173 protein-coding genes and 1 tRNA gene are annotated in these 165,031 nt (G+C 70.4%); 116 read left to right on the top strand and 58 right to left on the bottom strand.

The features are described 5' to 3' along the window. The 3 genes from CBF90_RS12945 to CBF90_RS12935 all read left to right on the top strand — a co-directional run bounded on the left by CBF90_RS12945 (position 1) and on the right by CBF90_RS12935 (position 2,451). Complete coding sequence (locus CBF90_RS12945; RefSeq protein WP_088380776.1) at positions 1–765, top strand: phosphotransferase; 765 nt, start codon at positions 1–3, stop codon at positions 763–765. Between the two features lie 200 nt (positions 766–965). Continuing rightward, positions 966–1,958 carry a LacI family DNA-binding transcriptional regulator gene (locus tag CBF90_RS12940; protein WP_023953760.1) on the top strand — a complete coding sequence of 331 codons (993 nt, stop codon included), beginning with the start codon at positions 966–968 and terminating at the stop codon, positions 1,956–1,958. Positions 1,959–2,058: 100 nt separating this feature from the next. Next, complete coding sequence (locus tag CBF90_RS12935; RefSeq protein WP_071918968.1) at positions 2,059–2,451, top strand: VOC family protein; 393 nt, start codon at positions 2,059–2,061, stop codon at positions 2,449–2,451. An 84-nt stretch (positions 2,452–2,535) separates the two neighbouring features. On the opposite strand, the gene CBF90_RS12930 is transcribed toward CBF90_RS12935, so the two are convergent. From CBF90_RS12930 to catA, 5 genes are all read right to left on the bottom strand, one after another. Beyond that, a complete protein-coding gene (locus CBF90_RS12930) occupies positions 2,536–3,180 on the bottom strand; it encodes a TetR/AcrR family transcriptional regulator (RefSeq protein ID WP_023953764.1) in 645 nt (214 codons plus the stop codon). A gap of 100 nt (positions 3,181–3,280) precedes the next feature. Next, a complete protein-coding gene (locus tag CBF90_RS12925) occupies positions 3,281–4,822 on the bottom strand; it encodes a sodium:alanine symporter family protein (protein WP_242435677.1) in 1,542 nt (513 codons plus the stop codon). A 20-nt stretch (positions 4,823–4,842) separates the two neighbouring features. Next, a complete protein-coding gene (locus CBF90_RS12920) occupies positions 4,843–5,250 on the bottom strand; it encodes a GNAT family N-acetyltransferase (protein WP_088380775.1) in 408 nt (135 codons plus the stop codon). Further along, positions 5,247–5,810, bottom strand: coding sequence for a pyridoxamine 5'-phosphate oxidase family protein (locus tag CBF90_RS12915; RefSeq protein ID WP_064955781.1), 564 nt, complete (start codon positions 5,808–5,810; stop codon positions 5,247–5,249). The genes CBF90_RS12920 and CBF90_RS12915 overlap by 4 nt, the downstream gene beginning before the upstream one ends. Next, positions 5,807–6,463: a type A chloramphenicol O-acetyltransferase gene (catA, locus tag CBF90_RS12910; protein ID WP_088380774.1), complete on the bottom strand. Its 657-nt coding sequence runs from the start codon at positions 6,461–6,463 to the stop codon at positions 5,807–5,809. Before catA ends, CBF90_RS12915 begins: the two co-directional genes overlap by 4 nt. A gap of 56 nt (positions 6,464–6,519) precedes the next feature. On the opposite strand from catA, the gene CBF90_RS12905 reads away from it, so the two are divergent. Continuing rightward, positions 6,520–6,921 (top strand): arsenate reductase ArsC, encoded by a 402-nt coding sequence (locus CBF90_RS12905; RefSeq protein WP_064955783.1) that lies wholly within the window; start codon positions 6,520–6,522, stop codon positions 6,919–6,921. Positions 6,922–6,987: 66 nt separating this feature from the next. Here CBF90_RS12905 and CBF90_RS12900 read toward each other — a convergent pair whose 3' ends face one another. Next, positions 6,988–7,503 carry a septum formation family protein gene (locus CBF90_RS12900; RefSeq protein ID WP_023953790.1) on the bottom strand — a complete coding sequence of 172 codons (516 nt, stop codon included), beginning with the start codon at positions 7,501–7,503 and terminating at the stop codon, positions 6,988–6,990. 73 nt (positions 7,504–7,576) lie between these two features. Beyond that, on the bottom strand, positions 7,577–7,948 hold the full coding sequence (locus CBF90_RS12895; RefSeq protein WP_064955784.1) for a hypothetical protein: 372 nt from the start codon (positions 7,946–7,948) through the stop codon (positions 7,577–7,579). Between CBF90_RS12895 and CBF90_RS12890 the strand changes: the two genes are divergently transcribed. Both CBF90_RS12890 and CBF90_RS12885 read left to right on the top strand, forming a co-directional pair. Next, on the top strand, positions 7,947–8,252 hold the full coding sequence (locus tag CBF90_RS12890; protein ID WP_242435676.1) for a hypothetical protein: 306 nt from the start codon (positions 7,947–7,949) through the stop codon (positions 8,250–8,252). The genes CBF90_RS12895 and CBF90_RS12890 overlap by 2 nt on opposite strands. Positions 8,253–8,369: 117 nt before the next feature. Next, entirely contained in the window at positions 8,370–9,257 is an 888-nt protein-coding gene (locus tag CBF90_RS12885) for an SDR family oxidoreductase (RefSeq protein ID WP_088380772.1), read from the top strand. 11 nt (positions 9,258–9,268) lie between these two features. On the opposite strand, the gene CBF90_RS12880 is transcribed toward CBF90_RS12885, so the two are convergent. The 4 genes from CBF90_RS12880 to CBF90_RS12865 form a co-directional block, all read right to left on the bottom strand. After that, entirely contained in the window at positions 9,269–11,890 is a 2,622-nt protein-coding gene (locus tag CBF90_RS12880; protein ID WP_088380771.1) for a helix-turn-helix transcriptional regulator, read from the bottom strand. A gap of 118 nt (positions 11,891–12,008) precedes the next feature. Beyond that, positions 12,009–12,536 (bottom strand): S26 family signal peptidase, encoded by a 528-nt coding sequence (locus tag CBF90_RS12875; protein ID WP_088380770.1) that lies wholly within the window; start codon positions 12,534–12,536, stop codon positions 12,009–12,011. 87 nt (positions 12,537–12,623) lie between these two features. Then, positions 12,624–13,229 (bottom strand): hypothetical protein, encoded by a 606-nt coding sequence (locus CBF90_RS12870; protein ID WP_088380769.1) that lies wholly within the window; start codon positions 13,227–13,229, stop codon positions 12,624–12,626. A gap of 177 nt (positions 13,230–13,406) precedes the next feature. Then, on the bottom strand, positions 13,407–14,141 hold the full coding sequence (locus CBF90_RS12865; protein ID WP_088380768.1) for a hypothetical protein: 735 nt from the start codon (positions 14,139–14,141) through the stop codon (positions 13,407–13,409). A gap of 301 nt (positions 14,142–14,442) precedes the next feature. Here CBF90_RS12865 and CBF90_RS12860 point away from each other — a divergent pair, with 301 nt between their 5' ends. Next, the gene (locus CBF90_RS12860) at positions 14,443–14,937 is read left to right on the top strand and encodes a DUF1269 domain-containing protein (protein ID WP_088380767.1); all 495 of its coding nucleotides are present in this window, start codon (positions 14,443–14,445) and stop codon (positions 14,935–14,937) included. Between the two features lie 52 nt (positions 14,938–14,989). On the opposite strand, the gene CBF90_RS12855 is transcribed toward CBF90_RS12860, so the two are convergent. Genes CBF90_RS12855 through CBF90_RS12845 form a run of 3 tightly spaced genes read right to left on the bottom strand, consistent with a single transcriptional unit; the run spans position 14,990 to position 16,589 of the window. Continuing rightward, positions 14,990–15,220 carry a helix-turn-helix transcriptional regulator gene (locus CBF90_RS12855; protein ID WP_023953812.1) on the bottom strand — a complete coding sequence of 77 codons (231 nt, stop codon included), beginning with the start codon at positions 15,218–15,220 and terminating at the stop codon, positions 14,990–14,992. Continuing rightward, positions 15,217–15,831, bottom strand: coding sequence for a hypothetical protein (locus tag CBF90_RS12850; protein WP_088380766.1), 615 nt, complete (start codon positions 15,829–15,831; stop codon positions 15,217–15,219). Before CBF90_RS12850 ends, CBF90_RS12855 begins: the two co-directional genes overlap by 4 nt. Then, positions 15,831–16,589 carry a hypothetical protein gene (locus tag CBF90_RS12845; protein WP_088380765.1) on the bottom strand — a complete coding sequence of 253 codons (759 nt, stop codon included), beginning with the start codon at positions 16,587–16,589 and terminating at the stop codon, positions 15,831–15,833. Before CBF90_RS12845 ends, CBF90_RS12850 begins: the two co-directional genes overlap by 1 nt. A gap of 175 nt (positions 16,590–16,764) precedes the next feature. Here CBF90_RS12845 and CBF90_RS12840 point away from each other — a divergent pair, with 175 nt between their 5' ends. From CBF90_RS12840 to CBF90_RS12830, 3 genes are all read left to right on the top strand, one after another. Next, positions 16,765–19,290 carry an ATP-dependent Clp protease ATP-binding subunit gene (locus tag CBF90_RS12840; RefSeq protein WP_023953818.1) on the top strand — a complete coding sequence of 842 codons (2,526 nt, stop codon included), beginning with the start codon at positions 16,765–16,767 and terminating at the stop codon, positions 19,288–19,290. Between the two features lie 145 nt (positions 19,291–19,435). After that, positions 19,436–19,942: an N-acetyltransferase gene (locus tag CBF90_RS12835; RefSeq protein ID WP_242435675.1), complete on the top strand. Its 507-nt coding sequence runs from the start codon at positions 19,436–19,438 to the stop codon at positions 19,940–19,942. 231 nt (positions 19,943–20,173) lie between these two features. Beyond that, a complete protein-coding gene (locus tag CBF90_RS12830; RefSeq protein WP_242435674.1) occupies positions 20,174–20,923 on the top strand; it encodes a gamma-glutamyl-gamma-aminobutyrate hydrolase family protein in 750 nt (249 codons plus the stop codon). Between the two features lie 153 nt (positions 20,924–21,076). On the opposite strand, the gene CBF90_RS12825 is transcribed toward CBF90_RS12830, so the two are convergent. After that, positions 21,077–21,961 carry a transglutaminase family protein gene (locus CBF90_RS12825; RefSeq protein WP_023953824.1) on the bottom strand — a complete coding sequence of 295 codons (885 nt, stop codon included), beginning with the start codon at positions 21,959–21,961 and terminating at the stop codon, positions 21,077–21,079. After that, the gene (locus CBF90_RS12820) at positions 21,958–24,477 is read right to left on the bottom strand and encodes a circularly permuted type 2 ATP-grasp protein (protein WP_088380763.1); all 2,520 of its coding nucleotides are present in this window, start codon (positions 24,475–24,477) and stop codon (positions 21,958–21,960) included. The genes CBF90_RS12825 and CBF90_RS12820 overlap by 4 nt, the downstream gene beginning before the upstream one ends. A 68-nt stretch (positions 24,478–24,545) precedes the next feature. Here CBF90_RS12820 and CBF90_RS12815 point away from each other — a divergent pair, with 68 nt between their 5' ends. The 3 genes from CBF90_RS12815 (at position 24,546) to CBF90_RS12805 (ending at position 26,415) form a co-directional block, all read left to right on the top strand. Beyond that, positions 24,546–25,058, top strand: coding sequence for an amino-acid N-acetyltransferase (locus CBF90_RS12815; protein ID WP_023953828.1), 513 nt, complete (start codon positions 24,546–24,548; stop codon positions 25,056–25,058). 45 nt (positions 25,059–25,103) lie between these two features. After that, entirely contained in the window at positions 25,104–25,772 is a 669-nt protein-coding gene (locus CBF90_RS12810) for a hypothetical protein (protein ID WP_172407842.1), read from the top strand. A 235-nt stretch (positions 25,773–26,007) separates the two neighbouring features. Continuing rightward, positions 26,008–26,415, top strand: a complete 408-nt coding sequence (locus CBF90_RS12805; RefSeq protein WP_023953832.1) for a hypothetical protein — start codon at positions 26,008–26,010, stop codon at positions 26,413–26,415. Between the two features lie 317 nt (positions 26,416–26,732). Here the strand turns inward: CBF90_RS12805 and radA are convergent, their stop codons facing one another. The 3 genes from radA to CBF90_RS12790 all read right to left on the bottom strand — a co-directional run bounded on the left by radA (position 26,733) and on the right by CBF90_RS12790 (position 30,053). After that, the gene (gene radA / locus CBF90_RS12800; protein WP_064955528.1) at positions 26,733–28,097 is read right to left on the bottom strand and encodes a DNA repair protein RadA; all 1,365 of its coding nucleotides are present in this window, start codon (positions 28,095–28,097) and stop codon (positions 26,733–26,735) included. A gap of 187 nt (positions 28,098–28,284) precedes the next feature. After that, a complete protein-coding gene (locus tag CBF90_RS12795; protein WP_088380762.1) occupies positions 28,285–29,241 on the bottom strand; it encodes an L-lactate dehydrogenase in 957 nt (318 codons plus the stop codon). A gap of 32 nt (positions 29,242–29,273) precedes the next feature. Next, positions 29,274–30,053, bottom strand: a complete 780-nt coding sequence (locus tag CBF90_RS12790; RefSeq protein ID WP_088380761.1) for an SDR family oxidoreductase — start codon at positions 30,051–30,053, stop codon at positions 29,274–29,276. A 100-nt stretch (positions 30,054–30,153) separates the two neighbouring features. On the opposite strand from CBF90_RS12790, the gene CBF90_RS12785 reads away from it, so the two are divergent. Further along, a complete protein-coding gene (locus CBF90_RS12785; RefSeq protein WP_088380760.1) occupies positions 30,154–31,005 on the top strand; it encodes a helix-turn-helix transcriptional regulator in 852 nt (283 codons plus the stop codon). A 19-nt stretch (positions 31,006–31,024) separates the two neighbouring features. Here CBF90_RS12785 and CBF90_RS12780 read toward each other — a convergent pair whose 3' ends face one another. Then, positions 31,025–32,413, bottom strand: a complete 1,389-nt coding sequence (locus CBF90_RS12780; RefSeq protein ID WP_071918987.1) for an MFS transporter — start codon at positions 32,411–32,413, stop codon at positions 31,025–31,027. 70 nt (positions 32,414–32,483) lie between these two features. Between CBF90_RS12780 and CBF90_RS12775 the strand changes: the two genes are divergently transcribed. The 5 genes from CBF90_RS12775 to CBF90_RS12755 all read left to right on the top strand — a co-directional run bounded on the left by CBF90_RS12775 (position 32,484) and on the right by CBF90_RS12755 (position 36,577). Next, a tRNA-Ser gene (locus tag CBF90_RS12775) sits at positions 32,484–32,574 on the top strand. A gap of 752 nt (positions 32,575–33,326) precedes the next feature. Continuing rightward, positions 33,327–33,854: a hypothetical protein gene (locus tag CBF90_RS12765; RefSeq protein ID WP_141097165.1), complete on the top strand. Its 528-nt coding sequence runs from the start codon at positions 33,327–33,329 to the stop codon at positions 33,852–33,854. A gap of 14 nt (positions 33,855–33,868) precedes the next feature. Next, positions 33,869–34,315 (top strand): hypothetical protein, encoded by a 447-nt coding sequence (locus CBF90_RS12760; RefSeq protein ID WP_141097164.1) that lies wholly within the window; start codon positions 33,869–33,871, stop codon positions 34,313–34,315. Between the two features lie 501 nt (positions 34,316–34,816). Continuing rightward, complete coding sequence (locus CBF90_RS18435; RefSeq protein ID WP_172407841.1) at positions 34,817–34,966, top strand: hypothetical protein; 150 nt, start codon at positions 34,817–34,819, stop codon at positions 34,964–34,966. Positions 34,967–35,161: 195 nt separating this feature from the next. Then, positions 35,162–36,577, top strand: a complete 1,416-nt coding sequence (locus CBF90_RS12755) for an immunoglobulin domain-containing protein (RefSeq protein WP_141097163.1) — start codon at positions 35,162–35,164, stop codon at positions 36,575–36,577. Between the two features lie 28 nt (positions 36,578–36,605). Here CBF90_RS12755 and CBF90_RS12750 read toward each other — a convergent pair whose 3' ends face one another. The 3 genes from CBF90_RS12750 to CBF90_RS12740 all read right to left on the bottom strand — a co-directional run bounded on the left by CBF90_RS12750 (position 36,606) and on the right by CBF90_RS12740 (position 39,026). Beyond that, positions 36,606–36,875, bottom strand: coding sequence for a hypothetical protein (locus tag CBF90_RS12750; protein ID WP_141097162.1), 270 nt, complete (start codon positions 36,873–36,875; stop codon positions 36,606–36,608). Between the two features lie 280 nt (positions 36,876–37,155). After that, positions 37,156–38,082 (bottom strand): SDR family oxidoreductase, encoded by a 927-nt coding sequence (locus tag CBF90_RS12745; RefSeq protein ID WP_088380755.1) that lies wholly within the window; start codon positions 38,080–38,082, stop codon positions 37,156–37,158. Positions 38,083–38,177: 95 nt separating this feature from the next. Then, complete coding sequence (locus CBF90_RS12740) at positions 38,178–39,026, bottom strand: helix-turn-helix transcriptional regulator (RefSeq protein ID WP_088380754.1); 849 nt, start codon at positions 39,024–39,026, stop codon at positions 38,178–38,180. A 210-nt stretch (positions 39,027–39,236) separates the two neighbouring features. Between CBF90_RS12740 and CBF90_RS12735 the strand changes: the two genes are divergently transcribed. The 3 genes from CBF90_RS12735 (at position 39,237) to treS (ending at position 43,169) form a co-directional block, all read left to right on the top strand. Then, positions 39,237–39,419, top strand: a complete 183-nt coding sequence (locus tag CBF90_RS12735; RefSeq protein ID WP_064955517.1) for a hypothetical protein — start codon at positions 39,237–39,239, stop codon at positions 39,417–39,419. A gap of 153 nt (positions 39,420–39,572) precedes the next feature. Beyond that, complete coding sequence (locus CBF90_RS12730; RefSeq protein WP_197690583.1) at positions 39,573–40,553, top strand: S41 family peptidase; 981 nt, start codon at positions 39,573–39,575, stop codon at positions 40,551–40,553. A 318-nt stretch (positions 40,554–40,871) separates the two neighbouring features. Beyond that, on the top strand, positions 40,872–43,169 hold the full coding sequence (gene treS / locus CBF90_RS12725; RefSeq protein WP_023953856.1) for a maltose alpha-D-glucosyltransferase: 2,298 nt from the start codon (positions 40,872–40,874) through the stop codon (positions 43,167–43,169). 154 nt (positions 43,170–43,323) lie between these two features. Here the strand turns inward: treS and CBF90_RS12720 are convergent, their stop codons facing one another. After that, entirely contained in the window at positions 43,324–44,568 is a 1,245-nt protein-coding gene (locus CBF90_RS12720; RefSeq protein ID WP_088380752.1) for a hypothetical protein, read from the bottom strand. A gap of 190 nt (positions 44,569–44,758) precedes the next feature. Next, complete coding sequence (locus tag CBF90_RS12715) at positions 44,759–46,063, bottom strand: MFS transporter (protein WP_242435673.1); 1,305 nt, start codon at positions 46,061–46,063, stop codon at positions 44,759–44,761. Positions 46,064–46,133: 70 nt separating this feature from the next. Here CBF90_RS12715 and CBF90_RS12710 point away from each other — a divergent pair, with 70 nt between their 5' ends. Both CBF90_RS12710 and CBF90_RS12705 read left to right on the top strand, forming a co-directional pair. Beyond that, complete coding sequence (locus CBF90_RS12710; RefSeq protein ID WP_023953863.1) at positions 46,134–46,742, top strand: TetR/AcrR family transcriptional regulator; 609 nt, start codon at positions 46,134–46,136, stop codon at positions 46,740–46,742. Continuing rightward, entirely contained in the window at positions 46,739–47,440 is a 702-nt protein-coding gene (locus CBF90_RS12705) for a FadR/GntR family transcriptional regulator (RefSeq protein WP_023953865.1), read from the top strand. Before CBF90_RS12710 ends, CBF90_RS12705 begins: the two co-directional genes overlap by 4 nt. A 7-nt stretch (positions 47,441–47,447) precedes the next feature. On the opposite strand, the gene CBF90_RS12700 is transcribed toward CBF90_RS12705, so the two are convergent. Then, positions 47,448–47,636 carry a hypothetical protein gene (locus CBF90_RS12700; protein WP_023953867.1) on the bottom strand — a complete coding sequence of 63 codons (189 nt, stop codon included), beginning with the start codon at positions 47,634–47,636 and terminating at the stop codon, positions 47,448–47,450. 176 nt (positions 47,637–47,812) lie between these two features. On the opposite strand from CBF90_RS12700, the gene CBF90_RS12695 reads away from it, so the two are divergent. The 3 genes from CBF90_RS12695 to CBF90_RS18805 all read left to right on the top strand — a co-directional run bounded on the left by CBF90_RS12695 (position 47,813) and on the right by CBF90_RS18805 (position 50,759). Next, positions 47,813–49,267 carry a four-carbon acid sugar kinase family protein gene (locus CBF90_RS12695; RefSeq protein WP_064955511.1) on the top strand — a complete coding sequence of 485 codons (1,455 nt, stop codon included), beginning with the start codon at positions 47,813–47,815 and terminating at the stop codon, positions 49,265–49,267. Then, positions 49,264–50,160 (top strand): NAD(P)-dependent oxidoreductase, encoded by an 897-nt coding sequence (locus tag CBF90_RS12690; RefSeq protein ID WP_023953871.1) that lies wholly within the window; start codon positions 49,264–49,266, stop codon positions 50,158–50,160. Before CBF90_RS12695 ends, CBF90_RS12690 begins: the two co-directional genes overlap by 4 nt. A 389-nt stretch (positions 50,161–50,549) precedes the next feature. Beyond that, complete coding sequence (locus CBF90_RS18805) at positions 50,550–50,759, top strand: DUF3072 domain-containing protein (RefSeq protein ID WP_036305609.1); 210 nt, start codon at positions 50,550–50,552, stop codon at positions 50,757–50,759. Here the strand turns inward: CBF90_RS18805 and CBF90_RS12680 are convergent, their stop codons facing one another. The 4 genes from CBF90_RS12680 to CBF90_RS12665 are packed head-to-tail and all read right to left on the bottom strand — an operon-like array spanning position 50,760 to position 53,111. Beyond that, entirely contained in the window at positions 50,760–51,230 is a 471-nt protein-coding gene (locus CBF90_RS12680) for a BLUF domain-containing protein (protein WP_088380749.1), read from the bottom strand. Continuing rightward, the gene (locus CBF90_RS12675; protein ID WP_088380781.1) at positions 51,227–51,469 is read right to left on the bottom strand and encodes a hypothetical protein; all 243 of its coding nucleotides are present in this window, start codon (positions 51,467–51,469) and stop codon (positions 51,227–51,229) included. Before CBF90_RS12675 ends, CBF90_RS12680 begins: the two co-directional genes overlap by 4 nt. Beyond that, entirely contained in the window at positions 51,466–51,822 is a 357-nt protein-coding gene (locus CBF90_RS12670; protein ID WP_023953879.1) for a DUF6804 family protein, read from the bottom strand. Before CBF90_RS12670 ends, CBF90_RS12675 begins: the two co-directional genes overlap by 4 nt. 59 nt (positions 51,823–51,881) lie before the next feature. Further along, positions 51,882–53,111, bottom strand: coding sequence for an ROK family transcriptional regulator (locus tag CBF90_RS12665; protein WP_064955509.1), 1,230 nt, complete (start codon positions 53,109–53,111; stop codon positions 51,882–51,884). Positions 53,112–53,199: 88 nt separating this feature from the next. On the opposite strand from CBF90_RS12665, the gene xylA reads away from it, so the two are divergent. Both xylA and xylB read left to right on the top strand, forming a co-directional pair. After that, positions 53,200–54,387, top strand: coding sequence for a xylose isomerase (xylA, locus tag CBF90_RS12660; RefSeq protein WP_023953882.1), 1,188 nt, complete (start codon positions 53,200–53,202; stop codon positions 54,385–54,387). A gap of 48 nt (positions 54,388–54,435) precedes the next feature. Then, positions 54,436–55,752: a xylulokinase gene (gene xylB, locus CBF90_RS12655; protein WP_172407840.1), complete on the top strand. Its 1,317-nt coding sequence runs from the start codon at positions 54,436–54,438 to the stop codon at positions 55,750–55,752. A gap of 6 nt (positions 55,753–55,758) precedes the next feature. Here the strand turns inward: xylB and CBF90_RS12650 are convergent, their stop codons facing one another. Beyond that, positions 55,759–56,604: an NAD(P)-dependent oxidoreductase gene (locus CBF90_RS12650; protein ID WP_023953886.1), complete on the bottom strand. Its 846-nt coding sequence runs from the start codon at positions 56,602–56,604 to the stop codon at positions 55,759–55,761. Between the two features lie 53 nt (positions 56,605–56,657). Here CBF90_RS12650 and CBF90_RS12645 point away from each other — a divergent pair, with 53 nt between their 5' ends. Then, a complete protein-coding gene (locus CBF90_RS12645) occupies positions 56,658–57,197 on the top strand; it encodes a YaeQ family protein (protein WP_023953888.1) in 540 nt (179 codons plus the stop codon). Here the strand turns inward: CBF90_RS12645 and CBF90_RS12640 are convergent. After that, entirely contained in the window at positions 57,182–58,021 is an 840-nt protein-coding gene (locus CBF90_RS12640; RefSeq protein ID WP_088380748.1) for a hypothetical protein, read from the bottom strand. The two genes, CBF90_RS12645 and CBF90_RS12640, sit on opposite strands and share 16 nt — an antisense overlap. Before the next feature lie 197 nt (positions 58,022–58,218). Between CBF90_RS12640 and CBF90_RS12635 the strand changes: the two genes are divergently transcribed. The 5 genes from CBF90_RS12635 (at position 58,219) to CBF90_RS12615 (ending at position 62,247) form a co-directional block, all read left to right on the top strand. Beyond that, positions 58,219–59,529 (top strand): hemolysin family protein, encoded by a 1,311-nt coding sequence (locus CBF90_RS12635; RefSeq protein ID WP_172407839.1) that lies wholly within the window; start codon positions 58,219–58,221, stop codon positions 59,527–59,529. 79 nt (positions 59,530–59,608) lie between these two features. Then, complete coding sequence (gene nhaA / locus CBF90_RS12630) at positions 59,609–60,874, top strand: Na+/H+ antiporter NhaA (protein WP_088380746.1); 1,266 nt, start codon at positions 59,609–59,611, stop codon at positions 60,872–60,874. A gap of 113 nt (positions 60,875–60,987) precedes the next feature. Beyond that, a complete protein-coding gene (locus CBF90_RS12625; protein WP_023953896.1) occupies positions 60,988–61,542 on the top strand; it encodes a MarR family winged helix-turn-helix transcriptional regulator in 555 nt (184 codons plus the stop codon). Positions 61,543–61,616: 74 nt separating this feature from the next. After that, positions 61,617–61,868, top strand: coding sequence for a hypothetical protein (locus tag CBF90_RS12620; protein ID WP_023953898.1), 252 nt, complete (start codon positions 61,617–61,619; stop codon positions 61,866–61,868). 61 nt (positions 61,869–61,929) lie between these two features. Then, positions 61,930–62,247 (top strand): hypothetical protein, encoded by a 318-nt coding sequence (locus tag CBF90_RS12615; RefSeq protein WP_023953900.1) that lies wholly within the window; start codon positions 61,930–61,932, stop codon positions 62,245–62,247. A 30-nt stretch (positions 62,248–62,277) separates the two neighbouring features. On the opposite strand, the gene CBF90_RS12610 is transcribed toward CBF90_RS12615, so the two are convergent. Continuing rightward, the gene (locus CBF90_RS12610; protein WP_036305622.1) at positions 62,278–62,622 is read right to left on the bottom strand and encodes a hypothetical protein; all 345 of its coding nucleotides are present in this window, start codon (positions 62,620–62,622) and stop codon (positions 62,278–62,280) included. Positions 62,623–62,714: 92 nt separating this feature from the next. Between CBF90_RS12610 and CBF90_RS18430 the strand changes: the two genes are divergently transcribed. The 3 genes from CBF90_RS18430 to CBF90_RS12600 are packed head-to-tail and all read left to right on the top strand — an operon-like array spanning position 62,715 to position 64,209. Then, positions 62,715–62,852: a hypothetical protein gene (locus CBF90_RS18430; RefSeq protein ID WP_172407838.1), complete on the top strand. Its 138-nt coding sequence runs from the start codon at positions 62,715–62,717 to the stop codon at positions 62,850–62,852. 10 nt (positions 62,853–62,862) lie between these two features. Beyond that, positions 62,863–63,726: a transposase gene (locus CBF90_RS12605; RefSeq protein WP_088380745.1), complete on the top strand. Its 864-nt coding sequence runs from the start codon at positions 62,863–62,865 to the stop codon at positions 63,724–63,726. A 9-nt stretch (positions 63,727–63,735) separates the two neighbouring features. Next, entirely contained in the window at positions 63,736–64,209 is a 474-nt protein-coding gene (locus CBF90_RS12600; protein ID WP_023953908.1) for a hypothetical protein, read from the top strand. A gap of 36 nt (positions 64,210–64,245) precedes the next feature. Here CBF90_RS12600 and CBF90_RS12595 read toward each other — a convergent pair whose 3' ends face one another. The 5 genes from CBF90_RS12595 to CBF90_RS12575 all read right to left on the bottom strand — a co-directional run bounded on the left by CBF90_RS12595 (position 64,246) and on the right by CBF90_RS12575 (position 68,930). Further along, a complete protein-coding gene (locus CBF90_RS12595) occupies positions 64,246–65,289 on the bottom strand; it encodes a YihY/virulence factor BrkB family protein (RefSeq protein WP_023953910.1) in 1,044 nt (347 codons plus the stop codon). A 125-nt stretch (positions 65,290–65,414) separates the two neighbouring features. Then, positions 65,415–65,990: a DUF3618 domain-containing protein gene (locus CBF90_RS12590; RefSeq protein ID WP_064955503.1), complete on the bottom strand. Its 576-nt coding sequence runs from the start codon at positions 65,988–65,990 to the stop codon at positions 65,415–65,417. Then, a complete protein-coding gene (locus CBF90_RS12585; RefSeq protein ID WP_023953914.1) occupies positions 65,987–66,403 on the bottom strand; it encodes a phage holin family protein in 417 nt (138 codons plus the stop codon). The genes CBF90_RS12590 and CBF90_RS12585 overlap by 4 nt, the downstream gene beginning before the upstream one ends. After that, positions 66,393–67,208, bottom strand: a complete 816-nt coding sequence (locus CBF90_RS12580; protein ID WP_088380744.1) for a hypothetical protein — start codon at positions 67,206–67,208, stop codon at positions 66,393–66,395. Before CBF90_RS12580 ends, CBF90_RS12585 begins: the two co-directional genes overlap by 11 nt. A 294-nt stretch (positions 67,209–67,502) precedes the next feature. Then, positions 67,503–68,930, bottom strand: a complete 1,428-nt coding sequence (locus CBF90_RS12575) for an HNH endonuclease signature motif containing protein (RefSeq protein ID WP_242435672.1) — start codon at positions 68,928–68,930, stop codon at positions 67,503–67,505. Between the two features lie 209 nt (positions 68,931–69,139). On the opposite strand from CBF90_RS12575, the gene CBF90_RS12570 reads away from it, so the two are divergent. The 8 genes from CBF90_RS12570 to CBF90_RS12535 all read left to right on the top strand — a co-directional run bounded on the left by CBF90_RS12570 (position 69,140) and on the right by CBF90_RS12535 (position 79,501). After that, positions 69,140–69,427: a WXG100 family type VII secretion target gene (locus tag CBF90_RS12570; RefSeq protein WP_023953920.1), complete on the top strand. Its 288-nt coding sequence runs from the start codon at positions 69,140–69,142 to the stop codon at positions 69,425–69,427. An 84-nt stretch (positions 69,428–69,511) separates the two neighbouring features. Further along, positions 69,512–69,829, top strand: coding sequence for a hypothetical protein (locus tag CBF90_RS12565; RefSeq protein ID WP_064955500.1), 318 nt, complete (start codon positions 69,512–69,514; stop codon positions 69,827–69,829). Further along, positions 69,810–71,486, top strand: coding sequence for an alpha/beta hydrolase (locus tag CBF90_RS12560; RefSeq protein ID WP_088380743.1), 1,677 nt, complete (start codon positions 69,810–69,812; stop codon positions 71,484–71,486). The genes CBF90_RS12565 and CBF90_RS12560 overlap by 20 nt, the downstream gene beginning before the upstream one ends. 29 nt (positions 71,487–71,515) lie before the next feature. Continuing rightward, complete coding sequence (locus CBF90_RS12555; RefSeq protein ID WP_141097160.1) at positions 71,516–72,082, top strand: hypothetical protein; 567 nt, start codon at positions 71,516–71,518, stop codon at positions 72,080–72,082. A 157-nt stretch (positions 72,083–72,239) separates the two neighbouring features. Next, positions 72,240–74,453: a glycogen debranching protein GlgX gene (gene glgX, locus CBF90_RS12550; RefSeq protein WP_088380741.1), complete on the top strand. Its 2,214-nt coding sequence runs from the start codon at positions 72,240–72,242 to the stop codon at positions 74,451–74,453. Beyond that, the gene (gene treY, locus CBF90_RS12545; protein ID WP_088380740.1) at positions 74,450–76,885 is read left to right on the top strand and encodes a malto-oligosyltrehalose synthase; all 2,436 of its coding nucleotides are present in this window, start codon (positions 74,450–74,452) and stop codon (positions 76,883–76,885) included. Before glgX ends, treY begins: the two co-directional genes overlap by 4 nt. Then, complete coding sequence (gene treZ, locus CBF90_RS12540) at positions 76,882–78,618, top strand: malto-oligosyltrehalose trehalohydrolase (RefSeq protein WP_088380739.1); 1,737 nt, start codon at positions 76,882–76,884, stop codon at positions 78,616–78,618. Before treY ends, treZ begins: the two co-directional genes overlap by 4 nt. Positions 78,619–78,649: 31 nt before the next feature. Next, positions 78,650–79,501: a tryptophan-rich sensory protein gene (locus CBF90_RS12535; protein WP_088380738.1), complete on the top strand. Its 852-nt coding sequence runs from the start codon at positions 78,650–78,652 to the stop codon at positions 79,499–79,501. Between the two features lie 127 nt (positions 79,502–79,628). Here the strand turns inward: CBF90_RS12535 and CBF90_RS12530 are convergent, their stop codons facing one another. After that, positions 79,629–80,354 (bottom strand): GMP synthase, encoded by a 726-nt coding sequence (locus CBF90_RS12530; RefSeq protein WP_088380737.1) that lies wholly within the window; start codon positions 80,352–80,354, stop codon positions 79,629–79,631. A 75-nt stretch (positions 80,355–80,429) separates the two neighbouring features. Between CBF90_RS12530 and CBF90_RS12525 the strand changes: the two genes are divergently transcribed. Next, positions 80,430–80,729 (top strand): hypothetical protein, encoded by a 300-nt coding sequence (locus CBF90_RS12525; protein ID WP_071919031.1) that lies wholly within the window; start codon positions 80,430–80,432, stop codon positions 80,727–80,729. 56 nt (positions 80,730–80,785) lie between these two features. Here the strand turns inward: CBF90_RS12525 and CBF90_RS12520 are convergent, their stop codons facing one another. Together CBF90_RS12520 and CBF90_RS12515 are read right to left on the bottom strand one after the other, a co-directional pair. Beyond that, complete coding sequence (locus CBF90_RS12520; protein ID WP_088380736.1) at positions 80,786–81,547, bottom strand: LysR family substrate-binding domain-containing protein; 762 nt, start codon at positions 81,545–81,547, stop codon at positions 80,786–80,788. A gap of 92 nt (positions 81,548–81,639) precedes the next feature. Further along, positions 81,640–82,047, bottom strand: a complete 408-nt coding sequence (locus CBF90_RS12515; RefSeq protein WP_023953942.1) for a UDP-3-O-(3-hydroxymyristoyl)glucosamine N-acyltransferase — start codon at positions 82,045–82,047, stop codon at positions 81,640–81,642. 232 nt (positions 82,048–82,279) lie between these two features. Here CBF90_RS12515 and CBF90_RS12510 point away from each other — a divergent pair, with 232 nt between their 5' ends. Beyond that, positions 82,280–82,927: a YitT family protein gene (locus tag CBF90_RS12510; protein WP_064955494.1), complete on the top strand. Its 648-nt coding sequence runs from the start codon at positions 82,280–82,282 to the stop codon at positions 82,925–82,927. 40 nt (positions 82,928–82,967) lie between these two features. Here CBF90_RS12510 and CBF90_RS12505 read toward each other — a convergent pair whose 3' ends face one another. From CBF90_RS12505 to CBF90_RS12490, 4 genes are all read right to left on the bottom strand, one after another. Beyond that, positions 82,968–83,741, bottom strand: coding sequence for a DNA-formamidopyrimidine glycosylase family protein (locus tag CBF90_RS12505; RefSeq protein WP_088380735.1), 774 nt, complete (start codon positions 83,739–83,741; stop codon positions 82,968–82,970). Then, positions 83,734–88,617 carry a DEAD/DEAH box helicase gene (locus CBF90_RS12500; RefSeq protein ID WP_088380734.1) on the bottom strand — a complete coding sequence of 1,628 codons (4,884 nt, stop codon included), beginning with the start codon at positions 88,615–88,617 and terminating at the stop codon, positions 83,734–83,736. Before CBF90_RS12500 ends, CBF90_RS12505 begins: the two co-directional genes overlap by 8 nt. Before the next feature lie 160 nt (positions 88,618–88,777). Beyond that, positions 88,778–90,448, bottom strand: a complete 1,671-nt coding sequence (locus CBF90_RS12495; protein ID WP_088380733.1) for an ABC-F family ATP-binding cassette domain-containing protein — start codon at positions 90,446–90,448, stop codon at positions 88,778–88,780. A 215-nt stretch (positions 90,449–90,663) separates the two neighbouring features. Beyond that, positions 90,664–91,317 carry an alpha/beta hydrolase gene (locus CBF90_RS12490; RefSeq protein WP_088380732.1) on the bottom strand — a complete coding sequence of 218 codons (654 nt, stop codon included), beginning with the start codon at positions 91,315–91,317 and terminating at the stop codon, positions 90,664–90,666. A gap of 57 nt (positions 91,318–91,374) precedes the next feature. Between CBF90_RS12490 and CBF90_RS12485 the strand changes: the two genes are divergently transcribed. Both CBF90_RS12485 and CBF90_RS12480 read left to right on the top strand, forming a co-directional pair. Then, complete coding sequence (locus CBF90_RS12485; protein WP_023953954.1) at positions 91,375–91,986, top strand: NUDIX hydrolase family protein; 612 nt, start codon at positions 91,375–91,377, stop codon at positions 91,984–91,986. A gap of 25 nt (positions 91,987–92,011) precedes the next feature. Beyond that, positions 92,012–93,931 carry a M3 family metallopeptidase gene (locus CBF90_RS12480; protein ID WP_088380731.1) on the top strand — a complete coding sequence of 640 codons (1,920 nt, stop codon included), beginning with the start codon at positions 92,012–92,014 and terminating at the stop codon, positions 93,929–93,931. Positions 93,932–93,954: 23 nt separating this feature from the next. Here the strand turns inward: CBF90_RS12480 and CBF90_RS12475 are convergent, their stop codons facing one another. Beyond that, positions 93,955–94,929, bottom strand: coding sequence for a YafY family protein (locus CBF90_RS12475; RefSeq protein ID WP_088380730.1), 975 nt, complete (start codon positions 94,927–94,929; stop codon positions 93,955–93,957). Between the two features lie 100 nt (positions 94,930–95,029). On the opposite strand from CBF90_RS12475, the gene CBF90_RS12470 reads away from it, so the two are divergent. Further along, on the top strand, positions 95,030–95,485 hold the full coding sequence (locus CBF90_RS12470; RefSeq protein WP_023953961.1) for a VOC family protein: 456 nt from the start codon (positions 95,030–95,032) through the stop codon (positions 95,483–95,485). An 81-nt stretch (positions 95,486–95,566) separates the two neighbouring features. On the opposite strand, the gene CBF90_RS12465 is transcribed toward CBF90_RS12470, so the two are convergent. Further along, entirely contained in the window at positions 95,567–96,634 is a 1,068-nt protein-coding gene (locus CBF90_RS12465; protein ID WP_088380729.1) for a low specificity L-threonine aldolase, read from the bottom strand. A gap of 46 nt (positions 96,635–96,680) precedes the next feature. After that, a complete protein-coding gene (locus CBF90_RS12460; RefSeq protein ID WP_088380728.1) occupies positions 96,681–98,168 on the bottom strand; it encodes a DUF6421 family protein in 1,488 nt (495 codons plus the stop codon). A 247-nt stretch (positions 98,169–98,415) separates the two neighbouring features. Between CBF90_RS12460 and CBF90_RS12455 the strand changes: the two genes are divergently transcribed. Continuing rightward, positions 98,416–99,099, top strand: coding sequence for a thiamine pyrophosphate-dependent enzyme (locus CBF90_RS12455; RefSeq protein WP_064955487.1), 684 nt, complete (start codon positions 98,416–98,418; stop codon positions 99,097–99,099). Beyond that, positions 99,099–99,971, top strand: a complete 873-nt coding sequence (locus CBF90_RS12450) for a transketolase family protein (protein WP_023953969.1) — start codon at positions 99,099–99,101, stop codon at positions 99,969–99,971. Before CBF90_RS12455 ends, CBF90_RS12450 begins: the two co-directional genes overlap by 1 nt. Here the strand turns inward: CBF90_RS12450 and soxR are convergent. Then, positions 99,966–100,448: a redox-sensitive transcriptional activator SoxR gene (soxR, locus tag CBF90_RS12445; RefSeq protein ID WP_064955485.1), complete on the bottom strand. Its 483-nt coding sequence runs from the start codon at positions 100,446–100,448 to the stop codon at positions 99,966–99,968. The two genes, CBF90_RS12450 and soxR, sit on opposite strands and share 6 nt — an antisense overlap. Positions 100,449–100,644: 196 nt before the next feature. Here soxR and CBF90_RS12440 point away from each other — a divergent pair, with 196 nt between their 5' ends. From CBF90_RS12440 to CBF90_RS12420, 5 genes are all read left to right on the top strand, one after another. Next, a complete protein-coding gene (locus CBF90_RS12440) occupies positions 100,645–101,643 on the top strand; it encodes a diacylglycerol kinase family protein (protein ID WP_088380727.1) in 999 nt (332 codons plus the stop codon). A gap of 65 nt (positions 101,644–101,708) precedes the next feature. Next, entirely contained in the window at positions 101,709–102,905 is a 1,197-nt protein-coding gene (locus CBF90_RS12435) for a sensor histidine kinase (RefSeq protein ID WP_023953975.1), read from the top strand. Then, positions 102,902–103,558, top strand: a complete 657-nt coding sequence (locus tag CBF90_RS12430; protein WP_023953977.1) for a response regulator transcription factor — start codon at positions 102,902–102,904, stop codon at positions 103,556–103,558. Before CBF90_RS12435 ends, CBF90_RS12430 begins: the two co-directional genes overlap by 4 nt. 107 nt (positions 103,559–103,665) lie before the next feature. After that, positions 103,666–104,427, top strand: a complete 762-nt coding sequence (locus CBF90_RS12425) for an ABC transporter ATP-binding protein (protein WP_088380726.1) — start codon at positions 103,666–103,668, stop codon at positions 104,425–104,427. 107 nt (positions 104,428–104,534) lie between these two features. Then, positions 104,535–105,914: an FtsX-like permease family protein gene (locus CBF90_RS12420; protein ID WP_088380779.1), complete on the top strand. Its 1,380-nt coding sequence runs from the start codon at positions 104,535–104,537 to the stop codon at positions 105,912–105,914. Between the two features lie 37 nt (positions 105,915–105,951). On the opposite strand, the gene CBF90_RS12415 is transcribed toward CBF90_RS12420, so the two are convergent. Both CBF90_RS12415 and CBF90_RS12410 read right to left on the bottom strand, forming a co-directional pair. Beyond that, positions 105,952–106,512 carry a GNAT family N-acetyltransferase gene (locus CBF90_RS12415; RefSeq protein WP_242435671.1) on the bottom strand — a complete coding sequence of 187 codons (561 nt, stop codon included), beginning with the start codon at positions 106,510–106,512 and terminating at the stop codon, positions 105,952–105,954. Further along, complete coding sequence (locus tag CBF90_RS12410; protein WP_023953985.1) at positions 106,509–107,039, bottom strand: hypothetical protein; 531 nt, start codon at positions 107,037–107,039, stop codon at positions 106,509–106,511. Before CBF90_RS12410 ends, CBF90_RS12415 begins: the two co-directional genes overlap by 4 nt. Positions 107,040–107,071: 32 nt before the next feature. Between CBF90_RS12410 and CBF90_RS12405 the strand changes: the two genes are divergently transcribed. Next, positions 107,072–107,716, top strand: coding sequence for a 2-phosphosulfolactate phosphatase (locus tag CBF90_RS12405; RefSeq protein WP_064955482.1), 645 nt, complete (start codon positions 107,072–107,074; stop codon positions 107,714–107,716). Between the two features lie 88 nt (positions 107,717–107,804). On the opposite strand, the gene CBF90_RS12400 is transcribed toward CBF90_RS12405, so the two are convergent. The 3 genes from CBF90_RS12400 to CBF90_RS12390 form a co-directional block, all read right to left on the bottom strand. Further along, a complete protein-coding gene (locus CBF90_RS12400) occupies positions 107,805–108,293 on the bottom strand; it encodes a SprT-like domain-containing protein (protein ID WP_064955481.1) in 489 nt (162 codons plus the stop codon). A 43-nt stretch (positions 108,294–108,336) separates the two neighbouring features. After that, positions 108,337–108,861: a hypothetical protein gene (locus CBF90_RS12395; protein WP_036305638.1), complete on the bottom strand. Its 525-nt coding sequence runs from the start codon at positions 108,859–108,861 to the stop codon at positions 108,337–108,339. A gap of 79 nt (positions 108,862–108,940) precedes the next feature. Beyond that, the gene (locus CBF90_RS12390) at positions 108,941–109,804 is read right to left on the bottom strand and encodes a spermidine synthase (protein ID WP_064955480.1); all 864 of its coding nucleotides are present in this window, start codon (positions 109,802–109,804) and stop codon (positions 108,941–108,943) included. 173 nt (positions 109,805–109,977) lie between these two features. Here CBF90_RS12390 and CBF90_RS12385 point away from each other — a divergent pair, with 173 nt between their 5' ends. From CBF90_RS12385 to CBF90_RS12375, 3 genes are all read left to right on the top strand, one after another. Next, complete coding sequence (locus CBF90_RS12385; protein WP_023953995.1) at positions 109,978–111,651, top strand: ABC transporter substrate-binding protein; 1,674 nt, start codon at positions 109,978–109,980, stop codon at positions 111,649–111,651. 82 nt (positions 111,652–111,733) lie between these two features. Beyond that, on the top strand, positions 111,734–112,738 hold the full coding sequence (locus CBF90_RS12380) for an ABC transporter permease (protein WP_064955479.1): 1,005 nt from the start codon (positions 111,734–111,736) through the stop codon (positions 112,736–112,738). Continuing rightward, entirely contained in the window at positions 112,735–113,688 is a 954-nt protein-coding gene (locus CBF90_RS12375; protein ID WP_023953999.1) for an ABC transporter permease, read from the top strand. Before CBF90_RS12380 ends, CBF90_RS12375 begins: the two co-directional genes overlap by 4 nt. Positions 113,689–113,844: 156 nt before the next feature. Here CBF90_RS12375 and CBF90_RS12370 read toward each other — a convergent pair whose 3' ends face one another. Next, positions 113,845–115,542, bottom strand: coding sequence for an ABC transporter ATP-binding protein (locus CBF90_RS12370; RefSeq protein WP_088380725.1), 1,698 nt, complete (start codon positions 115,540–115,542; stop codon positions 113,845–113,847). Between the two features lie 210 nt (positions 115,543–115,752). Here CBF90_RS12370 and pxpA point away from each other — a divergent pair, with 210 nt between their 5' ends. From pxpA to CBF90_RS12335, 7 genes are all read left to right on the top strand, one after another. Next, positions 115,753–116,499 (top strand): 5-oxoprolinase subunit PxpA, encoded by a 747-nt coding sequence (gene pxpA / locus CBF90_RS12365; protein ID WP_088380724.1) that lies wholly within the window; start codon positions 115,753–115,755, stop codon positions 116,497–116,499. A gap of 73 nt (positions 116,500–116,572) precedes the next feature. Next, on the top strand, positions 116,573–118,204 hold the full coding sequence (locus CBF90_RS12360; RefSeq protein ID WP_088380723.1) for a carboxyltransferase domain-containing protein: 1,632 nt from the start codon (positions 116,573–116,575) through the stop codon (positions 118,202–118,204). 70 nt (positions 118,205–118,274) lie between these two features. After that, positions 118,275–118,913, top strand: a complete 639-nt coding sequence (locus CBF90_RS12355; protein WP_023954007.1) for a hypothetical protein — start codon at positions 118,275–118,277, stop codon at positions 118,911–118,913. 98 nt (positions 118,914–119,011) lie between these two features. Further along, a complete protein-coding gene (locus CBF90_RS12350) occupies positions 119,012–119,620 on the top strand; it encodes a hypothetical protein (protein ID WP_023954009.1) in 609 nt (202 codons plus the stop codon). A gap of 249 nt (positions 119,621–119,869) precedes the next feature. Then, complete coding sequence (locus tag CBF90_RS12345) at positions 119,870–123,364, top strand: DNA-directed RNA polymerase subunit beta (RefSeq protein WP_023954011.1); 3,495 nt, start codon at positions 119,870–119,872, stop codon at positions 123,362–123,364. 41 nt (positions 123,365–123,405) lie between these two features. Further along, the gene (rpoC, locus tag CBF90_RS12340) at positions 123,406–127,278 is read left to right on the top strand and encodes a DNA-directed RNA polymerase subunit beta' (protein ID WP_023954013.1); all 3,873 of its coding nucleotides are present in this window, start codon (positions 123,406–123,408) and stop codon (positions 127,276–127,278) included. Positions 127,279–127,373: 95 nt separating this feature from the next. After that, entirely contained in the window at positions 127,374–127,955 is a 582-nt protein-coding gene (locus CBF90_RS12335) for a hypothetical protein (protein ID WP_023954015.1), read from the top strand. Between the two features lie 31 nt (positions 127,956–127,986). Here CBF90_RS12335 and CBF90_RS12330 read toward each other — a convergent pair whose 3' ends face one another. Beyond that, positions 127,987–128,634 carry a hypothetical protein gene (locus CBF90_RS12330; protein ID WP_088380722.1) on the bottom strand — a complete coding sequence of 216 codons (648 nt, stop codon included), beginning with the start codon at positions 128,632–128,634 and terminating at the stop codon, positions 127,987–127,989. 129 nt (positions 128,635–128,763) lie between these two features. Between CBF90_RS12330 and CBF90_RS12325 the strand changes: the two genes are divergently transcribed. The 41 genes from CBF90_RS12325 (at position 128,764) to CBF90_RS12130 (ending at position 156,766) form a co-directional block, all read left to right on the top strand. Beyond that, positions 128,764–129,855 carry an ABC transporter gene (locus tag CBF90_RS12325; protein WP_088380721.1) on the top strand — a complete coding sequence of 364 codons (1,092 nt, stop codon included), beginning with the start codon at positions 128,764–128,766 and terminating at the stop codon, positions 129,853–129,855. Beyond that, on the top strand, positions 129,855–130,328 hold the full coding sequence (locus CBF90_RS12320; RefSeq protein ID WP_023954021.1) for a hypothetical protein: 474 nt from the start codon (positions 129,855–129,857) through the stop codon (positions 130,326–130,328). The genes CBF90_RS12325 and CBF90_RS12320 overlap by 1 nt, the downstream gene beginning before the upstream one ends. Before the next feature lie 45 nt (positions 130,329–130,373). Next, positions 130,374–131,036: a spermidine/putrescine ABC transporter substrate-binding protein gene (locus CBF90_RS12315; protein WP_071919051.1), complete on the top strand. Its 663-nt coding sequence runs from the start codon at positions 130,374–130,376 to the stop codon at positions 131,034–131,036. Between the two features lie 40 nt (positions 131,037–131,076). Next, entirely contained in the window at positions 131,077–132,801 is a 1,725-nt protein-coding gene (locus CBF90_RS12310) for a DUF5684 domain-containing protein (RefSeq protein WP_088380720.1), read from the top strand. 261 nt (positions 132,802–133,062) lie between these two features. Next, positions 133,063–133,431: a 30S ribosomal protein S12 gene (gene rpsL, locus CBF90_RS12305; RefSeq protein ID WP_018187369.1), complete on the top strand. Its 369-nt coding sequence runs from the start codon at positions 133,063–133,065 to the stop codon at positions 133,429–133,431. 5 nt (positions 133,432–133,436) lie between these two features. Beyond that, positions 133,437–133,907 (top strand): 30S ribosomal protein S7, encoded by a 471-nt coding sequence (gene rpsG, locus CBF90_RS12300; RefSeq protein ID WP_023954027.1) that lies wholly within the window; start codon positions 133,437–133,439, stop codon positions 133,905–133,907. A gap of 69 nt (positions 133,908–133,976) precedes the next feature. After that, the gene (gene fusA, locus CBF90_RS12295) at positions 133,977–136,091 is read left to right on the top strand and encodes an elongation factor G (RefSeq protein ID WP_064955471.1); all 2,115 of its coding nucleotides are present in this window, start codon (positions 133,977–133,979) and stop codon (positions 136,089–136,091) included. 144 nt (positions 136,092–136,235) lie between these two features. Next, on the top strand, positions 136,236–137,429 hold the full coding sequence (gene tuf / locus CBF90_RS12290; protein WP_023954029.1) for an elongation factor Tu: 1,194 nt from the start codon (positions 136,236–136,238) through the stop codon (positions 137,427–137,429). Between the two features lie 139 nt (positions 137,430–137,568). After that, positions 137,569–137,784: an Rv0909 family putative TA system antitoxin gene (locus CBF90_RS12285; RefSeq protein ID WP_023954031.1), complete on the top strand. Its 216-nt coding sequence runs from the start codon at positions 137,569–137,571 to the stop codon at positions 137,782–137,784. A gap of 178 nt (positions 137,785–137,962) precedes the next feature. Next, the gene (locus CBF90_RS12280) at positions 137,963–138,919 is read left to right on the top strand and encodes a hypothetical protein (RefSeq protein ID WP_088380719.1); all 957 of its coding nucleotides are present in this window, start codon (positions 137,963–137,965) and stop codon (positions 138,917–138,919) included. Between the two features lie 477 nt (positions 138,920–139,396). Beyond that, positions 139,397–139,705: a 30S ribosomal protein S10 gene (gene rpsJ, locus CBF90_RS12275; RefSeq protein ID WP_017201594.1), complete on the top strand. Its 309-nt coding sequence runs from the start codon at positions 139,397–139,399 to the stop codon at positions 139,703–139,705. Positions 139,706–139,713: 8 nt separating this feature from the next. After that, positions 139,714–140,373 (top strand): 50S ribosomal protein L3, encoded by a 660-nt coding sequence (gene rplC, locus CBF90_RS12270; RefSeq protein WP_023954036.1) that lies wholly within the window; start codon positions 139,714–139,716, stop codon positions 140,371–140,373. Positions 140,374–140,375: 2 nt separating this feature from the next. Further along, a complete protein-coding gene (gene rplD, locus CBF90_RS12265) occupies positions 140,376–141,038 on the top strand; it encodes a 50S ribosomal protein L4 (RefSeq protein ID WP_023954038.1) in 663 nt (220 codons plus the stop codon). Continuing rightward, on the top strand, positions 141,035–141,334 hold the full coding sequence (gene rplW, locus CBF90_RS12260; protein ID WP_023954040.1) for a 50S ribosomal protein L23: 300 nt from the start codon (positions 141,035–141,037) through the stop codon (positions 141,332–141,334). Before rplD ends, rplW begins: the two co-directional genes overlap by 4 nt. A gap of 24 nt (positions 141,335–141,358) precedes the next feature. After that, complete coding sequence (gene rplB, locus CBF90_RS12255; RefSeq protein WP_023954042.1) at positions 141,359–142,198, top strand: 50S ribosomal protein L2; 840 nt, start codon at positions 141,359–141,361, stop codon at positions 142,196–142,198. 12 nt (positions 142,199–142,210) lie between these two features. Beyond that, complete coding sequence (gene rpsS, locus CBF90_RS12250) at positions 142,211–142,492, top strand: 30S ribosomal protein S19 (protein WP_023954043.1); 282 nt, start codon at positions 142,211–142,213, stop codon at positions 142,490–142,492. 38 nt (positions 142,493–142,530) lie between these two features. Then, on the top strand, positions 142,531–142,929 hold the full coding sequence (gene rplV, locus CBF90_RS12245; protein WP_036304774.1) for a 50S ribosomal protein L22: 399 nt from the start codon (positions 142,531–142,533) through the stop codon (positions 142,927–142,929). Further along, complete coding sequence (gene rpsC, locus CBF90_RS12240; RefSeq protein ID WP_023954045.1) at positions 142,929–143,687, top strand: 30S ribosomal protein S3; 759 nt, start codon at positions 142,929–142,931, stop codon at positions 143,685–143,687. Before rplV ends, rpsC begins: the two co-directional genes overlap by 1 nt. Continuing rightward, positions 143,687–144,106 (top strand): 50S ribosomal protein L16, encoded by a 420-nt coding sequence (gene rplP / locus CBF90_RS12235; protein ID WP_023954047.1) that lies wholly within the window; start codon positions 143,687–143,689, stop codon positions 144,104–144,106. The genes rpsC and rplP overlap by 1 nt, the downstream gene beginning before the upstream one ends. Continuing rightward, positions 144,106–144,414 carry a 50S ribosomal protein L29 gene (gene rpmC / locus CBF90_RS12230; protein WP_023954048.1) on the top strand — a complete coding sequence of 103 codons (309 nt, stop codon included), beginning with the start codon at positions 144,106–144,108 and terminating at the stop codon, positions 144,412–144,414. The genes rplP and rpmC overlap by 1 nt, the downstream gene beginning before the upstream one ends. Further along, positions 144,414–144,743: a 30S ribosomal protein S17 gene (rpsQ, locus tag CBF90_RS12225; RefSeq protein ID WP_023954049.1), complete on the top strand. Its 330-nt coding sequence runs from the start codon at positions 144,414–144,416 to the stop codon at positions 144,741–144,743. Before rpmC ends, rpsQ begins: the two co-directional genes overlap by 1 nt. A gap of 4 nt (positions 144,744–144,747) precedes the next feature. Further along, positions 144,748–145,116 carry a 50S ribosomal protein L14 gene (gene rplN, locus CBF90_RS12220; protein ID WP_023954050.1) on the top strand — a complete coding sequence of 123 codons (369 nt, stop codon included), beginning with the start codon at positions 144,748–144,750 and terminating at the stop codon, positions 145,114–145,116. 2 nt (positions 145,117–145,118) lie between these two features. Then, positions 145,119–145,478 (top strand): 50S ribosomal protein L24, encoded by a 360-nt coding sequence (gene rplX / locus CBF90_RS12215; protein WP_023954051.1) that lies wholly within the window; start codon positions 145,119–145,121, stop codon positions 145,476–145,478. A gap of 2 nt (positions 145,479–145,480) precedes the next feature. After that, positions 145,481–146,071, top strand: coding sequence for a 50S ribosomal protein L5 (gene rplE / locus CBF90_RS12210; RefSeq protein WP_023954052.1), 591 nt, complete (start codon positions 145,481–145,483; stop codon positions 146,069–146,071). A 133-nt stretch (positions 146,072–146,204) separates the two neighbouring features. Beyond that, a complete protein-coding gene (gene rpsH, locus CBF90_RS12205; RefSeq protein WP_023954054.1) occupies positions 146,205–146,603 on the top strand; it encodes a 30S ribosomal protein S8 in 399 nt (132 codons plus the stop codon). Between the two features lie 4 nt (positions 146,604–146,607). Beyond that, positions 146,608–147,144, top strand: a complete 537-nt coding sequence (gene rplF / locus CBF90_RS12200) for a 50S ribosomal protein L6 (RefSeq protein ID WP_023954056.1) — start codon at positions 146,608–146,610, stop codon at positions 147,142–147,144. A gap of 2 nt (positions 147,145–147,146) precedes the next feature. Further along, a complete protein-coding gene (rplR, locus tag CBF90_RS12195; RefSeq protein WP_023954058.1) occupies positions 147,147–147,506 on the top strand; it encodes a 50S ribosomal protein L18 in 360 nt (119 codons plus the stop codon). Between the two features lie 35 nt (positions 147,507–147,541). Continuing rightward, entirely contained in the window at positions 147,542–148,201 is a 660-nt protein-coding gene (gene rpsE, locus CBF90_RS12190; protein WP_036305648.1) for a 30S ribosomal protein S5, read from the top strand. Continuing rightward, positions 148,201–148,386 (top strand): 50S ribosomal protein L30, encoded by a 186-nt coding sequence (rpmD, locus tag CBF90_RS18425; protein WP_023954062.1) that lies wholly within the window; start codon positions 148,201–148,203, stop codon positions 148,384–148,386. Before rpsE ends, rpmD begins: the two co-directional genes overlap by 1 nt. Beyond that, positions 148,386–148,877, top strand: coding sequence for a 50S ribosomal protein L15 (rplO, locus tag CBF90_RS12185; RefSeq protein WP_172407837.1), 492 nt, complete (start codon positions 148,386–148,388; stop codon positions 148,875–148,877). The genes rpmD and rplO overlap by 1 nt, the downstream gene beginning before the upstream one ends. 131 nt (positions 148,878–149,008) lie before the next feature. Next, positions 149,009–150,334: a preprotein translocase subunit SecY gene (gene secY, locus CBF90_RS12180; protein ID WP_023954067.1), complete on the top strand. Its 1,326-nt coding sequence runs from the start codon at positions 149,009–149,011 to the stop codon at positions 150,332–150,334. After that, entirely contained in the window at positions 150,331–150,918 is a 588-nt protein-coding gene (locus CBF90_RS12175; protein ID WP_023954070.1) for an adenylate kinase, read from the top strand. Before secY ends, CBF90_RS12175 begins: the two co-directional genes overlap by 4 nt. Next, positions 150,915–151,748, top strand: a complete 834-nt coding sequence (gene map, locus CBF90_RS12170; protein WP_172407836.1) for a type I methionyl aminopeptidase — start codon at positions 150,915–150,917, stop codon at positions 151,746–151,748. Before CBF90_RS12175 ends, map begins: the two co-directional genes overlap by 4 nt. Positions 151,749–151,759: 11 nt before the next feature. Then, a complete protein-coding gene (locus tag CBF90_RS12165; RefSeq protein WP_064955468.1) occupies positions 151,760–152,446 on the top strand; it encodes a thioredoxin domain-containing protein in 687 nt (228 codons plus the stop codon). 156 nt (positions 152,447–152,602) lie between these two features. Next, entirely contained in the window at positions 152,603–152,824 is a 222-nt protein-coding gene (gene infA, locus CBF90_RS12160) for a translation initiation factor IF-1 (RefSeq protein WP_017201569.1), read from the top strand. Positions 152,825–152,900: 76 nt separating this feature from the next. Further along, positions 152,901–153,017, top strand: coding sequence for a 50S ribosomal protein L36 (gene rpmJ, locus CBF90_RS12155; RefSeq protein ID WP_005050492.1), 117 nt, complete (start codon positions 152,901–152,903; stop codon positions 153,015–153,017). A gap of 156 nt (positions 153,018–153,173) precedes the next feature. Beyond that, positions 153,174–153,548, top strand: a complete 375-nt coding sequence (rpsM, locus tag CBF90_RS12150) for a 30S ribosomal protein S13 (protein ID WP_023954076.1) — start codon at positions 153,174–153,176, stop codon at positions 153,546–153,548. Positions 153,549–153,582: 34 nt separating this feature from the next. Beyond that, a complete protein-coding gene (gene rpsK / locus CBF90_RS12145) occupies positions 153,583–153,981 on the top strand; it encodes a 30S ribosomal protein S11 (RefSeq protein ID WP_023954078.1) in 399 nt (132 codons plus the stop codon). A 122-nt stretch (positions 153,982–154,103) separates the two neighbouring features. Continuing rightward, the gene (locus CBF90_RS12140; protein WP_023954080.1) at positions 154,104–155,093 is read left to right on the top strand and encodes a DNA-directed RNA polymerase subunit alpha; all 990 of its coding nucleotides are present in this window, start codon (positions 154,104–154,106) and stop codon (positions 155,091–155,093) included. A gap of 29 nt (positions 155,094–155,122) precedes the next feature. Next, positions 155,123–155,692, top strand: a complete 570-nt coding sequence (rplQ, locus tag CBF90_RS12135) for a 50S ribosomal protein L17 (RefSeq protein WP_023954082.1) — start codon at positions 155,123–155,125, stop codon at positions 155,690–155,692. Positions 155,693–155,764: 72 nt separating this feature from the next. Beyond that, positions 155,765–156,766: a GNAT family N-acetyltransferase gene (locus tag CBF90_RS12130; protein WP_172407835.1), complete on the top strand. Its 1,002-nt coding sequence runs from the start codon at positions 155,765–155,767 to the stop codon at positions 156,764–156,766. Positions 156,767–156,787: 21 nt separating this feature from the next. Here the strand turns inward: CBF90_RS12130 and CBF90_RS12125 are convergent, their stop codons facing one another. Further along, complete coding sequence (locus tag CBF90_RS12125) at positions 156,788–158,662, bottom strand: acyltransferase family protein (protein ID WP_088380717.1); 1,875 nt, start codon at positions 158,660–158,662, stop codon at positions 156,788–156,790. A 133-nt stretch (positions 158,663–158,795) separates the two neighbouring features. Between CBF90_RS12125 and CBF90_RS12120 the strand changes: the two genes are divergently transcribed. The 6 genes from CBF90_RS12120 to CBF90_RS12095 all read left to right on the top strand — a co-directional run bounded on the left by CBF90_RS12120 (position 158,796) and on the right by CBF90_RS12095 (position 164,429). Next, on the top strand, positions 158,796–159,680 hold the full coding sequence (locus CBF90_RS12120) for a PfkB family carbohydrate kinase (protein WP_088380716.1): 885 nt from the start codon (positions 158,796–158,798) through the stop codon (positions 159,678–159,680). Between the two features lie 4 nt (positions 159,681–159,684). After that, positions 159,685–160,518 carry a tRNA pseudouridine(38-40) synthase TruA gene (gene truA / locus CBF90_RS12115; protein ID WP_088380715.1) on the top strand — a complete coding sequence of 278 codons (834 nt, stop codon included), beginning with the start codon at positions 159,685–159,687 and terminating at the stop codon, positions 160,516–160,518. A 32-nt stretch (positions 160,519–160,550) separates the two neighbouring features. Next, positions 160,551–161,219, top strand: coding sequence for an endonuclease/exonuclease/phosphatase family protein (locus CBF90_RS12110; RefSeq protein ID WP_023954087.1), 669 nt, complete (start codon positions 160,551–160,553; stop codon positions 161,217–161,219). A 74-nt stretch (positions 161,220–161,293) separates the two neighbouring features. Beyond that, positions 161,294–161,923, top strand: a complete 630-nt coding sequence (locus CBF90_RS12105) for a hypothetical protein (RefSeq protein ID WP_064955463.1) — start codon at positions 161,294–161,296, stop codon at positions 161,921–161,923. 130 nt (positions 161,924–162,053) lie between these two features. After that, positions 162,054–162,803: a hypothetical protein gene (locus tag CBF90_RS12100; protein WP_023954089.1), complete on the top strand. Its 750-nt coding sequence runs from the start codon at positions 162,054–162,056 to the stop codon at positions 162,801–162,803. A gap of 129 nt (positions 162,804–162,932) precedes the next feature. Next, complete coding sequence (locus CBF90_RS12095) at positions 162,933–164,429, top strand: glycosyltransferase (protein ID WP_088380714.1); 1,497 nt, start codon at positions 162,933–162,935, stop codon at positions 164,427–164,429. A 22-nt stretch (positions 164,430–164,451) separates the two neighbouring features. Here the strand turns inward: CBF90_RS12095 and CBF90_RS12090 are convergent. Next, the coding region (locus tag CBF90_RS12090; RefSeq protein WP_141097159.1) for a winged helix-turn-helix domain-containing protein at positions 164,452–165,031 on the bottom strand (580 nt) is incomplete at its 5' end.

Genomic DNA, 165,031 nt, shown 5'->3' with positions numbered 1-165,031 from the left:
GTGGGGGATGCGGGGGATGCGGGGGAGGAGCGGCTCGACGGCGGCAATGCGAGCGGCAGCGTGGTGCGCATCGGCGACACCGTTCGCAAGGCGTGGACGGCATCGACTCCCAGTGTCATCGCGTTCGTCGAGGCGCTTCGAGCGCGCGGGATCGACGCTCCCGAGCCCCGCGGACGCGACGGCACCGGCAGGCAGGTCACCGAGTTCGTCGAGGGGACGCTCGCGATCGACGCGGGCCTGATGGGCCTCGATCAGATGCGACGCGTCGGAGCCCTCGTCCGCGACATCCATGACGCGTCTGCGGCGTTCGTCGCGCCCGCCGGCGCGATCTGGGAGACGGCGATCGCGGCGCCGGGTGACGAGCTGGTGTGTCACAACGACCTCGCGCCCTGGAACCTGGTCGTGGGGGAGCGCTGGGTCTTCATCGACTGGGACGCCGCGGCCCCGAGCACGCGGCTGTGGGACCTCGCTTACGCCGCGCAGACCTTCGCTCTCGGCGACCCCGCGGAGGAGCCGGAGGTGGCCGCGGGGCGCCTGGGCTCGTTCGTCGACGGCTACGGCGCATCGGCCGCGCTGCGCACCCAGCTGCCGCGCGCGATGAGCGACCGGGTCGATGCGATGTATGCGCTCCTCGAGTCCTCGCACCGGTCTGGCCGTGAGCCGTGGGCGACGATGTTCGTCGAGGGGCACGGCGCCCACTGGGCCGCCGTCCGCGACTACGTCGACCGCCACCGCCCCCTGTGGTCCCGCGCCCTGACCCCCTGACCCCCGGTCCCTCTGTCCCCCGTCGACTCGCCAGGAATGGCGGGTCTGGGGTGCGCCGCATCCGCACATCGTGGCGAGTCGACGGATGCCGCGGAGCCGGGGCAGGGCGATTACTGGTACGTAGCAGTGATACGTAGTATCAATCGCGAGAGGCCGTCGTCGACGAACGTCGGTAGAGTCACATGCCAGGAAAGGCAGTCATGGGGAAACGGCCAACCAGCCGCGACGTCGCAGCGCGTGCCGGCGTGTCGCAATCGACGGTCTCGCAGGTCTTCACCGGGCGCGCCGGCATCTCCGCCGCCACTCGCGAGCGGGTGCTGGAAGCGGCGCGAGAGATCGACTACCGGCCGAACCTCGCCGCCCGCTCGATGCGCACGACGCGAACGGGCCGCCTGGCGGCCGTCCTCCCCATCACCGCGTTCCACTCGGCTCCGCTCATCGCCGGCACGATCGAGCGCGCGCGGGCCGCCGGCTACGACGTCGAAGTGCAGAGCATCCCCAACGCCCCGGACCAGCGTCGTCCGCGACTGCTGGAGATGATCGACTCCCGGCAGTTCGAGGGCATCCTGTGTTACGCGCCCGTGCCGGGCGATGATCTCGTGCACGTCGATCCCAACGTCCCGGTCCTGACGCTCGCCGAGTTCGACGACGACATGCGCGTCTCGGGCGAGATGCTCGACGTGCACCCGCTCGTGAGCATGGTCGAGCGGCTCGCGGAGCTCGGGCACCGCCGGTTCCTGCACATCACGGGAGCGCGGAGCTATCCCTCGGCGGATGCGCGCCGTCGGGCGTACGAGGCGACGGTCGCTCGCCTGGGCGTGCAGTCCGTCGGAGTCGTCGAGGGGGACTGGAGCGCGCAGTCCGGCCTGGACGCGATCCGCTCGCTCGACGAGGGCTCGCTCCCGCTGGCCGTCATCGCCGCCAACGACTTCATCGCGACCGGCGCCATCCGTGGAGCCCTCGAGCGCGGCTGGACCGTGCCGGGGGATGTGAGCGTGACGGGCTGGGACGACTCGCCGACGAGTGCGTTCCAGACGCCCTCCCTCACGAGTGTGTCGATGGACTACGTCGAGCTCGGCCGCCGGACTGCCGACCGGCTCATCGCGCTCATGCGGGGTGACCAGCCGCCGTCCGCCGCCGGTCCCCTCCAGCACGTGGTCTGGCGCGAGTCGACCGCGGCACCGTCCTCCTGACGTCGAGTCGCCAAGTTGTGCGGGTCACGGGGGCCCGGCATCCGCATCTTCTGGCGAGTCGACGGGGGCGCGCGCCGGGGGACGGGCGTAGCGTTCGGGCATGCCCGCGCCGGTTCCCTACCTCCACTTCGCCGGCGACGCCGCCGAAGCTCTCCGCTTCTACAGGTCGGTGTTCGGCGGTGAACTCCAGCTCCACACCTTCGCCGACTTCGGTCGCCGGGACGGACGCGGAGATCTCATCGCGCACGGCGAGCTGCGCGGCCACGTGGATCTGTTCGGAGCCGATGATCCCGGGGATGCCGCACGGCCGTCGATGTCCGGGATGATGTTCGCCCTCCTCGGCGCGGGAGACGAGCAGACGTCACGCCGCTGGTTCGACCTGCTGGCCGACGCGGGCACGATCATCGACCCGCTGCAGCGTCGTGCCTGGGGCGATCACGACGGGCAGGTCACCGACCGCTACGGCCTCACATGGCTGATCGGCTTCTCCTGAGCCCCGCCGCTCGACTCGCCAGGAAATGCCGTTCCGGGCCGTCCCGCATCCGCAGACTCTGGCGAGTCGACGGTTGGTCCCGGGTCAGGGGGTGGCGCGACGGGCGGGGGCGAGGTCCTCGAGAAGGAACTCGTCGAAGCAGGCGCGCAGTTCGTCGGCCATATCGAGTGTCGTCCGATCGAGGAGCCACTGGATCTGCAGGCCGTCCCACACCGCGATCGACCGTGCGGCGGCGCTGGGGATGTCGACGTCCGCCCGCAGGCCGCCCTCCGACCGGATGACGCTGAGCGCGTCGACCACGATCTTCCGGCTGGTCTCGTACCGGTTCCGGAAGAAGTCGTGGGCGGGGTGGTCGGGCGAGGTCGCCTCCGCCGACAGGGTGCAGAACAGCTCGATGACCCCCGGGATCGTCGAGTTGTAGTCGGCGAGGGCGACGAGATCCTCCAGCGCATCGCGACCCGAGTGCTCCTCGAACGAGAACCTGCTGCGCGCGAGGTCGTCACGGTGGTCCAGCACCGCCAGCAGCAGCTCGGCTTTGTTGCGGAAGTGGTGCAGCAGCCCAGCCTCGCTCATGTCGACGCGGTCGGCGATCTCGCGCAGCGAGCCCTTGCGATAGCCCGCGCCCGCGAAGACGGAGAAGGCGGCGTCGAGGATCAGCGTGCGCGTGCGCGCACTCTTGGCGTATGGGCCTCGGATGGCGGTTCGGGGCGTCTGGATCACGCGCGGCATCTCTTCATCCTGGCGGCAACCCCCGCATGGTGCGGAGCGCGCGCGGCAATGCGAAGCGTTTCGGTCGCGATCGGCGGGTCATGAGCCGTCGAGCCGACGGTCATCGGCGGTCGTGCAGGTGGTCGCGGTGCTTGGCGGCCTGGCGTGCGCGCACGGGCAGGTCGATCGGGCCGGTGACGGTGAGCTCGTCCTCCCAGCACTCGATGCCGCGGACACCGGGCAGTCGCTCGCGCGTGAATACGGGGTCGAGCCCGGCGCGCCGCTGCTCGGTGTAGTCCTTGAGAAGCCGGAAAGCGATGCCCGACAGCAGCGCGATCGCGATGAGGTTCGTCAGCGCCATCAGCCCCATCACACCGTCGGCGAAGTTCCACACGAGGTCGGCTCCGACGACCGATCCACCGAGGACGGCGGCGACGACGAGCACGCGGTACCCCGTCAGCACGGTGCGGTTGGTCGAGATGAACTCGATGTTCGATTCGCCGTAGTAATAGTTCCCGAGGATCGACGAGAACGCGAGCATGAAGATGATGATGCTCAGGGCGATGTTCGACCACTCACCGAGGGTGTCGACGAGGGCTCCCTGCGTCAGATCGATGCCGCGTGAGGCCCCGGCGAGGTCGGGGACGGAGACGAGGATGATGAAGGCGGTCACCGAGCACACGAGGAACGTGTCGAAGTAGACGCCGAGGGTCTGCACGAGGCCCTGCTTCACCGGATGGGTCACGGCGGCGCTCGCGCCGGCGTTCGGGGCCGAGCCGAGCCCCGCCTCGTTCGAGAACATGCCGCGCTTGACGCCGGTGAGGACGATATAGCCGAACGCAGCCCCGACGACCTCGTTGAAGCCCCAGGCCGACGTGAAGATCTCGGCGAACACCGGCCCGATCCGGTCGAGGTGCAGCGCGACGACGATCATGCCGAGCACGAGGTAGGCGAGCGCCATGATCGGCACGAGCACTTGCGTCACCGAGGCGATGCGGCGCACCCCGCCGAACACGACGAGCCCGGTGAGGAGCGCGATGCCCGCCCCGATGACCCACGGCAGCCAGGGCAGGTCGCCGCCGACGCTCGAGCTGATGGTCGCCGAGATCGTGTTGGCCTGCAGCGAGCTGAACGCGAAGGGGAAGCAGACGATCAGGATGACGGCGAAGAGGATGCCGAGCCACCGGGCGCCCAGACCGCGCTGCATGTAGTACGCCGGGCCGCCGCTGAAACTGCCGCGGTCGCGCGTCTTGAACAGCTGCGCCAGCGACGATTCGATGAAGCTCGACGCTCCGCCGACGAACGCCATGACCCACATCCAGAACACCGCACCCGGGCCGCCCACCGCGATGGCGGTGCCGACGCCGGCGATGTTCCCGACTCCCACGCGGGAGGCCGCGGAGATCGTGAAGGCCTGGAAGGCGGAGACCGACTGCGGCTTGCCGTCCGCGGTCTGCGGCGTCTTGTCGGTCAGGGTGCGGAACATCTCGGGGATCAGGCGGAACTGCACGACGCCCGATCGGACGGTGAAGTAGAGCCCGAGGACGACGACCACGGGGAGGATGATCCAGGTCCAGAGATGGTCGCCCCACGTGAGCAGCCAGTCGTTCACGGCATCCATGCCCGCCAGTATGGCGACTCCGGATGCCGCGTGCGAGGGCATCTCGTTCAGGGTGTCGCGGGTCAGCGCTCGGCGACGATGTCCATGCCCGGACCCTCGGCGGTGCGGGGAGCGAAGCCGTGGCGCTCGTAGAACGCGGTTCGGCCGCGCGCGGCGAAGAGCTGGATGTCGTTCACGCCGCGCTGACGTGACTCGTCGACCAGCATCCGCAGGATCTCGCTCCCGATGCCGCCGCCACGCGCTGCCGTCGCCACGATCATCTCCGTGACGAATGCGTGCAGGGCGCCGTCGCTGATCAGGCGACCGAGGCCGATCAGGCGACCGTCGTCATCACGCGCCGTGCACACGACCCAGCTGCCGGCGAGCGCGTTTTCGAAGGTCTCGAGCGACCACTCGGCCCAGCCCGTCTCGCCATAGAGCATCGCGAACTCGGCGGCCGTGGGAGGGGCGAAAGAGTAGTGCACCGTCATCCTGCGTCTCCGAGCAGGGCGTGCCGCCAGCCCGCCCCCTCGCGCTCGTAGACGACGCGGGTGTGGCGACGGTCGAGCGATCCCTGCCAGAACTCCACGCGGGTCGCCTCGATGCGCCACAGCGCCCAGTCGCCTTCCGCGACGTCCCGGCGTGCCGCCTCCGACCGTGCCGCGAGGTCGGCTGCGGTGTCGTCCGCGCTCGCCTCACAGACCGGCCCGCGCACGCGCACGGCGCGCATGACCGGCTGCCACCAGAACGCCAGGGCTGCTGCGGGCTGCGCTGCGAGCTGCCCGCCCTTCGCAGAGGAGCGCGTGCTCGCGAACGCCCAGCCGCGGTCGTCGACGTCTTTGACGATCAGTGTGCGGGCATCGGGGATGCCGTCCGCGGCGACCGTCGCGAGGGTCGCGGCGTGGGGCTCGGCGACACCCGCGGCGGCTGCCTGGTGGATCCACTCCTCGAACAGCGTCACCGGCGACGCGGGGAGCCGGTCGGTGTCGAACGCCGGAGGGGTGCCGGTCAGCGAGGCCTGCGAGCGCAGCCACTCGCGCAGCGCGCTCATGCTGCGAGCCAGGCGACGTCGGCGAAGAGCTCGCGCAGGTCGTTGACGAGTCGAGCGGTGTGGAAGCCGTCGGCCGCGGCGTGGTGCACCTGCACGGCCATGGGCAGCAGCATCCGTCCGTCACGCTCGACGTAGCGCCCGAGCGTGAAGATCGGCGCGAGGTGGGCCCCGACGCCCTCGACGTTCAGGTTGAAACCGGAGAAGTCGGTCCACGGCAGGCTCGACACGTCGAAGCTGTTCGGGGGAGGCGGACCCTGCGGGAAGAGCTCGGTGCTGCCGGCATGATCGGCGATCACGCGGGCAGCGGCGTCGTGGAAGGCGGCGAAGTCGCGGTCGAAGGCCACCGAGACGCTCGAGAACGTCTCGGTCTCGGGGTGGAAGACCGTGAACGAGGGATGGACCTCCGGCCAGACCGCGGGCGCGCCGTCGGCGGTGAGCGTCATGCGGAACTCCGGATGGCGGTTGACGATCGACGCGATCGCCCAGATCTGCGCGACGTAGGTGCGGCGCCCGGAGGAGCGCACCGCCGCGACGAAGTCCGTCACGTCGATCTCGACCGTCATCGAGTAGCTGCAGCGAACGGTGCGCAGGTAGTGGTCGAAGTGCCGCCGTCGCGGCCAGGTGTCGAGGTCGATGGGGGCGGCGTCGTGCATGTCCTCATCCTCCCAAAGCAGCCGTCGCGCCGCAGATGCGCGAAAGTAGAGGCACTATGACCGACACCAAGCCCTCCGTTCTCTTCGTCTGCGTGCACAACGCCGGTCGCTCGCAGATGGCCGCGGGGTTCCTCCGCGACATCGCCGGCGACCGCATCGAGGTCCGCTCCGCCGGGTCCATGCCCGCCGATCGGATCAACCCGGTCGCGGTCGAGGCGATGGCCGAGCTCGGCATCGACATCACCGCCGAGCAGCCGAAGGTGCTCACGACCGAGGCCGTGCAGGCATCCGACGTCGTCATCACGATGGGATGCGGTGACGCTTGCCCGTTCTTCCCCGGCAAGCGCTACGAGGACTGGAAGCTCGACGACCCCGCGGGTCAGGGCATCGACTCCGTCCGCCCCATCCGCGACGACATCCGCGAGCGCATCCGTCAGCTGGTCGACGAGCTCATCTGACGGCGCCGCGAAACGACGATCGCCCGCAGCGGACGGGTGTCCGTTGCGGGCGATCGAGAAGAAGCGTCAGCGCGCGGCGCCGGCGAGGGTGCCGGTGACCTGGCCCTGCGGGTCGCCGATGAGGCAGAGGATCTCACGGTCGCCGGCGTCCCAGCTGCCTGCGGTGGGGACGTAGTAGTTGAAGCCGAGCACCGACTCCTCGTACGAGATGCCGACGAAGGGGGCGAACGCGTCGTAGCAGACCTGCTCGGCCTCGGTCTGGGCCGCCTCGACGCCGGGGAACTCGTCGGCGTCGATGTCCTGTGCGTGGTAGGCCTCGAGGTCGTGGGCCTCGCTGCACGGGACGGTGGGAGTCTCGGTGACCTCGGTGTCGGCCGTGCCGGAGTCGAGCATGCAGTCGCCGACGCGGATCGCGAAGACGTCGGTGCTCGCGTTCGACTCGGCGATCGCGCCGGACTCGTCACGGACCGGGGCGGCCGCTCCGCCACCGGTGAAGGCGTTGAGCGTGGAGCAACCGGTCGCGAGCAGGGCGACGGTCAGCGCGGCGGCGGGCAGGGCGAGGAGTCGACGAGCAGTGTTCACGTCCACCGACTCTATCCACTTTCCGCCATTTCTGGGAAATCCTGATGATTTTCCTGAGTGTTCATCCGCCCGTTCAATGAAACGCTTCACGCCACGCCACACCGGGCACGTCGCGAAGGGCCGTGTAGACGGGGATGCCCCGCTCTCGGGCGATCGCGACGTCCTGATCTGCGCCGCGCGACTCGCCGGGCAGGCGGAGGACCGCGTCGCAACGCTGCAGCAGGCGATGGGCGACCGGGTACATCACCTTCTCGGCCAGGGGGTCGGTGGGACCCGAGGCTCCTGCACTGGAGAGCACGGGCAGGGCGACCCACTCGCCGATCATCGGGATGTGCCCGGCCTCGAAGAGCGGCCACGCCGCCTCCTCCAGGCGATCCAGGTTGCGCCGCATCAGGGCGGGGTCGCCGCCGGTGCCCGACGCATAGGGTCCGGCGATGAGGATCATGAGGGAATCGGTCGAGGCCGCCCGGATGGTGCGGGCCGACCGCTTCCTGCTCGGGGTCACCGGCATCCACGCCGACGCGGGCCTGACGACGGGCGATGCCGACGAAGCGGCCATGAAGCGCGTGCTCGCCGAGCGCGCTGCCGAGACCTACGTCCTCGGCAGCGAGGAGAAGATCGGCGCGGTGTCGCCGTTCACGGTGCTGCCGTTCGACGAGGTCACGGGGGTCATCGTCGACCCCGCGGCTCCGGCCACCAGCCTGGCGGCCCTCGACCGCCGCGGCGTTCCTTTGCTCCGCGCCGGGTGACGCGTTCAGGGTGACGCGATCGTCGCAGCTCGCTAGGCTGAGCGCCATGCAATGCCGGTGAACTCGCTTCCGACCCCCATCCGCGCGTCGACGCCGACGTGATCGAAAGGTTCACCCATGCACGCTTCTTCTGCTGCGCCCGCTCTGCCGCTGTCCGGAAAGACTGCCCTGGTCACGGGCGTCTCGCGCCGCCGGGGCATCGGCTTCGCCGTCGCCACCACCCTCGCCGGACTCGGCGCGAACGTCGTCATCCATCACCACCGGCCGCATGACCTCGACCTGCCGTGGGGCGGCGACGATCTCGACGCCGTGCGCGACGGCATCCGTTCTCACCTCGTGGGCGAGGCGAGCTTCGCCGACATCGCCGGCGATCTGAGCGTCGCGACGGCGGCGGCCGACCTGGTCGATGAGGCGGCCGCGGTGACGGGCGCGCTCGACATCCTCGTGTGCAACCACGCCAAGAGCGGCGACGACGGCAGCATCCTCGATATGACGCCCGAGCGTCTCGACGCGTTCTGGGACGTCAACACCCGCGCGACCCTGCTCCTCACCGCGGCGTTCGCCGCCCGCTTCGCCGACGTCCCGTCGGTGCCCCGCCGGCCCGGCGACCGGATCTCGGGGTCGAAACCGTACGACGCACCCCGGGGGCACGTCGTGTGGATGACGTCGGGCCAGATCCACGGCCCGATGGTCGGTGAGGTGGCCTATGCGACCAGCAAAGCCGCCCTCGCAGGCGTCACCGGAACGGTCGCGGCGGAGCTGCTCGAGCTCGGCATCATCCTCAACACCGTGAACCCCGGACCGGTAAACACGGGCTATCTCGACCCCGACACCACCGACCGCTCGCTCGACGACTTCGACGACTGGCTGGCGACGACGGCGTTCGGACGCGTCGGGCGTCCCCAGGACCCCGCCGAGCTGATCGGCTGGCTCTGCAGCCCGGCGGGGTCGTGGCTGGTCGGCCAGGTGCTCACGAGCGACGGCGGCTTCAGCCTGGTCGGCTGAGGGGAGGCGCTTCAGCGCTTGTTCGTCGCGGCGAGGGCGACGATCTCGCCCCGGGTGGACGCTCCCGTCTTCCGGCGGATGTTGCGGATGTGGTTCTCGACCGTGCGCACGCTCAGGACCAGCTTGGCGGCGATGTCGCCGTTGGACATGTCGGCCGCGATGAGCTGGACGATCTCGCGTTCGCGCGGTGTGAGAAGCATCGCCGTGCGGTCGCGCCGCGTCCGTCTGACGTTCGTGTCGGCCAGTTCGCGGGCCGCTTCTCGGCAGGCCGCTGCGCGGTCGTTGTCGCCGTGATCTCGATAGAGGTGCGCGGCGAGGTTGAAGTACTTCAGGGCTTCGGTCGCCATCCCCTCGCCGCGCAGCCCGCGGGCGGCAGCCTCGACTCGGGCCGGGTCCTGCGCGTGGGCGGCGGCGCGGGCCTCGAGGAAGATCGCGTACATCGGCCCGCCCAAGCGCTGCGGTTGGTCGGCGACCTGCGCGGCGAGCTCGGGGTCGTAGTGGATGTAGAGGGAGGCGAGCATTGCCAGGTCCGCCGCGAGGCCGTACCCGCGGCGTCGCGCGTCGCGTGTCACTTCGGCGAAGATCTCGGCCGCGACCTCGGTCGCCCCGCTGACGGCGACCGAGAACGCCTCCGTCCAGCGCAGGTCGCTCAGCACCATGCCGTCCGACGCCCCGGCGATCTGCGCGGCATGCTCGCGATACCCCGACGCCGCGCTCTCGTGTCCGGCGCGTGTGGAGATGACTGCCATGAGGACGAGCACGGCCCGGTCGGGCGAGAAGTAGAGGGTCTTGGCGCTGATCCCGGTCGTCAGGAGGATCGCGAGCGCGTCCTGCGCTTCGTCGAGGTTTCCCAGCGCGAGGTGACCGAGTGTGCCGAGGTAGGAGTGGCACGCGAACCCGATGCGATCCAGCGCGGAGATGGACCGCTGCGCGCCCGCCGCGGCGATGTCGACGAGTTCGGTGACCCGTCCCGTCGTGTAGAGGACGAGCCCGCGCATCAGCACGACTCCGACGCGCAACCATGGCCGGAGCTCGTCGTCGAGGCCGTCGAGCACGGTGATGCAGTCGGCGATCCGTCCGGAGACGAGGCGGCAGGCCGCAAGCAGGACCCCAGCGATGTCGGCGCCGAGCCCGCCCGCGGCGGCCCGCGCGGCGAGCACTCGCTCGTCATCGGGAGTGACTCCCTCGAGCTCCCAGCGGACAGCGCGGGCGAGGGTGTCGAGCGCCTCGGCGTAGGCGAATCCCGTCGGGACCTTCTCCGTGAGAGGGCGCACGACGTCGGACAGATCGGCGCCGCGCGATAGAAGCCAGCGCGAGTGGAAATGGCGCAGTGTCAGTTCCGCTTCATGATCCCGGCTGGTGCCGTAGAACAGTTCGGAGCATCGGCCGATGACGTCCTCGATCTCGCGCGGGTCGCTCGGCCCCGTCATGAGCAGTCCGAGGTAGCGCACGGCAGCGCCGGGGTCGCCCTCCTCCTGCCATCGCGCCCGCGCGACACCGACCTGGACGTCGAAGGCCTCGGTGAACATGCGCGAGACCGCCGGGACGTCCGCCAGCTGCAGCGGAGCCGGTGTCGGTGACGCCGACCGCTGCGGAACACCGGCGGGGCGGAGCCGCTCGAGCAGCAGGGCGCGAGTCTGCGTGTCGAGACGCGAGCTCTCGTGCGCGAGTCTGTCGGTCGCGTGGCTGAGGATGCGCCGGCGCCGAGCCGTCGCGGGCTGATTGCGGAAGTAATCCCCCAGCCCGGGCGGGTGCACAGCGACCATCGCGCGTCGATCGGCACCGACCTCGGTGACGCGCACGAGCTGATTGTCCTCCAGCTCCTCGAGCAGGTCGGCGCCCAGGAGGGCCCACGCCGCGGTCACCTCCACCGTTCCCGTCGTGGCGAGCAGCTCCACGGCATCCCGGATCTCCGGCCGGTAGGAGTAGAGCACCGACTCGTAGGCGCCGCGGGCGTCGTCGGACCAGAGCGCGGGGCCGGAGACCCATTGGTCCCCCGAGCGCCAGATCAGACCGTGAGCGAGCGCCCCGTCGAGCAGTGCGACCGCCAGACCGGGGATTCCCGCCGAATCCATGTGGATGCGCGCCGAGACGCTCGGCGCGAGCGATCCGTCGACCCTCTCGTCCAGGAGCGAATGAAGGACATCGAGCCGCAATCCCTCGAGCGCGATCTGCACGACGGGATGGGCGGCCTTGATCAGCAGGTGCTCGTCCGGGTCGGTCAGCGCGCGGCGGAGAGTCGACGCGACGATCGGGCGTCGCAGCAGCCGGTGCAGCTGGATCAGCGCGGACCACGACGCCGAGTCGAGCAGGTCTGCATCGTCGATCATCACGACGCTGTCGCCGCTGGAGAGGTATCGGGCGAGAGCATCGCTGATCGCGGCGGCCGTTCCGCCCTCCTCTGCGACCGCTCTCCGATACGCGGGCGGGAGGGCCACGCGCAGCGCCTCGAGCGGGGAGTGGGATGCCGTCCCCACCACGTTGAGGATGATGTAGTCGAGATCGGCGAGGGTGCTCCGCACCTGGCTGAGGATCTCGGATCTGCCCGACCAGCGGATCCCGACGAGTTCGACGCTGGTCCCTTGGCGGAGGAGTTCGACGATGCGATGCGTCTCATGGGATCTGACGGACAAGCGCGCTTCCTTTCGGTGCGTGGGCGGTGAGGGCTCTCGATGACCGAGAACCGGGTGCCTCCCACACACAATCTGGCACTGACCGCTGTCAGTTTTCCAGGACCGCCGTGCTCCCGTCTCAGCTGAGCAGCTGCATCTCACGAGGCAACCCCATGTCGACGCGCTCCGCCTCCGGGCGCGGGCGGCGCCGCTGACCCGGGATGATGAAGAGCGTCAGGGCGAGCGCAGACACCGTCAGACGCCCTTCGATGCTCTGCAGGTACGCGAAGGTTCGAGCTGCGATGCCCGAGAGCGCGAAGCGGGGGGTGCCGAGCACCTGCTCCTGCGTGACCGGCTGCGGGTCGCGGCTGCTGTTCGCGTCGCCGCGAAGCCAGGCGCCGTCGTCCGTCAGAGAGTCGACGCGGTGCACGTACTGGCTCTGCCCCGACCCGAGGTCGAGCGAGGCGACGACGACCTCTCCCACTTTCCGGAGCTCGTCTCCGGTCGGGTTCTGTACCGAGAGGACGTCGCCCACCTGGAAAGTCGGCACCATCGAGCCGCTCGAGACCGTCACGAAGCGGTCGCCGCTCACCGTCGTCCATGCGAAGGGGAGCACCAGCAGGACGAGGAGGAGCACCGCGCTGCTGCGGAGGAATGCGCGGATCATGCGCGGTCCTTTCGGTCGGTCACGGGTCAAGGTGCGTTCCGGGAAGGCTCGGGGGCGGCGCGGGGAGGGCGCCGCCCCCGAGGTCGATCACGCCGGGTTCATGTAGCTGACGACGAAGTCGGCCGTCACGCGGTGCTCGTCACCGGCGTCGCCCTCGAGGACCGTCGGGTCCTCGAGCAGGATGCGCACCGGCACCTGGATCGAGGCGTTGCCCTCGATCGCGGAGGCCAGGCCGAGGGCCGTCGTGAACTCGACCGGCTCGGCCAGCGTTCCGGCCGCGACCCAGCTCGTGACCTGACCCGAGGCGTCGGTGACGCCGTAGCGGACCTGCAGGTTCTGCGCGAGGTTCGGCGAGATGTCGCCGCGCGTCTCGAAGCTGGCCGCGTACTGCGCCGCGTCACCGCCCTTGTTGGTGACGGTCCAGGTCGCGTCGACGAACTGGTTGTACTTCGTGGTGTCGAAGACGTGGTCGATCGGGGCGCCGGCGACCGTGAGGAGCGCGCCTCCGACGTCGTCGATGTCGCTTCCGGGAGCCGTCGCCGAGAACCGGTTGTCCACGATGGACGTCACGTGGTCCCAGTTCGCTCCGACGCCGACCATCCCGACACCGAGGGCTCCCGCCGCGATCACGGCCAGCAGCTTCTTCCGGTTCTTGTTCGACTGCGTCTTCTCCATCGTCTTCTCCATCGTCATCTCCACTCGTTTCGTATGGGAAACCGCACCCGACCGGGATGTTCTGCCCGGGTCGCCGTTGCTGCGCGGCTAATCAGAGGTTAGGAATCGCGCGGGATCCCTCAGCCGCGAAGCCGGGTCAGGTGAGTGACGACGAGTGCCCACCTAGGTGCGTGCCCCGGGTGGGCGCACGCACACCTAGGTGCCGGGTGCGTCGTGATGCTGCTCCCGCCGGCGCAGGAGGAGGCCGACGACCATGGCGAGCGCGGCCAGGAGCGAGGGCACCAGCCAGATCGACGACCGGGCGCCCGACGCCGCCAGCCCGTTCCCGTGGCCGGGGGCGTCGCTCGGCGTGCCCGCGATGTACGACAGCTCGAAGTTCGCCGTCACCCTCTGCGTCTGACCCGACGGCAGATCGGAGGCGTCGCCGAGCGTCACTCGGACCGGGATGCTCGTCGAGCCGGGGCCCACCATGGTGGAGGCGCCCGTCACCGTGGAGTAGGGGACGGGATCGGCCAGGGTTCCCGCGGGCAGCCAGCGCGTCGCCGTCCCGTCCTCACCGCCGATGCCGTACTCGATCGCGAGGGCTTCGGCGAGCGGCGCGCTCACGTCGCCCACGGTGACGAAGACGCCCTCGAAGCTGTAGTCCGCCTCCCGGTGCGCGGTCAGCGTCCAGCGAGCCTCCACACTGTCGCCGGGGCGGGCCGTGTCGAAGGAGTGGATCAGCGGCGATCCCTCGAGGACGAGGCCGGGCGGATCGGTACGGCCCTCGTCCTGGGTCGCGCTGGCGGGAGCGCCGGCGGCGAACGTCAGCCCGAGAAGGGCTGCCGTGGCGAAGCCGATCCGGTGGAGGAGCTGCCCGGAGCGTCGCTCCGGAGCCGCGTTCGCCTTCGGCCTCGGGGCTCGTCGCGGACGTCGTTCTCTGTGTGGCACGGTGCGCTCCTCTCCTGTACGAGAGCGCGTCGGTCAGCGTCGTGCAGCACGCCCCCCATGGACGCGCCGGATCCGCTGCGGCGCTCCGGTCAGATGCTCGCAGGCGTCTCTTCCTGGCGGCGGACGCCCGGTTCGGATTGCGTGCTCATCGCGGTGCGGCTGAGTGCCGCTCGTCGCGTTCTGAGTGCGGGCCGGAAGCGGAGGGCGACGCTCCGGGGGCGCCCCCGACCCCCCTTGTTGCTGTTCCGACGCGGAGATACCGTCGCCCCCGAGGGGACGAACCACACGGAATGAGGATTTCATGGCCGATTTGATCGTGATCGCTTTTGACACCGAGGCGGATGCCGAAGCCGCCTACAACGAGATTCAGGTTCTCCAGAACGACCTGGTCGTCGAACTCGCCGGCCTCGCCCTGGTCAAGGTCGACGACGAGGGGAAGACGAAGGTCGAATACCCCGGCGTCGTCGGGAAGGTGGGAGCCGGCGCCGCGGGCGGAGCGCTGTTCGGGGCGCTGATCGGCATCCTGTTCTTCGTGCCCATCGCCGGGCTCGTCTTCGGCGGACTGTTCGGGGCGCTGTTCGCGGGCCTCGACAAGACCAATCTGGATGCCGAGTTCCGCGACCGCGTGAAGTCCGCCGTCTCCGCCGGGAAGTCGGCGGTCGTGCTCTACGCGACGAAGATCACGACGGACAAGTTCGCGTCGGCGCTCGCCGGCTACAACGGCACCGTCGTGCAGACGTCGCTGTCGGAGAAGGACGAGCTAGAGCTCATCCACGACCTCAGCAGCACGCGGTAATCCGGGGTGCGTCCGGGCCGGGGTCTCATTCGCCGCACCCCGGCCCGGTTCGTCAGTCCGCGCGGACCAGCAGGTCGCCGATCTCGCAGTCGAGCGCCCGACAGATCGCGGAGAGCGTCGAATAGCGGATGGCGCGGGCGCGATCGTTCTTCAGAACCGACAGGTTCACCACCGATACGCCGACCATCTCGGACAGGCGCGTGAGGGTCATCCCGCGCTCGGCGAGCAACTCGTCGAGGCGGCAATGGACCCCGCTTGGGCCGTCGTCGTCTGCCGGGCTCACACGAGGCCCTCGGTGTCGCGCTGCAGGCGCACGCCACGTCGGAAGGCGACCGCGATGAGGCCGACGGTCACACCGACCGCCCATACCGGCGCCCATTGCCAGAAGTCGAGGAAGTGCAGCGGCTCGACCTCGCCGACGCCCAGAGCGGTGAGGATGCCGTTACGCCCGATGTTCTCGAGGACGAGCACGACGAATCCTCCTCCGACGAGCGCCCACCCGATGACATCGAAGGCGCGAGCGGTCGCCGGGACGAAGAACCGTCCGCGCAAGAAGCTGCGTGCCACATACATCACGGCGGCGATCACGGCGAGGCAGGTGATCCCCCACGCCACGAACGAGCCGGCCAGCGCGGCGGCGGTGCCGCCGTCGACCTCCGGCGCGATGACGAGGGCGGTCTGCACGATGCCGTCGACGTACCCCGTCCCCGACCCGACGGAGGCGGAGAACGGTTCATCGTCGATGTCGATCCTCCAGGCGACGCCGGCGTCTCGGAAGACGTCGAGAAAGCGCGCGACGACCGTCAGTACGACGGTGACCGCCGCGCCGATGCCGAGGAGGAGGACGGTGATCGCGTCGGCGGCATCCGACCGGGGTCCGCGAGTGAGGGTCATCACACCAGTCCTTCCGTGTCGCGCTGGAGCCGTGAGCCGTACCGGAACACCGCGGCGAGGGCGGCGAGCCCGAGGCCCGCGGCGATCGGCCAGAACGGCAGGGTGATGTTGAGCGTCGCTTCCGGCCACCAGGCGAGCGGGTCGTCGATTCCGGGGATCTCGGTCCACCCCGCGCTGCCGCGCGCGAACAGCTCGTGCGACGCCATGCTGCCGGCGATGTCCGAGAGCACCTGAGCGGCGGTTCCGCCGGCAGCGACGATGACAGCGGTCGCCATCGTCATGCGCACGATGATGCGGGTGAAGGCGCGTCCGGCCAGGAGCTGGAAGCAGGCCACGGCGATGAGTGCTGCGATCGCGGCGGGTATCAGCGACCACAGCGCCTGCCCGGCAGTCCAAAGCCCGCGCGCGAGAGGGCTGATGCCCGCCGCATCCACCTCGGCGACCGTGAAGCCGCCGCCGACGACCTCGGCAGTCGGGCCCGTATCGATCGTGACTCCCGGAAGGAGCTCGGGCCAGAACGTCGCGACCGGAACGCTCATGCGCGGCGCGTCGGCGGAGAGGTTCTGAACCACGGAGATGGCCGCGCCGAGCAGGCCGAAGGCCGCCCACAGCGCGGACAGAGTCAGTGCGACGCTCACGACGGGAGAAGGTTCGCCGCGACGGCGTGCGCGTGCTGCAGCGACACCGAACACGGTGGCCGCGACGACGATCACCACCGCGATCACCAGGATCGGGCCGATGTTCCACAAGACCAGCATTCTCTGGACGCTCCATATCGATAGTCGTTGTTATCGAGAAACGTTATGGCCTGACCCCGCCGAGCGCAACCCCGCGTAACGCTATGCCGACGGCGAACACGGGCATACCCGTATCCGTGCCTGGTTACTCTCTTTCGTAAGCGCCCGGAGTCCCGGCGCTCGAAGGAGGCTGACGATGTTCGAGAGATTCACGGATCGTGCCCGTCGCGTGGTCGTGCTCGCCCAAGAAGAGGCGAAGATGCTCAACCACAACTACATCGGGACCGAGCACATCCTCCTGGGTCTGATCCACGAGGGTGAAGGCGTCGCAGCCAAGGCCCTCGAGAGCCTGGGCATCTCGCTCGACGCCGTGCGCGAGCAGGTACAGGACATCATCGGTCAGGGGCAGCAGCAGCCGACCGGTCACATCCCGTTCACGCCGCGCGCGAAGAAGGTCCTCGAGCTGTCGCTGCGCGAAGCGCTTCAGCTCGGACACAACTACATCGGCACCGAGCACATCCTCCTCGGCCTCATCCGCGAGGGCGAGGGCGTCGCCGCTCAGGTGCTCGTCAAGCTCGGCGCCGACCTGAACAAGGTGCGCCAGCAGGTCATCCAGCTGCTCAGCGGCTACCAGGGCAAGGAGCCCGCCGGCGCGACCGTCGGCGCGGGCGAGCAGACCCAGGCGCCGCAGGGCGGCTCGGCCGTGCTCGACCAGTTCGGGCGCAACCTCACGCAGGCCGCGCGCGACAACAAGCTCGACCCGGTGATCGGCCGCGAGAAGGAGATCGAGCGGGTCATGCAGATCCTCTCGCGTCGCTCCAAGAACAACCCCGTCCTGATCGGCGAGCCCGGCGTCGGCAAGACCGCCGTCGTCGAGGGCCTCGCCCAGGCGATCGTCAAGGGCGATGTGCCCGAGACGCTCAAGGACAAGCAGGTCTACTCGCTCGACCTCGGCTCGCTCATCGCCGGTTCCCGCTACCGCGGTGACTTCGAGGAGCGCCTGAAGAAGGTCACGAAGGAGATCCGCACCCGCGGCGACATCATCGTCTTCATCGACGAGATCCACTCGCTCGTCGGTGCCGGTGCGGCCGAAGGCGCGATCGACGCGGCGTCGATCCTCAAGCCGCTGCTCGCCCGCGGCGAGCTCCAGACGATCGGTGCCACGACGCTCGACGAGTACCGCAAGCACTTCGAGAAGGATGCCGCCCTCGAGCGCCGGTTCCAGCCGATCCAGGTCGGCGAGCCCAGCATCCCTCACGCGATCAACATCCTGAAGGGTCTGCGCGACCGCTACGAGGCGCACCACAAGGTGCAGATCACCGACGGTGCACTGGTCGCCGCGGCCAACCTCGCCGACCGGTACGTCAGCGATCGCTTCCTGCCCGACAAGGCCATCGACCTGATCGATGAGGCCGGCGCCCGCCTGCGCCTGTCGATCCTGTCGTCGCCGCCCGAGCTGCGCGAGTTCGACGAGAAGATCGCCAAGGTCCGTGAGGACAAGGAGCGCGCGAGCGAGGAGCAGGACTTCGAGAAGGCCGCGGCGCTCCGCGACGAGGAGAAGTCGCTGCTCGCCGAGCGCCTGCGTCTCGAGAAGCAGTGGCGTTCGGGTGACGTCGCGTCGCACGCGGTGGTCGACGAAGGCCTTATCGCCGAAGTGCTCGCCCAGGCCACCGGCATCCCGGTGTTCAAGCTCACCGAGGAGGAGACCAGCCGTCTCGTCTTCATGGAGAAGGCGCTGCACCAGCGCGTCGTCGGCCAGGAAGAGGCCATCGCGGCGCTCTCGCGCACCATCCGTCGTCAGCGTGCTGGTCTGAAGGACCCCAAGCGTCCCTCGGGCTCGTTCATCTTCGCCGGTCCCACCGGCGTCGGAAAGACCGAGCTGGCCAAGGCGCTCGCCGAGTTCCTGTTCGACGACGAGGGTGCGCTGATCTCCCTCGACATGTCGGAGTTCGGCGAGAAGCACACCGTCTCGCGTCTGTTCGGTGCCCCTCCCGGATTCGTCGGATTCGAAGAGGGCGGCCAGCTCACCGAGAAGGTGCGCCGCAAGCCGTTCTCGGTCGTGCTCTTCGACGAGATCGAGAAGGCCCACCCCGACATCTTCAACTCGCTGCTGCAGATCCTCGAAGAGGGTCGTCTGACCGACGGTCAGGGCCGCATCGTCGACTTCAAGAACACCGTGATCATCATGACGACGAACCTCGGTTCGTCGGCGATCGCCGGTGGTCCGGTCGGCTTCCAGGTCGAGGGCAACGCGCAGACCAGCTACGAGCGGATGAAGGGCAAGGTCGACGAGGAGCTCAAGCGGCACTTCAAGCCCGAGTTCCTCAACCGCGTCGACGACGTCATCGTCTTCCCGCAGCTGAACAAGGCCGAGCTCCGTCAGATCGTCGACCTGTTCACGAAGCGACTGAGCGACCGTCTGCTCGACCGCGACATGACGGTGGAGCTGTCGGATGCCGCGAAGGACCGCCTCATCGAGATCGGCTTCGACCCGGCGCTCGGTGCCCGGCCGCTGCGTCGTGCGATGCAGCGCGAGGTCGAGGACCAGCTCAGCGAGAAGATCCTGCACGGTGAGCTCAACGCGGGCGACCACGTCAAGGTCGACACCGAGGGCGGAAAGTTCGTCTTCGAGACGGCTCCGCGCGAGGGCAAGGTCGCGGTCGGCGTCGGCGCGGCCGGCGAGATCGCCGCGACCCCCGACATCGCTGCGAGCGGCGACTGACCGGGTTCGCGAGAGCGACCAGCTGCACGGAGGGGCGGATGCTGCGGCATCCGCCCCTCCGGCGTTTCCGGCGCGGGTGGGTCGTGCGCTGGCTCGGAGGGCGAGGGCATGGCTCGGACGGCCGCCGGTGCCCGAGAATGGCGGGATGCAGTCGAACACCGTCGTCGTTCGTGCCGTCGACAGGATGGATGCGGACTGGATCGCCCTCTCGGGCCTCCTTCGCGATTACCACCTGCAGACCGAACACGAGAAGGCCCAGCACGGGGCGGTGGACCGGCTCGCCGGTGCTGAGCTCCCGGCGCGATACCAGGCCGAGATCGACGACCCGGCGTCGGCGTTCGCGGGAGCGGTGGTCGTCGTCGCCGAGGGGCACGACGGGGTCGTCGGCATGGTGGCGTTGCAGCGCTCCGGACGCGACGTCGAGGTGAAGCGGCTGTGGGTCGCGCCGGCCGGACGCCGGCGCGGGGTAGCGGCGGCTCTCATGGCATACGCGCGCGAGCACGCCGAGCGAGCGGATGCGGAGGGGCTGCGGCTGTCCGTCTGGGACTGGCGCGCCGACGCGCTCGCCCTCTATCGGTCTCAGAGTTTCACCATCGAGCCGTCGTGGGAATCGCGCGCGCGACTGATCTGCCTGCGCCGAGCGCTGCGCTGACCTCAAGCTCGTCGCCCTCCGCTCATCTCCGCGCTCCATTTCGCTTCCCGGTGTCGCCAACAGGCTGAGCGCGGTGGCGTGCGGTGTCTCGGTCGCCTTGTGCGCCCGGAGCCGGTCGACGGGACGCGTCGCATGGACCTCGGCGCGTTGCCCGCGGTCGGCCGCCCGCATCCCGGAGGGCGGTGTGCCGCGTGTGATCGGCGCGAAACACAGCGGCTCTACGATCGGCGCGTGAGCAGCGACGACGCCACGACGGCGCCCCGACCCGTCATCGGCCTGACGACCTACCTCGAGCGTGCGCAACAGGGGGTGTGGGACGTGCGGGCGAGCTTCCTGCCGCAGCAGTACTTCGGCGGGGTGACGTCATCGGGCGGTGCCGCGCTGCTGCTGCCGCCGCAGCCGTCGCCCCGGGCCGCCGCGGATGTCGTGCTCGACCGGATCGACGGTCTCGTCCTCACGGGCGGCCTCGACGTGCAGCCCGAGCTGTACGGCGCCGAGCGGCACCCCCTCACGGATCCGGCTCGGCCCGACCGCGACGACTGGGAGCTGGCGCTGCTGCGAGGCGCCCGCGAGCGCGGCATCCCGGTTCTCGGCATCTGCCGCGGATTGCAGCTCATCAACGTCGCCGCGGGCGGCACGCTCCATCAGCATCTCCCGGACGTGCTGGGCACCGATCGCTACCAGCTCGGCGACGGTGTCTTCGCGCGGAACGAGGTCGCGGTGTCGGCCGGGACGATGCTGTCCGAGCTCGTCGGAACGGGCGCCCTCACCGTGAGCAGCTATCACCACCAGGGCATCGACCGCCTCGGCGACGATCTCGTGGTCTCGGCGCGCAGCGGCGAGGGCCTGCCGCAGGCGATCGAGTCTCCCGGGTCGGATTTCCTCGTGGCGGTGCAGTGGCATCCCGAGGAGGATGCCGCCGACCGCCGGCTCTTCCTCGGCCTCGTCGCCGCAGCGACGGAGTACGCAGCGGGCCGCTGAGCCCGCCGGCATCCGTGGCCGGTCGGCACGCGCTTACGTGCCGCGATGCAAGCATTCGTTCCCGACACCCCGGAGTTGGATGCCCCGCCCCGGGGTGTCGGCGCGGATCCCTTGCATCCGCGCACGGCGGAACGCGCACGGCACCTCGGCGCGTCAGGGCTCGAGCGGGGCGACGTCGACCGAGACGCGCAGAGTCGAGGTCTTCGCCTCGGTGAAGATGATGCCCTTGACGGGCGAGACGTCGCCGTAGTCCCGGCCCCACGCGACCGTGACGTAGCGGTCGTTGGCCCACTGGTCGTTCGTCGGGTCGATCGCGAGCCACTGATCGGTGCCGGGCAGCCAGACCGCGAGCCACGCGTGCGAGGCATCGGCGCCGAAGACCCGCTCCTTGCCGGGCGGTGGCTGGGTCGCGAGGTAGCCCGAGACGTAGCGTGCCGCGACGCCGTGCGAGCGCAGGCACGCGAGGGCGACGTGAGCGAAGTCCTGGCAGACGCCGGCGCGCTTCTCCAGCGCATCGGCGACGGTGCTCGTGACGGTCGTCGCGGTGCTGTCGTAGTCGAAGTCGGTGTAGATGCGGTGCATCAGGTCGGTCGCCGCTTCGCCGATCGGGCGCCCCGGGGTGAGCGAGACCGCGCCGTAGGCGGCGGTGGCGTCCGACTGCGCGACGCGGGGAGACGGCATCGCGAACTCCGCGGCGCGCCACGCCCCCTCCTGGTCGGGATGCCGCAGCGGTCGCGCCGACTCCCAGGGCAGGTCGAGTGCTGCCGGGTCGTACTCCGGCGCGGAGACCACGACCTCGCTCGACGCCTCGATCGACAGCGCCTCATGCGCGTCGGTGACGTGGAAGTAGGTCGACCAGTTGCCGAAGTAGTCGGATTCGCGACGCATGTCGCCCGGGGCGGGGGAGACGACGACATCCGCCTCGCGCACCCGTTGCCCGGGCAGCTCGCGCGGGATCAGGTGGAACTGCCCGACGCTGTCCTCGACGGGGGCGCTGTAGGTGTAGGCGGTGCGATGCCAGACGCGGTACTGCTTCACGCGCGAGCCTCCATCAGTTCCTCGATGAGGGCGAGCGACGACAGGGCGACCGGGGGCGGGCCGCTCTCGAAGTGCAGCTCGTCGATCGCGTCGCCGAGCTGTTCGAGGTGCGCCATGAGGTCGTCGAGCAGCGCGGAGAGCGGCGATCGGATGCCGTCGACGGCATCCCCCAGCGCATCCGTGTCGATCGCGTCGACGAGGTTCTCGAGGTCGTCGACCAGGCGCTCCGGACGGGTCGACCCCGTCGATGCGGGAGCCGCGGCGAGATGCGTCCGCAGTTCGGCGAGGCAGAAGGCGAGCGAGCGGGGGTTGTCGGGGTCGCGCAGCAGCAGGTCGAGCACGTCGCCGAGGCGCACCGACCCGCGGAACCGGCGCCGGTGGGTGACGATGCTCTCCGACGCGGTGAGCAGCGCCTCGAGCACGGCCCGCTCAGTGCGTGCGTCGCGGCGGTCGACGACGACCCGCAACACGTGGCACACCTGCAGTGCGCGCTCGAGGAAGCGTCCCGCCTCGATGAAGTGCCATCCGGTGTCGCGCATCATGTTGGCCGTCACGCCCTGCAACGACAGCACGACGGTGAGCATGCGTCCCGCCGACTCGGCCGTACGGTGCGCGTGCGATGAGGCCCGGAGCGCACGAGAGGCGCGTTCGATGCCCGCGAAGACGCGCCAGGTGTCGCCCGACAGCTGGTCGCGGACTCCGTCGAGCGCCTCGCGCAGTCGGCTGAGCGCATGGGCGGCCGAGCCCACCCGCGCGGGGTCGAGCAGGAGCGACCGGAAATCGGCGTCGGCGGCATCCGGTCCCGGCCCGGCGAGCCGGTGGACGGCGTCGCGCAGCACGCGGGCGCTCGTGTGGCTGGCGCGGCCGGCTCCGGCGAGGTCGAGCTGCTGCTGCGCCGTGAGCACGAGCCGCAGCAGGTCTTCGGCGCGCTCGGCGTAGCGACCCGACCAGAACATGTCGTCCAGGGCGCGCGGCGCGATGCTCGGAGCGCTCCGGCCGCCCGGGAGCGGACCGATCTCGACGAGGCCCTGGTCCGCGTCGCCCTCGGCGGCCTTCAGCACCCAGACGTCCTTCGTCGTCGGGGCTGCGTCGGGGCTCTCGCGCACCGTGGCGAGCCCGCCGAGGAGCGGGCGGTAGGCCGAGCCGTGGCGCAGAGTGAATGCGCGGAAGATCAGGGCCCGGGCACGCGCGCCCTCGCCGGTCCAGACGGGGGCCTGCGAGAGGGGCAGCAGCTCCTGGCCGACGTAACGGTGCGGAGCCGCCTCGATGCGAGCGGCGACGGCCGAGGCATCCCGTCCGGCGAGATCGCGGCGCGACCCGTCGATCGTCCGGACGAGCAACGTCGGGTCCTGCGCGTGCACGCGCTCGATGACGGTGGCGCGCGCTTCGTCGTCACCGCACCACCACGTCGGGACGGCGGGCAGGCGCAGCTGTTCGCCGAGCAGCGCCTCGCACGCGGCGGGCAGGTAGGGCAGGAGCGCCGGGTTCTCGAGGACGCCCGCTCCGAGTCCGTTGACCAGGCGCACGGTTCCGCGCCGCACCGCCTCGGTGAGGCCGGCCACACCCAGGCGCGAGTCGGAGCGCAGCTCGAGCGGGTCGCACCATTCCGCGTCGACGCGGCGCAGGATGACGTCGACCTGCTCGGTCGGTTCCCGGCGGGGCCAGCCGGTGGGCTTCATCCACACCCGCCCGCCGCGCACGACGAGGTCGCTGCCCTGCACGAGCGACAGGCCCAGGCCCCGCGCGAGGAGGGCCTGGTCGAACGCGGTCTCGGAGTGCGGCCCTGGCGTCAGGACGACGACGCGGGGCTCGGTGACGCCCTCGGGCGCGGATGCGGCGAGAGTCGCGTGCAGCGCCGAGAAGTAGGGCTCCATGCGGTGCGGGTCGCTCTGCTGGTACAGATCGGGGAGCACCTGCGAGATGACGCGGCGGTTCTCCATCGCGAACCCGAGGCCGGACGGGGCCTGCACGCGGTCGGCGAGCACGCGCCATTCGCCGTCGGCGTCACGACCAAGGTCGGTGCCCGACAGCAGCAGCGGATGCCGGTCTGCCGCGGTCGCCCGCGCGAGGGGGCGGAGGAATCCCGAGTGGCCGAGCACCGCGGCGGCGGGGACGACCCCCGACGACAGCAGGGTCTGCGGTCCGTACAGGTCGGCGAGGACGGCGTTCAGCAGCTCGGCGCGCTGTGCGAGGCCCGTCTCGAGCGGGGCCCAGCTGGCGGCGTCGACGACGAGCGGCACGGGGTCGAGCTGCCAGGGCTGGGCGCCGCTGTCGGGCCGGACGTAGGTCACGCCGTCATCGGCGAGAAAACGGGTGATCTCGCCTTCGACGCGGCCGAGCTCGGACGGCGTCAGGGCCAGCGCGAGGCCCGCGAGAGACTGCCAGGCCGGGCGGAGGCCGCCGTCGGCGTCGACCACCTCGTCGTAGCGTGACAGGTCTGCAGGTCCGTGGGGAAGCGACGACAGCGGCAGTGTCGGCTGGGACACTGCGGCTGCGTAGTCACGGAGCACGCTCACGTCGGTACTCCAAAGCGGGAGGGATCTCGGGCTGAGGCAACCTTACCGGCGCGGACTATCGTTGAGGTGTGAGCTCCGACGACCCGGCCTTCGTCGTCCGCCCCGCACGGGCGAGCGACGTCCGCGGCATCCGCGAGATGCTCGAGCCCTGGGTGCAGCGACGAATTCTGCTCGGCAAGGACCTCGTGGTGCTCTACGAGTCGGTGCAGGAGTTCGTCGTCGCCGAGGCCGACGGGCAGCTGATCGGATGCGGCGCCCTCCATGTCATGTGGGAAGACCTCGGCGAGGTGCGCACCCTCATCGTCGTCGACGAGTGGCTGCACCGTGGAGTGGGCGGCGCGATCGTCGACCGGCTCGAACAGGGCGCTCGGGAGCTCGGCCTGTCGCGCCTGTTCTGCCTCACGTTCGAGGTCGACTTCTTCGCGCGTCGCGGCTTCGAGGCGATCGGCGAGCAGATCGTCGATGCCGACGTGTACTCCCAGCTGCTGCGGAGCCCCGACGAGGGCATCGCGGAGTTCCTCGACCTCGCGCACGTCAAGCCGAACACCCTGGGCAACACCCGGATGCTCAAGCACCTCTAGGCGTGCCGCCTCGGCGGCATCCGGCCCGCGTCCTACCCTGGCTTCATGACCGACACGCCGCCTCGCCGCCGTCATTCGCCCGCGGTCTACCGTCGGCGACGTCTCGTGCTGCTCCTCGTCGTGCTCCTCGTCATCGCGGCCGTGGTGCTCGCGTTCTGGCGCCCGTGGGAGGGCTCGACCGCGGGCAGCGCGCCCGCTCCGACCGTGTCGTCGGATGCCGGCGAGGCGTCGGCGTCTCCTCCGGCCGACCAGCCCGCGCCCGCGGCATCCCCGAGCGCGCCTCAGCCGTCTTCGGACGCCACGCCGGCCGACGTCGAGGCATGCTCTGCTCGATCGGTCCAGGTCTCCGCGGTCACCGATAAGGACGCCTACGGCGCCGGCGACCTGCCGCAGCTGTCGATCTCGCTGACGAACTCGGGCGCGGAGCCGTGCCTGCTCAACGTCGGCACGGCGACGCAGAAGCTGACGGTTTCGAGCGGCCCCGACGTCTGGTGGCGCTCGACCGACTGTCAGAGCGAGTCGAGCGACCAGGTCGTGCAGATCGATCCCGGACAGACGGTCTCGAGCGTGACGCCGATCACCTGGGATCGCACGCGGTCGTCGGTGGACAGCTGCGACGGGGAGCGGCCGGCAGCGCCCGCGGGCTACTTCAATCTGGCGGTCGAGATCGGCGGGCTGGCGGGTCAGCAGGAACGTCAGTTCGTCCTGCGCTGAAGCCGTCGCGTGGGTGAGACTTTTCTCACCGGCTAGAGGCAGACAGGGGTCGGGACCGGTCGTAACCTGGATGCAGTTCCCCGAGGAACCCCGCTGTCCCCAGCAGCGAGTAGTCGCGTAACCCCCCAGAATCGCGACGACGGATCCCCACCTCGGGTGAGCGATGGGCCCTCTCGATTTCCTCAGTCCCCAATGAAGAGTTCGAGAGGGCCCCTTCTCTCTCTAGGCTGAGGTGATGGCTGGAAAGAAGCGGGGCGCGAAGAAGCCGCTGCCCGAGTTCCGCAACCCGCAGCTCGCCGACGCTCTGCAGACGCAGGACATGGCGGCCCTCGCGTTCGCCCTGCGGCACGGCCCGACCGTCGTGCCGCTCATGCGGCCGGGGAACCGGGATGATCCGCGCGACGTCGGGGAGATCTGGACCTATCGGGATCCGAACACGGGGGATGTCGCGCTGCTCCTGTTCAGCGATGCGGCCCACAAGCCCGAGGCGCTCCCGGCCCATGTCGCGCTGCAGTCGCCCGGCGGTCTGCGCGCGTTCCTCGGGGTTCACGAGTCGGAGATCACCACGGTGTTCTTCGACATCGCGGGCCCGCACCCGATGCAGGCCGCCCCGCAGGACGTGATCGCCGCCCTCGACGCGTGATCGTGCGGTCTCGGGTTCGGGTTTGGGCTCGGGGTTTGGGGTTTGGGGCTCGGGCGGGGGCTCGTGGTTTGGGTTGGCGCTTCGCGCCCCCTCGAGCGCTGAGTGCGGGCGTGAGCTGCCAGGTGGGCCGGGGTGGGTTGGGGCTCGTGGTTTGGGCTGGCACTTGGTGCCCCTTCACTCCTGGGGTAGGGGCGTGAGCTGCCAGGTGAGTCGGGGTGGGTTGGGGTGCTGGTCGCTGGGTTGGCAGTTGGTGCCCCGTCATCCCTCGGGTGGGGGCGTGAGCTGCCAGGTGAGGCGGGGCGAAGGGCGTGAGCGGGTCAGAAGCCGGTGTCGGTGGCGGATGCCGCGGGCTGGCGCACCTGCAGGTCGCGCATCGCTCCCCCGATGGTCCGGGATGAGGCATCCACCACCGCGGTATAGCCCATGCGCTTCGCTTCGGACTGCCGCTGGTTCGACTGGGTGACCGGGCGGATCTCGCCCGCGAGGCTGAGCTCACCGAAGGCCGCCACCTGTCGCGACACGGCCTTACCGCCGACGGCGCCGGCGATGGCGATGGCGATGGCGAGGTCGGCGGCGGGCTCGACGAGGCGCACGCCGCCCACGGTCGAGACGTAGACATCCTGGTCACTCGTGACTGCGACTCCCCGCTTCTCGAGCACGGCGAGGATCATCGCGACGCGAGCGCTGTCGACGCCGCTGACGACACGGCGGGGGTTCGGCGCCCCGGTCTTGAGCGTCAGTGCCTGGACTTCGACGGGCAGCGCGCGTCGACCCTCGAGCGCGATCGTCACGCAGGTTCCGGGGACGGGGTCGCCGTGGCCCAGGAACAGCGCGCTCGGATCGGGCACCTCTGCGATGCCGTCGCCGGTCATGTCGAAGCATCCGACCTCATCCGTCGGCCCGAAACGGTTCTTCAGTGCTCGGACGAACCGGAGCGAGGTCTGCCGGTCTCCCTCGAACTGGCAGACGACGTCGACGAGGTGCTCCAGGACGCGGGGGCCGGCGATCGACCCGTCTTTCGTGACGTGTCCGACGATGAGGACGGGGAGGTCGCGCTCTTTCGCGACACGGATCAGCGTCGACGCCACTTCGCGCACCTGGCTCGGCTGGCCGGCCACTCCGTCGGAGAGCGATGACGACACCGTCTGCACCGAGTCGACGATGAGCAGATCGGGACGCACCTCGTCGACGTGGCCGAGCACCGTGGCGAGGTCGGTCTCGCTTGCGAGGTAGAGCGCGTCGTGCAGCGCGCCGGTCCGCTCGGCCCGGAGCCGGACCTGACCGAGCGACTCCTCGGCACTCACGTAGAGCACGCGACGCCCCGAGCGAGCCGACTGGGCGGCCACCTCGAGCAGCAGAGTCGACTTGCCGACGCCGGGCTCACCCGACAGCAGGATCGCCGCGCCGGGGACGACGCCGCCGCCGAGCACGCGGTCGAACTCGCCGACACCGCTCGACCGCCGTGGTGCCTCGGTCGTGTCGATCTCGGTGATCGGACGAGCGGCGCGCGCAGCGCCGGGACTCACCGCCGTCACGGTCGACGTGATGCCGGTCTGCGTCGCCGCCTCGACGACGGTGCCCCACTGCTGGCACTCCCCGCAGCGGCCGACCCACTTCGCCGTCGTCCACCCGCATTCCGTGCACTTGAAGGCCGTGGTGGGGGCGGGACGTCGAGAGGCCATGCGTCCAGGGTAGGCGCGACCCCCGACATCCCCTCGTCTGTCAGCGCCGGCGCCGGTTCGGGCGATACATACGTCGGACCGGTGGTGCGGATGTCGTCTTCCCGCGGCTCCGGGACGACACCAGCACCGCCGGTCCGACGGATGTATCAGCACCCCGCGCGACACCGCGCGCCGGGCGCGCGCGAGGTCAGCCGCGCAGGGAGGTGGCGACGTCGCTGAGGGCCGCCGCCGAGTGCTGGAACAGCTCGAGCTCGCGCTTGGAGAACTCGATCTCGCGCACAGGGAACGCGCCCCGGCGGTTGACGACCGACGGCACGGACAACGCCATGCCGTCGACACCGTGGAAGTCGCGCAGCACCGTGGAGACGGGCAGTACGGCATCCTCGTCGCGCAGGATCGCCTCGACGATGCGCGCGCTCGAGAGGCCGATGGCGTAGTTCGTCGCACCCTTGCCCTGGATCACCTTGTATGCGGCGTCGCGGACGTCGACGGCGATCTGGTCCAGCTCCTCCGCGGTGAACTTGGGCTGACCGTCGAGGGGCACCCAGTCGAGGATGGGCACCGTGCCGATGGTGGCATGCGACCACAGCGGGAACTCGGTGTCACCGTGCTCGCCGACGATGTAGGCGTGCACGCTCGAGATCGAGACACCGGCGCGACGGGCGATCTTCCAGCGCAGACGCGAGGTGTCGAGAACGGTGCCGGAGGCGAAGATGCGCTCGGGCGGCAGGTCGGTGGCCTCCTGCGCGAGAACGGTGAGCACGTCGCAGGGGTTGGTGACGATGACGAAGGTCGCGTTGGGGGCGACATCGAGCAGCTGCGGCATCATCGATGCGATGATGCCCGCGTTCACGCCCGCGAGCTCCGTGCGCGTCTGTCCGGGCTTCTGCTTGGCGCCGGCGGTGATGACCACGACGTGCGAGCCCTCTGCGACAGAGATGTCGGACCCGCCGATGATGTCGCTCGAGCCGGTGAACTGAGCGCCGTGTGCGAGGTCGAGCACCTCGGCCTCGGTCTTCTCGGTGGCGATGTCGTAGAGGGCCACGTGACGGGCCGAGCCGCGGATGAGGGCCGCGTAGGCGACGCTGGATCCGACGGCGCCCGCGCCGACGACGGTGAGTTTGGAGTTCTCGATCGCGCTCATGATCTCAGTCTGGCAGGGGCGCATGAGAGTCGCTACCGGGCCCCTCTCCGACCTGCGTGGGGGTCGGAGGAGTTGAGTGTCCGCACGACATCTGCGTAGTCGCCGCGCGCTTCACCATGGCGCAGGAACTTCACGCGCTCGACGAGCACTTCACGCACATCGGCATCCCGCTCGAGGATCGCCATCACCTCGTCGACGAACTCGTCGAGCGGCTGCGCTTGCGGGTTGTCGGCGTGACCGGGCATGAGGTCGGTCTGCACAGCCGGCGGCACGAGCTCCACGATCTCGACGGGGGAGCCGGCGTACTGCAGACGCAGCGATTCGCTCAGCATGTGGATCGCCGCCTTCGTGGCGTTGTAGCTGGGCGTCGCAGCGAGCGGGGCGAAGGCCAGCCCCGACGAGACCGTCATGATCGTCGCGGCGGGGCGGGTCAGCAGGTGCTCGATGAACGCGCCGATCAGCCGGATGGGCCCCAGCAGGTTCGTCGTGACGGTGCGTTCCGCGCTGTCGACGAATCCCACGGGAGAGGTCCAGTCCTCCGCGTTCATGATGCCCGCCATCGTGACGAGCACATCGAGACCGGGATGCCGCTCCAGAACCTCGGCGGCGGCACGGTCGATGGATGCGGCATCCGACGTGTCGATCTCGACGCCGTCGATGGCCGGGTGCGACGAGCGGAGGTCGTCGATGAGTTCGCGCCGGCGGCCACCGACGATGACCGTGTTGCCGCGCTCGGCGAGGGCGATGGCGAGAGCGCGGCCGATGCCGCTCGTCGCGCCGGGGATGAAGATGGTGCGTCCGGTAATGTCCATGCGACGACTCTCGTCGCGGCATCCCCCTGCATCCAGGCACACGTGAACGGGGGAGCGGCGGTCCCTGGCTCGAGCGGGTCGCCGCGGTCACAATGGATGCGTGGACCGCGCCGCACTCGCCCGATTCCTCCGCGCACGTCGCGAGCGGCTGCGTCCGGAAGACGTCGGACTGCCGTCGGGGGAGCGCCGCCGGGTGCCGGGACTCCGGCGCGAAGAGGTCGCGCAACTCGCTCTCATGAGCGCCGACTACTACACGCGTCTCGAGCAGGAGCGCGGGCCGCAGCCGAGCCTGCAGATGCTCGCGTCGCTCACGCGGGCCCTGCGCCTCTCGCGCTCGGAGCGCGACCACCTGCATCGCCTCGCGGGGCATACGCCGCCCGAGCGCTCCGGCGCCGCCGACCACGTCGCTCCGGCGCTTCAGCGGGTGCTCGATCGGCTCGACGACATCCCGGCGCTCGTGATCACCGAGCTCGACGAGACTCTCGCCCAGAACGACCTCGCGCGGGCTCTCTTCGGCGCGCGGGAACGACGCACCGGGCCCGAACGCAGCGGCGCCTGGTGCTGGTTCGTGCATCCTGTCAGCGAGCGGGCGGTGTATCCGGCATCCGATCACGACCGGCAGAGCCGGGCCATCGTGGCGAATCTCCGCGCCGTCGCGGGCCGGGGTGGCGCAGGGTCGCGGGCCGCGCGTCTCGTCGACGACCTGCGCGAGCGGAGCGCCGAGTTCGCGCGGCTCTGGGATCTCGAGGAGGTCGCCGAGCGGTTCGCGGATCACAAGGTGGTCGTGCATCCCGCCGTCGGCGAGATCGAGGTCGACTGCCAGGTGCTCTTCACGGAGGACCGTTCGCAGGCGCTCCTCACCCTCACGCCCGAGCCCGGGTCGGAGGCGGCGGAGAAGCTGCGGATGCTGTCTGTGCTCGGCCCGCTCGCGTCGGAGCGCTCGCCGGCCTGAGCGTTCGCCGGCCTGAGCGTCAGTCAGCCGCCGTCGGGGCTCCTTCAGCTGAGGGTGCGCTGTTCCGGATGCCGGCGAAGGCGATGAGCCCGCCTGCGGCCATGAGTGCGGCAGTGACGATCGCCGCCCGGTGGAAGCCGGCGAGGTCGAGCGTGCCGCCCACGATGGGCGCCAAGAAGGCGATGACCACGAGGCCGGCGACCCGCGCGACGGCGTTGTTCACGGCTGACGCGATGCCCGAACGTTCCGGGTCGACGGCGCCGAGGATCGTCGCGGTGAGGGGCGAGACCGTCGCGCCGAGTCCGAGCCCGAACACGACGAGGCCGGGGAGCACCTGCCACCAGTAGTCGAACTCCTCGTCGACCAGCAGCAGCATCAGTGCGCCGCCGGCCATGACGAGGGGGCCGACGGTCATGAACAGGCGCCCGCCGAGGCGTTCCGCGAGCGAGCCGGCCCACGGGCTCAGCGCGATCAGCAGCACCGTGGTCGGCAGGCTCGCCAGGCCCGCCAGCGTCGCGCTGAGGCCGGCGCCCTCTTGCAGGTAGACGCCGACGACGAAGCCGTTCAGCGAGAGGGCCGCGTAGACGAACAGGGTCGCGAGGTTGCCGGTCCAGTAGTTGCGCGCGCGGAACAGTCCGAGGGGCAGGATCGGATGCCGCGACGTTCGCTGCCGCAGCAGGAAGGCCGCGAACATCACGGCGCCGCCGGCCAGCGGCATCCAGATCGCGGGGGAGGTCCACCCGAGGTTCGGCTGCTCGATCAGCGCGAAGACCATGCCGCCGAGGCCCGCCGTGCACAGGGCGGCGCCGAACCAGTCGATCCCGGCGTCGGCCCGGCGCTCGTCGTGGACGGGGAGCCGCGCGACGAGCCACAGCGTGACGGCCACCGGCAGCACGTTGATGAGGAATGCGTAGCGCCAGGAGAGCAGGTCGACGAAGAGGCCGCCGAGCAGCGGCCCGACGAGCGAGGCGCCCGTCGTGAAGGCCGTCCACAGGCCGATGGCGCGCGAGCGCTCGTGGCCCTGGAGGAGCGAGGTGATGAGGGCGAGCGAGCTCGGCACGAGGAAGGCGCCAGCCGCACCTTGGACGGCGCGCGCGGCGATGAGGAAGACCGGGTCTTGCGCGAGACCTACCGCCACCGAGGCGACACCGAAGCCGATCAGTCCGATGCGGAGCACGAGGAGGCGCCCGTAGGCGTCGCTCACCGAGCCCGCGAGCAGGATGAGGGACGACAGCGTCAGCAGATACGCGTCGACCGCCCATTGCTGCGTCGCGAGTCCGCCGCCGAGCTCGCGCTCGATCGCCGGGAGTGCGACGTTCACGATCGTGCTGTCGAGGAAAGCCACGGATGACGCGAGCGACGCGATCGCGACGATGAGAGCCGTCTGCGGGGTCGATGATCGCGTCACAGACACACGCTACGCCTGGCCGGGGACACGTGGTTCGCAGCATCGCCTCGGATGTCGTAAGCTGGTCGGCGGTGACGTGTCCGAGCGGCCGAAGGTGCAACTCTCGAAAAGTTGTGTAGGGTAACCCCCTACCGTGGGTTCAAATCCCACCGTCACCGCCAATGAAAACCCCCGGTTATCCGGGGGTTTTCTGCATATATGGTGCGTTCCTGGTGCGGATCTGGGTCGTGCTGTCAACCGCGGTTCTGTGGCCGATGAGGGATGGCGCGATCTGGCGCAGAAGGTGGGACGCTGTGCCCGGTAGCGTCCGGCCGTCTCTGCGGCGAGCCCGGCCATGGCTGCGGCGGGTATCGCTTGTAGTAACGCTTCCAGGCGAACACGTTCGCAGCGCCTGCGAGAGCTACCCACAGTCCCAGGAGTACCCAGCGCAACGGGGCGCCGGGCTCGTCCAGCGCATGCAGCAGCAGCAGTCCCGCCACGGGGTAGCAGAGAACGCCCGCGACCATGAGCTGGTGGTTTCGCCGACGAGCCGCAGGATCCGTCGGCGGCTGAGGTGTTTCCATAGTGCGATGCGCCTCCGAACCCATCATCGGGGTAGGGCCGCAACCGTGGGAATAGGCTTGGCGGCCGGCGCGGCGCTGACCGTCGGAATGCTCGTCTAGGGGGCGTTTGCTGCCTTCGGGTCGCTGACGTCCCGGAGTAGTGCTTCTAGGATGGCGACGTGACGACCCCCGAGGGTGGCGCAGCCGCAGCAGATCATCGAGATGTTCGGTGACGTCTCGAAGGCGGATGTCATCATGAGTTTCATGCCCGGCACCAACACGACGATGGAGAGCTTCTACTCCTCCACCGCCGACGAGGGGCTGACATCCCTGACGCGGCGGATGGTCGAGTATCCCCCGATGATGTGGAGGTGGCGGGCTTCGTGCTCAAGCAGGGGTTCTTCCCGAACCTCGCTCCGCCGGAAGTGGCGGTGTTCGGGCCGCAGGTGAATCTGTGGGCTCTGCCGCTCGGCAGCCGTTACGCGGCGTTCGAGGAGGAACTGGATGTCATCACCGACTCGACACCTCTCCTTTCCGTCGAGCACTCATTCGGGTCGAGCCCCGGCGGTCAAGCTGAACGGCTGGGTGCTGACTTCCAGGCACGCGTGGTCCTGGCAGGCATCGGGATGCTGGACGGGTGGGAACCGCAAGACGGCACCGCTTACTACGCCATCCAAGGCCCCACCGACATCAACCGGGCGCTCGACGGGATGCAGGTCGACCCGTTCGGATACGCCGTGACCGCCAGCGAAGAGAACGGCTTCACCGAGCTCGACTCCGGATTCACAGGCTTCCGCCCTTTCGGGCAACACGGGGACGTGATCTCAGCGGATCCGTCCATGAACCTCCAGACGCATCTCCACCTGGAGCGCATCTTTATGGAACTGGCGAATCGATGAAGCGGACCCGTGCAGTGTCGGTCACTGCAGTTCTGACGCTGGCAGGCATGACGATGGTGGGGTGTGCGATGGCAGGAAGGTCGACGCTCGAACAGGCGCGGGCGGATACTGAGGCAGCGATGCAACGAATCGCGGACGAGATCGCCGGGGGTGTCGTCGAGGTGCGAACTCCCGACTCGGCTTACCTGGCTTGCGACGGCGGCGGGTACTACTCCATCAACCGTTGGGCAGTCACGCCACAGCCGGGTTTCGACGGCGAAGCATTCGTCGAGGCGCTCCCCGGCCGCCTTGGTTCTGATTACGTGATCGCCGAGACGGTGGACATCAAGTCCCCAGCCGTGGCCTTCAATCACGCCAGCGGGGCTGTCCTCGACGTCAAGGTACTCGGGACCGAAGGGGACATCGTCGTGGACCTTCTCGGTCTCGCTCCATGCGGCGATGGCGAGCCACCGAACGAGTGAAGCGCCGTCACTGCTTCATTGCGCCATGACAGGCGAGCGCGTCGGATGACGCTGCTTCTGTCCCCGGGCTAGTTTCGGCTGTGACCCTCGGTTGCGCCAGCCGTGTCCGCCGCGGGGCCAGCGACCGGCCCACCCGCGTCCCGCAGTCGTGACACGAGGCTATGGTGGCCGCCAGGTGGGCGTGTCTGGTCCCGCCTTCGGCCCCGCGGCGGCCACTGCCTCGATTCTCTCTCTCTCTCTCTGGAGCGATGACTACCGTGCGCTGGGGCTGGTCGTCGGTCCTTCGGTGCCCGTAATCCGGTCACGCCGCGGACATAGCTGGGCGTCGCGTGGGCGGCGCATGACCGGCAACTGGTCACGGTTTCGGGGCACGGAAGCTGGTTCTCGAGCAGCGGTGAGGGGCTGAAGTGTCGGGGGCGTGAAGCGATGGGGGCGACCTACGAGGCCCCTAGCGACTGGAGCTGAGTCGCCGCACCCGCTTCCACCCTCCGGCTTCGTTCGATGCAGTTCGAGGTATCAGTGCCCGCCATCGCATTCCGGCACTCCAGCGGCATTCTTTTCGACGTTCAGGTGATCGATCTGGACCGCCGCACGGTCGTCTCCCTGCCGGGCATCTCTGCCTGCGGTGAAGGGGAGCCGCCGGCGGAGTAGTCGGGATCGGCTGATCGCTCGCCACGCGATCTCGCCTCCAGCGGCCCTCGATCGGCGATCCGCTCGAGCCCGACTGCCGCCTCGCGACCCGGCACTCACTCTCGGCGGTCGCGCACTCAGATCCCCACGGTGAGCCTCTAGGTGCCGTGGGCCACTCCTAATCTCGTGCGTGGACGAGAACGAAGGGGAAGCACCGTGAGATGGCTCAGGGCTCGGTACCTGACGGCGGTGGCCGCGGTGTCCATGGTCGCGCTGATCGGCGTCACCGTGCCCGCGCACGCTGCGTCGACCGCCGCGGAATCGGTGCAGTCTGAGGCTGCGAGTCCGCGGGCTCTCGAGGAGATCATCGCCTCCGGCGACGACTCCGTCAGGGCGCCGGGAGAAGCATTCCATGTTCTCGCCTATCGTGTGGCCCTGCCCGCCATCACCGGAAGATTCGAGTTCACCGTCCCCGCCCACGTTGAGATCGTGGCCATGCAACACCAGTCGCAGGGGCAGCTCGCCTTCACTCTTCACGATGACGGCCGCACGGCGCGGTCCGTCTCCGCGAGCGTCCCGATGCCCACCGGCATCTTCATGCAGATGCGCTTGTCCGAGGACGCGCCCCGTGGAGCGGTTCTGGAAGGCGGCGCGATGCGGTTGCTGGCGCCGAACGGCGAACCGCTCGCCGCCGGCACCTTTACGGTGACCGTGCTCGATCTGCCGCTCGTGGAGCAGCACCCCGTCGACGTCATCGTCGACGTCGGGAGCGGCGCCGAGTTCACGACATCCGCCTCCGGTGACGGCGTCCGCACCCAGTGGCAGGTGTCGGCCGACGGCGGTGCGACCTGGTCCGACATCGTCGGGGCGACCGCCGCCACGCTCCGCCTGGAGGCCACGACGGCCGAGATGAACGGATGGCGATACCGCGCGGTACACACCAACGCCGCGGGGTCTGTCCACACGAATGGCGCCGTCCTCACCGTTCGCGGTGCACCGTATTTCATCACGCACCCGTCGGATGTCGTCGCTTCGCTCGGAGGGTTCGCCAGCTTCTACGTCTGGGTGGTGGACAATGCGACCCCAAGCACGCTCCCTGTCACCTGGGAGGTCTCGCGGGATGGTGTGGTCTGGGAGGCGTACGAGTCCGGAACGTTCGAAGAGTGGGTTCAATCTCCCAACAGCCTCTTCTTCTCAAACGTCACCGCGGAGATGGACGGTCTCCGGTTCCGGGCCGTGGCCGAGAACCATCTGGGCCGCACTGTCAGCGACCCGGCGCTGCTCACCGTTCTCGCCGCGCCGGTCATCGATTCCCATCCCGCCGACGTGCGGACGCTCGTCGGCCACGACGCGGTGTTCCGGGCGAGCACCCCCGCGGTCTCACCGGACCGCACGCAGCAGTGGCAGCAGCGAATCGCGGGCGGCGAATGGGTCGACATCCCGGGTGCGACGCAGCCCGAATACTCGACCGGGCCGACCACGCTCGCCATGGACCAGACCGAGTACCGGATCGTGTTCACGAACGGCCACGGCTCGACCGCATCCGAGCCTGCGACCCTGACGGTGCGACCCTCTCTGCCGGCATCGGTCAGCGTCGCGCCGATCGTCCGGCTCGTCGATCGGCTGCCCTGACTCCGCCCGCGGGCGGCCCGGCCCGGGGTCAGCCGTCGCGGGCTCGGTCGCGAGCGCGTTCACGCTGCCGGAAGATCAATCCGACGATGATCACGACGGCCGAGAGCAGTGAGGGAGCGACCCAGAACGATGAGGGCGCGCTTGGCGCGGTCAGATCCGACACAGCGTCATCGACGGTCGTGGACGCGAGATGGGAGAGGGCCGAGCCCGGAGGAGCTGCGGCATCGTCGGCCGCCTGCGCCGGTGTGGCGAGCCCGACCCCGAGGGCGCCGATCGCGACGATGGCGACCCGTGTCACAGCGAAAGACCACCGGCGGCGCGCCACGTCATGCCACCGCCGTGGCGCGGTTCTCGGCATCCGTCCCACTCGGAGAGCGGGGGTCAGCTGCCGGATGTTCCTCCTACGCATCGCGTCGCTCGCCCTCTCCTCGCACGGCGTCTCTACAGGTGCCGGGCAGCACCCGGAGACATGATCGCCAGGGCTCTCCTCGCTCATCCGGCGCCGGCACACGATCTGCGCGTCGAGCGAGGCGCATTGCGTGGTGCGCCGGGTCCGCGTGCGTGCTGTGCCCGTCCGCTCAGGCCGTGAAGCGGTCGCCGATCATCTCGAGGGAGGCGTCCCAGAGGCGCGGTCCGTCCGTGAGGTCGCGGAACGGCGCCCAGAACTCCTGGCGACGCGGGGCACCCGCGATGACGCGACGCGGGCCGTAGAACTCGTCGCCGCGGGAGTCGGGGCCGGCGGCCGCGAGCAGGGCGGGCTCGGCGGCGCTCGGCACGGTTCCGGCGAGCCCGACGCGCGAGAGCGCGACGATCAGCGCCCGGCCCGGAGACGCCTTCGCCCGGCCCATTCCGGGCTGCGCCGCGAGCAGGTTCGTCGGGCTGACGCCGGGGTGGGCGATGTTGCTCGACACGCCCCATCCGGCGGCGCGACTGCGCGCGTCGAGCTCGCGGGCGAAGAGGGCGACGGCGATCTTCGACTGCCGGTACGCGGCCATGTCGTCGTACCCGTGCCGCCAGTCGAGGTCGTCCCAGTTCAGTCCGCCCGAGCGGGCCGCGACGCTCGTCTGGTGCGTCACGCGTCCTTCGCCGGCGCGCAGCAACGGCAGCAGCCCCAGGGTGAGCGCCATGTGCCCGAGGTGGTTGACGCCCCATTGCAGTTCGAAGCCCTCGGCCGTCGGTTGGCGTGAGCCCGGGTTCATGACGCCGGCGTTGTTGATGAGCAGGTTCACGGGGCGGTCCTCGGCGACGAGGTCCCGGGTGAACGCGGCGACCGAGTCGAGCGAGGCGAGATCGAGCGGCCGCGTCGTGACGTGGGCGCCGGGCACCGCGCGGCGGATGCCGTCGAGGGCGGCCTCGGCTTTCGCGGGCGACCGTGCCGGCAGGACGACCGTCGCCCCCGCGGCCGCCAGTCGCGTCGCGATCACCCGGCCGATGCCGTCGGTCGCGCCGGTGACGACGGCGAGGCGTTCACGCAGGTCGGAGAGGGGAGCGGTGCCGCGGGTCATGGTTCCTCCATCGTTCACGCGAACCAGGGTGGCCCGCTCGTCCCATGCTGATCGCGGTGCCCGGCGGCAGCCAGAGCTGACTCATCCACTGATCGTCAGGTCACCCCTCGGCCGGCTCCGGCGCCGATGACGGACAGCAGTTGAAGCTTGTCGTGGCTTTCGCTCCCCGGCACCGCCGTGTAGACGAGCAGGCGGTGCGACTGGTCGGGGTCGAGGAGGGTCTGGCACTGCAGCTCGAGCGCGCCGACTTCCGGATGGCGGAACCGCTTGACCTCGGGCGGAGCGATACCGACCTGCTGCGCGTCCCACAGAGCGCGGAACTCCGCGCTGCGTTCTCTGAGCGACGCCGCCAGCGCGGCCGCGCGTGACGACGGGCCGCGCAGGGCCACGATCTCGCGAAGACCGCCCGCGTACACCCGAGACAGGACCGCGTGCTCGGCCTCGTCGTACGTCGCGCGTGCGGACGGGTCGGTGAACCAGCGGTAGCCGAGGCTGCGGGCATCTCCGGTGTAGCGGGTCGCGTCACCGACGAGTGCCACGCTCAGCGGCGTCTGCCTCAGGGTCTCGCCGAGTTCCGTGACGATCTCGGCGGGGGTGTCGTGCAACCGGTCGAGGATGCGCAGCAGCCCGGGGCTGACGTGATCGCTGGCGGGACCGCGAGCGGGCGGCGCGTGCCCGGCGAGGCGGAAGAGGTGGTCGCGCTCGCCGAGTGTCAGGTGCAGCCCCTGCGCGATCGCGGCGAGCATCTGTTCCGACGGGCGGGGGCCGGTACCGCGCTCGAGTCGGGCGTAGTAGTCCGTCGACATGTTGCAGAGCGCGGCGACCTCCTCGCGTCGCAGCCCCGGAGTCCGGCGACGCTGGCCGCGCAGCAGTCCGACGTCCGCGGGCTGCAGCGCCTCGCGCCGCATCCTCAGGAACGCGGCGAGTGTGTCTCGATCGATCATGTGGCGTCCGCCTTCCGGGGTCGCAGGGTGCGGCATCCGTTCTACCGGTCGGCGGCGAGCGCAGCCAGGACCTGCCGGTCATCCCTTCGCCTCGGCTGACGGTCGAACCGAGGAGCCGACCTGCCCAATCCGACCGGCGGGATCACGTCATGAAACGCGTGACGCGGCGTCTCGTGGGTGACGATCACTCACCGACGAACAGGCGCACCCATGACGCAGCTCGACTCCTTCTCCCCGCAGCACCCAGCCGACACCCGCGATGAGCATCCCCGAGACGTCGTGGACATCGTGCGTGGGCTGCTGATCGTGAGCGCGCTCGCGCTCGCTGTATGGGTGAGCGCCGTCGGCCTTGCGTATGCCGTCGCCGAGGTGGTGCTGGCCGTCACCGACTGACATGTCCCTCTCGAGGATGACCCTCGCCCGGGCAACTACATCGCCGTAGTGATGTGCGTGCCGGGTGCGCCTCGAGAAGATCGAAGGGTGCCACGATCGCGAACCACGAGAGCAGCAAGCCCCCATGAGAAGACTCGTCGTCGGAGGCGGCGCGTGATCGGGGCGACCGTCGCGGTGGGGGCGATTGCGGCTGTGACAGCCGTCGGTGTCGTCGCGATCGATGTCTACGGCCCCCGATTCGGCGTCTACCTGGTTCCGCCCTCGGTGCAGAAATACGCGGAGATCGCCGTCGAGCGGCTCGATCGCGGTTATCACACCGATAGTGCCGAGTGGCCAGCGGCCCGTGCCGCCCTCCTCGAGGCCGGAGCCCATGCCTCGACCTACGCCGGCCTCTATCCCGCTCTCGGGGAAGCAGTCGCGGTCGCCGGCGGGCCGCACTCGCGCTTCATCCCCCCGGGCGACGCGTCGTCAGCCGACGAGGTCGCGTCCGCACCTGTGCCGACGGTGAGCTCGCAGGGCGGCATCACCACGGTTGTGCTCCCCGAGATGATCTCCCCGGATGCGAGCGACCAGGACGCATACGCGACGACCGTCGCCGACGGGATCGATCATGCGGCAGCGGGCACGTGCGGGTGGATCATCGATCTGCGCGGCAATGTCGGCGGCAACATGTATCCGATGCTCTCGGGGGTGGCCTCCCTGATTCCCGATGGGCCGGCACTGTCGTTCCGCGACCGTCATGGCGGTGACGCCGTCGTCTCGGTGCGACCGAACGGGGCCGCGCTCGGCGAGAGCGTCTTCGTGGACGTCGGCGACCGTGCGAAGCTGACGGGCGCGCCGCTCGCTGTTCTGCAGGACGAAAGAACGGCATCCAGCGGCGAAGCCGTGCTCGCATCGTTCCGCGGGCTCGACGGCGTCCGCACGTTCGGAGTGCCGAGCGCGGGATACAGCTCCGCGAACGTGAGTGCCACGCTCTACGACGGCGCCACGCTCGTGCTCACCGAGAGTGCGTACGTCGACCGGACGGGACGCAACTACGACGAGCAGAGCATCGATCCGGATCAGCCGGTGGCGGCATCCATTGCCCACGATGAAGCGCGCGCTTGGCTTGAGGAGCAGGGATGCGCCGGTTGATCCTCACGCGTCGTGCTCGCGGACGCGGTGTCGTCCCACCCGCGTGAAGCCCCTAAGAGGCGTAAAGGACCCGGTCGAGGGGTTTCCAGCCCGCGATCTCGCGGCGTCCGTGTGAGATGCGCGCCCAGGCGGCGAGGTCGGCGTGCTCGTCGTCATGATCGGGGTCTGCTTCTCGCTTCGGCGCGTTGCCGGCGCACGGATGCCGTCGCGGAGAGAACCTACGACGGTTTACCAGAAAGCTGCACTGTCCCCATAATGGTTCCCCTGCCCGGGCACCAGCCCTTTCCGCCGGATCCGCGCCGCCCCTAGCGTTGAGGCATGGCGCGCGACGACGAACAGCCGGAGGACCTGTACACCGCCCCGATCACCCTTCCGGGGGCGGCGGGCACCGACGGCGACGAGACCGATCTCGAGGTGCCCGAGATCAGTTACGACGAGCAGCGCTACCCGGCCCGCCCGCGGCGGCTGCGTCCGCGCGACCAGTTCCGCGGCGGCAGCGTCCGCCGCAACATGACCGACCCGCGGACGGCGAACGGCAGCAACCCCTCGTACGTCGAGTGGCTCGTGCGGCAGTCGATGCTCAAGGACGCCGACGTGCTCGCGCGCCAGCTGTCGGGACAGCCCGCGATGTGGCGCAATCCGTACGCCCGCCCCGACGCGCGCCGCGCGATCTCGACGACGGACGTCTGGTTCACGGCGTACCCGATCTCGCTCATCACGCGCCCCGGGCAGTCGTTCCTCGCCGCCCTCGGCGACGACGCCCTGTGGTCGGTGTTCGAACGCATCGGCATCACCGCGATCCACACCGGGCCGGTCAAGCGCGCCGGCGGCATCACCGACTGGCGCGAGACGCCCAGCGTCGACGGTCACTTCGACCGCATCAGCACGTCGATCGACCCGGCCTTCGGCACCGAGGAGGAGTTCCGGACGCTGTGCGACGTCGCCGACGCGCACGGCGGCAGCGTGATCGACGACATCGTTCCCGGCCACACGGGCAAGGGGGCGGATTTCCGCCTGGCCGAGATGGGCTTCAAGGACTACCCGGGGATCTACCACATGGTCGAGATCCCGCCGGAGGACTGGCACCTGCTGCCCGATGTCCCCGAGGGATACGACAGCGTCAACCTCGATCCCGCGAACGAGCACGAGCTCGCCGAGCGCGGCTACATCATCGGGGCCATGCAGCGCGTCATCTTCTACACCCCCGGGGTGAAGGAGACGAACTGGAGCGCCACGGCGCCCGTCATCGGTCCCGACGGTGCGACGCGGCGCTGGGTCTACCTGCACTACTTCAAGCAGGGCCAGCCGTCGATCAACTGGCTCGACCCGACGTTCGCGGGGATGCGCCTGGTGATCGGCGACGCGCTGCACTCGCTCGGCGAGCTCGGCACCAGCGCGCTGCGCCTCGACGCCAACGGCTTCCTCGGGGTCGAGAAGAGCGCGGAGGGTCTCCCCGCCTGGTCGGAGGGGCATCCCCTCTCGCACGCCGCGAACCACATCATCGCGGGCATGGTCCGCAAGGTCGGCGGCTTCACCTTCCAGGAGCTGAACCTGACGATCGAGGACATCCGCGACACGGGGGCGGTCGGCGCCGACCTCTCCTACGACTTCATCGGACGCCCGGGCTACCACCACGCCCTGGCGACCGGGCAGACCGAATTCCTCCGTCTCGCGCTGACCTCGTCGCTCGAGCTCGGCGTCGCGCCGGTGCAGCTCGTGCACGGGATGCAGAACCACGACGAGCTCACCTACGAGCTCGTGCACTGGGCGACGCGGCACGGCGACGACGAGTACCGCTTCCGCGGGCGCGACATCACGGGCAGCGAGCTCGCGGAGGAGATCCGAGCCGATCTCACCGAGCACCTCACGGGGACGGCCGACTACAACCGCGTCTTCACGCAGAACGGCATCGCGTGCACGACGACCTCGCTCATCGCGGCATCCCGCGGCATCGCGCGCCTCGACGACATCACCGACGCCGACGTTCCCGGCATCCGTGACGCCCACCTGCTGCTGTGCGCCTACAACGCCTGGCAACCCGGGGTCTTCGCTCTGTCGGGCTGGGATCTCGTCGGCATGCTGACGGTTCCCGCCGACGAGGTCGCCGACCTGCTGGGCGCGGGGGACACCCGCTGGATCGAACGGGGCGCGCACGATCTGCTCGATGCCGACCCCACCGCGACGCGCTCGGCCTCGGGGATGCCGCGTGGCCGGGCTCTGTACGGCGCGCTGCCCGCGCAGCTCGACGACCCGGAGTCGTTCGCCTCGCGGCTGTCGGGCATCCTCGATCTGCGCCGCGAGTACGGCATCGCGACGGCCTCGCAGGTCGACATCCCCGAGGTCGCCCATGCCGGGATGCTCGTGCTCGTGCACCGGCTCGACGAGGGTGACCCCCACGCGGACGCCGCCATGCAGGTGACGGTGCTGAACTTCTCGCCCGAGCCGACGGAGGGCACCGTGCGCTCTGAGCAGCTCGTCCCCCGCAGCGAGGTCTACGACGCCGCGTCGGGGGAGACGATCGGGCGCGTCGACGACCTGCAGAGCTTCAGCGTCTCGCTGCCGGGCTACGGGGCGACGTTCCTGGTGCTGCGCGCGCCCGAGCCTCTCGAGGACTGAGGCCGCGATACATCTGTCGGACCGGCGGTGCTGGTGTCGTCTTGGCGGCGCGTCCGGTGGACACCGGCATCGCCCGTCCGACGAATGTATCGGCAACGAGCACTCGGCGCGGGCACGCGGCTCGGGGCGCCGGGCGCCGGGCCGGAGCCCGGGTTCAGGCCAGGGCGGCGTCGATGCCGGCGAGGGGCACGGGCAGCCAGTCCGGGCGATTGCGTGCTTCGTAGATGGACTCGTACACGGCCTTGTCGAGCACGAGGGCCCGCAGCAGCACCGGGTCGAGATCGATTGCGCCGGGGGCGGCGGCGTACGACTCGACGAAGGCGTCGCGGCAGGCCGACGCCCATCCCATCGGGTCGGGGCCGTCGCCCACCGCGCCGGCGTAGTCGAACGAACGCAGCATCCCGGCGACGTCGCGCGGAGGCAGATCGGGGATGGCGCGCTCGGCCATCGGCCGCAGCGGCTCGCCCTCGAAGTCGACGATGCGCCATCCTCCGGCGGGCACAGCCAGCACCTGACCGAGGTGCAGGTCGCCGTGGATGCGCTGGAGGTGCGGCCATGGGCGCGCGAGCGCCGCGTCGTACAGCGCCCCGATGGCCTCGACGCGGTCGGCGACGGCAGGCACCTCGTTCGCCGCGATCGACAGCCGGCGGCGCCACGCCGCCCCCGTCGCCTCGACCTGCGCGGCCGCTGCCTCCGTCGTGTCGAGGGCGGCGCCGAGCGCACCGTGCACACCGGCGACGGCGATGCCGAGATCACGGGCAGCGTCGGTGAAGTCGCGGTTCTCACGAGCCGCCTCGAGGGCCACGGCCCACCCGTCGCGGACGCCCCGGAGGAACTCCTGGGCGAAGCCGAGGGTGCCGCGGGCCGCCCCCGAGTCGCGTCCGATGTCGGGCCATTCGGCGTCGAGGCTGCCGAGGAACCGCGGGACGAACGGTGAGCCGGCGTCGCTCAGCACGCGCTGCACGGTCACGTCGGGGTTCTCGCCGTGGTGGAGCGTGCGGAAGAGCTTCAGGATGATCGTCGGCTCGCCGTCGACGTCATAGACGATCGAGGTGTTCGACTGCTCGCCGGTGAGCACACGAGATCCGGTGACGCGCGTCACGTCGACGCCCATCTCGGCCAGGGTGCCGACGGTGAACCCGGTGTCCCGCGTCGCGTCGACGAGGTAGTCGTCTCCGTCGCGGGCGACCACGTCGTCGCCGTCGGCCGGCGCCGAGATCCGGGCGAGCGGCACGTTGTAGAGCGTCGGCAGCGCGCCGGCGTCGTCCATCAGGAGGTAGCGCGTCGCCCCGCCGGATGCGGGCTGCGCGTCGAGGATGCGGAATCGCGGTCGGTGGCTCTTGCCGGCATACCACCGCTGTCGCGCCGCCCAGGCGCCGAGCTCGTCTGTCAATCGCACGTTCCCACACTGTCGGTTCCGAATCTCCGAGCAAAGGGGCTGGACGCGCGCGGGGGAGAGGCGTAAGGCTCGGTCCCGACGCGGGCCCGCACAATTGCAGCGACGCGAGCGATATCGGCGTGGTGAATCGCGGCAACAGTGGCGGACGATCGCCGCGTGACAGCGGGCGAGGGCGGCCGCGTCTCGACGCTCAAGCGCGAGGCGCAGACGCGGGCGCGGCTGCGACCCCGACGCCGGCCGGGTCGCCGTCGGGTGAGGCGCGGTGCGCCGCGGCGTCGACGATCCGCGCGCGCCGTACGGTCACCGCGGCGATGACCATGAGCGCGGCGCCGAGAGCGTACGGGGCCGCGTGCGCGACGCCCGCGTAGAGGACGCCCGCGAGGATCGGGGCGATCGTGCCCATCGCCGCGGTGAGCGACTGGGTGACCCCGCCGAGCCAGCCCTGCTCGTCGGCGCCGACCGCGTTGGACATGACGCCGTCGAGAGTCGCCTGCGCCGCACCCTGTCCGGCAGCGAGCGCGAGCGCGCCCAGGACGAACAGCCACGGCTGGGCGACGAGTGCTGCGACGACGGCCAGGGCGATGAGGCCGGCTGTCTGAGCGGCGATGCCGGCCACGATGACGCCGCGTTCACCCATCCGCGGCAGCAGGTAGCCGAGCAGGATGCCCTGGACGAGGATGTCGATCACCCCGACGACGGCGATCAGCAGTCCGATCGCCGTCGGCCCCCAGCCGATGGAGTCGAGCGCGAGAACGCTGAAGTTGTTGACGAAGAAGCCGAACGGCAGGGCGAGGAGCGCGAAGGCGATGAGCAGCGCGCGCAGCTCCGGGCGGACAAAGGCGCGGCGGAACACGGCGAACGGGTTGAGATCCGACACGGCGATCGCGGGGATGCGGTTCTTGCGGTCGAGGCTCTCGGGCAGGAGGAAGACGCTGAGTGTCGCGATGAGGAACGAGATCCCGGCGGTGACGAAGACCGGAAGGGCGAGGTCGATCGCGGCGAGCAGGCCGCCGAGCGCGGGGCCGACCATCGTGCCGATCCCCGATAGCGCGCCGAGCAGCCCGAATCGCTGGGCGCGCTTCTCGGGCGGGGTGATGTCGGCGAGGTAGGCGAACAGTGCGGGAAGGTCGCCGGCCGTGGCGCCCTGGATGACGCGGGCGAGCAGCAGCACCCACAGGGCGCCTCCGACGCCGAACAGGACCATGCTCAGAGCGGCCCCGAACGACGCGACGATGATCACCGGGCGGCGCCCGAATCGATCGGAGAGGCGCCCGAGGAAGGGCGCCGCGATGAAGGCGCACAGCCCGTTGACGGCCTCGAGCGCGCCGACCCACAGCGCGAGCTCGCCCTCGCCCGAGACGTATCGCAGCACCACGAACGGGAGAACGGGCAGGACGACGGTCATGCCTGCCGTCGTGAGAGTAGTGAGCACGATCAGCATCACCCAGCGGCGGTCGGCGCCGGCGAGACGTGAGTGCGAAAAACCTGGAGTCATACCGAAACTGTATCGATACCAGGTTTGGTGTCAATACAGGTTTTGTCGCACGCGCCCTAAGATCGACGTCATGACCGAGACCGCGCCGCTGGGGCGCCGCGAGCGCAAGAAGGCGGCCACGCGCAAACGGATCTCGGATGTCGCGACGGTGATGTTCCTCGAGCGGGGGTTCGACGACGTCAGCATCCGCGAGATCGCCGATGCCGCCGACGTCTCGCCGACGACCGTCTTCGCGCACTTCAGTCAGAAGGAGGCACTGGTCTTCGACGAGGACGACGAGCAGCGCGAGCGTCTCGTCGCGGCGGTGCGTGAGCGTCCCGCCGGGACCTCGATCGCCGGCGCCATCCGCGCCTACTACGAGCGGGAGATCCGCTCGGGCGCCGCCGAGCACGGCGACGACGTGGCCCGCCGTTTCATGGAGTTCCTCAACGCCACGCCCGCGCTGCGGGACTATGCCGCGCGTATGTGGCTGCGGCACGAGGATGCGCTCGCCGAGGCGGTGGCGGCCGAGCTCGGTGAGGAGCGGCCCGACCCCCACGTCCGGGCGTTCGCGAGGTTCGTGCTCCAGATCCAGACGATGGTCAACGAGAGCGACGATCCCGAGGCGACGCTCGACGCCGGGTTCGCCGTGCTCGAGAACGGCTGGGCGGCCGTCGAGCATCGTGGAGCGGGGCGATGAGTCGCCGCAAGTCGCTCGTCAACACCGTGGCCGACGATCTGCTCGACGGCATCATCGCCGGTCGGTTCGAGCCGGGCGGCGCCCTGCCGACCGAGGCCGAGATCGGTGCGGAGTTCGACGTCAGCCGGGTGACGGTGCGCGAGGCGCTGCGCACTCTGTCGGCTCGCGGCATCGTCCGCGTGGTCTCGGGTGTGGGGTCACGGGTCGCGCCGGTCGAGGAGTGGCGGTCCGTTTCCGACGCGCTCCGGTTCCGGGCGGCGCACGGCGACGACACCCTGGTGGCGGAGCAGCTCATCTCGACGCGTCGGGTCATCGAATGCGAGGCGGCGGCCCTGGCCGCGCCCCTCATCGACGACGCCGCCTTGGGGGAGTGCGCGGCGTGCGTCGACGAGATGGTCGCGGCCGCGGCCGCGGGAGACGTCGATCGCTTCGTCGACGCCGACCTGCGCTTCCACGCCGGGATCCTCGGCGCCTCGGGCAACCTGTTCCTCGGCGTTCTCCTCGCACCCCTCACCGAAGTGCTCGCCGAGCGACGGGCGCAGACGTCGCGGGTGCCCGAGATCCAGGAGCACGCGATCGCGGAGCACCGGGGCATCGTCGACGCGTTGCGCACGCGCGATCCGGATGCCGCACGGGCGGCGATGGATCACCACCTGCAGCAGACGCTCGACGATTTCCGCCGCTACGTGGCCGGCTGAGCCGGGCTCACGCCGAATCCGGCTCGTCGTCGTCGAGGGGTACCTCGTGGCTCTGCTCCCAGACGTCGGCCTCGTCGGCCTCGGTCGACGGTGCGGGGATCTCCGGCGCCGCGCCGGCGTCGGTCGTCGGCTGCTTCTGCTCCTCGGCATCCGCTACGGGAACCTCAGGGCCGTGCTCGCGCTCGATCTCAGACATGCCTGTCTCCTCTCGTTCCTGCGGTCGGGCAACCATCTCATGCCAGCGTGCGGTTCCGGCGGGCGCGGATGCAACCCCCGCGACGCGGCGAGTGCCGGTTGACGGCGAGGATGCCGGTGCTGCATGCTGTCATACATCTGACAGCTGCCCGACTCGCTCGACGACGAGGAGATCCCATGGCGCCCACCGCCCCTCTGCCCGACCTGCCGGAGGCGTCACGACCCGACCTGGGCCTCCTCGCGGCCCGAGTGGCCGAGAGCGGGCGCGTCTTCGTCGTCCTCGACGACGACCCGACCGGGACGCAGTCGGTCGCCGATCTGCCCGTCCTCGGGGCGTGGGATGTCGCCGACCTCGCCTGGGCGCTGTCATCGGGGGCACCCGCGGTATACGTGCTGACCAATTCGCGCAGCCTCGCGCCGGCCGACGCCGAGCGCATCAACCGCGAGGTCGTGCGCGCGGCTCTCGCGGCGGCCGAGACCGCCGGCGTCCGCGTCGATTTCGTCAGCCGCAGCGACTCGACGCTCCGCGGGCATTTCCCTCTCGAACCGGACACGATCGCCCACGAGATCGCTCGGTCGGGCTCGCCTGCGCCGACGAACGTCGTCGTGGTGCCCGCCTTCCCGGATGCCGGACGCGTCACGGTGCGCGGTGTGCACGGCATCCTGTCGGACGAGGGCTTCACCCCGATCGGCGAGACGGAGTTCGCCCGTGACTCCACGTTCGGCTTCCGCTCGTCGCGGCTTGCGGACTGGGTGGCGGAGAAGACCGACGGCGCGATCGCCGCCGCCGATGTCGTCGAGGTGACCGTCGACCACCTCCGGGCGGGAGTCGCCGCGGTCGCCGCCGTGCTGCGCGCCGCACCGGCTGGTGCGCCGATCGTCGTCGACGCCGTCGTGGAGGAGGACCTCGTGGAGCTGGCCCTCGGGCTCGAAGCGGTCGAGGCGGAGGGCCGCTCGTTCGTCTACCGGGTGGGGCCGCCGTTCGTACGCGCGCGCATCGGTCAGCGACGGCGGCCGCCCGTCGATGTCGCCGAGCTCGGCGTCGATCGCGCGGCGCGCGGCGGGCTGGTCGTCGTGGGGTCGCACGTCGGCCTGACGAGCCGTCAGCTCGCGGACCTCGTTCGTCACCGGCCCCTCGAAGCCGTCGTCGAGCTCGACGTGCCGCGGCTGCTCGATCCCGCGCAGCGCGCCGCCGAGCTCGATCGAGCCGGGGCGACCATCGCGACGGCTCTGCTGCGCGGCGACGTCGTGCTCCATACGAGCCGGACCCTCGTGCGAACCGACGACCCCGACGAGAGCCTCGACATCTCGCGCCGCGTCTCGGAAGCCGTCGTCGAGGTCGTCCGCGGGGTCGTCGCTGGGGTCACGCCCCGCTTCGTCATCGCGAAGGGCGGCATCACCTCGTCCGACGTGGCCACGCGGGGGCTCGAGATCCGCCGAGCCCGCGTGCGCGGCTCGCTCTTCCCCGGGATCGTGTCGGTCTGGGAGGCCGCCGACGGCCCGGCATCCGGAATCCCCTACATCGTCTTCGCCGGGAACGTCGGCGACGACGGTTCGCTGACCGCCGCGGTCGAACGGCTCTCCCTGACCCCCGCACATCCCGCTCGAGACCGAGGAGAACCGCAGGAATGAACGAGAACCCGAGCGTCGCCGTCCTGGGACTGGGGGCGATGGGCCTGCCGATGGCCGAGCGTCTCGCAGAGACCTTCACCGTCCGCGGCTTCGACATCGCCCCCGCCCGGCTCGGGCTGGCCGCCGAGTCCGGGATCGCCCCTGCTGGTTCCGCAGCCGAGGCCGCCACGGGCGCGCAGGTCGTCCTGGTGGCGGTGCGTGACTCCGCGCAGCTCGCGGATGTCCTGTTCGGGGATGCCGGCATCGCCGACTCTCTCGCGGAGGGGGCGGTCGTCGTCCTCACGAGCACCGTCGGAACCGAGGGCGTCGCGGATGTCGCGGTCTCGCTCGCGCAACGGGGCATCGGTCTCGTCGACGCCCCGCTGAGCGGTGGTCCGGCCCGGGCGAGGGAGGGCGATCTGCTGATCGTCGTCGGGGCGCACCCCGCCGCCCTCGCCGTCGCGAGGCCCGTCCTGGAGGTGCTCGCGTCGACCCTCACGATCGTCGGGGAGCGGGCGGGTGATGGTCAGGCGCTGAAGACCGTCAACCAGCTGCTGTGCGGCGTGCACATCGCGGCCGCCGCCGAAGCGCTCGCGCTCGCCGACCGGCTCGGGCTCGACCTCGACCGGACGCTGGAGGCGCTGCAGGCGGGCGCCGCGGCGTCGTTCATGCTCGGAAACCGCGGCCCGCGCATGCTGCAGGCCTGGGACGACGAGGGCGCCGAGGTGCTCAGCCGCCTCGACATCTTCGTCAAGGACATGGGGATCGTCGGGGCCGCGGCGCGGCGCGCGGGCCTCCCGGCGCCGCTGGCGGCGGCCGCCGAGCAGAGCTACCTGCTCGCGCAGGCCCAGGGCCTGGGTGAGAGCGACGACTCCTCCGTGATCCGCATCTCCGCCCCCGCGCGACGCACCTGAGCTCCGATCTTGCGGATTCCTTGAGGTTGCTCGGTAGGCGCGTTGCGCATTCCTTGCGGTGCGTCGCCGAAGATCGAAGAACACCCGGCCACGGGGACGCTGCCCGAACGGCGTCACCGGGCCGGGTTCTCTCGTTGAGGGCTTTTCGCGGAACGCGCAAGTGCCTCGGCTTCTCGGGACGGTCGGCATAGCGTCGAGGCATGACCGACCAGAGCATCCCCACTCCCGACGAGCCGACTTTCCCGGCGCCCGCCGAACCGACCGTCCCCGTACCCACGGAACCGACCGCGCCGGCGCCCGGTGAGCCGTCTGCCCCGACCCCGCCCGCCTCGGCCGCGTCTGCAGCCGACAACCTCGGCAGCGCCGACACCCCGGACAGCGCCGACACGCTGGGCGGAACCGACGGCGGTGGCCAGGGGTCGCCCGTGAAGGATCCCGAGAACTGGGTCACCGGCGACGAGCCCATGACGGGGCCGCAGCGGAGCTACCTCGACACCCTCGCTCGCGAGGCCGGCGAGGAACTCCCCGGCAACCTCACCAAGGCCGAGGCCTCGGAGCAGATCGACCGTCTGCAGGACGCGACCGGCCGCGGCGAGTGACTACGACCCGGCCGCCGTGTCCCGCGGCGGCCGGGACGATCGCACACGGAACCACAGGCTCAGCTCTCGGGCGGCGCGCAACGTCGCACTCGGGTCGTCCGAGCCCTCGAGGTCGTCGAAGGTGTCGCGGAACCCCGCGGGGGCGTCGCCGGTCGTCTCCGCGATCGGCTGATAGCCCATCGTCCACTCGCGGAACTCGCGCTGCGCGATGGGTTGCTCGATGAGCACCCGCATGTCGAAGTGACGTGGGTCCCGGTCGATCGTGGCGAGGAGCTCGCGCACCGTCCGCTCGGGGCCCTCGAGCACCTGGACGAACCGGCCGCCGCGGTACAGCAGCATCCCGGTCAGGTCTCGCGCCGCGTTCGATGCGCGGCTCTGCGCCAGGAGCTCGGCGAGATCATCGTCGCCGAACGGGGCGCGTGCGTTGCTGGTGTAGAGGACAGACAGCAGGTCGTCGGAGGTCGAGGTCATCGGATCTCCCGGAGTTCGATGGGCGGCGTCTCGTCGGGGGTGTCGGGGGTCACGCGGGCAGCGAGCGCGCGCATGGCCGCGGTCAGCTCGACGAAGGCCCCGGCGCAGGCGGACCGGGAGTCGTAGGCGAGATACCGCCCGTCGGGCTGGCGGTCGATGTAGCCGACGAACTCGCCGGTGCGGCTCCCGACGTGGAAGCCGTCCTCGACGCGGGCCCAGACGATTCCGGTTCCGGTCATCGGGCGGCCTGCGCGCGGGGCACCCACACGAGGGTGCCGGCGGCGATGAACGTCGCTGCGCCGATGACGTGGGCGGCCAGCCAGACCGGCTGGTCGAGCGAGAACGGATACACCGGGTTCCACAGCACCGCGATCGCCGCCATCGGGACGGCCCACCACCACTGTCGCGCCTGGATCGCGAACCACGCGATGATCAAAGCCAGGATCGCCGCGATGAACGAGATCACGATCGCGAACTCCCCGCCGATGAGCGGGATGCCGGCCACGAGGGCGGCGGCCCCCAGGATGCCGGGTGCGAGCGCGTTGCGCTGCCGCTGCGGCGGCTCGACGGGGCGGGAGGATCTGGATGCCATGCGGACGTTTCTCTCGGGACGGATGCCGCGGCGCTGCGCGACCGTTCGATCGTACGAGTTCAGCGTGCGGCGACGGCGGCGCTTGACGCGGCGGTCGAATCGGTCATGGGTGTGCCGGAGCCGGTCATGACCGGGACCGGGTCGGAGAGGAGGGCGGCGAACGCGGTCTCGGCGGCGCCCACGAGGAGCCGGTCGTCGCCCAGCTCCGCCGTGCGCATGAGCGGTGCGTGGCCGGAGATCGTCTGTCGCGCGACCGCCTCGGCGAACGCGTCGACGTCGCTCTCGACGAGCGGGGCGAGGAAGCCGCCGAGCACGACCACGGCCGGATCGAGGACGTTGACCGCGCTCGCGACGGCGGAGGCGAGGATGCGGCGCTGCCGCTGCACCTCGGCTCGGGCGGCGGGGTTCGCGGCGCCGTGGACGGCCGCGCGCAGCTCGGCGCCGTCCGCGCCGGGGAGCCCCAGCGAGGCGATCAGGCGGTGCTGGCTGACCTCGTCCTCGAGTGCGGCGTGCTCGCCGGAGCGGCGGTCGGCAGCGTCCTCGACGATCGCGGGATTGTGTCCGAACTCGCCGGCGAGACCGCGTGCGCCCCCGACCAGGGCGCCTCCGACGACGAGCCCGCCGCCGATGCCGCTCGCGCCGCCGTTGAGATAGATCACGTCCGCGACACCTCGCGCGGCGCCGAAGAGGTACTCGGCGTGCGCGCCGTAGGACGCGTCGTTGCCGACGGTCGTCGGGGTTCCCGTCGCGGCCGACACGAGGTCGGCGAGCGGCGCGTCCGTCCAGCGCAGGTGCGGGGCATGCACGACGAGGCCCGCGGCCGGCTCGACGAGACCGGGGACGGCGACGCCGATCCCGATGACCGTCGTCGTGGCGAGCGGCCCCGAGCGCCATTCCTCGATGGTCTCCGCGACGAGCGAGGCGAGCTCCTGCGGCGTGATGAGGCTGGTCGTGACGGCGCGCCGACGGGCGTGCACGCGGCGGTCGAGTCCGACCGCCGCGAGTGTCACGGCGTCGACCTCGGGGTTCACGGCGACGGCGACGACGTCGGGGCGCGCGGTGATGACGGGGGAGGGGCGGCCGATGCGTCCCTCGGCGGCGCCGGCGGTCTCGGTGACGAGGCCGAGGCGAGCGAGCTCCGCCGTGAGCGCGCCGATGGTCGAGCGGTTGAGTCCCAGCTCGGCGGTGAGGGCGGCGCGCGAGATCGGGCCGTCGCGATGCACGGCGACGAGCATCCGGGCGAGATTCACACGCCGGACGAGTTCGGCGGTTCCCGGCGCGACACTCACGGGATCAGCCTACGAGAACACAGTTTGTTGACGTAATAGACAAACCGACTTACGCTGAGGTCGCAGCAATCGAAGCGAAGGAGCACGCATGCGCACCCCGACCCCGGCCGACAAGTTCACGTTCGGCCTCTGGACCATCGGCTACAACGGCACCGACCCGTTCGGCGGTCCGACCCGGCCGCCCCTCGACGTCGTCCACGCGGTCGAGAAGCTCGCCGAGCTCGGGGCCGCGGGACTGACGTTCCACGACGACGACCTCTTCGCGTTCGGATCGAGCGAGAGCGAGCGCCAGACGCAGATCGACCGCCTCAAGGGCGCGCTCGCCGACACCGGGCTGACCGTGCCGATGGTGACCACCAACCTCTTCAGCGCGCCGGTCTTCAAGGACGGCGGGTTCACCTCGAACGACCGCGCGGTGCGGCGCTTCGCGATCCGCAAGGCGCTGCGTCAGATCGACCTGGGCGCCGAGCTCGGCGCCGAGACCTTCGTCATGTGGGGCGGCCGCGAGGGCGCCGAGTACGACTCCGCGAAGGACGTCCGTCAGGCGCTGGAGCGCTACCGCGAGGCGGTGAACTTCCTCGGCGACTACGTCGTCGAGAAGGGGTACAACCTGCGTTTCGCGATCGAGCCGAAGCCGAACGAGCCGCGCGGCGACATCCTGCTTCCGACCGTCGGTCACGCCCTCGCCTTCATCGAGTCGCTCGAGCGCCCCGAGCTCGTCGGACTGAACCCCGAGGTCGGGCACGAGCAGATGGCGGGCCTGAACTTCGCGGCCGGCATCGCACAGGCCCTGTACCACGGCAAGCTCTTCCACATCGACCTCAACGGCCAGCGCGGCATCAAGTACGACCAGGACCTCGTGTTCGGACACGGCGACCTGCACAACGCCTTCGCGCTCGTCGACCTGCTCGAGAACGGCGGCCCGAACGGCGGACCGGCCTATGACGGCCCCCGCCACTTCGACTACAAGCCGAGCCGCACCGAGGACGAGACCGGCGTCTGGGACTCCGCCGCCGCGAACATGCGCACCTACCTGCTGCTCAAGGAGCGAGCCGCGGCGTTCCGTGCCGACCCCGAGGTGCAGGAGGCGCTCGAGGCGGCCCGCGTTCCCGAGCTCGCCCAGCCGACGTTCGGCGAGGGGGAGAGCTACGACGACTTCGTCGGCGACCGCTCCGCCTACGAGGACTTCGACGCCGACGCGTACCTCGGGGGCAAGGGCTTCGGATTCGTCCGTCTGCAGCAGCTCGCGACCGAGCACCTGCTCGGCGCACGCTGACACCGGCGCCGCGAGAAGCCCCGTAACGCGAGAGAAGAGGATGCCGGCATGGCGCTGGTCATGGGGGTCGACTCGTCGACCCAATCGTGCAAGGTCGTGATCGTCGATGCCGACACCGGTCGGGTCGTCCGGGAGGGGCGCGCGCCCCACCCGGACGGCACGAGCGTCGACCCCGAGTCGTGGTGGACCGCACTGCAGGCGGCGATCGAGTTGGCGGGCGGGATGGCGGACGTCGCGGCCTGGTCCATCGGCGGGCAGCAGCACGGCCTCGTCGCGCTCGACGAGCGGGGCGCCGTCGTGCGCGACGCGCTGCTGTGGAACGACACGAGATCGGCGCAGGCGGCATCCGATCTCGTCGCCGAATACGGCGCCGACCGGCTCGCCGAGCGCACCGGGCTCGTGCCCGTCGCCTCGTTCACCATCAGCAAGCTGCGGTGGCTGCGCGACCACGAGCCGGAGAACGCCGCACGCACGGCGGCCGTGGCTCTGCCGCACGATTGGCTGACCTGGCGCCTGCGCGGCTTCGGCCCGGTCGCCGACCGTGCGGCCGGGGCCGCCGCTCTGGCCGAGCTCGTCACGGATCGCTCCGACGCCTCGGGGACCGGCTACTGGAGCGCTGTCACGGGCGAGTACGACCGCGAGCTGCTCGTGTCCGCTCTCGGGCACGATGCCGTGGTTCCTCGGGTCCTCGCCGCCGACGAGTGGGTGGAGGACCGGGACGGCCGCCGAGTCGCGGCGGGCGCCGGCGACAACGCGGCATCCGCTCTCGGCGTCGGCGCGGGCGTCGGCGACGTCGTCGTCTCGATCGGCACGTCGGGCACGGTCTTCGCCGTGAGCGAGACGCCCGCGGTCGACGCGACCGGGACCGTGGCGGGCTTCGCGTCAGCCGACGGGCATCACCTGCCGCTCGTGTGCACGCTCAATGCCGCACGGGTGCTCGATGTCGTCGCCGCTCTGCTGGGGGTCGACCACGACGGCCTGTCGCGCCTCGCGCTGTCGGCCGAGCCCGGGGCGGGAGGGTTGACGCTCGTGCCGTACTTCGAGGGCGAACGCACGCCCAATCTGCCGGACGCGACGGCCTCGCTGACCGGGATGACGCTCGCCTCGACCACGCGCGAGAACCTCGCCCGTGGCGCGGTCGAGGGTATGCTGGCAGGTCTCGGTGCCGGGCTCGACGCGCTGCGCGACCAGGGCGTGCCGCTGCGGCGCGTGCTGCTGGTCGGCGGGGGAGCGCGATCGGCCGCCGTGCAGCAGATCGCCCCCGCGGTGTTCGGTCTCGACGTCGAGGTGCCCGCGCCGGGCGAGTACGTCGCGCTCGGCGCGGCTGAGCAGGCCCGCCGCGTCGCCGCGGCGGGTGCCCGTTAGATCGCCTCAGACGTGGTCGCGCCAGGAGTGCTTCGGCTCGTAGCCCAGAAGCCTGCGCGCCTTCTCGGTGGAGAAGAGCGACTCGTTCGTTCCGAGGTCGCCGCGGATCTCGACGTCGGGGAACACCTCGGCCACGAGCTCCGCGTTCGGGCGTGACATGACGGTGTCGGCGGCGGCGATGAGGAACCGGTCGAAGCCCGTCGGCGCGTTCTCGAGCGCACGCAGAACCGCTTGGGCACCGTCGCGCGCGTCGATATAGCTCCATACGTTCCACTTGCGGCGCATCGGGTCGGCGTCGAACGAGGGGAACTCGGCGTAGTCCTCGGGCACCATGACGTTCGAGAATCGCAGCGCCGTGATCGACAGTCCGGGGTGCCAGCGTACGAGCTCGATCGCGAGCTGCTCCTCGAGATGCTTCACGAGCGAGTACACCGACTCGGGGCGGGCGGGGTACTCCTCGTCGACGGGGATGTACGGCGGCGGCACATCGAAGGGCAGCCCCTGCACCGTCTCGCTCGAGGCGTAGACGATCCGGTCGATGCCGAGCCGGGTCGCGGCGTGGAAGACGTTGAAGGTCGCGGCCATGTTGTTGTGGAACGTCGCGATGTCGGGCCGGACGCCGGGCGCGGGGACGGCGCCGAGGTGCACGATCGCGTCGACGCCGTCGTGGCGGTCGCCGACCGAGCCGAAAGCGTCGACGACCTGGCCGTAGTCGGTCAGGTCGATCTGCACGAACGCGGGGCCGCGCCTGCCGATCACGTCGAAGCCGATGACCTCGTGGCCTGCCGCCGTGAGTTCACGAGCGACGACCGTGCCGAGTTTTCCCGATGATCCCGTCAGTGCGATCCGCATGAGAACAGCGTCGCACACGGCGGTGCCACCGGGGGCGGCTAGGCTCGTTCCTCATGGCTGCCGGGGCGACGATCCACACGTTCGATGCGACGCTCGCCGACGTCGACCGCGGCGTGTACGAGTCGTTCGCCCTGCGCGTCGCGCGGCATCCCTCCGAGACCGACGCCTTCATGCTGACCCGGTTGCTGGCGTACTGCCTCGAGTACGAGGAGGGCATCGACTTCACCGAGGGCATCGCCGCGAAGGACGAGCCCGCCGTGCTCGTGCGCGACCTGACGGGATCGATCGTCGCCTGGATCGAGGTGGGGGCGCCGGATGCCGCGCGCCTGCACCTCGGCAGCAAGCAGGCCGATCGCGTCGCCGTCTACACGCAGCGCAATCCCGGTCCGATCGTGGCCGCGTGGGCGGGGAAGAAGATCCACCGCGTCTCGGAGATCACCCTCCACAGCTTCGAGCCGGGTTTCATCGACACCCTCGTCTCGGCGCTCGACCGCCGCAACACCGTGACGGTCTCGGTCACCGAGCGCCACCTCTACGTCGAGCTCAACGGCGTCACCGCCGAGTCCGACGTCATCACTCAGCCCGCGGGCTGACTCGCCGCTTCGCCGGGCGCCTCCGGTGCGGCGGAGGACGCCGGCGCCTCCGACACGAAGACGTCGACGCCGGCATCGGTAAGCACGAACTGCAGCCCGGTGCCGAGGGGATATCGCTCGAGGAGCTCGTCGGGCTGATCCTCCCAGACGACGAAAGAGACGGCCGCGGGGAACGCGCCGGCGGAGCAGCCTTGGTAGAACGCCCCGCTGCGCGAGCCGTCACCGGATGTCTCATCGTCGATGCGCGCGACGGAGAGGCAGACGTTGTCGTTTCCCCGCCAGGTGTCGGTGGAGCGGAACACCGACAGGCCGAGGAACTTCTCGAACGACCCCGGCTCGACCCCGCCACTGTACGGCCGCATGAATGCGGGGATCTCCTCGCCCGTGGGCAGCAGCGTGGTGACGTGGGAGATTCTCGCATCCGGCGGCAACGCGGTCGCGGTCGATGCGCTGCGGGCCGTCGCGAACGCGGTGATCCCCACCGAGAGGGCGGCCACCGCGACGAGCGAACCGGCCCACAAGAGGATCGAGCGCAGCGGCCGCGCGCGGCGCGCCGTCGGTTCCGCGACGCCATCCCCCGGCTCGTCATGCCGCGGCTCGTCGGATCGGGCCGTTGGCAGGTCCGTGAGCGTGTCGATCGTCGACGGACGCACGGGCTCCGGATCGGGCTCGCGTGCGTGCGTGCGCGGTATCCGTTCCGCGCGTTCGCGCTGTTCGAGCTCCGTCAGTCGAGCCAGCGCAGCGGGATCGTCGGCGATGTCACCGCCCGGCGCGTAGGCGCGGAGGCGGAGCGCGCGGAGCTCGGCGGCCACACCCTCGTCCATCCCTGCATCGTGGCACATCCCGACATCGGTGGGGGCCTCGGCCGTTGGCCTCGGCCGTTGTCAAGCGTTCAGCGCATCCCGAGCAGATGCCGCTATTTTTGTGCGATGACGCATCGAGCCTCGAAGGCCTCCGACTCCGACAGTCCCGGCGCCCGGGTGACCCCGGGCGCGTCCCGTCTCGCGAGCGAGGTCCGCCGGTGAACGGCGACCTGCTCCTCAACATCGTCCTCGTCGTCGTCTTCGTGCTGATCGGTGGTGTGTTCGCCGCCACCGAGATGGCCCTCGTCACGTTGCGCGAGAGCCAGGTCAACGCGCTCGCCCTCCGCGGCAAACGGGGCGAGAAGGTGGCCGCGCTCGCGCGGAACCCCAACACGTTCCTCTCCGCCGTGCAGATCGGTGTGACGGTCGCGGGCTTCGCCTCGGCGGCGTACGGCGCCTCGTCGATCGCGCCCTCGCTCGCCCCGCTGCTGGTGTCGTGGGGGCTGTCCGATGCCGCCGCGATGACCGTGGCGACGATCGTGCTGACCCTGATCATCGCCTACCTCTCGCTCGTGCTCGGCGAGCTGGTGCCCAAGCGCCTCGCGATCCAGCGCAACGCCGCCTTCGCGTACGGTGTCGCTCCGGTGCTCAACGGCTTCGCGAAGCTCATGCGCCCGGTGATCTGGCTGCTCTCGCTCTCGACCAACCTGCTCGTGCGGCTGCTGGGGGGCGACCCGAACAAGACCGGCGAGGAGCTCAGCGACGAGGAGCTCCGCGACATCGTGTCGAGTCACGAGGGCCTTCCCGAGGACGAACGGCGCATCCTCGACGACGTGCTGTCGCTGCGCGACCGTCAGCTGAGCGAGGTGATGCGTCCGCGACCCGAAGTGGTGTCGCTGCCGGGCGGCGAGACCGTCGGCGCGGCCGCCGCGCTCGTTCGCGATCTGCCGTACTCGCGGTACCCGATCATCGATCAGACCATCGACGATGTGGCCGGATTCGTCCACGTGCGCGACGTCCTGGATGCCGCGGGCACCGACGACACGCAGTCCCTCCAGTCGATCGTGCGACCGATCCGCTACTTTCCCTCGACCGCGCGGCTGCTGCCGACCCTCACGTCGATGCGCGCCGAGGGCAGCCAGATCGCGGTCGTCGTCGACGAGTACGGCGGCACCGACGGCATCGTCACCCTCGAGGACCTCGTCGAGGAGGTCGTCGGCGAGATCGTCGACGAATACGACACCGAGGCGATGCCGCATCCGCTCGCCGGCGACGGCGGACCGGTGGACGGGCGGCTGAACCTGCAGGATTTCGAGGAGGCCACCGGCATCTCGATCCCGCGCGGGACGTCCGACACCGTGGCCGGCTTCGTGATCGAGCAGCTCGGGCGCCTCGCGCGGGTCGGCGATCGCATCGAGGTCGACGGCGCGACGATCGAGGTGACGCGACTGGACCGTCGTCGCATCGCAGAGCTGCATGTGGCGCGGGCGTCGACGGAGGGCACGGCGGCGGTGCCTGCCGACGGGTAGGCTGGGGGCTCGGTGCGTCGGGAAGTCTGGTCGACATGTCCGTCGGCGACTGCCGACGGAGGATCGAGAGGCTCCTCACATGTACGACGCTCTTCCCCGCCGAGCCCGCCTGCGCCGCTGGCTGTCCCGTGAGACGACGGGCGGCGCGCTGCTCCTCGCGGCCGCGGCCCTCGCGCTGATCTGGGCGAACTCGCCCCTCGCCGCCTCCTACACCGCGTTGTCGGAGTTCACGATCGGGCCCGCGGCGCTGCACCTCGACCTCTCGCTGTCGACGTGGGCCGCGGACGGCCTGCTCGCGCTGTTCTTCTTCGTCGTGGGCGTCGAGCTCAAGCACGAGTTCGTCGCGGGCAGTCTCCGCCGCCCGCGCGAGGCGGCGGTGCCGGTGCTGGCGGCGGTGGGCGGGATGCTGCTGCCCGCGATCCTCTTCACCGCCGTGATCCTCGTCACGGGCGACACCGAGGCGCTGCGCGGGTGGGCGATCCCGACCGCGACCGACATCGCGTTCGCACTCGCGGTGCTGGCGATCTTCGGGCGCGGTCTCCCGCCGGGGCTGCGTACGTTCCTGCTGACCCTCGCCGTCGTCGACGATCTGCTCGCGATCCTGATCATCGCGATCTTCTACACCGCGACGATCCACATCGTTGCGCTCGCGGTGGCGCTCGCGACCGCGGCGGTGTTCGCCGTCGTCGTCCGGCAGCGATGGGCCCGGTGGTGGATGCTGCTGCCGCTCGGGCTCGTCGTCTGGGGCTTCCTCCACGCCTCCGGCGTCCATGCCACGATCGCGGGGGTGCTGCTCGGGTTCGCCGTCCCCGCCCGGCCGGTGCACGGCGAGAGCGTGGCGCGCACCGACACGTACGACGACCTCGTGCGTCCCTTCTCCTCGGGTATCGCTCTCCCCGTGTTCGCGTTCTTCGCGGCCGGGGTCAGCGTGGTCGGGACCAGCGATCCGCTCGCGGTCGTCGCGCAGCCCGTCGTGCTCGCGATCATCGTCGGCCTGGTCGTCGGCAAGTCGGCCGGCGTGCTGGGGACCACCGCGCTCGTCACCCGGACGACGCCGCTCCGGCTGCCGGACGGCGTCGGGATGCGCGATCTTCTGCCCATCGGGCTGCTCTGCGGGATCGGGTTCACGGTGTCGCTGCTCATCACGGGGTTGTCCTTCGCCGACGGCGTCCACACCGACGGCGCCCGGCTCGGCGTGCTCCTCGGAACGCTGCTGTCCGCCGCGGGAGCCGCCGTGCTGCTCAGCCGGAGTGCTCGACGCGCACGGGCGGCCGCCGCGGACGCGCCCGCCGCGCACACCATCGATGGCGACGGACCTGCGCTGGGGTACGACCGCGACGAGTGACCGACGGCGCAGACGTTCGTGTTCCGGATCATCCCGTCTCATGGATGGGCGAGCGCGTCAATCCCTCGGCGTGCGACGTGCGCGAGGCCCCGCCCGCGTCTTAGGATGCCGAGGTGCCCGATGTCCCGACGCCCACGCATTACTGGTACCCGTCGGACTCGGACGATCCGGGGACTCCTCGCGAGCGCGGCATCGCCGTGCTCCAGGCGTTCCGGCTCTATCGCGCCGCGGAAGCTGCCATGCGCCGCCGCACGCGGGATTCCATGTCGATGGGCGAGAACGAGCTGCTCGTGCTCCGCTATCTCATCAAGGCGCACGGCGAGGGGCGTCTCGTCGGGCCGACCGAGCTCTCCCGCTACCTCGGCATCTCGACGGCCTCGACGACGGCGCTGATCGACCGGCTGCAGAAGTCCGGCCACGTCACCCGTCAGGCCCACCCCAGCGACCGGCGCAGCGTCCATGTGGTCGCCACGGAGAAGTCGGACGAAGAGGTGCGCGAGACCCTCGGGCGGATGCACGAGCGCATGATCGCCGCCGTCGACGGCATGTCGGCAGAGGAGGCGCGCATCGTCATCGCGTGTCTCGGGCGCCTGCAGCAGGCCGTCGACGAGGTCGACGCCCACGCGCCCGATCCGCGCGCCGTTCAGGCCCGCAGCGACCGCGCCTGACAGGTAGCTAGTCACCGGAGAAAGCCCGCGAATTGACATTCGTCAAGCGGGGAACCGCGTGACACCATGAGAACATGTGTTCCCTTCCGGTGACCCCGACCGAGGAGCGCTTCACCATCGAGGGCCAGGTGGTGACGTCGTTCTCGGGCGTGGTCTCGCGCCTGGCCGCCGCGCATCCGTCCCTCGCCGTCGTCGACATCGAGCGGGTCGTGCTGCGCGAGTGGGAGGCGTTCAGCGCCAGCCGTCCGGTGGTGGTTCCGATCGGCGTCGAAGAGGGTGCCGCCGAGATGCTTGCAGTCGAGACCTCGGCTCAGATCGACGGCTGACGGCCCCCGCGCCCACGGTCCGTCGTTTATCGGACCGTCTGTTGCGCGTTAGGCTCACTGCGTGGGCCGATTCATCTACGACACGCTGGGGAACTCCGTCGAGATCGACGACCGGACTCTGGCGCACCTGCGCATCGTCATCATGAACAAGCTGCGCCGTTCCGAGCCGTTTATGTTCGACATCGATCTGCCTCGCGGGGGTGAGCGTCGCAGCTACTGGATCCACCCGTCCGTGCCGCTGCAGTTCCACTTCTCGGGCAGCAGGCAGCCGCGCATCAACCGCCACTGGGTCGAAGAGCTCATGCAGGTCGCCAGCGGGCCGGCAGGCCTGACGATCGTCCCCGAGCCGGCCGAGGACGGCGCGCCCGAAGTCGGCTGAGCGGCGTTGCCCGCTCTGCGCTGCGGCCGGTCAGGATGCGGCGTCGTTGCCCGTCGGGGCGACCGTGTCGGGGTCGTCGACGTGCTCGGTGACCACCATGATGCCGCCGGACGAGTTCGCGGAGTTCGCCATCTCCTCGACCCACTCGCGGCTGAGCGTCGTCGGCTCGGGGTCGTCGAAGGCGAACCGGAGCGGGATCGAGGGGTGCAGCCAGATCGTGCTGCGTCCCGTGGGCTCGCCGTCGGGGTGTCGCCATGAGAGCGTGAAGCTCTCGCCGCGACGCAGCTTGGTGGCGATGACCACCTTGAGGTGCGCCAGCGTGCGGTCTTCGATGTGGATCGGCGATGCGCCGTCTCCGTAATAGATGGTGCCCACGAGCACCACATTAAACGTCCGCGGGACGAAGCCCAATCTCATTGTCAAGGGCTCGACGCTCCGTGGATCGCGGATGAAAGTGGGAGCCGATGATGATCGATCCGCGCCCCGATGACGAGCTCGAGCCCAAGCCCACCGGCTCGCTCGACGAGGACGTGTTCGCGGATCTGCCGGCTTTCGATGTCGTCGATGGTGAACTGATGCCGCGCGCTCCGAAGCGCGGTCGGTAACAATGGCGGGATGACGGCGAACGGGGCGCATACCGACGGCGGTGCGGGCGACGAGTTCGACGCGGCGGCCGCTGAACTGCTGGTCGTGGCGCCCGCCGACTTCGTCGCCGCCCGCAACGCTCGCGCGACGGAGGCGCCCGGGCCGCTCGGCACGCGCATCCGCGGGTTGCGCAAGCCGACGGTGGCGGCGTGGGCGGTCAACCTGCTGAGCCGCGACCCGTCCTTCCGCGAGGCGCTCGAACTCTCCGGGGCGCTGCGTGAGGCGCAAGACGACCTCGACGCGGCTGAGCTCGCCCGACTCGGCAAGCAGCGGCGCGCCCTGGTCGCGGCGCTCGCGCGCCGCTCCGCCGACCTGGCTGACGAGGCCGGTGTCGCGCTGTCGGCGGCGGCGCGCGACGAGGTGGAGCGCACCGTCAATGCGGCCATCGTCGATGCCGTCGCGGGCGCGGTGGTGGGAGCGGGCCGGCTCGTGCGCACCCTCGAGCCGGGGTCGCTCGACTCCGAGACGCTGGCTGACCGCGTCGCGGGTTCGATTCCCGGTGTTGCCGAGGCGCCCGCGAGGCCGCGAGACGATCTCGCCGAACGGCGCGCGCGACGTGAGGCGGAGAAGCGCCGGCGCGAGGCGCAGCGCGAGGCGAGCGAAGCAGGCCGGGCGCTGGCCCGCGCGGAGGAACGCCGGTCGAGCGCGCGGGAACGGGCCGACCGGCTGCACGAGCGGGCCGAAGAGCTTCGGCGGGACCTCGCACGGGTGTCCGAGGACGCCGAGCGGGCCGATGCCGCGGTCGACGACCTCGACGACGCCGTCGCGTCGGCGCGCGAGTCACTGGCGGCGGCGGAGCGCAAGGTGCGCGCCGCTGACGGCGATGGTCAATAGCATCGAGGGGTGCCGGAAGCTGCGACCGAACTCATCGCCGACGCGCGTCGTCGGCTGATCGGTGTTCCCCGGGAACGACTCGGGGTCCGCAGCGAGGGGCGGCGTCTGCTCGGCTTCGGCCGCGCCGCCCGCATCCTGCCGGTCGGGGATGCGTGGCATCTCGGGGTCCTGCTCATCGCCGACGATGAGGTGTTCGCGACAGGGGAGCTGCTGCGAGCCCGAGCCGAGGCGATCCGCGGCTACACCGCCGAAGCGCAGCGGGCTCGGTCCGAGCGTGCGGCAGCGGCGTTCCGCGGTGGTTTCGCCGAAGGCGAGCCGGTGCACCTGGACTGGTCCCCGATCGATCTCGACGTCGTCGATGCCGGCGGGGCTTCGGGGCCGCTCGCGCGCAGCCACGACGGGGTCGTCACCGTTGCGTTCGCGGCGGGAGCCCGCATGCCGCTGGCCTCGTACCTCGACGACCGGATCGCACTGCTGCCCTGACGCGGTCGCGGCCGGGCAGCAGCGCGGTGACGGGCCTCAGTCGTCCGACGCGCCTCCCGTCGCGCGCAGGCGCTGCGCTTCGGCGCGCTCCTCGGACTCCTGCTTCCGAGTCTTCTCGATGCGGGTGGTGTCGCGAGGCGGCAGCTGGATGGTCTCCTCGGCGGGCATCCCCGCCTGCAGCTCGCGTCCGCGCTCGAGCTCGGCGTCGAACTCCGCGCCGAACAGGAGGGCGAGGTTCGTGATCCACAGCCACAGCAGGAACACGATCACGCCGGCGAACGACCCGTAGGTGCGCTCGTAGTTCGAGAAGTTCGCGACGTAGATGCCGAAGCCCGCGGTCGCGATGGCGAGCACGACGATCGCGATGACGGCGCCCGCACTGATCCAGCGGAACTTCGGCTGCTTCGCGTTGGGGCCGAAGTAGTAGAGCACGGCGACGAGCAGTACGACGATGAACGCGAGCACGGGCCACTTGGCGATCTGCCAGACGAGCACGGCGGTGCTGCCGAGTCCGATCGCGTCGCCGATCGCTTCGGCCACTGGCCCGGAGACGACGAGGAGGACGAGCGCGACGACGACGAGCGCGACCGCCAGAAGAGTGACGCCGAGCTGTTGCGGCTTCAGCTTGATGAAGGGGCGTCCCTCGTCGATCTCCCAGATCCGGTTCATAGCGCGACTGAATGCGCCGACGTAACCGGATGCCGACCAGAGCGCCAGGACGATACCGGAGATGAGGGCGAAGCCCGCCGCGGGAGAGGTGGCCATCTCTTCGATCGGGCCGCGCAGGGTGTCGGCGGCACCGCCGGGAGCGACCTGGCCGACGATGTCGAGCACGGCGTCGGCGGCCTGCTGCCCCTGCCCGATGACGCCGAGGAGCGAGAACACCGCGAGAAGACCCGGGAACGCCGACAGCACGGCGTAGTAGGTGAGCCCGGCGGCGAGGTCGGGGCACTGATCGCGGCTGAACTCGCGGACCGTTCGCTTCAGCACGTGCTTCCACGAAGGCTTCTCGACGTCGGTGATGGAATCGGGCTTCGCGGGGTGCTCGGGGTCGAGTCCGGCGGTTCTCTGGTTGCTCATGTCTCCTCCTGGGGTCGTGCGCGCTGCGGGATGGTCAGCGGTGCGGGAAACGCGACCGTGCACCGGGTCGGCGGCGGATGCCGTCCCGGTGCACGGTTCGTGCAGCGCTCGCGCCGCGGTGGGTGTCAGCTGCCGCTGACGTTGTCGCGAGCCTCCTGGGCGCGACCGGTGACGTTGTCGACCCCGTCCTGAGCGTCGCTCTTGACGTGGGAGACCGCCTCGGTCGCGGTGTCCTTGACGGCTGCGGCGGCATCCTGCACCGGCTCCTTCAGGTCGGAGCCGACCTGCTGGGCGACGCTCTTGGCTTCTTCGACCAGGGGCTGGGCCTGCTCCTTGACGTCGGCTGCGATGCCCTTCTCCTTCGTGGATGCCGGGATGAGCGAGGCAACGAGCAGGCCGCCGGCGAACGCCATCAGGCCGACGGCGAGGGGGTTGCCCTCGGCCTTGGCACCCACCTTGTGCGCGGCGTCCGACACGCCTCCGGCGACCGAGGAACCCGCGTCGTGAAGCGACGAGCCGGCGTCGTCGGCCGCACCCATCACGCGGTCGCGCACGGACCCGAGGGCGCCCTTGATCTTGTCGGTCTGGCGGTGGGCGATCTTCGAGGGCGTCACCTTGTCGACGAGAGCGTCGGTGTCTTGGCTCAGCTCGCGACGCTTGCGCTCGATGTCAGCGCGGATCGCTTCCGGTGAATCGGTCATCGGTTCTCCTCATTTCTCTTCAATGCGTCGGGGATCTTGCCCAGGGTTTCGGCCGTCTGCGGGGCGCCCTGGACCCTCTCGAGCTGCTTGCGCCCGAGGGCGTACAGGACAGCCGCGATGATGCCCCAGATGACGGCGACGATCACGGCCGACCAGCCGAGGCCGACGAGGTGGCCGAGGGCCCACCAGAGCGCGATCGAGAGGAAGAAGATCGCCATGAGCGCCGCGTATCCCGCGCCGCCAAGCATCCCGGCTCCCTTGCCCGCTCGTGTTCCCGACTCCTTCAGCTCGGCCTTGGCCAGGTTGATCTCCTGGCGCATCAGCTCCGACAGGTCGCGCGTCACCTCGCCCAGCAGATCGCCGAGCGACGTGGTGGCCGCCTGCTGCTCGGAGGGCGTGGGGTTATCGGTCATCTCGGGTCTCCCCGATGCCCTCGGTGTACGGCTCGTCGGCCGTGCGGCCGACGGAGCTGTCGTACAGCGGCGTGGGCTCTGCGGCATCCGGTGCGGAGCCGATCGGGTCGTCGAGCGGAGCCCCGACCGGGGCGTGCGACGGTGCCGACGGTGCGGCCGGGATGCCGGTGGCGGCGGCGCCCGGCGTGCCGATCGGCGCGTCGAGCGGCGCGTTCACCGGTGCGGGCGACGGCGCCGAGGGCGCGGCGGGCACGCCGCCGGACGTCGTGCCGGTGCCGGAGTCGTGCTCTTCCTTCGCGCCCTCGGCGAGAGCGCGAGTGAGGCGGCCGGCGACGACGCCTGCGATCAACGCGCCCGCGATGAAGACGCCCGGCTTGCGGCGCGCGAAGCTCTTCACCTCGCTGACCAGCGACCCCGGGTCGCGCTGCGCGAGCCAGTCGGATGCGCCGCTCACGCGGCTCGACACCTGACGCACGAGGTCGGTGGCGATGCCGGGCTTCTCGGAGTTCTGGGCCAGCGAGTCCAGCTCATCTCCGATCGAGCGCAGCCCGTCGGCGACGCGCTGCTGCTGCGACGCGGCCTGTTCGGTGAGCTGCTGTTTCGTCTGCGTGTACACCTGCTTCGCCTGAGACTTCGCCTCTGACGCGACGCCCGCCGCTTCCTGTTTGGCCGTCTCGACGACGTGACCGGCCTCGGCCTTCGCGGTGCCCGCGACCTCTCCGGCTTCGTGCTTCGCCGTCTCCGCCGTGCCCGACCCTGATCCTGCCTGCGAGCCGGACGTCGGCTCACCATAGTTCTGCGACATCGGTTCTCCTCTCGGTACCGCTTGCGTTCGTGGGGTGCCGATGTAACGCCTCACCCCCGCGTCTTGCCCCGGGGCTTGACGACGGCGAAGCGCTGTGGGATGGTCGCGCCTTCTGTACCGACGCTGCGCGAGACGGATCCGAATCCGGGGCCCCCGGGGTGGGTTCGGGCCCCGGGGCGGGTTCGGGCGCACCTTCCGGCTGCGCGGGCGCGTTTCGGCACGCGCGCCCGCGCAGCCGGGAGGAGCGCCGCACGCCGTCGTCGCTCTCCGCTCACCCTGGCCCGCCACCGTGGATCAGAACGGTGGGCGCTCCGGGGCGGGTGGGTCTGTGGTCGTGAAGGCGACGAGGGGTGGTGGTGCGTCGTCGCGGTAGACCCGTCCGGTCGGTGAGGTCCAGACGAGCCGACCACCCGGAAGCTGTTGGACTCGCCAGCGGGTGTGGTGTTTGACGTCGTGGTGTCGTTTGCAGAGGTTCGCGAGGTTGCACACGTGCGTCGCACCGCCGTCAGAGGCGGCGACGGTGTGGTCGAGCTCGCAGCGGATGGCGGGTTGCCGGCATCCGGGGAACCGGCAGTGCCGGTCGCGGGCCCGCAGCAGTCGCACCATGGCGGCGGTGGGTCGGTAGGTGTCGCACTCCAGCACGGTCCCGGTGACGGGGTGGGTGAGCAACCGGTCCCACGAGGTGGCGTTGCCCGCCAGCTCCCCTGCGGTTGCGGCATCGACGGGGGAGCGGCCAGCGAGATCCGCGGGCCCGTCGTCTTGCCCCATGAGGGTGAGCGCGGAGACCGCGACCTGCACGTGTGCCCGGATGGCTCCGAGGGTTCCGTTGCCGTCTCCCGTGCCGGTGGGGTCGAGGGCGGGTGTGCCGGCGAGGAGGAGGTCACTGAGCATGTCGGCGCGGACCTGGTCGATCGTGCGGGCATCGTCGACGAACGACGACCCGTCGCAAATCGTCGCATCGGCATCGCGACCGCCACCGTTGGCGTCGGCTCGAGCGTCAAGCGCGTCGGCTCGAGCGCCAGCGCCACCGGACGCCGCGTCGGCCTGCTGCCGCACGTTGATGATCTCCCGGGCCTGACGGGTCAGCCGATCCATGATCCCGTCGGCGATGACGGTCGGCAGGGTCGCGATGAGATCCGACATCCCATCCGCGCCGGTCTGCACCCGTACGCACCGCCCCGCCGCGGCCTCTTCATGCCGCTCCGTGAAACTCCGCGGGTGCATCCGCTCCGCGATCACCCGCAGTGCGTCGCGCACCCGGTTCGGGGTCTCGCCCTCGCACCGCTCGACCGCAAGCCGTTCGAACTCTGCCCGCTCCTCCGCAGGCACCAGGCATCCCGTCTCCTGGATGACCCGCACATGCCCGCGGACGATCCGCCCCGCCTCCCACGCCGCCATCGTCACCGGATAGTTCTCCACCAGGTCTCGCGCCTCATCGATGCGGCGCTGCACGGTCCGGTCGGTCGCCACGAACACCCCAGCCAGCTCGGCGGCGATTCCGCGCAGCGCCATCTCCCGCGCCTTGACCTTCTCCGACGCCCCAGCGGCTTGCTTCTCCGCGAGAACCCCAGCGGCCGCGAGCACCCGAATTTCACGAACCTGCACCGCCCGCGCAGCATCCGAGACGCCCTCGGCATCCGCGACCAGCTGAGCGAGCGTATCGACGTCAGCGTCGCTGCTCATTCCGCTGCCGAGGCCGCCGAGTCCGTCATTCGAATACATGTTCGAATACTGTCACGAACGTCAGACATTGCCGCACGACATTCCACAGGTGCCGCAGCCCCTCCATCGACGCCTCCCGAGCACGGCACCGACGTCCGAGCGCAGCAGGGTGGGGAGTTCTCCCCATCGACCTGGCGTGATCGGTGCCGATAGGTTTTGGGTGTCGGCTCCGGAGGGGGGTCGGGACATCTACTTTCAGGAGGGCCGTCATGGCTGATTTCGGTGCATCTTATGGCGAGATGGAGCAGGTTGCGAGCTCGCTGTCGCAGGCTCGTGATGACATTCAGGGTCAGCTGGACACCCTGAAGTCGCAGGTCGACACGCTTCTGGGCGATGACTTCAAGACGCAGCACGCGTCGGGCAAGTTCGGTGAGGGCTACTCCGAGCTCACCACGGGTCTGAAGAACGCGGTCGATGGCATCAACGACATGTCCGAGTCGCTGCTGGGCATGATGCGCGCGATCCAGGACCTCGACCAGCAGCTCGCCGGCAGCTGACCCCGGTTCGACCTTCAGCGGTGCGGGTGCGGATGTGCCCGGATCCGCACCGCGGAGTGATCGGCGCTAGGGGAGGATCCGAGCATGGCCGACAACGTCGAGATCGATCGAGCTGCGCTCGAGCAGGCGAAGATGCTCCTCGACGGATCGATGGGCTCGTATCGCGCCTACGCAGAAGACACCTGGCGGCGAGACACCGGGGTCGAGAACCCATGTGGACGCACGCATCTGCGGGTCGCGCTCGAGAACGCGCTCGGCGCGGCGCTCATGAGGACGCGGGCCGAGACCGACGCGGGGCTTGACCTCAGTTCCCAGGTGCAATCGATCATCGATTCCTTCGAGGCGCTGGACGTCTCGCTCGGCAGCGGATGGGACGGTGACTATGTCGCTGACCTCTCCTGATCGCGGATGGCTGCTCGAGCACATCGACTACAACTCTGGCGCGCTCGAAGGTCTTCACCGAGCCTTGATCAGCACCGTGGACCACGCTGGGGACGCTCGCGTTGTGCTCCGCAACATCGACGGCGGTCTCGAAGGCCGCGGCGCCGCGATCGCGGACGTGCAGACTGACGCGGGGGACATCGCGGGTGACGTGGGACGCACAGTCGCCACTCTCGGCCGGATCGCGGAGGTGGTGCGCGGGTACGGTGAAGCAGTCAGCGCGCACGCTCGCGCCGCGAATGACCTCGTCGACGACATCGAGCGAGCACACCGAGCCGTTGCCGACGCCGAGGGGACGGCCGCGGAGGCCGCGAGCCGACAGACTGGACTCGCTGATGATGCGACCCCCGCGGAGGTCTCGCGGGCGGATGGGGCAGTCGAATCGGCCGCGGAGGATCTCGCTGCGCGCCGCCGCGAGCTCGCCGACCTGTGGGCGCAGTGGGAGGCGTCCTACGCCTTATGGGACGATGCCTACGGCTCGGCGCTGGCCGCGCTGGTCGCTGCCGACGTCAGCTCGCTGCCCGCCCATGTGCGATCGGCTATCGAGGCGCTTGCTCACGCCGACAGTCCCGCCGAGGTCGCGGAGATCTGGGCGAGTCTGACCGAGGACCAGCGCACGGACCTCATCGACCGACGCGCGGAGTTCGTCGGCAACCTCGAGGGTGTTCCGTACGCGATCCGCTTCGCGGCGAACCGATCGGCGTTCGAACGAGTGCTCGACGGTGGTCCGTACGGCAAGCCCCTCGATGATCAGCTCGAACAACTCTCTCTCGAGCTTGGTGACGACCTCGGTGGTCAGTTGCTGATGTTCCATCCCTTCGAAGAGCCGCAGGCGACGGCGGCCGTCGTTTACGGCGCTTCGTCCGGCGATGATCCGTTCGCCGGTGTCACGAACGTCAATGCGCTGGTCGGAGGCATGTTCTCGGGCCTCGGAGATCTCGAGGCCTGGGGCCAGAGCGCCCGAGACCTCAATGTGTTCGCCGAGGCGTACGGTGACCCGGGCACGCGCTCGGTGAGCATCGCCTGGTACGGGTACGACTCTCCCAATCTGCTTACCGAACACACGATGGGGAGTGCGACCGAGGGCGCCGCCCGGCTGTCGTCGACCCTGCGCGGGCTCGACAACGAGGTCAGTTCGGCTGTGACGACATCTGTCATCGGCCACTCGTACGGCAGTACGACATCCTTCTTGGCCGTCGGAGGCGCCGGCGACGACCTGGGCGTCGATCGGCTCGTCGCTGTGGGATCGGCCGGTGTCCCCGACGGATACCACGCCAACTGGACCGGCGACGCGCCGATGGACTACTCCGGCACCGAGGTCTTCACGTCGCGCGCGCCCTGGGACTTCGTTGCCCGATACGGCGAGGTCAGCTCGTTCGGTCACGGGATGAATCCCGAGGACATCCCGGGCGCGACGACGTTCGAGAGCAACGGCGGGACCGCGCCGTCGCTGCAGGGCACACCGGAGGCTGTCGCCGGCACGCCGGGCCACGCCGCGCACGACGGAGGCAACTCGATCATCGGGTGGTGGGAGAAAGGCAACGGCTACCTCTCTCGCGATTCCGAGTCATTCCGTAACATTGCGAACATCGTGGCCAATGGTGAGGTGCTGCAGTGAGCTGGCGGAGAAATCTGTTCGGAGTGACGATGACCGCCATGGCGGCCATCGTCCTGACGGGATGTGGAGCGACGGTGGCGCAACCGACGGGCGACGAGCTGTACCAGGAGGCGGAGAGCCTCTACTTCGATTTCCGCGAGACGACCAACGGCGTGCTGGCCGTCATCGATGACGGCCCGTGGGAGGTGCGGACGTACGGGATGACGCCATCCGGTGTCGGGTGCGGCGACGGCTGGAAGTTCGACCTGACGCGCACGACCACGATCGACCCGGCAGGGGTTGCCGGCAAGCGCGAGGCCGTCGCACAGCACCTGGTGTCCGAAGGCTTCGAGGTCGACGGCATGGATCTCGATTCGGGCGAGGTCGCGTCTACGGACGTGATCGTCCGCGAGCAGGGCGTCTACTCCCTGCTGACGGTGACGCTGGTCGACAACGGGAATGTCGTCGTCACCGCCACTTCGCCGTGCAAGCCCGGCGACAAGTTCGAGCTCAGCCGGATGCTGTTCGGCAAGGGCCCCCTGCCTGAGGGGTATCTCCCCGACCGGGAATCTCCCTCCGACCCCCTGTTCTTCGGCACCGACCGCGGCGAGCGCTGACTCCCACCGGGACGTTCCACTCGCCAGAATCTGCGGGTCCGAAGCCCCGTGCATCCGCATCTTGTGGCGAGTCGACCCGATGGCGGGGGCTTGTCAAGGGCACCGGGTCGTGTGATTGCGCCTGAGTAGTGTGAGCCACACGAACAGGGGAGATCACATGCAGGCATGGCCGGGTTCCGCGTATCCGCTCGGAGCGACCTACGACGGGAACGGGACGAACTTCGCTCTCTTCAGCGAAGGCGCCGAGAAAGTGGAGCTGTGCCTCTTCGACGAGGACGGCACCGAGACATGCGTCCAGCTGCGCGATGTCGACGCCTTCGTGTGGCACGCCTATCTGCCGAACGTGCAGCCGGGCCAGCGCTACGGATACCGCGTGCACGGACCGAACGATCCGGCCGACGGCAAGCGGTTCAACCCGAGCAAGCTGCTGCTCGACCCGTACGCCAAGGCCGTCGAGGGTCAGATCGACTGGGGACAGCCGGTGTTCGGCTACAACTTCGGCGAGCCGGACTCGTTCAACGACGAGGATTCGGCCGCCCACATGATGAAGGGCGTCGTCGTCAACCCGTTCTTCGACTGGGCGGGCGACCGTCAGCCGAAGATCCCGTACGCCGAGAGCGTCATCTACGAGGCTCACGTCAAGGGCCTGACGCAGCTGCACCCCGACATCCCCGAAGACATCCGCGGGACCTACGCCGGCCTCGCACACCCCGCCGTCATCGACCACCTCAAGAAGATCGGCATCACGGCGATCGAGCTGATGCCGGTGCACCAGTTCGTCAACGACTCCACGCTGCAGGAGAAGGGGCTGTCGAACTACTGGGGCTACAACACGATCGCGTTCTTCGCGCCCCAGAACACTTACTCGGCCACGGGCGACCACGGCCAGCAGGTGCAGGAGTTCAAGGCGATGGTCAAGGCGCTGCACGCCGCCGGCATCGAGGTCATCCTCGACGTCGTCTACAACCACACCGCCGAGGGCAACCACATGGGCCCGACCCTCTCGATGCGCGGCATCGACAACGAGGCCTACTACCGCCTCGAGGACGACGACAAGCGCTACTACACCGACTACACCGGCACCGGGAACAGCCTCAACGTCGGCAACCCGCACGCGCTGCAGCTGATCATGGACTCGCTGCGCTACTGGGTGACCGAGATGCACGTCGACGGCTTCCGCTTCGACCTCGCCGCGACCCTCGCGCGCGAGTTCTACGACGTCGACCGGCTGTCGGCCTTCTTCGAGCTCGTGCAGCAGGACCCGATCGTCTCGCAGGTCAAGCTCATCGCCGAGCCGTGGGACATCGGCCCCGGCGGCTACCAGGTCGGCAACTTCCCGCCGCAGTGGACGGAGTGGAACGGCAAGTACCGCGACACCGTCCGCGACTTCTGGCGCGGCGAGGCATCGACCCTCGGCGAGTTCGCGTCGCGCCTGACCGGTTCGGCCGACCTCTACGAGCACGACGGCCGGTGGCCGGTGGCCTCCATCAACTTCGTCACGGCGCATGACGGGTTCACGCTGCGCGATCTCGTGTCGTACAACGAGAAGCACAACGACGCCAATGGCGAGGACGGCAACGACGGCGAGTCGCACAACCGCTCGTACAACATGGGCGTCGAGGGACCCACCGACGACCCGCACGTGCTGACGATGCGCGCCCGGCAGCAGCGGAACTTCCTCGCGACGCTGCTGCTGAGCCAGGGCGTGCCGATGATCTGCCACGGCGACGAGCTCGGCCGCACCCAGCAGGGCAACAACAACGGTTACGCGCAGGACAACGAGCTGACCTGGATCCACTGGGATCAGGTCGACCAGCCGCTCATCGAGTTCACCGCAGCCCTCGCGCGTCTGCGTCGCCTGCACCCCACGTTCCGGCGCAGCCGCTTCTTCGACGGGCGCCCGGTGCGTCGCGAAGAGGGCGCCCCGGTGCCCGACATCATGTGGCTGCGCCCCGACGGCACGGCGATGCAGCCCGAGGACTGGGACTCCGGTTTCGGGCGCGCAGTCGGCGTCTTCCTCAACGGCGACGGCATCCGCGAGCGCGACCGTCGCGGCGAGGACATCTCCGACGACCACTTCTTCGTGCTGTTCAACGCCGGTGACGACGAGGTGGAGTTCACCGTCCCCTCCGACCAGTACGCCGACCGGTGGGAGGTGCTGATCGACACGAGCGGCGAGCTCGTCGGCACCGAGCCCCTCGAGGGCGGCAACGCGCTGCAGGTCCGGGCCAAGTCGCTCGTCGTCCTGGGCGAGTACACCGAACCCGAGCCCGAGACCGACCACTCGGTCGCGGCATCGCTCGCGGCGTACACGACGCCGATCGACATCATCCCCGCTGAGGCGCCGACCCCGGAGCTGCCCGGCCGATGACCGCTCCGATCTCGACCTACCGGCTGCAGATCCGTCCGGCGTTCGACCTCGCGGCCGCCGCCGAGGTCGCGGACTACCTCCGCGACCTCGGCGTCGACTGGGCCTACCTCTCGCCGCTCCTGGCAGCGGCGGAGGGGTCGGACCACGGCTACGACGTCGTCGACCCGACGATCGTCGACCCCCGCCGCGGCGGCGCTGAGGGGCTCGCGCGCTTCTCGGCCGCCGCCCGGGATGCCGGACTCGGTGTGCTCGTCGACATCGTGCCGAACCACCAGGGCGTCGCCGTCCCCGCTGAGAACCCCTGGTGGTGGGACGTCCTCCGCCACGGCCGCGGGTCGGCCCACGCCGAGGCGTTCGACATCGACTGGGAGCACGGCGGGGGCAAGGTCGGCCTGCCGATCCTCGGCTCCACGCTCCGCGAAGCCGTCGCCGCCGGTGAGATCGAGGTCGCGCCGGTGACGGCCGGCGAGGCGAATGGCGCCGAGGGCGTCGCCCGCTACTACGACCACGTGCTGCCGCTCGCCGACGGGACAGCACCCGCGGCCGCGACGACCGACCCGGCCACCGTGGACGCCGTGCTCGCCGCTCAGCACTGGCGTGCCGCGTTCTGGCGCGACGACGCGACCGAGCTGAACTACCGGCGCTTCTTCGCCGTGAACACGCTGGCCGGAGTGCGCGTCGACGTCCCGGCGGTCTTCGAGGCGAGCCACGTCGAGATCCTCCGCTGGCTGCGCGAGGGCTTGGCCGACGGTCTGCGCATCGACCACCCCGACGGCCTCGCCGACCCCGGCGGGTATCTCGAGCAGCTCGCCGAGGCGACAGGCGGCGCGTACGTCGTGGTCGAGAAGATCCTCGAGCACGCCGCCACCGACCATGCCGAGCAGCTGCCCTCCTGGTGGGCGACCGCGGGCACGACCGGGTACGACGCGATGGCCGAGATCGACCGCGTGCTCATCGACCCGGCGGGTGAGGGCCGGCTCGACGAGCTCGATGCGACACTCCGGTCGGCGGATGCTCCCGCGTCGTATGACGAGATCGTCCGCGAGGCCAAGCGTGCGGTCGCCGACACCCTGCAGGCCGCCGAGGTGGGCCGGCTCGTCCGCTGCCTGCCCGACGACGTGCGCGACGAGCTCGGAGAGGATGTCGCTCGCGACGCGTTCGCCGAGCTCCTGACGAGCTTCTCGGTGTACCGCGTCTACCCGCCGGTCGGAGACGAGCTCGTCGCCGAGGCGGTCGCCGCGGCATCCGCATCCCGTCCCGATCTCGCCGACGCCATCGCGACCCTCGCCCCGCTGGTCACGGCGGGCGACACCGAGCTGAGCCGCCGATTCGGTCAGACGACCGGGCCGGTCATGGCCAAGGGCGTCGAAGACAGCGCGTTCTACCGGTATCCGCGTCTCGGCACGCTCACCGAGGTGGGTGGCGACCCCGGCGTCTTCTCGCTCGACATCGCGGGCTTCCACCGCGCGCAGGCCCACCGCCAGGCGATGTGGCCGCACGCTCTCACGGCGCTGAGCACCCACGACACCAAGCGCAGCGAAGACGTCCGTACCCGGCTGTCGGTCATCGCCGAGATGCCCGAGCGGTGGTCCGACGCTCTCGGACGCCTGCGGACGATCGCCTCGACCGGAGACGGACGCCTCGACGACCTGCTCTGGCAGGCCATCGTCGGAGCGTGGCCCGCGTCGCCCGAGCGGCTGCGCGACTATGCCGAGAAGGCCTCGCGCGAGGGCGGCATCATCACGACCTGGACCGACCCCGATGAGGATGCCGAAGCCCGCATCGCCGCGCTGGTGGATGCCGCCACCTCGGGCGAGGCCCGCGCGACGATCGAGGAGGTCGTCGGCGAGCTGACCGCGCCCGGGCGATCGAACTCCCTCGCCGCCAAGCTGCTGCAGCTGACCGCACCCGGGGTACCCGACGTCTATCAGGGCACCGAGCTGTGGGATCTCTCGCTCGTCGACCCCGACAATCGTCGCGACGTCGACTTCGCCGAGCGCCGCGAGCTGCTCGCGAAGCTCGACGGCGGGTGGCATCCCGAGATCGACGACTCCGGCGCGGCGAAGCTCCTCGTCGTGTCGCGGGCGCTGCGCCTGCGTCGCGATCGCCCCGAGCTGTTCACGCGGTACGCGCCGCTGCCCGTTGTCGGCCCTGCCGCAGAGCACGCCGTGGCCTTCGATCGGGGCGGTGCCGTGACCGTCGCGACGCGCCTGCCCGTCGGACTCGCCGCGCGCGGCGGATGGGGCGACACGGTCGTGATGGTTCCGCCGGGGCGTCACACCGACCAGCTGACCGGCCGCGCCTGGGACGGCGGCGCCGTGCGGCTGGCCGACCTGCTCGACACGTACCCGGTGGCTCTGCTGGCCGCCGAACGTCCGACCGGTGCACGTCCCACCGCCCAACGTCCCACCGCCCCAGAGGAGAACGCATGATCGAGGTATGGGCGCCGCGCCCCGAGCGGGTGCGGCTCCGTCGACCGGATGCCGCCGATGTCGAGCTCTCCCGCTCGGCGGACGACTGGTGGTCGGCCGACGTCGACCTCGCCCCGGGAGACCGCTACGGCTTCGTCCTCGGTGACGGCGACGACGCGCGCCCCGATCCGCGCTCGCGCCGGCAGCCCGACGGCGTGCACGGCCTGTCGGCGGTCGATGACCCGTCGTCGTTCGCGTGGACCGATCAGGCCTGGACGGGGCGGACGCTCGCGGGTGGGATCATCTACGAGCTGCACATCGGCACCTTCACGAGCGCCGGCACGCTCGACGCGGCCATCGCTCGACTCGACCATCTCGTCGAGCTCGGCGTGACCCACATCGAGCTGCTGCCGGTGAACGCGTTCAACGGCACCCACAACTGGGGGTACGACGGGGTGCTCTGGTACGCCGTGCAGGAGAGCTACGGCGGACCGGAGGCCTACCGGCGGTTCGTGGATGCCGCCCACGCGGCCGGTCTCGCCGTCATCCAGGACGTCGTCTACAACCACCTCGGACCATCCGGCAACTATCTGCCCGAGTACGGCCCCTACCTTCGCGACGGCCGCCGCAACACCTGGGGTGACAGCGTCAACCTCGACGAGGACGCGGTGCGCGAGTACATCATCGGCAACGCCGAGATGTGGCTCCGCGACTTCCACGTCGACGGCCTGCGGCTCGACGCCGTGCACGCGCTGCACGACGACGACAGCCCGCTCCACATCCTCGGCGAGATCGCCGACCGGGTCGACGCGCTCAGCACGCACCTCGGGCGCCCGCTCACGCTCATCGCCGAGAGCGACATGAACGATCCCGTCATGATCCTGCCGCGCGAGGCCGGTGGTCATGGGATGACGGCGCAGTGGTCGGACGACTGGCACCATTCCGTGCACGTCGCGCTCACGGGTGAGACGGTGGGGTACTACGCCGACTTCGACGCGCTCGATGCCGTTCCCAAGACCTGGAACGAGGGGTTCTTCCACGACGGCACGTATTCGTCGTTCCGGGGTCGCGAGCACGGGCGGCCGATTCCGCCGGAGTCGCCGTCGTGGCGGCTCGTCACCTTCGCGCAGGATCACGACCAGATCGGCAACCGTGCGGCGGGCGACCGGCTCTCGGCGACGCTCGACGCCGACCGGCTCGCCGTGGCGGCCGTCCTGACGCTGACGGCGCCGGGAACCCCGATGCTGTTCATGGGCGAGGAGTGGGGGGCGTCCACTCCGTGGCAGTTCTTCACCTCGCACCCTGAGCCCGAGCTCGCCGAGGCGACGGCCGCGGGCCGCAAGCAGGAGTTCGCCGAGATGGGGTGGGACGAGGACCTCGTGCCCGACCCCAACGACCCGGCGACGTTCCTGCGGTCGAAGCTCGACTGGACCGAGACCGACGAAGGCGATCATGCCCGCCTGCTGGCGCTGTACCGCGAACTGGGCCGACTGCGCCGCTCGGTGCCCGACCTGACCGACCCCCGGTTCACCGCGCGCGGCGCGGGAGCGACCGAGGGCGAGGGCGGCCGGCTGTACGACCTGCAGCGCGGACGCGCACGCGTGCTAGTCAACCTGTCGACGGAGCCGTGGCGGGTCGAGCTGAGCGGTGACCGCGTCTGGCTCGAGACGCTTCCGAGCCGGACCGCCGACGAGCTGCTCGTCGTCGAGCCGAACTCGGCCGTCATCGTGGGGCCGGATCTGTCAAGCGGATGACCGGGCGCGGCGCCCGATCTACCGTGGGGGAATGAGCACCACAGCGCACCACGCCGCCCGGCCCCCGCGGACGCCGTCCGACCTCGTGCGGCAGATCGCCGTGATCTCGGCCGTCGTCTTCATGATCATCGCCGCGATGGTCGGGACGGGGCTCTTCGGCGGGACGAACGTGCGCGACCTGCAGGGCGGCGCGCTCGACGCCGACTCGACGGTGCTCGCGCCCGGGACGCAGGCGTTCAGCATCTGGTCGGTCATCTACCTGTTCATGGTCGGCTACACGATCTGGCAGGCGCTGCCGTCGCAGCGCTCGCGCGACCGGCAGCGGCTGGTGGGGTGGTGGATCGCGCTGACCGCCGTGCTCAACGGGGGATGGCTGCTCGCGGCGCAGTTCACGACGCTGCCGGTGACGGTCGTCGCGATCGTGGCGCTGCTCGCCGCACTCGGGTGGACGTTCCGTCTTCTCGTGCGCTCGCGGCCGCAGTCGGTCGGCGACCGCCTGCTCATGGATGCCACGGTGGGCCTGCACCTCGGGTGGGTGTCGCTGGCCACGGTCGCGAACGTCACCGCCTGGCTCAGCCGGACCGTGCCCGAGTCGTGGGGCATGCAGGCCGACGCGTGGGGTGTCGCCGTGCTCGTGGTCGTCGCCGCCATCGGCGTCGGCATCGCCGCCTTCTCGCGCGGACGCCCCTCGCCGATCATCGCGCTGTCGTGGGGTCTGGCGTGGATCGCGATCGCCCGCACGACCGATCAGCCCCACTCCGCACCGGTCGCCGTCGCCGCCGTCGCCGTCATCGTGGTGGTGGTGGCCGCCGCGGCGGTCACGGCCTGGCGCGCGAACGGTCGCGAGCACCGCGGCATCCTGCGCCGTCCCCGCACCGCCTGACTGCCGGTCCGCACCGCCCGACCGGCCGCGCCGATACATCCGTCGGACTCGTGGTGCTGGTGTCGCCGCGATCGACGTCGGAGGCGACATCCGCACCGCCGATCCGACGGCTGTATCGCGCTCGGCGTCAGAACGCGGCGGCGAAGGCGGCGAGGAAGCGGCTCGGCTCGGTCACGGGCGCCGCGAGTACTCGGGCCGCGACGCGGTCGTAGTCTGCCGCGTCGAAGTAGCCGTCGTTGCGGTACACCGTCATGCGCTCGGTGAAGTCTCGCGGTGTCGGCTCGGGGTGGAACTGCGTGGCGTACAGGCGGTCACCCACCCGGTAGGCCTGCACCGGGCAGTCGTCGTTCGTGGCGAGCAGGACGGCTCCGGCGGGCAGCGTCTCGGTGCCCTCCTTGTGCGCGGTGAGCGCGGTGAAGGTCGGGCTGAGGGAACCGAGCAGGGGGTCGGCGCGGCCGGCATCCGTCAGGGTCACGTTCGTCGGTCCGGTGTCCTCGGGGTAGTCGCGTGAGATCGTGCCGCCGAGGTGGGTCGTGGCCACGCCGATGCCGAAGCAGGTGAACAGCGCCGCCGTCCGCCCGGATGCCGCTGCCTCGGCGATGCGCGCGAGGTCGGCCTCCAGTCGCAGCTGTCCCTCCGGCTTCGCCGCCGGATCGTCGGTGGCGTTGAACGGACTGCCGCCGACGACGAAACCGCGCCAGCGGTCGAACGCGTCGTCGGGCAGCGGATCGCGCGTCAGGTCGACGCGCTCGAGCCCGGATTCATCGAGGCCCATGGCGGTGCGGAACGACGCGTACTCCGCCTCCGCGGCCTCCTGCTGCGGGCGCACGCAGACGTACACGAGCAGGGCCATGCCGAAAGTCTATGGTCCGCACCGAACCCGGCCGGTGGGGATGACCTTCCGTGACGGGCGGGGGACAATGGCCCGATGACCGTCCGCGTGATCATCACCGACCCCGCCGAGCTCCTCGCGACGCTCGACCGGCTGGACGCCGTCGCCGCACCCCGGGGCTGGCGGGTGCGCCGGCCGGCCGACGCGGCGGGGGTCCAGGCGCGGGCGCGGGACGCTCGCGCGGCCATGCGGCTGCCGGCTCCGGTCGTGGTCGATCTCGAGACGGATCCGGATGCCGCCGCAGCGGACGATCCGATCGACGCGGCCGCCCTGCTGGCGCGCACGCCCGTGCGCGGAGCGATCCCGGACGGAGCGCGGCGGCTGCACGGGGCGTGATCCGCGGCGCTCATGGGGCGCGTGCCGGCGTGTCAGCGCGTGAGCGCCGCAGCGTATCAGCGCGACGAGTTCGCGGTGCGGCCGCGGACGATGCCGATGAACGTCTCCACGAGCGGGGTCGTGGCCTCGGCCCGCCAGGCGAGCGCAACGGTCGAGGTGGGAGCGTCGACCACGGGTCGGTAGGTCGCGTCCTTGCGATGGTGCAGCCGCGCGAGCGACATGGGCACGAGCACGATCCCGACACCTGTCGCCGCCGTCGCGACCGCATCCTCCGTCGTGGCCAGCCGGGCGAAGGCCGGAGCGACGGCGCCGGGCACCTCGAGGTCGAGGGCGTCGTCACCGGGGACCATCACGACCTCTCCCGCGAGATCGGCGAGGGTCAGCTCATCGGCGGCGGTGAGCGCGGAGTCGACGCTGCACACGGCGACGGTGGTCTCGTCGTAGAGCGGGATCACGCTCAGCCCGTCGCGGTCGATCGGCAGCCGCACGAGCGCCGCGTCGACGTCGCCGCCCGCGAGGGCCGCAGCCTGATCGGCGAATCCGACGGTGACGAGGTCGAGCGGGTTGCCCGGCATCCGCTGCTTCCACACGTCGATCCACTTGCCGGGCGTGGCACCGGGGGCGGCGCCGAGGCGAAAGGCGCCGCGCGCGCTGAGGTCCGGCGCAGCGGCATCCGTCTCGCGCCGGCTTCCCGAGGTGCGGTCGGTTCTGCGGGCGGCGGGCCGCTGTCCGGATGCCGCGGCGCCACGGCGCCCGGGGGCACCGCCGCCTCGGCCGCCGCTACGCGCGGGGCGGCCCGAGGAACGTCCGGGTGTCATGCCTGAAGCGTATCCCGGGGCAGACACGATCGGCGGGCCCGCGCGCTGCGGGCCCGCCGATCGTCGACGGTGCGGCGGCTACCGCTGGCGGGTCACGCGGCCAGACGGAGCCCGCGCTGGTCGGTAGCCACGTGCTCGCCGTCGGCGATGTTCTCGTCGTCGCCGATGAGAGAGCCGCCCGCCACGTGCGCGTGCGCGCCGATGAACGCGCGGATGCCGATCTTCGCCCGCGGACCGATGGCGGCGCCGGAGCCGACGTGCGCGTGCGGCGCGATCTCGACGTTCGGGCCGATGACGGCCTCGCGCTCGATCCACACGCCGCGGCCGATGTGAACGCCCGCCGCGACCTGGACTCCGGGTTCGACGTAGGCGCCTGCTTCGACCAGTGCGGTCGGGTGCACCTTGGCCCCGTTCGCGATCAAGCCCCGACCGTTCGCGTGCTTGCGATAACGCAGCGTCTCTCCGCGGTCGTTCTCGATGTCGATGTAGTTCTTGCCCACGATCCCCTCCGACAGTTCCGGGTCCGGTACTGAGTACTGGAAACAACCCCGCGACCCGCGTTTTCATTCCCACGAATCATTCGGAGCGGCAGGTCGACCGGTTTGCTGGAACAAGCGTGCGATGCGCAGCCGCTGAGGTCGAAGGGGTGTGCGAGCTGACCTTCGCGCGATAACATGCCCGGCTCGCGCCGCGGTGACCCCCGCGGGCGCCGCCGTTTGCGAGGATGGGCGGGTGGAGCCTTCTCGTGCACCGTCGACAGGACCGTCGCTCGTCTTCGAGGCCGCGCTGACGCGCCACACCCGCGCGGAGGACCTGCTCGGGATCGTGACCGGCACGTTCGTGGCATCCCTCGGGCTGTACCTCCTGCAGTCGTCCGGCTCGGTCACCGGCGGCACCGCCGGCCTCGCGCTGCTCCTTGGCTACGCGACCGGATGGTCGTTCCCGGTGCTGTTCGCTGTCGTGAACGCGCCGTTCGCGGCGCTGGCCCTGTGGAAGAAGGGTGTGTCGTTCACGATCCGCACTTTCGTCTCGATCGGCCTGGTCTCGGCGTTCACCTTCGTGCACCAGCACCTGCTCGAGTTCGCCAGCATCGAACCGATCTACGGCACGCTCGGCGGCAATCTGCTCGCCGGCGTCGGGCTGCTGATCCTGTTCCGGCACCGTTCGAGCCTCGGCGGAGTGAACATCATCGCCCTCGTGCTGCAGGAGCGAATGGGCTTCAGCGCCGGATGGACCCAGATGATCTTCGACGTCGTGATCATCGCGTCCGCGTTGCTGGTGCTGCCGTGGCCCGCCGTGCTGCTGAGTGCCGCCGGCGCGGTCGTGCTGAGCGTCGTGCTCGTGCTGAACCACCGCCCCGGTCGGTACATCGGCCGCTGAGCGCTCTCTCGCTCGGCGTGCGCTCAGGTCTGGCCGCGCGTCAGGTCTGGCAGCGTGGGCACCAGAAGATGTTGCGCTCGCTCGTGGGCAGCGCTCCGATCTCGCCGGCACGGATCAGCGTCCCGCACCGGCGGCACGGCTTGTTCTCGCGGCCGTAGACCCACATCCGCTGGCCGGGCCGGTCGTTGCCGGTGAAGGTGCGCGCCGCGCGATCGCGATTGGCGTGGATCATCCGGTACCCGGTCTCGAGCACGGCGGTCGCGTCGATCTGGGTGGCAGGGGTTGTGGGCAGGATGCCGCGCACGAAGAGCAGCTCGTTCGCGTAGACGTTTCCGAAGCCGGCGACGTTCCGCTGGTCGAGCAGGGCGACGTGGGCGGCGCGTTCATCCGTGCCCACGCGCCGCGCCGCTTCGGCCAGGTCCCAGTCGGGACCGAGCAGGTCGGGCCCGAGGTGGCCGACGAGTCGGTCCTCCTCGGCGGTCGGGAGGACCTCGACCATCGCGAGCTCGAAGCCGACGGCATCCCGGTCGCGCGTTCCGACGATCGCGCGTGCCTGGAAGGCGGGCGCCCGCCAGCGCTCACCGTGCCGGTAGACGTGCCAGCGGCCCTCCATCTTCAGGTGCGAGTGCAAGCTGAATGCGCCCATGCGCAGCAGCAGGTGCTTGCCGCGGGCGATGGACGACGAGACGGTCTCGCCGCGCAGGTCGGCTGTCGCACTGCCGGGAACACGGACGTCGAAGCGCGTGACCTCCTGACCGACGAGCGCCTCACCCAGCTTCCGCGCCGCCCGGAAGACGGTGTCACCCTCAGGCACGCTCGCCGCTTCCCGACATCGCCGCCCGCGAGCCCGCGGTCAGTCGGCGCAGCGTGAGGCCGCGCGACGACTCGACGAAACCGCCCGCACGCAGCGCCCGCCCGGTCGGGGTGTTGTAGACGAACTCGCCGTTGACCTGCTCGACGGTGAGTGTGTCGAGGCGCCGTGCCTGAGCCGTTCTCACGAGATCGGCTGCGGCCGCGGTCAGCACCTCCTCGTCGTCGGTGAAGGCGAGCGCCGAACGCCCGCCGCGCTCGAGATAGAGCACGAGCGCACCGTCGACGAGCACCACGACGCCGCCGGCCTTCCGGCCCGGTCGATGCGAGACGCCCTCGAGCGCCGGCCAGCCGAGGGCTGCACCGTAGGGATTCGCCGGGTCGGTCGCGGCCAGTGTGACCGCGCGCCGCGGCGGCGGATCGGGGAGCGCTGCGAACTCACGCAGGCGGTCGACGGTGACGGATGCCGCGAACTGCGCGGCGCCGAGGGTCTCGATGACATAGCCGCGGCGGCAGTGGCCCGCCTCTTCGAAGCCCGCGAGAACGCGATAGACCTGCGCGAAACCGCCGGGAACACCCTCGGACTGCACGCTGCCCCGGGTGACGACGCCGTAGCGGTCGAGCAGGAGCCCCGCCGATGCCGTGACGCGGAGCGATGGATCGGGCTCGACGGCGGGCAGGAGCGACCACCGCCCGCCGAGCGTCGACGGGCGCGGCGCCGCCGGCGTCGTGGGGCGCGCCAGAGGTGTGCCGCGGTACAGGCGGGACCGCGGTGTGCGGCGGGCGCTGCGGTGAGCCTGCGATCCGCCCGAGAGGAGGGAGCGCACCGGCGTGAACGTGTCGTTGGTCAGCCGGCCCGCCCACGCGAGACGCCAGAGCGCGTCGAGCACGCTCTGCTCGTTGGGGGCGCCGATCGCGGCGACGAGCTGCCCCGCGAACCAGCCGCCGCCGACGGCGAGAGCCTCGAGGATACGGACGTCGAGATCGCCTGCGGTCGACGACTCGTCGGCCTCGGAGTCGGCGTCGGCCAGCGCGAGCGTGAGGGGAGCCATGTCGGCAGGATGGAGCGCGATCCAGCCGTCGCGCCCGGGCAGAGTGCCGTGCCCGGACCACACGACCTCGCCGGTGGCGGTGAGCTCGTCGAGCATTCCCGGCGCGTAGTCACGCACCCGCGAGGGAAGGATGAGCGACTCCCACGCGCTCGCGGGAATCGGGACACCGGCGAGCTGCTCGATCACGGCGGCGACGCCGTCGACGCCCTCCAGCGGCCGGGTGACGTGCTGCCACACGGGCAGGAACCGCGCGAACGCCGCGGGCGACACCGGCTCGACGCTGCCCCGGATCGCCGCGAGCGACCGCATCCGCAGCCGGCGCAGCACCTCGGAGTCGCACCATTCGAGGTCGTCGGCCTCGCTGCCGGAGGTCTCGGGCAGGAAGTAGCCGCTCGCAATGCGCCCCTGCGACTCGAGCCGCTGCAGCGTCTGACGCGCGACGGCGGTGCCGATGCCGAGCCGCGTCGCGACATCCGCGGTGCGGAACGGCCCATGCGTTCGTGCATGGCGTGCGACGAGATCGGCGAGGGGGTCGACGACCGGCTCGAGGAAGGCGGTGGGGATTCCCACGGGGAGCGCCGCGCCCAGCGCGTCGCGCAGGCGTCCGGCATCCTCGATCGCCGCCGTCCGCTGCACGCCTGCGATCGTGACCGGGATCGCGCGGCGGGCGGTCACGAGCTGTTGCAGCAGGTCGGCGGCCTCGGCGACGCGGTGCGCGGGAGGGGAGCCCCCGTCCGCAGGAGCGGGCGCGGCGTGCGCGTCCTCCGCTGTGCCGGACTCCTCCGCTGTGCCGGTGCCGGCGGACTCTTCGAGGCGTGCTGCGACCTCGTCGGCGGCGAGCGGGCCCAGGATGCGGAGCAGATCGGCGACGCCCTCGACCCCGCGCGCGCGTCTGTCGGGGGCCAGACGCTGCGCCTCGCGCTCGAACTGGGCGATGACCTCGGGGTCGAGCAGCTCGCGCATCTCGACCTTGCCGAGGAGCTCCGAAAGCAGCGCGGGATCGACGGACAGAGCCGCGGCGCGGCGTTCGGCGAGCGGCGAATCGCCCTCGTACATGAACGCGCCGACGTAGCCGAAGAGCAGATCGCGAGCGTACGGCGACGGCTGCGACGTGGTCGTCTCGACGAGACGGATGCGGCGGTCGGCGATGCTGCGCGTGATGCGGAGGAGTGCCGGCAGGTCGTAGACGTCCTGCAGCACTTCGCGGAGCGTCTCGAGGATGATCGGGAACGACGGATGCCGCCGCGCGACCTCGAGCAGCTGCGCCGACCGCTGCCGCTGCTGCCACAGCGGCGCGCGCTTGTTCGGGTTCAGTCTCGGCAGCAGCAGGGCGCGGGCCGCGCACTCCCGGAAGCGCGAGGCGAACAGCGCGGAGCCGCCGACCTCGTCGGTGACGATCTGTTCGAGTTCGTCGGCGTCGAAGACGAAGAGGTCGGCGCCGGGCGGTTCGGCAGCCGCGTCGGGGACGCGCGCGATGATGCCGTCATCGCTCGCGACGGCCGCGCCTTCGACCCCGAGACGCTCGCGGATGCGTGCGTTGACGGCCAGCGCCCACGGAGCGTGTACGTGCATGCCATGCGGGGAATGCAGGATGACGCGCCAGTCGCCGACCTCGTCGCGGGAGCGCTCGACGGTCAGCGTTCGGTCGGTGGGCAGGCTACCGGTGGCCTCGCGCTGCTCGGCGAGGTGAGCCAGCAGGTTCTCGATCGCATAGTCGTCGAGCCCCGATTCGCGCAGCCGCTCGGACGCCTTCTCGGGGCCGGCTGCCGACACCTCGCGGCTGAACTTTCCCAGCGCCTCGCCGAGTTCGGCCGGGCGCCCCAGGCCGTCGCCGTGCCAGAAGGGGAGCTTGCCCGGTTGGCCGAACGCGGGCACGACGTTGACCCGGTCATGAGTGATCTCGACGATGCGCCAGCTGGTCGTACCGAGAGTGAACACGTCGTTGACGCGCGACTCGTAGACCATCTCCTCGTCGAGCTCGCCGACGCGCGCGTTACGGCTTTCGCCGGCGACGAAGACCCCGAACAGCCCGCGATCGGGGATCGTGCCACCGCTCGTGACAGCGATGCGCTGCGCGCCGGGGCGCCCCGTGAGCGTGCCCTGATCGCGGTCCCACACCAGCCGCGGGCGCAGCTCGGCGAACTCGTCGGAGGGGAAGCGGCCCGCGAGCAGATCGAGCGTCGCTTCGTACGCCGAGCGGGGGAGCGTGCGGAAGGGCGCGCTGCGCCGAACCGTCTCGAACCAGGCCTCGACCTCGATCGTGCCGGTCGCGCACGCGGCGATCGTCTGCTGAGCGAGGATGTCGAGGGGGTTCTGCGGAACCGCGATCGCCTCGATCTTGCCCGCCAGCATCCGCTCGGTGACGACGGCGGTATGCAGCACGTCGCCGCGGTGCTTGGGGAACAGCGCCGCGCGGCTGACCTCGCCGACCTGGTGGCCGGCGCGTCCGACGCGCTGGAGTCCGGATGCCGCCGACGGCGGCGCCTCGACCTGGATGACGAGGTCGACCGCGCCCATGTCGATGCCGAGCTCGAGGCTCGAGGTCGCCACGACACAGCGGAGCACGCCCGACTTGAGCTCGTCTTCGACCTGAGCGCGCTGCTCCTTCGACACCGAGCCGTGGTGCGCCTTCGCGAGCACCGGCTCGGCGCCGGCGGAGGCGCCGGCCTGCGCCCCCCCGTTCGCCCCTCCGGACGCCGCTTTCGCGCCGCCCGGAGCCTCCGCTCCGTGGGCCCACATGCCCGCGGGGACGGCGGGCTCGGGAAGGTCGCCCCCGAGACGCTCGGTGTAGATCTCGTTCAGGCGTCCGGTCAGGCGCTCGGCGAGGCGACGCGAGTTCGAGAACACGATCGTCGAGCGGTGCTGCAGGATGCGGTCGACGATCGCCTCCTCGACGTGAGGCCAGACCGACCCGGTGACCTCCGTCGCCTGCGGCGCGCGGTACCAGGCCCCGTCGCCATCGTCGTCTTCGCCGTCGTCGTCCCCGTCGTCGCGGCCGCTCGGAGCGCTGGCGGCACCCGCATCCTCGGCGCCGGGCGGGGCCGGGGGATGCAGCATGTCGGGGATCGGCACGACCACGTTGAGATCGAACGCCTTCGACGCCTTCGGGGCGACGATCTCGACCGGAGCGGAGCCGCCGAGGAAGCGCGCCACCTCGTCGATCGGACGCACGGTGGCCGAGAGGCCGATGCGCTGCGCCGGCTTCTCGAGCAGCGCATCGAGGCGTTCGAGGCTGACGGCAAGGTGCGCACCGCGCTTCGTGGCCGCCACCGCGTGCACCTCGTCGACGATGACGGTGTGGACGCCGCGCAGCGTCTCGGATGCCTGCGACGTGAGCATCAGGTAGAGCGACTCGGGCGTCGTGATGAGGATGTCGGGTGGTCGGGCGACCAGGGCGCGCCGGTCGGCTGAGGAGGTGTCGCCCGATCTCACTCCGACCGTCACGTCGGGGACGGGCTGACCGAGGCGGCGCGCCGACTGTCCGATGCCGACGAGGGGCGACCGCAGGTTGCGCTCGACGTCGACGCCCAGCGCCTTCAGCGGTGAGACGTACAGGACGCGGGTGTCGGCCGGCGCGGCATCCGCCTTTCTGCGCTTCGCCGGTTTGTCATCGACGGGGCCAGCCGCCACCTTGTCGCGGAAGATGCGGTCGATCGCCCACAGGAACGCCGAGAGCGTCTTGCCCGAGCCGGTCGGGGCGACCACGAGGGCGTGCTTGCCGGCGGAGATGGCCTCCCACGCACCGGCCTGCGCCGACGTGGGCTGGGAGAACGCGCCACGGAACCAGTCCGCGGTGGGCGCGGAGAATCGGGCGAGCACATCGGCCATGCCTTCATCTTCGCGCGGACCTCCGACATCGGCGCGGCCTTGCGCCCGCGGCATCCGCCATGCCAGCCCCGCCCGGCCCCGCTACCCCCTGCTGCTGCCCGTGAGGTCCCAGTTGGGCCGAAGATGAGACGGACATTCCCGGCCCAACTGGGACCTCGGTTCACGGGCCAGCCGGCGCGGCCTCGGACAGCAGGCCGTCGCGCAGCTCGAGGGTCAGAGTGGGTGCGAGGCGCGAGAGGAAACCGTCGTCGTGGCTGACCACCAGCACGGCGCCGCGGTAGGCGGCGAGGGCCTCGACGAGCTGGTCGACCGTGTCGAGATCGAGGTTGTTCGTCGGCTCGTCGAGCACCAGCAGCTGCGGCGGGGGATCGGCCAGCAGCTCGCAGGCCAGCGCCAGCCGGAACCGCTCCCCGCCCGACAGCGCCGCGACCGGGCGCAGGACGGTGTCGCCGCGCAGCAGGAACCTCGCGAGTCGGTTCCGCAGCTCGACGTCGGTTGAGCCAGGGGCCGCCTCGCGCACACTGTCGAGCACCGTCGCGTCGTCCCGCAGCCCGTCGACGCGCTGCGACAGGTAGCCGACGCGGTCGGTGTGCGCGACCGCCGTGCCGTGACCCCTCAGATCGGAGGTGTCGGGGCCGGCAGAGCGGCCATCGGATGCCGCAGCGCCGGATTCTGAGGAGTTAGCGCTCGCCGACCGCACCAGCATCTCGAGAAGCGTCGTCTTCCCCGCGCCGTTCGGCCCGATGAGCGCCACCCGCTCGGGCCCCTGAACGACCCACGAGCGCTCGCCGTCGCCGATCGTCGCGAGGCGCCGGCCCGCCGCGACGCCGGGATCCGGCAGGTCGATCCGGACGGTGTCGTCGTCGCGGACCCGCCGCCCCGCCGCATCGAGCGCCGCATGAGCCGCTGCTTCCCGTTCGGACGCCTCGCCGCGCGCGCGACCGGCCGACACCTGTGCGGCCGATGCCCGGTTGCCCGAGATGATCCCGGGCACGCGCTTCTCGCGCTGCGCTTTCGCTCCCATCGCCGACCGCCGCGCGAGCTTCGTCTCGGTCTCGACCCGGTCGCGCCGCTCGCGCCGGAGGGCTGCGGCTGCGGTGGTCTCGGCCTGACGAGCCGCCGCCTGCTCGGCATCCCGCCACGCCCGCCATTCGGAGTACGGCCCGCCGAAGGTATCCAAGGCCCCGCCGTAGAGCTCGGCGGTGTCGTCCATGAGCTCGAGCAGCGTCGTGTCGTGGCTGACGACGATGAGCGCACCCCGCCACCCGCGCACGAGCTCGCCGACGCGGTCGCGGGCGTCGCGGTCGAGGTTGTTCGTGGGTTCGTCGAGCAGCGTGATCTCGGCTCCGCGCAGCCGTACGCCAACGAGCGCGGCGAGCACGGCTTCGCCCCCGGAGAGCTCGCCCACGCGCCTGTCGAGCGCGCCCGCCGGCAGACCGGCCGCCGCCAGCGCGGCCGTGGCTCGAGCCTCGGCATCCCAGTCGTCGCCGATCGTGTCGAAGTGGCGGGGATCGACGTCGCCCGACTCGACGGCGCGCACGGCGTCGACGACGGCGGCCACCCCGAGCACGTCGGCGACCCGCCGGCCGACGTCGAGGGTCAGGCGCTGCGGCAGCAGTTCGACCCGTCCGGACCTGGCGACCGAGCCGGAGGTCGGCGCGAGCTCGCCCGCGATCAGCCGCAGCAGCGTGGTCTTGCCCGAGCCGTTGCGACCGACCAGGCCGGTGCGTCCGGCGCCGAAGGTTCCCGAGACGTCGCGGACGGCGGGGGTGCCGTCGGGATGGATGAGGGTGATGCGGTCGAGGACGACCGCGGGTGCGGAATGGGGCATGACTGCCTCCTCGGATGTCGTCGGGCGCGGGCACGACCGACACCGAATACACCCCGACCGGGGCGGAACGGTCCGGCGGCCAGCGCGGAAATCGAAGAATGCGCTGGCCAGGTCGGACGCCCGAAGGGTCGACGGATCAGCGCGGGATCACAGCGCGGTCGCGTCGAAACCGATCAACGGCCGTTCCTCACACTCGGGACAGGGGCCCGGGCAGTCTACGCCGCGGGGAGCTGTTTGTGCAGGAACGTCGCGATATCTCGCAGCTCTTCCGCCGAGACGGCGTGCCCGAGATCGGGATACACGCGGCCGCTCAGGTCGACCCGGCCGGGCAGCCACTGCGCCGTGTGCGCGATGAGAGCGGGCGGGATGACGTCATCGAGCGCCCCGCGACCCCAGAACACGGGCGGGCGCCGTGCGGCGAGCTCGGCGTCGGTGTCGAGGTCGGTCGGGTTGGCGTAACCCGACAGGATCACCGCGAAAGCGTAGTCGTGCGGGCGCACCCGAAGGGCCTCGATCGCCATGACCCCGCCCTGCGAGAAGCCGAGCAGCCCGACGGATGCCGCGTCGGCGCGCTCCGCGTCGATCCACTCGGTCAGGGCGCGCGCGGCGGCCGTCGTGGCCTGCGGATCACGACCGTTCAGACCCTCGATCGGGTACCACGACCATCCCGGCGTCGGGAAAGGTGGGGCGAGCGGGGCGCGCACCGCCGCCACGACGTATTCGGCGGGCAGGTGCGGGGCGAGGGCGAACAGATCGTTCTCGTCTGAGCCGTAGCCGTGCATCAGGACCAGCAGCGGGCGGCCGGCGCGCTCGGCCGGAGCGGCCGACCAGCGGACGGCGGCGGGATCGAGAGCCGGGACCGACGACATGCGACCATCCTGCCAGCCCCTTCCGACACCGCCGAGGGTCATTGGTATACATGAGGCATGGCCGTGCGCACCCCCGACCCCGATCCCGACGAGCGCGGCGAGTCGTCGCTCCCGGCCGATCCGCTGCGCGGAGCCCCCGGGGGCGGCGCCGCGAACCCGGCGTGGCTCAGCGACGTCGAGCTCACCGAGGCCCGCCGCCGGCTGCCGATGCTCTACGTCGAGGCGGTGCCGGTGCGCACCGACGGGCTCGGGGCCGTCACCCAGGTCGGCATCCTGCTCCGTGCCACGCCGGTCGGGGAGATGACCCGCACGATCGTCTCGGGCCGCGTGCGCTACGGCGAGACGATCCGCGACGCACTGTTCCGGCACGTCGAGAACGACCTCGGGCCCATGGCCTTCCCGCTCCTGCCCGCGTCGCCGACGCCCTTCACGGTCGCCGAGTACTTCCCGATCCCCGGGGTCAGCCCCTTCCACGACGACCGCCAGCACGCCGTGTCGCTCGCCTTCGTCGTGCCGGTCACGGGCACGTGCGAGCCCCGTCAGGATGCTCTCGAGGTCACGTGGCTCGACCCCGCGGAAGCGGCATCCGACGCCCTCGCCGCCGAGATGGAGGGTGGCCGCGGCACGCTCATCCGCCTCGCGCTCGCCTCGGTGGGTGCGCTCCGCTGAGGCGCGTCCTGCGTAGGCTCGGGGCATGACCGATCCGCAGCCCCTCGTCTTCCCCGCCGACCACGCCGGATGGCTCGCGTTCGCCGCCGAGCGCCCGGATGCCCGCATCGCCCGTGTCCGCGAGATCGACGCCCAGCTGATCGCGGGGCGCGACCTGTCGCCGCTGGCGCGCCTGCAGCTGTGGAACGAGGCGTCGATCGCGATCGCCGAGGCCGCCTCCGAGGCATCCCTGCTGAGCGAATCGCATCCCGACGCCGACGTTCGCGACGCAGCCGAGGCCCGCGTGCAGGCGATCGACGCCCTCCTCTCGCAGCGGGCGCTCGACCCCTCGCTCTTCGCCGTCTTCGACGGGCTCGCGACCGACGGGCTGGATGCCGCCGCCCGCCGCCTGCTCGCCCACATCCAGCGCGACTTCCGCCGGGGAGGCGTCGACCGCGACGAGGCGACCCGCGAACGGCTGCGCGCGCTCGCCGAGCGCGACACCGAGCTCTCGCTGCAGTTCTCGCGCAACATCCGCGACGGCCGGCGCGAGCTGAAGCTCCCCGCCGACGCGCTCGAGGGCTTGCCGCAGGACTTCGTCGACGCCCACCCCGCCGACGACGAGGGCCTCATCACCCTCACGACCGAGTACACCGACCTCATGCCGGTCCGCGAGTTCGCGGTGCGCCGGTCGACGCGCACGGCGCTGCTGTCGGTCTACAACGACCTCGCGTGGCCGGACAACGACCCCGTCCTCGCCGAGCTGCTCGCCGTGCGCGCCGAGCGCGCGGAGCTGCTGGGCTACGGCGACTGGGCCGACTACGAGACCGAGACGCGCATGATCGGCTCGAGCGCGGCGATCCGGTCGTTCCTCGACGACATCGACGCGGCGACGCGCGAGGCCGCCGCCGCGGAATACGACCGGCTGCTCGCGCGGCTGCGTGTCGACGAGCCCGACGCCGACGCGGTCACCGCGGCCGACCTCTGGTACCTCCTCAGCGCGCTCAAGCGCGAGGACTACGCCGTCGACGCGCAGGAGGTGCGCGCCTACTTCGCGTTCGACAACGTCCTGGCGGGCGTGCTCGACGTCACGGCGCGGCTGCTCGACGTGTCGTACGTGCCCGTCGAGGCAGGCGCCTGGCACGCGGACGTCCGCAGCTACGACGTCGTCCGCGCTGATCGCCGGCTGGGGCGCATCCACCTCGACCTCCACCCGCGCGAGGGCAAGTACAACCACGCCGCGTGCTTCAACCTCGCGCCCGGCATCGCGGGACGCTCGCTTCCGGAGGGCGTGCTGCTCTGCAACTTCTCGCGCGGACTGCTCGAGCACGACCAGGTCGTGACGTTCTTCCACGAGTTCGGACACCTCGTCCACGGCATCCTCGGCGGCGCCGACGCGGTGTGGGCCGACTTCAGCGGCATCGAGACGGAGTGGGACTTCGTCGAGGCGCCGAGCCAGCTGCTCGAGGAATGGGCCTGGGATGCCGGTGTGCTGGCGACGTTCGCGCGCAACGCCGACGGCGAGCCGATCCCCGCCGACCTGGTCGAGCGGATGCGGGTCGCCGACGCCTTCGGTCGAGCGCTCGAGGTGACCCGCCAGCTCGGGCACGCCAATGTCTCGTACGGTCTGCACGTCGAGCGGCCGAGCGATCTGCAGGCGGCCGTCGAGGGCTGGTACCGCGCCTCGTCGCCGGTGCAACCGCTGCCGAACGGACACACGTATGCCGGCTTCGGGCACCTCACCGGATACGGCGCCTGCTACTACACGTATCAGTGGAGCCTCGTCATCGCCCGCGACCTGCTCTCGGCGTTCGGCGACGACCTCATGGACCCCGCCGTCGCGACCCGCTACCGCCAGCGCATCCTCGAGCCGGGCGGCAGCCGCGACGCGGCCGACCTCGTCGCCGACTTCCTCGGTCGCCCGTACTCGTTCGACGCCTACCGAGCCTGGCTCGCGGGCGCCTGAGCGGCGGCCTCGGCGGCGGTTCGTCAGCCGGTGCCCGCGCGGGCGTAGCGGTCGGCGAGGAGCGCGAACGCATCGGCGAGCTCGGGCGGACCGACGACCTCGAGCTCGGCGTCGAACCGTCCGAACGCCGCCGCGAGCGCGGCCCACGACCATGACCCGGCGTCGAGTCGGCAGCGTCCGTCGTCGAGCGGGGTGACCGTGCCATCGCCCGCGAACGGCGCGACAGCAGACGCCGGCAGGTCGAGCACGACGGACCCGCGACACGGCCACGCTGTCGAATCCGACCCGCGGAAGCGTGCCGACACGAACGCGTCGACGTCGCCGCCGGGCAGCGCGCGCCGCGTGAAGGGGGCGCCGGCCGGGAGCCGCGGACGGACCCGGTCCACCCGGTACAGGCGCCAGTCGTCGCGGTCGAGGTCCCACGCCACGAGGTACCAGCGGCCGTCCGACGCCACGAGATGGTGCGGCTCCGCGCGCCGGGGCGGCGCGGACCCGACGGCATCCGCATCGCGCGCCTCGCCGTAGTCGAACCGCACCGCGACACCGTCGCGGATGGCGTTCGCCAGGGTCGACAGAACCTCGAGCGAGACGTCCGCCGCGACGGCATCCCCCGGACGGCCCACGACGGTCGGGGCCAGCGCGTCGAGCCGATGCCGGAGCCGGGAGGGCATGACCTGCCGGATCGTCGCGAGCGCGCGTGCCGCGGCCTCTCCGATGCCCGCGCCCAGGGCGGGAGCGGTTCGCAGGGCGAGGGCCGCCGCGATGGTCTGATCCTCGTCGAAGAGGAGCGGCGGCAGCTCGCTGCCGGCTTCGAGCCGGTAGCCGCCGTCGAGGCCGGTCGTCGCCCGGATGCGATATCCCATGTCGCGGAGGCGCTCGACGTCCCGCCTCACCGTGCGATCGCTGACACCCAGTCGCGACGCCAGCACTCCGCCCGGCCAGTCGCGGCGCGCCTGTAGGAGCGACAGCAGGGTCAGCAGCCGCGAGGTCGTCGTCATCGCCCCACCGTATCCGCCCTTGCGGACAGAACCTGACCGTAAGGGCTGTCAGGGTGAGGTCGTCGAGCCGATCGGGCCGGCCCTTTCCTCAGGAGCAGCGATGACCATCCAGACCACCCCCCACCTCAACTTCCGCGGCGACGCCCGTCAGGCACTCGAGTTCTACGGCGCCGCCTTCGACGGGCACGTCTCGATCACGACGTACGCCGAGGTCGGCATGCCCGCCGACCTCCCCGGCGCGGATGCCGTCGTCTTCGGACTCGTTGCCGGGAACACCGGCTTCCGCGTGATGGCGTACGACATCCCGGGCAGCGCCGAGGGATCGATCGCCGGCGGCGGTTCGACGCGCCGTCAGGACAACGCCACCATCACCGATCAGGCGTTCTTCGTCTCGGTCGGTTCCGAGAGCCTCGACGAGCTCCGCGGCCCGTGGGACGCGCTCGCCGCGGATGCCGTCATCGTCGAGCCCCTCGCCGCTTCGGCGTGGAGCGCGGGCTTCGGCATGCTCACCGACCGGTTCGGCGTCACGTGGAGCTTCAGCGTCACCCCCGCCTGAGCACCCGAGAGCCGCGGTCGGATCGATTCCGCCGCGGCTCTCGTCGTGCGTCGCGCGGATGCCCGCCGCCGCGGGAGGTCGTCAGTCGGTCGTGAGGCGCGCGAGCTCGGCGACGAACGCGTCGACGTCGGATGCCGACGTGTCGAACGAGCACATCCAGCGCACCTCGCGGCGGGCCTCATCCCAATCGTAGAAACGGAACGACTCGCGCAGCCGATCGGCGACGCCCTCGGGCAGCACGGCGAAGACGCCGTTGGCCTGCGTCGGCTGCGTGAACTCCACGCCCCGCACCGAGCCGTCGGCGATGCCCGCCTCGACCGCCGAGCGCAGGCGCTGCGCCATCCCGTTCGCGCGCTCGGCGTTGCGGCGCCACAGGTCGTTCTCGAGCAGCGCGACGAGCTGGGCCGAGACGAAGCGCATCTTCGACGACAGCTGCATGTTGAGCTTGCGCAGGTAGGTGAGCCCCTCGGATGACGCGGGGTCGAGCACGACGATCGCCTCGCCGAGCATCGCGCCGTTCTTCGTGCCGCCGAAGCTCAGCACGTCGACACCGACATCGCGCGTGATGGCGCGCAGCGGCAGGCCGAGGGCCGCGGCGGCGTTCGCGATGCGCGCGCCGTCCATGTGCAGCCGCATCCCGCGCTCGTGCACGTGGTCGGCGATCGTCCGCAGCTCGTCGGACGTGTAGAGCGTGCCGAGCTCGGTCGACTGGGTGATCGACACGACGAGCGGCTGCGCGCGGTGCTCGTCGCCCCAGCCCCACGCCTCGCGGTCGATGAGCTCGGGGGTGAGCTTGCCGTCGTCGGTGGGGACGTTGAGGATCTTGATCCCGCCGACGCGCTCGGGAGCGCCGCCCTCGTCGACGTTGATGTGCGCGGTCGACGCGGCGATCACCGCGCCCCAGCGCGGAAGCATCGACTGCAGCGCCGTGACGTTGGCGCCCGTGCCGTTGAACACGGGGAAGGCCTCGGCACCCGCGCCGAAGTGCTCGCCGACGAGGTCCTGCAGCCGGGCGGTGTACACGTCCGAGCCGTAGGCGGTCTGGTGGCCGTCGTTGGCGGCGGTGATCGCCGCGAGGACCTCCGGGTGGATGCCGGAGTAGTTGTCGGACGCGAAGCCGCGCACCGAGGTGTCGTGCAGGGAGGTCATGACCTCATCCTTTCAGCCTCGGGCGCGGCCTCGGTCCGGTTCGCGGTCAGCCGCGGATGCCGCGGGTGGAGGCGATCACGTCGCGCATCTTCTTCTCGAGCGCCTCGTAGAACATCGACAGCGGAAACTCGTCGTCCAGCACCGCATCGGTGTAGCCCTTCGGCGCGCCCGCGAGCACCTCGTCTGGGAGGCCTCGCGCCCACACCGACGCCGGGTGCGGTTCGAGCACCGAGCGCACGAGGTCGTACGCCGCGAGCCAGTGCGCGGTCTTCGGGCGGTCGATCGACTCCCAGTACAGGCGGTCGATCGCATCTCCCAGGGCGACCACGGCATCCGGCACCTCCTGCCATTCGAAGGCGAGCGCGGTGTCGGTCCAGTGCAGCACGCCCCGGCGATGCAGCCACGCGAACAGCAGCTGGCCGCCGAGCCCGTCGTAGTTGCGCACGCGCGTGCCGGTGATCGCGAACCGGAAGATCCGGTCGAAGATCACGGCGTACTGCACGAGCCGCGAAAGACGCAGCAGCTCGGCGTCGACCGGGTCGAGATCCGCCTCCGCGCTCAGTTTCCGGTCGAGCGCGACGCACTCGCGGAACGCCGTCAGATCGCACCGCAGCTCTTCGAGGGAGTACAGGAAGAACGGCATCCGCTGCTTGATCATGAACGGATCGAACGGCAGATCCCCGCGCATGTGCGTGCGGTCGTGGATGAGGTCCCACATCACGAACGCCCGCTCGGTGAGTGCCTGGTCGTCGAGCATCTCCGCTGCTTCGGCGGGCAGGTCGAGCTTCGTGATCTCGGAGGCGGCACGCACGACGCGCCGGTAGCGGGCCGCCTCGCGGTCCTGGAAGATCGCGCCCCACGTGAACGGCGGGATCTCGCGCATCGCGACGGTCTCGGGGAACAGCACGGCCGAGTCGGTGTCGTACCCGGACGTGAAGTCGAGCAGCCGCAGCGAGACGAAGAGCCGGTTCGGATACATCGTCTCGAGGCGGCCGATCGCCTCAGGCCAGATCGTCTCGACGAGGAGCGCCTCGACGTGACGGTTGCGCGACCCGTTCTGGGTGTACATCGGGAAGACGACGAGGTGACGGATGCCGTCGACGCGGTGGAGCTGCGGCTGGAACGCGACGAGCGAGTCGAGGAAATCGGGCACGCCGAATGCCCCCTCCGTCGAAGCCGTGCCGTCCGGATGATCCGGCCGCGCCCATCGTTCGAAGTCCCGGATCGCCGCGCCGAGGTAGTCCGCGTCGTGCGGGAAGCGCGGTGCGAGCCGGCCGATCGCGGCGGTGATCGCCGCGACGTGGCGCCGCGCCGTGTCGTGATCCCCGGGATCGGGCACGGATCCGTCGGCGGCCTGCAGCTCCTGCAGCGCCGTCGCGGCGTCGCGCAGTGCGATCCAGGCGGGGTCGTGCTCGACGCCGTCCGCGAGCGCGAGGCTCAGGGCGTCGACCGCGCCGCCGTCCTCGACGACCTCGGGCTCGCCGATGATCGTCTTCGTGGCACCGGGGGTGGGGTGCGTCTGAGCGATGGACATGGGGAACCTCCGATCTACGAGGTACGGCTCCCGCGCGGGAGCGGTGGTCAGGTGGCGTCAGCCTAACCGGCTGCCGGGCTTTCGGCGACGGTGGTGGCGATGCACCGTGCCGATACACCCGTCGGGCGGGCGGGGCTGATGTGGCCTCGGCGGCGCTCTGATGCGACACCAGCCCCGGCGGTCCGACGAATGTATCGACCACCCCGAGCTTGACCTCAACTGAGATTGAGGTTTTACCGTTCGAAACATGACCACGACCGAAACCGACTCCTTCACCGAGCGGCTCCCCGCCGCTCTCCTCGACCGCCTCGCACGCATCACCGGCGACGAGAAGCACAACTCCGCGGCGCACTCGACCCTCGATGCGCTGTGGGTGCTGCACGACCGCGTGCTTCGCGCCGAGGGCGGCGACCGCTTCTTACTGTCGAAGGGGCACGGTCCCGCCTCGTACTACGCCGTCCTGGCCGCCCGCGGCCTGATGCCCGACGCCTGGCTCGACGATCTCGCGGGCGTCGACTCGCCGCTCGGACACCATCCCGACCGTCTGCTCATCCCCGCCGTCGAGATCTCGTCCGGGTCGCTCGGGCATGGACTGCCCATCGCGGTCGGCTTCGCCCGCGGCCTCGACATCGCCGGCGCCGACGGACGTGTGTTCGTGCTGATCGGCGACGCCGAGCTCGACGAGGGCAGCAACCACGAGGCGATCGCCGTCGCCGGGCGCGTCGCCCTCGCCCGGCTGCACGCCATCGTCATCGACAACTCCTCGGCGTCGCTCGGATGGCCCGGCGGGATCGCACGCCGGTTCGCGATGGAGGGATGGGATGCCGCCGAGGCCGACTCGCACGATCACGCTGCGCTCGCCGCGGCATTGGAGGCGAGCGGCACAGCGCCGCGCGTCACTGTCGTCCGTACCGCTGCGAAGGGATCCTGATGCGCGCCCGCTTCTCCACCGTCATGTCCGACCTTTTGGCCACCGACGACCGCGCGACACTCGTGCTCGCCGACATCGGGCCGCTCGATCTCGCCGCCGGAACCCCGGCCGCCGACCGTGTCGTCAACGTCGGTATCCGCGAACAGGCGATGATCGGGGTCGCCGCCGGGCTCTCGCTCGCAGGTCTCCGCCCCTTCGTCCACACTTACGCCCCGTTCCTCGTGGAACGGCCCTTCGAGCAGATCAAGCTGGATCTGTCCCATCAGGATCTCGGGGCGGTGCTCGTGTCGATCGGCGCGAGCTACGACGCGGCCGCCGAGGGGCGAACGCACCAGTGTCCCGGCGACATCGCCCTGCTGAGCACCCTGCCGGGATGGCGGCTGCACACGCCGGGGCATCCCGACGAGGTCGAGACGCTCGTCCGGGCTGCGGCGTCCTCGGACGATCGCCAGTACATCCGGCTCTCGACGCAGAAGAACCTGAGGGCGTTTCCGACGGACGGGCGTGTCCATCTCGTGCACGAGGGAACGGGCACGCTCGTCCTGGCGATCGGTCCGCTTCTCGACGCCGCCCTCGAAGCGGCGGCCGGCGAGGGGTACGCGGTCGCCTACACCGCGACCCCGGTGCCCCTGGACCGCGGCGGCCTGCGAGAGCTGAGCGCCGGGTTCGACCGGGTCGTCGTCGTCGAGCCCTTCCTGGAGGGGACGACCGCCGCCACGGTCGGCGCCGCGCTCCGCGGCAGTGGCGTCCTCATCGAGCACGTCGGTGTCGGGGTGGGAGAACAACGGCGCTACGGCACCCCGGCAGATCACGCCCGCTTGCAGGGCCTCGACGCGCCGGGGATCAGGAGGCGCCTCGACCGGCTCTCATGACGAGGGGGTCTCGTCGTCGTCGAGCACGTGCCGGAGCGCGGGGGCGACGCGACGCGGCCCGCTGCCCTCGGCGCCGAGCGCGTCGCCGGGGTTCAGCAGATCGCACGAGCGCATCGAGAGACAGCCGCAGCCGATGCATCCCACGAGCTCGCGCTCGAGCGACTCGATCGCCGCCCGCCGTTCTTCGAGGCGGATCTTCCACGCCCGCGAGACCCGCTTCCAGTCGTCGCTGCTGGGTTCGGCCTCGGTGGGCAGGGACGCGAAGGCGTCGGCAACCTCGGCGAGCGGGATGCCGAGGCGCTTGGCCACGAGGATGAGCGAGATGCGGCGCAGCATGTGACGGCTGAACCGGCGCTGATTGCCGGCCGAGCGGGTCGAGCTGATCAGCCCGTGACGCTCGTAGAAGTGCAATGCGGACACGGAGACCCCGGTGCGCGCGCTCACCTCGCCGATGGTCAGGAGATCGTTGGACCGCATCACGCCTGCGACTCTACGATGCGCCGATGCGCGACGAAGTGCCGATACATCTGCCGGGCGGGTGGGGCTGCTGTCGCCTCCGCCGTCGCGTACGCCACTCCGGCACCATCGGTCCGACAGATGTATCGCCGTCCGCCTGTCGCGCACCACTGTCAAGGCGTGGCAGGCGCCGCCCGGCCCGCGTTAGCGTCGCAGCATGCCCGCCGACAGCCCCACGTCCGACAGCCCCGCGTCCGACACCCGCTCCGACGGGCCGGGCGCCGACGGGCCGGGCCCCGACGGGCGCGGCGTTCTGCTGATCACGAACTCCCGGGCGGGGGCGTCCGTGGTCCGGCCCGACCCGCTGCCCGAGATCCGGCGGCGGCTGCCCGAGGCGCGGGTCGAGAGCCTGGGCGAATCCTCGATGGACGAGATCGTCTCCGACGCGATGCGCGGCGACGACGCGCCGAGCGCACTCGCCGTCCTCGGCGGCGACGGGTCGGTCTCGCGCGCCGCGCACCTCGCGCGTCGTCACGACCTGCCGCTGCTCGTCCTGCCCGGCGGTACCTTCAACCACTTCGCGCGTGCGGCCAGCCTCGAGACGATCGAGGCCGCCCTCGACGCGTTCGCGGCCGGCGCGGTGCGCAGCGTCGTCGTCGCCGAAGCGGTCGTCGACGACGGCGATCCCGTCACCGTCCTCAACGCGGTGTCGCTCGGCGCCTACCCCGAGATGCTCGCCGAACGGGAGAAGCGCACGAGCCTCGGCAAATGGTGGGGCGGCGCCGTCGCGGCGTGGCGCGAGATGCACGGAGCCCACCGCATCACGATCGTGCGCGACGGGCGCCGCGCGGTCGTCTGGTCGGTCTTCGCCGGCCTCGGGCGCAATGACCCGCGGCGTATCGCGATGATGCGTCGCGCGAGCCTCGACGAGCCCGTGCTCGATGTCCGGCTCCACCACGCCCGGGGCACGCGGCTGCGGGCGGTGACCTCGCTGGCGTTCGGCCGCCGCACCCTCGCCGTCATGCGCGCGCTGCGGCTCATGCCGCCGGCATCCGACCTCGAGCGGGCCGTCGTCTCCGAGCTCGAGCTGACGGTCCGGCCGGGCGGCGCGACACCGGTGCTCGCACACGACGGCGAGCTGACCGAGACACCGACGGGCTCCTACCGGCTCCGGTTGCGAGCGGTCCCCGACGGCCTGCGCGTGTACGCGCGCTGAGAGCGCTCCACCGGATACATCGCCAGAGGGATGCCGCGCCCCCGGGGCTCGCGTACCGTCATAGCGTGTTCCGTCCGCTCCGCCGCTATCAGCTCTCCGTCGACGTCTCGGTGGCGGTCGCATTCGCGGCGCTCATGCTGCTGTTCACCTGGGTGGGCGTCGTGGGCGTCGGCATCCCGAACGATCGCGTGTCCGCATTCGTCGCGATCCTCCTCGTCGTCCCGTTCGGCGCTGCAGTGGCGCTCCGCCGCCTCTCGCCGCCGGTCGCGCTGGCTCTGGCGTGGGTCGGCGCGATTCTGCAGATGCTGGCGCAGCTCCCGCCGCTGCCGGTCGACATCGCGATCTTCGCGGTGCTCTACACATGCGCGGCCTACGGCACGAACCGGGTCTTCTGGCTCGGGTTCGCGTCCTCGATCGCGGGTGCTCTGGCCATCACCGTGTACTTGCTCATTCCGACGGCGGCATACTCGATCACCGCGGGCGGCGACGAGCTCATGTTCTACCTCATCACCGGCTCGATGCTCTTCATCGCGGCGGTCTTCGGTCTGCTCCTGGCGTGGACGGTGGGAGCGCTCGTCCGCGTGGGCCTGCGTGCGCGCGGCAACGCGGAGGCTCAGCGGCAGGCCGAAGAGCGCGCGACGGCGGAGTTCGAGCGCAACCGCATCGCGCGGGATATGCACGACGTCGTCGCCCATTCGCTCGCCGTCGTCATCGCGCAGGCCGACGGCGCGCGCTACGCCGCCGCGGCCGATCCGGATGCCGCTGCCGAGTCGCTCCAGACGATCTCCTCGACCGCCCGCTCCGCCCTCGCCGACGTGCGCATGCTGCTCACGCAGCTGCGCCACAGCGAGGGCGAGGGCCCGCAGCCGACCATCGCGGAGCTCGAGGTCCTGTACGCCCAGGTGCGAGCCGCGGGTCTCGACCTGCGCGTGGACATCGACCCCGCCCCGCCGGGCGAGCCGCCCGCGGCCGTGCAGATCGCGGTGTACCGCATCCTGCAGGAGGCCCTCACGAACGCGATCCGGCACGGCGCGGGAGGTACCGTGGATGTATCCCTGTCCTGGCTGCCCGACCGCGTGGAGGTCCGAGTGAGCAATCCCCTCCCGCCGGCGAGCGAGGCGACCGGCCCGGTGCGTACGGGCGGACACGGTCTCATCGGCATGCGCGAGCGCGCCCAGCTCATCGGCGGCAGCATCGAGGTGGGTCCCCGGGGTGACGCCTTCGTCGTCGCGGCGACGTTGCCCATCGGGGGCGCCGCGTGAGCGTCATCCGGGTCGTCCTCGTCGACGATCAGGCGCTCTTCCGTGCCGGCATCCGCATGGTCGTCGCCTCGCAGCCCGACCTGGAGGTCGTCGGCGAGGCGTCGGACGGCGCGGAGGCGATCGGCGTCGTCCGCGCGACGCGACCCGACGTCGTACTGATGGACATCCGGATGCCGGTCATGGACGGCCTCACCGCGACCGCCCAGCTGCTCGACGACCCGGTCTTCGACGGTGCGCCGCCGCGCATCGTGATGCTGACCACCTTCGACCTCGACGAAGCGGCCGCGCGAGCGATCCGCCAGGGGGCGAGCGGCTTCCTGCTCAAGGACGCCGACCCCGAGTTCCTGCTCGCCGCGATCCGCACGGTGCACTCCGGCTCGTCGGTGATCGCGGCCTCGGCGACGCGCGAGCTCTTCGCGACCTTCTCGGCGCCCGAGCAGAAGCCGGTTCCGGCTGCCTTCGCCGAGCTGACCGACCGTGAGCGCGAGATCTTCGGGCTGGCCGCCCGCGGGCTCTCCAACGCCGAGATCGCGCAGCGGGAGTTCCTCTCCGAGGCGACGGTGAAGACCCACATCAGCCGCATCCTCGCCAAGCTCGCCCTGCGCGATCGCGTGCAGCTCGTCGTCTTCGCCTTCGAGCACGGGCTCGCCTGACCCGCGCGGGCGGATGACGCGGGCGGATGAGGGATCATCCGCGAGATGTACGCACCCGCGACGACGGACCGATGCCGGGGTCCGGCGGGGTTCGTAGCGTCGGAGACATGCAGATCTCGACCACCGACCTCGGCCTCGCCGCCCGGGTCCAGAACCTCTCCAAGACCTACGGCGCCGGCGAATCGGGGGTGCGCGCCCTCGACGGTGTCTCGGTGGGCATCCGTCGTGGCGAGTTCACCGCCATCATGGGCCCCTCGGGCTCGGGCAAATCGACCCTGATGCACATCATGGCCGGACTCGACGCGCCGACGTCGGGCCGCGCGTGGATCGGCGACACCGAGATCTCGGGCCTGTCCGATCTCGATCTCACGATCCTGCGGCGGCGACGCGTCGGCTTCGTGTTCCAGTCGTTCAACCTCGTGCCGACCCTCGACGTCATCGGCAACATCACATTGCCGTTCGAGCTCGACGGGCGCTCGCCCTCGGCGCTCGAGCGCTCGCGCATCGACGGGCTCGTCGACTCCCTCGGGCTCGGGGCCCGCCTCCGGCACCGTCCGCACGAGCTGTCGGGCGGTCAGCAGCAGCGAGTCGCGATCGCCCGAGCGCTCGCGACCGCTCCCGACCTCGTCTTCGCCGACGAGCCGACCGGCAACCTCGACTCCCGCTCGGGTCGAGAGGTGCTCGCCCTCCTCGCCACCGCGAGCCGCGAGCACGGTCAGTCCATCGCGATGGTCACGCACGACCCGGTCGCCGCCTCGCACGCCGGCCGCGTGATCTTCCTCGGCGACGGTCGCATCGTCGCCGACAAGCCCCGGCAGAGCGCCGAGGAGATCTCGGCCCACATGCTCGCCGCCGAGGTGTCGGCATGACCGCGGTGACCGTGCCCGGCACCGCATCCGCATCGGCGTCCGAGCGTCCCGGGCCGCGCCCGTCGGCCAGGACGTCCGGGCGGTGGGCGTGGCTGCGCGAGCGGGGCATGGGGGCCTCGGTGCTCGTCGCCGCGATCTCCGGCGGGTTCGGCGTGCTGCTGGTCGCGGTGACCGGACTCATCGGCGCGTGGCTCATGGCCGATCCGTTCCTCTCCGGCGGCGAGACCATCATCATCGTCGTCGCGATCCTCAGCGTGCTGCTCGTCGCCGTCGCGATGTACGTCGCGGCGATCGTGACGGCCAACACCTTCGCCACGATCGTCGCGGGGCGCACCCGCCAGATCGCACTCATGCGTCTCATCGGGGCGTCGGCCCGCTCGCAGCGCTCCCGTATCGCGCGGCAGGGCCTCATCGTCGGCGCGATCGGAGCCGTGATCGGGCTCGTCGGCGGAACCGCCGCGGCCGCCGGGCTGCAGGAGCTCGCCGCCCGGGCGTGGGGACTGAACGTCGACTACAGCATCGTCCAGCCGGTGCTCCTCGCGCCCGCGCTCGTCGTCGCGCTGACGACCTGGGTCGCCGCGTGGGCCGGCTCGCGCCGCGTGCTCGAGGTCACGCCCCTCGCCGCGCTCGCGGGATCCGCGCCGCGCACGGCGGAAGAGGCCGCCGGCCGCACGCGTCGCCGCGTCACCGCGGTGTCGCTCTTCGCGGTAGGTGCGGTCCTGCTCGCCCTCGGCATCCTCGCCGGCTTCGTCACACCCCTCGGCGTCGTCGTCGCGTTCTTCGGCGGGCTCGCCTCGTTCACCGGGCTGAGCCTGGGCGCCGCCCTCGTCATGCCGCCGCTGCTCCGCCTGACCGGTCGGCTCTTCGGTCGGTCGGCGTCGGCGCGGCTCGCGGCCGAGAACGCGCTGCGCTACCCGGAGCGTTCGAGCCGAATGGCGATCGGCGTGGTGATGGGCGTCACGCTCGTGACGATGTTCGCCGTCGCCTCGGAGTCGGTCAAGGGCGTCATGGCCGCGTCGGGCGGGGGCGAGGTGTCGGGTGAGATGGCTCGCCTGCTCGACACGTTCAGTGCGGTCATGATGGCCCTCGTCGGGGTGTCGGCCGTGATCGCGGCAGTCGGTCTGGTCAACCTCCTCACGATCGGCGTCGTGCAGCGAACCCGAGAGCTCGGGCTGCTGCGCGCCCTGGGGCTCACGGGGCGCCAGATCCGCTCGATGGTGCTGTTCGAGGCGGCGCACATCACGATCACCTCGGTCGTGTTCGGCCTGCTCCTCGGCATCGCCTACGGCTGGGCCGCGGCGCAGTCGCTGCTCGGGTCGGTGCGAGTGCCGCCGCTGTGGCTTGCGCCGAACTTCGTCCTGCCGGGCATCCCGTGGCTCACCGTCGCCGGGATCGTCGTCGCCACCGCCGTGCTCACGCTCGTGGCCGCCGTCGTTCCCACCCGCCTCGCAACCCGGGTCTCGCCGGTGGAGGCGCTCGCCGAGTGACGCGGCTCACCCGTCGCCGGCCGGTCCGGCTCGCCCGTCATCCGCGGACGAGCCGGACCTCGCTGATGCTCTCGCCCCAGCTGGTGTCGTCCTTCGCCGCGCCGTCCGGGCGGAATCCGTTGCGGGCATAGAACGCGTGGGCACGCGGGTTGTCGTCGAGGACCCACAGCGACGCGCGCTCGTCGCCGAGGGCGGCGTCGATCAGGGCCTGTCCCGCACCGGTGCCGTGGTGGGCGGCGAGGACGTAGATCGCGTACAGCTCGACGGGGGCGACGGCAGGGTCGTCGCGGGAGGCGCCGCTGACCGCGAACCCCACGATCGACCCGGCCGTCACGGCGACCCACGTTCGGCCGAGGTCGTGCGTGCGCGCGGCTCCGGGCCGCACCGTCCCGGTCGTCTGCGACGGCAATCGGTCGCTGATCCGTTCCTCATGGCCGAGCAGCTCGCGTCGTACCCGCGTCAGGCGGTCGAGATCGAGCCGATCGAGGATGCTCTGCGGCATCCGCCCCGTGTACGCCTCGTGCCACCCGCGGACGTGCACGCGCGCGATCGCCGCGGCATCGGCGGGCACCGCCCGCCGTGCGGCGACCGCGGTCACGATGCCGGATCGGCGGCAGGCTCGGGGTCGTAGGCCCAGGTCGGCGCGACCTGCCGCAGGCGCGTCGAACGCCACTGCCACGTCGCCCAGAGCATCGGCCACAGCGCCGGCGCGGCGAGGCCTCCGATGACCAGGCGCTCGCGCCACAGCGTCCGGGTCGGGTCGCCGGGAGCGGGCGAGACCGCCATCTGGTGGTCCCATACGTCGAGCACCGAGAGGGGGCCCGTCAGCGGGATGCCGCTGTCGCGCAGGATCCGCACCGTCGATGCCTCCGTCGCGCCGGGGCGGCGTTCCTCGACCGCGCGGTCCGACACGTGGATCAGCTGGCGCCCCACCGGGACCCCGAGAGCCGACAGCTGCACGGGCACGTCGGCGCCGGGCTCGAGCGAGGTCGGCATGCCCTCGGCGGCGAGGGGCTCGAGCCCCATGAGCGGCGCGTACAGCTCGGCGAGGGCGCGCGGCGAGTGGAGGGCGCGCCAGGCGGCGTCGGCGTCGCAGTCGAGCACGAGCTTCTGGAGGATGCGCATGAGCCCAGTCTGCCCCGTCGTAGGCTGATCGGATGCCGTCGCCCGCCGTATCGTCGCCGTTCGACCAGTCGCGCTACCAGGTTCGCCTGGACTGGGGAGTCGCCGGTCTTCGTCGTACGGCACCCGCCGACGTCGTCGTCGTGGTCGACGTGCTGCGGTTCTCGTCGACCGTCTCGGCACGCGTGGCTGCGGGCGAGCACGTCCCGCTCGACGACGCCGCGCGGGCGGTGTCACGCAACGGCGCGGTGATCGCCGCGTCGGCATCCGATTCGGTCGTGCTGCTCGGCTGCCTGCGCAACGCCGAGGCGGTCGCGGCCGCTGCGCTCGCGGAGCAGCAGCGGCGCGGCGCTCGGACGAGCATCGCCGTGATCGCGGCGGGCGAGCTCTCGCCGGACGGGCAGGCCGAGCTGCGGTTCGCGGTCGAAGACCTGCTGGGCGCCGGTGCCGTCGTCGACGCGCTGTCACGGCTCGGCATCGACCACACCTCGCCCGAGGCCGCGGCGGCCTGCGAATCGTTCCGCGGACTCGGCGGCGCGGTGCGCCATCTGCTGACGGCGAGCGGTTCGGGGCAGGAGCTGCTCGACCGCGGGCTTCGCGACGACGCGCTCGCCGCCGCGCAGATCGGGGTCGACCGGGTCGCTCCGATGCTCCGCGACGGCGTCTTCACCGCCGCCTGACGTCGACTCCTCAGAATCCGCGAGATTCGAGCTCGAGGCGCCCGGGGCGGCGGCGGTGCGTCCAGAACTGAGGAGTTCGTGCCATCGGTCAGCGCGGGGTCGCGGCAGCGCGCCGGTCGGCCGAGGAGATCTCGCGGCGCACCCACCGGAAGAGGTAGCGCTCGTCGTACGACGACGCGCACATCCGGCACGACGCCGCGCGCGTGGGACGTCGGTGACGGTAGGCCACATGACCGGCGGGGCAGTGGCCCACCCAGGGGGCCAGCTCGACGGCCGTCTCACCACGATGGGTCGTGCCGCCGACGTACCCGAGCTCACGGGCCGTGCGCAGCCAGTCGCGACCGTGGCCGGCGGCGGGCCCCGCGATCGCGTGCGCGACCTCGTGCAAGAGGGTCTGGTGGTTCTCGTCGTCGTCGAACCGGGCCGCGAGGTAGCGCGAGACGCTGATGCACCGGCGCGTGTAGTCGCACTGGCCCGCGCGGCGCTTGGCGTTATCGAACCGGAACGTCCACGAGTCGTCGAGGTGCGCTGCGATCAGCGCCTCCGCCCAGACCCGGACCCGATCGAGATCACTCATGCGGTCGACGCTACGCGCGGGGTGAGACAGCGGTACGCGGCGCTCAGCTGGCGATGATGGAGCGCGAGCGGCGCTCGGCGGCATCGACGGCGAGCAGGGTGGACTCGAGCTGGTCCTCGGGAGCGCCGCCCTCCTGACGGAGAAACAGTGCACGCTTGAAGTCGGTGCGGGCGTCGGCGTACTCGCGGGCATCGTACGAGACCTTGCCGCGGTGCTGGTACGCGAAGGCCGCCAGCAGCGGCCAGCTCTGACCCTCCGCCTCTTCCGCACACGTCGTCAGCTCCTGGATCGCCGCAGCGAACGCACCGCGGTGCTGCAGGATCGTCGCGTGCAGCACCCGGGCGCGCAGTAGGTCCTTGCGGGTCCCGGCCATGCGGGCCACCCGCACCGCCTGCTCCGCGAGGACGAGTGCCTCGTCGAGCCGGTCGAGCACCTTCAGCAACCAGACGCGCTCGAGAAGCGCGGGCAGGCTGCGCTGCTCGCCGATCTCGGCGAGGCGCTCTGCGCACTGTTCCGGGTCGACGATCTCCCGCAGCGTGTCCGGGTCGTACCCGAGGATGTAGCCCACCGTCATCCACCTCCGCGACTCGAGAACGGTGGATCCCAGTCTCCTCGAAAGCGCCGGATGCAGCCGCCCGCCGCGCCGATCACCGTTCGAACACGGATGCCGACGGCTTCGGCGACGGGGTCGCGTCGGCGTCGGTCGAGACCCGGGCTCCCCGGGCGAACTCGTCGATCTCCGCACCCTGCGCGACCTTCGCGGGGAACGGCCCGGCGGCCATCAGACGCGGGAGCCACTCCGACGGCAGGGGCGAGGCCGACGCGGCGATGACGATGTTGCCGAAGCGCCGGCCCTTCAGCAGCTGCACCTCGGCGAGCAGCAGCACCTCGGGAAGCACCTCGCGGACGGTGGCGACCTGGCGCCGGGCGAAGGCCAGCCCCGCGCCGTCGGCGACGTTGACCAGGAGCACGCCGCTGGGGTCGAGCAGCCGCGCGAGGGAGCGGTAGTACTCCACCGTCGTCAGGTGGGCGGGGGTCTGCGCCCCCGCGAACACGTCGGAGACGACGAGGTCGGCCGCGCCGGTCAGGCCCGCGGGAAGCTTCTCGGCGACGGCGCGGGCATCGCCGATGCGCACGCGCACCTGCGCGCCTCGGGGGAGCGGCAGCGCCTCGCGCACGAGGTCGACGAGGGGCTGCTCGAGCTCGATCACCTGCTGACGTGAACCCGGCCGGGTGTGCGCGATGTAGCGCGGGAGGGTGAGCGCGCCGGCGCCCAGGTGGACCGCGGTGAGCGGCTGTCCCGGCATCCGCAGGCGGTCGATGACGGCTGCCATCCGGGCGATGTACTCGAAGTGCAGGTGCGTCGGATCGTCGAGGTCGACGTGCGACTGGGGCGTGCCGTCGACGTCGAGCTCGAAGCCCGACGTGAACGAGGACGCCAGGATGCGCGCGATCGTGCCATCGGACAGGCGGGTCTGCGGACCGGACTCCTCGACGCGCGCTCGTGCCATCCTTCAACGCTATCGGCCCGTGTCGGCACGTGGGCGAGCCGGTCTGCGCAGTCGAAACACGATCGAGACATCGATGTAATGACTTCGACCCTCCGGCCCGTATAGGTTCGGACCCAATTACCTCGGAGCGCGCCGCGGTGGGCCCGCTCCGGACCTCAGAAAGGGACACCCCCATGCTCTCCACTCCTCGCAAGCGCGCGCTCGCGGGACTGGCGGCGGTCGCCATCGGCGCCCTCGCCCTCTCGGCGTGCACCAGCCAGCGCGGAGGTGGCGGCGAGACGGATGCCGCGACCGACGTCGACGGCACCTTCGTCTTCGCCGCCTCCGCCGACCCGGCCAGCCTCGATCCCGCCTTCGCGCAGGACGGCGAGACCTTCCGCGTCTCCCGCCAGATCTTCGAAGGCCTCGTCGGCACCGAGCCCGGCACGGCCGACCCCGCGCCCCTGCTCGCCGAGAGCTGGGAGTCGTCCGAGGACGGGCTGACCCACACTTTCCAGCTGAAGGAGGGCGTGACCTTCCACGACGGCACCCCGTTCAACGCCGAAGCGGTGTGCGCCAACTTCGACCGCTGGTACAACTGGACCGGCCTGGCGGCCAGCGAAGCCCTGTCGTATTACTACGGCAAGCTCTTCCGCGGCTACGTCGAGACCCCCGACACCGCCGTGTTCGACTCGTGCACCGCCGACGGCGACCTCGAGGCCACGGTGACGCTGAAGCAGCCCTTCGCCGGCTTCATCCCCGCCCTCTCGCTCCCCGCCTTCGCCATGCAGAGCCCGACCGCGCTCGAGGAGTACGGCGCCGACGAGATCGGCGGCACCGAAGAGGCCCCCTCGCTCTCGGAGTACGGCGCCGGGCACCCGACGGGCACCGGCCCGTACAAGTTCGACGAGTGGTCGCCGGGCGAGGAGCTCACGCTCTCGGCCTACGACGACTACTGGGGCGAGTCGGGCCAGGTGAACAAGATCATCTTCCGCGTCATCGACGACCCCACCGCGCGCCGTCAGGCCCTCGAGGCCGGATCGATCGACGGCTACGACCTCGTCGGCCCCGCCGACACCGCCGCCCTCGAAGAGGCCGGTTTCACGATGGTCTCGCGCCCGCCGTTCACGATCCTCTACCTCGCCTTCAACCAGGCGCAGCCCGAGCTGCAGGACGTGCGCGTCCGTGAGGCCCTGTCGCACGCGATCGACAAGGAGGCCCTCATCTCGCAGGTGCTCCCCGAGGGCACCGAGGTCGCGACGCAGTTCATGCCCGACACCGTCAACGGCTACAACCCCGACGTCACCACCTACGACTACGACCCCGAGAAGGCCAAGGCGCTCCTGGCCGAGGCCGGCTACACCGAGGCCAACCCGCTGACGCTGACCTTCAACTACCCGGTCAACGTCTCGCGCCCCTACATGCCCGACCCCGAGCAGATCGCGACGGTCATCTCGACGCAGCTGACCGACGTGGGCGTGCAGCTGACGCCGCAGACGGATGCCTGGAGCCCCGACTACCTCGACAAGATCACGGGCACCGCCGACCACGGCATCCACCTGCTGGGCTGGACGGGCGACTACAACGACACCGACAACTTCGTCGGCGTGTTCTTCGGTGCGCCCTCGGCCGAGTGGGGCTTCGACAACCCCGAGCTGTTCGCGGCGCTCAACTCCGCGCGCGGCGTGCCGAACCTCGAGGAGCAGACCGCGCTCTACGAGCAGATCAACGAGCAGGTCGCCCAGTTCATCCCGGGCGTCCCGCTGGCCCACCCGGCCCCGACGCTCGCGTTCGACCCGCGCGTCGAGAGCTACCCGGCCAGCCCGGTCAACGACGAGGTGTTCACGGACATCGTCCTGACCGAGTGACGACGACCCGCTGATCCCCGCGGGGCGGGCCACCGCCTCGGGCGCGAGCCCGCCCCGCACTCCTCGACCGAAAGATTCCGCGTTGCTGCGAACCATCGGCCAACGGCTGCTTCTGCTGATCCCGACGCTCCTCGGGCTCAGCATCCTCCTCTTCCTCTGGGTCCGCGCCCTGCCCGGCGGTCCCGCCGTCGCCCTCCTCGGCGAGAAGGCGACCCCCGAGGCGATCGCCCGGATCAACGAGCTGTACGGCTTCAACCGGCCGATCCTCGAGCAGTACGCCACCTATATGGGGCGGCTGCTCACCGGCGACTTCGGGTCGTCGATCGAGACCGGTCGCCCCGTCGTCGAGGAGTTCCTCCGGCGCTTCCCGGCGACCGTGGAGCTCTCGATCGCCGCCCTCATCTTCGCCGTCGGCATCGGCATCCCGCTCGGGTACCTCGCCGCGCGTCACCACGGCAAGATCAGCGATCACGTCGCGGTCGTGCTGAGCCTCGTGGGCGTCACGATCCCGGTGTTCTTCCTGGCGTTCATCCTCAAGTACGTCTTCGCCGTCCAGCTCGGCTGGCTGCCCTCCGACGGCCGCCAGGACCCGCGCATCGACGCGACCCACTACACGAACTTCTACGTGCTCGACGGCCTGCTCACGGGGGAGTTCGACGCCGCGTGGGATGCCGCCCTGCACCTCATCCTGCCGGCGCTCGCCCTCGGCACCATTCCGCTCGCGATCATCGTGCGCATCACCCGCGCCTCGGTGCTCGAGGTGCAGAACTCCGACTACGTCCGCACCGGCCGGGCCAAGGGCATCGCCCGGCGGACGCTCCGCGGTCGCTTCATCCTGCGAAACGCCATGCTGCCGGTCGCCACGACCGTCGGCCTCCAGGTCGGGCTGCTGCTGGCGGGGGCGATCCTCACCGAGACCGTGTTCGCGTTCCCCGGGATCGGCTCGTTCCTGGCCCGGGCCATCAGTGCCCGCGACTTCCCGGTGCTGCAGGGGTTCATCCTCTTCATCGCCGTCATCTACGCGCTCATCAACCTCATCGTCGATGTCTCGTACAGCCTGATCGATCCGAGAGTGAGGGTCTCATGAGCACCAATGCGCTCCCGCCCGCCCCCGGCGACGGACCCGCCACCGCCGTCGCCGAGCACGAGGTGCTCGAGGCCCGCACCGGCGGCGGGTTCTGGCACGACGTCTTCGCGCGCCTGCGCCGCAACCCGGTGGCCTGGATCGGCGCCGCCATCGTGCTGGTGTTCCTGCTCGTGGCGATCCTCGCGCCCTGGCTCGCGCCCTACCCCGAGACCGCCCTTCCCGGCGCACGGGAGGTCACCCCGACCCACATCCCCGGTCCCGGCGAGATCGCCGGCTTCCCGCTCGGCCTCGACCGCTTCGGCGGCGACGTGCTGTCGAAGCTCATCTGGGGTGCGCGGGCCTCGCTGCTCATCGGAGTCATCTCGACCGCGTTCGGTCTCGCCGGCGGCATGCTCCTGGGCCTGATCGCCGGCATGTTCGGGGGCTGGGTCGACACGGTCGTCATGCGATTCGTCGACATCCTCCTGTCGGTCCCCAACCTGCTGCTCGCGGTCTCGATCGCGGCGATCCTCGGTCAGTCGCAGCTCGCGATCATGATCGCGATCGGAGCCTCGCAGGTGCCGATCTTCGCGCGCCTCCTGCGGGCGTCGATGCTGCAGCAGCGCAGCGCCGACTACATCCTCTCCGCGCAGACCCTCGGACTCGGCCGCGGCAAGATCACGATGAGCCACGTGCTGCCCAACAGCCTCGGGCCCGTCATCGTCCAGGGGACGCTCACCCTCGCGACCGCCGTCATCGACGCCGCGGCGCTGTCGTTCCTCGGTCTCGGCGGCGGGGGAGCGGCAACCGCCGAGTGGGGCCGCATGCTCACCTACGCGCAGAACGAGCTCGCGATCGCTCCGTGGCTCGCCTTCCTCCCGGGCCTGTGCATCATGATCACCGCCCTCGGCTTCACGCTGCTCGGCGAGTCGCTGCGCGAGGCCATGGACCCCCGCACCCGCGCCCGCTGACCCGGCCCGGGGTCGCCGCTCGGCGATACACCTGCAGGACCGGTGGGGCTGGTGTCGCCGCACCGGTCTTCGCGGGTCGCGCCAGCCACACGGGTCCGACGGCTGTATCGCCGCCGGGCGCGACGGGGAGCCGGCGGCGTGGCAGGAGGCGCCGGCTCAGGAGGCGATGTCGAGCTCGTTGCCCGGGATCGACGACAGCAGTCGCCGCGTGTACGGGTCGCGCGGGTTGGTGAAGATCTCCTCGCTCGACGCCGCCTCGACGAGGGCACCGTCCTTCATGACGCAGACGTAGTCCGAGATGAGGCGCACCACGGCGAGGTCGTGCGAGATGAAGAGGTAGCTCAGCCCGTACTCGCCCTGCAGGTCGCGCAGCAGCGTGAGGATCTGGTCCTGCACGAGCACGTCGAGCGCCGACACCGGCTCGTCGCAGACGATGAGCTCGGGGTTCAGCGCGAGGGCCCGCGCGATCGCGACGCGCTGACGCTGACCGCCCGAGAGCTCGGAGGGGTACCGGCGCAGCATCGTCTGCGGCAGGGCGACGTCGTCGAGCAGCTTCCGGACGCGGACGGCGCGGTCCTTCGCGGTGCCGCGCTTGTAGAACTCCAGCGGCTCGGCGATGATCCGCTCGATCGTGAACATGGGGTTCAGCGACGAGTACGGGTCCTGGAAGATCGGCTGCACTCTCTGCCGGAACTCGCGCAGCTGCGCCCCCTTCAGCCCCGCGACGTCCTGCCCCTCGAACCGGATCGTGCCCGACGTCGGCTCGATCACCTTCAGCAGCATCCGGGCCGTCGTCGTCTTGCCCGACCCGGACTCGCCGACGATCGCGACCGTCTCACCCCGCGGGATGGACAGCGAGACGTCGCTGACGGCGGCGAAGTCGTCCTTGCGCCCGCGGATCTTGTAGAGCTTCGTGAGGTTCTCGATCTCGACGATGTTGTCGCGCCGCGCCGGCTCAGCCGGTGCCTGCGCTGCGGGGGAGACGGATGCCGCGGGGCCGGCGATCGCAACGGGCGGCGGTGTCGCGCGGTAGGCCTCGGGCCGCAGGCGCACCGCCGCGACCGACGGGGCCGCCTTGACGAGAGCCTGCGTGTAGGGCTGCTGCGGATCCTCCAGGATCTGGCGGGCCGGGCCCTGCTCGACGATCCGGCCGCGGTGCATGACGACGACGCGGGCGGCCCGCTCGGCGGCGAGGCCGAGGTCGTGGGTGATCAGCAGCACCGAGGTGCCCAGCTCGCCCGTCATCCGGCCGAGCTGGTCGAGGATCGTCTTCTGCACCGTCACATCGAGCGCGCTCGTCGGCTCGTCGGCGATGAGCAGCCGAGGGTTGCATGCCAGCCCGATCGCGATGAGCGCGCGCTGCCGCATCCCGCCCGAGAACTCGTGGGGGTACTGCTTCGCGCGCTCGGCGGCATCCGGGAGGCCCGCGGCGGCGAGGGTCTCGATGACCTTGGCGTCGACGTCCTTCGAGGTGGCGAGTCCGTGCGCGAGCAGGGTCTCGGCGACCTGCGTGCCGATCTTCGAGACCGGGTTCAGGTTGGACATCGGATCCTGCGGCACGAGTCCGATCGATCCCCCTCGGATGCGGCGCAGCGTGCTCTCGGGCGCGCCGACGAGCTCTTCGCCGTCGAGGCGGATGCTGCCGCGCGCGACGCGTCCGTTGCCGGGGAGCAGTCCGATCACGGCCATCGCCGTCGTCGACTTGCCCGAGCCGGATTCGCCGACGATCGCGACGGTCTCGCCCGCCGAGATCTCGAGGTCGACGCCCTCGACCGCGTGCACCGGGCCTTCGAGCGTGCGGAAGTCGACGGCCATGTCGCTCACCCGCAGCAGGGGAGTGGAGGAGTCTGCCATTGGCCCATCCTGCCCGCCCGCGGCGTCGAGCGCACCGTGTCGGGCCCACCCGTTACATCGACGTAACGCCGGCCCGTCGTGTCGCGGACCGGGCGTGCTCGTGCCGTGGACAGGCTGAGCCGCGCCGGAGTGGCGTTCGCGGGGGCTGGCGGAGCCGTTCAACCTGTCGACGGCACAGCCGGGTACGGCGGCGCGGGCTAGCGTTGGTCCATGGACCTCAACGCAGATCTGGGCGAGACGGTCGGCGGTGTCGCGACGGCGGACGACGCCGCGATGTTCGCCCTCGTGTCGAGCGCGTCGATCGCCTGCGGCGGCCACGCCGGCGACGCGGCGTCGATGCGGGCAGCGGTGGCCGGAGCGGCAGCCGCCCGCGTCGCGGTCGGGGCTCACCCCTCCTATCTCGATCGGGCCGGCTTCGGGCGGGTGCGGGTCGCCGTCGAGCCTGACGTGCTGCGGCCGCAGGTCGTCGCGCAGCTGCGTGCGCTCGTCGCGGCGGGCGGCGACATCCGCTACGTCAAACCGCACGGGGCGCTGTATCACGCCGCGACCGAGGACGCCGCGACTGCGCGAGCCGTCGCCGCCGCGGTCGCGGACCTCTCGGCCGAGCTCGGCCGGGCGGTCCCGGTGCTGGGTCTGGGCGGTGCGATCGCGTCGGCGGCTTCGGACGCCGGCCTGCCGTTCCATCTCGAGGCCTTCCTCGACCGCGGCTATCGTGCCGACGGCTCGCTCGTCCCGCGCGGGGATCCCGGCGCCCTGCTCGACGACCCGAGCCTGGTCGCCGAGCGCGCGCTGCGCCTCGCGTCCGAGGGGGTCGTGGTCGCCGTCTCGGGCGAGACGGTGCACAGCGAGGCGGCGTCGCTCTGCGTGCACGGCGATTCCCCCGGTGCCGTCGCGATGGCTCGCACGGTGCGGTCGGCGCTCGATGCCGCCGGGATCGAGGTGCGCTCGCCGTGGTGACCGTCGGGCCCGCTTCGCCGGCAGGATCGCCGAGACGGGGTCGTTGTCGGCGCGCCGAGCCCGGGACGCCGGCATGAGGATGCTGCCCATCGGACCCGACGCGGTGCTCGTCGAGGTCTCGGACCTGGCGGAGGTGATGGCGCTGCACGCGCGGCTGACCGCCGCGCCGCCGGCGGGCGTCGTCGACGTCGTGCCCGCGGCGGCGACGGTGCTCGTCCGCGTCGATCCCGCCGTGCTGTCCCTCGCCGCGACCCGCACCTGGGTCTCGACCGCTGCGACGTCAGCAGCGCCGCCGGCATCCGCCCCCGCGCCCGTGACGCTGCCGATCCGCTACGACGGCGACGACCTCGACGACCTCGCCGCCGCGCTCGGCTTCAGCCCCGAGGCGCTCGCCGCTCGCCATGTCGCCACGGACTGGACGGTCGCCTTCACGGGCTTCGCCCCCGGGTTCGGTTATCTCGTCGGTGCGGGCTGGGATCTCGACATCCCGCGCCGGCCCTCGCCGCGGACGAGGGTGCCGGCGGGATCGGTCGGTCTGGCCGGGGTCTTCTCGGGCGCGTACCCCCGCGAGACCCCCGGAGGGTGGCAGCTCATCGGCACGACGGACGCGCCGCTGTTCGACCCCGATGCCGCCCAGCCCGCGCTCCTCGTTCCCGGTGGCGCGGTGCGATTCGATGCCGTCCGCGCCCGCGCCCGCGCCCGCGCCCGCGCCCGCGCCATCGGGTCGGATGCCGCCCTGCCCGGTGGCACCGCGTCGCCGACTGCGGGGGAGCCGCGCGCCCGCTCGGAGTCCGCCACCGCTCCCGGCGGCATCCGCGTCATCGCGCCGGGGCCGCAGGCGACGGTTCAGGATGCCGGCCGCTCGGGTCGTGCCGCCGAGGGCGTCGGCGCTGCGGGCGCGGCCGACCCCGCCGCCTGGGCGCTCGCCAACCGTCTCGTCGGCAATCGGGACGGAGCGGCCGCGATCGAGATCGCCGTCGGCGGTTTCCGGGCCGTGGCGGAACGCGATCTGACGGTGGTCGTGACGGGCGCGTGGGCGCCGGTCGCGATCGACGGCCGGACCGGTGACCCGTACGTCGTACATGCGTGGACCGCCGGGACCGAGCTGCGCCTCGACGGATTCCTCGCGGGCACCCGCGCCTACCTCGCGGTGCGCGGCGGCTGGGACATCGCCCCCGTTCTGGGCTCGCGGTCCACCGATACGCTCTCGGGGCTCGGCCCGCCGCCGCTCCGGCGGGGCGACGTCGTCGCCGCCGGATGTGAGACCGCGGGGCCGGTCCCCGCGCTGCCCCTTCATCCGTGGGGTCTGCCGCCGACGGGCACGGATGCCGTTCCCCTCGACATCCCGTTCACGACCGGCCCGCGCGCGGACTGGCTCACCCCTTCGTCCCGTCGCCTGCTCGCCGAGGCAACCTGGATCGTGTCGGCGGCGGCTGACCGGGTCGGCATCCGCCTGGAGGGGCCACGCCTCGAACGCGCGCGCGGCGAGGAGCTGGCGAGCGAGGGGATGGTTCCGGGGGCGATCCAGGTTCCGCCGGCCGGCCACCCCGTCGTGTTCGGAGTCGACGCGCCCGTGACGGGCGGGTACCCCGTCGTGGGTGTCGTGACGTCGACGGGCCGGAACCGGCTCGCGCAGGCCCGGCCCGGCGATCGCGTGCGGTTGCGTCCGACGTTCCGGGGCGCGTCTGACGCTCAGCGAGGCTGATTCGTCAAGGGGGAGAACTCCCCGTGTCAAGACCCCGTGCGGATGCGGCGAGTCCCCTAGCGTCGAAGCCATGACTCGCACCAAGACCACCACGTCCGCCGCGCTGCTCGTCTCCGCGGCTCTTCTCCTCGCCGGATGCGGCGGGCAGTCGGGCGACACGGCGGCGTCGGGGGACGCCGGCGCGTCGTCCGCCCCGTCGTCGTCCGCCTCGTCCGCGCCGGGCGCGAGCGCGCCCGATGTCGCGCCGGCCTCCGGCGAGATGATCACGGGCACCGGCTACAGCTTCTCGGTTCCCGAGGGCTGGGCGATCCCCGAGCAGCAGCTCCCCGGCATGGAGAAGGTCGACGTGTTCGTCGCCGATCTCTCCGACCCCTCGGCGACGTTCGCCGACAACGTCAACGTCGTGCTCTCGCCCGCGCCGCAGGCGATCTCCGCCGACGACGTCGAGAAGTACGGCGTCGAGGAGCTCGAGGGGCAGGCGGGCGCGACCGACGTCACCGTCCAGGAGCGCACCTCGATCGCCGGCGGCGAGTCGGCCCACATCACGGCATCCGTCACGCAGCAGGACGTCACCTACAACGTCGACCAGTTCTACCCGTCGCACGACGACCAGACCTACGTCGTGACCTTCTCGTTCAGCCCCGACGTCTCGGAGGCCGACCGTGCGGCGGTCTACGACGCGGTCCTCGCATCGTGGGCGTGGGCCTGATCCACACGTCCGCAACGCGCCGTCCGCTCTCGCAGCGGGCGGCGCGTTCTCGTGTCAAGGGGAGTTCCGGCGCGGCGGATTCGCCTAGCGTGTGACGCATGACGCGCTCCCGGATCGCTCCGATCGCCGCCGCGCTCATCTCGGCGGCGCTGCTGCTCGCGGCGTGCGACGCGCGGCCGGGCGGGACCGGCGGATCCTCCGAGTCACCCGCACCCGGCTCGGCATCGGGGACTCCGACGCCCACCGCGACCTCGCCGAGCGACGCCGCCCCCGGCGAGACCGTGCGCGGAACCGGATACAGCTTCGCCGTGCCGGCCGGCTGGGCGGTGCCCGCCGAGGACCCGACGGGCGGCCAGGTCGACGTCTTCGTGTCGGAGTCCGCGGATGCGGACAGCCGCTACGTCAGCGTCGTCGTCTCGCCCGGTGTCATCACCGCTGCCGACGTCGAGGCGGACGGGGTGGCGAGCCTCGAAGCGGTCGGGGCCACCGACGTGTCGCTGGAGGATCGTGTCGACATCGCCGGGAGCGAGTCGGCGCACCTCGTGGCATCCCTGGCCCAGGACGGGGTGGAGACGGTGATCGATCAGTACTACGCCACGCGCGACGAGCAGACGTTCGTCATCACCTTCGCTTCGCCGGCCGACACGAGCGACGACGACCGCCGCCGACTCGCCGACACCGTGCTCTCGAGCTGGGCCTGGGAGTGACCGCGATGCCGGGTGGCGCGCATTTATACCGCAGCATCCGGGGGTCGTCAAGGATTGTGCTGGACATGGCGCGTCGCGCCGCCTATAGTTGGTAGTTGCGCTCCCGTCCCCCTTGCCCTCATATGGTGGTCGGCTTGTGCTCTGCGCGATTCCGCCCCGTCCGACGGCGTGAGACGCGCGAGCTCGGACCGGGAGCACTCCACCTGACGACAAGGAACCGGCCCCACCCGGGCCACGGAGGTAATCCCCTTGGCTGCTGCGAGCAACGCATCCACCACCACCCCCAAGAACGGTCGCGGCGCTTCCCGCCTCTCGTTCGCGAAGATCTCCGACAAGCTGACGGTCCCCGACCTGCTGGCGCTGCAGACGGAGTCTTTCGACTGGCTCGTCGGCAACGACGCCTGGAAGGCCCGCCTCGCCGAGGCGCAGGCCGCCGGCCGCACCGACGTCGCCCTCCAGAGCGGCCTCGAGGAGATCTTCGAGGAGATCTCGCCCATCGAGGACCTCGGCGAGACGATGCAGCTGTCGTTCACCAACCCCTACCTCGAGCCCGAGAAGTACTCCATCGAGGAGTGCAAGGAGCGCGGCAAGACCTACGCGGCCCCGCTCTACGTCGAGGCCGAGTTCATGAACCACCTCACCGGTGAGATCAAGACCCAGACGGTCTTCATGGGCGACTTCCCGCTCCAGACCGGCAAGGGCACCTTCATCATCAACGGCACCGAGCGCGTCGTCGTGTCGCAGCTCGTGCGCTCGCCCGGTGTCTACTTCGACAAGACGCCCGACAAGACCTCCGACAAGGACATCGTCTCGGCGCGCGTCATCCCCTCGCGCGGTGCGTGGCTCGAGTTCGAGATCGACAAGCGCGACCAGGTCGGCGTCCGCATCGACCGCAAGCGCAAGCAGTCGGTCACCGTCTTCCTCAAGGCCCTGGGTCTGACCAGCGAAGACATCATGGCCGAGTTCGCCGGGTACGACTCGATCGAGGAGACCCTCGCGAAGGACACGATCCTCACCAAGGAGGACGCGCTCCGCGACATCTACCGCAAGCTCCGTCCGGGCGAGCAGGTCGCCGCCGAGGCAGCCCGCGCGCTCCTCGACAACTTCTACTTCAACGCCAAGCGCTACGACCTCGCCAAGGTCGGCCGCTACAAGATCAACCAGAAGCTGGGTCTCGACACCCCGATCGAGGAGTCGGTGCTCACCGTCGCCGACATCGTCGCGACCATCAAGTACCTGGTTCGCCTGCACCGAGGCGACGCCACCTTCGAGGGCGTCCGCGACGGCAAGCCCGCTGAGATCCGCCTCGACACCGACGACATCGACAACTTCGGCAACCGTCGTATCCGCGCCGTCGGCGAGCTCATCCAGAACCAGGTCCGCACCGGTCTGTCGCGCATGGAGCGCGTCGTCCGCGAGCGCATGACCACGCAGGACATCGAGGCGATCACGCCGCAGACCCTGATCAACGTGCGCCCGGTCGTCGCCGCGATCAAGGAGTTCTTCGGAACCTCGCAGCTGTCGCAGTTCATGGACCAGAACAACCCGCTCGCGGGTCTGACCCACAAGCGCCGCCTGTCGGCGCTCGGCCCCGGCGGTCTGTCGCGTGAGCGCGCCGGCGTCGAGGTCCGCGACGTCCACCCCTCGCACTACGGCCGCATGTGCCCGATCGAGACGCCGGAAGGCCCGAACATCGGTCTGATCGGGTCGCTCGCCTCCTTCGCGCGCATCAACGCGTTCGGCTTCATCGAGACCCCGTACCGTCGTGTCGTCGACGGCAAGGTCACCGACGAGATCGACTACCTCACCGCCAGCGAGGAGAACGACTACGTCGTCGCGCAGGCCGGTGTCGAGCTCAACAAGGACGGCTCGTTCGTGGCCGACCGCGTCCTCGCCCGCCGCGGTAAGGGCGGCGAGGTCGACCTCTTCCCGAACGAGGAGATCGGCTACATGGACGTCTCGCCGCGCCAGATGGTGTCGGTGGCGACCTCGCTCATCCCCTTCCTCGAGCACGACGACGCGAACCGCGCCCTCATGGGTGCGAACATGCAGCGTCAGGCCGTGCCGCTGCTGCGCAGCGACTCGCCCCTGGTCGGAACCGGTATGGAGGGCTACGCTGCGATCGACGCCGGCGACGTCATCACCGCGCAGAAGGCCGGTGTCGTCTCCGAGGTCTCGGCCGACGTCGTCACGGTGCAGCTCGACGAGGGCGGCACGCAGGACTACTTCCTCCGCAAGTTCGACCGTTCGAACCAGGGCACGTCGTACAACCAGCGCGTCGTGGTCTCGGCCGGTGAGCGCGTCGAGGTCGGCGAGGTCATCGCCGACGGTCCCGCCACGGAGAACGGCGAGCTCGCGCTCGGCAAGAACCTCCTCGTCGCATTCATGACGTGGGAGGGTCACAACTTCGAGGACGCGATCATCCTCAGCCAGGAGCTCGTGAAGAACGACACGCTCTCCTCGATCCACATCGAGGAGTACGAGGTCGACGCCCGCGACACCAAGCTCGGCAAGGAGGAGATCACCCGTGACCTCCCCAACGTCGCGCCCGACCTGCTGAAGGACCTCGACGAGCGCGGCATCATCCGCATCGGTGCCGAGGTGCGCCCCGGCGACATCCTCGTCGGCAAGGTCACGCCCAAGGGCGAGACCGAGCTGTCGGCCGAGGAGCGTCTGCTCCGCGCGATCTTCAACGAGAAGAGCCGCGAGGTCCGCGACACGTCGCTGAAGGTGCCTCACGGTGAGCAGGGCACGATCATCGCGGTCAAGGAGTTCAACGCCGAGGACGGCGACGACGAGCTCGGCTCGGGCGTCAACCGCCGCGTCGTGGTCTACATCGCCCAGAAGCGCAAGATCACCGAGGGCGACAAGCTCGCCGGCCGCCACGGCAACAAGGGTGTCATCGCGAAGATCCTCCCCGTCGAGGACATGCCCTTCCTCGCCGACGGCACGCCGGTCGACGTCGTGCTGAACCCGCTCGGCATCCCGGGTCGAATGAACTTCGGCCAGGTCCTCGAGCTGCACCTCGGCTGGATCGCCGCCCAGGGCTGGAAGGTCGAGGGCAACCCCGAGTGGGCCGAGCGCCTGCCCGAGATCGCCCGCGAGGCCGCTCCCGGCACGAAGGTCGCGACGCCCGTGTTCGACGGCGCGTTCGAGTCCGAGATCGCCGGGCTCCTCGACTCGACGAACCTCACCCGCGACGGTGAGCGTCTCATCGACTCCTCGGGCAAGACGAAGCTGTTCGACGGTCGCTCCGGCGAGCCGTTCCCGGCTCCGATCTCGGTCGGCTACATGTACATCCTGAAGCTCCACCACCTCGTCGACGACAAGATCCACGCGCGTTCGACGGGCCCGTACTCGATGATCACCCAGCAGCCGCTCGGTGGTAAGGCGCAGTTCGGTGGCCAGCGCTTCGGTGAGATGGAGGTGTGGGCCCTCGAGGCCTACGGCGCCGCGTACGCCCTCCAGGAGCTCCTGACGATCAAGTCCGACGACATCGTCGGCCGCGTGAAGGTCTACGAGGCCATCGTCAAGGGCGAGAACATCCAGGAGCCCGGCATCCCCGAGTCGTTCAAGGTGCTCATGAAGGAGATGCAGTCGCTCTGCCTGAACGTCGAGGTCCTCTCGGCCGACGGCACCGAGGTCAACCTCCGCGACACCGATGACGAGGCCTTCCGCGCAGCGGAGGAGCTCGGCATCAACATCTCCAGCCGCTTCGAGTCCTCGTCGATCGACGAGATCTGATCCGGCCAGGCAACGAACAGAATTCCGACACAGGAGAATCAGTGCTCGAGTCACACACCTTCGATCAGCTTCGCATCGGCCTGGCCACTGCTGACGACATCCGTCGTTGGTCCTTCGGCGAGGTCAAGAAGCCCGAAACCATCAACTACCGCACGCTCAAGCCCGAGAAGGACGGCCTCTTCGGCGAGCAGATCTTCGGCCCCTCCCGCGACTGGGAGTGCGCCTGCGGAAAGTACAAGCGCGTCCGCTTCAAGGGCATCGTCTGCGAGCGCTGCGGCGTCGAGGTCACCAAGTCCTCGGTCCGTCGTGAGCGCATGGGCCACATCGAGCTCGCCGCTCCCGTGACCCACATCTGGTACTTCAAGGGCGTGCCTTCGCGCCTCGGGTACCTGCTCGACATGGCGCCGAAGGACCTCGAGAAGGTCATCTACTTCGCCGCGTACATGGTCATCTCGGTCGATGAGGATGCGCGTCACCGCGACCTCCCCACCCACGAGAACAACCTCCGCCTCGAGATCAAGAACCTCGGCGACCGCCGTGACGCCCGCGTGGCGTCGCGTCTGGCCAAGCTGGAGGAGGAGCTCGCGACCCTCGAGGCCGACGGCGCCAAGGCCGACCAGAAGAAGAAGGCCAAGGACTCCGCCGAGAAGGACATGGCGACGGTCCGCAAGAACTTCGACGAGCAGATCTCGCGCCTCGAGCGGGTGTGGGAGGAGTTCCGCTCCCTCGAGGTCGGCCAGCTCAAGCAGGAGGACGACGTCTTCCACGAGCTGCAGGACCGCTTCGGTCAGTACTTCGAGGCCTACATGGGCGCCGAGGGCATCCAGCGCCGCCTCGCGTCGTTCGACCTGGCCGCCGAGGCCGACTCGCTGCACCTGCAGATCTCCGAGGGCAAGGGCCAGCGCAAGATCCGTGCGATCAAGCGCCTGAAGGTCGTCAACTCGTTCCTGCAGACCGGCATGTCGCCGGCCTCGATGGTGCTCGACGTCGTCCCGGTGATCCCGCCGGAGCTGCGTCCGATGGTCCAGCTCGACGGTGGCCGCTTCGCGACCTCCGACCTCAACGACCTGTACCGCCGCGTGATCAACCGCAACAACCGTCTGCGTCGTCTGATCGACCTCGGGGCTCCCGAGATCATCGTCAACAACGAGAAGCGGATGCTGCAGGAGGCCGTCGACGCGCTCTTCGACAACGGCCGTCGCGGTCGCCCGGTCACCGGCACCGGCAACCGTGCGCTGAAGTCGCTGTCGGACATGCTCAAGGGAAAGCAGGGACGTTTCCGTCAGAACCTGCTCGGAAAGCGCGTCGACTACTCGGGTCGTTCGGTCATCATCGTCGGACCCCAGCTGAAGCTGCACCAGTGCGGTCTGCCCAAGCAGATGGCTCTCGAGCTCTTCAAGCCGTTCGTCATCAAGCGCCTGATCGACCTCGGTCACTCGCAGAACATCAAGGCGGCCAAGCGGGCCGTCGAGCGCACGCGTCCCGAGGTCTGGGACGTGCTCGAGGAGATCATCCGCGAGCGCCCCGTGCTGCTCAACCGTGCACCCACCCTGCACCGCCTGGGCATCCAGGCCTTCGAGCCCCAGCTCGTCGAGGGCAAGGCGATCCAGCTGCACCCGCTCGTGTGCGCCGCGTTCAACGCGGACTTCGACGGTGACCAGATGGCCGTCCACCTGCCGCTCTCGGTCGAGGCTCAGGCCGAGGCCCGCATCCTGATGCTCGCGTCGAACAACATCCTCAAGCCCTCCGACGGCCGTCCGGTCACCCTGCCCTCGCAGGACATGATCATCGGCCTGCACCACCTGACCACGGTCATCGAGGGTGCCAAGGGCGAGGGTCGCGTGTTCGGCTCCGTCGGCGAGGCGATCCTGGCGAAGGACGAGGGCACCCTCGACCTGCAGGCCAAGGTCCGCATCCGCATCCCCGGTCTCGCGTTCCTCGAGGGCGACGCCCCCGAGGGCTACGAGCGCCACGGTCTGGTCGACGCGTCGCTCGGACAGGCGATCTTCAACGACACCCTGCCCAAGGGCTACCCGTTCGTCCGCGAGCAGGCCGACAAGGGCAAGCTGTCGCAGATCGTCAACAAGCTGGCCGAGGAGTACCCCAAGACCGAGGTCGCGGCATCCCTCGACCGGATCAAGGACGCCGGCTTCCACTGGGCGACCCGTTCGGGCGTCACCGTGGCGCTCAGCGACGTCCTGACGCCGCCGAACAAGGCCGAGATCATCTCGAAGTACGAGAAGCTCGCGTCGAAGGTCCAGGGCCAGTTCGAGAAGGGTCTCGTGACCGACGCCGAGCGTCGCCAGGAGCAGATCAAGATCTGGACCGAGGCGACCGACGAGGTCCAGGCCGCCATGAAGGCGAACTTCCCGGCCGAGAACACCATCAACCGCATGGTCTCGTCGGGCGCCCGTGGTAACTGGCTGCAGATCCGTAACATCGCCGGTATCCGAGGCCTGGTCAACAACACCAAGGGTGAGATCATGCCGCGTCCGATCATCTCCTCGTACCGCGAGGGGCTGTCGGTGGCGGAGTACTTCACCGCGACGCACGGTGCCCGTAAGGGTCTGGCCGACACCGCTCTGCGTACCGCCGACTCGGGTTACCTGACCCGTCGTCTGGTGGACGTCTCGCAGGACGTCATCATCCGCGAGGACGACTGCGGCACCTCGAAGGGCCTCGAGCTCCCGATCGCCGCAGCCGGCGCCGACGGCGCCCTCATCAAGGACGCCAACGTCGAGAACTCGGTGTTCGCCCGTACGCTGGCGGCCGACGCCGTCTCGCCCTCGGGCGAGGTGCTGGCCGCGGCCGGCGACGACGTGGGCGACGTGCTGATCAACAAGCTCGTCGAGGGCGGGGTGACCTCCATCAAGGTCCGCTCGGTCCTGACCTGCGACTCCGCCGTCGGCGTCTGCGCGAAGTGCTACGGCCGTTCGCTGGCCACCGGCAAGATCGTCGACATCGGCGAGGCGGTCGGCATCATCGCCGCCCAGTCGATCGGTGAGCCCGGTACCCAGCTGACGATGCGTACCTTCCACACCGGTGGTTCGGCTTCGGCCGATGACATCACGCAGGGTCTGCCCCGCGTGCAGGAGCTCTTCGAGGCCCGTACCCCCAAGGGTGCGTCCCCGATCTCCGAGGTCACCGGCCGCGTGACGATCGACGAGACCGAGAAGTCGAAGAAGATCATCATCACGCCCGACAACGGCGACGAGCCCGTGGTCTACCCGGTCCTCAAGCGTGCGACCCTCCTCGTCGAGGACGGCCAGCACGTCGAGGTCGGCGACCCGCTTCAGGTCGGCACGCTCGACCCGAAGGACATCATGCGCGTGCAGGGTGCCCGTGAGGTGCAGAAGTACCTCGTCGGCGGCGTGCAGGGCGTGTACCGCTCGCAGGGTGTGCCGATCCACGACAAGCACATCGAGGTCATCGTCCGTCAGATGCTGCGGAAGGTCACCGTGGTCGACCACGGCGACACGACGCTGCTGCCGGGTGAGCTGGTCGACTTCAAGCGCTACCAGCAGATCAACCGCGAGGCGGTCGGCGAGGGCAAGCGTCCCGCGTCGGGTCGTCCCGAGCTGATGGGTATCACCAAGGCGTCGCTCGCGACGGAGTCGTGGCTGTCGGCCGCGTCGTTCCAGGAGACCACCCGCGTCCTCACGCAGGCGGCCATGGAGGGCAAGAGCGACCCGCTCGTCGGCCTCAAGGAGAACGTCATCATCGGAAAGCTCATCCCCGCCGGAACGGGCCTTGCGAAGTACCGCAACGTGGCCGTCGAGGCGACGGAGGAGGCGAAGAGCGAGCGGTACCCCAACCGCATCTTCGCTTCGGACGGCGCGTACAGCGACGCCGACCTGAGCTACGTCGACTTCGACAGCTTCTCCACCGACGGCGACTTCACCAGCTACAACTGATCGATCGCTGATCTCGCGAAGGGCCCCGGGCATGTCCCGGGGCCCTTCGTCGTGTCGGTCGGTCCGAGTCGGCGCCGCCGGATTAGCGTGGAGAGGTGGCACGCATCGGGGGTCGGAACGTCGTCTTCGCCTGGATCGTCGGCGTCATCTGCGCCGGAGTGATCGGCGCGCTCGCGATCTTGACGGTCCCGCTGGTCACGACGGGGATGGGACTCCTCGGTGAGAGCGGCGGTGCCGGAGGTGCTGCCGCGGCCGACGGGCCGCAGGAGTGCCGCGACCTGTACCCCGAGGCGCTGTGGGTGACGTTGCAGTACTCGGCCGGCGCGCAGCTCGAGCAGACCTCGGACGCCCCCGTCTCGACGGCCGTCGCCCTCGTGGAGGCTCTCGCCCCCGAGGTGCGTTTCACGTGCACCTGGACCTCGGATGCCGGCTCGATCTCGACCACCGTCGGGTCGGTGGGAACGGATGCCGGCTCGATCGCGGCATCCGCTCTGCCCGCTCAGGGATTCGCCTGCGACGAACGCGGCGTGCGCACGCTCTGCTCGCGCACCGACGGCGACCTCGTCGAGACGATCGAGGCGGGGGAGGGGCATTGGGTCTCGACGTCGCAGTCCGCCTGGCATCCCGAGCAGTACGCGAGCCGGGTGGGCAACGCGGTCTTCGCCGCGGACGACTGATCCGGCGCGACCACCACGGCCGCGCGAAGCCTCAGGGGGCGGGGGTGGCGGCCCCCGCGGGCCACAGCGACGCGATGATCCCGGAGGTGTAGCCCTCGGGCGCGAGGTGCGAGAACTGCGTGTCGATCAGCACGCCGTCGCGGAAGAACAGCGTCCGCCCGTCGGTGACGGGATAGCGCGCGTTCTGCCAGGTCTTCTCGCAGCGCACGCCGCCGGCCGGCTCGTAGCAGGTGAACCCGATGCCGGTGAGCTCGTTGAAGAAGTCGATCACGGGGTTGCGCTCGGCGTAGGCGATAGTGGTCTCGATCTTCGCGGTGTCGGCGGCGGGGTCGGCCCAGACGCAGCGCAGTGATCCGTCGGGCCGGGTGCCGCTCTCGCCGAAGCCCGGGTCGTTCAGGGGCACGGCGGCGAGCGCCGCCCGGGCGGGGGCGCCGAGGATGCCGGCGCAGTCGCGCGGCAGCACGGTGGTCGACACGACCGAGCCGGATGCCGCGGGCGGCGGTCCGCCCGCTTCGGCGGAAACGGTCATCGCGGGGGTCGGGGTCGGCGCATCGCTCGCCGCCGTACTGTCCGGCGTCGCCGCTGCGCCGGTGCCGGGCTCGGGGGCGCACCCCGCGAGCAGCGCGACCGCGACGAGCAGCGCTGCGGGCGCGAGGCGGGGGAGGGCGCGCGAGATCATGGGACGACGATACGTCCGGCCGCCCGGACGGGTGCGCAGACACGTCGGCACGCCTGCGCGGTGCGCCCGCGTCGCCGGGATATCCTCGCCTCTGCGGCGGCACCGGCCACCGCGTGAGGAGCACATCGCATGAGCGACCCCAAGTACGGCGAGCCGGTCGACGAGCCGAAGCCGGTGGACGACGTCGTGGGCAGCGCCCGGGCAGGGCTCGCCGACGCCGAGGCGTCGCGCGATGCGGTCTCGGCCGATGACTGGGATGCCGCTTACGCCGGCTCCGGGACTCTGCCCGAGCGATCCGCCGACGCCGACGACGCAGAACGCCCCGCAGTCGACCGCACGACCTCCGACGCCGACGCCGCCCGGCTCGACGCCGCCGCACGCGACGAGCGCACCGACACCGTCGGCTCGCCCGCGACCTCCGACAGCTGGAACTCCCCGAGCGAGTGGGACACCCCGCGCGATGCCGGCGACACGGCCACCGCGGAGCGGGATGCGGATGCCGCCTCAGCCGGCACCACTGCAGCCGGTGGCGCCGCGGGCGCAGCCGCCAGCGACACCGCGACGCGCGCCTACCGCGCCGACGACGCCGACCGCACGAGCACCGTGAGCGCGAGCGAGCCCGTCGCCGAGACGCCGGCTGCTGCTTCGACCCCGCAGCCGATCTTCGTGCAGGCCCCCGAGGCGCCGACGCCGCGCGGCAACCGCGGAGCGGCCGGGGCCATCGGCCTCCTCGCCGCCGTCGCCTTCGCCCTGATCTACCTCGGTGCCGCTCTGGGCATCGACGCCGTCCGCGGTGAGGTCACGACCGCGAACATCGGCGAGCAGGCTCTCGCCGCCGCCACCTCCTGGTGGCTCTGGGTTCCCGTCGTCGTGTTCTTCCTGGCGTTCTGGATCCTGGGCGCCTTCATCAACCGCGGCCGCTGGGGCCTCTGGGTCCTGCTCGGCCTCCTGGTGGGTCTGGCGTCCTACGCGGGGCACATCGCGGGACAGCTCTTCCAGGCGCCGTTCTGGACGATCGCGCCGAGCCAGGCGCTCACGATCGTCGGTGAGCAGGCCTTCGCCCCGCTCGCGCTCGTCGCACTGGTCGCGGGCCGCGAGCTGACGATCTGGTTCGGTGCGTGGGTCGCCGCCCGCGGCCGTCGGGTCACCGAGCTCAACGCCGAGGCGCAGCGCGAGTACGAGCGCACGCTCGAGGCGGGACCGCAGCTGCACCGCTACTGATGACCACTGCCTCCGGCGGAATGCGCCCCGGGCTCGCCACCGCTTTCGCGGTCGTGGGCTTCGGGGCGCTCGCCATCTGCGGCCTGGGCATCCTGAGTCTGGTGACCGGTCAGGACGTCCTCGCGGTCCGCGGGCTCGGGCCGATCCCCGGCGCCGTCGGCTTCGCCGCCGCGGTCGTCGGGATCGCGCTCACGCTGATGGTCGCGCTGCGGGCGCCGCATCCGTCGTATGCGATCTCGGTCCTCACGGGGGTTGTCGCGCTGCTGTCGTACCTCGCGGGCCTGGTCGCGTCCGCGCTGATCGTGGGGGTCGACGCGGCTCGTGCCTTCGCCGCTGCCGGCGGGTTCGCGGTGTCGTGGTTCGGTGTCCTGCTCGTCGCCGCAGCGGTCATATCGGGATGGTCGGCCGTCGCGCTGGTGCGGACGCGGGCGACGCCGCCGCGGTGGGCCTGGGAACGCGACGAGGACGAATGACGCGAAATCCCCGCGTCACCGGCCCGGATCGGCGACAATAGGCCCGTGGAGCGGTCGCTCGAGACCCAGGTCAGCCAGGCGGTGGATGCCTGGCTGCGCTGGCTGCCGCGCTGGCAGCCGGCGACCCACCGAGGCCGGATCGCTCCCTGTCGTCGATGCATCGGCTCGCCCGTGCTGTCTGCGGTGGGACTGGGGGCGGACGTGCCGCACGGGGTGCAGCACGGTCTGTCGACGAGGATGAAGGCGATCGTGGATGCCGCCGTCGCCGAGTACACCTCGCGGAACCTGCCGATGCTGCAGGCCGAGCTCGACCAGCAGGCCGCACGCAACCGGGCCCGGAGCTACCGCCCTGCCGAGGGGCTCGCGCCCGAGTTCGAGGGGTTGCCGCTCGACCCCGAGCCGGTGGCCGGGGCGCCCTTCCTGTTCACGATCTCGGGGCTCGCGCAGGAGTCCGACGACGCCGTGCCCGAGCTTCCCCCGCTCAGCAGCGAGGCGAAGGCGGCCCTCCGCCAGGAGGTCGGCCTCGCCGACGACTACGCCAACATGATCGGTCGGGAGGTCTGCGCCGTGCTCCTGCATCACCGGCTGCGCGTGCAGGCGGCCGTCGCGCAGCACGTCGAACCTCAGATCGAGGCCATGCTCGCCGAGCTCACCCGATCGCTCGACGCGCCCTTCGAACCCGGTGCCGAACGCGGGGGCGACACGTGACGACGGTGCGCGGCGCCCGCGGGCTCTATCGTGGGATGCGATGACCACCTCCGGCAACGAATCGCTCCTCATCCTCCTCGTCGTGCTCTCGACGGTTCTGGGTGCGGTCCTCTACGTCTGGACGGCGCTCGCGCTGGCCGGCCTGTTCCGCAAGACGGACGAGGAGCCCTGGCAGGGGTGGGTGCCGGTGCTGAACATCGCGGTCGTGCTGCGCATCGGCGGTTTCAGCCCGTGGCTCGTCCTCATCGGTCTCGTCCCCGTGGCCGGCCCGATCGTGGTCTACGTGCTGCTGGTGATGGCCGCGCACCGCATCGGTCGCGGCTTCGGCGTCGGCCCCGGGATGACGGTGCTGGCCGCCCTGCTGTTCGTCGTGTGGGCGAGCATTCTGGGGCTCGGGCCCGCCCGCTGGCGGGAGGAGCGCGCCGCCGAGGTGGCACCGCCGCCGTGGGTCTTCACACCGCCGCTGTCGGACGCGGGGCAACAGGACGCCCCCGGTCTCGGCGTGCGGCGCACTCCCGAGCCCGCGGCGCCCCCGACGCTGGCCACCCCGACGCTGTCGGCGCGCCACTTCAGCCCCGAACCGCTCGCCGCCAGCGGTGAAGCCGCTCCCGAACGCGAACCCGAGCCGACCGACCTGCAGCCCTCGCCGTGGGCACCGCCGTCGCCGTTCGCCCCTGCCGAGGTGCCCGCCGCCGGCGCGGCGGTCGCTGCCCCGCCTGCCGTGGACGAGCCCGCTGCCGTGACCCCCGGTGCTCCGGCACCCGTCCCGGCTGATCCGGGAGCCGACCCCGCTGCCGTGCTCTTCGCCCCGGCCGACGAGCAAGCGGCGCGACCCGCTGCGGCTGCCGAGCCCGCGCCGCCTGCGGCGGCCGCCGAGTCGGCCATGGCGGCCGCGCCCCCGGCGCAGCCCCCGGCCCCGGCAGAGCCCGAGGCTCGGCCGGCGTTCTCCGAGCCCGCGCCGCGCGAAGCGCGCGAGCCGATCCTCCGCGACCCCGCTCCGGCGGCCGAGACCCGCACGGAGGCCGCCAGTGCCGGAGCGGCCGGGGACGCCGACGACGACGGCTCGGACGACGCCCGCTGGCCGTCCGAGATCGACGACGTCTCGGCGATCTCGCCGTCGCCGTTCCCCTCGCGCGCCGCATCCGACCGCCCCGGGGTCATCCCCTCGTTCGCCGACCCGGATTCCGCCGCCGGGATGGGGCCGGGACGCCGGACGTGGGATGCCGTGCCCGCGACCCCGATCGCCCGTCGGGCCTTCGCGCGGACTCCCGACGAGTTCCCGGAGCTCTCCGACGAGGTCTCGGCCGTCGCGAGCGCGCCGGCGGCCGGCGAGCCGCGCACGGCTGAGGCGGCGGTGCCCGCGCAGCTGCGCCGCGCCGAGGTTCCCGACGACGGCGAGATCGACCACACCGTCGTCGTCGCGCGGCGCCGGGTCTACTGGCAGCTCGTCCTGCCCGACGGCGAGGTCGCGCCGCTCACCGGCGACGTCGCGATCGTGGGCCGTCAGCCCGCGCCCGACCCCGCCTACCCGCGGGCCCAGCTCGTGGCCATCGAGGACCGTACGCGCACGGTGTCGAAGACGCATGCACGCCTGGAACTGCGCTCGGGCCTGTGGCACATCACCGATCTCCACTCGACCAACGGCGTCGTGCTGACCAACTTCCTCGGCACCGAGATCGAGCTCGAGCCCGGATCGGATGCTCCGGCAGGCGAGCGCTTCCTCCTCGGCGACGCGGAACTGCGCATCGAGCGCCCCGGAACCTGACCCCGATACCACCGGCATCCACCGGCGTTTGCCCGCCTCGCCGGAGAGGCGTATCATTGACCGGGTGTGCGCTCGTGCGCGCCCTGCGTCGTGCCTCGGTCCGATGGTCAGGTCGAAGCGGAGCACGCGAATCGGGATCGTTCTGCGAACAGGACGCCCCCACGGCATATCCACCCTTCGAAAACGCAGCATTCGTGACGCGCCGGTGGATCTGTGGTGAAACCACGACGCTGTCACCGTGCAGCACTACAAGGAGAGAACGTGCCAACCATTCAGCAGTTGGTTCGCAAGGGTCGCTCGCCGAAGGTCACCAAGACCAAGGCGCCCGCACTGAAGGCGAACCCCCAGCAGGCGGGTGTCTGCACCCGCGTGTACACGACCACGCCCAAGAAGCCGAACTCGGCCATGCGCAAGGTCGCTCGTGTCAAGCTCCGCAACGGCACCGAGGTCACCGCGTACATCCCCGGCGAGGGCCACAACCTGCAGGAGCACTCGCTCGTGCTCGTCCGCGGCGGTCGTGTGAAGGACCTCCCCGGTGTCCGCTACAAGATCGTCCGCGGTGCGCTCGACACCCAGGCCGTCAAGAACCGTAAGCAGGCTCGCAGCCGCTACGGCGCGAAGAAGGGTTGAGTTAGATGCCTCGTAAGGGACCCGCACCCCGCCGCGTCGTCGTCAACGACCCGGTCTACGGTGCTCCGATCGTCACGCAGCTCGTGAACAAGATCCTCGTCGACGGCAAGAAGTCGATCGCCGAGTCGATCGTCTACACCGCCCTCAAGGGTGTCGAGGCCAAGAACGGCCAGGACGCCGTCGCGACGCTGAAGAAGGCGCTCGACAACGTCCGCCCGACCCTCGAGGTCAAGAGCCGCCGCGTCGGTGGCTCGACCTACCAGGTGCCCGTCGAGGTCAAGCCGCACCGCGCGAACACGCTCGCGCTGCGCTGGCTCGTCTCGTACGCCAAGGGCCGTCGTGAGAAGACGATGACCGAGCGCCTGCAGAACGAGATCCTCGACGCCTCGAACGGCCTCGGTGCCGCGGTCAAGCGCCGCGAAGACACCCACAAGATGGCCGAGTCGAACCGCGCCTTCGCGCACTACCGCTGGTAAACAGCTTCTCGGCGCCGGCCGGGGGACCCTCCCCGGCCGGCGCTCCCGACCAAACGTAAGGAACAGCCCGTGGCACAAGAAGTGCTCACCGACCTCAACAAGGTCCGCAATATCGGCATCATGGCGCACATCGATGCCGGCAAGACGACGACGACCGAGCGCATCCTGTTCTACACGGGCGTCAACCACAAGCTCGGCGAGACGCACGACGGCGCCTCGACCACCGACTGGATGGAGCAGGAGAAGGAGCGCGGCATCACGATTACGTCTGCCGCCGTGACCTGCTTCTGGAACAAGAACCAGATCAACATCATCGACACCCCCGGCCACGTCGACTTCACGGTCGAGGTCGAGCGTTCGCTGCGCGTCCTCGACGGCGCCGTGGCGGTCTTCGACGGCAAGGAGGGCGTCGAGCCCCAGTCCGAGACCGTCTGGCGTCAGGCCGACAAGTACGACGTGCCCCGCATCTGCTTCGTCAACAAGATGGACAAGCTGGGCGCCGACTTCTACTTCACCGTCGACACGATCGTCAGCCGCCTGGGCGCCAAGCCGCTCGTGCTGCAGCTCCCGATCGGCGCCGAGAACGACTTCGTGGGCGTCATCGACCTCGTCGAGATGCGCGCGCTGGTCTGGCCCGGCGACGCCAAGGGTGACGTGACCATGGGCGCGAAGTACGAGATCCAGGAGATCCCGGCCGACCTCGCCGACAAGGCCGCCGAGTACCGCCAGCGTCTCCTCGAGACCGTCGCCGAGTCCGACGACGCGCTGCTCGAGAAGTTCTTCGGCGGCGAAGAGCTGACCGTGGCCGAGATCAAGGGCGCCATCCGCAAGCTCACCGTCGCCGGCGAGCTGTACCCGGTGCTCTGCGGCTCGGCGTTCAAGAACCGCGGCGTGCAGCCCATGCTCGACGCGGTCGTCGACTTCCTCCCCTCGCCCCTCGACGTGCCCGCCATCGAGGCGCACGACCCGAAGGACGAAGAGAAGATCATCGAGCGTCACCCCGACGCCAACGACCCGTTCGCGGCGCTGGCGTTCAAGGTCGCCGTGCACCCGTTCTTCGGTCGCCTCACCTATGTCCGCGTGTACTCGGGTCACCTCGACTCGGGCGCGCAGGTCATCAACTCGACCAAGGGCAAGAAGGAGCGCATCGGGAAGATCTTCCAGATGCACGCCAACAAGGAGAACCCGGTCGACTCGCTCACCGCGGGCAACATCTACGCCGTCATCGGCCTGAAGGACACCACCACCGGTGACACCCTCGCCGACCCGGCCGAGCCCGTCGTCCTCGAGTCGATGACGTTCCCCGAGCCCGTCATCGAGGTCGCGATCGAGCCGAAGACCAAGGCCGACCAGGAGAAGCTGGGTGTCGCCATCCAGAAGCTCGCCGAAGAGGACCCGACGTTCCGCACCGAGCTCAACCCCGAGACGGGTCAGACCGTCATCAAGGGCATGGGCGAGCTGCACCTCGACATCCTCGTCGACCGCATGAAGCGCGAGTTCCGCGTCGAGGCGAACGTCGGCAAGCCGCAGGTCGCGTACCGCGAGACGATCCGCAAGGCCGTCGAGCGTCACGACTACACCCACAAGAAGCAGACCGGTGGTTCGGGTCAGTTCGCGAAGATCCAGTTCGCGATCGAGCCGCTCGAGGTCACGGCCGACAAGACGTACGAGTTCGAGAACAAGGTCACCGGTGGCCGCATCCCGCGCGAGTACATCGAGCCGACCAACCAGGGCTTCCAGGACGCGATGAACGTCGGCGTGCTCGCCGGCTACCCCATCGTGGGTGTCAAGGCGATCCTCATCGACGGCGCGTCGCACGACGTCGACTCGTCCGAGATGGCGTTCAAGATCGCCGGCTCGATGGGCTTCAAGGAGGCGCTGCGCAAGGCCAACCCGGTCATCCTCGAGCCCCTGATGGCTGTCGAGGTGCGTACGCCCGAGGAGTACATGGGCGACGTCATCGGCGACCTGAACTCGCGTCGTGGCCAGATCCAGTCGATGGAGGACGGCTCGGGCATCAAGATCGTCCGCGCGCTCGTCCCGCTGTCGGAGATGTTCGGCTACATCGGCGACCTGCGTTCGAAGACCTCGGGCCGCGCGGTCTACTCGATGGAGTTCGACAGCTACTCCGAGGTCCCGCGCGCGGTGGCCGACGAGATCGTCCAGAAGAACAAGGGCGAGTAAGCCCTCGGGATGCCGGGGGCCCATGCTCCCGGCATCCACTCAAACTGAATATCGACCTCTCTACTAGAGTGAAAACATCCCCGTAGAGAACCGGTCGCAATCCAGCGCCCGGAGATCTACAACGACAGTCCTGAGGAGGACCCAGTGGCTAAGGCCAAGTTCGAGCGGACCAAGCCGCACGTCAACATCGGAACCATCGGTCACGTCGACCACGGCAAGACGACGCTCACCGCGGCGATCTCGAAGGTGCTCGCCGACAAGTACCCGTCGGCCACCAACGTGCAGCGTGACTTCGCGTCCATCGACTCGGCGCCCGAAGAGCGTCAGCGTGGTATCACGATCAACATCTCGCACGTCGAGTACGAGACCCCCAAGCGTCACTACGCTCACGTCGACGCCCCGGGTCACGCTGACTACATCAAGAACATGATCACCGGTGCCGCTCAGATGGACGGCGCGATCCTCGTGGTCGCCGCCACCGACGGCCCGATGGCTCAGACCCGCGAGCACGTGCTGCTCGCCAAGCAGGTCGGCGTTCCCTACCTGCTGGTCGCGCTCAACAAGTCGGACATGGTCGACGACGAGGAGATCCTGGAGCTCGTCGAGCTCGAGGTCCGCGAGCTCCTCTCGTCGCAGGACTTCGACGGCGACAACGCTCCCGTCGTCCGCGTCTCGGGCCTGAAGGCTCTCGAGGGCGACGAGAAGTGGGTCAACGCGATCGTCGAGCTCATGGACGCCGTCGACGAGTCGATCCCCGACCCCGTGCGTGACAAGGACAAGCCGTTCCTCATGCCCGTCGAGGACGTCTTCACGATCACCGGTCGTGGAACCGTCGTCACGGGCCGCGCCGAGCGCGGCACCCTCGCCATCAACTCCGAGGTCGAGATCGTCGGCATCCGCCCGACGCAGAAGACCACGGTCACGGGTATCGAGATGTTCCACAAGCAGCTCGACGAGGCCTGGGCCGGCGAGAACTGTGGTCTGCTCCTCCGCGGCACCAAGCGTGACGACGTCGAGCGTGGCCAGGTCGTCGTGAAGCCGGGTTCGGTTACCCCGCACACCAACTTCGAGGGCACTGCCTACATCCTCTCGAAGGAGGAGGGTGGCCGTCACAACCCCTTCTACACGAACTACCGCCCGCAGTTCTACTTCCGCACCACGGACGTCACCGGCGTCATCTCGCTGCCCGAGGGCACCGAGATGGTCATGCCCGGTGACACCACCGACATGTCGGTCGAGCTCATCCAGCCGATCGCCATGGAAGAGGGCCTCGGCTTCGCGATCCGTGAGGGTGGCCGCACCGTCGGCGCCGGCACGGTGACCAAGATCATCAAGTAAGTCTTTCGACTTCCTTCGCGAAACCCCTCGGACCTTCGGGTCCGGGGGGTTTCGTCGTTCCGGCGTCTGCGCAACCTGTTGACGTCGCGGCGGCGGGCGCGCTGTCATAGCGGTACATCGACCCGACGAAAGGACGATCATGGGCGTCGACGACATCATCAACAAGGGCAAGCAGATGTTCGAGCAGAACCGAGACAAGATCGAGGAGGCGCTCAAGAGCGAGAAGGCCGAAGAGGTCAGCGACAAGTTCCTTCAGGGCGCGGCGGACGCCGTGAAGAAGGTCGTTCCCGAGCAGCATCACGGCAAGGTCGACGAGGTCCGCGAGAACGTCGACAAGAACATCGGCAACCAGTAGCCCACGCCGAGAACGCACCCTCTCCGCGAGAGCGCACCGTGAATGGTGCGTCGTCGCGGAGAGGGTGCGTTCTCGCGTTGACGGTGGGGATTCCTCCCCCGGGAAGCGGGGCGCCGGCGAGTCCACGGGGAGTCGGGCGCGGGGGGATGCGGGGCTGCGCCGGGGGCACCGTGGGGGAGTGACCGAGCGCGACGAACTGATCCTGCGGGGCGATGCACATGTGCGCGGCGAGACCGCGGCCCTCGACCGTGCCGTCCGGGCGGGAGAGCTCGTGCGCGTGCGGCGGGGCGTCTACATTGCGGCGACGCGCTGGGCCGCCGCGCGGCCGGAGGAGCGGATGCGGCTGCGCGCGCACGCCCTCGCCGCGGTGGCGATTCGTGAACCGGTGTTCTCGCATGCGACCGCGGCCGCTCTCCACGGGCTGCCCGTCCATCGTGGTGATGACGGCCGGGTCCACACCCTCGAGCTCGGGACCGCGCCCGCGCCGAGCCGCAGCGACGTCGTGCGCCACCGGCACGAGGTCGCGGGTGCCGATGTCTCGCACATCGGGGGGCTTCAGGCGACGAGCATCGCGCGCACGCTGTTCGATGTGCTCTGCGTCGAGAACGCCGAGACCGCGACGGCGGCGATGGACGCGGCGCTGCGAGCGGCGGCGTGGCGGCGGCAGGGCGCATACGACCGTGCCGCTGCCGCGGCGCTCGCCACTGACGTGACCGCCCGCATGGAGCAGTCGCCCGGGGCCCGCGGCATCCGTCGTGCGCGCTTGGTCGCCTCGATCGCCGACGGCCGGGCGCAGCTGCCGGGGGAGAGCATCAGCCGCCTGTGGATGCGGCAGCTCGGCGCCGCGGAACCGGTGTTGCAGCATCCTGTCGCGCTCGGTGGCGGGCGGTGGGCGTTCCTCGACTTCGCGTGGCCGCGGTTGCGGCGCTTCGGCGAGTTCGACGGCGACGGCAAGTACCTCGATCCCGCTCTCGTCGCGGGCCGTTCGCCGCGCGACGTGCTGCGCGCCCAGCGCGAGCGCGAGAGCCGCATCGTGGCGGCGACCGGCTGGACCCCGGTGCGCTGGGGCTGGGAGCGCCTCGCGTCGCGCCCGTCATTCGCCGCGTTCCTCCGCTCGCACGGCCTGCTGCGCTGAGTCGGAATCGTCCCGCGAGAGCGCACCATCGACGCGAGGGTGCACCATAGAAGGTGCGTGGTCGCGGGGAGGGTACGCGTTCGGCGGGCCCGCCCTCACGGCACGCGGCGCGACGCGGATATCGCGACACGCCCGGGTTTGCGACACGCCCGGGCGGCACGTAGACTATTCAGGTTCCACATTCCGATGGGTGCCAGCATCCCGGATCACTGTCACGAGAGTGCATAGGCGGCGCGCAGCGCAGAGTCCTAGGCCGCGGGCAGATGAACATCGAACCCCACACCGACCTGGAGACAGGATGCGCGCGTGCGCGCACGGTGCGGAACCGCGGGGAGACCCGCGGGTTTGACATCAGAACAGTGGTGCAGCATCACCGCCCCGGCGGTGAGAAGTGCCCGGCGCAGACCGCGCCACCGGGCGTCCAATGCGCTCGCGACCAGCGAGACGTAAGACGCGATAAAGAGAGTGAGCAGACAAATGGCGGGACAGAAGATCCGCATTCGCCTGAAGTCGTACGACCACGAGGTCATCGACACCTCGGCACGCAAGATCGTCGACACCGTGACCCGTGCGGGCGCGACTGTCGTCGGACCCGTGCCGCTGCCGACCGAGAAGAACGTCGTGTGCGTCATCCGGTCGCCCCACAAGTACAAGGACAGCCGCGAGCACTTCGAGATGCGCACCCACAAGCGTCTGATCGACATCGTCGACCCGACGCCCAAGGCTGTCGACTCGCTCATGCGACTCGACCTCCCGGCCGACGTCAACATCGAGATCAAGCTCTGAGGTTCGACATGGCTGACATCAACTCCAAGGTTTCCAAGGGCCTCCTCGGCACCAAGCTCGGCATGACCCAGGTCTGGAACGAGCAGGGCAAGCTCGTCCCCGTCACGGTCATCGAGATCGCGCCGAACGTGGTCACCCAGGTCCGTACGCCCGAGAAGGACGGCTACTCGGCCGTTCAGATCGCTGCCGGCCAGATCGACCCCCGCAAGGTCAACAAGCCCCTCACGGCCCACTTCGAGGCCGCCGGCGTGACCCCGCGTCGCCACCTCACCGAGGTGCGCACGGCGGATGCCGCTGACTACTCACTCGGTCAGGAGCTCACCGCCGGTGACACCTTCGAGGCCGGCCAGCTGGTCGACGTCGTCGGCACCAGCAAGGGCAAGGGCACCGCGGGCGTCATGAAGCGCCACAACTTCAAGGGCGTCTCGGCCTCGCACGGTGCGCACCGCAACCACCGCAAGCCCGGTTCCATCGGTGCCTCGTCGACGCCCAGCCGCGTCTTCAAGGGCATGCGCATGGCCGGCCGCATGGGTGGCGAGCGCGTGACCGTCCTCAACCTCACGGTGCACGCCGTCGACGCCGAGAAGGGTCTGCTGCTCGTCAAGGGCGCCGTCCCCGGTGCACGCGGCCGCATCGTCTACGTCCGCAACGCTGTGAAGGGTGCCTGATCATGGCTGACTCGACTCTCGCGCTCGACGTCCGGAGCGCTTCCGGCAAGAAGGCCGGCTCCGTGGAGCTGCCCGCCGCGCTCTTCGACGTCAAGACCAACGTTCCCCTCATCCACCAGGTCGTCGTCGCGCAGCTCGCGGCGGCTCGCCAGGGCACTCACTCGACCAAGCGTCGCGGTGAGGTCTCGGGCGCCGGCCGCAAGCCCTTCAAGCAGAAGGGCACGGGTAACGCCCGTCAGGGCTCGATCCGCGCGCCGCACATGACCGGTGGTGGCATCGTGCACGGCCCCAAGCCGCGCAACTACTCGCAGCGCACCCCCAAGAAGATGGTCGCCGCCGCACTCCTCGGAGCGCTCAGCGACCGTGCTCGCGGCCAGCGTCTGCACATCGTCGACTCGTTCGGTGTCGAGGGCACGCCCTCGACCAAGGCTGCTGCGGCGGTTCTGACCGGCCTCGGCGCCACGAAGAACGTCCTCGTGGTCATCGAGCGCGGTGACGAGATCACCGTCAAGAGCGTGCGCAACCTCGCGTACGTCCACGTGCTGACGTTCGACCAGCTCAACGCCTACGACGTGCTCGTCTCGGACGACCTCGTCTTCACCAAGGCCGCCTACGACGCGTTCGTCGCGTCCAAGGCCGGCGCCACCGAGGAGGTCTCGGCATGACCGCCGTCAACAAGGACCCGCGCGACATCATCCTGAAGCCGGTCGTCTCCGAGAAGAGCTACGGGCTCATCGACGAGGGCAAGTACACGTTCCTCGTGGACCCCCGTGCGTCGAAGACCGAGATCAAGCTCGCGATCGAGAAGATCTTCGGCGTCAAGGTCGCAGCGGTCAACACGCTCAACCGCGCGGGCAAGTCCCGTCGCACCCGCTTCGGCACCGGCAAGCGCAAGGACACCAAGCGCGCCATCGTCACCCTGAAGTCGGGCACCATCGACATCTTCACGGCAGTCGGCTGACGGTCGGGATAGAGGACAACGAACATGGCTATTCGCAAGTACAAGCCCACGACCCCGGGTCGCCGCGGTTCGTCGGTGGCCGACTTCGCCGAGATCACCCGATCGACGCCCGAGAAGTCGCTCCTCCGCCCGATCGCCAAGACCGGTGGCCGTAACAACCAGGGCCGCATCACGACGCGTCACATCGGTGGTGGCCACAAGCGCCAGTACCGCGTGATCGACTTCCGTCGCAACGACAAGGACGGCGTCAACGCCAAGGTCGCTCACATCGAGTACGACCCCAACCGCACCGCGCGCATCGCGCTGCTGCACTACTTCGACGGCGAGAAGCGCTACATCATCGCCCCGAACAAGCTCCAGCAGGGCGACATCGTCGAGTCGGGTGCCGGCGCCGACATCAAGCCCGGCAACAACCTGCCGCTGCGCAACATCCCGACCGGTACGGTCATCCACGCCATCGAGCTCCGCCCCGGCGGCGGCGCGAAGATGGCCCGCTCGGCCGGCGCCAGCGTGCGTCTGGTCGCGAAGGACGGCCCCTACGCCCAGCTGCGTCTGCCCTCGGGCGAGATCCGCAACGTCGATGCGCGCTGCCGCGCGACCATCGGCGAGGTCGGCAACGCCGAGCAGTCGAACATCAACTGGGGCAAGGCCGGCCGCAAGCGCTGGAAGGGCGTTCGCCCGACGGTTCGTGGTGTCGCCATGAACCCGGTCGACCACCCGCACGGTGGTGGTGAGGGCAAGACGTCCGGTGGACGTCACCCCGTCACTCCCTGGGGCCAGGCTGAGGGTCGCACCCGCCACCCCAACAAGGAGAGCGACAAGTACATCGTCCGCCGTCGCAACGCCGGCAAGAAGCGCAAGTAGGAGTAGAGGAAGATGCCTCGCAGCCTGAAGAAGGGCCCCTTCGTCGACGAGCACCTGCTTCGCAAGGTGGTCGCGCAGAACGAAGCCGGCTCCAAGAACGTCATCAAGACCTGGTCGCGCCGTTCGATGATCATCCCGGCCATGCTCGGCCACACGATCGCCGTGCACGACGGACGCAAGCACATCCCCGTGTTCGTGTCCGAGACCATGGTCGGCCACAAGCTGGGCGAATTCGCGCCCACCCGCACCTTCCGCGGCCACGTGAAGGACGACAAGAAGGGCCGCCGCCGCTGACGCGGGGGCAGTTCCAGAGAGGACAGAGGAGGAGAGACATGGTGGAATCCACCGCGCGCGTGAAGCACATCCGCGTGACCCCTCAGAAGGCTCGTCGTGTCGTCGCGCTCATCAAGGGCAAGCAGGCTCAGGAGGCACTCGCCATCCTGAAGTTCGCACCCCAGAGCGCCAGCGAGCCGATCTACAAGCTCGTCGCCTCGGCCGTCGCGAACGCTCGCGTCAAGGCCGACAAGGACAACGAGTTCCTGGACGATGCAGACCTGTACGTGAAGAACGCGTACGTCGACGAGGGCACGACGCTCAAGCGTTTCCAGCCCCGCGCCCAGGGTCGTGCCTTCCAGATCAAGAAGCGCACGAGCCACATCACGGTCGTGCTGTCGACGCCGGAGAACGCGGATGCCGCGGCCGCCGGTACGAGCAAGAAGGCGAGCAAGTAATGGGACAGAAAGTCAACCCGTACGGCTTCCGCCTCGGCATCACCACGGACCACGTGTCGCGTTGGTTCTCGGACTCGACCAAGCCGGGCCAGCGTTACGCCGACTACGTCGCCGAGGACATCAAGATCCGCCGTCTGCTGACCACGTCGCTCGACCGCGCCGGTGTCAGCAACATCGAGATCGAGCGCACCCGTGACCGCGTCCGCGTCGACATCCACACCGCCCGCCCGGGCATCGTGATCGGTCGCCGCGGCGCCGAGGCCGAGCGCATCCGCGCCGACCTCGAGAAGCTCACCGGCAAGCAGATCCAGCTCAACATCCTCGAGGTCAAGAACCCCGAGGCCGACGCCCAGCTCGTCGCGCAGGGCATCGCCGAGCAGCTCTCGGCTCGTGTGGCGTTCCGCCGCGCGATGCGCAAGGGTCTGCAGGGCGCTCAGCGCGCCGGCGCCAAGGGCATCCGGATCCAGGTCTCGGGCCGCCTCGGCGGCGCGGAGATGAGCCGCTCGGAGTTCTACCGCGAGGGCCGCGTGCCCCTGCACACGCTCCGCGCGAACATCGACTACGGCTTCTACGAGGCCAAGACCACCTTCGGCCGCATCGGTGTGAAGGTCTGGATCTACAAGGGCGACCTGACGGCCAAGGAGCTCGCTCGCGAGCAGGCCAACGCGCCGAAGACCTCGCGCGGTCGCGACGACCGCGGTGACCGCCGTCGCGGTCCCCGCAACGAGGCCCCCGTGGCAGAAGGAGCGTCGGCCTGATGCTTATCCCCCGTAAGGTCAAGTACCGCAAGCAGCACCACCCCAAGCGCGATGGCCAGGCCACCGGCGGCACGAAGGTCTCCTTCGGCGAGTTCGGCATCCAGGCACTCACGCCCGCTTACGTGACCAACCGTCAGATCGAGTCCGCTCGTATCGCCATGACGCGTCACATCAAGCGTGGCGGCAAGGTGTGGATCAACGTCTACCCCGACCGTCCGCTCACCAAGAAGCCCGCCGAAACCCGCATGGGTTCGGGTAAGGGCTCGCCGGAGTGGTGGGTCGCCAACGTCAAGCCGGGTCGCGTCCTCTTCGAGGTCGCCGGAGTCAACGAGGAGCTCGCTCGCGAGGCCCTGACCCGTGCCATTCACAAGCTGCCGCTGAAGGCACGCATCATCAAGCGCGAGGAGGGCGACGCGTAATGGCTGTCGGCACCAAGACGCTCGCCCCGAGCGAGCTCGACACGTTCGAAGACCAGCGCCTCGTCGAGGAGCTGCGCAAGGCCAAGGAAGAGCTGTTCAACCTGCGCTTCCAGTCGGCCACCGGCCAGCTCGAGAGCCACGGCCGCATCCGTGCGGTCAAGCGCGACATCGCGCGGCTCTACACGGTGATCCGCGAGCGCGAGCTCGGCATCCGTGCCACGCCCGTCGCGGAGGCGCCGAAGGCGAAGAAGACCAAGGCCAAGAAGGCGGATGACGCCACCGAGGCCGCGAAGGAAGAGACCGAGTAATGGCTACCGACAAGAACGCCGCTGAGGCTGTCGCCGAGGGCCACGAGCACGGCGAGCACGACGTCCGCGACCCGCAGGCCCGCGGTTACCGCAAGGCTCGTCGCGGCTACGTCGTGAGCGACAAGATGGACAAGACGATCGTCGTCGAGGTCGAGGACCGCGTGAAGCACCCGCTCTACGGCAAGGTCATCCGCCGCACGTCGAAGGTCAAGGCCCACGACGAGGCCAACACCGCCGGCATCGGCGACCTCGTCCTCATCAACGAGACTCGCCCGCTGAGCGCCACCAAGCGCTGGCGTCTGGTCGAGGTCCTCGAGAAGGCGAAGTGATCTCATGATTCAGACCGAATCCCGCCTCAAGGTCGCCGACAACACCGGCGCCAAGGAGCTGCTCACCATCCGCGTGCTCGGCGGCTCCGCCCGCCGGTACGCCGGACTGGGCGACATCATCGTCGCCACCGTCAAGGACGCGATCCCCGGTGGCAACGTCAAGAAGGGTGATGTCGTCAAGGCCGTCATCGTCCGCACCGTCAAGCAGACGCGCCGTCCCGACGGCTCGTACATCAAGTTCGACGAGAACGCCGCCGTCATCCTGAAGAACGACGGGGAGCCCCGCGGCACCCGCATCTTCGGACCGGTCGGTCGTGAGCTTCGCGACAAGAAGTTCATGAAGATCGTCTCGCTCGCCCCGGAGGTCATCTGATCATGGCGAACATCAAGAAGGGTGACCTGGTTCAGGTCATCACGGGCGCCAAGCCCGAGCGCGGCGGCGACCGTGGCAAGCAGGGCAAGGTCCTCGAGGTCCTCGTCGAGCAGAACCGCGTCATCGTCGAGGGCGTCAACTACGCCACCAAGCACACCCGCGTCGGCCAGACGCAGCGTGGCACCAAGACGGGTGGCATCGAGACCATCGAGGCCCCCATCCACATCTCGAACGTCCAGCTCGTGGACCCCGAGACGAAGAAGCCGACCCGCGTCGGTCACCGCGTCGAGGAGAAGACGAAGGACGGCGTGAAGCGCACCGTCCGCGTGCGTTACGCGAAGAAGAGCGGCAAGGACCTCTGAATATGAGCAGCACCACTGCCGCGGCGGCTGGCAAGATCCAGCCCCGCCTGAAGCAGAAGTACCAGAGCGAGATCAAGAAGGCTCTGCAGGACGAGTTCGGCTACGCCAACGTCATGCAGATCCCCGGTCTCGTGAAGGTCGTCGTGAACACCGGTGTCGGCGAGGCAGCTCGCGACAGCAAGGTGATCGACGGCGCCGTGGACGACCTGACGAAGATCACGGGTCAGAAGCCGATCGTCACGAAGGCCCGCAAGTCCATCGCGCAGTTCAAGCTGCGCGAGGGCCAGGCCATCGGCGCGCACGTCACCCTCCGCGGTGACCGTGCGTGGGAGTTCATCGACCGTCTCGTGAACCTCGCGCTGCCCCGCATCCGCGACTTCCGCGGTCTGTCGCCCAAGCAGTTCGACGGTCACGGCAACTACACCTTCGGTCTGCAGGAGCAGGCGGTCTTCCACGAGATCAACCAGGACCGGATCGACCGCGTCCGCGGTTTCGACATCACGATCGTCACCACGGCGAAGACGGATGACGAGGGACGCTCGCTGCTCCGCCAGCTGGGCTTCCCGTTCAAGTCGGACGACGCTCAGGCGTAATCCGGTACAATCGATCGTTCGGCCTCGGGGCATGCTCCGGGGCCGAACGACTGCACAACTGAATATGGACATTCATCGAAGGTCGCCTGTCGTGTAACGGCAGTCGAAACCTCATGATCGAAGGAACAAACCTATGACGATGACAGACCCGGTCGCAGATATGCTGACCCGTCTGCGCAACGCGAACTCGGCGCACCACGACTCCGTGTCGCTCCCGAGCTCGAAGCTCAAGACCAACATCGCCGAGATCCTCAAGCAGGAGGGCTACATCTCCAGCTGGGAGGTCACCGATGCCCGCGTCGGCCAGACCCTCACCATGACGCTGAAGTACGGCCCCAACCGCGAGCGGTCGATCGCCGGCATCAAGCGCGTCTCCAAGCCCGGTCTCCGCGTGTACGCGAAGTCGACCGAGCTGCCCACGGTCCTCGGTGGCCTGGGCGTCGCGATCCTGTCCACCTCCTCTGGCCTCCTCACGGACCGCCAGGCCGAGTCGAAGGGCGTCGGCGGGGAAGTCCTCGCCTACGTGTGGTGATCTGATGTCGCGTATTGGACGTCTTCCCATTGACATCCCTGCCGGTGTGACCGTCGAGGTCACCGGACAGGACGTCCTCGTCAAGGGCCCCAAGGGCGAGCTGCGACTGACGGTCGCCAAGCCCATCGAGGCCAAGGTCGAGGAGAACCAGGTTCTCGTCACCCGTCCGGACGACGAGCGCGAGTCGCGTGCCCTGCACGGCCTGACCCGCACCCTGATCAACAACAACATCATCGGCGTGACCCAGGGCTACACCAAGGGTCTCGAGGTCGTCGGAACCGGTTACCGCGTCGCTCAGAAGGGCTCGTCCGTCGAGTTCGCTCTCGGCTTCTCGCACCCCGTCACCGTCGAGGCGCCCGCCGGCATCACCCTGACCGTCGAAGGCAACAACAAGCTCACGGTCAGCGGCATCGACAAGCAGGCGGTCGGCGAGACCGCGGCCAACATCCGCAAGATCCGCAAGCCCGAGCCCTACAAGGGCAAGGGTGTGCGGTACGCGGGCGAGGTCGTCCGCCGCAAGGCCGGAAAGGCTGGTAAGTAAGCATGGCTGTGAAGAGCAAGTCCGACGCGCGTGCGCGTCGTCACGCCCGCCTTCGCAAGAAGATCGTGGGCACCGAGGCCCGGCCGCGCCTGGTCGTGACCCGCTCGGCCCGCCACGTCTTCGTGCAGCTCGTCGACGACGCCAAGGGCCACACCGTGGCTTCGGCGTCGACCCTCGAGGCCGACCTGCGCACGTTCGACGGTGACAAGACCGCCAAGGCCCGCAAGGTCGGCGAGCTCGTCGCCGAGCGTGCCAAGGCCGCCGGCGTCGCAGACGTCGTGTTCGACCGCGGTGGCAACCGCTACGCGGGCCGTGTCGCAGCGATCGCCGAAGGCGCTCGCGAGGGAGGTCTGAACCTGTGAGCGATGCAGTGACCAACAACAACGGAGAGAACCCTGTGACCGAACAGGCTACGACCGAGCAGGCCGCCGGCACCGCTCCCGTCGAGCGCGAGGCCCGCGAGCCCCGCCGCGGCAGCCGCGAGCGCAGCAACAACCGCGACCGCGGTTCGCGCGACGCCGACAAGAGCCAGTTCCTGGAGCGCGTCGTCACCATCAACCGCGTCTCGAAGGTCGTCAAGGGTGGTCGTCGCTTCAGCTTCACCGCTCTCGTCGTCGTCGGCGACGGCAACGGTCTGGTGGGCGTCGGCTACGGCAAGGCGCGTGAGGTCCCCCTCGCCATCTCGAAGGGTGTCGAAGAGGCCAAGCGCAACTTCTTCCGCGTTCCCCGCACCGGCTCGACCATCCCGCACCCCGTGCAGGGTGAGGCAGCCGCCGGCGTGGTGCTCCTGCGCCCCGCCGCCGCCGGTACCGGTGTTATCGCCGGTGGTCCCGTCCGCGCCGTGCTCGAGTGCGCCGGTATCCACGACGTCCTGTCGAAGTCGCTCGGCTCGTCGAACACGATCAACATCGTGCACGCGACCGTCGAGGCACTGAAGCAGCTCGAGGAGCCCCGTGCGGTCGCCGCACGCCGTGGCCTGGACTTCGACCAGGTCGCACCGGCTCGTCTCGTGCGCGCTGAGGCCGAGGCGAACGCCGCACAGAAGGTAGGTGCCTGATGGCCGCTCGACTGAAGGTCACCCAGGTCAAGTCCAAGGTGAGCGAGAAGCAGAACCAGCGCGACACGCTGCGTTCGCTGGGTCTCAAGCGGATCGGCGACTCGGTCGTCCGTCCCGACGACGCGCAGACGCGCGGATACGTCAAGACCGTCGCGCACCTCGTGAAGGTTGAGGAGATCGACTGATGGCTGAGAAGAAGGACGACAAGAAGGCGAAGGCCGAGACCACGGCCGCTCGCCCCGGTGTGCTGAAGGTGCACCACCTGCGTCCGGTCCCCGGGTCCAATACCGCGAAGACCCGTGTCGGTCGCGGTGAGGGCTCCAAGGGCAAGACGGCGGGCCGCGGTACCAAGGGTACGAAGGCTCGCTACCAGGTCAAGGTGGGCTTCGAGGGTGGCCAGATGCCGCTCCACATGCGCACCCCCAAGCTGCGCGGGTTCAAGAACCCGTTCCGCGTCGAGTACCAGGTCGTGAACCTGGAAAAGCTCGCGGAGCTGTACCCGCAGGGCGGCGACGTCACCATCAGCGACCTCGTCGCCAAGGGTGCCGTCCGCAAGAACGAGAAGGTCAAGGTGCTCGGCACCGGCGACATCTCGGTGGCGCTGAACGTGTCGGTCGACAAGGTCTCGGGCTCTGCCGAGCAGAAGATCGTCGCAGCCGGCGGTTCCATCAAGTAATTCGCCAGCGAGGGCCGGAGTTCGCTCCGGCCCTCGCTTCGTCGTATCCGAGGCGCGCCTGTGAACGGCCTGGGATACCCTGGTTGACGGTGTCTTCCCGAGACGCCGCCCATCCCTTGGGAGGAATCCACTTGTTCAGCGCCATAGCGCGGGTCTTCCGCACTCCGGATCTCCGGCGGAAGATCGGCTTCACCCTGGCGATCATCGCCATCTACCGCCTGGGCGCGCACGTGCCGACGCCGTTCGTGAACTTCCCGAACGTGCAGAGTTGTCTCGATCAGAGCGGGACCGCCCAGGGCCTGCTCTCGCTCGTGAACCTGTTCTCGGGCGGTGCGCTGCTGCAGCTGTCGATCTTCGCGCTCGGCGTGATGCCCTACATCACCGCGACGATCATCGTGCAGCTGCTGCGCGTTGTCATCCCTCACTTCGAGACCCTCTACAAGGAGGGCCAGTCGGGCCAGGCGAAGCTCACGCAGTACACCCGCTACCTCACCATCGCGCTGGCTCTGCTGCAGTCCACGACGCTCGTGACGGTCGCACGCTCGGGTCAGCTGATCCCGGTGACCGGGGTCCCCGAGTGCGCGCAGCTGGTGACCTCGGAGGCCTGGTACGCCCAGCTCCTCATGATCATCACGATGACCGCCGGCACGGGCCTCATCATGTGGTTCGCCGAGCTCGTCACCGAGCGCGGCGTCGGCAACGGCATGTCGATCCTCATCTTCACCTCGATCGCGGCGACGTTCCCGGCGGCACTGTGGTCGATCGCGGTCGCCCGCGGCTTCGAGGTCTTCCTCCTCGTGCTGGCCGTCGGCATCGTCGTCGTGGCCCTCGTCGTCTTCGTCGAGCAGTCGCAGCGGCGGATCCCCGTCCAGTACGCCAAGCGGATGGTGGGACGTCGCACGTACGGCGGCACGAACACGTATATCCCGATCAAGGTCAACATGGCCGGTGTCGTCCCGGTCATCTTCGCCTCGTCACTGCTGTACATCCCGGCGCTCATCGCGCAGTTCAACCAGAACCCGGATGCCGACGGCAACGTGCCCGGCTGGGTCGCGTGGATCCAGCAGTACTTCACGACCGGCGACCACCCGCTCTACATGGCGGTGTACTTCCTGCTGATCATCGGATTCACGTACTTCTACGTCGCGATCACGTTCAACCCGGTCGACGTCGCCGACAACATGAAGAAGTACGGCGGCTTCATCCCCGGCATCCGTGCCGGCCGGCCCACGGCGGAGTACCTCGACTACGTCCTCACCCGCATCACCGCTCCCGGCTCGATCTACCTGGGTCTCATCGCCCTGCTCCCGCTGATCGCGCTCGCGACGGTCGGTGCGAACCAGAACTTCCCGTTCGGCGGCGCATCGATCCTCATCATCGTGGGCGTCGGTCTCGAGACGGTGAAGCAGATCGACGCGCAGCTCCAGCAGCGTCACTACGAAGGGTTACTGCGATGACGGCTGCACGTCTCCTGATCGTCGGGCCGCAGGGCTCGGGCAAGGGCACTCAGGGAGTGCGCATCGCCGAAGCGCTCGGTGTCCCCGCCGTCTCGACGGGCGACGTCTTCCGGGCGAACGTCAAAGAGGGCACCGAGCTCGGACAGCAGGTCAAGGCGATCATCGACGCCGGCGACCTGGTGCCCGACGAGCTGACGAGCGCGATCGTGCGCGACCGGCTCGCGCAGGATGACGCCGCCGGCGGGTTCCTGCTCGACGGTTACCCCCGGAACCTCGCGCAGGTGGCCGACCTCGACGCGTTCCTGGGCGGCCGCGGTGAGGAGCTGACGGGTGTCATCGAGCTCGTCGTGCCCCGTGAGGAGTCGATCGCGCGGCTGTCCAAGCGCGCCGCGGAGCAGGGCCGCGATGACGACAACGAGGAGTCCATCGCCAAGCGACTCTCGATCTACGAGAACGAGACCGCGCCGATCCTCGACGTGTTCCGCGAGCGCGGCATCGTCGACCAGATCGACGGCGTCGGCTCGCTCGACGAGATCACCGAGCGGATCACCGCGGCGCTGACCGCCCGCGGCATCACGGCGTGATCGGCCGCCGCTCCATCTACAAGTCGCCCGCTCAGCTGCAGGCGATGGTCGAGCCGGGCCTGATCACGGCCGCTGCGCTGCAGGCGGTGCGCGAGCACGTCGTGCCCGGCGTGACCACGCTCGAGCTCGACGCCATCGCGGCCGACGTGATCCGCTCGCGCGGCGCGGAGTCGAACTTCCAGCTCGTGCGCGGGTATCGCCACACGGTGTGCGCGTCGGTGAACGAGCAGGTCGTGCACGGGATCCCGGGCGCGCGCCCGCTCGAGCCCGGAGACATCCTGTCGATCGACGCCGGGGCGCAGTTCCGCGGCTGGAACGGCGACTCCGCGTTCACGATCGTCATCCCCGACCCGGACCGGCCGGAGCTGGTCGCGGCGCGGGAGCGGCTGTCGCAGGTCACCGAGGAGTCGCTGTGGGCGGGCATCGCCGCGATGGCGAACGCGAAGCGCATCGGCGAGATCGGCGACGCGATCCAGACCTCCATCGAGTCGTCCGGTGAGGGCTACGGCATCCTGCGCGACTACGTCGGGCACGGCATCGGACGCAAGATGCACGAGGCGCCGTCGGTGTTCAACTACCGCGTCGCCGATCTCGGGCCCGAGGTGAAGCCGGGTCTCGTCCTCGCGATCGAGCCCATGGTCGTGGCCGGCTCGGAGGAGACCTTCACCGAGGACGACGACTGGACCGTGTCGACGATCGACGGCTCGGACGGCTCCCATTGGGAACATAGCGTCGCCGTGCATGATGGGGGCATCTGGGTTCTCACGGCGCCCGACGGTGGCGCCGCGGGGCTTGCTCCGTATGGAATCGTGCCGACGGAAATCGGCTGAGGAGAGAAGTGATGGCTGCTGCGGCGACGGGTAAGACCAACTGGTTCGCGATCTGGGTGTCGACGGCCGTGGTGGTCGTCGTGGCTCTCATCGTCGCGCTGGTCGTGTGGATGAACAACAGCGCGACCGACCCGGGCACCCCGCCGACGGGATCCGGCATCAACCAGGAGACCGGCGCCGTCGTGGTCGGTGAGGGATCGCAGACCCTCGACACGTACATCGACTTCATGTGCCCGATCTGCGGCCAGTTCGAGACGACGTACGGGCCCGAGATCCTCGACCTCGTGGCTGACGGCACGATCACGCTGAACATCCACCCCATCTCGATCCTCGACCGCTACTCGCAGGGCACGGAGTACTCGACCCGCGCGGCCAATGCGATGTACTGCGTCGCGGAGGCGGACCCCGACGCGGCGGTGCCGTTCATGCAGGCGATGTTCGAACAGCAGCCCGCCGAGCAGTCGACGGGTCTGACCGACGATCAGATCCTCCAGATCGCCTCGGACGCCGGCGTGACCGGCATCGACTCGTGCGTCACGGATCGTACCTACGCCTCGTTCGTCACCGCGAAGACCAAGGAGACGCCGATCCAGCCCGGTGCCAGCGGTATCGGAACGCCGACGATCGCGGTCAACGGTGAGACGATCTCGAACAGCACCATCCCGGCACGCGGCTCGTTCGCCACGCTCTTCAACTGAGCGGGGGCGGGCGACGCGCCGTGCGAGATACGGCGAGTTGCCGGAGCGTGCGGTAGCGCGTATGCTTGCTCTTTGGTGCGTTGCGCCTCTCTTGGCGTGTCACCGAAAATCCCATCCAACGCAGACCGACCGGCCTGCACAACTGTAAGCGAGCGTATGGCGAAGAAAGACGGTGTCATCGAGATCGAGGGCGTGATCTCCGAGGCCCTGCCCAACGCGATGTTCCGCGTCGAGCTGAGCAACGGACACAAGGTCCTCGCAACGATCTCGGGCAAGATGCGGCAGAACTACATCCGCATCATCCCCGAAGACCGTGTGGTCGTGGAGCTCAGCCCCTACGACCTGACGCGCGGCCGCATCGTCTACCGCTACCGCTGAGCCCAGCGCACGCCGGTCGAGAAGTAACGCCCCGGAGCTCCTGCTCCGTCGGCGAAGACAGCGAATCAGGAACATCATGAAGGTCAACCCCTCCGTCAAGCCCATCTGCGACCACTGCAAGGTCATCCGTCGCCACGGTCGCGTCATGGTCATCTGCAAGTCGAACCCGCGTCACAAGCAGCGCCAGGGCTGATCGGATGCCGCGTCCGCGCGGCACCCGGTACGACGACAACTCAATACACCTCAGGCAGATCAGAACCCGTACGGCACCGCCGGCGGGGGACACCTCGGGACGAAGGCCCGAGCACCGATCCTGCTCCACACCTTCGATTACTCCTAGGAGAACCGCATGGCACGTCTTGCCGGCGTTGACATCCCGCGCGACAAGCGCGTGGTGATCGCCCTCACGTACATCTACGGCGTGGGCCGTACCCGTTCGAACGAGATCCTCGCTGCGACGGAGATCGACGAGAACATCCGCGTCAAGGACCTCACCGACGACCAGCTCGTCGCGCTCCGCGACTACATCGAGGGCAACTACAAGGTGGAGGGTGACCTGCGCCGCGAGGTCGCCGCCGACATCCGCCGCAAGGTCGAGATCGGTTCCTACGAGGGTCTGCGCCACCGCCGTGGCCTGCCCGTGCGCGGTCAGCGCACCAAGACCAACGCGCGTACGCGCAAGGGTCCCAAGCGCACCGTCGCCGGCAAGAAGAAGGCGCGCTAAGGCGCGGCCCCCACAGGTTTAGGAGAACACGCACATGGCACAGGCCAAGTCCGCAGCGCGCAAGCCGCGCCGCAAGGAGAAGAAGAACATCGCGTTGGGCCACGCCCACATCAAGTCGACGTTCAACAACACGATCGTCTCGATCACCGACCCGTCGGGCGCCGTCATCAGCTGGGCCTCCTCGGGTGGCGTCGGCTTCAAGGGCTCGCGCAAGTCGACCCCCTACGCCGCCGGCATGGCCGCCGAGTCCGCTGCGCGTCAGGCGCAGGAGCACGGCGTCAAGAAGGTCGACGTCTTCGTCAAGGGCCCCGGTTCGGGCCGTGAGACCGCGATCCGCTCGCTGACGGCCGCCGGCCTCGAGGTGGGGTCCATCCAGGACGTCACCCCCCAGGCCCACAACGGCTGCCGTCCCCCCAAGCGCCGCCGCGTCTGAGCTGACACGGATCCGGATGCCGCACCTCGCGGCATCCGGACTTCCGTCGTTTCCTTGAAAACTCAACACCTCACTGAATTGCACGTGTCATATAGCGGTCACGTGATCGAAAGGAACACATAGTGCTCATCGCACAGCGTCCCACTCTGACCGAGGAGAAGATCGGCGAGTTCCGCAGCCGGTTCGTCGTCGAGCCGCTCGAGCCCGGCTTCGGCTACACCATCGGCAACGCGCTGCGCCGCAGCCTGCTGTCGTCCATCCCGGGTGCCGCCGTCACCAGCATTCGCTTCGACGGTGTGCTGCACGAGTTCAGCACCATCCCGGGCGTGAAGGAGGATGTCACCGAGATCATCCTCAACATCAAGCAGCTGGTCGTCTCGTCCGAGCGCGACGAGCCCATCACGGCGTACCTGCGCAAGACCGGTGCCGGTGAGGTCACGGCCGCCGACATCTCGGCTCCGGCCGGTGTCGAGGTCCACAACCCCGACCTGGTCATCGCGACGCTCAACGACAGCGCGAAGTTCGAGCTCGAGCTCGTCATCGAGCGCGGTCGCGGCTACGTCTCGGCGACGCAGAACCGCAACGAGTACGCCGAGGCCGGTCAGATCCCGATCGACTCGATCTACTCGCCCGTGCTCAAGGTCAGCTACCGCGTCGAGGCGACTCGTGCCGGTGAGCGCACCGACTTCGACAAGCTCGTCCTCGACGTCGAGTCGAAGGCGTCCATCTCGCCGCGCGACGCCGTCGCATCGGCCGGTCGCACGCTCGTCGAGCTGTTCGGTCTCGCCCGCGAGCTGAACGTCGAGGCCGAGGGCATCGAGATCGGCCCCGCGCCGGTCGCCGAGGTCCTCACCAACGAGCTGTCGATGCCGATCGAGGACCTCGACCTGTCGGTCCGTTCGTACAACTGCCTCAAGCGCGAGGGCATCAACACGGTGTCCGAGCTGGTCGCCCTCTCGGAGACCCAGCTCATGAACATCCGCAACTTCGGTCAGAAGTCGGTCGACGAGGTGCGCGACAAGCTCGTCTCCCTCGGCCTGTCGCTGAAGGACTCGGTTCCCGGGTTCGACGGTGCGCACTTCTACGGCGGATACGACGACGAGAACCTCTGAGCCCCCTTTTCTTCCTGGAGTAATCAAACATGCCTAAGCCCACCAAGGGTCCCCGCCTCGGAGGCGGCCCCGCACACGAGCGCCTGCTTCTCGCGAACCTCGCCGCGGCCCTGTTCACGCACAAGTCGATCACCACGACCGAGACCAAGGCCAAGCGCCTGCGTCCGTACGCCGAGCGCCTGGTCACCTTCGCCAAGCGCGGCGACCTGCACGCCCGCCGCCGCGTCGCGTCGGTCATCGGCGACAAGAGCGTCGTGCACGAGCTCTTCGCCGAGATCGCTCCGCTGGTCGCCGAGCGCGAGGGTGGCTACACCCGCATCACGAAGATCGGCAACCGCAAGGGCGACAACGCCCCCATGGCCGTCATCGAGCTCGTTCTCGAGCCGGTGAACCCGAAGCCGAAGTCCGCGAAGAAGTCGGCTGCCGCCGCTCCTGCCGCTGAGGCTCCGGTCGAGGAGGCTCCCGTCGAGGAGACCACCGAGGCTCCCGCCGACGACACGGCCGCCGACGCCGGCGCCGAGTCGCCGGAGGAGGGCGCAGCCGCCGAGGCTGCGGCCGAGGACGCCGCTGAGGCTCCCGCCGAGGACGACAAGAAGTAACCAGCGCATCGCGCCGACATCGGGCCCGCACTCTCTCCGGAGGGTGCGGGCCCGATGTGCGAGGCTGGAGAGGTGAACGAGCCGAACGCACCCTCCTGCTCCGCCGTAGCGCACTGGCGCACGGCGACCTCGGATGACATCGACGTCATCCACGGCGTCCTGGAGGCCGCCGACCGGGTAGACCACCCGACGTGGACGACGCCGCGGGAGGAGGTCGCCGAGACGTTCGAGCTGTCGCACATCGACCACTCTCGCGACACGATGATCGCGTTCGACGAGGCCGGCGAAGCCCTCGCGGTCGGCACCGTCACCCTGCATCCCTCGCGCGACGAGCATCTGCACATCTATCTCACCGGTGCGGTGCGGCCCGATCGGCGCGGGCGCGGGATCGGCACCGCACTGTTGACGTGGCAGCACGCGCGCGCCGAGGAGCAGCTGCGCGAGGCGGTGGCAGCGGATGCCGCGGCCGCGAGCCGCCCAGCCGAGATCCAGGTGTACGCATCGGAGAAGGACACGGCTCTCGAGCGCATCGCCGAATCGCTCGGCTACCGCACCGAGCGCTGGTTCTCGACGATGCACCGCGATCTGACGCAGCCGATCATCGACGTTCCCGCTCCCGTCGGCATCGAGCTGGTGCCGTTCTCGGACGATCGAGCGGAGGACGCGCGCCTGGCGCGCAACGACGCGTTCCGCGATCACTGGGGAAGCCTCCCCAGTCCGCCCGAGCGGTGGCAGCAGTTCATCGGCGGCCCGTTCCTCCGGCCCGACCTGTGCACGCTCGCACTCGACGACGGGCGGATCGTCGCGTTCTGCCTCGCGTCCGTGAACGAGGGAGACTTCGACGTCCTCGGGCCGAACGCCTACATCGACCTCGTCGGGGTCGTCCGCTCGCACCGTCGGCGCGGCCTGGCCCCCGCCGTGATCTCGCGCTCGCTCGCGGCGATGCGCGACGCGGGGCTCGGCGTAGCCGTGCTCGACGTCGACACCGAGAGTCCGACCGGGGCGAACACGCTCTACGGCGGTCTCGGATTCACACCCTATGAGCGCGAGCGCGTGCTGGTGCGCCGGTACTGATCCGCGGTCGTCGATCCGCGATTACCGATCCTCGGCGCGTCCCAGGATCTCCAGCAGCGTCGTCCGCGTCTGATCCGCGGCCCACTGCGCCGTCGCGAGCTGGGTAGCGGCGCCGTCGACCGCACGCTTCACCGTGCGCGCGTAGAGGTCGCCGCCGGCCGCCTCGGGATGGATCTGATCACCCGCGAGCAGGTCGGTGTGGTCTGCGACGGCACCCGCCCAGTCGGCGACGGCCACCCGAGGGTGAGCGGCGGCGAAGGCGGTGAGGTCGCGGTTGACGCCGGGAATCCAGTCGCGCGGGCCGGCGGCGTTCACGAGGATGACGTAGCGCTCGGGTCCCGCCGCATCCGCGATGCGCTGCAGCGCCTCGCTCGAGACGGGGCCGTTCGTGCCGAGGCCGACCACGACGTACTCGCGCAGGGCGCCGGACGCCGCGAGGTCGTCGATGATGCGGACGCCCGCCCACAGCGACCGTGACACCTCGGCGTCGACCGCGATCCCCGGCATCGCTTGGAGCAGCCCGGGAGCGGAGGCGAGCATGACCGAGTCGCCGACGGCGCTCACGCGCGTACCGTCGACCGTCTGCGCGCCCGGCGCGGGGGCAGGCGTGGGATGCCGGTCGGCCTGCGTGAGGGCGTCGCGCCCGGCGTCGACCGCGCTCTGGCTCGTCGTCTCGCGCGGTGCCGCCGCGACCGCGGCCGTCGTTCCGCCGAGGGCGAGGGCCGCAGCCGTGGCGGCCGCCAGGGTCGCTGCCCGGCGAGACGGGCGCGATCGCAACCCGCGTCGCGCGATCGCGAAGGCGCCGCGGAACCCGTGACGCCGCACCGGCTGCTCGATCCACCGGTAGGACGCCGCCGCCAGCGCGACAGAGGCGATCGCGACGACCGTACCCGTGGCGACGGGGACGCCCGCCTCGGGGCCGGCGCCGCCGAGCTGGAACGACAGCAGGACGAGGAGCGGCCAGTGCCAGAGGTACACCGCGTACGACCGCTCGCCCAGCCAGCGCAGCGGTGCGACATCCAGCGCCCGGCCGAACCACGAGCCCGGCCACGCCGCGACCAGCAGCACGACGGCGGTGAGGAGCGACGCGGCGAGGCTCGAGGCCGGGAAGGTGATCGCCTCCCCACCGCCCGCGGCGGCCGCGGTGACGATCCCGGCGGTGGCGAGCGCTCCGACGACGACGCCCCAGACCGGGCCGACGCCGGCTACCGAAGAGCGGCGCACGACGAGACCGTGCAACGCGAAGGCGACGGCGACACCGATGAGGAGCCCGAAGGCGTGCGTGTCGGTGCCGAAGTAGACCCGCGTGAGGTCGGCCCCCGCCGCGACGCACGCGGATGCCCACGCGGCCGACAGTGCCGCGAGGACGAGGGCGACCGCGGCGCGCGAGCGCCGGCCCGGAAGCAGCAGGAAGAGGGGCACCAGCAGCGGCCAGAGCAGATAGAACTGCTCCTCGACCGCGAGCGACCAGAGGTTCCGGAAGATCTCCGGGTCGGCCGCGGAGAAGTAGGTGCCGCCGTCGGCCATCGACACCCAGTTGTACGAGAAGGTCGCGGCTCCGAGGACCTGCAGGCCCATGTCGACCAGCACGTCGCCACCGACGAGCCAGGCGAGGGAGGCGCTGACGGTGACGACGGTCGCGAGCGCCGGGAGCAGGCGTCGCGCGCGCCGCGTCCAGAACCGCCGCAGCCGGATGCGCCCCTCGCGGGCGCGTTCGCGCAGGAGCAGCGTCGTGATGAGGAAGCCGGAGATGACGAAGAAGACGTCGACGCCGACGTAACCGCTGCGCAGGAAGGCCGCGGGGAACAGGTGGTAGACGACGACGAGCACCACGGCGACGGCGCGCAGGCCGTCGAGTCCCGCGATGCGGGCGCGCGGAGGAAGCGGAGAAGTCATCGGGCTGTATCCGGGGTCGTCGGGGGGACGGGCGGCGGCAGCCTCCCAGTGTAGAGCGGCCGCCTGGGGGCGATGTGGTAGACCGGAGGAGGTGCGCGGATCCCGCGTATCGGCTTTCGAGAACAGGTGGAACATGGGCGCTCCCGAGGTCCTGGTGCTGGGCGAAGCGTTGGTCGACATCGTCGAGACCGACGACCGTGTGACCGAGCACGTCGGCGGCAGCCCCGCCAACGTCGCGGTGGGCGTCGCCCGCCTCGGCGTTCCCGTGCGTCTGGCGACGCGGCTGGGACGGGACGAGCGCGGCGAGCGGATCGCGCGTCACGTGCGCGAGGCAGGCGCCGAGGTCGCCGAGGCGTCGTGGACCGAGGCGCCGACCGACACGGCGCGCGCCCGCATCCGTCCCGACGGGTCGGCGCAGTACGACTTCGACGTGGCCGGCGTTGTACCGCCCGTGCCCCGCGGCGACGCCGCTCTCGTGCACACCGGCTCGATCGCCCTGTTCCTCGATCCGGGCGGGGAGACCTGCCTGGCGGCTCTGGAGGCCGCCCGCGGCGAAGCGATCGTCACCGTGGACCCGAACATCCGGCCGGCGCTCGTCGGCTCGCGCCAGACGGCGCTGGCCCGCTTCGCCCGCGCCGCGGCGGCCGCCGATCTCGTCAAGCTCAGCGACGAGGATGCCGAATGGCTGTGGCCCGGCGCCGATGCAGACGGCGTGCTCGAGACGATCGCGGGCCTCGGCGCCGCGGCGGTCGTCATGACGCGCGGCCGCGAGGGGGCGATCGGCCGGGCGCCCGACGGTGCGGTCGTCGAGGTCGCCGGCGTCGCGGTGACGGTGGCCGACACGATCGGCGCGGGCGACTCGTTCATGGCGAGCCTGATCGCCACTCTCGTCGACCGCGGCCTGCCCGCCGACGCCGACGCGCTCGCGGATGCGATGGGGGTCGCGGCGCGCGCCGCGGCGATCACGGTCTCGCGGCCCGGGGCCAATCCGCCCACGCGCGCCGAGCTGGAAGACTGATCGGGTGCGCCTGAGACTGGACATCGCCTACGACGGATCGGGGTTCTCGGGCTGGGCCCGCCAGCCGGGCCTGCGGACAGTTCAGGGGTCGATCGAGGCGGCTGTCAGCCGCGTTCTCGGCGGCGACGCGCAGCTCGTCGTCGCGGGCCGTACCGATGCCGGCGTGCACGCCTCGGGTCAGGTCGCGCACCTCGACCTGAGCGACGCGCAGGAGGCGCGGCTGCGACGAGGCCGCGAGCCCGAGCCGGCCGCCCTCGCCGCGCGCCTGAACGGTGTGCTGGGCCGTTACGCCGACGTCCACGTGCGGGCGACATCCGCTGCTCCGGAGGGGTTCGACGCCCGGTTCTCCGCGGTCTGGCGACGCTACGCGTACCGTGTCGCCGACCGCACGACGGGCTACGACCCGCTCGAGCGCTTCCGCACGACCTTCGTTCCGGTGGCCCTCGACGGCGCAGCGATGGATGCCGCCGCACGCAGCCTGACCGGCCTCCACGATTTCGCCGCGTACTGCAAGCCGCGGCCCGAGGCGACGACGATCCGGACGCTGCTCGAGTTCGACTGGCGGCGCGACGAGAGCGGTGTGCTCGTCGCCAACGTCAAGGCCGACGCGTTCTGCCACAGCATGGTGCGGGCCCTCGTCGGCGCGTGCGTCGCGGTGGGCGAGGGGCGGCTCGACGTCGAGGACGTCGCGGTCCTCCGCGATGCGCACCGACGGACGAGCGCCTTCGCGGTGCTGGCGGCGCGCGGGCTCACGCTCACGGAGGTCGGATACCCCGCCGACGATCTGCTCGCCGCACGCGCGGAGCAGACCCGCGCCCGCCGCGCAACGGACACCTGACCGAAAGGAAGCGGGCGTAGCCTGGCGGCACCATGAAGGTCATCTCGTACAACCTGCGCAAGCACCGCGCCGCCTCCGAGCTCTCCGAACTCGTGGAGCAGCACGGCGCAGACGTGCTCTGCCTGCAGGAAGCGGACACCAGCGGCATCCCCGACCGGATCAGCGGGCTGCGGCTCGCCGAGGCGACGGCGCGCAACCGCCTGGGACTGGCGGTCTACTACCGGGAGAACACCTTCCGCGCGGTCGAGGTCCGTTCGCTCGCGTTGAAGAAGTCGCTCCACGACCGCGTCCTCAAGCCCGCCGAGGAACGGATGCTCGGCGTGCGGCTGCGGGACATCGACGACGGCCGTGACGTCATCGTGGCGAGCTTCCATGCGGCGCCGCTGACGGCGCTGAACTCGCTGCGCCGCAACCAGATCCAGGCGGCGCTGGGCGCCCTGTCGGAGCTCGGTGAGGGGCTGCCGATCCTCATGGTCGGCGACTACAACTACCCGGTGTTCAAGGAGAACCTCGGGCAGGTCGTGCGCAAGCAGGGGTACGAGCTGACGCTCAGCGACGCCCGCACCTACACGCGCTACAAGTTCTTCCGCGGTCACTACGACTTCGCCACGAGCGTCGGATTCGACATCGAGCGGGTGCAGACGCTGCCGCAGGGCGCGAGCGACCACCTGCCGATCCTGGTCACGGCCGAGCCCGCGTGAGATCGAGCCCGCCCGGCTGTGGCGCTCGGCTCCGCGGCTCCCCCGTACACTCGGGGAGGGAAGGCGGAGGAGACATGATGCGACGCTGGGGGACGGCCGCCGCGACTGCGGTGATGGCTGTGGCTCTCGTGGGATGCGGCCCAGCGCCGTGGAACCTCCCCTCCGGCGGCGGGGGAGACGCGAGCGGCCCCGCGCCCTCGCCGAGCGTCTCGCGCACGGCTGTGCCGCCCCCGGTCCCGAACGACCTCTCGAGCGGCTCGACCGAGCGTCAGGTGACCGCCGGGGCCGTGACGGGATCGCTCAACTACTGGTCCGACCTGTCGATGGACCGGTGGACGGCGACGGCCCTCAAGCCGGTCAGCCTCTCCCTCGTGACGACCGTCAGCCCCGATGACGGGCAGAAGGTCTACCTGCAGAAGGCGACGATGATCGCCGTGCCCGGCAACGCGCAGGGCGACCTCAGCCCGCTGGCACCGACATCCGACCAGTCGGCGACCAATCCCGGCTACCTCGTGCTCTCGCCGTACAGCTACTCGCAGACGTTCTACGTCGGCGAGGTGCCGCCGGAGGCCACGTTCGTCACGATCCGCTTCACGTACGACTTCCTCGTGCAGACGACCCCCACCTCCGACGAGTTCGCGAAGCAGACCGCGACCGACAGCATCACGGTCGCGATCGCGGCGGCCGAGAGCGACGGCGGCTGAAACCTCAAGGTCGCCGCAAGGCGACCTGAAGAGATCGCAAAGCGCCCGGGGCGGTCCTCGCCGGGATGCTTGGATGGCGAGGCCCGCGACATTCGACGCTGGCCCCTCGCCTCGAGAAATCCGGTCTGCCATGTCTCCGCGCCGCACCCCCACCCTCCGCGCACGTACGCTCCGCGCGGGTGCGCTCGCCCTCTCGCTCGTCGTGCTCTCGGGCTGCTCTGAACTGACGGGGATGATCAACGCCGTCCAAGGTGAACCGGTCTCGGCTGTGCCGGCACCGGCGCCTTCGCAGTCGCCCAGCATGGCGTTCAACTCCCAGTTCACCTATGACGGATCGGTGTCGCTCTCGTCCGAGGTGGCGCAGGACCTCGAGCTCCGCCTCGACGTGTGGGCGCAGGATCCCAAGCGGACGCAGGAATGGACGCCCGGAGCGGACAAGACGTTCGGCTTCGCGGTCAACGTCCACGACAAGCGCGTCGACGAGAAGGCCGTGCTGTCGCAGAAACGGCGCGTGTTCATCTCGTCGATCTCGATCACCTCGCAGACCGCGCAGACGTCGGGGCAGGTGCAGAACCCGTTCCAGTTCAGCGCAGACCCGCGCACGCTCGTTCCGAGCGACACGATCCGCTCCGACCGGGGTCTGCTGCTCAACAGCTTCCAGGGCGGCCTCTACGTGCCCGAGACCATCGTCCACGGGCTTCCTGCCGACACCTACGGCATGACGCTCGAGTTCGCGATGACCGTGTGGGTCGAGGGCAACGCGAACGACGATGCGAGCTTCTCCCAGCAGACGGTCTACCAGTACCTGCCGGTCGCGATCTTCAGCGACGAGCAGGCGGCCGACTCCGTTCCCGCGCCGGCTCCCAGCACCACGCCCTGAGGTGGCGCGGGCGCCCGCATTCCTTGCGCAGAAATTGCGGTTGACTTCGTCCGCTCTGCACACACGGCGCCCCAGAATGGATCGCGGCAGACAACAGCTGCCCCATCACCTCGCACAGGATGTGACCGCATGACCCAGACGCCGTACACGCCGTACACGCCGAACCCGGCGTTCGCGCAGCCGCAGCGCCCCGCCCCGGAGGCGCCGGTGCAGCTGGCGGATCACTTCGCGACGGCATTCCCCGACGACTTCGAGTCGGTCCTCGAGAACACCACCGTCCACCGCTCCACGATCGGCTGCGTCATCCCCGCGTACAACGAGGAAGAGTCGATCGCCGACGTGATCGAGGGCCTGCTCGCGCAGACCCGCGTGCCGGACGTCATCCACGTCATCGCGAACAACACCTCCGACAACACCGTGAAGATCGCCGCTGCGTACGCCGGGCCCCACGAGGTCACGACCGAGCTCGGCACGCAGTTCACCGAGGTGTTCGTCCACGACATCGGTAAGAACCCCGACAAGAAGGTCGGCGCGCTCAACTACGGCTACTCGCTCGTCGAGGGGTACGACTACCTGCTCGGCGTCGACGGTGACACGATCGCCGACTCGCGTGCCGTGGAGTACCTCGAGTCGGAGGCCGTCGGCGACTCGCGCATCGGCGGCATCTCGGCGATCTACTCGATCGACGACAAGCCCATCAAGGGGACGATCGCGAAGTTCCTCATCGCCGGTCAGCGCACCCAGTTCGCCGCCTTCAACATGCAGAACCTGCTGCGCGGCCGCAACATGGCCGTGCTGGGCGGGCAGTTCTCGATCTTCTCGACGAACGCGCTGCGCGACGCGATGAAGCAGAACCACCAGTCGACCCCGTGGGTGAAGGATTCCGAGGTCGAGGACTCGCTGCTGTCGCTCCAGATCAAGAGCGCGGGCTACCTGACGAAGATCAGCCCGTACGCCCGCGCGAACGTCGGCGGAATGACGACCCTGAAGGGTTACGACGCCCAGCAGGTGAAGTGGACCTACGGTGCCATCGAGCTGATGTGGCCGGGCCAGCGCGGCGACACGAAGGGGCAGCCGTTCCATCCGAACCTGCGCCTGCGCTGGTTCGAGAACTTCGGGATGCTGACGAACCTGTTCGTGCGCGTCGCGTTCCTCATCCTGCTCGCCGGCTCGCTGTCCATCAACGCGTTCGTCTTCTCCCCGCTCTGGCTGATCCCGCCTCTGGTCGCCGTGCTGCTGAACCTGCGCATGGCCCGCAGTATCAAGGACCACAATCAGCGCGACATCCTCTTCGCCATCCTGGTGTTCCCCGCCGAGGCGTTCATGTGGATCCGGCTCGGCCACTTCATGCGCTCGTGGTCGCGCTTCCTGTCGAAGAAGAAGGTCGACAACTGGGCGATGCAGGCCAAGGCCGAGAGCGGCGGCGGCAGCATCGGTCACTGGATGCCGCTGGTGATCCTCGCCGCGGTGCTGCTGGCGATGGCCGTCGTGTGGAACATCATCGGCCCCGTCGTGCAGTCGTCGATCCTGTGGATCGGATGGCCGATCGTCGGTGTCGTCACCGTGCTGCAGACCCTGCTGATGTTCTCCAAGCTGGTCCGCCGCCAGAACGGCTACAAGGTCTGAACCGGAGGCCGGGTCCGCCGGTTCAGACCGCTGCGGCGGCCTCCGACGTCATGCGATATCCGACACCCCGGACGGTCTCGATGTACCGCGGGGTCGTCGGGCTGTCGCTCAGCTTGCGACGGAGGTTGGTCATGTGCGCCTCGATCGCCCGCTTGTCGGCCTCGCCCACGAAATAGCTCGTGACGTAGGACTCGCCGCGCAGGACGAGCGTCAGGTCGGCCTTCGACCTGACCCGGCGCTTGGAGGCCATCAGCGTCGAGAGCAGATCGAACTCGGTGCGGGTGAGCTCCAGCTCGCGGCCGGCGATGTAGGCCAGCCGCGTGTCGGTGTCGACCTGCAGGTCGCGGTGCGTCAGCCAGTGGTCGCCCGTGGCCGGCACGAGATCGCCGCCGGGCTGGTGCACCACGATGTCGGCGCCGGGCGTCGGCGCCGGTGCCGGTGCCGGGGCGTCGCTCGGGTGGTGCACGATCACCTGCTGCTGCGGCGGTGATGACTGCGGGGGCGCGGGCGGCGGTGCGTACTGCGGCGGGGCGGGCTGCTGCGGGGCCGAGCCCGGGAAGCGGGCGAGGTACTCCTCGTACGACAGAGGTGCGGTCTCGGCG

The sequence above is a fragment of the Microbacterium sp. AISO3 genome, assembly GCF_002204305.1.
GTDB lineage: Bacteria > Actinomycetota > Actinomycetes > Actinomycetales > Microbacteriaceae > Microbacterium > Microbacterium arborescens.
Note: the sequence above shows the minus strand (reverse complement) of the source record. Positions and strands in the feature narration are given on the sequence as shown.

Bases quoted from the DNA above. Each gene is read 5' to 3' on its own strand.
- rplE (WP_023954052.1), top strand. From the start codon at position 145,481: ATGAGCAGCACCACTGCCGCGGCGGCTGGCAAGATCCAGCCCCGCCTG.
- CBF90_RS12460 (WP_088380728.1), bottom strand. From the start codon at position 98,168: ATGTCCATCGCTCAGACGCACCCCACCCCCGGTGCCACGAAGACGATC.
- rplO (WP_172407837.1), top strand. From the start codon at position 148,386: ATGGCTGAGAAGAAGGACGACAAGAAGGCGAAGGCCGAGACCACGGCC.
- CBF90_RS12120 (WP_088380716.1), top strand. From the start codon at position 158,796: ATGGGCGCTCCCGAGGTCCTGGTGCTGGGCGAAGCGTTGGTCGACATC.
- CBF90_RS12905 (WP_064955783.1), top strand. From the start codon at position 6,520: ATGACCGACACCAAGCCCTCCGTTCTCTTCGTCTGCGTGCACAACGCC.
- rplN (WP_023954050.1), top strand. From the start codon at position 144,748: ATGATTCAGACCGAATCCCGCCTCAAGGTCGCCGACAACACCGGCGCC.
- CBF90_RS12805 (WP_023953832.1), top strand. From the start codon at position 26,008: ATGGCTGGAAAGAAGCGGGGCGCGAAGAAGCCGCTGCCCGAGTTCCGC.
- rpmJ (WP_005050492.1), top strand. From the start codon at position 152,901: ATGAAGGTCAACCCCTCCGTCAAGCCCATCTGCGACCACTGCAAGGTC.
- rplX (WP_023954051.1), top strand. From the start codon at position 145,119: ATGGCGAACATCAAGAAGGGTGACCTGGTTCAGGTCATCACGGGCGCC.
- treS (WP_023953856.1), top strand. From the start codon at position 40,872: ATGGCGCGCGACGACGAACAGCCGGAGGACCTGTACACCGCCCCGATC.
- CBF90_RS12110 (WP_023954087.1), top strand. From the start codon at position 160,551: ATGAAGGTCATCTCGTACAACCTGCGCAAGCACCGCGCCGCCTCCGAG.
- CBF90_RS12935 (WP_071918968.1), top strand. From the start codon at position 2,059: ATGCCCGCGCCGGTTCCCTACCTCCACTTCGCCGGCGACGCCGCCGAA.
- CBF90_RS12650 (WP_023953886.1), bottom strand. From the start codon at position 56,604: ATGCGGATCGCACTGACGGGATCATCGGGAAAACTCGGCACGGTCGTC.
- CBF90_RS12455 (WP_064955487.1), top strand. From the start codon at position 98,416: ATGACCACGACCGAAACCGACTCCTTCACCGAGCGGCTCCCCGCCGCT.
- CBF90_RS12700 (WP_023953867.1), bottom strand. From the start codon at position 47,636: ATGTCTGAGATCGAGCGCGAGCACGGCCCTGAGGTTCCCGTAGCGGAT.
- CBF90_RS12795 (WP_088380762.1), bottom strand. From the start codon at position 29,241: ATGAGCGCGATCGAGAACTCCAAACTCACCGTCGTCGGCGCGGGCGCC.
- CBF90_RS12845 (WP_088380765.1), bottom strand. From the start codon at position 16,589: ATGCTGGTCTTGTGGAACATCGGCCCGATCCTGGTGATCGCGGTGGTG.
- CBF90_RS12740 (WP_088380754.1), bottom strand. From the start codon at position 39,026: ATGATCGATCGAGACACACTCGCCGCGTTCCTGAGGATGCGGCGCGAG.
- CBF90_RS12570 (WP_023953920.1), top strand. From the start codon at position 69,140: ATGGCTGATTTCGGTGCATCTTATGGCGAGATGGAGCAGGTTGCGAGC.
- CBF90_RS12175 (WP_023954070.1), top strand. From the start codon at position 150,331: ATGACGGCTGCACGTCTCCTGATCGTCGGGCCGCAGGGCTCGGGCAAG.
- CBF90_RS12645 (WP_023953888.1), top strand. From the start codon at position 56,658: ATGGCTGCCGGGGCGACGATCCACACGTTCGATGCGACGCTCGCCGAC.
- CBF90_RS12440 (WP_088380727.1), top strand. From the start codon at position 100,645: ATGCCCGCCGACAGCCCCACGTCCGACAGCCCCGCGTCCGACACCCGC.
- CBF90_RS12915 (WP_064955781.1), bottom strand. From the start codon at position 5,810: ATGAGCGCGCTGCGCGAGTGGCTGCGCTCGCAGGCCTCGCTGACCGGC.
- CBF90_RS12580 (WP_088380744.1), bottom strand. From the start codon at position 67,208: ATGTCGCAGAACTATGGTGAGCCGACGTCCGGCTCGCAGGCAGGATCA.
- CBF90_RS12350 (WP_023954009.1), top strand. From the start codon at position 119,012: ATGACGCGCTCCCGGATCGCTCCGATCGCCGCCGCGCTCATCTCGGCG.
- CBF90_RS12890 (WP_242435676.1), top strand. From the start codon at position 7,947: ATGAGGGAATCGGTCGAGGCCGCCCGGATGGTGCGGGCCGACCGCTTC.
- rplD (WP_023954038.1), top strand. From the start codon at position 140,376: ATGGCTGACTCGACTCTCGCGCTCGACGTCCGGAGCGCTTCCGGCAAG.
- CBF90_RS12400 (WP_064955481.1), bottom strand. From the start codon at position 108,293: ATGAGTGATCTCGATCGGGTCCGGGTCTGGGCGGAGGCGCTGATCGCA.
- treZ (WP_088380739.1), top strand. From the start codon at position 76,882: ATGATCGAGGTATGGGCGCCGCGCCCCGAGCGGGTGCGGCTCCGTCGA.
- CBF90_RS12530 (WP_088380737.1), bottom strand. From the start codon at position 80,354: ATGGCCCTGCTCGTGTACGTCTGCGTGCGCCCGCAGCAGGAGGCCGCG.
- CBF90_RS12605 (WP_088380745.1), top strand. From the start codon at position 62,863: ATGACGGCGAACGGGGCGCATACCGACGGCGGTGCGGGCGACGAGTTC.
- soxR (WP_064955485.1), bottom strand. From the start codon at position 100,448: ATGCGGTCCAACGATCTCCTGACCATCGGCGAGGTGAGCGCGCGCACC.
- CBF90_RS12390 (WP_064955480.1), bottom strand. From the start codon at position 109,804: ATGGCACGAGCGCGCGTCGAGGAGTCCGGTCCGCAGACCCGCCTGTCC.
- CBF90_RS12480 (WP_088380731.1), top strand. From the start codon at position 92,012: ATGACCGATCCGCAGCCCCTCGTCTTCCCCGCCGACCACGCCGGATGG.
- CBF90_RS12585 (WP_023953914.1), bottom strand. From the start codon at position 66,403: ATGACCGATAACCCCACGCCCTCCGAGCAGCAGGCGGCCACCACGTCG.
- CBF90_RS12490 (WP_088380732.1), bottom strand. From the start codon at position 91,317: ATGTCGTCGGTCCCGGCTCTCGATCCCGCCGCCGTCCGCTGGTCGGCC.
- catA (WP_088380774.1), bottom strand. From the start codon at position 6,463: ATGCACGACGCCGCCCCCATCGACCTCGACACCTGGCCGCGACGGCGG.
- rpsM (WP_023954076.1), top strand. From the start codon at position 153,174: ATGGCACGTCTTGCCGGCGTTGACATCCCGCGCGACAAGCGCGTGGTG.
- rpsJ (WP_017201594.1), top strand. From the start codon at position 139,397: ATGGCGGGACAGAAGATCCGCATTCGCCTGAAGTCGTACGACCACGAG.
- rplW (WP_023954040.1), top strand. From the start codon at position 141,035: ATGACCGCCGTCAACAAGGACCCGCGCGACATCATCCTGAAGCCGGTC.
- radA (WP_064955528.1), bottom strand. From the start codon at position 28,097: ATGGCCTCTCGACGTCCCGCCCCCACCACGGCCTTCAAGTGCACGGAA.
- rpmD (WP_023954062.1), top strand. From the start codon at position 148,201: ATGGCCGCTCGACTGAAGGTCACCCAGGTCAAGTCCAAGGTGAGCGAG.
- CBF90_RS12670 (WP_023953879.1), bottom strand. From the start codon at position 51,822: ATGGCATCCAGATCCTCCCGCCCCGTCGAGCCGCCGCAGCGGCAGCGC.
- CBF90_RS12375 (WP_023953999.1), top strand. From the start codon at position 112,735: ATGAGCACCAATGCGCTCCCGCCCGCCCCCGGCGACGGACCCGCCACC.
- CBF90_RS12355 (WP_023954007.1), top strand. From the start codon at position 118,275: ATGACTCGCACCAAGACCACCACGTCCGCCGCGCTGCTCGTCTCCGCG.
- CBF90_RS12590 (WP_064955503.1), bottom strand. From the start codon at position 65,990: ATGACCGATTCACCGGAAGCGATCCGCGCTGACATCGAGCGCAAGCGT.
- CBF90_RS12920 (WP_088380775.1), bottom strand. From the start codon at position 5,250: ATGACGGTGCACTACTCTTTCGCCCCTCCCACGGCCGCCGAGTTCGCG.
- CBF90_RS12860 (WP_088380767.1), top strand. From the start codon at position 14,443: ATGGCCGATTTGATCGTGATCGCTTTTGACACCGAGGCGGATGCCGAA.
- CBF90_RS12565 (WP_064955500.1), top strand. From the start codon at position 69,512: ATGGCCGACAACGTCGAGATCGATCGAGCTGCGCTCGAGCAGGCGAAG.
- rpsS (WP_023954043.1), top strand. From the start codon at position 142,211: ATGCCTCGCAGCCTGAAGAAGGGCCCCTTCGTCGACGAGCACCTGCTT.
- CBF90_RS12710 (WP_023953863.1), top strand. From the start codon at position 46,134: ATGACCGAGACCGCGCCGCTGGGGCGCCGCGAGCGCAAGAAGGCGGCC.
- CBF90_RS12810 (WP_172407842.1), top strand. From the start codon at position 25,104: ATGACCGACACGCCGCCTCGCCGCCGTCATTCGCCCGCGGTCTACCGT.
- CBF90_RS12715 (WP_242435673.1), bottom strand. From the start codon at position 46,063: ATGACTCCAGGTTTTTCGCACTCACGTCTCGCCGGCGCCGACCGCCGC.
- rpsH (WP_023954054.1), top strand. From the start codon at position 146,205: ATGACGATGACAGACCCGGTCGCAGATATGCTGACCCGTCTGCGCAAC.
- CBF90_RS12885 (WP_088380772.1), top strand. From the start codon at position 8,370: ATGCACGCTTCTTCTGCTGCGCCCGCTCTGCCGCTGTCCGGAAAGACT.
- rplF (WP_023954056.1), top strand. From the start codon at position 146,608: ATGTCGCGTATTGGACGTCTTCCCATTGACATCCCTGCCGGTGTGACC.
- CBF90_RS12840 (WP_023953818.1), top strand. From the start codon at position 16,765: ATGTTCGAGAGATTCACGGATCGTGCCCGTCGCGTGGTCGTGCTCGCC.
- rpsK (WP_023954078.1), top strand. From the start codon at position 153,583: ATGGCACAGGCCAAGTCCGCAGCGCGCAAGCCGCGCCGCAAGGAGAAG.
- CBF90_RS12940 (WP_023953760.1), top strand. From the start codon at position 966: ATGGGGAAACGGCCAACCAGCCGCGACGTCGCAGCGCGTGCCGGCGTG.
- CBF90_RS12325 (WP_088380721.1), top strand. From the start codon at position 128,764: ATGAGCGACCCCAAGTACGGCGAGCCGGTCGACGAGCCGAAGCCGGTG.
- CBF90_RS12500 (WP_088380734.1), bottom strand. From the start codon at position 88,617: ATGGCCGATGTGCTCGCCCGATTCTCCGCGCCCACCGCGGACTGGTTC.
- infA (WP_017201569.1), top strand. From the start codon at position 152,603: ATGGCGAAGAAAGACGGTGTCATCGAGATCGAGGGCGTGATCTCCGAG.
- treY (WP_088380740.1), top strand. From the start codon at position 74,450: ATGACCGCTCCGATCTCGACCTACCGGCTGCAGATCCGTCCGGCGTTC.
- CBF90_RS12520 (WP_088380736.1), bottom strand. From the start codon at position 81,547: ATGACACCCGGACGTTCCTCGGGCCGCCCCGCGCGTAGCGGCGGCCGA.
- CBF90_RS12360 (WP_088380723.1), top strand. From the start codon at position 116,573: ATGAGGATGCTGCCCATCGGACCCGACGCGGTGCTCGTCGAGGTCTCG.
- CBF90_RS12105 (WP_064955463.1), top strand. From the start codon at position 161,294: ATGATGCGACGCTGGGGGACGGCCGCCGCGACTGCGGTGATGGCTGTG.
- rpsC (WP_023954045.1), top strand. From the start codon at position 142,929: ATGGGACAGAAAGTCAACCCGTACGGCTTCCGCCTCGGCATCACCACG.
- xylB (WP_172407840.1), top strand. From the start codon at position 54,436: ATGGCGCTGGTCATGGGGGTCGACTCGTCGACCCAATCGTGCAAGGTC.
- CBF90_RS12420 (WP_088380779.1), top strand. From the start codon at position 104,535: ATGGGGGCCTCGGTGCTCGTCGCCGCGATCTCCGGCGGGTTCGGCGTG.
- CBF90_RS12925 (WP_242435677.1), bottom strand. From the start codon at position 4,822: ATGCCCTCGCACGCGGCATCCGGAGTCGCCATACTGGCGGGCATGGAT.
- CBF90_RS12875 (WP_088380770.1), bottom strand. From the start codon at position 12,536: ATGATCCGCGCATTCCTCCGCAGCAGCGCGGTGCTCCTCCTCGTCCTG.
- CBF90_RS12640 (WP_088380748.1), bottom strand. From the start codon at position 58,021: ATGGACGAGGGTGTGGCCGCCGAGCTCCGCGCGCTCCGCCTCCGCGCC.
- CBF90_RS18430 (WP_172407838.1), top strand. From the start codon at position 62,715: ATGATCGATCCGCGCCCCGATGACGAGCTCGAGCCCAAGCCCACCGGC.
- CBF90_RS12555 (WP_141097160.1), top strand. From the start codon at position 71,516: ATGACCGCCATGGCGGCCATCGTCCTGACGGGATGTGGAGCGACGGTG.
- pxpA (WP_088380724.1), top strand. From the start codon at position 115,753: ATGGACCTCAACGCAGATCTGGGCGAGACGGTCGGCGGTGTCGCGACG.
- rplB (WP_023954042.1), top strand. From the start codon at position 141,359: ATGGCTATTCGCAAGTACAAGCCCACGACCCCGGGTCGCCGCGGTTCG.
- xylA (WP_023953882.1), top strand. From the start codon at position 53,200: ATGCGCACCCCGACCCCGGCCGACAAGTTCACGTTCGGCCTCTGGACC.
- rpsG (WP_023954027.1), top strand. From the start codon at position 133,437: ATGCCTCGTAAGGGACCCGCACCCCGCCGCGTCGTCGTCAACGACCCG.
- CBF90_RS12485 (WP_023953954.1), top strand. From the start codon at position 91,375: ATGGCCGTGCGCACCCCCGACCCCGATCCCGACGAGCGCGGCGAGTCG.
- CBF90_RS12425 (WP_088380726.1), top strand. From the start codon at position 103,666: ATGCAGATCTCGACCACCGACCTCGGCCTCGCCGCCCGGGTCCAGAAC.
- CBF90_RS18435 (WP_172407841.1), top strand. From the start codon at position 34,817: ATGCAGTTCGAGGTATCAGTGCCCGCCATCGCATTCCGGCACTCCAGC.
- CBF90_RS12495 (WP_088380733.1), bottom strand. From the start codon at position 90,448: ATGCCCCATTCCGCACCCGCGGTCGTCCTCGACCGCATCACCCTCATC.
- CBF90_RS12870 (WP_088380769.1), bottom strand. From the start codon at position 13,229: ATGACGATGGAGAAGACGATGGAGAAGACGCAGTCGAACAAGAACCGG.
- CBF90_RS12695 (WP_064955511.1), top strand. From the start codon at position 47,813: ATGGCGCCCACCGCCCCTCTGCCCGACCTGCCGGAGGCGTCACGACCC.
- rplR (WP_023954058.1), top strand. From the start codon at position 147,147: ATGGCTGTGAAGAGCAAGTCCGACGCGCGTGCGCGTCGTCACGCCCGC.
- rpmC (WP_023954048.1), top strand. From the start codon at position 144,106: ATGGCTGTCGGCACCAAGACGCTCGCCCCGAGCGAGCTCGACACGTTC.
- rplP (WP_023954047.1), top strand. From the start codon at position 143,687: ATGCTTATCCCCCGTAAGGTCAAGTACCGCAAGCAGCACCACCCCAAG.
- CBF90_RS12535 (WP_088380738.1), top strand. From the start codon at position 78,650: ATGAGCACCACAGCGCACCACGCCGCCCGGCCCCCGCGGACGCCGTCC.
- CBF90_RS12310 (WP_088380720.1), top strand. From the start codon at position 131,077: ATGACCACCTCCGGCAACGAATCGCTCCTCATCCTCCTCGTCGTGCTC.
- CBF90_RS12450 (WP_023953969.1), top strand. From the start codon at position 99,099: ATGCGCGCCCGCTTCTCCACCGTCATGTCCGACCTTTTGGCCACCGAC.
- CBF90_RS12705 (WP_023953865.1), top strand. From the start codon at position 46,739: ATGAGTCGCCGCAAGTCGCTCGTCAACACCGTGGCCGACGATCTGCTC.
- CBF90_RS12095 (WP_088380714.1), top strand. From the start codon at position 162,933: ATGACCCAGACGCCGTACACGCCGTACACGCCGAACCCGGCGTTCGCG.
- CBF90_RS12560 (WP_088380743.1), top strand. From the start codon at position 69,810: ATGTCGCTGACCTCTCCTGATCGCGGATGGCTGCTCGAGCACATCGAC.
- CBF90_RS12370 (WP_088380725.1), bottom strand. From the start codon at position 115,542: ATGGCAGACTCCTCCACTCCCCTGCTGCGGGTGAGCGACATGGCCGTC.
- CBF90_RS12410 (WP_023953985.1), bottom strand. From the start codon at position 107,039: ATGCGCATCCTCCAGAAGCTCGTGCTCGACTGCGACGCCGACGCCGCC.
- CBF90_RS12525 (WP_071919031.1), top strand. From the start codon at position 80,430: ATGACCGTCCGCGTGATCATCACCGACCCCGCCGAGCTCCTCGCGACG.
- CBF90_RS12465 (WP_088380729.1), bottom strand. From the start codon at position 96,634: ATGACCTCCCTGCACGACACCTCGGTGCGCGGCTTCGCGTCCGACAAC.
- rplV (WP_036304774.1), top strand. From the start codon at position 142,531: ATGGTGGAATCCACCGCGCGCGTGAAGCACATCCGCGTGACCCCTCAG.
- glgX (WP_088380741.1), top strand. From the start codon at position 72,240: ATGCAGGCATGGCCGGGTTCCGCGTATCCGCTCGGAGCGACCTACGAC.
- CBF90_RS12330 (WP_088380722.1), bottom strand. From the start codon at position 128,634: ATGATCTCGCGCGCCCTCCCCCGCCTCGCGCCCGCAGCGCTGCTCGTC.
- nhaA (WP_088380746.1), top strand. From the start codon at position 59,609: ATGTACGACGCTCTTCCCCGCCGAGCCCGCCTGCGCCGCTGGCTGTCC.
- rplQ (WP_023954082.1), top strand. From the start codon at position 155,123: ATGCCTAAGCCCACCAAGGGTCCCCGCCTCGGAGGCGGCCCCGCACAC.
- CBF90_RS12475 (WP_088380730.1), bottom strand. From the start codon at position 94,929: ATGACGACGACCTCGCGGCTGCTGACCCTGCTGTCGCTCCTACAGGCG.
- CBF90_RS12575 (WP_242435672.1), bottom strand. From the start codon at position 68,930: ATGTATTCGAATGACGGACTCGGCGGCCTCGGCAGCGGAATGAGCAGC.
- CBF90_RS12620 (WP_023953898.1), top strand. From the start codon at position 61,617: ATGTGTTCCCTTCCGGTGACCCCGACCGAGGAGCGCTTCACCATCGAG.
- CBF90_RS12690 (WP_023953871.1), top strand. From the start codon at position 49,264: ATGAACGAGAACCCGAGCGTCGCCGTCCTGGGACTGGGGGCGATGGGC.
- rpsQ (WP_023954049.1), top strand. From the start codon at position 144,414: ATGGCTACCGACAAGAACGCCGCTGAGGCTGTCGCCGAGGGCCACGAG.
- CBF90_RS12895 (WP_064955784.1), bottom strand. From the start codon at position 7,948: ATGATCCTCATCGCCGGACCCTATGCGTCGGGCACCGGCGGCGACCCC.
- rplC (WP_023954036.1), top strand. From the start codon at position 139,714: ATGGCTGACATCAACTCCAAGGTTTCCAAGGGCCTCCTCGGCACCAAG.
- CBF90_RS12745 (WP_088380755.1), bottom strand. From the start codon at position 38,082: ATGACCCGCGGCACCGCTCCCCTCTCCGACCTGCGTGAACGCCTCGCC.
- CBF90_RS12385 (WP_023953995.1), top strand. From the start codon at position 109,978: ATGCTCTCCACTCCTCGCAAGCGCGCGCTCGCGGGACTGGCGGCGGTC.
- CBF90_RS12675 (WP_088380781.1), bottom strand. From the start codon at position 51,469: ATGACCGGAACCGGAATCGTCTGGGCCCGCGTCGAGGACGGCTTCCAC.
- CBF90_RS12680 (WP_088380749.1), bottom strand. From the start codon at position 51,230: ATGACCTCGACCTCCGACGACCTGCTGTCTGTCCTCTACACCAGCAAC.
- CBF90_RS12320 (WP_023954021.1), top strand. From the start codon at position 129,855: ATGACCACTGCCTCCGGCGGAATGCGCCCCGGGCTCGCCACCGCTTTC.
- CBF90_RS12165 (WP_064955468.1), top strand. From the start codon at position 151,760: ATGGCTGCTGCGGCGACGGGTAAGACCAACTGGTTCGCGATCTGGGTG.
- CBF90_RS12470 (WP_023953961.1), top strand. From the start codon at position 95,030: ATGACCATCCAGACCACCCCCCACCTCAACTTCCGCGGCGACGCCCGT.
- CBF90_RS12850 (WP_088380766.1), bottom strand. From the start codon at position 15,831: ATGACCCTCACTCGCGGACCCCGGTCGGATGCCGCCGACGCGATCACC.
- CBF90_RS12735 (WP_064955517.1), top strand. From the start codon at position 39,237: ATGACGCAGCTCGACTCCTTCTCCCCGCAGCACCCAGCCGACACCCGC.
- CBF90_RS12835 (WP_242435675.1), top strand. From the start codon at position 19,436: ATGCAGTCGAACACCGTCGTCGTTCGTGCCGTCGACAGGATGGATGCG.
- CBF90_RS12930 (WP_023953764.1), bottom strand. From the start codon at position 3,180: ATGCCGCGCGTGATCCAGACGCCCCGAACCGCCATCCGAGGCCCATAC.
- CBF90_RS12405 (WP_064955482.1), top strand. From the start codon at position 107,072: ATGCCGTCGCCCGCCGTATCGTCGCCGTTCGACCAGTCGCGCTACCAG.
- CBF90_RS12595 (WP_023953910.1), bottom strand. From the start codon at position 65,289: ATGAGCAACCAGAGAACCGCCGGACTCGACCCCGAGCACCCCGCGAAG.
- CBF90_RS12125 (WP_088380717.1), bottom strand. From the start codon at position 158,662: ATGACTTCTCCGCTTCCTCCGCGCGCCCGCATCGCGGGACTCGACGGC.
- CBF90_RS12790 (WP_088380761.1), bottom strand. From the start codon at position 30,053: ATGGACATTACCGGACGCACCATCTTCATCCCCGGCGCGACGAGCGGC.
- CBF90_RS12100 (WP_023954089.1), top strand. From the start codon at position 162,054: ATGTCTCCGCGCCGCACCCCCACCCTCCGCGCACGTACGCTCCGCGCG.
- CBF90_RS12285 (WP_023954031.1), top strand. From the start codon at position 137,569: ATGGGCGTCGACGACATCATCAACAAGGGCAAGCAGATGTTCGAGCAG.